Source organism: Marinilabilia rubra (assembly GCF_003121985.1).
Lineage (GTDB): Bacteria > Bacteroidota > Bacteroidia > Bacteroidales > Marinilabiliaceae > Marinilabilia > Marinilabilia rubra.
Map to the genome: position 1 here is coordinate 57672 of NZ_QEWP01000005.1, position 230686 is coordinate 288357.

Sequence of the window (230686 nt, forward strand, 5' to 3'; positions counted from 1 at the left end):
TGATTACATTCGTGAAGTTTCAGCCGAAGAAATTCGAAAAACCGCAGAGAGATACCTCAGGCGTGAAGACTTCTGGATTGTTGCTGCCGGAATGTGAACAACAAAGAAGATAAATCAGTATTGAATTGATGAATTAATCAGGTTGGAAGAACAATTTCTTATCTTTATCATTAATTTAGGGCACAGGTAAATTGACAGCATGAGCGAAGCATCAAAGATAACAGAAGAGCAACAGGTTAATCAATCCTTCAAAGAGCTATTGGACTTATGTCCCCGTTGCCAGACTGCCGAGGGCAAAAAACTGGTTCACAAAGCTTTTGACCTTGCCTTTGAAGCACACAGGGATGTCCGGCGAAAGTCGGGGGAATTATACATTTTACACCCCCTGGCAGTGGCACGTATTGTTGCTGATGAAATAGGACTGGGCTCCAAAGGAGTAGCAGCAGCTTTGCTGCATGATGTTGTTGAAGATACCGACTACACTCTTGAAGATATTGAAGGGATATTTGGGGGTAAAGTGGCCGATATTGTAGACGGACTCACTAAACTGGAAGGGGTCTTTGACCAGACCAAATCAAAACAGGCAGAGAATTTTCGTAAGCTTTTGCTTACCATGGTGGAAGACATCCGTGTCATTTTAATTAAATTGGCCGATCGACTGCACAATATGCGCACATTGGACTCAATGCCGGAGCATAAACGACTTAAAATCGCTGGAGAAACGCTTTACCTGTATGCCCCTCTTGCCCACCGTTTGGGACTATATTCTATAAAGTCGGAACTCGAAGATCTGTCTTTGAAATATGAACACCCAAAAGTATTCAACGAAATAACCTCTAAACTCACAGAGTATCAAAATAAAACCCAGCATCTTATCACGCGGTTTTCGTTGCCGATCATTGAGCGGCTTTCCAGTGAGGGATATGAATTTGACATCAAAGGACGGCCAAAATCGATCTATTCCATTTGGCGAAAGATGCAGAGGAAACAGGTCCCTTTTGAGGAAATTTATGATCTGCTTGCCATACGCATTGTTTTTAAACCCAAACAAGGTATTCCCGAGAAAGCACAATGCTGGACAATCTATTCGCTGATTACAGACATTTACAGACCTAAGCCCGACCGTCTGCGTGACTGGGTAAGTACTCCTAAAGCCAATGGATATGAAGCCCTGCATGCTACGGTTATGGGCCCCGAAGGCAATTGGATAGAGATACAGATTCGCACCGACCGAATGGATGAAATCGCTGAAAAGGGATTTGCTGCACACTGGAAATACAAAGGATCTAATGAAAAAGAGTCTGAGCTGGACAACTGGTTACAACAAATTCGAGATGTTCTGGACAATCCTGACTCGGACTCACTGGAATTTCTGGACGATTTCAAATTAAACCTGTTCAGTCAGGAGATCATGATTTTCACCCCAAAAGGGGATGTTAAAGTTATGCCCAAAGGTGCCACAGCGCTGGATCTGGCGTTTGAAATCCATACCGAACTGGGATACAAATGTATTGGCGCTAAAGTCAATTACAAACTGGTTCCCTTAAGCTACGAACTTAAAAGTGGTGATCAGGTTGAAATTCTCACCTCTGAGAAACAGACCCCTAAGTACGACTGGATAACCTTTGTCACCACGGCAAAGGCCAAAACAAGAATTAAAGATGCTTTCAAAAAAGAGCGTAAAGCCATTATCCAAAGGGGAGAACAGAAACTGGAGGAAGCCTTGAATGAGACAAAACTTACCACCAATTCCAAAATTCTTAAAAAGCTTCAAAAACACTATAACCTGCCCACCAAAGAAGAGCTGTATTTCAAGATTGGTAAGAACGTTATTAATCTTGAAAATTTAAATAAGATATTAAGCGACAAAACTGAAAACAAATGGATACGCTATTGGCGTCTCTCATTCGGAAAGGGCAGCGAAAAAGTCTTTGGAAAGAAAAAAATCGGCAAAGACAGCAAAAAAACACAGATGGTGGTCTCAGACGACATGGATGCAGAGCAATACATCATCGCTCCCTGTTGCAACCCCATTCCGGGCGACGATGTGGTCGGGTATCTGGATCAGGATGATAAGCTGATCCTTCACAGCAGAAAATGCCCCGTGGCAATACGTCTGATGTCAAGCCAGGGCAATCGAATTGTTTCAGCTGAATGGGAATCGCACAAAATCCTTTCCTTCCTGGCTGTCATAAACTTATCGGGTATTGATCAGATTGGCATTGTGAGTAAAATCACCAAAGTCATCTCAGATGATCAGACCGTCAATATGCGTTCCATCCACGTGGAAAGTCACGATGGCATTTTTGAAGGAACCATTTATCTGTACATCCACAACACGGAAGACCTCAATAACCTTATTTTCAATTTGGTGAAAATAAAAGGTCTTCATAATGTTACCAGACAGGAACGTATTCACAGCAATTCGTAGAAACTGATTCTACGAATTGCCTTCAGGTTTCATTTCTCCGTAATATTCATGACCTTCTTTACCTCTTTTTATTCCTTAATTCAATTTGGTTTTATTCTAAATAATTTTTTTTAACTTTGCCTGTAAATGATTCAGTTATCATTATTTTAATTTGGAGTTAATTATGAACAGGCCTTCAAACAAAGAAACGGTCAAACAAATATTTACAGAATACCTGCAGAAAAACGGGCACCGCAAGACACCTGAGCGATATGCCATTCTTGATGAAATATATTCGCGTGATGGTCATTTCGACATTGAATCGCTCTATATTTTCATGAAAAACAAGAATTACAGGGTTAGTCGCGCAACGCTCTATAACACTATAGATCTTCTACTTGACTGTAAACTTGTCATTAAGCACCAGTTTGGAAAAAACATTGCTCAATTTGAAAAGGCATTTGAATCCAAACAACACGATCACCTGATATGTACAAACTGTGGTAAGGTGACCGAGTTTTGCGACCCAAGCATTCAAATAGTACTGGACAATGCTGCTAATAATTTAGACTTTCAGGTTACCCATCACTCGCTGTATGTTTACGGGACTTGCAAAGATTGCCGTGAAAAACTAAATAAAAGCAAAGGCAAAAAATCCTCATAAATTGAGGTTATACTGCCAAAAATCATTACTTTTACGCATCGGAATGTCGACCTAACTGGTAGGCCTTCCGATTTTTATTGCGCTTAAGTCTGGAACAACAGACATTAATACAAACAAAATCAAACAATTGGAAATAATGAAGGTTGATGTTCTATTAGGATTGCAATGGGGCGACGAAGGGAAAGGAAAAGTGGTAGATGTACTAACCCCCGACTATGATGTTATTACCCGCTTCCAGGGTGGACCCAATGCAGGCCATACTCTCGAGTTTGACAATAAAAAATTTGTTCTTCACAATATTCCATCCGGAATATTCCAGGGAGATAAGGTCAATGTAATCGGAAATGGCGTAGTTCTGGACCCCATTACTTTCAAAAAAGAGATTGACGGTCTTAAAGCTCAGGGCTTCGACTTGAAAGACAACCTGTTTATTTCCAAAAAGGCACATTTGATCCTTCCAACGCACAGGATATTGGATGCAGCATCAGAAGCCTCAAAAGGCAAAACAAAGATAGGTTCTACGCTCAAAGGAATCGGCCCTACATACATGGATAAAACCGGAAGAAATGGAATCCGTGTAGGTGACATTCTTTCCAATTTTGAAGAAAAATATGCCGCTCTGAAAGAAAAGCACGAGCAACTCATTAAAATGTACGGCTTTGAATATAACCTTGCAGAATACGAAGAAGGCCTGAAAGAAGGCATTGAAGCGCTCAGGGAATTTACGCTTATAGACAGCGAGCATGAACTCAACCGCTATCTGAAAGGTGACAAATCCATTCTGGCAGAGGGTGCCCAGGGGACTTTGCTTGACATCGACTTTGGCTCATATCCTTATGTCACTTCCTCCAACACTGTATGTGCCGGTGCCTGTATTGGAATGGGCATATCGCCCCGAAAAATTGGTGAAGTATATGGCATCTTTAAAGCCTACTGCACAAGGGTTGGATCAGGCCCATTCCCCACCGAACTGTTTGATGAAGATGGTGATAAAATGCGTGAGCATGGCCATGAATTTGGAAGTACCACCGGACGCCCGCGCCGATGTGGCTGGCTTGACCTGGTTGCATTGAAATACAGCGTAATGGTAAACGGCGTAACCAAACTGATCATGATGAAAGGTGATGTTTTGGGATGTTTTGAAACCATTAAAATCGCCACGGCTTATAAGATGGGAGATACAGTAACAGAAGAATTCCCGTTTGAGCTTCCGGAAAATCTGGAGCCCGTTTACAAAGAAATGCCAGGCTGGAATTGTGACTTAACCGCCCTTAAATCGGAAGAGGAATTCCCCCAAGAGCTTAACGATTACATCCAGTATCTGGAGGATGAGCTGGAAGTACCGATTACCATTGTTTCTGTTGGCCCCGATCGCGAACAAACCATCGTGAGGGAATAGAATATTTTAGACAATTAGATCCTTAGACATTAGATTTAAGAGGGCTTTAAAAACAGATGTCTAAAGCTTTCAAAAGAATACTACACTTAAATTTCAGCCGCCGGAAAATTTCCGGCGGCTTTTTTTGGTCCTCATCCAAAACATGAGCAAACTCAGGCACGACAACATCATATTAAACATCCGAATTTTGTATCTTTAATCATGTCAAAATGTTTAATCTGATTATGCCAAACCTTAATCAGAAAAAAGATACGAAATGAAACCTCTTCTGATAAAAAACATAAAAAAACTGGTCTCAGCAAGCCAGTCTGCCCCTCAAAAAGTGGCAGGGAAACAAATGAAGCAGTTATCATCAATTGATAACGCTTATTTATTAATCGCAGACCATAAGATTTCAGAATTTGGCCCAATGGACCAAATTCCGTCAATTAGCGATGCCGAGGTAATGGATGCCTCTGGAAGATTTGTCCTTCCTGCCTGGTGCGATTCTCACACGCACCTTGTTTTCCCTGAAACACGGGAAATTGAATATACCGATAAGATAAAAGGTCTTAGTTACGAAGAGATCGCAAAAAGAGGCGGTGGCATCCTCAATTCAGCCAAAAGAATGCAGGAAGCATCTGAAGAGCAATTGTACAATGATGCATCAAAACGCCTTAAAGAAATAATGAGTTACGGCACAGGGGCTGTGGAAATAAAGAGCGGTTACGGACTTAATACCGAGTCAGAATTAAAGATGCTCAGAGTTATCAAAAAACTAAAAGAAGAAAGCCCTGTAACCATTCGCTCCACATTTTTGGGCGCACATGCCGTCCCTCCGGAATTCAAAAGCAACCCTGATAAATATGTTGATTTAGTCATCAATGAAATGCTACCGGAAGTTGGAAAAGAGAACCTGGCTGATTTTGTAGATGTTTTTTGTGATCGCGGGTTTTTCTCTGTTGATCAGACCAGCAGAATTCTTGAGGCAGCTCAAAAGTATGGACTTCGTCCAAAAATACATGCCAACGAACTGGACTTTTCAGGCGGAATTCAAACCGGTGTAAAATACAATGCTCTTTCAGTCGATCACCTTGAATTTACCGGTGATGAAGAAATAAAGGCCTTGAAAGACTCAGATACCATGCCGGTAATTCTTCCCGGTGCTGCCTTCTTCCTGAACCTCAAATATGCGCCTGCCCGTGAAATAATTGATGCTGGTCTGCCGCTCACACTGGCGACCGATTTTAACCCCGGCTCCTCTCCTTCAGGAAATATGCAATTAATCATCTCCATGGGAAGTATTTTATATAAAATGCTGCCCGAAGAAACCATTAATGCCGTCACCATAAACGGCGCTTATGCAATGGGACTTCAGCATGAACTGGGAACCATTACCCCCGGCAAAAAAGCGAACCTTATTATCACCAAACCTATTCCGTCTGTCGAATATATTCCTTATGCATATGGTGAAAACAAGGTGGAAATGACCATCCTTAACGGAAGGATTGTTTATAGTGGATAACTTATAGTCAACAGCTTACAACAACAAGAGATCAAATCCAATTTTTGAATAAAAACTTAAATCAACAATAATGCAACAACTCATAGAATGTGTCCCCAATTTCAGCGAGGGACGTGACATGGACATCATCCGTCAGATAACTGATGAAATTGAATCAGTAAAAGGCATCCAACTTGTGGACGTGGACCCCGGACAAGCTACCAACAGAACGGTTGTCACGTTTGTGGGAAAGCCGGAACCTGTTCTGGAAGCGGCGTTCAGAGCTGTAAAAAAAGCCCGTGAATTAATTGACATGAGAAACCACAAAGGGGCCCATCCCCGGTTTGGTGCCACTGATGTATGTCCGTTGGTGCCGGTATCAGGCATTTCCATGGAAGAGACTGCAGAGTTGGCACGTGAACTGGGAAGAAGAATTGGAGAAGAACTGGAAATCCCGGTTTACTGTTATGAGTTTGCTGCCTATGAAGACAAAAGGAAAAACCTTGCCAACTGTCGCGAAGGTGAATATGAAGCACTGGAAAAACGCCTGACCACACGTGAATGGAAACCGGACTTTGGTCCTTCAGTATGGAACCACAACACTGCCGAAACGGGCGCCACAGCTGTAGGTGCGCGAAATTTCCTGATTGCTTACAATGTCAACCTCAATACCACCTCTGTGCGCCGGTCCAATTCGGTTGCATTTGATGTGAGAGAAAGAGGCCGTGTAAAAAGGGAAGGAAACCCCATCACCGGGAAGATTGTTACAGATGATGAAGGAAATAAAGTATATGAACCCGGACTTCTGAAATCGGTAAAAGGCATCGGGTGGTTTATTGAAGAATATGGCATCGCCCAAATATCAATGAATCTTACAGATATTTCAGTCACCCCGTTACATAAAGCCTTTGATGTTACAGCCGACCGGGCTGCATCCCGGGGTTTAAGGGTAACCGGCTCAGAATTGGTGGGAGTTGTTCCGTTGAAGGCTATGATTGATGCCGGAAAATATTTCCTTAGAAAGCAAAGGCGATCAACCGGTTTACCCCAAGAGGAGCTCATACGCATCGCTGTAAAATCAATGGGACTGGATGAACTTTACCCCTTCGATCCGGATAAAAAAATCATTGAATACATATTGAGAGACAAAAGTAAAAAGAAACTTACCGACATGTCTCTTACCGGCTTTGCCAATGAAACCGCCTCAGAATCTCCTGCACCCGGCGGCGGATCTATTGCAGCCTATACCGGAGCCCTGGGAGCTTCACTAGGAACAATGGTGGCCAATCTCTCGTCTCATAAACGCGGGTGGGATGACCGATGGGAAGAGTTCTCGAACGAAGCTGAAAAAGGCATGGAAATTCAACGTGAACTTCTTAAGCTGGTGGATGAAGACACCCGGGCTTTTAATAAAATCATGGATGCATTTGGATTGCCCAAAAGTAACGAGGAGGAAAAAGCCAACAGAACCAGGGCCATTCAGGATGCCACGCTTTATGCAACACAGGTGCCCCTGCAAGTTATGAAAACCGCTTACCGGAGCTTTGATTTACTTCGGAATATGGCAGAAAAAGGAAATCCCAATTCGATAAGTGATGCAGGTGTGGGTGCTCTTTGTGCCAGAGCAGCGGTCAGGGGGGCCATGCTGAATGTTCAAATAAATGCAGCAGGTCTTTCCGACAAAGCGTTGGCTGAAGAATTAACCAGTGAGGCTAAGGAGCTAGAAGAGAAAGCGTTGGCCGAGGAACAGGAAATAATGAAGGTGGTAAATTCAAAAATTGAGTAGCCGGAGAGTGCTTTTCAACCTCATCCTCTCTCCCCATCGTTTGTAACGAGGGGGGGGCAAACTCTCGTCTTTGATGAAAAAGGTGGATATTTTTCAAAATAAAAATATTTTCAAAGACAATTATCGTCGCAGACGACAGATTAATAACCCCTCGTTGGAAACAAGGGGGAGAGAGGATGAGATAATTATTTCGCACTTACGGCACTCTTTTCAGTTATATTTACCAGGCCCCAATAGCTTTCTATCGTCACTCTGTGTCATTTAACACCACTCTAAACAATCCTAAACATCAATAAGATTCTTGGTTTTAAACAAATCTTAATAAATTTGGTCAGAACAAAAACTTCAAATTATCCATAAAATCATGAAAGTACTCGTATTCTATACCAAACGATTTGCTTATACAACCTCTGAACAAAACCTTAGTGATGAAGAACTCTCAATTTTCTATCCCGACAAAAAACAAATTGAGCATAAAGGAGAGCACAAAGATTGTATTACGGCCTTTATTCAGGTAGAAGCTGAGGATGAAGAGAAAGACCTGAAAAGCAGGGAGAAAAAACTTGCCAATCACTTAAAATGGGTTGCGCGTAAAAACAACACTGAGAATATCGTGTTGCATTCATTCGCTCATTTATCAGCCTCAAAAGCCACTTTAGAATTTACTGCAAATCTCTTCAGCGCTACTCAAACCCGCTTAAACAACGTAAGTTACACTGCCTCACAAACCCCCTTTGGCTTCTTTCTTGATCTGGATATGGAAGCGCCGGGTTTTTCAATGGCACGGGTTTGGGGTGATTTGTAAAAAAGTCTCTTATTTTTGTAGGGTAAATGCCGGAGTAATGAGAGGTTTAATAATTTTATTATACATATTTCTTTGCGGAAGTTTTGTTTATGGTCAGGCACCGCCTATCACTAATCCGTCGGCCAGTCCAAATAAGGGGGAAGGTGCCTGGGGATTCTTGTCACGAAACAATGTAAACCCTAAAGAATTCATGGAAGAATTCCGGAATTTGAACAAGGGCAGATTTGACGAAAACGGAGGGCTTTATTTACATGAAACATACCTTCTTCCTGCTACTACTTACACGCTCACAGAACCGCTGTTTGGTAAAGATTACGAAACTGTAGAAGTTGAAAATCCGGACCTTAAAGATGCAACCATCATTCTGGTGGCCGGCCACGGAGGGCCCGATCCCGGGGCCATAGGTCATTACGGAAAAAATGATCTTTATGAAGACGAATACGCCTATGACATTACCTTGCGGCTGGCCCGAAACTTAATGAGCAGGGGTGCAGATGTGCATATGATCATTCAGGATGAAAAAAACGGCATTCGAAATGATTCACACCTCATCCCCGACAAATCCGAAACCTGCCTTAATTTGCCCATTCCCCTTGAACAAATAGACCGACTGAAGCAACGGGCCAAAGCGGTCAACCAAATCGCCCGGGAGCACAAAAGAAAATACCTCAGATGTATTGTAGTTCACCTTGACAGCAGAAGTCAGAAAAAACAGCTGGATGTTTTCTTTTACCACCACAAGCGAAGCAAAAACGGAGAAAAAATGGCAGAAAATGTCAGAGAGCGATTTCGAAAAAATTATGCAAAACATCAGCCCCTGAGAGGATTTTCAGGAACGGTTACTGACCGAAACCTCTACATGCTTCGAAAAACCAACCCCGTTACACTTTTTGTGGAACTGGGAAACATTCGTAACTTCCGCGACCAACAGCGGTTCATTGTGGAGAACAACCGGCAGGCCCTTGCCAATTGGTTAAGCGAGGGTATTATTGATGATTTTAATAACTCAAACAACAAAAAATAATTCAATTCACATGAAGCCAACATTATTAATTCTTGCAGCAGGTATGGGAAGCCGCTATGGCGGACTAAAACAAATGGACGAACTTGGTCCCAACGGAGAATCCATTATAGATTATTCAGTTTACGATGCCATTCGGGCAGGGTTTGGAAAAGTGGTATTTGTCATTCGTCATTCTTTTGCTGATGCCTTCAAAGAGCGCTTTGAAAGCCGTTTAAAAGGCAAAATAGAAACTGAATATGTTTTTCAGGAACTGGACTATCTGCCCAAAGGCTTTTCGGTTCCTGATGGTCGTGAAAAACCCTGGGGTACCGGTCATGCTATGCTGATGGCTAAGGATGCCATTAATGAGCCCTTTGCCATTGTTAATGCTGATGATTTTTATGGCAAGGAAGCCTACCAAAGTGCTGCAGATTTCATAAAAACACAGCCCGATGAAAACAAATATGCCATGATTGGTTATCCCCTTCAGAACACGCTTTCTGAAAACGGAACTGTTTCAAGGGGCGTTTGTGAAACAGATGAACAAGGCAATCTGAAAGATATCACGGAACGTACCAAAATCGGATGGGAAAATAACGAAATCTTTTATTACGAAGGGGATAGCAAAACCCGGCTGACCGGCAAAGAACCTGTGTCTATGAACTTCTGGATTTTTAAACCTTCATTTTTCACTCATCTGGAAAGCGGGTTCATTGAATTTCTGAAAGCTAAAGGCACAGAAATGAAATCGGAATATTACTTTAATGCGTGCGCCGATGAGCTCATAAAAGCCGGGAAAGTATCCACTAAAGTTATTGACACCGATTCAAAATGGTTTGGCGTCACTTACAAAGAAGACAAACCAGTTGTTTTGGAAAGTCTCAACAGTCTCATAAAAAAAGGTGTTTATCCTGAAAAATTGTGGGAATAAAAATTTAAACCAACTCTTTAAACCTAATAGATCGTTAGTCCCGATGCTTCGGGATAGATATGAGATGCCTGCCTGACGGCAGTCAGGTAAGACAAATCTCACAACACTGAAAGCCTGGGCATTAGCCTAAACCAGCAGATATCTACAAACAGTTGATTACGACTATATTGTGTAAGTTTAACGGAGTATTTTAAACCATGAAAGAGCAAAAACCTGACCAGGATCAACAAAGCATATTGTACGTATATTCTCTGTATAGTTCATTTTCGGAGGTCAAATACTTGCAATATACCGGGGCCCTGGTCATTTTCTTCTATTTAATGAAGCAAAACATCTTCCCTGATTACAGAGAACATCTGCTGATATACGACTATAAAGACACCAGACGTTTTCTTTGGGAAGATAAAAAATTCATGACGGATGTTAATGCGGTCAGAAATAACGGCTTTTTAAGCAGGGCACGCCTGCGCGCCCAAAACTACCGGGACATGAATGCTCACCAATGTACACAGAGCGGTTTTGATTTTTTAAAGAGTATCGGATTTGAGAAAACCGAACATGCTCAAAAAATAAAAAAACACCTTACATGTGGTTGTGGAAAATTGTACAGCATTGATCTTAAAGACAATGGCCCGCAATTGATTTGCAAGCATTGTAAAAAATCCGGATTCGAGGTTAAAGGTTTCCTGTTTAACCCAAACCAACCTGTAAGTCATCCGTTTAAGCCGGCCTTCATTTAACCAAAAACAGAAAGATGCAACAACTTTCCTTTGATAACCCTACCATCATTTCTTCGGCCTGGCTTCCCTTTGGCCGAAGCGATATGGAAGCACTTAACCGATTTGTGGGAGCCCATAAAAGATACTCAGCTCCAACAGAATTTGGAAGTATTGGAGAAATAACTGATCTTTCCAACGGGACAATCCGCATGGATCATCATGGAATTTTTCTGGTTCCCGTAGACTTTGAATTTACCGGATTTTTGAAAGCCAATGTTCAATCAAGTACAGACAACTCGAATCAATATGGATTAAGCATCTATAAAAACGGGCTTACGGGACTTGGCATTACCCTTGAAACCAAACTAAGGGCCGAGGACATAAAAGTTTTAACCGGCAAGCTGTCCGATGGGTTTTCCGATTATGTATTTCCCATTCTCACAGATGTTCAAAAGTCTCTGGTGGCAGGCATCTACAATGAAAAAAGCATCAACAATCTCCGCAACAAATTCCATACATATTCAGTAACAATAGGAGAACAAAAAGAACTGCAAACCCTGAGTTCAAGTGAAGTCCTTGAGAATTTTCAGTCCGAAATTGAGGTCATTACCGATTGGGTGGTTTTTCATACAACGACTAATGATTGCCATATTTTTGCAGGAATGGCAGGGTGTTTAATTATTGGTACCCCAACAAAAGAGATGGTGGAACTTTTCAGACAGTTAATGTTCACACAGGTTTGCCAAAAAACAGCACAACGAATGCATTCCCATTTATGGGCTCTGAGAAGGCAACTTGAGCTTATTCGCCAAAATTTACAAAGGGGCAGTTACATCGACTTGAAGAACAACCATCAGAAAATTTGTGAAATCAATGATGTTTTGTCCCATACCGAAGTTTTTGAAAATAAGCTGAGGTACGAAATAAAAGATCTTCACCATAAATTTAAGGAATCAATAAATGCTTCAGACCCACTTATCGAATTCATCAGTCAAAATTTCGCTCACGAATTGGAAAAAGCGGAGAATCGGGAAAGCACTGTTCTTCAACTTTCTTCTGAAGTAGGTGTTATCAATGATGAAATGGAAAACAAGCTGGAGCTGATCATGACCAAGGACAACATGCAACTCAACCTTGTTCTTTTGATTTTAACCGTAATTTCAGCATTTAGTATTGCCGAAATCATGAATTTCTCATTTGAACAATGGGGGTTGGTAGCTTTGTTTATAATTCCATTTACCTTGTTTGTGTTAATTTACCTGCGGAAAATGGTGAAAGAATATCGGTTCTCTTTGTTAAAAAGACCATCCAAAAGACATGAATAACTAAAGGCACAAACCGGCAACAAACAATTAATCAGTATAGGTCATGTTTTTTCAACCTTTACGGCTCCTTTATTCACCACATCTTCCAAAATCATATAAAGACAAGGAACGATAACCAGTATAATGGTAGTCGCAAACAATATCCCGAACCCAAGAGAAATGGCCATCGGAATTAAGTGGTAAGCCTGGCTTGAAGTCTCCAGGATAATTGGGGTCAATCCGCCAAAAGTGGTAAATGTGGTTAGTATAATGGGCCTGAAACGGCGGATTCCTGCTTCATGAATGGCCTCAAAGGCCGACTTTCCAACTCTTTTCCGGTTGGCATAATCGACCATTATAAGTGAGTCATTTACCACAACTCCCGAAAGTGCAATAATTCCCATCAGACTGACCAGTGAAAGATCGTGCCCCAGCAAAATGTGACCGATCACTGCCCCTACAATTCCAAATGGAATGGCAAACATGACAATCAAAGGCTGCACATAATTGCTAAATGCCACAGCCAACAGTGCATAGACCACCAGCATGGCCATGGAAAATCCGCCCCACAATGTCTGGGTAGATTCCCGCATATCTGCCTGAGTGCCTTCAAAAGTCCAGGTAAGTCCGGGATAATCGGCCCTGATCTGAGGCAGAACATTTTTATTAATGGCATCCATAACCTGAGAAACAGCACTTTTAGGTTCCACATCCATACCTACCGTAACAACCCGTCGCCCATCACGGCGGTTAATGCTGGTGAAGGCTTCGCCCTGTTCCAGGCTCACCACATCAAGCAACGGAACTTGAACGCCTGCAGGTGTTCTTATCTGCAAATCCTCCAGGCTGTGTATATCTTCACGCTCCGTGTAGGGCAGTTTAACACGCATTTCTACTTCATTGGTTCCTCGCAACTGGCGCATGGCCAGTGCCCCGTAAAAACCATCCCGGATCTGCCGGCCCACTTCGGTAGGGGTCAATCCCAGCTTCCTGCCTTCCGGCAACAGCTTAAAGTCAAACTGCATTTTACCGGCATTGTAATTGTCGTTAACATCGCGGGTCATTTCAAACGATTCTGCTTCTTCCAGAAAAGCCATGCTGGCTTGCTCCAGCGTTTTAATATTAGAGTGGCTCAAATCCACACTAATATCCTGGGCCCAACCTCCGGGACCTCTCTCAGCCTCAAAGGTAATCTGATCCACCCCTTCTATTTCCCCAATTTCATTGCGCCACAACTGAATGAGCTCGCGTGCTGACATATTACGTTGATCAGGAGGTCGCATAACCACTTCAACATCAATAAAACTCTGTCCGCGTACATTGGTTTTGATACCTTCTGCCACCTCGTATAGATTATACTCATCAAACATCTCTCGAGTTGATTTTGTAATCTCGCGGGCCACTTTTTCAGCCTGTTTAGGAGTCGTTCCCACCGGTAACCTGACACCGGCCTCTATCTCATCAGCAGCTACTTCAGGCATCATAATAATACCCATATGATCGCTGTATCCATATCCGCCCACAACCACAAACAATCCGATGGCAATACTTAAGGTAATGTAACGATGGCGCAGCGCCATATCCAAAAATGGAGTATATTTCTTTTCAATAAAATGATCAAAACGTTTCCCGAATGCTTCTCTTATTTTCTCTATGTACCGCCCAATTTTAAAAGAGGATTTTCCTTTGGTATGAGCAAGGTGAGCCGGCAAAATAAGTAAAGCCTCAAACAATGAAATTGCCAGAACGGTAATCACAACAGCAGGCAAAGGCCACCAGAACTTCCCGGTTTCGCCGGGCATGAATAGAAGCGGTATAAAAGCGATGATATTGGTAAGGATACTAAAAACAACAGGCTTGGCAATATCTTTACTTCCTTTTATTGCAGCTTCGAGAAACCCCATTCCCTGTTGACGGTATTCATACACATTCTCTCCTACCACAATAGCATCATCAACAACAATACCCAGGGCAACCAGGAATCCAAACATGGAAATCATATTGATACTGATGCCAATCATGGGCAAAAAAGCAATGCCGCCGATAAACGAGATTGTCATACCCATCATTACCCAAAAGGCTAACCGGTACTCCAGGAAAAGTGCCAAAATCAATAACACGATAACTACAGCCAGCAAACCATTTTCAGTAAGCAAAGACAAACGTTCCCGGTAATCCTCGGCCCGGTTACTGTCAATGCGGTAACTGACACCAGGTGGAAGAGTCGGGGAAAAATCAGAAAGTATCTCCTCAACTGCAGATTCAATTTCAAGAGGCGACTGATCCCCGATACGGTAAATTTGCAATCCGACTGTTGGCTGCTCGTTAAACTCCCCATGAAAACCGGATTCCTCAAACCCATCGGTTACTTCTGCAATATCAGCCAATGTTACCGCACCTCCATGAGCAGAAGGAATGATCTCAATCTTTTCAAATTCATCGGCCCACTGTTTGCGCTCCTTCATTCGTAAAAGGATTTCTCCACTTCCGGTTTCCAGAGCACCTGCAGGAATATCTTCACTCGAACGGGCAATGAGATCCGCAACTTCACCAAGTGTCAAACCATACTCCCGTAATTTATATCTGGGAATCTCCACATGGGTAAACATATCCGGTACATTCCCGATTTCAACTTGTGTAATGGCAGGGTTATTCAAAAGTTGATCACGCAAACGCTCAGAAAGCACTCTCAAAGTCCATATGTCCACTTTTCCATAAAGACTAATCTCTAAAACATCCCGTTGTCTGGACTGGAGGTTAACTCTTGGCTCTTCAATATCATCGGGGAAAGTGCGGATGCGATTGACCGCCTGCTCAATGTCCTGAAATGCTTTCATCCGCTCAGTTCCGGGAACCAGCTCAATGCTGACCCTGCCCGAGCCTTCCCATGCGGTGGAAGTGATTTCCTTAATTCCCTGAACTCCTCTGACAGCTTCCTCAACGGGCATAAGAATACCGTATTCCACCTCTGCCGGGGCTGCACCGGGATAAACCACGCTTACGTCAACAATATCCAGTTGAAATTGTGGGAATACCTCCTTTTGGATATTGTACATAGTCCAGATGCCGCTGCCAATCAGAATGACCATCAACAAATTGGCGGCTACCGAATTACGGGCCATATAGGCGATCAGACCTTTATGCTGAGTTTTATTATTTTTTGGAGTTTTTTCCATTAGTCCATTTATTTGAAAAACCTATATAAGGACAAGTCACAAGACCTGCTCCTTTTTTTCTGCCTGCCCAACCAGCTCCTGTAATCACTCCTCAAGTCTTAAAGGCGAACCTTCCACAACAGTTGCAAGATTTGTGGTTACGACCTGATCATTGTCCTCCAATCCGTCGCTGATATAAGCAAATTCAGCATCTGTAAGGACAATATCTACCGGTTTGATAGCTAATGTATCGTTTTCCATAACCCAAACCGTTTGATTTTTCCTGACAAAATCCCGATTCAATTTAAATACGTCTTCCAATTCTTCACCCTTGATACGGACTTCCACAAAAGCACCAATCAACAAATCAGGACCTTCGGGGTTGCTGGTTGAAACATTCAACGGATCTGGAACAGCCACTAAGACCCTTACCATGCGGGTTTGATTCTCCAGTGCCCCAATCATTTTGTAAAGAAAACCTTTCCGGTATTCATTTTCTCTCCAGGCATTGCGATTTTGAATAGTTACCTGAGCAGCCTCCTCCTCCTTTTCTGCAAAACTCAACCATGGAATTCTGGATTGCGGAACCGTTGCAACTACCCAATAGCGCTCTGTACCCACCAAATTGCCAAGTTCCTCTCCTCTTGCCACCTGGGATCCCAAATCTACATTACGACTTAGAATCTGAGCATCAAAGGGGGCAGTAATTCGGGTTCTTTGCAAGTCAATTTCAGCCTGTCGAACCGCTGATCTGCCAGCCGCCACGCGGGCACGAGCAGTTTGTTGCTGGGGCTCTCTCAAAACCAAAGACTGATTTTCGGGAGATAAAGTTTCTCCCGCTTGTTGAAAATCGCGTCTTGCAATCTCCTGCCGTCCTTTTTCAATCTCCAGATCAGCCATTGCTTGCTGCAGTTCGCTTTTTCTCAATTCCAAAGCAATTTCATAATCGACAGGATCCAGGCGCAGGAGAAATTCATTCTTTTGAACCGTTTGTCCGGGATCAAATTTATCAGAGCGGTTAATCACTTCCCCTGCGACTCTGGGACTTAACATTATTTCCCGCTCAGGTTCTACGGTGCCGGTGGTTACAATAACCGGTTTGTAATTGCCGCGTTGTATCGTTTGCACGTCTACCAGCATAGCTGTTTCCTTTGTGGCCCCTTCCCGATGAGCTGTAGGTTCTGTTTGGAAGATAATTACCACAACGATGGCAGCCCCCAGTAATATTGACAATGATATGAGTAATGATTTCTTTTTGCTCATAAGAATATTTTTTCAAAACCGTTTATTGTTCCTGATTGATTTCTTCTGTCTCGAAGCCCCCTGCCAAAGCACGATAAAGTGAGATACGATACTCAAGCAAAGTCAGTCGCCCGGCCATTATTTCACGTTGTAATCGCTGTTCCTCTTCCAGGGCTGTCAACACATCCAGGTAATTCCCCATCCCGTTAAGATAGGAACGGCGAATCTGATCGTAAGCATCACGGGCCAGCTTGAGTTGCTTTTTCAAACTTTCAACTCTCTGTTTTTGTTTTTTCTCTCTAACCAAAGCATCCTCTACTTCACGGAAAGCTATCAATACCGACTGGCTATACTCATACAATCTTTGGTTTTTTACAGCCTCTGCACGGTCTGCTTCAGCTCTTCTTTCACCTCCGTAAAAAAGCGGTGCCATAAGATTCCCGGCAAAAGAACGCACCCAATTGTCAAACAAATCATCCGCATTATCAGAAGAAGAATTTAGTGAAGCTGAAAGACTTAATCGGGGAAATTGGCTACTTATTGCCGATGCCCGGTCACGGTCAGCTGCTCGCAAAAGGTTGAACTGACTCACCACATCAGGCCTTCTTTTTACTAAGTCTGACGGGATACCAGTTTCAGGCAACGGTGGTAATACAGGGAGGTTAGCTTTTTCAAAACCGCTGTTCTTTTTAGGAGGATTACCGATAAGGACCTGAAGTCTGTTTTCAACAACCTGGGCTCGGGATTCAGCAATCAACATTTGTTCCCGCGTAGATTCCAGCAATCTTTCCTGGCGCAACACATCAGCGTAATTGGTCTGACCGTTTCCAAACCTGGAACGAAGCAGATCCACCATTCTTTGATTAATTTCAAATTGTTCGGTAGCAATATCTACCTGAAGCCTGGATTCCTGCAACTCAAACCAGGCAAAAGCAACCTCAGAGGAGATAGTAAGCGCCATGGTTTGATAATCCAAAAATGAAGCCTGTGTTCTGAATTCCTGAGCTCTTGCTGCAGAACGAATCCGCCCCCACAAATCCACTTCATAACTGGCAGATAAACCTGCAGAAAACTGATCTGAAGAACCGGGAATATCATCCCCGCTGGAAGTTTCAGCATTTCCAAAAGCATTTATCCGGGGAAAGAAAGAGGATTTCTCACGACGCTCAATAGCGCGTGCCTCCTGAAGCCGGTACCATGCAGTTCTCAGATCCAGGTTGGAGCTGAGAGCGCTATCCACCAGGTTGTTCAACATTTCACTTTCAAAAACGGTCCACCATCGATCGGGAAGATCAGCTTCTCCGGAGGAAGAAAACGACTCAAGTTCCTGGACAGGCATTGAGATATCAGCTGTTTTTCGCGAACAACCAATATTCCAAATGGAAATGAATAATCCGGAAAATATAATGATAATAAAGTGTTTCATTCAATTGGTTCTATAATAATGACTAAGCTTCATTATTTAGAACATGAACAAAGGAATTTGGTTTAACAGAGTATTAATGGATAGATGGATAAATAGTGAGGAATTTTTTGACAATCCGGCATGAAGACACAAATACGGATAATTACCTGCAAAAAAGTCCAGCAGCGACGGAACATTTATTCCATCCCTACGAGACTTACCCAATATTGGAACATCGCTTTTCTACCAATATTGCAGCCCTAACGGGCCTTAACCATAGAATAAAAGGCTTGCCAAAATGAAAACCCAGATATGGGAAATCACCCACAAAGTCCCGGAGGGACGAAATGTCGGTAGAATTCATCGGTGAAAACATAAACAAGTGCCGTAGGTACGGGATACGAATGGACTGCAAATTTTCAAGAGCCGATGGGCGGAATCGAACCGCCGGCCTGCTGTTTACGAAACAGCCGCTCTGACCGACTGAGCTACATCGGCAGAAAAGACAGCTGGGATTGAGGCTGAGGTTGAGATTAAGGCTGAGGCCGGGAAATGTGTTAATACCATTTCTCTTAACCTTAGCCTATATTAAAGTTACACCTATTCGCTTTCCTTTGCCGCATTATTTTTCAGATAATACTTGCACCAAAGCTTCAGACCGCATTTTTCGCATTTCGGCTTGCGGGCCAGGCAAACATAACGTCCATGCAAAATCAGCCAATGGTGAGCAATGGGCAACAATTCTTCAGGCAGATATTTCACCAGTTGCATTTCAGCATCCAATGGATTTTTGGCTTTAACTGTCAACCCGATTCTTTCAGAAACCCTGAAAACATGCGTATCGACAGCCATGGCAGGTTTTTGATAAACCACCGATGCAATGACATTGGCGGTTTTGCGCCCAACGCCGGGCAGCTTTTGGAGCTCTTTAACATCATCAGGCACTTCTCCTTTAAAATCATCCCGAAGCATTTTAGACATTCCCACCAGGTGTTTGCTTTTGTTGTTGGGATAACTACAGCTTCTGATTACCTCAAAAACCTCCTCGGGTGTGGCTTCTGCCAATTCATTTTCAGTGGGCCATTTCTCAAAAATCGCAGGGGTAATCATATTCACCCGTTTGTCGGTGCACTGTGCCGAAAGGATTACTGCAACCAGTAATTCAAAAGGATTGGTATATTTCAGCTCGGTTTCGGCCACAGGCATATTTTCCTGAAACCAGGCAATAATGTGTTTAAAACGTTCTTCTCTTCTCACAATAGATGAATAGATTTAAAGATTTAAGACATAAGACAAATCGTATTGCATTGATATTTTGAACTTTAAAACAATATATCGTTAGTCCCGAGGTTTCGGGGTAGATGTAAGATGAATATTATAATGTTGAAAATCTGCATCTTAGCACAAACAGTCGTTTAATTATAAATAACTGACTTCAAGAACCTTGCAATCCCAATATATGGAATTAACGGAGCATTGGGATAAAAATCCAACTATAAAACATTACAAAACCTCAACGGCCCACAACCCTCATTACCGGAACTATAAAGCAAACCTATAACTCAATCCAAATCCGGCAGACCAGTCCACAGCCCTATCATTCAATCCAAAACCGGTATAAGCATCCAATTGGAAATCGTGATTGAGCAACCAGGTTAGTCCCAAATTGCCACTATGCATAGGGCCTGCCTCCTCAGCCAAAAGGCCAAAAACTTCAACAAATCCGCCAACTGAAGAACTAACAGGAATTCCCAAAGCGAGGGAATATGGGAAAGCAGCGCCATTAGAGTTACCATCAAACGCAACACCAACATTGGCGCCAAGACCTATTTCACCAAGGCCCCAGGACATTGCTCCCAGTATTTCTCCTTGCCAGGCTTCCGGTTGAAAAGCCGAAGAACCTGTAAAGTCAGGCACAAAAGTATTTAATACGGCCATTTCAGGCAAAATACCTGATTGCTTAAACATTTCATATTTAAACCCAAAGGACAAAGGCTCAAATCCGGATTCTGTATTTCCCGGAATTGAAAAAGAAGAATACCCCAGGCCAAATCGAAACTCCAAACCATCAACCAACCCATATCGCAGCAAGGTGGAATTAAAGTTTCTGGAAATTGAATTCATTTCTTCAACCTCATCACTTTCGTAATGAAATCCTGATTCGATCTGCATCAAACCGGGCGCTACCGACACCGTCGACTCGGTCATATCAGGCCGGTCGGTTACCAACGGTGATTTTTCCTGAGCCACCAAATCTGTCGTAAAGAATATTAAACCGCCTATTATTAGTTTTAATTTCGTCATGATCGTCCTATTTAATTAAATAAACATCAATAAACTCAGGGCCATAACCCCCATACCGGCAACAAGACCGTATATGGATAAGTGGTGTTCTCCATATTCCTGAGCAGCCGGTAATAGTTCATCTATACTGATAAAGACCATTATGCCAGCCACTGACGCGAAAACAATTCCAAAAACAAGCGGACTCATAAACTGCATCAAAAGAAGGTATCCAATTATTGCACCAACAGGCTCAGATAGTCCGGAAAGGAAACTTAAACGAAAAGCCTTTCGCTTACTCCCTGTAGCATAAAATACAGGTACAGAGACAGCAATCCCTTCAGGGATATTGTGAATGGCAATGGCTACAGCAATGGCAATACCCAGATTGGGATCATTCATGGCTGCCGTAAAAGTAGCCAGTCCTTCCGGGAAATTGTGAATACCAATAGCAAGTGCTGTAAATCCTCCCATGCGCATCAGACGCTTATCTTTCTTTTGAAGACGCTGCTCCGGAGTCATATTTTCAATCATCTCCATTTCGTGAGGATTTTCCCCTTTAGGTATGAACTTATCGATCAGCCCGATAAAAATAATACCCCCAAAAAAGGCTGCTACTGTCAACCAGGTTCCCTGTTCATTTCCCAGAGCTTCAGTAAGTGAATCTTTTGCTTTGGCAAATATTTCGATGAATGACACATAAATCATCACACCTGCCGAGAAACCAAGACTGATGGATAAAAATTTCGTATTGGTGCGTTTTGCAAAAAATGCCATTGCGCTTCCAATTCCTGTTGAAAGACCTGCAAACAAGGTTAATCCAAATGCCAATATTAAACTATTCCATTCCATTACCAGTTATCTTTTTTCAGATTCTTATTTTGAAACGTTTTCTTCTTCAGTGCAAAAAATATTGTCAGCCAATTTTCGACTTATGGTTATTGTTTCACCCTCCCCTGACTCCAATTCAATACTTCCGTCAAATGAGAAAACCTTTTTGATTTTAAACACCATGTCTTTTTCAATTCCGTATCGCTCATACATTTCGGATGTTTCCTGATGCCGGTACCGCAATTTTCTGATCAGGCATCTTCCTCCCTCTTTCAATTCTGACAAAGACCTCACCCCTTTTTCTGATGGAATAATACCGTCGCCACCTGGAATAGGGTCTCCATGAGGATCAAAATCCGGTTTATCCAAATACTTATACATTTGCTCCATCAGTTTGTCAGAAGTATGATGCTCCAATCTTTCCGCTTCTTCATGCACAGTCATCAAATCCATTTCAAGAACTTTGTGAAGAAACAATTCCCAAAGACGATGTTTTCTGATAACTTTTAAAGCAAGCTTTTGGCCTGCTTCAGACAAAACAAGTGATCGGTAAGGCTTATAATCCAACACCCCCTGCTTCCCCATCTTACGTGCCATATCGGTTACAGCAGCCACTGAGACATTGAGCTTTTCTGCCAGTAAGCTGCTGGTTACCGGAGACTGTCCTTCCTGATTGAGCAGGTAAATATTCTTAAGAAAGTTTTCTGTTGATACCGACATCTCTTTCAAAATTCTTTAAACCACAAATTAAGCTTACTTAAAAAAAAGAAACAAGGATGATTGAATTTTGTTCGCAAAATCTTAACAAACCTTTCAATAACGACAGTTGTTTAAACCGTATAAAAACAGCATTTTTACGACTCAAATAATATTTCAGAAAACAGGAGGTTAAACACCTCAAAAACAAATCAATAAAATTATGACATCCAAAATTTTAACATTGTTGCTTTTTGTGGCAATCCCCTTTATCGGACAAGCCCAGGAAGATTATAAGGAGAAACACAATTTAAAAGAAACCTTTGTCAATCCTCAAAAACATGAGGTAGATCCCATTTCCGACAAAACAGTAAAAACCGGCCAGCACCCGAAAAACATTATCCTGATGATAGGTGATGGTATGGGAACGGCCCAATTATTTGCCGCCAAAACAGCCAATGGCGGTGAACTATATATCACCAATATGCCCTGGTCAGGTTTTTCCACAACCAATAGTGCTGACAATTACATCACCGATTCAGCTGCCGGAGGAACTGCCATTGCTACCGGAGAAAAAACATACAACGGAGCCATCGGGGTAGATGTGGACAAAAAGCCATTAAAAACGATTCTGGAAATATCAGAAGAACATGGCAAGGCCACCGGACTGGTTTCTTCATCAGCCATTACCCATGCTACTCCGGCATCCTTTATTGCCCACAATGAATCGCGCCACAATTACGAAGCCATTGCCGCTGATTTTCTGAAAACAGATATTGATATTTTCATCGGTGGCGGCAAAAGCTTTTTTGAAAGCCGCGAAGATGGTCGAAATCTTCTCAATGAGCTTAAGGCTAAAGATTACCAGATTTTCGACTCTGTAGATGAAGCATCAGAAACTGATGAAGCACCGATGGCCATACTAACAGCAGAAAAGCACAACCCTGCATACCCTGAAAGAGGGGAAGTGGTTCCTGAAGGCACCGAAAAAGCCGTAAAGGTTTTATCAGAAAATGAAGAGGGCTTTTTCCTGATGGTGGAAGGCTCTCAAATTGACTGGGGTGGTCATGAAAACAATACTGCCTACATCGTTCAGGATGCATTGGACTTCGATCGTGCCGTAGGCCGTGCCTTGAAGTTTGCTGCCAAAGACGGAGAAACCCTGGTAATCGTAACAGCTGACCATGAAACCGGTGGAATGTCGATCGACAACGGTGATTTTGAAAAGGGAGAGATAACTGCCAAATACACCACCGGAGGACATACCGGAATAATGGTACCGGTATTTGCTTTTGGCCCTGGGGCAGAAGAATTTTCAGGTGTTATGGACAATACAGATATTTTCAAAAAAATGTTTGAACTTTTTGGGTATTAAAAAATAAGCAGAAAGTTTCCCCATACTAAAAAAGGGAGATCCCGGAATTTACAATTGTGTAAGTTTCGGGATTTTTTATTTTAAAACAAATGTTTTCTTACTTTTGGTAAAAATCAAACAAAGATCAATCAGCCGTCCCCGAAGTAACCATTAAAACCGTCATCATCTTTAAAGCAAACGTCATGAAGAAATCCAATTCATTTCTAATTGTTCTCCTGGGAGTAATGTTGTATTCCGCGGTGAACATACCCAGCGCCTCTGCGGGTAATGCATTAAATGACAAACGCCCCAACATCATTTTTATCCTTACCGATGATCAGGGAAGCGTAGATATGAATTGTTACGGATCCAAAGATTTGAAAACCCCGAATATGGATGCTCTGGCTGAGACTGGCATCCGCTTCTCTCAGTTCTATGTGGCAGCTCCCGTCTGTTCCCCATCAAGGGCATCATTGCTCACAGGACTCAATCCCCATGCTGCAGGATTGCCCGGTAATGCATCTTCACATCAAGGCCATGCAGGAATGCCATCCGACAGAATTACCATTGCAGAAGCGCTAAAAGAGCATGGCTACACAACAGGTCATATAGGCAAATGGCATCTTGGTTTTACGCCTGAAACCATGCCCAACGGACAGGGTTTTGATTATTCATTTGGTCACATGGGGGGATGCATAGATAATTTTTCTCACTTTTTTTACTGGAATGGCCCTAATCGTCATGACCTGTTCCGCAACGGACAAGAGATTTGGAAAGACGGAGAGTACTTCCCAAGCCTGATGGTAGAAGAAGCAGAGAAATTTATTGATGATAATCAGGACAATCCTTTCTTTCTCTATTTTGCCATCAATTTGCCTCATTATCCGCTTCAACCCGAGCTCAAATGGCGGGAATATTATGACAACTTACCTCATCCCCGAAGCGATTATGCAGCTTTTGTCTCCACCATTGATGACAAAGTGGGTGACCTCATCAGCTACCTCGAAGAAAATGACCTCAGAAAGAATACAGTCATCATCATCCAAAGCGATCACGGGCATTCGGTAGAACAAAGAACTTTCGGAGGTGGTGGCAATGCCGGTCCCTTCCGCGGAGCTAAGTTCTCACTCTTTGAAGGTGGGATACGAGTGCCGGCAATCATCAGTTGGCCTGAAAATCTGCCACAGGGATCGACTTTTACCGAAATGGCCGTTAATGTGGACTGGTTTCCGACCATCCTCGATTTGTGCGAAATTCCCAATCAGTATGATCCTGAAGGGAAGACCCTCCTCCCCTACCTTAAAGGAGAGAAAGAAGGGACGCCCCATGATCAGTTTATCTGGAAAAATGGCATAAGCTGGGCCATCAGAGAAGGAAATTGGAAGTTGATTGGCAACCCTCAGGATCCGGTCAATCCCAAGTCAATGGATCCTAATAAGGACAGCTACTTCCTGGCAAATATGGAACTTGACTCTACCGAGCAAACCAACTTTGCATCTAAGCACCCTGAAATTGTTGACAAATTAATAAAGGAATACCTGAAATGGGAATTTGCCTCCAAAGATGACCTGCCTCTCAAGCGTGAAAAAATTGAACACCTGGGCAAAGGAAAAAGAGTGGATATTGAATTCGATCCGGACCCCAAATACGAAGGTGATGGCCCCCAAATGCTGGTAGACGGACAAACCGGTACCCGTTCCTTTAAGGACGGACTGTGGATGGGATTTCATGGAGATGACATGGTGGCCATTGTCGACTTAGGCGAGATCAAACCCATATCAGAAGTTTCCGTTGGTTCATTGCACGATCCGGGTTCGTGGATTTTTGCCCTGAAAGGATTATCAGTTTCCTTTTCCAAAGACGGTAAAACTTTCACTCCCATATCCACCAAAGAAACAGGAGATTTGGAAGATCTTAACCGGCCATCGATATTAAGAACGGCTATTCAGTTTGATGATACGGATGCCCGATTCATTAAGGTAACTGCCGTGAATATCGGAAAGTGCCCTGCATGGCATCAGGCTTCGGGCAGTAAAGCGTATCTTTTTGTGGATGAGATTGCGGTGAAGTAGCAGCTGGGGAGGATTTGTATCCTCCCGGGAAGCATTGCATCTGGCAGGAAGCAAAGGTTCACACCCCTTAGGTGCAATGTTCGCAGCCGGGAGGGGGTGAAGCACAGCCTCGAGGGGATGTTAGTCGACCGGAAGGGCCCTGCAACCGGCCTGAGCCAATTTGTTGCCGCCCGGGAGGCCTTGCAAACGGCCTGAAGGCATTTGTAATCGCCCTGAAGCCAAATTGAAACCGCCCGGGAGGGGTTGCAAACGGCCTGAGGGCATTTGCGGGCGCCGGGAAGGGGCTGCAGTTGCCCGGGAGGCCTTGCGAACGGCCTGAATCTCAAAAAATCAATGGCTGTAACTTAAAAAAGCGTTTTTAAACACCCACGCGACTATAAATATCATAAAACCATTTCATCTTCACCCAATATAGTTTCCATCAATACACTATCAAAATAATCAATTTGACTTTAAACAGATTCCATTCTACTTTTGTTAAAGTTTTAGATCAAATAAATTATTCAATTTCAAAAACCCATAAAAGTTTTAAAGAATGGAAAATCAAGAACAACAAGAATTTTACCCAATGCCACGCATTGGTGACCAAGCACCAGACTTCACAGCAATGACCACAAAAGGTCAAATCAAATTTTCGGATTATGCTAAAGACAAGTGGGTGGTGATGTTCTCACACCCTGCCGATTTCACTCCTGTGTGTACTACTGAAATGAGCGGATTTGCCACACGCAAAAAAGAGTTTGATGAACTCAACACCGAATTAGTTGGATTGAGCATCGACAGCATCCACGCACACCTTGGGTGGGTTTCAAATGTAAAAGAGAAAACCGGTGTTTACTTTGATTTCCCGATTATTGCCGATCTGGACATGTCCGTTGCTAAAAAATACGGGATGTTGCAGCCCAATGAGCACGAGACTGCAGCTGTAAGGGCAGTATTTTTCATTGATCCCGCAAAAAAAATTCGTCTGATCATGTATTACCCATTGAATGTGGGACGCAACATGGACGAGATTTTGCGCGCGCTCAAAGCCCTGCAGGTTTCTGACGAACATAAGGTTGCCCTTCCGCTTGACTGGACACCAGGTCAGCAAGTAATTGTACCTCCGCCAAAAACGCTGGAAGAAATGGAAGCCAGAAACAAGGAAACCGGCATTGACCGGATCGACTTTTACCTGTCGAAAAAAGACCTTAAGCTGTAAATCATGACACCACAAACACTTTGACAATTGTAACCGGGGCATTCGTGTCCCGGTTTTTTTGTTTTAAACGATATTCCTATAAAACCGTCAAAGAGAAAACAAAAACACAAAACGCTATGAAGAAATTTATTTCACTTACCGCTGTAACCTTAATGATTGCTCTGTCTGCTTTCGGGCAGTCACAAACTATTGAACTTCCAACTCCCGAAAAATCGGGCGGAATGCCGTTAATGGAAGCTCTGAATGAACGCCATAGCAGTCGCGAATTCAGTCAAAGAGAGTTATCTGATCGACAGCTTTCAAATCTTTGCTGGGCTGCCTGGGGTTTTAACAGGTCTGATGCGAAAAAACGAACTGCTCCCTCATCCATGAACAAGCAGGAAATAGAACTTTATGTAGTTTTGAAAGAAGGCGCCTACTTTTACAATGCTGAAGCTCATCAGCTGGAGTTAATTAAAGAAGGTGACCTTCGCTCCTATTGCGGAAAACAGGATTTTGTGGCAACAGCCCCGGTAAACTTTATTTACGTGGCCAACATGAAAAAGGCCGGTGTTGAAAAACCGGAAGCTATCACCCCCACACACATTGCCACATCACACGCCAATGCAGGTTTTATTGCCCAAAACACTTACCTGGCATGTGCTTCTGAAGGTCTGGAATGTGTGGTTCGCGCCTGGATTGACAAAGAGGCCCTGGAAAACGCAATGGAACTTTCACCATTTCATAAAGTTATTTTGGGGCATACCATTGGTTTTGGGGAGTAGTTAAATAGTTAATAGTGATAGTCAATAGTAATAGTGAGTAACGATTAACTTCACTCCCCCTCGTTTGCAACGAGGGGGAGTGGATTAAAAAGGAAATCAAAATCACACAAAAAAGATAATAATCAAACTCAAAACCAGTAGAAAAAAAGCAGGCAAAGACTTAATCAACGGATCGCTGACTCGTATATGCATAACCAGTGCTCCTGCCATGAGAGGAGCAATACCAATAGCGCCTACATATGCTAATGAGGGGAACCACAGGCCCACCAGCAGTAAAATGGCAAAACCCACTTTCAAACCACCAATGACAATCATGAACCAGTATGGAAGACCGTAATTGGCAAATTCCTCTCTCATGTTTTGGGCATCTCCGCCACGGTAAGGAGTTTTTCTGTTAGCTCTAATTAACCAGACGTTTAATAATCCAAGACCTATAATTACCTGAATGATTTTGATTGCGATTTCCATGCTAATAAGGTATTAATGTAAATTCAAAAAGTGTATTTTTTTATCAAAACGAATGTCACAGGTAACTATAGATTCAATTTGACAGATCCGTGAACACCCCTCTAATCTAGGCTATCTGTGTTCAATCCCTGATTTTTCCTTATTTCGCATCTTATTCCGCCTCATTGGCATCGCATCAATGGTCCTAAAAAGTTTTTCAATACTCAGAACTTCTGATTGCCTGAGTTTCACTCTCCCGTCCAGCCCTAACAGAATGATCTCAAATCCTTTGTCACCCTTCCGGTATTGATCATTAAGGCTGGTAGATTCGATCCACTTTTCGCACTGAATTCCTTTTTTATACTGCTCAGGCATAACAGAATATACCACCAGTTTTCTTTCTTCAAGTCCGTCAATGTCATCCTTAAACAGTTCCATCTGTTCCTTGTACAGATCTTCCGAATTCTCAGTTGTTAAGACCAGCAACAACCGGTCTTTCCATTCATGTGAACTTAAATCCTGTGCCGCCATAGGAAGCGTTGTATTTAAGAATGATGCGATAACCAAAAGTAATATGTGTGTTTTCATAATACAATAACAAGTTATCATTGAGGATGTTCAGGCTTATCTTTCAAAATAAAATTTACTCCTTTGCAACTGAATGAGGTTCATCCCTCCCCCTCGTTTGTAACGAGGGGGCTTTTCCTGTCGTCTGCGACGACAATTGTCTTTGAATGTATTTATAATCCACCTGGCTCGTCAAAGACGAGAGCCAGAAGAGGTTGTCTCAAAAGTCCGATTACGATGTCATTCTGAGCTTGTCGAAGAATCTTTTTGTTTGAGAAACAGATGTTTCGCCTCCGCTCAACATGACATGCATTTAATATTTTATACTTTTGAGACAGCCTCGTATTGTGAGGCTCTCTTTTAACGGATTTATGAAAATCCCTGAGCAGAAGGGGGGTTGAGGGACTGAAGAATTTTTGTAAGGATTAAATCGCTGAATAAACGTTTTTTATAAATCATGTTACATTGTGTAACCTCCGTTATACCTCCATTAAACCTGATACATAGTTTTTAACATCTGTTACCTGCCTGGTAGAGCAACTGTTTTTTTAAGGATACATTTGGTTATTGAACAACTAAATGTACCGCCATGAGAACAATACTTCTGCCTTTTATCTTACTTCTGGTTTTATCAGCCTGCAACATTGATTCCGGCACAAAGAAAGTTGGATTCCTGGTCACTTCTTTTGAAGTTGAGCGCTTCCGAAAAGAGGCCGATTATTTTAAGGCCAAAATGGCAGAGTATGGCTATGAGGTCATTCTTAAAGATTGTGATGAAAACCATGCTCTCCAGTATGAACGGGCCAAAGAGATGCTGGCTGAAGAGATTGACATCCTGATTGTCATTCCTGTAAACATCAAAACAGCCGGCAACATAGTTGACCTGGCTGTCAATCAAGATGTACCGGTTGTTGCTTACAACAGAATGATTATGGATGCCGACATAGAAATGCTCATTTACAGCGATAATGAATTCATTGGAGAAGTGATGACCCGAAGCGTACTGAACAAAATGGATGGCGGAAACCTGGCTGTCTTAGCCGGTGACCGCATGGATCCCAATGCTGTCGAACAAAAAGAAGCTATGGACAAAATGATCAGCCAACACAAGAAAGCAAAAAACATAAATGTTGTTTACGACACCTATATTGAGGACTGGAACAATGAAATTGCCGCCATCGAATTTCAGCAGATCGCAAAAGTGTATGAAGTGAATGGAATTATCGCCGGAAATGATGCTATGGCTAATGCCATCATTGACATTATCCAACAGCGAAACCCTGATTATCCTGTTTACGTGTCTGGTCAGGATGGTGACCAAATAGCTCTTGAAAACATTGCTAATGGTTTTCAGGTTGCAACCGTTTATCATCCCTATGATAAACTGGCAGGAAAAGCAGCCGAAATAGTCAGAGACATCCTGGAAAATAAAAACACTGAGGAGCACATCAGTGGAAAAGTTTTCAATGGATTGAAGGAGGTACCGGTAGCCAGGATCAGATCGGAGGTGATAACCCGGGAAAATGTTGAAAGTTATATAGAAGAATGAATTTAGCCTTAACCAATAATTTATTAAGCCTCCTCCACAGACATATCTTTTATACAAAAAATCTATTGCAAAACTAAGGTTGATATGTCAGAAAAAGGCAGATCCCGGTCACCACCCTGATTTATTTTCAAAATAAACAAAGAACATTTTTTTAATCAAATCCATTATCGCAATGAAAAACGAGAAAGTTCATTTAAGCAAATTAACTTTGCTAGCCCTTCTTTTTGCAACGATAAGCTGCCAAACAGATGCCCCCAATCAAATGACTGAAATAAGCTTAAAAAGGAATTACTCCTTAAGTTCAGCAAGTCAGTGTGATTCACAAGAAGAGGAAATCGATTATACGGTTTTTAAGATGTATTCTGATGGAAAAAGAATTGGTGATGTTATGCCATTCTTTGATGAATCAAATTCAAAGTTTTTGATTTATAACTTAAAAGATATATGGGATGATCCAACTCACAAGAGACACCCTTGGTATGCATTTGAAACAAATGATTTTTACTCTTACAGTGAACCTCCAAATGAAATTGTATCCTGCTCCTCAAATGGTTGTGATCAAGACTATGCATTAGGTACTGGATCAGTAATTAAAAAAGATGGTATTTACTATGCTTTTTATACGGGACACAATCCGAACTATCCTTCTGAATGTGTAAGCAAAAAAGAAGGAGTAATGTTGGCTACCTCAAGTAACTCAACTGCTGGTTTCACAAAATCAAATTCTTTCGAAACAATTTATCCTCCAATAAATCAAAACTTTGATGAGCAAAACAACTTTAGAGATCCCTTTGTTTTTGAAGATGATGGTAAATACCATATGTTGATTAGCGCTAGAAAAAGGGTAAATGGAACCTTTAGGGGAGTAATTGCCCACTACAAATCAACAGACTTAATAGCATGGGATTACAATGGAATAATTTATGATGGTGGAAGCATCAATTATTTCATGATGGAATGTCCTGAAATTTTCAAAGAGGGAGATTATTATTATCTAATTTTCTCAGATATCAATACCCGTAATGTATATTACCGGAAAAGTTCATCATTAGAAGGGCCTTGGGAATATCCTAATGGACCAGACAGGTTTGATGGTAATGGAATTTATGGGGCTAAAACAGCTTCAGATGGAATTGATCGATACATCTTTGGATGGACAGCAGTAAATTCTGAACACTCTGACGATGGGAACCCTATATGGGGTGGAAATTTAATAGTTCATAAATTATATCAAAAGGCAGATGGAGATTTAGCAGTATGTATTCCTCATACTATAAAAAATCATTTGGAAGAGATTGATTTAACCATCAACAAGCAAAGTCAATGGGGCACTGTGGAGAAATTAGATGCTAACAATGAATCCTACACTCTCATTAGCCAAGAAGATGCAGATATTGCCAACGTTCTGTATGATCCCATTTCTGCTGAAATATACAAAATAAATGCGACCGTTTCTTACTCCGAATCTTCAAAAGACTTTGGTTTTTTTGTGGGAGCTTGCGACGGATTTGATGATGTAATTAGCTTAAGGTTTGTTCCTAATACAAACTGCTTTAGACTTGATAAAGAAAAACGTACCATGATTACTGAAAACACAATTCCAGTAACTGATGTACCAATTTCTTTAGATCCAAACACAGAATATGATGTCCAGATTATTGTAGAAAATTCAATTGTAACAGTTTACATTGACAACCACAAAACATTGAGCTGCCGAATATACAGAGCAACCAATAAAACATGGGGAATATTTGTGGACAATAGCACTGCCACTTTTAAAAATATTGAAGTCACTTCAAAAAACGTAGAGGTGGCTACTTCAATACACTAAAGACATTTAATATCGGATAAAAAAATTCTCCATCTTTTTTACTCCTTATCCCTACCCATTTTTCTTCATTTCACTAACAAGTTAAAACCTAAAATCAGCATGGTTTAAACCAGAAAAGCAAAATATTTAGATAGCGTTGATCTTAAATTAAAATGAACTAATTCAATGAAAGACAGCATTTATATTTTTTTGTTATTGCCTTGTAAAACAACAATAATTTACTTTTCATACTCATGCTTCACGGGTTGTACATCTTTGGGCTGTTGAAAAGAAGAAGCTGTCAGCTCAAACCCAAATTTCTAACTCAATAATACTTTGACTTAATCAAAAGCAGGCTTGACAAGAAACATATATCTATATACCTAACAGTTACACTCAAGCCAAAAATATAAATCAATACAATTTAAAGCCAGTCAAATTCAGCAAAACTTATAAGAAGGTTTTTCCTTAAGGTTAAGAACGAGTCGCCGATTAATTTTTTAAAATTATATCATAGGGAGGAGAAGAAGTCTTTTTAATACTTCTTCTACCATACTCTTTCCAGTAAAGAAAGTTCACCTTCAATAATTTCAATCCTCCCGCCTTCAGTAAAGAATTCAATTTTTGAAAAATCTTGCGATGGAAAAAAACGTTCAGTCATTGTAACCAAGCCATCAACTGCAAACATTTCAACAGAGGACTTATCGATAATCAAATGAAAATCTAATTTGGTTTGATTCAAGATGTAAGGGGCATAATTTATTTGAGAGAAATTATTCTCAGACGAGTCCCATCCGGCATTTCTGCGATCCACAAAAAACAGTTTATCAACATTATTATACCCAATGGCTAGTGATTCACCCTTGTCATTTAAGAGTCTCACCCCGAACTTTTCAGCAAAGTTCATGCTTGAATGATCTCTTACATCGAAGGTTAGTTTTAGCTCCAAAGGCAATTCCTGACGATCAACGACCTCCATTTCACCCTCCATTGCAAACCCTGCAATTTTCTGCGAATCTTTTCTCAGTTGGTCATACTCTGAAACAGGCTGTGATTTTAACAAATAATCGCCGTAACTATTGACGAGCTCCAATTCGCGAGGCAAGGTAAATGCCCCACGCCATCCATCTGTAGGGATTTGTTCTGCATATTGCCAGTTATTCATCCAGCCCATAAAAACTCTTCGCCCGTCATTTTCAGTAATCCCGGACCAGGTAACACCGGCGTAATTATCCTTACCATAATCCACCCATTTTGTTTTAACATCTTCATCTTCTCCAACCGGATCAAAAGATTCACCATCAAAGTCTCCAACAAAATACTGGGTGCCGGAGCCTCCATTAGGAGCACCTTCATTTACACTTACCAGAAGCACCCATTTCTTTTCATCGGTTTCTGAAACAGACACCGAAAATAAGTCAGGGCATTCCCAAACTCCTATGTGCGAACCAACCCCAAGACCAAACTCACTTTCAAAATTCCACTTTAACATATTGGATGATGAATAAAACCTTATATGATCTCCTGCCGCCAGGCTCATTATCCATTTATCGGTAGCTGCATGCCAGAATACTTTGGGATCACGAAAATCAATGAATCCAGGATTTTCAAGAACGGGATTATCTGAGTATTTTTCCCAGGAGCGCCCTTTGTCAAGACTGTAGGCAATTCCCGGGTTCTGAAACACCAATTCTCCTGCATCTGCTTTTTTCTGATTATGATATGTGAATATGGCAATCATCGGAGAAACTCCTTCTCTTCCAAGCCCTGAAGTATTATTATGATCCACGACTGCACTTCCTGAGAAGATGTACCCTAAAGAGTCAGGTTTTAAAGCCACCGGTAGATGCTCCCAGTGAATAAGATCTTCACTTATGGCATGCCCCCAATGCATTGGGCCCCAAACTGTACTATCAGGATTGTATTGATAAAATAAATGATACTCTCCCTGGTAATAAACCAGTCCGTTAGGATCATTCATCCAGTTTTCCTTTGGAGAAAAATGAATTTGAGGTCGATGCTGTTTTTTATAAAGATCATCCTGTTTTACATTACCACAGCCTGAGATTAAAGCCGCAAAGAAGAAAAGCAAAAAGTAATTTCTCATCATTCCGATATTTATTATAAAATTAAAAGAGATTGCCGGATGATAGCATAGCAATCTCTTTTTTTATTATTTCGTGAATTTAATGCCTGCTATTCACAACAATCTTTTCACTCTCCGTGGATCCATCAGAGTAGTGCTTAACCTTAATGTAAACACCTGGTTTTAACACATCGTAAACATTATCTGAGGCCTGTATTCTGGAAATTACAAGGGTTCCCGTTATTGAAAATATTTGTGAATATGCCAATCTTTTTAAAGTTGGCTTTTCAACAATTCCTGTAGCTAAAGAGGAATATGCAACCAATTCATCCCAATACATCCTGTGACCTGTAAAATCAGGATCCTCTTTTGTATCATCAATATGTGGAGCAACAAGAATTGTAGTAATATCACCGGTAAGAGCTGTCGTTTCGGAGATGACAAACTCCAATTCAACCCAGGAACCAGCCGAAGCACCAGAATAAAGAGCTTGCAAAAATTCTTTATTACCACTTCCATCCTGAATTTCAAGCTGAACATTCCCTTCAGCCTCTTTTAAAACCATAAGAGTAAACCTCTCAACATCCTGAGAAGCCAAGTTTAATCCTCCTAATCCACCACCGGTCCATGCGTCATCTCCGGGGTTTCTCCAAATGGTAGCCACTTTGTCTGTGGAATTAACAGCATCCATAACAGGATTATCCCAGTGATTGCCAACCTCACTTGCAGAGCCAACAGGCCACCAGTCCGGTGCCACATTTTCTCCATTATAGACCACAGTTTCCTGAGCATTAGCTGACAGAAAAACATAAAACAAACAAAAACTTAATAAAAAGTAAAATTTTCTCATAACTAAAAAATTTATTTAACAAAAAAACTTCAAAAGCCAGGCTAGGTCTAATTCAAATCAGAAACCTTTACCTCAAAATCATCAAAAACGACATTTCCGGTATCCGAAAACAGCATCCAGGGATTTTGAGTCATTTTATAAATACGGTTGGTAAAAGCCTTTTTACCATCGAGATAAGTAACACAAACAGATCCTTCAATAAGTATCTTAATATTTAATTCTGTATTAGGGGTTACGTCAACCGGAAGTGCATTAATCACCTCATAAGAAGTGTTATCACTATTCCAATCAGACAAATAAGCCAATTTCAAAAGCTTCTCATTAACATCAATATGTAAGGCATAAACGGACTCCAGCCCAGTGGTTGCGCCAAAAACAAAACCAAAGTTTTGAGCATCTTCATCAAATGTCACATTGGTCTCAATTTTATGGGGCTTTAAAATCCGACTTAACCAAGCAGTCTGGCGTTTCTCACTGGCATCTAATTCAAATCCGTTTTCTGTTTCCAAAGTTCCCTCTGTCTGCTCAATCACTCCCCAGGCAGCCATTTGAGAAAACTCTGTATCCAGGGCGGCAGGCATGGCTGTTTTAAGTGCTCCTGTTTCGTCTGCTGCCAGATTGTGAACCACTAATGAGCCGCCCCAATTGTAATCATTCGAGTCTTCATCATTAATCCGTGTAGGGCACCATCCAAACAAAAGCCTTTCCTGACCATCACTTGCCGATTTAGCGGCATAATAAGCTGAGCCGTCCAACAAATCATCCTGAGGTTTTTCCCATTGACCAAATAAACTTTCTGAGGTCAAATAATGAACTTTCCGGTCATTGATATTAGAATAAATGAAGTACCATTTTCCTCTCATTTCAAAAATATCCACACACTCAATCATAAATACAGAATCATCTGAATAGAATGGGAGCTCCAGTTCCCAGTTGATTAGATCTGTAGAGACATATTTTGCCAACGTAGCTTTATTATTGAGCCGGGTACTAACAAGCATAATGTATTCCCCACTACTTTCATCCTTTATCAAATAGGGATCCCTAAATTCATTTTGGTCGTAGCCCGGATCAGCAAAAAGCATAAAATCCTGATTCTTATTCCAGTTTTGCAGATCGGTTGAAGTCGCCATCATAACAGCTTCACGGGGTTGATCAGGAGCATGGTTCCATTTATGTCCTGTATAAAAAGCATAATAAATACCATCCTTCTTAATTACACTACCGGTTCCAATAGCTATGTCCTGCTCATCAGTTTCGCCACAAGGAATAGCTACTCCTTTATAATCATAAGAACTTGCATCATTTGTTTCAACCAGGTGCCATGGGTGAAACTGATCTGAAGCCGGCCGCTCATCCTGAAGGTAAAACACATGGTATGTCCCATTTTCATAAAAAGGCATAGGATCTCCCACCCATGTATTCTGAGGTCTGAAAAAATACTCATATCCTCCAACTTCCTGCGGGAAACGACGCTGAGTTGATAAATCCACATCCGGATCTTCCTTGATATTCTCCGAATTGTTTTCATCGTCACAGGAAGCAGCCATACCAACTATTCCCAATAACATTAAAATAAAAATATACCTCATCTCAAAACTAATTTGGAGCGAACAGAAGCATCTGCCCCTGTTCGCCCGTTTATTCAATCCTATTACCCTATTCACCTGCAGGAAGAGCAACCAACTGATCCCAATACATTCGGTGACCGAAAAAGTCAGGATCATTCTTTGTATCATCTATCTGTGGAGCAACTAGAATGGTCGTTATTTTTGTCAGACCATGACCTTCCGGCAAAGTAAACTCAAGCTGTTGCCATTTTCCAACATTCTCAGCAGTATAATTTACTTTTAAGTATTGATTACCGGCACCTTCTCCCTGTATTTCCATCTGAACATCTCCGGCCACTTCTTTCAGTACCATTAACGAAAAGCGTACATATTTGGAAGGATCAACATCCAGACCTCCCAAACCTCCTCCGGTCCAGGGATCATCCTGAGGGTTCCTCCAAATAGAGGCACAATAGGAAGTGGCATTAATTCCATCTACCTGAGGATTTTCAAACTTGCTGGCAATGTCTCCGGCAGAGCCAACTGTCCACCATGAAGGCACAACATCTTCCCCGTTATAGATCACCAGGTCAGGAATAACTTCCTCACCTTCCTCAACTGTTACAGAATACTCAAAAGTTTCTTCCATAAAAGTTAAGGTATAAATAACCGTAGAAGAAAAATCCAGAGACTCACCTGCTGCCGGTGAAATCACAGCACCATCGGTATACTCAAGATCAGGTTCTAATTGCGTAAGATCTGTTCCAAATGGAACTGTTAGATTTATGGTTCGGGCTTCATGGTCTATAACACCCTGCCGCTCACCAATGGTAAACGAGGTGATTTTAGCATTAATAGACTGAACTGTTACGTTGTACTCACTAAACAAATTCCCGTTTTCCACCCGGAAAACCACAGGACTTTGTTCCGAAGAACTAAAGTCTGTTGTTTCTCCTGCAGAAGGAGTTATTGTAGCCCCTTCCGCAATTTCCACCTGTGGAGACAATGCATTCACTTCTGTATCCTTGGGAAGATAGACACTTATGGAGTTTTCATCCTGGTTGATTTCACCTTCAACGCCATCAACAGTAAAACTCTTAATCTGAACATCTGTATCAAGCTCCAGTCCGCCATTTCCCCATTCACTTTCTTCGCAGGAATTAAGTAAAACACCTGCAAAAAGAAAGGCTGTGAGTTTCAATAAAACATTATATCTCATGATTTTTTAATATTAAGTTTAACGTATTACCATCCGGGATTCTGCTCATACAATCCTCGACTAAAATCAATTTGTTGCTGAGGAATAGGGAAATATTCATGTTTCCCGGCAGTAAATTGTCCGTCTTTCAAATACTCACGTTTGGCAGACTCTTCTGCGAAGTACTCATTAATGTATTCAGCAGCAATTCCCCAGCGAACGAGGTCAAAGAATCTAATGCCCTCCATGGCAAACTCAAGACGACGCTCCCAACGCAAAGCCTTTCTGGCAAAATCCTGATCCCATGTACAGTTAACACCGGGTTCATATTCAGCCATACTGTAATTCGAAGTAGGGTTGCCATCACTGTTAACCAACAATCCGGTGCTATTAGCTGCGCGATTTCGGAGGGAGTTGATAATTGGCAGTGCTTCATTCTGACGCCCCAACTCAATCAAAGCCTCTGCTTTCCAAAGCAATACATCAGCATATCGAATAATATCAGTATTTTTTGAACTGGCCATAAATGGAGGTACTTTAGAAAAGCAGGCACATTCGTAATGCTGATTCTCTTTCAATGAAGAGAACGTACCATAGATTTGGGTTGCCCTGGCCCAACTCTCTTCATACACAAAGTCAGGATCATATTTCCAGGGGTGACCTGGAATAGCCACTGTGTGGTCTAACCGGGCATCAAAGGTGTTATTTTGAAAGTCGTCTCCCTGAAGGACATCGAAATCATTGAATGAATCATACATAGGCAATCCATCCTCACTGGTTTTGAAGGAATTTACAAGATTTTGAGAAGGAATATGAAACCAGCAGCATCCATACTCGGGGTTCATGGGGTAGTTTAGCATATTACCCCAGTCAAGACGCCCTTTAGGTGTTCCATCGTCAATACTTCTTTGAATGGCCCAAACTGACTCCGTTGATCCATCATCGTAATTCCATAAGAAGTTGTAAGCAAAATCCGGGAATAACTCATACTGACCTGAGGCAATAACTTCATCAACCAGACCCACAACTTCCTGCAATAATGACTGATTTATACTTGTAACATTATTATCTGCGTCCTGTTCGTAAGCTTTATAAAGCTTTGCTTTAGCCAGGTAAGCAGCAGCAGCATATTTATTGGGACGCCCGGCGTCCTCCTGGTTTTCGGGAAGATTATTCATTGCAAACTGAAACTCTCCGGCTATTTTACTCCAAAGCTCCTGATCAGTAAATTCCCGATTTGAGACCTGTTTAAACTCATCTCCTTCGATTGTTTCATCAATCCATGGAATGTGCTTAAACATGGTTTTAAGAATAAAAAAATGATGAGCTCTCAAAAACCTCAATTCGGCCTGACGATGCAATTTCTCAGGATATTTTTCTTCTGAAATCTGGTTCACAATCCTTAAAGCTTCATTGGCTCTCGAAACACCTACATAAAGTCTAAACCATTTTTGATCGACTAAAGGATTATCAGTTGTATTGAAAGAGAATAACTCAAGAAAATTAAATTCCCAAATATCTCCGGTACCGCCTCCACCTTTATAGGCATCACCACTGGTAATATCGGCGTATGGCCATAAGGAATTTGGCGCTGTATAGTGATCGTTGCCAAGCTCGGCATAAGCAGCAATCACCATTTTATCAGCATTCTCCGGAGTTATCAACTGGCCCTGACTCACTGTTCCTTTAGGGGTAATTTCCAGGAACGATTCTTTACAGGCCCCCATCAGCAATGCAATAAGCAAAACTGAACCAATCAATATATTATACTTAAATACTTTCATAATTCCAAATTGTTTAGAATGTTAAATTAAGACCAATGGTATAACTTGCGGGAATCGGATATCCGAAGTTTGGATTTTCCGGATCTACACCTGTGTATTGGTCCTCTCCGCTCTGATCACTTAGAGTAAAGACGTTTTGTCCCTGCAGATAAATTCTTGCATTGGATATGTTCATTCTTTCAGTGAATGTTTTTGGGAGGTTATATCCCAACTGGATATTTCTCAACTTTAGATATGATCCGTTTTCGATAAAGTAAGTAGATCCTCTGTTTTCGTTGTTTGTATCTGTTAATGTGAGCATCGGGATTGATGATCCGGCGTTCTGGGGTGACCAGGCATTCAGGGTACGCGCTCCAAAGTTTGTTCCCTGCCAGATAGAAGTAAAATCGGTCAGGTGCTTGTATTCATTATATACATCAGCACCATATATTCCCTGAAAAAACATTCTCAGATCAAAGTTTTTAAAAGTAAAACTAGTGCTGAGTCCATATTCAAAATCAGGATTGGGATCACCAATAAAAGTTCTATCAAGTGCATCCACGACACCATCAGGCTCATAAACAAAGTTTCCATCTGAATCCAGGCCGCCAATATCTTTATAGCGAATACGTCCAACTCCTTTACCCGTTTGTTGAGCGTGGGCGTCTACTTCATCCTGGTTTTGGAAAAGGCCGTCTGCAACGTACCCAAAATGCACATTTTCGGCTCTTCCAAGTACATTTTTTCCGGTTGCCGGGTCACCGGGATATCCGGTAAGAACGTTATCAGGCAGATAAGTAATTTCTCGTCTGAATGACGAAACATTTGCGGAAATATCAATACCAAGGCCGTTTTCAAATTCATTCCGGTAACCAATTACAATTTCAAGTCCCCGATTTTCCAATGTGGCACCATTCTGAGTCTGGTCACCTCCTTCCCCTTTCACAGCAATGTAAGGTGGGGTAATCAAAATATCACGGGTTTCTTTCATGAAATAATCCACGCTACCATAAATGCTTTGTTTTAACAATCCAAAATCGAGTCCAATATTGGTTTCAGTAGCTTCTTCCCATGTAAGAAATGGGTTACCTTCTCTTACTTTTCTATATCCGGCAGGCAAAGCTCCGGTGTCACCACCTGAAATATCGTAGGCAGTACCGGTGTCAAATGTCCACGTAGGATCGATACCATAAACAGAAGTATAGGTGGAATAAATTGCATCATTTGGCATAGACTGGTTTCCTGTAACTCCCCATCCTGCCCTCAATTTAAGGTTGGAAAGCATGGGTAAAGCATCTTGCACAAACGCCTCTTCGCTTAACCTCCATCCCAGGGTAAATGCAGGGAACGTTCCGTATTTCTTCTCTGAACCGAATCTGGAAGAACCATCGCGGCGAAAAGTTGCAGAAGCCAGGTATTTTTGGTTAAATGAATAGTTTATTTTCCCAAATACAGAGAATAGGGAGTTTGAAGCTCCACCACCTCCATTTAACGGTTTTTCAGATCCTGCATCCAGAAACATGTAATCCGGGTCTTCAAGAGCAAATCCCTCTTTACTTCCGTAATACCATTCGTCTTCATACTTTATGGCCTCTGTACCTGCCAAAATATCAAAATCATGTTTACCGGCTTTGAACTTATAATTTGCGGTATTGGTCCAGGTCCAAGCAAGATTGTGTGATTGAGAAGTGGTATTGCGAGAAATATCGCTAATCAAAAAGCCGGACTCGTAACTATAGTCCATTCTTCTCAGATATGCCTGATTATAGTCAACTCCAAAATTTGACCTCAGGGACAGTCCTTCAATTGGGGTTATTTCAGCAAACATGTTACCGAAAATCTTACCACGCTTTTCTATATTCTGCTTGTTTTGTTCAATCATTCGAACCGGATTATGACGGTCGGTCATTCCTGGCGCAGGACCTCCCCAGCCACCATCCACACTATAAACAGGAACAACAGGCTGCTGAACCAAGGCAAGATACATGACATCACCTGTTGGAATTTGAGTATTGTTAATTTTGGAAACTGCAAGGTTTTCACCTATTTTCAGTTTACCATCAAGGAAACTGTAATTACTGTTTACCCGTGCCGTAATTTTATTGGAATTGGTCTCTTTGATTATTCCATCATGATCGTAATAATTAATGGAAAAAAGAGAATTTCCTCTGTCATTTCCATTAGAAATAGAAAGACTGTAATTTTGAATAAGGGAAGATTGAGTCACCTCATCATACCAATTTGTATTGGCCGGCCGCATTGTTTTTGCAGGGTCGATAAACTCAGGCAACAAAATTTTATCCAGAACGGCCACACCCTCGTCGTTGGTATGCCATTCATAATCATAAATAGCTGACGTAGGCGTTTTACCGTCGTTAATGGAAGCCTGCCAGTTAACGAAACCTCTGTCGTAAGTATTCAGAACATCTAATTGATCAGGATAGTACTCCATAGTGGCGGAACTTCTGAATTCAATGCGGCTTTTGCCACTTTTACCTTTTTTGGTCGTTATCAGAATCACTCCATTATTAGCTCGCGCTCCATAAATACTGGCGGCAGAAGCATCTTTTAATACTTGCATCGACTCAATATCGTTGGGGTTTAAGAAATCAATGCCGCCAGGAGTTGGAGTTCCGTCAATAATATAAAGAGGATTGTTATCATTCAAAGTACTTCCTCCTCTGATACGTACAGTTGCACCTCCTCCGGGATTACCATCTGTTTGAACAAATACTCCGGCAACCCGTCCCTGAAGCGCTTTCATCGGATTGCTTGTGGGGATTTCCTGCATTTCATCAACTTCCACAACACTTACCGAACCGGTAAGATCTGCTTTACGCTGGGTTTGATAACCTGTTACAACCACTTGCTCCAGATCAATCATGGTACTCCTCATCACCACATCAATACGACTTTGACCATTTACCGGAATCGTTTGTGATTCCATTCCAATGAAACTAAAAACCAAAATCCCATTTTGATCAACATTTATCAGGTAGTTACCATCAATATCAGTAATGGTTCCCTCTGTCGTTCCTTCCTGCACTATAGTTACACCGGGAAGAGGTTCTCCTTCCTGATCTGTTACTTTACCGGTAACTTCTATATTCTGACCTAAAACCTTTGTTACAAAAAGGCTCCAAAAAGCGGCCATAAAAATTACCCTTTTTAAATTTTTAAACATTAGATTTTTCTTCATGATCAACTGATTTAAATTGAATAACATTTATTAATGCTCTCATCATTCTATTATTTTTTCCAGGACACCTTCCTTTAAGGAAGGCATTGCTCCATTTTGTGTACAGACAAATGCTGATAAATTAACAGCTCTTCTGTGAATTTCTGGAAGTGGTAAACCCTCCAATAGCCCCATAGTTATGGCAGCAGTAAAAGAGTCTCCCGCTCCAATTGTATCAGCAACCTCTACCTTAGGGGTTTCTAAATGGGAAACTTCAGATATTGTCATCAATGTGCTCCCTTCTTCTCCTCCTGTAAGTGCAAGAAGTTTCAGGTTAAATTTCCCCATTAACTCTCCGCATACTTTCAGGTCATCACCTTCGAGCTGAAACATTTTCCTCAGTTCAATTAATTCCTCATCATTGAGCTTAAATACGGTTGCTTGTTGCAAAGAGGCTTCAATTATTTCTTTGCTGTAATAGTTCTGGCGAAGGTTTATATCAAATACCTTTTCACAGCCGATAGGTGTAGCTTCAAGAGCTTTACGAATTGTTTGACGTGAAACCTCCGATCGTTGGGCCAAAGAACCAAAGCAAATGGCATCTGCATGATCTAAAACTTCAATTGCTGTTTTATTTAATTCAATGCGGTCCCAGGCAACATCTTCAAAAATTGTATAATCCGGAATCCCATTCACCAGTTCCACCCCCACAGTTCCAGTTGGTTTCTCCAATATTGAGATCCCGTTTGTCAGGCCTTTGGAATTAATTAATTCCAAAATCTCATCTCCAAGTTTGTCCTGACCTATAGCACTTATTACAGCTCCATTAGCCCCTAATTGCTTAGCATGCCAGGCAAAATTTGCTGGAGCTCCGCCCAGTTGTTTTCCTTCGGGCAATAAATCCCAAAGAATTTCGCCAATTCCAACAACAGCTTTTTTCATAATATTTTTAATATTAAAAAGCTACCGGATCTTGCGCAATAGCAAGTTTGGTAATCCCCTCTAATTAAGGAATCAGGTTTAACACTTGAAAAAACTGAGATCCGGTAACCTTTATTCATTATGAGTTAATTGTCTTTATATTCAATTCTTCTTCAAGATCACCTCTCAATCCAAGTTCTTCCTCTATTTCTTCCAGGGATTTTCCTTTTGTTTCCGGAATTTTGGCAAGAATATAGAAGAATGCCCATACCGTAAAGAATAAGAAGAATCCAAACGCTACTGCACCGCCAAGGCTATTAAGCATCCATGGGAAAAACTGCACCACGATAAAAGTACAGACCCAGCTTACTGCAGTGGATACCGACATGGCAACCCCTCTGATCTTGTTTGGATAAATTTCGGATGTCACTACCCACATGACCGGCGCCAGGGAAGCCGCAAAGAAAGCAATGTATCCAAGGATGGATATCAATACGCCCAAACTGTCGGCACGTCCTGTAAGAAAAGCAAACACCAAATAACCCAGGGAAACAGTCATACCGGCGGTTCCTATCAGCAAGAGCTTTTTACGCCCAAGCTTGTCGATCAACCATACGGCAACAAGGGTAAACAGAAAGTTAACAATGCCAACCATCACTGACTGAAGCAGAGCCATATCTCCACCTACTCCGGTTTCATTAAAGATGGTAGGTGCATAAGCAATAATAGCGTTGATACCGGTTATTTGCTGAAATGCAGCCAACATTATTCCTAAGAACACAACCTTACCTACCTTGCCTTTAAAGAGATGAGAAAACTTCACGTCTTTATCAGACTTTTTCCGATCTTCTTCAATCCCTTTTACAATGCTATCGTATTCTTTTCGCGCATTTTGCGGTCCTGCAACTCTTGTCAACACATGAAGTGCCTCATCTTTAAACCCTTTAAGCACCAACCAGCGTGGACTCTCAGGGAATTTCACCTGCATGGCAATTAAAAAAGGTACAGCAATAAACAACGGACTTGCCAGCATCCAGCGCCATCCATGTTCCACATCCAGCATGCTGTAATCAAATACATAAGCAAGCAAAATACCTATCACAATACCTAACTGATTGAAGGTTCCCAGGGTTCCTCTGACCCGCGCCGGAGCAATCTCACTGATATAAGTAGGCACCATTACAGATACGGCTCCTACTCCAACACCTCCAATAATTCTGGCAGCAACAAGTCCGCCCATCGATGATGCCAACGCACTCCAAACAGCCGATATGGAAAACAGAACTGCTGTTCCGATCAGTACATTTTTCCGGCCAATCTTTTCGGATATGGATCCTGCGGAAAAAGCACCTATCATACAACCTATTACAATAGCACTCACCACCAGCCCAATCTGAAATTCACTCAAAAGAAAGTGATCCTTCACAAAAGTCACAGCACCGGAGATGGCGGCCATATTAATGCCAAAAATCAAACTGCCCATCACAGAAACGATAATGGCCCACAATAATCTCTTTTCAATCTTCATATTACTTCTATTAATTGTTTTCGTTTTGTTTCTGTTATTTCCAAATTGAGTTCAAAACTCTTGCTTTGGCAGTTATCAGTTGTGAATCTCCGGAACCATAAATCTCAACTCCGGTAAGAAGTGTTTCAGGAAAAACCAAATTGGTCATTTGGACTTTTCCTCCATTGATAAACATCTCTACAGAGGATTGATCAACGTACAAATCAACTTTAACGGGACCTTCAAACGCAACAGGAGCATCGTATTTTCCGGGAAAATTCTCATTAAAGGTGGTTTCTCCCGAGTCTATCCTGTCAAAAACAACCAATTCACGATTTTTGTCAAGGGTGATAAAGATGCTGTCGCCCGCTTCATTGTACAGATCAATGGTTGCGGTAGCATCCATCTGAATGTCAAACTCAAGAGACAATTGGTAAGCTGCATCCTCTTCAAAACTGAATTCCAATGTTCCGGCTTCAGCAGCTGCCACTGGAAGGTCGCTTTTTTCCTGCCAGTCACCGGCAATGTTTTCGATGGTATTGACTACCTCTCCTTTTAAAACAGGTTTTCCACCAGCGCCTTCCACCAGTTCAAGTGAACGGGGCAAAGTCATGGCACTTCTCCATTGCTCGGTAGGAACAACGGTAGCATATTGCCAGTTGCTCATCCATCCAATAAAAAGGGTGCGGCCATCTTCCTCCGGGATATTAGACCAGGTGACACCTGCATAATTATCTTTTCCATAATCGAACCAATGAGTTGGGGCATTCGGATCGTCTGGAATGAATTCTTTTCCGTCAAATTCTCCGATGTAATATTTAGTTCCCGATCCCCCGTGCAGAAAACCGGGGTTCAAACTGATGAATAAAACCCATTTTTCTTGCCCGTTATAGTTCAAGGGGAATAAATCGGGACATTCCACAACTCCATTGTGTTCCTCATCCTGTGCAAAGCTGCTTTCAAAAGTCCACTCTTTAAGATCTGGTGAAGAGTAGAAGGATACCCGGTCTTTTACAGCCAGGGTCATAATCCATTTTTGGGTAGGCTCATGCCATCTCACTTTAGGATCCCTGAAATCTCTGATTCCGGGATTATCGAGAACAGGGTTTTTCTCATATTTCGTCCAGGTGCGGCCATTGTCCAGACTGTAAGCAATACTTTGTGTCTGATAATCTATTCGCCCTTCGCTTTCTTTCTCATGACTGTGATTGGTATAAACAGCCACCAAGGGGGTTTTCCCATTCTTGCCAAAACCGGATGTGTTATCGACATCTGCTACTGCACTTCCGGAAAAAATGGTTCCCAATGAATCGGGATATAACCCAATGGGCAAATGTTCCCAATGTATCAGGTCTTCACTTATGGCATGTCCCCAGTGCATTGGCCCCCAAACATTGCTATTGGGGTGATACTGATAGAATAAATGATATTCTCCGTCATGGTAAACCATACCGTTGGGGTCGTTCATCCACTGAGCTTTGGGAGTAAAATGGATTTGTGGGCGCCACTGCTCACTCATCAAGCCGCTTTTCATCCCACTGGTTCCTTTATCCTTTTGGGGTACGTTGCAGGCACCTAAACCGAAAAGAACGAAAAGAATTAAAAAGACTGTCCTCATAATTTGATATTTTTAATGTTAAACCTTAGCAAACTTGTTTTTGATAAAAATCGTTAACACAAATGTAAAGGTGTTGCACTCCACCATGCTATCAAGATGGTTACAAACACTATTAATTTTGTTTCAAACACAACCTCCTCACAGCTGCAATAAGGCATGTTACACAAAATGTAACAACATTAACAGAGCAAGAAAAAAAGCGAATTAAAAGAAGTTTTGAAGCAATTATTATTCGTGGAACTATTTTAATTTTTCTTAATTTGCCTCCCGAAGAACATTGATTTATGAAACAATCTTTAAGCAAATACCCTTTTCTATTCCTCCTTATTATTCTTTTTTCAGGTTGTAAGAAGAATAACCAGGAAACCTTTCACATTGGATTTTCACAATGTGCAATGGACGAATGGCGTGAAACCATGAATAAGGAAATGGTGATGACCGCCGCTTTATATCCTGATCTTGAACTAACCATTTTGAACGCAAGAGAAAATACACGGCGGCAACAATTACAAATCCGGGAGCTTATCAATAACAAAGTAGACTTACTGATCATCTCCCCAAACGAATCGGGCCCCATTACGCCTATTGCTGAGGAAGCCTTTGAACAGGGCATTCCAACAATTATTATAGATCGAAAAATCAACTCGGGAAAATATACCGCCTTTATTGGCGCCAACAACTACCAGATAGGCAGGGATGTGGCTACTTACATTGCCAATATTCACAATGGTAAAGGCCGCATTCTTGAAATAAGAGGGATGGATGGTTCCAGTCCTGCCAGGGAGAGACACAATGGTTTTTTTGATGTATTAAAAGATCATCCCAACCTGAATGTTGTAGCCAGTATGGAAGGCAAATGGCTGCCTGATAACGCCAGAGAAGTAGCAGAAGAAGTTTTCAGTGAAGAACAGGTGGATATTGTTTTCGGTCACAATGATGTAATGGCCCGTAGTGCCAGAGAAGTGGCCAATTCGATGGGCATTGAAGATCTTTTTGTGGTAGGTATTGATGCCCTGCCCAACCTCGGGATGAAATTAGTTGAAGAGGGAGTGCTTCAGGCTTCTTTTATCTATCCCACAGGCGGGAAAAAAGCCATAGAGATTGCACGTGCCATATTGATAGATGAGCCTTTTAACAAACAAAATATTCTGGGAACATCGGTTGTAGACAGTACCAACGTTACAGTATTGAGACTCCAATTGGAGCAGGTCATCGCTTTCCAGGACATACTTGTCAAACAAACCAGTCGTATACGGCAGCAGGAACAACAATTTAACGATCAACGTTCTTTGTTAAACATTGCTCTCATCAGCCTGGCTCTTCTGGTAATTTTATCTTTATGGCTGGCCTATTACTATACCATGATTCGCAGACGCAACAGTCAGCTGGCTCATAAAAACAAGGCAATTGAAAAGCAAAAGGAACAGTTAGAGCATCAAAATGAGCAAATCAGGGAAATGAATAAGCAGGTAGAACGAGCAACCCAGGCCAAGCTCAGCTTTTTCACAAATATCAGCCATGAAATCAGAACGCCTCTAACCCTTATCCAGGCGCCCGTTAATGAGTTAATATCAACACTGAGCAGTTCCGAAAGCTCACTTTCAACCTCGTTAAAGGAAAGTCTCAATCTGATCAAACAGAACACCGACAGACTATTAAGACTGATCAATCAGCTAATGGACTTCCGTAAGATGGATACCGGAAAAATCAATCTTAACATTTCCGAAACACATCTGCATGAAATAACGGAAAACATATACAAAGCTTTTCTTCCCCTTGCCCGGCAAAAGGAGATTGATTTCAAATTGGAGTCATCACCTGAAGAAGAGGTTGTCTGGATTGACATTGACAAGATAGATAAAGTCATCTTTAATCTTCTTTCAAATGCCTTTAAGTTTACTCCAAGAAAAGGAGAAATTACTCTCAGTACTTTCATCAATGCAGAGGACCAGATTATTATTGAAGTCAGTGATTCTGGTCCCGGCATACCTCCTGACAAACAACAGGAGATATATGAGCCTTTCTATCAGCAAAAACATCACCGGTCCATGGGAACAGGCATAGGTCTCGCTCTCTCCAAAGGATTTGTGGAGAAGCACGATGGAAGTATTGAAGTGGCCAGCGATGGGAAATCCGGAACACTTTTCAGGGTGACACTCCCAAGGGGAGAAAAATATAAGGGAGCCCAGGATTTAGTCAAACAAATGCCGGAAATTCCCCAACCGCAAAAAAAGGAGTTTGAAGAAAACGTTCAGGAAAAAGAATGGAAAGATTTTGATAGAAAACCCCGCTTGCTTATAGTAGAAGATGACGAACAGCTAAAAACTTATTTGATAAAGCTATTAAACCAGAATTATGAAGTTAAAAGTGCTGCCAATGGAAAAGAAGCGTTGGTTGTAATTGAACAACAACCCCCTGAGCTTATTCTCACGGACCTTATGATGCCTGAGATGGACGGCATTGAACTGACTGACCATCTTAAACAAACCATAGAAACCAGTCATATCCCAATCATTATGCTTACAGCAAAAGCCGGAATCGATCAAAAAATTCATGGTATTGAAACCGGAGCTGATGCATACATCGAAAAACCTTTTGATCCCAATTACCTCTCGGTACGGGTTAGAAAACTCATTGAAACCCGAAGAAAGCTTAAAATTCAATACCAAAGTAACATTGCTGCTATTGGTAAATCAGAAAATATGGACAACGTCACCACAGTTGACCAAAAATTTCTTTCCAATCTTCAGAAAATTCTTGAAAAGAACTATACCAACCCGGAATTCTCGGTAGAAGACCTCAGCCGGGAAATCGGGATGTTGCGGATTCACTTATACCGAAAGATGAAAGCTCTGACGGATTTTACACCTTCCGAATATATTGGCAAGTTCAGACTGCACAAAGCCAAATACATACTCGAACAGCAACGGGGAAATATTTCAGGTGTGGCCCTGGATGTAGGCTTTACTTCGCCGGCCTATTTTTCAAAAAAATTCAGAGAGGAATTTGGAAAAACACCGTCTGCCTTTATTGGAAACCATTAATTTATTTTTTATCCCTTTTCCAAAACCGACCCGTTTCCCATCAATCCGGGGAACACCTCTCCCAGTCCTTCCAGCATAAACTGAAAGGCAATGGCTGTAACCATAATACCAAAAATGCGGGTGAAAATGGTAAAAACAATATCATCTACTTTTCTTTCCAAATAAAGAGAATTCAGGAAAACCACAAAAAGAGTCAGAAAAGCGACAAACACGACTGCAGGCAGAACAATATAATCAATGGTTGTATCTGCCTGCGTTCCGAATACAATAACAGTAGTAATAGACCCGGGCCCTGCCAGTGCGGGAATACCAATGGGAACCACAATCTTCCTAAACCTCTGCTTGGCAATAGACATGTTTGTCGTACCATTTTCTTTGCGATCGGTTAACTGTGAAGCTGTACCCCGCACCATTGATATACCGGTATTCAGCAGCAATATACCTCCTGCCACTTTAAAAATTTCCAGGTCTATAGAGAAGAACTCAAGAATGTATCTTCCCGAGAACAAGAAAACCAGGAGAATGCCGTACGAAGTAAGAACGACCAGAAATGCCACTCTGTTTCTAATGGCACTTGCCTGATCGTTGGTCAACTGACTCCAGACGGGCCATATACCTATGGGATTAACAATGGCCATCATTGCGGCCAAAAAATTCAAATACAATTGTGTGTTCATTATTACAAAAATTTGCTTCAAACAGATGGTCTAAAACACTAATAAACAGAAAAGGCGCAGGGATGATTCCCCTGCGCCTTCAAATAGTATTTCTCAGTCCAGTCTATTTGAGCACCACCACTGCTGCGGGATCCACACACTGAAAAGTAAATGATTCAGTAAAGTACAACTGTACGGTTTTTTGGTTATGTGATTCATAGCCAATAGAAATATCCTGGCCAATCACCATTTCAAAGTCTCCTCCCCTCTCAGAAACGAGATAGGCATCTTCAACGTAAGGTGCCATGATAATAGAGCCTCCCAATAAACTCTCTACGCGTTTACGTAAAGGATAGCCCTGACCGGAAGAATTGAAACGCTGCCATTGCTCGGTATTCAACACCAAAGAATAAGGTCCTTCAACTGAGGCTGCTTTTAGCTTCGCAATTCCTTCAGAAATCACTGCAATTATTTCGTCATCATCTGCAGGCAGAGTTAAAGAATCGTGTTCTGAGCACTCTTTAATCCCTTTAATTTGACCTGATTTGAAACCATTGTAAATAGCATCCTCTTCGAAACGGGCCAATTTACGCGCGGCTTCTTCCATATTATCCAAATCGATGTCTTTGGCACCGCGGGCCACATTGTCTAGCTCCCAGATATTTAACTCAAAAGGAACGCGAGTCTCAATTAAAGGAAGCACCTGATGAATCCCATATTGAACCTCGCCATTTTGTCCGCTGGGCACATCTACACGCCCCAAAGATAACGCCGGAAAGTCCCATCCTTTAGGCCCTTCAACATCAACAAACTTTCGAGCTGAAAGAACAGAGGTAAGAACTTCGGCTGCATTTTCATTAATTTCTTCCCAAGCTTTCTCGCAAATGGGAGCCATAGATTTTCTTAAAATATCCATATGTTCCTCCTGTTATTTTTCAATTTTTCCAATTCCTAAAGAGTCTGAACCTGCTTCGCCTCCTTCTTCGCCTTCCTCGAGTTCAGTTATATCACCCTCGGTAAACAAATAAGTGCGCAATTGCTCTTCCCAGCCCGGCATATTGCGGCGAAGCCACTCTATTGTCATGCAAGCATGTTCAATTTCTTCATCGCGGTTATGAGCCATAATACCTTTCAGGGATTCATCTTCTGAAAGATCAACCCTTTGATGATACCAGTCTACAGCCTCAACCTCTTCTTTTAAACTATTCAGTGCCCTGGAGAAATCACGGGCCTGTTGTGATAATTCTTCTGCTGGTTCATGATAATTTGACATAGTATTTTACTTTAATTGTTTATTTATTTTTACGGTTTTCCTTCTGTTATACCCAAATATACTAAAATTGAACAAGAATCAAGAATATTCCAGGGTTTTAACACCATTTCACAACGCCTCCTAATCATTTAATTTATTTTTTTTTTGCATTGTTATATTGCCCCAATAGATCGTTAGTCCCGATGCTTCGGGATAGATAAAAGATTTAAGATAAAGGCTGTAGTTTAAAAATGCGTTTTTGCCCTTAGAGATTAAATAGTGCAAGTCCTTGCAAGGACAAAGTCACCATATTAAAGTAAAAAGGGCATCATTGGTCCTCCTGAAATGGTAGTACCGAATTAGGTCTGGCGAATTCCGATCCGCCACCAGAGGTAAAACGGCGGATCGGCTTCGGCTCTGCCGCTTTCCCAGAAAGAATCCGCCGCGCCTGATCTTCCATTGGTAAGGCTCGATCCCCAAAAACACGCAAAAATAAACTTAAGCCAAGATAAACCATATAGCATTGATAATCTGAAACTTAAAGCAAATGCATCTTTGGTCCCAAATAATTGATTTATAGCTTTTTACAAAAGTATAACGGAGTATTGATTGACCATAAAACCCCAACAAAGAAGACTGACAAGAAATGTTTTGTATTCCGGAGTGCGAAGTAAACTAAGACAGGAAAAGTTACTGACAATAAATTACATCAGACAAGCTAACAGATGACAATGTGGAAGACAGAAAAGATACACCTTGCAGATCTCCTGCAACCTTACAATTATTACGTTTAATTACCTGCCTTTTGCCAACAAAAATCACCTATATTTGTATTATTCATTGAAAGAACTGCCCTAATAAAAATAGTTTCGTTGCAATAAAAATTGAATAAATCACTTTTTTCCCTCAAATTCTGCCAATATGGAATTCACAATACTTAAGGATATCCTCATAATATTTGCTCTATCGACTCTGGTAAACTTCATTTTTACGAAAATAAAGATTCCCTCAATAGTAGGCTACCTTTTAACAGGTGTACTGGCCGGGCCACACCTAACTGGTGTTATCAGCAGTGTGGAAAACATTGAAGTTTTGGCAGAAATTGGGGTAGTATTGCTTCTGTTCACCATTGGACTGGAGTTTTCATTAAAACATCTGATTAAGATCCGGAAAATCGTTTTCTGGGGCGGTTTTCTTCAGTTTTCGTTAACCACTCTTATTGTACTGGGCATTTCCAGAATGTACAACCTCGATTTCAGAGGAGCCCTTTTCGTTGGTTTTTTAACAGCATTAAGCAGTACAGCGGTCGTACTAAAAATACTTCAGGACCGGTCAGAAATAACCTCCAATTACGGAAGAACAGTTTTAGGAGTGCTGATTTTCCAGGATCTCATACTGGTTCCCCTATTGCTTTTTACCCCCATCATAGGTGGCGAATCCACCAACATAATGGAAGAAATATTGTGGATGGGCCTCAAATCTTTGGGCATCATCCTTTTTGTCATCTTTGGCAATAAGTGGTTTATGAACAAATTGCTCCATGCCATTGCCATGACCAAAAACCAGGAACTCTTTCTGATGAGCATCCTGTTGATATGTCTTTCTGTTGCCTTTCTGACTGCTGAGTTGGGAATGTCTCTGGCTTTTGGAGCTTTCCTTGCCGGGTTAATGATCTCAGAATCGGAATACAGTCACAATGCTTTTGGTCACATCATCCCTTTTAAAGACACTTTTTCGTCATTCTTTTTTGTCTCTATCGGGATGCTTCTGGATCTTCAGTTTCTTATGGACAATATCACCATTGTTTTAGGAACAGTGGCCATGGTGGTGTTGGTAAAGATGTTTATTGCTAGTGGAACCGCTTTTATGCTTGGGCATACTTTCAGGGGAGTGGTATTGGTAGGACTGGCCCTGGCACAAGTAGGTGAGTTCTCTTTTATTTTGGTCAAACTGGGTCAGAATTACCAAATAATCTCGGAATATTACTATCAGTTATTTTTAGCTGTAGCAGTAATAACCATGTCAATTTCCCCTTTCCTGATTATGGTGGCTCGTCCGCTTTCACATGCAGCCATGAAACTACCCCTTCCAAAAAGATTTGTGGAAGGATTGTTCCCTCTTAAACAAATTGAAATACCGGAATTGCAAAACCACCTTATTCTTATCGGTAAAGACTCAAGAGCCTTAAGTATGTCGGTAATGGCCAGACACGTTAAGATTCCTTACATATCCATTGTTTTTGATCCGGCCACGGTAAAGGAAAGGCAGCAGAAAGGTGAGAGTGTTATTTACGGTGATGCTCAGAATTCCCCTATCCTCGAGAAGGCACATGTAAAAACATCTGCCGTTATTGTTATCTCTGTAGGTGATGTGGTTACCGCAATGTCCATCACTGAAAAGGTGCGGCACCTCAACAGACATGCAGCCATCATTGTCCGTACACGTCAAATTGATGATGCTGAAGACCTATATAGAATGGGAGCAACACAGGTTCTGCCCGAAGAGTTTGAAACAGCCATTGAAATGTTTGAACGTGTCCTCAATAAATTCCTGATGCCGAGGGATGAAATTGAGGTGACCATCGGAAGTATTCGTAAGAATAATTACGGTCTTGTAAGGGATTTGAAAAAGCGTCCGAGACGCTCTATCTTAAGTCAGCTTCCAAATCTTGAAGTTTCAGCACTCAGGGTTGCCGACCACTCACCCGTAGCAGACCACACGCTTAGTGAAATGGAATTCAGAGGGACTTATGGAGTTACGGTTGTAGCTGTTAAGCGAAAAGAAAAATTAATTGACCATCCCGGGCCAAACACGAAAATCCATAAAGATGACATTGTTTATATACTTGGCAAGCAGGATCAGATTGCCCATGCAGTAAGTCTTTTTGAAAAACAAAAGAGAAAAAAGGAAGAGAAAATAATGTAAGAGCTAATTTTGTCAAAAGTTATCGTCGTATTTATTTAGAGTCCAGAAATTATTAACACCGAATACTAAAGATTTACGCTAAGCCAGGGCGCGCTGAAAAACGAGTATATCCTTAACTAGAGCGGGCTGAAAAACGCCTATTTTACTAGCTATTAAACACTTAAAGCTTGTTACCAAAGCAATAGGTGCAAGGTTTTTTCACAACATTCTCGAATTTCTTTGCACTTGTATACAAGTAAACGGTAACTGCAAAAATATGGCAGTTACCGTTCAACCTTAAATCTATTTAATTTAGGGGGCGCTGAAAAACGCTTGCATTATTAAATACTAAAATCTTAAGTCACATCAACAAACTCCAAAGTGCAAGCTTATTTCGCATCACACTCGAATTTCTTTGCACTTAATCCTAAAATAACAGCTAATCAAAAGAACAAAATTTTCTTCACCGCCCGAATCTCGAAGTATTTCAATACTCCTTCGATTGGGCGGCTTGTAAATTTTGCCCTTTTGACTTTTTCAGCAGCCCCTAATTACATATCATTTCACTTCCCAAACTTCTCCGGAAGTAACAAGATCCTTAAACGTTTTGATTTTTGATCGCTCCCGTATTTCATCAATCTGCATACGTGCACACTGATCATAAACAGGAGCCTCCGAGTCACGAATAACCCCTAATGCAACAGGAAAATCCGGATATTCCATATCTGCAAGTTTCAGATGAATAGTGGGATCTTCGCAATGAGCATCATGCACCAAAAGATCTTTCTCAGTAACTCCATCTTCTCCGATGGTGACCACCCGCAATTTGATGCCATCCAATAGCAAACCTTTATTTCGCTCTTTTCCAAAAATCATCGGTTTGCCGTGTTCAAGCACGATGGTACGGTCATCTTTAAACTGCTTATCTGTAATTTCTTTATGGGTATTATCATTGTAAATAACACAGTTCTGCAACACTTCCACAATTGAAGTACCTTTATGCTCAGCAGCTGCTTTCATCACTTTTGTCGAAACCTTTAAGTCCTTATCAATGGTACGGGCAAAGAAATATCCACGGGCACCAATGGTCAACTCCCCGGGTCGGAAAGGGTATTCAATGGTTCCGTAAGGCGATGTTTTAGAAATAAATCCTCGTTTGGAGGTTGGAGAATACTGCCCTTTGGTCAAACCATAAATCTGGTTATTAAAAAGAATAACATTGATATCAATATTTCTGCGGATGGCATGTATGAAGTGGTTTCCTCCAATAGCCAAGGCATCGCCATCACCTGTTATTTGCCAAACATGCAATTTAGGGTTGGCCACCTTAACTCCTGATGCAACGGCTGAAGCCCTTCCGTGTATAGTATGAAAACCGTACGTATTCATATAGTAAGGCAATCGCGAAGAACAACCTATCCCTGAAATAACAGCTACCTCCTCCTGAGGCACTTTCATATCTGCCATCACTTTTTGTATCGAATTAAGAATGGCATGATCCCCACAACCAGGACACCAGCGAACTCGCTGGTCACTTTTATATTCCTGAAAAGCTAATTTATTATTCTCAGACATGATTTAGGCTTCTAAAAGTTTTTGAAAATGATTTTTAAGCTCAGCCACAGTAAAAGGTAAGCCTTCCACTTTGTTGTATTGAAGGAATTCAACATCGGGGAATTTACTTCTCAAATGTGAAGCAAACTGCCCCAGGTTTAATTCACAAACTACAATTTTGGAATACTTCCTCAGTACTTCATAGCTATTCTTTGGTAGAGGATTGATGTAACTAAAATGTGCCAATGCAACTTTTTCACCTTCATCCTGAAGTCCTTCAAGAGCTGTATAGAGATGACCGAAAGTTCCTCCCCACCCCACAATCAGCAAGTCCGCATCTTCATCCCCATGAACTTCAAGCTGTGGAATAAAATCGGCAATGCGTTCAATTTTCTCCTCGCGAACCCTAACCATTTTATCATGATTATGATGATCGTAAGAAACCGCGCCTGTCAGGAAATCTTTTTCCAGGCCACCAATCCGGTGCTGGTATTCAGGTGTTCCGGGTAAAGCCCAGAACCGATTCAATTTTTCCGGATCACGCTCATAAAGCTTCCATTCGGAAGCCGGCTTTTCAACATACGGGGGCACAATGGCCGGGAACTCTCCTTCTTCAGGAATCCTCCAGGGCTGAGTACCATTAGCCAGGAATCCATCGGATAACAATATTACCGGAGTCATATGTTCAATGGCTACTTTGGCTGCATAGAAAGCATAATCAAAGCAGTTGACAGGGGAGCTTGCCGCCATAACTACCAACGGGCTTTCTCCATTACGTCCGTAAAGGGCCTGCATCAGGTCCGATTGCTCTGTTTTAGTAGGCAGGCCGGTACTTGGGCCACCACGCTGAACATTTACCACCACCAAGGGTAACTCGGCCATAACAGCCAGCCCTAAGGCTTCACTTTTGAGTGCCAACCCGGGCCCTGAGGTTGTGGTAATAGCCAGATCTCCGGCAAAACTGGCACCAATTGCAGTAGAAATGCCGGCAATTTCATCTTCTGCCTGAAACACTTTAACTCCAAGGTCTTTGCGTGACGACAACTCCTGAAGGATTTCAGTCGCAGGGGTAATTGGGTATGATCCCAGAAACAATTCAAGGCCACTTTTTTCAGCAGCCAGCAGAAAGCCCCAGGCAATGGCACGGTTTCCGTTTAGGTTTCTGTAAGTTCCTTTTCTAATATCTGCCGGGGAAATATGGTATGACGGAGTTCCGGCCTGAATAATCAAACCATAGTTATACCCTGCTTCCAAAACCCGTATGTTGGCTTCTGCAATTTTCTCATTTTTAGAAAATTTCTGTCTCAGCACCTCTTCTGTATTTTCAAGAGGTCTGTTAAAGAGCCAGAAAACCAATCCCAAAGCGTACATATTTTTACTCCTGAGAATGGTTTTATTATCAAGTCCCATATCTTTCAGACTCTCTTTTGTCAGAGTGGTAATGGGTGCCTTAATGATGTTGTAACTTGACAGATTATCTTCCTCAATTGGGTCATTGCTCTTATATCCTGCTTTGGCAAGGTTTTTATCATCGCAGGTATCCACATCAATGATTATGGTAGCTCCGGGCTTGAGCCATTCCAAATTGGCTTTAAGAGCAGCCGGGTTCATTGCCACAAGCACATCTGCATTGTCTCCGGGAGTATAAACCTCACTGTGTCCGAAATGAACCTGAAAACCTGAAACACCGCCAATAGTACCTTGCGGGGCCCTGATTTCTGCGGGAAAATCCGGAAAAGTGGAAATATCGTTTCCGTAAATTGCAGACGAGAAAGAAAACAAAGAACCGGTCAGCTGCATTCCGTCGCCGGAATCCCCGGAAAACCTCACAACAACTTCCTCTTTCTCAATTACTTTAGATTTTTTAGCCATAATAAAGCTGATTACGAATTGCTATCCTGTTTTTTGAGAGATGTTAAATATAAATAACCGCCAAAACCATTCCATAGCCCCGGGGGTTAACATGTAAAACTAATGTAAAATTAGAGACTAATAATTTAGCTAATGTTGACATTAGTCAGATTTTAGACAGAATATAGGTGTTTTTCAACAGGTGCTTTATATTTGCATCTTCGCAAAGTGAAACGCTTTTAAATTAACATCTTTTTACAACAGAAGGTTTAACCTTATTACAAATTAATAAATCATGGCATTATTAAAATCAGTCAGAGGATTTACCCCCAAAATTGGGAAAAACGTTTTTTTAGCTGATAACGCTACAGTTATCGGCGATGTGGAAATGGGTGATGATTGCAGCATTTGGTTCAACGCTGTACTCCGAGGCGATGTAAACAGCATTAAAATCGGAAATAAAGTAAACATTCAGGATGGATCAGTACTGCACACGTTGTATGAAAAATCAACGATAGAAATCGGCGATAACGTTTCGGTGGGGCACAATGTCACCATTCACGGAGCAAAAATTGAAGATAACGTATTGGTGGGCATTGGAGCTACTGTTCTTGACCACGCTGTCATTGGATCTAATTCCATTATTGCAGCCAATTCATTGGTGCTTTCAGGAACAAAGGTAGAGCCAAACAGTGTTTATGCAGGGGTACCAGCCAAGAAAGTGAAAGACATTGAACCGCAACAAACCAGTGAGATGATCAATAAAATTGCCAATAATTACCTGATGTATTCAGATTGGTACAAATAATCAGGGTGCGCTAAAACACGTATTTCATTAACTATAAAACACTTAATTCACATTGCCAACAACCGGGTTCAAGGTTATTTCAAAGCATATTCTAATGCCTTTGCGCATGTAAATAAGAAAATTGCTAATCAAATTAAAAAAACACGATTGTCCGGTTAAAAAATAATATTCCTTTTTATGCGCTCAAGCCGCGCGGGCTTTTACTTCTTTTGTTCATGATTTTGCCTGCTTTTATAGGTAATCACGATTTCAGCTTCGCTCCAATTCTACAGCAAAAAGAAGTAAACAAGAAATGCCGTCGCTCACCCAAATACCCTAAAAATCAAAACATTTTTCTAAAATCCGAAAAACTCGCTACGCTCAAACAGTTCGGATTTCTTAACGAAAAATGTTTTGATTTTCTTCACGGGATTTGGCTGAAGCGATTCCAACCCCGTCTCATAGCTCAGATAGCTAATAACTCCGTGAATTAAGGCATAGATAATTTTATTAATTTTTTCCCCGGACACCAGTGTTAAAAAAATTTCCCTCACCGGCCCAATCTCGAAGTATTTCAATACTCCCTCGATTGGGCCGGCTTGTAAATTCTCCTCTTTTGACTTTTTCATCAGACCCTTATTAATTCTGAATTGAAGAGGTGTATTTTCCATCTCTACAATTCAATTTTATGTGATTTAACGGGTTGGTCTAAGAAAGCTCTTGAGGCCCGATCAAACACATCATTATCACCTGTCGTAAAAAAACTGCAAACACCATTTTTAGAACACTTCTCATCCATCTCAGGATGACGCTCCAGGTACTTTTTTAAACTGGATGAAACAATTTCACCCTGTGACATTATTTTTACGTTAGAGGGAATGTGCTTTTCAATTACAGGCAATAAAAGAGGATAATGAGTACATCCTAAAATAAGTGTATCAATGTCCGGATCCTGTTGAAAAAGCAAATCCAAATCGCGCTTAACGAAAAAGTCGGCACCGGGAGTATCAATCTCACCATTCTCTACAATCGGCACCCACATCGGACAAGCCTGTTGACTCACCAGCACTCCGGGAAAAAACTTTTGAATCTCAATCATATAAGACCCTGACTGAATGGTTCCTGTAGTTCCAAGTATACCAACATGTCCATTTCGTGTAATTTTCCCGGCAATTTCGGTACTCGGTCTCACCACCCCCAAAACCCTCCTCTCCTTATCGATCGCCGGAAGGTCTGTTTGCTGAATGGTTCTCAATGCTTTGGCAGAGGCAGTATTACAAGCAAGAATGACCAGATGAGCACCCATATCAAACAAACGCCTAACATTTTCGAGAGTATAATGATAAACCGTATCATAAGAACGGGTTCCATAAGGCGTGCGGGCATTATCTCCCAAATAGATGAAATCATAATCTGCATAGTCCTTCAAAAACTCATTTAAGACGGTTAAGCCTCCATAGCCGGAGTCAAACACACCTATGGGGCCAGGGATATGGTCAACATTGTTTTTCATATAATTACCAATAATAAATACTTTGCTTCCAATTTCATTAGCGAAGATAAAAAACTCTTTTCAACGAAATACTCAGGGCATATTGAAAAACGCACATTTTGTTAACTATCTAACAATTAGAATACATCACGGGTTAAACTTGGTGTAAGGTTAATTCATTGCAGACTATTATCGCGTTGCACTTGGTTACCCAAAATCCGCAACGAAGACAAAGATATACTTAGTGACACCTTGCGGATTCGATATAAGTAAAACATCTCGTTTGGCATCATCCTTCACCCAAATGAGTGATTTTCTAAATCGGGGTTAACCTAATGCCAACAAAGGTTATCAGAGGAAAATGTAAAACCTTTGCAGAAATTAGAGATTATTTGAAAACTGCTAATCAAAAGAACAAAATTTACTGCCCCCCATTTTCGAAGTATTTCAATACTACTTGGATTGGGGGCTTGTAAATTCTGCTCTTTTAACTTTTTCCGAAGGCCCTGCTGATTTCTAAAACAGAAAGGTCGGTATCACGAAGACACCGACCTTTCTGTTTTATTATTTATAGATTAAGAAAACAACAACAAGTTTTCTTGTATAGTCATCAGAAAAAATATGACAACTCTCTACATTTCGTTGAGTTTAGCTTTCACCATTTCTTCACAGTCTACACTCTGATCCGAATTGTAAAGAATGACCTGTGAACTAACATCAAAAATATAAACAAAGCCCTGTTCCTCGCCTACAGCCTTAATGGCTTTTTCAACCTTTTGAATAATCGGTTGCAACAGCTCCTGTTCTTTCTGACTCAATGATTGTTGTGCCAGCTTATTAAAATTCTGAATTCTCTGATCATAATCCTGAATTTCTTTCTCACGGGTAGATCGAATCAGCTGAGACAGAGAGTCACGCTGTGACATGTAAGTTGAATATTTCTCATCCAACTCTTTGCTCATTACCTGCAACTGGCTTTGCAATTTTTGAGCTTCAGCCTGAAGCTCTTTGTCGGCAGCCTGTTTGGCCGGTAATTCGGCAATTAATTGTTGAACATTAAGATGCCCGAACTTCAATTCCTGAGCAGAAGACGTAGCTGCGGATAACGCAACCAGAAGAACAACAGCAAATAGTTTAAATACCTTCATCTTCATCGTAAATTATTTCAGATTAATACCTTAATTAATACCAAGCTTCTTTTTAACAAGCGGGGTAACATTCACACTCTGATCTGACTGATAAACAGTGGCACCTGAGTTTTCGGCAAAGATATAAATAAATCCACCTTCTTCACCAACCTGTTCAATAGCAGCTCTCAGTTTTTCCATAATGGGTTGCTGAAGCTGTTGCTGCTTTTGAGACAATTTTTGCTGAGTGGACTGATAAAACCCCTGAATTTTTTGAGAAGTTTGCATCAGTTGTTGCTCCTTTTGTTGACGATCAACAGCATTCAGATTTTTAGCATTTTGCATGTAATCCTGCTCCATCGTTTTGTAATCTTCCTGCATGGTGGCCAACTGATTTTCCAGCTGACTGTATTCGGTTTCCATTTGTTTCTGCATCTCTTTAAACTCAGGCATTGCTTGCATAATTTCCTGCACATTGGCATGTCCGAATTTTAAATCCTGTGCATTTATCCCGGATGCAAATAATAACAATACACTTATCAGGGCTGTAATTGTAACTCTTTTCATAATCAATTATTCTTTTCTATTTGGTTTTAAAACTGATAGTTGAAATTAATTGGACAGACCCAATTGCTTGAGTACATCATCGCTAATATTTTGACGTGGTTTCACATAAACCACCCCCATATTCCCTGCCATGTCAAAAATGGCATCATAATCTTCCCGATCAGCAATTTCACGAATAGCTACTGAGACTTTTTCCTGAATTGGCTGAATCAACGTCTGCTGTTTTTTCATCAGCTCCCCTTCGGGGCCAAAATATTGCCGCTGAAGCTGCTTAGCGGCATTCTCAAGGTCAATAATCTCGTTCTCTCGTTGAACTTTCATTTCCGCTGAAAGAAAAACACTTTCCTTCTGATATTTCTTATAAAGCTGCTCAACTTCAGCATAGACGTCCTGGATATCCTGCTCCCACCGCTGAGATTGTTGGTCTAACTGTTCCTGAGCTGCTTCATATGCCGGAATATTGGACATGATGTATTCCATATCCACAAAAGCATATCTCTGAGCAGCCACATCGCCGATACTAAAAAAAGTTCCGGCAATTACCATTAATATCAATACAATTCTTCTCATCTTTTTCTACTTAAATTCACAATTGGTAATTGATTATTTTTTAAATAACAAAAACCAAACCATATTATGCACTGGTGTCAAGTCAAGCATAGTCTGACCGTCCAAGCCTTGCTCTTTCTACCTTGTGCTTCTCAAAAAAAAGATTCACGTAGCTACGGCTATACTTACTTTTTTGTTGATTCGCACAAGGTGAAAAATACCGGCGGCTTAACCAACATTCTACACTTGACATGACACTAGAAATTTTGTCCAATTACAAAATGGAAGTTACTTCCGCTGGCATTGGGACGCCCGGGCACTTCATCAAATCCATATGCCCAGTCAATTCCCATCAATCCGAAGATTGGAAGGAAGATTCTGACACCTACTCCCGCTGAACGTTTTAAACCAAAAGGATTATAATCCCTGAAATCAGACCAGGAGTTACCGGCTTCAGCAAAAAGTAATCCATAAACTGTGGCAGATGGCTGAAGTGTTAAAGGGTATCGCATTTCAAGTGCCAGTTTGTTATAGATATTACCATCCTGACGTCCCTCTTCATTATATGGAGTCAGTGAGGCATTCTCATATCCCCTCAGACCAATTGTTTCACTTCCGTAATAACTGTATCCGGACATTCCATCCCCACCAAGCACAAACTTCTCAAAGGGAGATTTCCTGTTTTCATCAAAATATCCAAGGAAACCACCTTCTACTTTGGTCATCAACACTAACTTGCTGGCATTGTCCAGGGGTTTAAATACATTTCCTTTGAAAGTCCACTTATGGTATTCAACCCATTTGTACCGTTCAGAATCGGGCATATCCGGATCTGAAAAGTCCTGATCATCGAAATAAGAATAAGGAGGTGTAAATTCCAGTCCGAGTGAGAAGTTAGATCCATGGCGGGTATAAAGTGGATTGTCAATTGAGTTTCTTGAAAGCATAACCTTAAAGTTAAGGTTGTTACTATTTCCGTTTTCCATCAGGAAATATACCCAGTTCTTAAGATCATATCTTTGATAACTGGCTTGTGTGTAAAACTGGAAGAAGTCATCGGGCCATGACAAACGTTTACCAAAACCAACTGAAAGTCCTGTAACTTTCATATGCTCATCGGGATCCTCTTCCATTGGTGGCTGGTAATAATTACCATAGCCGCCACCATATCCCCCATAACCTCCATAGCTGCCCATACCGCTGCTGTATGGATTTCCATAGTAATAACTGCTATTGGTTCCGGTTTGGATAGAGTGATAAACTGAAACACTTAAAGAGTTAGGCTTACGTCCTCCCAGCCAAGGTTCTGTAAAAGAAAAGCTGTAAGACTGATAGTATTTCCCATTGGTTTGTGCCCTCAAGGAAAGTGTTTGCCCATCGCCTGTTGGAAGAGGACGCCATGCTTCCTTATTGAAAATATTACGAACCGAAAAGTTGGTAAACTTAAGTCCGAGAGATCCGACAAACATGCCGCCTCCCCATCCTCCGGAGAGTTCAATCTGGTCATTGGCTTTCTCAACAAGATTATATTCAAGATCTACAGTACCTTTTTCAGGATCAGGAATAGGTACAGGATTGATATTCTCCGGGTCAAAGTGCCCCAACTGAGACAGTTCCCTAACGGTACGAATCAATTCTGATTTATCGAACAATTCACCGGGTTTGGTTCTTAATTCACGGCGCACTACATGCTCATGAGTCTTGGTATTTCCCTTAATGATTACCTCATCAATAGTTGCTTGCTGTCCTTCATAAACCCGCATCTCCAAATCAACGGTATCATTGTAAATCTTAATATCAACAGGTTCAATATTGCTAAACAAGTACCCGTCATTCATATAAAGGTTATGAACAGCATCATCGTCAATAAACAAACGCTCGTCAAGCAAAGTCTGGTTAAAGACATCTCCTTTTTTGATTCGAAGTTTTTCGCTTAAGTATGGCCCGGGATATACGGTATTTCCAACCCATGAAATATCTCCGAAATAATACTTGCTACCTTCGCTGAGTCCTATTTTTATATCAACCGTGTTGTCGGAATTACGAGAAATTGAATCATACTCAATGTAAGCATCACGGTAACCTTCTTCGTTATATTTCTCAATAACGGTTTTAAGATCATTTTCATATTCTTCGCTGACAAACTTTTTGGTGCGGAAAAAGTTCAAGATTTTTCCTTTCTCGTTTGTCTTTTTCATGAAGCGGTTCAACTTGTAATCAGAGAATACATCATTACCATAAAACTCAAGACTGTTGACCTTTACTTTATCTTTTTTGTCCACAGTGATATCCAAATAAACATGGTTGGGCGTATCCGCATCATCACGCTGGACTATTGAAACTTCTGTATTAAAGAAACCTTTATCAACGAAGTGTTGTTTAATGTATTTTTCAGCCCGGTCAACCAGGTAAGGTGTAACCTGCGATCCCCTCATCATTGAAATTTTCCCTGAGATATCATCAATCTCTGATTTTTTAAGTCCGGAAAAATTGATGTCAGTCAAGCGGGGACGTTCCTGAAGATAAATATTTAAGTATATCTTATTACCTTCTATTTTATCGGCAGAGATCTTTATATCACTGAATAAGCCATACTCCCAGTATTTGTCAATAGCATCCGATATATCTTCTCCGGGCACCTGAATTTCCTGACCAACTTTCAGTCCTGAGAGGTTGGCAAGAATTTTCGGGTCGTTATTCAAATCTCCGGTAACCTTTATATCAGCAATAATATAATTTTGGGGTTTTCCTGAATAAGAGATTTCCGGAGTTGATTCCTGGGCTTTGATACCAATAAAAGATAGGATTGTTAAAAGGTATAGTACAAACGAGCGTTCCAACATTACTATGAATTTATTTTTTTACCTGATCACTAATTTTTCCAAAACGTCTTTCTCTACTCTGATAATCGAGTATCGCTTCAAAAAAATGTTCCTTGCGAAAATCAGGCCACAATACATTACAAAAGTATAATTCTGAATAAGCAATTTGCCAAAGCAGGAAATTACTAATTCGCAGCTCCCCACTGGTCCTTATTAAAAGCTCAGGATCAGGCATCTCTGAAGTCTCCAGATATTGACCAAAAAGATCTGCATTTATTTGAGAAGGATCAATTTTTCCTTCAATTGCATCGGTAGCCACTTTTTTCACACCCTCAATAATTTCCCAACGGGAACTATAACTAAGAGCAAGAACAAGGGTCAAGCCATCATTGTCTTTGGTTTTTTCAATACAAGCGGTAAGTTTATCCTGAACCCCACTGGGCAGGGTTTCTTTACACCCAATAAAATTAAGCTTTACATTGTTATCCATGAGTGTTTTGGTTTCGGAAGCAATAGTTGAAACCAAAAGCGACATTAGGGCATCGACTTCATTTTTTGGACGGTTCCAGTTTTCGGTGGAAAAGGCATAAAGTGTAAGATATTTAAGCCCCAGCTCAGCGCCGGCTTCAGTCACTTCACGCACAGCTTTAACACCATTTTTGTGTCCAAAAACCCTTGCGTTACCTCTTTTCTTTGCCCATCGACCGTTGCCATCCATTATTATGGCCACATGTCGGGGTAATTTTTCTTTATCCAGTTGTTCTTTAACTGACATACATTTCTTTTCGTCACAATTCTAAAATCCGGCATTACAAGAGACTCTTTGGTGAAACAGATCGAAGGTGACAAAAACACCTGCAAAGGAATACCAGTCATTATTGTGCCAATCAGATGACTCCTGGAAATCATACGGGTCAGATGGATCAATTACTCCAGGCCCCATTTTGTCCAAATCATCCACAAATGTGCGCCTGAATGTCCACTCAAACCCAACATGCACCCAATCAGCCGGTTTCCATTTCACCCCTACGCCGAACGGCAAAGATAATATAAAATGTGGGTTTTCAGAACCGCCACTTTGATCCTCTTCGTATCTGCGGTAAAATGTATAGGCTAAACCACCACTCAGGTAAGGTGTGAAGCGGGTTTCCTCTTTTTTATGAGGATCGTCATATTGAAAAAAATTTATCTCTAACTGAGTAGAAATATCAGCCATAGTCCGCTGAAAACTGTAAGAAGCAGGAGTATTATTAGTGGATGGATAATACGTTTGTTTCTGTGGATAACTCCCTTGTATTTCAACTGCTGTAATAGTCCCTTTAAAAGCAATCCGAGAATTCATCACTGCCCGAACCATACCTCCAAATGCAGGCTTAGCCCGATAAAACTGACGCCCGGGGTTTAAATCTCCATTATAATATGATGCCCCAAGAAAAAAGCCACCTTCTATCCTTTCCTGAGAAATGGCTGAATGAGTCACTCCAAGAAAAAAAATAAAGAGCAATTGCCACTGGCGAAAAATTATACGCATAAACTGTTCCGGGTTAAAAACATCTCATCTCTTTGAGAAACGATGAGCATTCCTGAATATTGCGAACACTTCTAAAACTTATCAATTTCTCCTGTCGGCTCCCCACATCAGTTTGTTTCGCAAAGTAGAATAAAAGCTCTGATTAGACCGTTCCACCATTCTCACAGAAAATCCGGCTTTTCTGATTTTCAACTCAGTACTTTCATCAACCACCACGCTTCTTGAGTCAAGGGAGGCCAGAAACTTTCCACCACGGGCCTCTACTTTCAGGGTCAATTCCATTTCATCGGGAACAACCAAGGGACGGACAGTCAGATTATGAGGTGCGATGGGTGTGATAATGATTCCTTGTGAAGAGGGATGCATAATAGGCCCACCGACACTTAAAGAATAAGCCGTTGACCCCGTCGGAGTACTAACAATAAGCCCATCAGCCCAATAAGAATTCAGATATTCATTATTCAGATAAGTATGAATGGTAATCATAGATGAACTGTCCTGCTTATGAACTGCAAATTCATTGAGTGCATAATTAAAATCCCCCACAAGATTTTTCGGGGTAGTTAATTCAAGTAATGAAAGATCCTTAATTTTATACTCGCCACTATCGATTTCCTCTAATGCAACGGGAAGTTCGTCCCTGGAAATGTCAGCCAGAAACCCAAGTCTACCACTATTGATTCCAACAATCGGGACACCGGCGCTTTGCACAAAAGTAACGGCCTGAAGAAAAGTGCCGTCTCCCCCTATACTGAAAAGCATATCTACGGATGGCAACTCATCAGGCTCATCAAAGAAACCTGCCACTTCGGGCTTAATATTGACTTTCTTCAACAAGAAATCATAAAAAGGTCGATAAATATGAATTTTCGTCCCTTTTTCATACAGGTAATCAAACAACTGATGGCAATTGTTGAAAAACACCTCTCCAAAACTTTTACCGAAAATGGCAACTTCCATTATACTTTTTGTGAACGAAGATAAAAAAATAGACTCAGAAACTATTTTATTTTTGCTTTTGGAATAGGTTTTTGAAGAATTTAATCCTCAGATTATGTCAAAACCGATGCAAATAACAATACTACTTCAGGAAATTTTGATAGAACACAAAAGCCCAAGGCCCGGAAAACATAGCTAAGGATAAAACACTAGTGTCAAGTCAAGCATAGTCTGACGGCCCAAGCCTTACTCTTTCCTCCTTGTGCTTCTCAAAAAAAAGACTCACCTAGCTGCGGCTATGCTTACTTTTTTGTTGTTTTGCACAAGGTGAAAAATAGCGGCGGCTTACCCAACATTCTACACTTGACTTGACACAAGCGGTTTCTCTAAAGACAGATTAAACGTCCAGGTATTTCATCAAAGACTCATAATTCTTACGGGTAGTGTCGTCAACATGGTTTTCACCAAGATAGGTTGCCTTAACCTTGTAACCATAACGCTCAAAAGCATTTACCACACCATTAACATCAACCCGATTGAGTTTGATAGTAATTTTTAATTGCTCGGCAGCATTACTTTGGGAAGCATATAAACTGAGCACTTTTGCGTCAGCATCCTCTACTATCCGGGCCATCTCAGACAAAGCATAATCCCTTGGCCCCACTTCGATTTCAATAATTCCTCCCGGTGTGTGGGCAGCAATAAGCTCAGAAAACTTCAACATCAGATCGTTTTGGGTAACCACTCCTATATATTCCTGTTCAACATTTAGAACAGGCACCAATGTAAGCTTTAGCCTGGCTGCGATTTCAATTATATCATAAATATGCTGATGATCGAAAACATATGGCTTTGCAAGAGAAAGCCGGTGATTCCCCAGAGGTTCATCTGCTGAGTTGAGGTCATAAATATCCGTATCCGCAATTAACCCAAGGAAAATTTTATTATTAACAATGGGCAAATGCGAAACCCTGAAAGCCTCCATCCAATTTAGAGCATCTAGTCCGGAATCGGAGGTTTTCAAAGCAGGAACAATATCTGATATTAAATCTTTTGCCAGCATAAAAATGCGCTTTCTGGAAATACTTTGTAACTTTACCGCCTTATTTAAACAATATAAATGCCAGAATTACTTATGTGGGGAAATTACCACCAAATTTTTAAACATACAAACCATTTTCTGGTTTTCTGTATTGTATTACCTTATTAAATTCGTTTTTTTTCTGATTATGACAAAGCTTAGTGTTAACATCAATAAAATAGCAACTATCAGAAACTCAAGGGGAGGGAATACTCCTGATGTATTGAAAGCTGCAATAGATGTTCAGGAGTTCGGGGCACATGGCGTAACGGTTCATCCAAGACCCGATGAACGCCACATAAAATACAAAGATGTTTATGAAATCAGGCGTATCATTAAGACCGAATTTAACATTGAAGGTTACCCGTCTCCAAAGTTTATGGAATTGGTCAAAAGCGTCAGACCACATCAGGTGACACTTGTTCCTGATCCACCGGAGGCCATCACTTCCAGCTCGGGTTGGGATACTATCAACAACTTGTCTTTCCTTCAGGATATCATTGGTGAATTAAAAGAATATGGCATTCGTACCTCCATCTTTATTGACACCAATCCCGATTTCATTGTCAACGCGGCTAAGACCAACACTGACAGGGTGGAATTATACACCGAACCTTATGCTTCAGGATTTGAAAAAGATCCTGAAAAAGCCATTGCTCCATTTGTGGAAGCTGCCAATATTGCCAATAAATCAGGGGTGAGCATCAATGCCGGACATGACCTTAACCTGCAAAACCTCAAGTTTTTCAATGAAAAAATACCATTCCTGAAAGAAGTTTCAATTGGCCATGCCTTGATTAGTGACGCCCTTTATTTGGGTCTTGAACGTACCATCAGCATGTACAAAGAACTTCTGGTAAAAAACAAATAAGTTATGGAACTGTTTTTTCGGGAAAAAGGTCAGGGCAACAGAACCATTATTATTGTTCACGGACTTTACGGAGCTTCAGACAACTGGCTCTCTGTTGCACGTGAGCTTGAAAATGATTTCAGAGTTATTATGGTTGATCAGCGTAACCATGGAAAATCCCCGCATAGTGAAGAGCACACATATAAGACCATGGCAGATGACCTTAACCAGCTAATGGACAAGCTCAACCTGGAAAAGGCCATCATGATTGGGCACTCAATGGGTGGTAAAACGGTTATGAGATTTTGCCTCGAACATCCCGAAAAGGTAGAAAAAATGATTGTCGTGGACATTGCTCCCAAATCATATGATTCCTTCTCTAACTACGCAGAGGTCACCGCCAATCATAAAAAGATCATAGAAGCTCTGGCTGCAATTGATCCTTCTCAATACGGCGAACGCAAGGATATAGACAAAGCCTTAAGCGGTTCATTCCCTGACAAGAGGCTTAGAGCTTTTCTCATGAAAAACTTAAGAAGGGAGAAAAACGGAACCTACTCCTGGCAACTCAACCTGGAAGCCCTGAAAAATAACATGCAAGAAATCATGGATGGTTTTTCGAACCTTAACAAAGGTGAATCAGAAAAAATGCCTGAGACTGTTTTCATAAAAGGAGAAAATTCCCCTTATATCAATGAAGACGACACCATTTTCATCAACAACCTCTTTCCCGGGTCGCAAATCGTAAACATTCCCGAAGCCGGGCACTGGGTTCATGCCGAAAAGCCTGAATTATTCATAAAAACAATCCGGTATTTTCTAGGATAAAAACGACTGATTAAACCGAAAACACCTTTTCCGGATTTAACAATGGTTCTCCTTTCAATCTCAAAAAAAGCTGTGTGGTAGCCAAGACATCCTTTTCGCAATATTTGGCTATTCTGTCCACATCATTTTCTTCATAATAAACCGATGCCACCTGACTCCCATCGATGTCATCCTTTGGAGAAGGAATTCCGAGAATATGGGTCAACAGGTTTAAGGATGTATAATGTTTAAAATCTCCAAATTTCCATAAATCAAGGGTGTCTATAAATTTAACCTCCCAAGGCTTTTTACCGGCAACATCCAGAATATCTGGCAACGGCAGTCCGTTGATTATCATACGCCTGGCAATATAGGGGAAGTCAAATTCTTTTACATTATGCCCGCAAATATTAGTACCGGGATGCGAGGTGAAACTTTTTAAAGCAACAGAAAACTCATTTAAAAGCTTCACCTCATCGTGTCCGTAAAATGATTTCACCCTAAGAGTTCGCTCCCCGCTTTCGACCTTTATGATACCTGCTGAAATGCAAACAATCTTTCCAAATTCTGAATAAATTCCTGCCCGGGCATAATCTTCTTCAGGCGACACATCTTCTTTTGATATTCTGGAGGACTTCCGCTCCCAGAACTCCTGCATCTTGTTATCGAGCTGATCAAATGAAGAGTATTGAGGCACAGTTTCAATATCTATGTACATTATTTTTTCTGAAGATACATGATCAAGCATAAATTCAATTTTTTAGGAAAGGTTTTTCTTGATAAAATGAGTTAAAATATCAATTGCAACGTGATTCTCCCCTCCCTGAGGAACAATCAGGTCGGCATAGCGCTTGCATGGCTCAATAAACTGAAGATGCATAGGTTTTACAGTCTTCTCATAGCGACTTAAAACCTTATCAATCGTTCGTCCCCGCTCTTCAATATCCCTCTGAATCACACGCATTAAACGATCATCAGCTTCTGCATCAACAAAGACTTTCAGATCCATCAAATCGCGAAGGGCGGGATTGGTCAAAACCAGAATACCTTCAATGATCACCACTTCTTTAGGTTCCATTGGAATGGTCTCTTCCGATCGAAGACAAGACAAATAGGAATAAACCGGTTGCTGAACAGATTGATTGTCCTTCAGTCTTTTCAAGTGATCTACCAACAAATCAAACTCGATGGCATCAGGATGATCGAAGTTTATTTTTTGACGTTCTTCCAGGGGCAGGTGACCATTATCGCGATAGTAAGAGTCCTGAGGTAGAATGGCCACCTCATCGGCAGGCAGCCGTTCCATTATTTTTCGGACAACGGTGGTTTTACCCGACCCGGTACCTCCGGCAATACCAATTACGAGCATATCTCTGATGATTTTTTTTAATTTTACGGCACTAATTTACAACAGATGGTAATAATTAAAAATAAATCCCATGATTAAACACATCGTACTCTTCAAATTTAAAGAGAATCTTGAAGAATCTGAAAAAAGCCAAAGGCTGGAAAAAATCAAAACTGATCTGGAAGCCCTCATTTCCAAAGTTGAAACATTAAAAAAGATGGAAGTCGGATTGAACTGTAATCCCGACGAAAAATATGATCTGGCTCTTATTTCCGAATTTGATTCAATGGAAGGGCTTAAGGCGTATGCCGTCCATCCTGAACATGTAAAAGCAGGCTCCTCAATACGAGAAATACTGGTAGAGCGTGCTTGTGTAGATTATGAATTCTAAAAAAAACGCACGGTCAGAGTAACTCTGACCGTGCGTTCCATATTTTCATCAAACTTAATTCAAATCTCTACAAACTATCTGAATAATAAGCAGGTGGATTCTCTCGTAAATTATATCGTGAAACCATCACCTCGCCATAAGCACCTGCACTTCTCAAAGCAACCAAATTTCCCCGCTGCATTTCGGGCAAATCTAATGCTTTTCCAAAACTGTCGGATGATTCACAGATGGGGCCAACTACATCATAACGAGTCTTGGCGCCTTCCGGATTGGAGATATTTTCCACTTTATGCCCTGCCTGGTAAAGAGCAGGCCTGATCAAATCAGTCATTCCTGCATCCAGGATAGCAAACTTGGTTTTAACCCCCTCTTTTACATAAAGCACTCGTGAAATGACATTACCTGACTGAGCGACCACAGAGCGTCCGAGTTCAAAATGTACTTCCTGCCCGGGTTTAACAGTCAGAAAGTCTTTAAAAACTTTAAAATAAGGAGCAAAATCGGGTATGGGGTTGTCATCAGGATTGTCATAATCAATGCCAAACCCGCCTCCAACATTTATCACCTTTGGAAAAAGATGCTTTGAAATAAACCACTCCTGCAACTCATTTACTCTCAGACAAAGATCCTTAAAATTATCAAGATCAGTAATTTGAGATCCTATATGAAAGTGCATCCCTTCAAACTGAACATTCTTCATGTCCACCATTTTGTCGAGCACATTTTCAAGATCCATCATGCTGATGCCAAATTTATTCTCATCAAGTCCGGTTGTGATATAATGGTGAGTATTGGCATGTACATTTGGGTTAATTCGGAATGCCACACGAGCTTTTTTCCCCATTTTATGGGCGTGGTCATTAATAATTTCAAGTTCGGGTAAAGACTCAACATTGAAACAATAGATATCGTTTTTCAACCCTAACTCAATTTCCCAATCCGCTTTCCCAACTCCTGCAAAAACAATTCCGTCGGCGCTAAAACCAACATCCAATGCTTTTTGAATTTCATACCCACTCACACAGTCAACACCAAACCCATTTTCCCGGATTTTCTCTAAAATCCTGTCATTTGCATTCGCTTTAATGGCATAATGCACGTGAAAGTCATGCTTCCGAGACTCTTTTTTTACAATTGAAAGGGTCTCATTCAGCAGATTCATATCATAATAATAGAATGGCGTCCTGAGTTCTTTAAATTTATCTGTAGGGAATACAGTCATACTCCTGTTGTATATTAAAAAAGTTTTGTGCTCAATGCCTGCAATGCATCCTTCTTGTCCTTAGCATTTATGAGCAACGAAATATTGTGTTCACTTCCACCATATGAAATCATGCGGATAGGAATTTCTTTCAAGGCATCAAAAATTCGATTGGCATAACCTTTATTTTCGGCTACCAAATCTCCCACCACACAAACAATCACCTGGTCATAATCGACCTCAACAGTACTAAACTTTCGAAGATCATCAAGAATTTCTTCCAAATGTCGATTGTTATCAATTGTTACTGAAACCCCAACCTCAGATGTAGTAATCATATCGATAGGGGTTTTATAACTCTCAAAAATTTCAAACACCTTGCGAAGAAAACCAAAAGCCAGCAACATGCGTCCGGAGGTTATTTTAATTGCCGTAATACCATCTTTAGCTGCCACTGCAGTCAATCTGTTTTTATGCTGCGATGAGGAAATAGTTGTTCCTTCGGCATCCGGATCCATTGTATTCAGCACCTTAACCGGGATATTTGCAATTTTTGCCGGCAAAACACTGGTTGGGTGTAAAATTTTTGCCCCGAAATAAGCTAACTCTGCAGCCTCATCGAAAGAAATATTGGCAATCGACTGGGTTTTATCAACATATCTAGGATCATTATTGTGCATTCCATCGATATCAGTCCAGATCTGAATTTCTTCCCCGTTGATGGCTGCTCCAACCAAAGAAGCAGTATAATCACTACCACCACGCTGCAGATTATCAACCTCACCAAAGGCATTGCGACAGATATATCCCTGGGTAATAAAAATTGGTGTATCGGGATATTCACTAAGAATACGCTCAAGATTTTCTCTTATATAACCAGTATCGGGCTCATTGTTTTTATTGGTCCGCATAAAATCCAGAGCGGGCAATAATACAGAATCATGCCCTTGCTCCTGAAGATAGAAATTAAAGAGAGCTGTAGTAATCAGCTCACCTTGCGCCAAAACAGACTTCTCTTCAAATACAGTAAAAACATCTTTGGTAAATGACTTGATGTAATCGAAGTGTGATTTAACCAATTCAAGGCCCTTGTGCTTAAAGTCTTCCTTTGCATAAAGCTCTTCAACAGCATTGAGATACCCACGTTCCAAACGGTTGATCACCTCATTGGCACCATCATAGTTTTTTTTGTATAAGTAGTTTGCTATTTCAACGAGACTATTAGTCGTTCCGGACATGGCCGACAAAACGACAATTTTGCGCCCCGGCCTTGTAACCAATTCCGCGACTTCACGCATACGATCTGCTGAACCTACTGATGTTCCGCCAAACTTAAGTACTTTCATTACGTTATATAGTTTTGGGGGTTGACAATTTTTCATCTTTTGCAGCCTGCAAAGTTATAAATTTACAGAAAACTACCGCATTTAGCTAATAATTCCGCATTCACAAAGCCCCGTCGGCTGCATCCAACCAATATCAGAAGTCTTGATTTATGAGCCCTTGATCGATGACTTCTCCCCTTTCGGGACATCAGGCATATGTACTTCCAGCAATTTACAGCTCCCGGAGGCTTTTATGCTAAATTCTTTTAAATCGGCCGGCACCAAAAGAGTGTCCCCTGCAGTAACTGTTTCTTTTTGATTTTTCTGATAAATCAATTCGGCTTCACCTTCAACACATATCAAAATTACAAAGGAATCCAGATTGTAAATATCTTTTTTCAGCTCTTTGCCCTTTAAATCAATCAAGCTGGTAACGAAATAGGGAGATTCCACTATTTCTGTAATTTCATTTTCCCGGGAAGTGTACTCTGTTTTGTATTCACCGCCACCAGAAAAATCGATGGCATCAAGAGCCTGTGCAGTATGAAGTTCACGAGAATTACCTTTGGCGTCCTTGCGGTCAAAATCGTAAATGCGATAAGTTACATCTGAAGTTTGTTGAATTTCTGCCAGCAAAATACCTTTTCCAATGGCATGTACCCGTCCTGCCGGAATAAAGAAAACATCGCCGGATGCAACTTCATGACTTGCCAAAAGTTTGTCAAGTTCCTTGCTTTCCAAGGCTTTCAGATATTCATCCTTGCTGGTATCCTTTTTAAAGCCGCTGATCAACTCGGCTCCTTTGTCAGCTTGCATCACATACCACATTTCAGTCTTCCCGAAAGAATCGTGACGCTTACGGGCCAATTCATCTTCCGGATGAACCTGAATTGAAAGCGCATCATTGGCATCGATAAATTTTATCAACAGTGGAAATTCAGCTCCATATTTTTCAAAAACCTTATCTCCCACCAATTCGGACATGTAAATTTCCAGCAACTCAGAAAGTGAGTTTCCCTTTAAAAAGCCATTGCTAACAACAGAAACATCTCCGGGAACCCCGCTCAGCTCCCAGCTTTCACCAATATCAGAAGCTTCTCCGGTATTTTTATTTAAAACTGCCTTAAGTTTGGTTCCTCCCCAAAGCCTTTGTTTGAGGATGGGCTCAAATTTTAGTGGATATAGTTTTCTTTCCATGTTTATTATTTTTTGTCCTAAATGCAAATATAAGGACTTCACGTCAACCCATAAGCAACTATTATTCCGGAGCATAAAAGAAGTCAATCAAAGAACAAGCATAAGGAATTGACAAACTGACATTTAGCGCAAATAAAATTCAATGTCTTCAACATCTCTTATTCACTCTTTAAGCTTTTTAAAGAAACTATTAGTTAATACAATAGATCGTTAGATTTTTAGATATTAGATTTAAGATGAATCACATTACACTAATATCCGGAGCTTTAAAGCAATCATGTGTGTTATTCCAAAAAGTTGATTTATAGCCTTTGAAAAAATTTAACGGAGTATTGAGTTATATAATAGATCGTTAGATTTTTAGATATAAAGATGTAAGATGATTCGTACAATCTTGATATTCTGTATTTCAACAAACAAACACCCATAAGCACAAATTACTGACTTGTAGTGTATTGCGAAAGATTAACGGAGTATTGTTATAAAAAACTGCTGTAAAACCGTAAAACATCCTATTTTTGCAAAAAAAAATGCAAATAAAGGAAGCTTCTTTTCTTACCAGCAGTGTCAATCCGAAAGATTGCCCTGCTCCAAACAAGCCCGAATATGCATTTATCGGCCGCTCCAATGTGGGAAAATCCTCGCTTCTTAACATGCTATGCAACAAAAAAAAGCTGGCCAAAACTTCCGGCACCCCCGGTAAAACCCGACTTATCAATCACTTTCTCATTGACCACGCGTGGTACATGGTAGATTTACCTGGCTATGGTTACGCCAAGTTATCTAAGACCGAGCGAGAAAAATTCAAAAATATGATTGACGATTATTTGACAGAAAGAACCAATCTGGCAAACTTATTCGTCTTGATTGATAGCAGACATGCCCCGTTAAAATCTGATTTGGATTTCATGCAGCATATAGGAAACATTGAAATTCCATTCTCAATTGTATTTACCAAAACCGATAAACTTAAGCCCTCTGAACTGGAAGAGAATCTGAAGGTTTATCAAGATAAATTACATGAAGAATGGGAGGATTTGCCACCTGTTTTTCTCACTTCATCCACGTCTAAAAGTGGAAGGGAGGAAATGCTCCGATACATTAAAAACATTAATAAATCACTGGCATGAAGTTAGGTTCCATAACAAAGAAATTTAACTTTAGTGCTAAATAACTATTAATAACAAGCGATTTTTTTTATCTTTGCAAACGAAAGATACTTCTGAAAATAATTGATAAACAGGACTTTAAATGCCACCTAAAGCACCAATCAAACTTTTCACGGGAACCAACACCCGTTATCTCGCCGAAAAAATAAGTCTTTGCAACGGAAGAGAATTAGGGAACATCAACCTCACACAATTCAGCGATGGTGAATTCACCACTGCTTACGAAGAGACCATTAGAGGCTCACATGTGTTCCTTATTCAATCGACTTTTCCGCCATCTGACAATCTTTTTGAATTACTAATGATGATCGATGCAGCCAAAAGAGCTTCAGCTTACAAACTGGTAGCTGTGATTCCATATTTTGGTTTTGCACGTCAGGATCGAAAAGACAAACCCAGAGTGTCAATTGGGGCCAAATTGGTTGCCGATCTATTGACAACTGCAGGAGTGGATCGGGTAATCACCATGGATCTGCATGCTGATCAGATACAAGGTTTTTTTGACATTCCTGTAGATCATCTTTATGCTTCCAGTATTTTTGTTCCGCATATTCGCAAACTTAACCTTGATAATCTGGTAGTCGCATCACCCGATGTGGGAGGAACAAAGCGTGCCAACACCTATGCGAAATTTCTGGATGCACCAATGGTTATTTGTCACAAGCATCGTTCAAAAGCCAATGTGGTTGATGAAATGAGAATCATAGGTGATGTAAAAGGAAAGAATGTTGTTTTAATGGATGACATGATTGACACAGCCGGAACCCTCACCAAAGCTGCCGACATAATGATGGAGCAGGGAGCTCTTAGTGTAAGAGCGTTTGCAACCCATCCGGTTCTTTCGGGGCCTGCTTATGAGAACATTGAAAAGTCCCAGCTTTCAGAAGTTTGCGTAACAGATTCTATTCCTCTGAGACAAAAATCTGAGAAGATAAAAGTGCTGTCAGCAGCTCAACTCCTGGCCGACACCATCGACAAAGTTTATAATTATCAATCTATAAGCACGCAATTTGTAATTTAATTATTACCTTTGCAGCCGCCAAAAACGGCATAGTGTGATGGGAAGTTAAGGTTTCACATTACAATCTTAATTTTGAGTAACACAATTAAAATCAAAGAAATGCAAACAATTGAACTGAAAGCAGCCAAGCGCGAGAATCTTGGCAAAACAGCTACCAAACAGCTTAGAAATGCAGGTCAGGTACCTTGCGTTATTTACGGAGGTGAAGAAACAATTCATGCTTCGGCTCTTCTGAAAGATTTCAACAAGCTTATTTACACACCAAAGGTGCACATTGTTAAGCTTAATGTTGATGGAAAAGTTTATGATGCCGTTATACAGGATGTACAATTCCACCCGGTAAGTGACGATGCCATTCACGTTGATTTTCTTCAGGTATTTGAAGATAAGCCTGTTACTATTGAAATTCCGGTTAAACTTAATGGACTTGCAGCTGGTGTTAAAGCCGGGGGTAAATTGAACCTGGAAAAGCGTAAGCTGAAAGTAAAAGGATTGGCTAAAGATCTTCCTGACACACTGGATGTCGACATTACCAAGCTCGGGCTTGGAAAAGGTATTCAGGTTGGACACTTAAGCTATGACAACTTTGAATTGCTGAATAACAAGAATCAGGTGGTAGTTTCTGTGAAACTTACCAGAGCAGCTCGTGCAGCGGGTCAGTCTGGCGAAGAAGAATAGCACCACAATCATAATTCAAAAACCTCCATATTTCCATATGGGGGTTTTTGTGTTTATGTATTAGTGTTCAGAATCTTTATTTTTGCCTAAGTAAAACTCAATCATGGGCAACATTTTTGATAGAATAAAACAACTTCTGGTTTCAGAAAAAAAGCAATCGGACAACACAGTGAAATACTTAGTAGCAGGCCTTGGAAATATTGGGCGTGAGTATGAGAATACGCGGCACAATATTGGATTTGATGTATTGGACGAACTGGCCAATAAAGAAGGTTTAAAATTTGAAGACCAGAGATATGGCAATGTAGCAGAGTACAAGTTCAAGGGTCGAACATTTGTTCTGCTAAAACCAAGCACTTACGTTAATCTTAGTGGAAAGTCCATAAATTTCTGGATGAAAAAAGAAAAAATTCCGGTTGAAAGACTACTGGTAATCGTGGATGATCTGGCTCTTCCATTTGGCACTTTACGCTTAAAAGCGAAAGGTAGTGACGCCGGCCATAACGGTTTAAAAAACATCCAGGAAGTTCTTGGGCACAACAAGTATGCCCGGTTAAGGTTTGGCCTTGGGGATAATTATTCGCGCGGGCGACAAATTGATTTTGTCCTTGGAAAATGGGATCGCGATGAAGCAGCTGCCCTTCCTGAAAGAATGGATAAAGCGATTGAAATCATTAAAGGATTTGGAACTGTTGGACTGGCACAAACAATGAGTCAATATAACAACAAATAAGCCATATGAACAAGACTGAAAGCGTACGCATTGACAAATTCTTATGGGCCGTAAGGTTATTTAAAACAAGAAGCGTAGCTGCTGAGGCCTGCAAAAAAGGCCGTGTCACTATGGACGATCAACCTGTGAAATCATCTCGTTTAATCCGCCGTGGTGATGAAATTTCTATTAAAGTCCCTCCGGCGCAAAAAACCTTCAAAGTGCTTGATTTGTTCGAGAAACGCATGGGAGCAAAACTGGTTCCCGGGTATATAAAAGACATTACCCCACAGGAGGAACTGGATCTTTTGGATATGGCCCGAATGACTCAGAAAATGAACAGGCCCAAAGGAACAGGGCGCCCCACAAAAAAAGACCGGCGCGACCTGGATCAATTAAACAATCAGGGGTGGGACTTTTTCGAATAATAATTGGTTTTTAAGCAAGTAAACAATGATTATATCAAGACATAAAAAACAAAACGACATTGCAGGATATGTGCTTTATATGTGGCAAATTGAAGACCTGATAAGGGCTTCAAAGCTGAACATGGAAACCATCGAGAAAACAGTCATTGCCCATTATGAACAACCTGATGAAGTAAAACAGGAGTTGAAAGCATGGTACGAAAACCTGGTTGCCATGATGAAGAATGAAAAAATTGAGCAATCGGGTCACCTTCAAGTCATAACCAATACGGTAAACGACATGAACCGATTGCATATTAACCTCATGAACTCCTCAAAAGAAACTGCTTACCAACAACATTTCATGAAAGCAGTACCACTAATAAAAGAGCTTGAGCCTAAAATGAAACCTAAACCTCAGCATGACATTGAATTAATGTTGGCCGCAATGTATAATGCTTTTGTTTTAAAGCTTCAGGGTAAGGAAATTTCTGCTGCAACAACCGAGGCTCTTCAGGTTTTTGGCAAAACATTGTCAATGCTTTCTGCCAAATACGGCGAAGATCAGAAAGGAAAACTTAATCCTGAATAATGGTACAAGTATTTTTCCTGCCAAACCACTTATAACGGTTATTGGCAACCACACGATATCCCCATTTTATCCAGGAGGAAGGAAAAAGCTTAAAAACTGAAGAGAAAACTCTTCCAAACCAGCCGGTTTGTTGCATTATAAAAAGAATTGCGGGGGCTCCATTAATAACTTCATGCCCCTGCAAAACAACAACTTCATCCAACTTTTGCGGCGAAATGCCGTGCTTATGTAAAAGCTCCCGTCCATCATTGGACTGCATAGCAATCAGACGAACTGAATCTCCGAATTTCTTATGAAGCCATTGGGCAAAACCACTACATAACACACAAAAGCCATCAAATAAAACTATCATAGGTGCTTTCAATAGATGCATTGAGAATCCTCATCTGTATTCTGATTCTTATCGCCATCGCATTCCCGGTCAATACAAGTACATTCCCCTGAGGTTCGTAAAAACTCTTCCGGATCTTTAACAAAGCCGGAATTGGCAAACACACCATAAAGAAAATCCCTGTCAAAAAGCCTTTCGGCACAATACGTCTTCTCAAATCTTACCATATGCAAAAGGTTTTACAGGATAATACATCATTTCTTTAAGCAGAAAACGTCATTTAATTGCTTGAACGAAAAATAAGACCTAAATATCCAAAAAGCAACAGTAAAACCTTATAAATAGTTTATCAAAACTCCGGAAGTACGTTAAATCTTCTTAATCAACCACGAGATCAACCCTGCGATTAACCATGCTCAGTCCCCTGGGAGACAACTCCTCTAAAGGAGACAAAGGATTGTCTTCTCCTCTTGGGTAAATTGAAATCCTGTGGGGAGAAATATCCAAATCGCTAACAAAAAATTCCTTTACAGACTCGCATCTTTGACGGCTCAATTCCAGGTTCGTTTCGGCAGATCCACTGGAATCGGAATACCCATAAAGAGAAAGTGTTTTGCTAGAATCATTTAATAATTCAATTGCAACTCTTCCCATCAAAAGTTCATCATCCGGGGAAAAGCGACGGGAAGCTCCGGGAGGGAAAAAAATAGTTTTTACATCATACCGGTCATAAACAACTCTCAAAGTCTCAGTAATAACTACTGAGTCTTTATGCACAGGCCGGTTTTTTTCATATTCGGCTATATCATCTTCAAGTTGCCTGACTTCGTCTTGAAGCCGATTTTCCTGTTTCCGGCCAAACATATCCATCCCTTCTGCCCGATAAGTCCAGCGCATATGTCTTTGATCTTTATCACCAAATTTGTAACTAACATTAAACGCCGTATACAGATAACGATCATTTGTGGCTCCCGTTAAGATGTTATCAAGCCGATCCGCAGCAGAAAACCGGAGCATACTCTCGAGTCCTATATCAAAACTGTTATTAATCCTGTACATAACTCCTAATCCAAACGGTAAAACCAGATCGGCTTCCCGGGCTGTTTTTTTATTCGGATTGGTTTCATCATAACCTAACACCACGTAATCGTCATTAGGAGTATCATAAACCTCATTTCTTCTTGCCACCTCTCCTGTTTCATAATTTATCAATTTACTCCTGAACAATGAGGCACCAACACCTATTTTTAAATAGTAGTTCCACCTGTCTTTTAAAGGCCCGGGTCGAGCTGACATTTGATTGATAACGGCAATCCCATTTATTGAAACGTCCAGAAAATCTCCTTCAAAACCATAACGCCCTTCCTGCCCATACATTTCGCTCTGAAGATATTGCAATTCGAAAGCAAAAGCAGGCACAAGGTGTTTAGTCACCCATACAGATGGGCCTAAATCAATTTTTTGATTGGGAATTAAGCGGTAATCACTTTGATCTGCATAGATAAAGACAGGACCAAAACCACCAGAAACGGACCATGAATTATAAGTCTGGCCGAAAGAAAAAATCATCTCCGGTGTTTTAACAAAGACGGAATCCTTTTCTCTTTTTTGCCCTGTAAGAGAGGCAGATAAGAGCAACAAAACAGTTAATATAAAAAACTTCATTATTCAGATTTTTGATCCCTGATGAGGAATATATCAACCCGGCGGTTGACACTATGAATGCCGCGAGGTGCAAGTTTCTGGGTATCAGACAACAATTTCGATTCGCCTTGTGGTTCTGTCTCAAACCTTGATTTATCAAGTCCGTAGTCATAAACCAGGACTTCCACCACAGCATCACAGCGCCTTTGGCTCAAACGAATATTGTAATCGTCTGTTCCCCGCTCATCACAGTATCCCTGCACTAAAATACGCTCTTCAGGATTTTCCTTCATGAACTTGGCGACCATGGCCAGCACTTTATGTTCGTCAGGCTTGATATTCGACCGGTCAAAATCAAAGAAAACAGAAGCAGCCATAATATCCCTGCGTTCAACAGTTTCCCTGTAAATAAATGTGGTATCGGATGTTGAAGAATCATTGGCAGCAATATAATCTAATCTCTGGCGCAGAGAGTCCAGTTTTTGGGCCATTGGATCCATTTCCCGCTCCCTCTGATAAGCCAGATTAAAGTCTTTGTAAGTCCATAAAGCATGGCGTTTATCTTTTTTTCCAATTTTATAGGTAACAGTTACCGATGCCGACATATAAGAATCATTGTCTGCACCTGTCAGATTCACATCCAAGTTGTCCTGAGTCAGGTTCCTTAAAGTTAGTTCAAATCCTAAATCAAAACTTTTATTCAACCTGTAATCTATTCCCATACCAATGGGAACTACCATTTCACTCACGCGATCTGTTTCCTGAGCAGGATTGGAGCGATCATATCCGACGGCCAGGTAATCCGAATCATCCCAGCCATACGGTCGTGGATATCCCGGAGTGGAATTGTGTACATCTCCTACTGTGATCCACTCTCCTGTTTCGTTAGTTCGCTGGCGGGATCTGAAATAGTTTGCTCCAAGACCAATTTTTCCGTAGATATTGAGCCTGTCCCTGATGGGGCCAAACAACACCAGCTGGTTAATACTAACATTAAGATTAACCGTCAAATCGTAAAAGTTTCCCTCAAAATAACGGGTATTTTTCTGCCCATACATATCAGCCATAAGAAACTGGGCATCGACAGACCATGGACGGCCAAACTGCTTGCTCACCAGAAAAGACGGCCCAAACTTCAAATTACTGCTTGGAAAAACAGTAAAATCAGCTACATCGGTATAATAAAAAACAGGACCGACACCTGCTGTTACCGACCATGTATTATACTTTTTATCAGGATCATAAAGCTGTTCATCTTCAAGATTATAGAAATCTATCTGTTGAGCTGAAACGCTTCCCAGAAACAAAGACAGCAAAAGAAAAAGAATAAATATATACCTCATTAGTTCAGGTCTGTTTGATTAAGTTGTACTGATTTTAGCTTAAATCTAGAACTAAAAAAGATGAGGAGAAAGAAAATTTTTACCAAAAGGGCTATACTTTAGATTAATGAAGGATGTTGCGATAATTTTTTATTGATGGTATAAATTTCCCAAAATTCTCCCACATTAGGTATAACAAATAAAAAACCCCGCCGGCAAAAAACCAACAGGGTACATGATTTATTTAGAGTTACTGAAAATCGCAATAATAAAGGAATTTTAAATGATTAAAACTACTAAATATGGCTCAGATGCAAGGGTATTTTACAACACAAACTGTTTTCCTTACACCTATCAACAAAATAATGTTAATCAAAAGAACAAAATTGCTTTCACTGATAAGAATTTGGCACATTTTGAAATGCATTGCATTTGGCGAACTGCAAGTTCTGCCCTTTTGACTTTTTCATCAGGTTTTATTTAAAATTTTTATTGCTATTTATTTTCAAACTTTTCAAGTCCTGATTTCAGCCATTCAATGTAAGCATCTACATCGGTATTGTATCCTCGCTCTTCAACAAGCTTCTCTTCATCATGACCTAAAATCACATAGTGCGGCTGACTATTTCTCTGAAAACGGGAAATCTGAAAATCACTCCATTTATTACCTACGGTCCGGATCTTCTTCCCGGTTACGGGAGAAACATATTGCTCACCTTCGGGCAGTTCCTGCCTGAAATCAACATATAAAGATGTCAGAACATAATCATTGGCAATCATATCTTTCACTGATGGATCAGACCAAACTGCATCCTCCATTTTTCTGCAATTGGTACATCCTTTTCCTGTAAAATCCAGCAACAATGGTTTGTTTTCTTTTCTGGCATATGCCAGGGCTTTGGCGTAATCATCAAAAGCAGGAATTCCCTGCGGTCCCAAATGCATTTCTTCACTCAACGTTGCAGCTGCCCCACCCGAACCAGGGGCCTTATTACCTACCCCGTAAGGGGATTCTGCATAGTTATTAGGCGGTGGGAATCCACTGATCAGATTTACCGGAGCACCCCATAAACCGGGAATCATATAAATTGTAAATGAAAATACAACCAATCCAAGCATCATTCTTGAAACCGGCAGATGATCCATTGGGGAATCATGAGGCAGTTTTATTTTTCCCATCAGATAAAAGCCCAAGGCTCCAAAAACAGCAATCCAGATAGCAATGAACACTTCACGCTCCAGAATATGAAGTCCCCAGACCATATCGGTAATGCTCAAAAATTTGAAAGCAAAAGCCAATTCCAAAAATCCGAGAACAACCTTTACAGAATTAAGCCACCCACCAGATTTAGGTAAAGAATTCATCCATCCCGGAAAGGCTGCAAATAAAGCGAAAGGTAAAGCCAAAGCCAATGAAAATCCAAACATTCCAATCACCGGGGCCATTCCTCCAACAGAGGCAGCCTGAACAATTAAGGTTCCCACAATTGGTCCTGTGCAGGAGAATGAAACCAGTGCCAATGTAAAGGCCATAAAGAAAATCCCAATAAGGCCTCCTTTATCAGCGCCCTTATCAGCAGCACTAATCCAGGAATTAGGCAAAACTATTTCGAACGCACCAAAGAAGGAAATGGCAAAAACAATCAGCAAGGCAGCAAAAAACAGGTTGAACCAGGGATTCGTTGACAAGGCATTCAATGCATCAGCACCAAAAACGGCAGTAACCACTGTCCCGAGAATAACATAAATCACAATGATAGAGATACCATAGACTATGGCATTCCTAAACCCGATTGCTTTTGTCTTGCTTTGTTTTGTAAAGAAACTCACCGTCATGGGAATCATTGGAAAAACACAGGGTGTCAGTAAAGCTGCAAATCCTCCTAAAAAGGCAAGCCAAAATATGGTCCAGTTACTTTTGGCATCCTCCTCGTTTGAAGGCTCAGATTCAGTTATATCTTCATTTTGGGTTAAACCCTTATCAATTGGCTTGGAGACCTCTTCAACCACCTCTTTTTCATTCTCCTGAGAAACAGCCGACTGCTCACCAATTGGCAAGGAAAAATCAACCCGATCCGGAGGCAAACACTGTTCGTCATCACAAGCCATAAACTCCACATAACCCTCTATAAGAGAAACATCTTTTGATTTCAGCTCCACAGGCAGAATTAACCTCGCACTATTGGAAAACCATGACAATTCCATCCCAAAGGCTTCGTCGAATTGTAATTCAGGTTCTGGTTGCTGTTTTATATCACCTGCCCGAGTGTACAAATCGGAATCTACCAAATTTAAGGAAGTAGGAATTGGCCCGCCCTCCGGAAGAGTGGCAGAATACAAATGCCATGTTGGATCAATAGTGGCATCGGCAACTATCTCAACATGATTTTCTGAGATTTCATTAAGCGAAAACTCCCATTTAACGGGTTCCAGTATTTGACCGCTGGCGGCTATGCCATTCAAAAGAACGGCAAGGAAAAATAAAAAACTAACTTTTTTCATTACAATAAAACGTTTATTTTGCTACCTCTTCAAAAGAAACCAGGCAATTCTTATTTAAATTTTTATTCAAAACACATCAAACTTCAATCTGCTTTTTATAAAGTTTTGAAAATACCAAATATTTTCAAAACCACAATCCTGATACAAAATACTTAAACCAACCGACAGGCTATCAACTTAAACAAAACCAACTAAATGGAACATTTAAGTCTCAAGATCATCTGGAAACTGTTTAAATTTTGTTTTTGGAAGATGTTTTTGAAGAATTGAGTTCTTAGACAAGTCAAAATTGACACGAATAGCAACGCTATTTAAGGATATTTTGACGAAGTATAAGAGCCCAAGACCAGAAAACATCCCAAAGGATAAAACTTAAAAAGTTTCTTAGTTAATAATTTATCCACTCAAAACAATAACGCATTTTCCTGTCCCGTGTTCGACCGACAAAAATCACACTTCCCTACATATTTACATTAATAAATATTTTGTGGTAAAAAAATTGCCTTAAACTTCCATGTGAAGGATAAAGCAATTCTATTTTTTATATACCCGCATCAAAAAGCGAGCCATTTTTTAAGGCATTTTATACACAATGGCATTAATATTCATACCAGCACCAACCGATGTAAAAACAAAATGATCGCCCGGGTGCAAATGATGACTCTCCAGTTCTTTATTAATCAGCAAATCAAACAAAACAGGAACAGTTGCCACCGAATTATTCCCTAAATCCCCTATAGTGAGAGGCATCACATTTTCAGGCACCTGACGAAGACCATAAAGTTTAAACAAACGAGCCAATATGGCATGGTCCATTTTGGCATTGGCCTGATGAATTAACACTTTCTTTATGTCAGAAATATCAACGCCCGCATTTTCCATGCATTTTTTCACCGTTGCAGGAACTGTATGAAGGGCGTATTCGTAGACTTTACGTCCATTCATTTTCAAAAACTGATCTTTGGGATCAACCTCCTTATTGTAAGAGGGTCCCATTTTTAAAAGAAAAGCATTCTTGGCAGTATCGGTTCTGGAAATATGAGACAAAATACCAACCGGTTCTTCACTTTCAGCAGCTTCTAAAACAACAGCTCCGGCACCATCGGAATAAATCATGCTGTCAATGTCATGCAGGTCAGAGACGCGAGACAGAGTTTCGGCTCCAATTACCAGAATTTTCTTTGCAGCACCCGATTTAATATAAAAATCTGCCTGAATCAGGGCCTGGACCCACCCGGGGCAGCCAAAAAGAATATCGTAGGCTACACAATAAGGATTTTCTATTTTGAGCTTATACTTAACCTTGGAGGCAAGCGAGGGAAGAATGTCGGTACGCATAGTTTCTTTACTGACATCCCCGAAATTGTGGGCAACAATGATATAATCGAGACTTTCGGCATCAATTCCGGAAGAATCAATGGCCTTTTGTCCTGCAAAAGCAGCAATATCTGAAGTAACAAGCTCATCATCCACATATCTACGCTGCTCTATCTCGGTAATTTCCCTGAACTTATCAACAATCACCTGATTAGGTTTTGTCATTTGTTCCCCTGAAGGAGAATAAAATTTATGCTCAAGAAAATCTGCATTCTCCACAACTTTGGGTGGCAAGTAGGATCCCGACCCTTTTATTACCGAATAAATTTGCTTTGTCATAACTTTTGAAAATTGTAAAAAACGATTCGCAAAGGAACAAAATTTTTAAATATCCATCACAAAAAGCGAATTTCGTTTATCCCACACTCATTCCATTCACCACATTTTAACCACAAACAAAGAGACACAGTTAATATGGAATTCAAAAATATAAAAAATCCAGAACAAAAAGACTTATTCCTGTTTTATATTAGATCTCAGAAAGGTACCCCTATTAACTAAGGAAACCTACCCGCTTTAAGTTCAAAAAAGGGAATGATTTTTTGAAAGACTATTGTGAGATAGTTCCTAAAAACCTATATTTGCACCCGCATAAAGGATATCAAATCCGCCCGGATGGTGGAATTGGTAGACACGCTGGACTTAAAATCCAGTGGCCATTGCGGCTGTGCGGGTTCAAGTCCCGCTCCGGGTACAAAAAAGCCTCTGCAAATTTTGCAGAGGCTTTTTTTATTTCAGGACCCCGGAAATCTTATTTTAATCCGGAGATCCTTTTTATCTCATTTAACTTATTCAAAGCATCTACCGGGGTGAGATTATCGATATCGAGGTTGATAATTTGGTCCCTGATTTGTTTAAGCACAGGATCATCGAGCTGAAAAAAGCTCATTTGAAAACCTTCACGATTCTGAGCAATATCCCCGACTGGTTTTGAAATGCCACCCTGACGATGGTTGTCCTCCAATTCCCCCAGAATTTCATTGGCCCTTTTCACAACACTGGGAGGCATTCCGGCCATACGTGCAACATGAATACCAAAACTATGCTCACTGCCTCCCGGTACCAGTTTTCGAAGAAAAATGACTTTATTATCCACCTCTTTTACCGAGACATTGTAATTTTTACAGCGCGGATACGACTTCTCCATCTCGTTAAGCTCATGATAATGGGTCGCAAACAAGGTTTTTGCTTTAGCCCGGTTATTTTCATGAATATATTCCACTATTGACCAGGCAATGGAAATTCCGTCATAGGTACTGGTTCCGCGCCCCAGCTCATCAAACAAGACCAGACTCCGGGATGACAAGTTGTTTAGAATGCTCGAAGCCTCATTCATCTCCACCATAAAAGTAGATTCGCCCAAAGAAATATTATCAGAAGCACCAACGCGGGTAAATATTTTATCAACCACGCCTATCGTGGCACTTTCAGCAGGCACAAAACTTCCCACCTGAGAAAGTAGGACGATCAGTGCTGTTTGACGCAAAAGAGCCGATTTACCAGCCATATTAGGACCGGTAATAATAATAATTTGCTGCTTTTCACTATCCAGATAAACATCATTTGGAACATACTCCTCCCCCACGGGCAATTGTTTTTCAATAACAGGATGACGTCCGGCTTTTATGTCAATATCCTCACCTTCAGTCACAACAGGTCGAACATAATTATTCTCAGCAGCCAAAGAAGAAAAACCAATCAGGCAATCCAGCTTAGCCAAAAGATTGGAATTAAGTTGAATGGCCGGAATAAATTCTGAAAGAGCAGAAACCAGGGCATTGTAAAGCTCTGCCTCAAGCACATAGATTCGCTCCTCTGCACCAAGAATTTTTCCTTCATACTCTTTAAGTTCCTCTGTAATGTATCGCTCGGCATTAACAAGAGTTTGTTTCCGAATCCAATCGTCGGGCACTTTATCTTTATGGGTATTTCTGACTTCTATATAATACCCGAAAACATTGTTAAAACTGATTTTCAGACTTGGAATACCCGTTCGTTCAATCTCCCTCTTTTGCAAATCGTTGAGATAGTCCTTCCCTGAAAAGGCAATATTTCTCAAATCATCCAGTTCTTTGGACACACCGTCCCGAATAACATTACCTTTATTGATATTATTCGGAGGATCGGTATCTATCTCCTTTTCAATGCGATCCTTTATGGTAGCACAAGCATTCAACTGATCTCCAATATGATTCAGAACTTCATTATCAGCATTCAGACATAATTCCTTAATAGGCACAACGCTGGAAAGAGCATTGTACATTTGCCGAATCTCGCGCGGAGTAATTCGCCCTGCAGCGACCTTGGAAACTAAACGCTCCAGGTCTCCCACCGGCCGAAGATGGGCCTCTAAATCCATTTTTAGCTGAGGCTCTTTAAAAAAGTGTTCAACCACCGATTGACGGTCCTGAATGGGCTGAACATCCTTTAATGGCAAGGCCACCCAACGTTTAAGAAGTCTGCTCCCCATCGGGGTTATTGATCGATCAATTATATCAATTAATGACCGACCTCCTTCATTTACAGGAGCAAAAATCTCAAGATTACGAATGGTAAACCGATCCAACCATACGTATTTATCTTCATCAATTCGGGATAAACTGGAAATATGCCTGACCTGATGATGCTGAGTAAGATCCAGGTAGTGCATAATAGCACCAGCTGCCACAACACCCAGCTTCATACGTTCAACCCCAAAACCTTTTAACGACTTGGTTTGAAAATGCTTCAGGAGCCTGTCTTTAGCCGATTCTTCAGTAAAGATCCAGTCATCCAGACCATAGGTGTAATGTCCGGGACCAAAAAGCTCTGAAAAAGTTCCCTTTTTATTCTTCTCAAACAGAACTTCCTTCGGTTTAAAACCTGAGATAAGCTTTTCGATGTGATCGAACGGCCCTTCTGCAGTTAAAAACTCACCGGTAGAAATATCCAGAAAAGCGACTCCTCCGTTTTTATGATCCAAATGCACGGCAGCGAGAAAATTATTTTCACGATGTTCCAGAATGTTATCATTTATAGCCACCCCGGGGGTCACCAATTCTGTAACACCGCGTTTAACGATCTTCTTGGTCATCTTCGGATCTTCCAATTGATCACAAACGGCCACCCTTTCTCCTGCTCTCACTAATTTTGGAAGATAGGTATCAAGTGCATGGTGCGGAAAACCGGCCAACTCGATTGAGGAAGCAGAGCCATTGGCCCTCTTTGTAAGTGTGATACCTAATATTTCAGCAGCCTTAACCGCATCTTCTGAAAAAGTCTCGTAGAAATCGCCAACACGAAACAACAAAATAGCATCAGGATATTTTCCCTTGATACTGTAATATTGCTTCATCAGGGGCGTTTGAACAACAGATGTCTTTGATTTAGCCAAAGGGAATATTATTTTAGTGATTTTACCTTAAAAATCTTTCTCACTATTGATTCAGACAATTTTCAAAAAACCTAAACACCTTATCTCTTAAAATCCGGCCTTTTACCTCAATAATAACAAGATGCTTATTTCTGAATGAGAACAGATTGATTTATCCAACAAAATTTTCACAAAGATATAAAGAGAATCAAATTTGAAAGGAGAGTTATGAAAGGTTTTTCATGTTCTCCAATTTTGAAATTAGGGATTCAATTAATATTTTTATCTTCGCAATCAAATCAGAAACAGTAATCAAATTTGTGTATTATGAAATATCTTCTGAAAAACCTGGGAATACTCATGATCATTGCAGCAGTTGTAATATTGGGAGTATATGCAATGAAAGATTTCATTGACAATATCTACCTGATTATTTCATTGTTGCTATTAATTAGTGGAATCTTTGCTCATATTATTCTTAACAGACAAATAGAAGAATGAGAACAGCAATCTTCCTGAGATGAAATAACAAAACGGAGTTGAAAAGAAATGGCTTTTTAATTCCGTTTTTTATTTTTATCCTATTGGTTGTCATTCTCATTCTTTTTTATGGGACTTAAAAGATTTTGCCCTCTTTACTAAACGGCATAAATAAAATCACCTATTCTTTTACAAACAACAGGAACTTCATTTTTACGGAAGCAGTATTCAAGGTCTGCACACCTGCCTTTGGCTTTCAAAATCCCGTAATGTCGGCCATTAGCGGCAAAAAGGCGCATATCATCCTCAACGCTAAGGTATAATTTCCGGGATGCCAAAGCAGCATCTGAGAGCAAAATATCTTTATCAACTTTTGAAATAAGGTCTGCTAAATAACCGGCACACAGAGTGTCTTCCAAAGAAAATCCCCCATCCGTTCCGGAACAAATTAATACAATATTCTCATGTAAAAGGAGAGCATTAACTGTGGATTCTGCATTCAAAAACGAAGCGATAAAAAGATCAGACGCTTTTTCTGCTCCTCTAATTGCTCTTGTGCCATTAGTTGTAGTCATTACTAAGGTCGCATCAGAAACAACCTCATTCTTCATTTCCAACGGGCTGTTTCCATAATCAAATCCATCAATTCGATCGGTATTCCTCTCGCCGGCAAGTATGATTTTAGCATCATTTTCCATCTTGTATTTAAAGGCTTCAGAGGAGGACAGAACGGGAAACACTTTCTCAGCCCCATTATTTAAAGCAGTTACCATAACAGATGTAGCTCGCAAAACATCAACAACAACAGCTGTTTTCCCCTCAATTTTATCTTCTGACAATTCGGATGCCGAAAAAAGTACGTTTAATTTTGAAGTCATATTTTCAACAGATCGTTAGATTTTTAGATACCGGCCTGACGGCAGTCAGGTAAGATTTAAGACGAACCATGTAAGGTTAATAACCAGGGTTTTAAGAAAAACATGCATATAATTCAAAAACTGACTTACAGGCTTAAACGAAAGCCTAAAGAAGCATTAATATTTTTAATTCTTCTCTTTTGTAAGCCATCTGAAACGCAGTAACAAAAATATTGATATTGAAGATAATCCAATTAAATAACCAAACCAGATTCCCTGAGGCCCTAAATTCCAGTGAAAAGATAAAAGCCAGCCAACAGGAAGTGCAAGCACAAAGTAGGCCACCAGCAACATGCCAAAAGGCAGATTCACATCTTCAAGCCCCCTGAGAGCTCCCAGCATAGTAACCTGCAACCCATCAAAAAGCTGAAATGCAGCAGCAACGATCATCAATCCGGAAGCAATCAGAATAACTTCAGAACTATCAATAAAAAGCGAAGGAATCAACTCATTGAATAACACAAACAAGATGGCTCCTGTCCCCATAAATATCAGAACCAAATGAAGGGAAGCAAAAGTTGTTGACCGCAATGCACTTGGACGCCCCTGACCCACAAACTGACTAACTTTAACGGTAGTCGCTGCAGCAATGCCCTGGGCAACCATAAAAGTAAAACTGGCAAGACTTAATACAATTTGGTGGGCAGCCAGGGCCGCTGCGCCAAGCCACCCCATCATAATGCTTCCCAGACTAAACGAAAGCACCTCGACAAAATGCTGCCCCCCTATTGGGAGTCCCAACCACATAAGGTGTAAGCTTTTCGTCCAGGAAAATTTGGTTTCTCCAATATGCTTTCTGTAATATCTGAAAAAATCAAATTGGTAATAGCCCCAGATAAATAAAAGCGGCATTATCAGCCTGGCTGTCAAAGTTGCATAACCAGCTCCCATAAGTCCATAGGCCGGGAAGCCCATTTTTCCAAAAATCCATAGATAATTCAGAAATATATTCAGGGCATTGGCCGAAACAGTTATTACCATGGCTATGCGGGTATTCCCAAGTCCTTCGGCAAATTGCTTAAACGTGAAAAACAGCACAAATGGAATCATGGAAACGACCAAAACCCGGTAATACGGTAAAGCTGCATCGACAACAGCCGGTGGTTGCCCCATATATGGCATTAAATAAGAAACGCCCCACAATAGCAAGGCAAGTATGAGCCCCGCCAACTGAAAGGCATATAAACTTTGTTTAAACCAGGATGCTGCCAATTGTCTATTACCTCCCCCATAGGCTTTACCTACCAGTGGTGTGAGGCCATTGACCATCCCAATTCCAAATACCATTCCTACTACAAAAACAGTATTGGCGAACGATGCGGCTGCCAAAGGCACTGTCCCAAGTTGTCCGACCATGAGGTTATCTGCCAAAACCACAATCATCTGACCTGCCTGCGCCAACATAACCGGCAACGCCAAAATCAAATTGGGCTTATAGTGCGGTTGGTATTTTCCCAGTCTGCTGTTATTCATTTCATACAATAATTCTGAGAGTGCATCCAGCAAAAAGCCTTTCTCCCCAAAATGACATACTCTCTTATTAAATGCGAATCGGCAAAGGTACGGTAAAAACAAGAAATAAAATAAGTGCAGAAATAAGAATCTATTTAATAAGATGCGGTCAGAAAAGCCATACCAACTACTTATAAAATCCACAAGGGCTACTTCAAATAGAATTCCTTTGTCATTTTTTTAAACTCTTCAGTGTAGTGGTGACGTGATAATTCCAATACCATTTCATTTTCTTCATGTGTTGAAGGGCTGAATTTCTTCCAGCATGATAAAACCCGTTTAACAGGTTTCTGAGGAGTTGGTTTTACAGATAAACGACTGTGCTCAAAAAGTCCCTGGCGGGCAGCTTTCAATTTAAATCCGGAATAGTCGGTAACGGGTAAGATAAGACAAAAGCTTCCCTTTTCTGATAAGACATTTAAAACACTGGAAATCAAGTCGTCCTGGGTAAGGACATCGCTATGTCTTGCATTGGCTTTTCGATCGCAATTATTACGTATCCCTTTGCTAAAAAAAGGAGGATTACAAATTACCAGGCCATAATTCCGATTGATTCCCCCCGCAAAATTCTGAAAAGTATCATTGATCACATTTAACTTTTCAGACCAGGGGGAATTAGTAAAATTTCCACGGGCCTCTTCTGCTGAAGGAGCATCATATTCAATAGCATCTATTGTGGCTTCAGAGCTTCTTTGTGCCAACATCAAAGCGATCAGTCCGGTGCCGGTCCCAATATCCAGAATATTCTTAATTGACTCATCCAGGGGAGCCCACGAGCCCAGAAGAACACCATCTGTTCCCACCTTCATGGCAGAATATTCCTGTTTTATCGAAAATTTTTGAAAATGAAACATACTATATCCAATACTCCGTTAAACCCTTATAAAATATTTGTAATCAACTATTTTTGAACATGCCCCGTTTCAGATTAATGCGCAGTTCTTCAGGGATATAAGAACTATCTCAGGGTGCGCTGAAAAACGCAGATTCAATTAACTATCAGACACCTAAAGCACATCAATAATTAACTGCGTGCAAGGTTATTCCACAGCATACTCTTATACCGTTGCACTTGTAAATAAGAAAACTGCTAATCAAAAGAAAAAAATTTACTTCACCGGCCCCATCTCGAAGTATTTCAATACTCCTTCGATGGGCCGTCTTGTAAATTCTCATCTTTTGACTTTTTCAGCAGACCCTATCTTTGATCTCATATCTAAAAATCTAATGATCTGTTGATATCAGAACTTTTCATAAACTCCCAATCCAAAGAGAGCGTAATCGAAAGAAACCGGGTCTTCGGGTCTCATTTCTGAAAGATGATTGGTCAGCTCCAAAACGGCCTTAAGATCATTCTGTTTGCGATTTAGGATTCCTAATGAACGTGCAACACGAGCAACATGCAAATCGAGAGGAATAAGCAAGTCTGCAGGTTCAACATTGGTCCACAAACCAAAATCGACCGGTGAGGGTCGACGCACCATCCACCGCAGGAACATGTTTAAGCGCTTGGCTGAAGCTTGTTTGGCAACATTGGCGACATGCTTTCCGGTACGTTGAGGAGCTCCAAAAGACAAAAAAACCTCTCTAAAACAGCGTAAACCTTCAATAACCCCTCCATTCGAATAGCCTTTGAAAAAAACATTGTGAAGCCCACCATAATCTGTATAAATATTTCTTAAAGCTTTCAGAAAATAAACCAGATCGACATTTTGAAAAGTCCGGTAAACAAAACCATCCATAGCTGCCATTTCGGCATGGGATGCACCGCCTATAAAATCATATGGTGCCATATCCATACGTTCCATCAACTGGCGACATGCCGAAAGAATCATTGTTCTTTTACCCCACGCAAGGGTAGCGGTGAGAAAACCGGCTATTTCAATATCTTCTTTTTGGGAAAAAAGGTGAGGAATTTGAATCGGATCATCATCAATAAACCACCTGGCTTCATAATGATGGGCTTTCTCAAAAAGAAAATCTCTTAATTCGTTTTTTCCGGCATAATTATTCATCAACGATAACTCCGTCCACAATATTGATCATCCGGTCTGCTTTTTCAGCCAAATGCCGATCGTGCGTTACAATAATAAACGTTTGATTGAACTGTTTTCTGAGGTCTACAAACAGATCCATTAATTCATCCTGATTTTTCGAGTCCAGATTTCCTGAGGGTTCATCAGCAAAGACCACCAAAGGGTCATTAACCAAAGCACGTGCGACTGCCACTCTTTGTTTTTCCCCTCCACTCAATTGGGCGGGTTTATGCTCTAATCGATCCGAAAGGCCAAGGTAATTCAAAAGTTTCAGGGCTCTGTTCCCGGCATCTTTCTCACTTTTTCCTGCAATAAGTCCGGGAATCATACAATTCTCAAGTGCAGTAAATTCAGGCAAAAGCTGATGAAACTGAAAAACGAAACCAATATGCTGATTCCTGAACCTGGCCAATTGATTTCCTTTCAGGGAACTAATATTAGTTCCATTGATAAGCACTTCACCATTGGAAGGTTTGTCCAAAGATCCCAGAATTTGCAACAAGGTTGTTTTTCCGGCTCCGCTGGCTCCAAGAATGGTCACAATCTCTCCTTTTTCAATGTTGAGATCAATGCCTTTCAGGACTTTCAGATCACCGAACTTTTTCTCTATATTTTTTCCAATTACCATTAATCAATAGATCGTTAGATTTTTAAATATTAGATTTAAGTAGCCCAGCCGCGCGGAAGCCGGAAGCTGGAGGCTGGAAGTTAGAAGCTGGAAACTTTCGAATATAAGAAATTTTGATTCTTTTTGCGGCATATCTAAAAAACTAAGAAAATTATAAAAAACACATTTTAAATAGTTTATGACTTTACTTAGATGAAAGATAAATCATAGCCAATAAATAATACAAGCGTTAGCCCAGAAAACCATAAACCTATAAACAACTGACTCAAAGCTTATTGCAGAGCCATCCACATCCCCTTCCATATGCCAGGCCGGCAAATCAATAACCGGCAAAAGAACCAAAGAAAACCTAGTTATTCTGCATTCACCTGAAAGACCAATTACGATTGAAACAAAACCCAAATATAAACAATATAGATTACTAAAAGAACGGCCCCTTTCCACCGGGAAAGAATCCCTTTCCTGAGAGGAATCATAAAAAGAATGAGTAACACTGCTACAGCCACCATCCATATCATATCAAACGAAACCACCGCCGGGGAAACATTCAAAGGTTTAAGCATTGCAGTAATCCCTAAAATGGAAAACACGTTAAAGATATTGGACCCTATGATGTTTCCAATAGAAATATCCATTTCCTTTTTAAAGGATGCAGCCAGAGAGGTAGCCAATTCCGGCACACTTGTACCAAACGCCACCACTGATATACCAACAACCCTTTCACTTACACCCCAACCAATTGCAAGATCGCTCGCTCCTTTTACCAACCACTCGGCACCAAAATAAAGTCCGATTACTGCCAACGCTACCAAACCAAGAGCAGGAAGAATGTTCATGCCCGGAGCAGGGAATTTCTCTTCATTTTTGGCTGACTTTTTTCTTGAACTATAAACAGACCAGATAATATAAAATACAATCAAAGCAAAGAAGATAACCCCTTCATAAAACTGCAAAACCCCGTTAATCAGGAAAACAAAAAGAAGCAAGAAAGCAACCATCATCACCACCCAGTCAAACAAGACCGAGGGGCGTTTAACATGAATCGGGAACACAATGGCCACAGCCCCCAGAATAAGGGTAACATTGGCGATATTTGACCCTACCACATTTCCTATGGAGATATCAGGCAAATCTGTAAAAACAGCTTTAACACTTACAAATAATTCGGGAGCTGATGTTCCAAAAGCAACAATCGTTAATCCTGCCACAAGTGGACTTACACGAAAATGTCTCGATAATTCAACACCTCCTTTAACCAACCAGTTTCCACACAAAAACAAAAGTACGAATCCGGCCAGAACATATAAATAGGACATTAAATCCATAAAACAAATACTAGAAAATTTTTAAGAATTGTGGGGGTAATAAGGACGCATTAAAAAGAACAAAAAAGATATCCCGGTCAGGATTTTAGAGAACAACAACTACAACAAATTATTTCTTTTCATCATCAGATGTATCAATGATATCTTTATCTTCATTTTCATCTGACTCTTTTGTACTGCCGGCTTCATCCCTTTTACCGTCTTCGTCCAGACCATAAACATCTTTGGAGGCATCATCCATAACCCCTTTTATATCTTCGGTTTCCTCTCGCACACGGTCCTTGATATCCTTCTGACCTTCTTCAAAGGTATCTTTAACGTCATCTCCGGCACGTTTGATATCTTCCTTTATATCCTGTCCTTGTTCGCTGATGTATTGACGGGCATCATGCAGGTCATCCTTAAGGTCACTGGTATTTTCCTCAAATTCCCTTTTAATATCATCAGCAGCTTTTCGAAATTCATTCATTCCTTTACCAAGCATGCGGGCAAATTCAGGAATTTTATTGGCCCCAAACAACAACAGAACCACCAGAAATACTATTATGATCTCCCCCATAGAGATCCCGAAAAGAAATGTCACCATAATGCTGCATTTTGGTGGTAAAGATATAAAAAAAATCCCCGGTTCATTTGCTCAGAACCGGGGATGAATATGAATTAATATTTCAAAAGAAAATAACCGAAGGAATTATTTCTTTTTCCCTTTGGCTTTTGCTTTTATGCGCTTTTCAATAAAGTTATAAGCAATTGGAGAAGCTATAAACAATGAAGAATAAGTACCTACAACAACCCCCACAATTAGAGCGAACACAAATCCCTGAATAACTTCACTCCCGAAAAGGAAGATGATAATTAATACCACCAGGGTGGTAAGAGAGGTATTCAATGTACGGCTGATGGTTGAGTTCATAGCAAGGTTAAAAACCTCTTTCAACTCCCGTTTGGGGTACAAACCACGATATTCACGAATACGGTCAAATACAACCACTGTATCGTTTATAGAGTATCCAATCACTGTAAGAATTGCTGCAATAAATGACTGGTCAATCTCCATTGAGAACGGCATCACTGCATATAATAAGGAGAATACTCCAAGTACAATAAGAACGTCGTGAGCAACGGCTCCCAGTGCTCCAAGACCAAACTCCCAGTTGCGGAATCGAATAAGAATATAAAGGAAGATTACCACAAAAGAGAAGAAAATTGCATATCCGGCTTTATTTCTGATATCGGCGGCAATTGTAGGTCCTACCTTCTGAGAACTCATTCGGTAGTCAGACAGAAACTGGTCGCGACTTACATCGTCTCCAACATATGATTTCAAGCCGTTGTAAAGCTGAGTCTCAACTTCAACATCAGCAGATTTCTCATCATTATCAACCATATAGTTGGTAGTAATCCGAATCTGATTATCTCCACCAAAAGTTTTGGCTTCAACATTTGCTCCATCAAAGGCAGTCTTCAAAGCAGACTGAACTTCAGTTGCAGGTACCGCTTCATCAAAGCGCACCACATATGAACGACCTCCGGTGAAATCAATCCCCTGCTGCAGACCACGAAGTCCGAGCGAACCAATTCCCACTAAAATCAGCACTCCGGAGATAACCATAAACATGTTGCGTTTCTCAATAAATAAGATGTGCGCACCCTTAAAAAGATTGCGGGTAAGATTTGTTGAAAAGCGAATGTCTGCTTTGGTTTTCAACAACGCTTCATATACCAAACGTGTAATGAAGAACGCCGAGAAGAAAGAAGTAGCAATACCGATCATCAAAGTAGTTGCAAAACCTTTAATGGGTCCGGTTCCAAACAAGAATAAAATTAAACCTGTAAGGAAAGTAGTCACGTTGGCATCAATAATGGCTGAGAAAGCATTTCTGTAACCATCGGCAATGGCCAATTTCAGTCCTTTTCCGGCTTTAATTTCTTCCCTTATTCGCTCATATATCAGCACATTCGCATCCACCGACATACCAATGGTCAATACAATACCGGCAATACCCGGAAGGGTAAGAACAGCGTTAAATGCTGCAAGCACACCCATAATAAAGAACATGTTGGCAACCAATGCAAGGTCAGCCACAACACCAGCTTTAAATCCGTAATAAATGACCATGTAGATCAAAACGGCAATAAAAGCCCAGATAAATGATTTGAGACCAGCATCAACAGCTTCTGCTCCAAGAGAAGGCCCCACAACAGTATCTTCAACAATGCGGGCCGGAGCCGGCATTTTTCCTGATTGCAGAACATTGGCAAGGTCTTTTGCTTCCTGAGGGGTAAAGTCTCCGGTAATGGAACTGCGTCCACCGGTAATTTCATTCTGTACAGTTGGGAAAGAGTAAACATATCCGTCCAGAACAACAGCAATCGACTTTTTGATATTAGCTTTTGTCAGACGAGCCCATGTTTTTGCGCCCTCGCTGTTCATTGACATTTCAATCTCATAGCTGCCTTGCTGGCTGGTAACTGATCTGGCTCCGGTAACAACATCGCCTTCCAGCGGAGGACGTCCGTCGTGACTGGTTACTCTGATTGCCACCAACTGAAAAAGCTCATCATTAGGATCAAATTGTTGATTGGTCCAGTATTGAGCATCTTCACCCGGAATTGACTTAACGGTCCACATGAATAAAACATCACGTGGCAGCAATGACTGCACCTCTTCAATGGCAAGGAAGCTGTTAACTTTAGAAGTATCACGCGATACAGCCAATCCAACAACCGGGCTGGAAGGACGGCCACTTGGAGCGAGATATGAAAACAAAGACTCTACCTGCTGGTCATCTCCTTCAACTGCCAGAGAATCACTATCAATTTCATCCAACAGAGCAACGTCTGTTTCTTCAGGTTGCTCATCCACCTCTACTTCAGGGTCAACTGTTGAAGAATCAACACCGGATTTCTCCATAGCAGTAATCTCAGCAGTTAACTGATTGGCCTGCATCAAGCTCTGAAAGATTTCTTCCTGATTGTAAGTTTCCCAGAATTCAAGATTAGCGGTTCCCTGCAAAAGGTCGCGAACACGCTCCGGATCGCTGATACCAGGAAGTTCAACCAGAATACGACCGGTTTGCTCGAGACGCTGAATATTGGGTTGTGCGACACCAAAACGGTCAATACGGGTGCGAAGAATATTAAAAGCATTGTCGATGGCTCCCTGGGCTTCTTCCCGAATAACCTTAATCACGTCTTCATTGGTAGAATTGTAATCTACCTTGTCGCGCAATTCAACGGTATTAAAAATGGCAGCTAACCTACCTTCAGGTGCTACTTCATCAAACGCTTCTCCAAAAAGGGTAATAAAATCCTGAGTTGAAGTTTTTTCGCGTTGGCGAGCCAAACGAAGAGCTTCAAGAAAAGACTCATCCTGATTGTAATTAGAGAGAGCTTTTACGATGTCGGAAACGCGAACCTCAAGAATCATGTTCATTCCGCCTTTCAAGTCAAGACCGAAATTAATTTCACGCTCTTTACATTCCTGATAGGTATATTCTCTTAATCCAAAAAGAAAATTATACACCACCTCATTTTTCATGGAATCCAGGTAATTAAACCTGTATTCACTTATCAGATTTGGGTCATCACCAGCACGATTCTCAGCATATTCCTGAGCCTGTTGTTCAACGTGGCGTGTCTGGTAAGTAAAGATCAACTGATACAAACTAACCAATGCCAAAAGAATGGCAAATAGTCTGATCGCTCCTTTGTTCTGCATTTGTAGATATTTTTATTAATTCAAATTCACGTTCCTTTTTCTAAACGCGCAAATATATTAATTTTTTTAAAACCTTTTGGCTTTGTGGTATTAAAAGGCGAGGTAATAATTCCAAATCAAAACTGATGGAGCGACATACGCGAAAAAAGACGTTTTAAACCAAACATGGCAATACCGATAGCGAAAGCAATTAATAGAATTGACGGAAAAAGATAACAAAAATAATCCATTTGATACTGAGCTGTAAATGTCTCAGCCCATGCTGACAGGAGCCCCCTGGAAGCCGGCAATGCAAGAAGAGCACCTGCTAATACAAAAAAGAAGTAACCGGAGAAAAGAAACCTCAGGTTGGATGCATCAGGTATTCCCATTATTTTTCTGAGCAAAACGTCCTGTTGACGTGTTGCCACAAGAAAGGAAACTAATCCAGTGAGCCCCAATAAAGATATTACAAGGACTAATATTGAAAAAGCGGTAGCAAGGGAGCTGTAACGATAATCTTCTTTATAGTAGGATTTGATTCTTTCCTGCAATGGGGTTGATAAAAAAGGGACCTCAGTTTCTGCTTTATCCCAAATTCCATTGATTTCCTCAATTGCTGAATTCAGGTTATCAGGGTTTATCCTAACTAAGATACTCCTTGGTTTCTCATTCCTGTCCATTGGAATAAAAATTGAGGGTCTTAATTGATTTTTCAAACTGCCAAGAAAGAGGTTTTCAACAACTCCGCTAATTTCAAATTCAACCGAAGGTGAATTTCTATGAGTAAGCGTTTTCAAAGATTCCCCTACAACAGCCCCATCAGGGTTAAGCAAAGTAGCCGCTAACTCATTAACTACAATTTTACTGGAATCATTACTAATTTTACTGGAATCATTACTTTCATATTTGCCATTTAGCATCCTGCTCTGCAGGGTTTCGAAAAAAGTGCTATCTACATAATGGACTGCAAAAAGATACAATTTTGTACTATCCCCGCCTCCTTCAAAATTAAAGGACATAATGGATGTGGGATCACCCGGATTTCGATAGAGCTTACTATAACTTGAGACACCTTCAACATCGGCAATTTCCTTAAACACCGAATCGGGGTTCCCGTCCAAATAGTGAGCTCTCTCAATCAAAACGAGATTACGGGAATTAAAACCCAAATCCACCTGCTCCACATGTTTTATTTGTCGCCACATACCAATGGCAGTAGAACTAACAAAGACCGCTACAAATATCTGCACCATTACCAACAAACCACGAAACCAAAGTCCCGGATAAGAAGAAAATTTTGTTCTTTCGGCCTGCACTTGTGAGGCCCGGATTTTAGAAAAAACAAAAGCGGGATAAAGTCCTGACATCAGGCCCACACAAAACGTAATAAAAACAATCCATGGGAGATTCAATTGCTCCCGGTAATTCTCACTCAAAAATTCGACCCTGAACAAGTTGCTAAAAACAGGCAACATCAATTCCACAAGTACAAGTCCCAGAAAGAGAGCCACAAAACTAAACAATACCGACTCACTGATAAATTGTCCTACAAGACTCCTGCGAGGGGCCCCAAAAACACGACGTACGCCTGCTTCCTTGGCCCGATCAAGGGCCCTTGCGGTAGTCAGATTCATAAAATTAAAAGCCGTGACCAATAAAATAAAGAAGGCAACGCCCAAAAAGATAAAAACATAAACAGGATTAGCGGTTTCCCCAAGCTCAAAATCCAAATCAGAAAAAAGATAAACCTGTTCCAGAGATTGGAATTCATAATGAAGATTGGTGTGTGAATCCCCCCCAAATAAGTCCCGGTCTTCTTTTTCCATTTCGGGCTTAAGGTCTTCATTTAAACGAGTGGCAAATGCCTGACTATTTGTTCCTTCTTTAACCCTGAAATAAACATAACAAGTCAAGGAAAACCAACTATTAATAACCTGGTCAAAATTATCCTCATAATATTTTCTTAATTCCTTTTCCATAATGGTATAAGGAATGACGAAGTTGTACTTCAGATGACTGTTATTTGGTACATCCTGAAAAACCCCTGTCACCTGAAAAGAATCTTCCTCATTAATTCTGATAAATTCCCCAACAGGATTGCGATTCCCAAATAAACGCGAAGCAGCAGACCGGGATATGGCCACAGAAAATGAATCGGTTAAACATCCCTCTGATTGTCCCAGAAGAAACGGGCGGGAAAGCACATCAAAAAAAGTAGAATCTGCAAAGATAATTCCTGATTCCAGAGATTTGCCATAGGGACTTTGAACAGGTTTTTCGGAAGCATCAGCTATCCGGGTAACCGCCTTTGTCTGGTAATATTTTTTTAACTCAGAAGCCATTGCCATTGGGGCAAGCGCTGCATTGACCTTTTCATTTTCAAGCTGCCCCTTGGTAACAATGCGGTAAATACTTTCGGAATTCTTATAATGCCGATCGAAAGAAAACTGATAAAAAACATATTCAAGCACAAAAATACTCATTGCAATTCCTAAAGAGAGCCCAAACAAGGTAAGTAAGGAAAAACCTCTGTGCAGGAAAAGCGTCCTAAGAGATATCTTTATGTAGTTAAAAATTCTCATATTTAATTAATGTCAATAGATCGTTAGATTTTTAGATTTAAGATTTAAGACAAACCATATACTGCTATTAACCAAAGCTTTAAGGCAACGACATATGCAATACCAAAAAGTTGACTTACAGCTTTTTACAAAAATTTAACGGAGTATTGAATGTAATGCACCCTTAAAAAAATGACTAAAGCCGTTTGGTTAAAACCCCTTTACCACATAAAAAACAACCCCTTGCTATTTACTATCCGGGCTCAGTCACCCTCGAAACCACATGCCCGTCATAAAGAGGAATAATCCGCTGACCATGCCGCGCAGCATCAGAAGAGTGAGTTGCCATAACAATGGTTTGCCCTGCTTCGTTCAATTCACGAAAAAGATCCAGGAACTCATCACTCTCAGTAGAATTGAGCCGTCCCGTAGGTTCATCTGCGAAAATAACATCAGGCGAACTACTACAAGCCCTGGCCAGTGCAATTTTTTGCTGAATAAAATCATCCAAACGGCCGGGATATTGACGCCGCAGATGGGTAAGCCGAAAACGTTCCATTAACTCTTCAACAATCCGTCGTCGTTTTTTCCGTGAATAAGAAATATACAGCAAAGGCATTTCGATATTCTCAAAAACAGTAAGCTCATCTATCAAATGAATATGCTCAAACACCACAGCAATGTGCTTTCTCCTTAACTTATTTCTGCGGGATTCAGACATATGTGCTACCTCTGTCCCCTTAAAATAAATCTCGCCCCCGGATGGGACATCCACCAGGCTAAGTAAACCAAGAAGTGTTGTTTTTCCACTTCCTGAAGGCCCTGAAACTACAACATACTCCCCTTCTTCAATATCAATGTTGATATTTTGCAAAGCTTGTCTGGCATGCTCGCCCCGTTGATAGACCTTCTGTATATTTCTGGTATGTATCATATTGTTATAAAATGTTCGATATTGGACACTACTCGTCCGCTCGCGGACACTTCAATATTTTAGTGTTGCGTTTAATCGCAAATATAACATCTTGTTTAAAAGCATATATTGCTTAAAAACCATATTCCTTTATGTAATTACAGATTATCATAAATCCGGCCAAAAATCACAAAAAACTAATAAACAGCACCTTTAGACATACCACCCATAATTTTTTTGTCAAAAACCATTCTAAAAATGTCCGTTTACGAACAAATAATATATATCATGACCATTTTTTTAATACATTTGAAAACAAGAGCAAAATCAACATAAACCTATTACTATGGCATCTAAAACAGGGAAAATTCTGGCAGTAGACGACAATACGGACATTCTTTTTGCATTAAAACTGCTCCTGCGCCCGCATGTGGAACTCATCAGCACAGAAACAAATCCGTCAAATATTCCATCACTTATGAAAGAAACGGATTATGATGCTATTTTACTTGATATGAATTTCACTCAAGATGCCATCAGCGGAAAAGAAGGGTTTCATTGGCTGAACAAAATCTTAGAAATTGATCCCCAGGCTGTTGTTTTATTCATAACTGCTTATGGTGATGTTGAAAAGTCGGTTCAGGCGATAAAGGCAGGAGCAACTGATTTTATCATCAAACCCTGGCAAAATGAAAAACTATTGGCAACCATCTCCTCTGCAATAAAATTAAGCAGGTCAAGACGTGAAGCCTCAGATCTTAAAGAAAAGCAACGGGAGATCAACACCATTATGGATCAACCTTTTTCCGATTTTATTGGTGTATCGCCCGGAATGCAGCATGTCTTTAATACCATTAAAAAAGTTGCAGGCACTGATGCAAACGTTTTAATTCTTGGTGAAAACGGAACAGGAAAAGAACTGGTAGCCAGAGCCCTGCACCGATATTCATTGCGTAAAGATGAAGTTTTCATCAGTGTTGATTTGGGCGCATTGAGTGAAACTCTATTTGAAAGTGAACTATTTGGTCACGTAAAAGGTGCTTTTACCGATGCCAAGGCCGATCGTCCCGGACGTTTTGAATTGGCTTCCGGGGGAACCATCTTCCTGGATGAGATAGGAAACCTTTCTCTGCCAATGCAGGCAAAGCTTTTAACGGTATTGGAACGAAGAGAAGTAACCCGTGTGGGGGCGAACAAACCTAAATCCATCGACATAAGACTCATTAGTGCAACCAATATGCCACTGAAACAAATGGCTGCTGAAGACCAGTTCAGGCAGGATCTTATTTACCGTATTAACACCGTTGAAATTGAAATCCCACCGCTAAGAGAAAGACCTGAGGATGTTCCATTACTGGCCGATCACTTTTTGAAGATATTCTCTAAAAAATACAATAAGAAAATCAACAAGCTAAGCAATCAGGTTATCAAGAAATTCAATTCTTACCCCTGGCCGGGAAATGTAAGAGAATTCCAGCATGTCCTGGAAAGAGCCGTAATTATGAGTGATTCTCCAAACCTGGATGAAAATGACTTTCATCTCTCAGCTCATGGTTCAACAGGAGATGCTTTTGAATTTGAAAGCTACAACCTGGAAGATATCGAGCAAAAAATAATTGAAAAAGTCATGAGGATGCACAGTGGTAATGTTTCAAAAGCAGCCAGCGACCTTGGCCTTACCAGGACTTCCCTGTATCGTAGAATGGAAAAATATGGCCTTTAATAATTTCAGAACAAACTACATCATCCGGACTGTACTCCTGACTGTTTCCATCATTGGATTCAGTTATCTGCTGTACAATACGAACCTAACCATGACCCTGATCCTGGCTGGTTTACTCATATTATTTCAGGTCATCGCCATGATCATTTATGTAGACCGCACCAACCGGGTTTTAAATAATTTTCTGGAGTCTATCCGCTACTCTGACTTTACCAGAACATTTCAGATTGAAAGCATGGATTCATCGTTCGATAAACTTAAAAAGTCATTCAACGAAGTAATCAAGGATTTTCAAGCGGTAAGAGCAGAAAAGGAAGAGAACTATTTTTATCTGCAAACAGTTATTCAACACATTGGGATAGCTCTCATCGCATTTCAAAAGGATGGAACCGTAGAGCTCATTAACAATGCCACCAAGAAACTTTTCCAGGTAAGAACACTGCATAATATTCAGGGGCTCAGGGAGTTCAGCCCGGAAATTGTTCAAAAATTATTAACCATAAAACATGGTGAAAAAACGCTTGTAAGAGTCAGAGAGAAAGACGATTTATTGCAACTTGCCATTTACGCAACTGAGTTCAGAATTCACAATCGCACCATAATCCTGGTATCTATAAAAAACATTCAGCAGGAGCTGGATGAAAAAGAGATGGAATCCTGGCAGAAGCTGATTCGGGTTCTCACCCATGAGATCATGAACTCTATTACGCCCATTTCCTCCCTGTCTTCAACAGTCAAACTATTAATACAAGACATCATAAATTCACTTGAAAATCAGAAAGTTGAAGCCGATGACACCGAATCACTCAAAGAAGTGGAGCAAGCACTACAAACCATACACAAAAGAACGGATGGCTTGTTACATTTCGTCAACACCTATCGTAACTTAACAAAAATACCCAAACCTAACTTTTCGATATTTAAAGTCACCCATCTTCTTAATAACATACATGAGCTTCATGGGAAAGAAATTAAAGAAAAGGGAATTACCTGTAATGTCATTGTAGAGCCGGAATCACTGGAATTGTCTGCCGATGAGCATCTGATTGAGCAGGTATTAATCAATCTGGTAAAAAATGCCATTCATGCCCTGGAAGAAACAGAAAATCCACGCTTGGAAATCACTTCATTCCTGAATCGGCGCGGACGCATAACCATTCAGGTAGCCGACAACGGCAAAGGCATTCTTCCGGATGTATTGGATAAAATATTCATCCCGTTTTTCACTACAAAACCACAAGGCTCAGGAATCGGACTCAGTCTTTCCCGCCAGATTATGAGACTGCATGGAGGCAGTATTAACGCTTACTCCGAACCGGGAAAAGAGACCAGATTCTCGCTTACTTTTTAGAAGTTAGAGTTTTGGTTTTGGCTGAGCATCGTGAGTCGCAGGCCCATTTAAGAAGTTTATGCGCAGATCCGGGGTTTGATTGTGGTCTGTAAGGCATTAATCAACTTTAAGGCATAAAAAAACCGGAAGTTTTACACCACCGGAATATTATCGTAAATCTTTTACTCGATCAACCCGGATACTCTACCCTGCATTTAAAACCTTATGACCACCGTTTAATAACGCTTAGCCATTTGCTGCTTAATCTCATGCAAACGATTAAACATTACAGCCAGATGAGCATACAATGAGGTATTTTGAACAACAATATCTTCAGGTGTTTTAATGCGAACTGGTGTAAAGTTCCAAATAGCTTTAATTCCCCCTTCAACCATTAAATTGGCCACCTGCTGGGCACTTTCGGTAGGAACGGTTAAAATACCAATCTCAACACCTTCTTCACGCATCAGTTTGAAATCATCTATGTGATGAATGGGTACATCCACAATTTCACGACCAACTACTGCCGGATCAATATCAAAAGCTTTTACTACATTCAATCCGTATTGCTTCAAACCGTGATCATGCAAAAGGGCACGCCCCAAACTACCCGCACCAAAAAGAAAGGCATTATCAACAATTCGGAAACCAAGGAAATCTTCCAGGGCATCAATTAAAGGTTCCACTTCATAACCAACCCTTGTTTTTCCGGAAATACCAGTATAGGATAAATCTTTGGTAACCTGAGTTGGATCAACCCCCATGTCGCCGGCAATATTGGTAGAAGAGATGTAGCGGTCTCCCTTTCTCGAGGCAATTTTCAGGTAAGCCAGATAGCAGGGCATTCGCCGAAGCGCCGGCTCAGGTACCAGAAAACTCTTTTTTTTGTTATTTCCTTCCTCCATGGTTTATTTATAGTATTTGAACCTGATTAGGTTGTACAAATTTAATGAAGTTTTTTATTGCAGAAAGAAATCAGTAATAAAAAACACCCATCTTCAGGGAACAAAAAAAGGACCCTGGAAAAGGTCCTTTGTTTTGAGTGGGCGATAAAGGATTCGAACCTTTGACCCCTTGGGTGTAAACCAAGTGCTCTGAACCAACTGAGCTAATCGCCCTTTTGAGAAAATAAGTTTAGAATTGGTGGGCGATAAAGGATTCGAACCTTTGACCCCTTGGGTGTAAACCAAGTGCTCTGAACCAACTGAGCTAATCGCCCCTATTTTTCTCAAAAGCGATGCAAATATAGGAGAGTTTTTACCAACCTCCAAACAAAATCTTCATTTTTCCAGTGCCTCAGCCACTACAAATGTGCTCCCACCGATGAAAATCAAATCATTATCTGATGCATTTTTTTTTGCAGCTTTAACAGCCAATTGAACATTCGGATAACTTTCGCCCGACAATCCCACTTTCAAGGCCTGATCAAGAAGCTTTTTTTCATCCAATGCTCGCGGTATAGATGCACGGGTAAAATAATAATCAGCATCCTCCGGCAACATTTTCAAAATACCGGAAGCATCTTTATCATTTACCATCCCCCAAACAATATGGATTTTTTGATTTTTGCCCCGCTTAAGCTGAGCCACTACTTTTGCCACTCCATCGGCATTATGGCCGGTATCACAAATCACAAGGGGATTTTCCGACAAGATTTGCCAACGTCCCAAAAATCCGGTTTGTTTTACCACTCCATAAATACCTTCTTTGAGTACATTCTTGTTCAGATTGTAACCAATCTTCTTTAATTGATTGTAAGCACTCACGACTGTCAGAAGATTCTCCTGCTGATACTCGCCCAGAAGAGGTAATTTAACACTAACATCCTCTGATTGAGTGGACAAATCAATCACCTGGAATCCCGAGACAGATTGAACATTTTTGACTTGGACCAGATCCTCTGAAAAAAATACCGGCGCGTTAACGCTTTGTGCTTTCTCTCTAAACACATCTGCAGTTTCAGACTGATAGCGACCAACCACAACAGGTGTTTCAGACTTTATTATGCCGGCTTTTTCTTTGGCTATAGAGTGAAGGTCATCACCGAGAAACATGGTATGATCCAACCCAATATTGGTAATCACAGAAAGATCAGGAGAAATAATATTCGTAGAATCCAGCCGCCCGCCAAGTCCCACTTCAATAACTGCAACCTCTACCCCTTCTCTGCTAAAACAATCGAATGCCATAGCTACAGTCATTTCGAAAAAGGACGGAGCAACTGACTCCATAACGCCCTGATTGTCGGCCACAAAGTCAACCACATCCCTTTCGGAAATCATTTGACCATCGATTCTGATACGCTCTCTGAAGTCAAGCAAATGAGGTGACGTATAAAGACCTGTACGATACCCCGCACTTTGCAGAATTGAAGCCAGCATATGAGAAACAGACCCTTTTCCATTGGTACCCGCAACATGAATGGTTCGAAAATTTTTATGGGGATGCTTAAAATATTCATCCAGTTTAAGCGTATTTTCAAGATCAGCCTTGTAAGCAGCTTTTCCTTTTCGCTGATACATGGGCAACTGATTAAATAGATATTGAAGAGTTTCCTGGTAGGTCATTTTTAAGTACAATTGTTTGGTGCAAAGTTAACCACGAAAAGGAAAATCCAATCAATTGACATCAATGCAGGATTGAAATGAGCTTCGGGGCTAATTCGAGTCTTCAATTGGCAAGAAGACTGACACAACCGTCCCCCACTCTGGCTCAGATTCAACCTCCACAACCCCATTCAAAACAGAGACATAGGATCTGGCTATAAATAAGCCCAACCCATTTCCTGGAAAACGTCTGGACAATGAAGCATCCTCCTGGAAGAACGGTTCAAAAATTCTTCCCCGGACAGCAGGAGGAATCCCTACGCCAGCGTCTTTAATCTCCACCTTTACCTGGCCCTCCATTTCTTGTAAATTAAGGCATACTGGCGTTTTCCTGGAAAATTTTAAAGCATTATGAAGAATTTGATAAAAAACTGATTTCACTTTTTCAAAATCCAGGAAAACCTCAACATCCCCCAAAAAATTCAGTACAATCTGCCTTCCGGAAAACTCACCTGAATTATCGACCAATGATTCCATCACGTCTTTAATCACCTCATTCAAACTAAATCTGCTTAAAGAAACACTGGTCTCTCCGGAAAAAATTTCTGAAGCCACTAGTATATTATCAAAAGTGCGCAGCAGTTGATCTCCGGCATCCACCGATAAATCAATCAATTCAGAAAGCTCAGCTTTGCAGCTCATGGATTTGGCCACAGAAGTAAAACCCAAAATGCCATTTAAAGGAGTGCGAACTTCATGGCTCAGGTTTCGAATAAAAGACAATCGGTATTCGTTTAACTTTTTCTCTTTCTCCAGTGCCTGCTCAAGACGTTCATTTTTTAAAAGAAGATCCTCCTTCAGCTTTCGGTTCTCTCTCCGAAACTGACTCATCTCAACAGCCCTGTCAATGGTGTTTTTCAACTCCTCGTGATTCCAGGGTTTTTGTACAAAAGAAAAGATACAATGCATTTCAAGCGCACGGATCACCACATCAATATCGGCAAAAGCAGTCACTACAATAAAGGTAAGCTCAGGATGATCAACCCTGATTTTTTGAATCAAAGAAAGACCATCCTTTTCAGGCATTTTGTAGTCTACCAAAACCACGTCGTAATTCTGCTTATTAATCAGATCAATAGCAAGCCGCCCATTCAAAACCGTATCAATATTATAAAATTTGGAATAGGAGGCTTTAAAACCAACCAGATTATCTTTTTCATCATCTACAAATATCACTCGTGGCTTATCCATCACATCTCAAAAAAATTAACGGGTTTGGTTCATGTAAAAAACATCTCACTAAGATATTATTAATTTCCGCTCTTTTTACTTGACCGGAAATCTAGAGTCAAGTCAAGCATAGTATGACGGCCCAAGTCTTGCTCTTTCTACCTTCTGCTTCTCAAAAAAAAGGCTCACGTAGCTACACTTATGCTTACTTTTTTATTAATTTGCACAAGGAAAAAACAGCGGCTGCTTAACGGACATCCCTCACTGGACAGGACAAGCCTGCATTTTTTCATAAAAAGACCCAAAAGCTCCACCGACATCTGGTTCGGCAAAAACTGTCCCCGGTGTGCGCCGAATCAAAAAAACATTGGAATCTAAAACTTCTCAAACTCATGGGGAGAAGTTTCACCCTGCTCTTCCTGGCTAAAGAAGTTTGCACCTTCAGAGGACAGTGATTCTTCCACCTCCATAGCCCCCAATCCTCCGGTTGAAGGTGAATTGAACAGAGACTGATTACCTCTACTTCCGTCCATTTTAAAGTAACTAATTAAATTCCGTAATTCATCAGCCTGATTGGACAATTCTTCCGAACTGGAAGCCAATTCTTCAGATGCAGCTGCATTTTCCTGCGTTACAGAATTCAATTGCTGTAAGGCGCTGTTTATTTGCCGGGCACCTGAATTTTGTTCTCCACTTGACATTTCTATTTCACTTACCAGTTCGGCCGTATGGTCAATATGAGGCATCACCTGCTGCATCTCCAACCCTGCATCCGATGCCAATTTATGACTTAGATGTGCTAAGTTCACAATTTCAGCAGCAGCTTGTTTACTTTTCTCGGCCAACTTTCGCACTTCGGCGGCCACTACAGAAAAGCCCCTTCCGTCTTCTCCTGCCCGGGCTGCCTCAACAGCAGCATTAAGAGCCAATATATTCGTTTGAAATGCGATGTCGTTTATGACACCAATTTTATCAGCCACCTCTCTTCCGACCTCTGTCGCTTTGGATGCGCCACCAGCAACTTTATTAATTCCTGAAATTACTTTTTGAGAATAGTCGCCGGTTTTTTTGGCATGACTAAGGTTTTGGTCAATATTGGCAGCCATTTCTTCCATGGAAGAAGATACCTCTTCCAGAGAAGAAGCCTGCTCAGATGCCCCCTGGGAAAGTTGCTGTGACGTACTGCTCACCTGGCTGCCGGCACTCGCCAGATTATTAATACTTGAGGCAACCGCACTTAGCGTTTCACGAATCTTCAATCCCATGCCGTTAAGGGTACGTATTAAATCTCCAATCTCATCATTTAATTCAAGATCGCTTATAGATGCCCGGAAAAAAAGATTACCACTTGCAAAGTTATTCGCAAGTTCTTTCATTCTGCTTATGGAACTGGTAAGATATCTGCTAAAGAAATATACAACTAAAAGACTAACGATAATCATTGCCCCGATCAAAACCAGCATAAAAATCACAGAAGACTTATATAGATAAGACACCCTCTCACGGAGAGCTGATTTCATTTCTTTCAGGGTTGAATCAACTTCGTCCCCAAGAAAAAATGCTGAGTCAATCTGATCGGCCTGCTTAAGCTTAGAAGAACGAAAGCGTTCGGCCGATTTTTTATTTTCTCCCAACATTGAAGAGACCTCAGAGTACCCATACTTCTGAGCCACCTCAGCTGCCTCTTCTATTTTGGCTGCATAGTTTTGAAAATATGTCTCATTACCCAATGATAAATAATAGGCACCCGCCAGTCTTCCCTGAATAAAAGCCTGTTGAACAGGGTGCCGTGATGAGATGCTATAATCAAGAAAAAACGCCTCCAAACGATCATTCTGCTGTCTTTGTTCCTGTATTAAGTATTGCTGAAGCAGAAGCTCTTTCTTCAGGTCATGGATAACGGACTCAAATTGAGATAGTTTTTCCGAATAAGAATCCTGAAAGTCCAATTGCTCGTTGTTTTCCAAAACTGTTGCAAGGCTATCCAGCTTCACCTCTACAAAATCAATGTTATTCAAACTTTCATGGTAAAAGGTGGTATCCCTCTGGTTTAAAAACTCCACTAAATTAAGCCGGGCCATTTGCACTTTTGTTTCTAATTCACTAAAAACAACCAGTCGCTCTTCATTTTGAACCATGGTACGCAAAGCCTGCACGCCCAATAAGGAAGTCACCGTTCCTAACAATAAAACCACGCCAAAAGCAAGACCCAGCTTAACTCTTATCTTTAAATCTTTAATTCTCATACTCTTAATGTTTTCTTTTAAAAAGGCCGCACACTCTCACTTTATCTTTCTTAAAGTCTATTTCGATAGAAAGAAACATGCAGCACGCTTAATATTTCCTTTTGTTAAACTTTTTGTGTCGCGTTATAAATCACAATAGATTGGTAGATTTTCAGATATAAGATTTAAGATAAATCCTATGTCATTGATAATATGATCATTAGAGTCACCACCACGCTACTTGTAAGCAATTAACAATCGGACGATTATAAAACTTTAACGAACTGTTGTAAATCAACGACCTGCGGGTTTTGAATTTCGGATTAAAATGACTGAATTACTTAAATCAATCCACATACCAAAAAGACCAAGAAACTGAATTACAAACAAAAGGCAGAAAAGCACCCTCATCCAAACACAAAAGCTCCACGATATTTCAGGTTAATTCCGAAATATCGTGGAGCTTTCAATTTATTCACCTAACCGGGCTATTAAGGCCGCATTATGCCCAGTTTCTTCATCCTGGACTCCAATGTACTGGGATTCAAGCCCAATAAGTTAGCTGCCCCTTTATCTCCACGCACACGCCATCCCACTGATTCAAGAGTTTTAACAATGTGTTTTCTGGTTACCTCATCCAAAGTAGGAACTGTATTGGTTCTATATTGGGCCTGATTCACTCCTGGCTTAAACCACTCACCCACAACCAACTTGCCATCTTCACTTAAAATATGTGCCCTTTCTACCACATTTGACAATTCCCTGATATTTCCGGGCCAGTGATAATCCATCAAAATAGAAAGTGTGGATCTGGGCACCGTATCTATCTTTTTACCGGTTTTGCGGTTCAATTTTTCCACAAAAAACCTTACCAGCAATGGAAGATCCTCCATCCTCTCTCTCAAAGGTGGAATTTCAACAGGAAAAATATTCAAACGATAAAAAAGATCGTCTCTAAATCGGCCTTTCCCTACGGCATCTTCAAGGTTACGGTTGGTAGCAGTCACCAGTCTGAAATCGGTTTTAATCGTTTTATTTCCCCCCACCCTTTCGAATTCATACTCCTGAAGAACCCTTAATAATTTAGGCTGAACGGCCAAAGGTAATTCACCAATTTCATCTAAAAACAAAGTGCCACCATTGGCTATTTCAAATCTACCATGCTTGGTATTAAGGGCTCCGGAGAAGGCCCCTTTTTCATGACCAAACAACTCACTTTCTATTAATGTCTCAGGAATGGCCGAACAGTTAATGCTTACCAGCAGATTATCCCTTCGGTTGCTTAGCTTGTGAACCAACCTGGCAAACAATTCCTTTCCGGTTCCCGTTTCTCCCAGCAGCAAAACCGAAGAATTAGTCTCAGCTGCCTGATGAATTTGCTTCAAAACTTTAACCAGAGCTTTACTCTTTCCAACAATCTCTCCAGGACGAATAAACTGATTCAAATCCTCTTTAATCAGAACATTTTCCTCCTCAAGTTTCTTTTTCATCTGGAGAATTTCGGCATAAGCTTTTTCCAATTCCTCATTTTTCCGGGTCAATCTGGTCACCAGTTCTTTATTTTCCTGTCTCAGGTGACAAGTCTGAATGGCATTCTGAATGACTTGTTTTAATTCATCAAAATCCCAGGGTTTCAAGACATATCCAAAAACACCCCCCAATCGGATGGCTTCAAGCATTACATCCCGGTCATCGTAAGCCGTAAGCATGATAACAGGCAGCTCGGGCCGTATTTTCGACAATTTACCGGCTAATTGAAGCCCGGTCATTCCGGGCATCCTCTGGTCAGTAACAAGGACCGATACTTCAGGTTTCTGCGCAATTTGCCGGGCTTCTTCAGGATTGGAGGTTACGATAACCTCAAACCACTTTCGAAAACCCATTTTGAAGGTGATTAAATTGTCCGGTTCATCATCAACATATAAAACCTTCATCATCAAATCTTTTCTCAACTCAATATTATTAATCAAACTTTTGTGCAAGCAGTGCTTTCTTCAGCTAAAAAATATAATGGCCCAGCCCTTCTAAGTTCCGGAGTCAAGCAGAACAACTCTGACAACAAATCGGTTCAACCTTATTCTTACTTCTGTGGTAAAATAATTTTAAAAGACGCGCCATCTCTCTCCCTGCTTGTGAAAGATATCTCTCCATCGTGATCTTTTATCATACTTTCTACCAATGCCAACCCCATACCTGTACCCTCATTAACCGATTTTGTTGTAAAAAAGGGGTCAAAAATCTTTTTCTGCAGCTCAGCGGGAATCCCGGCTCCATCATCAGTTATCCGAACACTTATTTGCTTTTGACGCTTCAACCAACCAGTTTCTATGGTAATATTTCCTTCTCTCTGGATGGCCTGAATGGCATTCATCAGCAAGTTGACCATTACCTGACTCAACTTTCCGGGGAAACACATTATCAGTGGAAGCGTCTCAAAGTTTTTATGGATCGCTATCCGGTGTTTATATTTATTTTTCAGAATTACCAGGGCCGATTCAATAATTTCATGAATATCAGCCCTGGATTTAACCTCCTCATCCATCCGTGAAAAGACCCGGAGCCCCTTCACAATATTAGTAGTACGGTTAACCCCATTTTCGATGGCTCCCATCAACGATTTTAAATCAGACATTAACGATTCCACTGTGGCTTGGTTATTTTCTGGTTTGACCTCATCCTCAAAACCTTCACCGGCGGTATACTGATGAATCTCTTTCACAACTTGTTCAAGTCCATGCATTCCGCTGCTGATAAAATTCAAGGGGTTGTTCATCTCATGGGCTATGCCTGCTGTAAGCACTCCCAATGAGGCCATTTTCTCCGACTTAATCAGCTTTCCCTGGGTAACCTTAAGTTTTTCAAGGGTATTTTCCAATTCCTGTTTCTGATTGACCAGCATTTCATTCACTACCTGCAATTCGTCATTAGAGCTAATCAGCTCCTCATTGAGTTGATGAATCTCAGTGGTTCTCTGATCCACCAATTGTTCCAGATTTTCTTTATGGAGCATCAATTCGTCTTCGAGCTGCTTCATTCTGGTAATATCCTGATAACATCCCAAAACTCCTTCGATGGATCCGGAGGCAGAGAAATAAGGGATAACACTTGCCATTATGTATCTTTTTCCAGCCCCGGGTATTTGCAACCACATTTTCAAATTCAAAATTGGCTTCCTGGTTTTTAAAACTTCAATATACAATCCCTTATAGAAATCTGCATCCTCTTCCATCAAGAGATCATAATCGGTTTTACCATGCAATTCAATCTCCGATTCATACCCCAAATCCTCCAGAAAGGAAGCATTTCCTCCAACAAACTGCAACTCTGTATTCTTCCAGAAAATCCTCACCGGCACAGCATCCAGGATGGTTTCCAGAAAGTCGTGAATTTCATCGGCACGGTGACCGGCCATTATTTTTTCAGTCTCATCAAATAAAATAGCCACAACGCCGGTAATCGAATTATTCTGCTTCAAGGGAGCTAAAATCCGGTGGAAAAATTTTGTTTGCCCTGCATTTTCGATCCGCTCTATTCCGTCAAAAGCTTCTCCTGTTAAAACCTTATCGTACATCCATTCTCTCTCTTCCTCCACGCCCAGCTTTAAAGGAAAATCACTGACATACTTATCTTCATAACTGCCCCATTTTTCAATGCTGTACCGGCTTTGAGCCAATATTTTCCGGTTCTTATCGAACACCCAGAGCTCAAAAGGCATGCTGTTAACAACCGATGAAAACAAATCATCTCTGTAACGAAGTTTGTTTTTTAAAAACGCTATTTCGGAGAAATCCTCAACAATCCCCCAAAAGCTATTTTGGCCGGAATCAGAAAGAGAATCAACGAAAAATGTCATGTTTGCAAAAATCATCTTCCCGCCAGGCTTCTTTATCTGCCGGTTATTGATGGTAACCTTCTCTTCACCTTTCAACAAATTCCTGAGAATAGTCCGACGCTCTTTTCGAGGTAAAACAGTTTGGTCTTCATCCAAAAAGTTAATTGCCAGGTCAACATTTTTCAGCCCCACCAACCGGAGTAAAAACTCATTAGCATCTACAACTTTTCCATCTTGCGATAGTCGAAAGATGGCAACAGGGATTTTTTTCCAAAAAAATTCAGACAGTATTTTCTCCGAAGACATTAATTATCAATTTAGCATTTATTGCAAAATATTTTCTGCTCAATACAAGATTCAAGCATACGTATAATCTTTTCAAAAAGTTAACCACGATGTTCAAAAATGACCATCTATTTTTTAAGATTCTTCCCGGGTCTCGATGCTTCTGTAAAACCAAATTCCTATAACCCGAAACAATATGACACCATTATTTTTAACATTCTTTATCTATCTCCAATCTAAATAGAAATTAATTCACCAACCGCCCACTCTCAGGCCATTTCAATCATAAACAAAAACTTATAATGGTTTTTTGTTTGCAATTAAAAAAATAAGCCCCTATCTTACAATAACAATAATTAACAGATTGATTTAAAAAAACAAACTGGAGATAATAGCCTCAAAAAAACAAACAGGACCCTAAATTACCGCCTCTTACAAAACAGCTCACAAAACGAAAAACATTTTTTAACAACTAACCAAAAAAACATGAAGTATCTTCTTTTATTGTCCCTTATTTTGGTATTTAGTTGTCGAAATACCAACACACAGAAACAGGATGCTAAAAACAATGAAACCAACTCCGTGGAAATGGCACCTGAAAATGCGATGAAATTCATCGTCACCATTGAAGGGATGACCTGTACAGGTTGCGAGCAAACCATTCAGAATTCAGTAAAAACAGTGGACGGAGTTATTAACATCAAAGCCAACCACAAAAAAGGCATGGCCTCAATAACCACAGATCCCGGACAAACAGATACAACGCTTATAAAGCAAAAAATTGAAGAAGCCGGATATCATATTACATCCATATCTCAAAAAAACTAATCCCCCAATCTTTTAATGAGCAATGGGGGTGAAAAATAAGTCCACATTATCAGACTTCAATTCTTTTCTTTTCCAATATGAACGAAAAATCTCAATCAACACCAGAGGGAAACGATCCGCAAAAAGAAGCCAGGAACAAATCGAGACGTGATTTTCTGAGACGTTTTGGTCTTGCCGGGGCAGCAGCTGCTGCAGGGGGGGCTGCTCTATATTCAGGTTATCAATACGAAAAGGCCAAGGGAAAATCGGAAATGGTGCGTGTTTTGACTGATGACAACAGACTGGTTATGGTTCCACGGGACCAGATTCAGGAATCAAAACCCGATCAGGCCTTTCTCCAAAAACGGGGACGCAAAGGTTTGAAAGGTCACCGCTGGGTAATGGTAATCGACTTGTCTAAATGCCGTAATGCCCGGCAATGCGTAAAAGCCTGCCAAAAGGCTCACCATCTTAGGCCGCATGAATACCACATCACAACTCTGGAAATGCAGGACGGACCTAATACCGCCCCCTATTTCATGCCAAAGCCATGCCAGCATTGCGACAATCCACCTTGTGTTTCGGTTTGTCCGGTTGATGCCACATTCAAAAGGCAGGATGGAATTGTTCTCATCGACAACGAAAGGTGCATTGGTTGCCGGTTTTGCATGTCGGCGTGTCCTTATTCAGCCAGGATGTTCCAATGGCAGGAACCTTTCATGGCTGAAGATTATGAAGAAAACCCTCAACCTTATGACGTGGAATTGAATATTCCGCAAGCAAAAGGAACCATTTCCAAATGCCTGTTCAGTGCCGATCGCCTCAGAGAGGCCGAATTACCTTATTGCGTATCAGCCTGTCCAAACGGGGTATTTTACTTTGGTGATGAAAATGAAGACGCCGTCACCAATGGTACTACCAAAGAAACGGTTCGCCTTAGCGCTCTGCTTAAGCAAAATGCAGGTTACCGCCTCATGGAAGAACTGGGCACCAAACCACGGGTTTATTATCTGCCACCTAAAAACCGGCTTTTCGACTTTGACGATCAACCCTCCTCCTACAAAGGAGACAACGAAGAAAAAGCCTGAGCGACCTAATAAGCAAAGCTGATCACTAAAGCATACAATAATATGGCATTAGCAACACCAAATACCAACCATCAGTTCGAAGAAAAAGCTGCCAGTGACATTATGCAACCGGTGGGCTTAAATATAAAATTTCATGCCTGGATGGGCCTTTTAACCCTGGTTCTAATGGCATGTCTCTACGCCTACTATACTCAGTTACGCGATGGACTCAGCGTCACCGGCCTTCGGGACTATGTAAACTGGGGCATGTACATTGCCAACTTTGTATTTTTTGTAGCTGCCAGTCTGATTGGCATGCTCATCAGCGGGGTACTCGGATTACTGGGATTTCAGTGGATAAAACCCATCGCCCGGATTGCGGAAATCATTGCTGTAGCTTTTGCAGCAGTGGCCGGATTGGTTATTGTTTCCGACATGGGACGCCCCGACCGGCTTCCATTTGTATTTCTTTATGGAAGAGTGCAATCGCCCATTTTGTGGGATGTAACAGTAGTGACAACCTACCTGGTGCTGAGTCTGATGCTTTATTATGTTCCGTTATTACCCGATCTGGCAATTGGCAAGACCCGTATGAACCAAAGCCATGGATGGCTGGCCAAAATTTATGACATCCTTTCCTTGAATTGGAAGCATTATCCCGAACAATACAACATCCTCCACAAAGCCGTCCGGATTTTATTAATCCTGATCGTACCAACTGCCTTTGCCATACACACAGTAACCTCCTGGCTTTTTGCAGTTAATCCTCGTGCGGGATGGGACAGCACCATCTTTGGGCCATACTTCCTAACAGGAGCTTTCGTTGCAGGATGTGCAGCGCTGATCATTGCCATGTATTTTTTCAGGAGCAACTATAAGCTGCATCGCTACATTACTCCCGAACACTTTGACAAGATGGGAAAATTGCTGGTATTGACATCAATCATATACCTCTACTTTAACATCAATGAGTTTCTGGTACCCGGATATAAATTAAAAGAAGCAGATGCTATTCATTTACATGAACTGTTTTCGGGCCATTATGCGCCCCTTTTTTGGGGAACACAAATTTTAGGATTGATATTGCCCTTAATACTTCTGCTCTTCAAACCAATGAGAAAGCCCTTACCTGTTCTGATCATATCCTTTTTTGTGCTTGCAGGAGCATGGGCCAAAAGATACATTATTGTTGTGCCGACAATGGAGCACCCCTACCTCCCCAAACAATATGTACCGGATGAATGGATGCTTTATCAGCCCACATTGACTGAAACGGCCATAACTGTGGGCTCCATTGTACTTGTGCTGATGATCATTACCATTCTGGCCAAATTATTCCCGGTAATACCTATTTGGGAAATTGAAGAAAAACCGAACCAAACGTCCAACCAAACCAACGAAACATCATGATCCGATTTTTTATAATCATACTTTCGAGCTTATTGATTTTTTCTCAGGGCCGGGCTCAATCAGATCAATGGCCGGTTCCTGAAGATGAAGCGGAGCGATTGAGTCCCTTTGCTTTTAATGACTCCACCCGGGAGGCAGGACAGGAATTGTATGATCTTAACTGTGCCAGTTGTCATGGCGATCCCGGAGAGGGAAATTATGCCAATCTGGATCCCCTTCCTGCCGATCCTGTTTCGCCCACCATCCAGAACAACAGCGACGGAGCTTTGTACCACAAAATAACCGAAGGTCGCGGCCAGATGCCAGCATTCCAAAATGTTTTAACACCTGAAGAAAGGTGGTTTGTTGTTTCCTATTTGAGATCATACAACGATGGTTATGTACAGGAAGTAGCGAAAGAGGTAATAAAAAAAGGCTACAAGGGATTGATTCGTATCATGATGGATTATGATGCGGGACAAAACAGAATGATTTCCAAAATAACCGGCATTCAGGATAACGAGGAAGAACCCATCTCCAATGCAAGAGTACGCCTTACAGCAAAACGGTATTTTGGGGATTTGACCCTGGATGGCGAAAAAGAAACGGACAGTATTGGAATGGTTGCTTTTACTATTCCGGAAGACTTACCGGGCGACTCCACAGGGAATGTTCATTTCAGGATAGCCCTTACTGAGCAGGAACTCTACGGGTCTGCAAAAAAGGACACAGTATTAAAAGCTGGCTCACCTGTTATGGCTCCACCACTCAATAAAGAGCGGGCCATGTGGAATACGGTTTGGAAGGCACCGGTATGGTTACTGATATCCTACCTTGGTGCAGTATTACTGATCTGGGGAACCATTTTCTTTATCATTCTTCAAATCAGGGAAATATTTCTAATTGGAAAGAGGAAAGAGTCGTAAGGCAGAGATTGGAAACTAGAAGCTGGAGGCTGGAAGTTAGAGGTTAGAAGTTGGAGGCTGGAAGTTGGAGGTTGGAGATTAGAGGTTAGAGGTTAGAAGTTGGAGGTTAGAGGCTGGAGGCTGGAAGTTGGAGGTTAGAGGTTGGAGGTTAGAGGTTGGAGGTTAGATGCCAGATACTGAAGGTTAGTCTTTGAACCATATTAGACATATAAGGATATATCAGAGGGCCATTAATGAAATGAAAAAACATTTTTCGAGGCCTTCTAAGGATTAACAAAGATCAACAAACAATGGCTATAAACACAAAAAACTAAGCGACATGATTAAATTATCTTCATTGGGGAGAGTGCTCTATGCCATTCCTTTTCTTTTGTTTGGGTTGAACCACATTTTCTGGGTGGATTTTTATTTAGGAGAGTTTTCATCATTCATTCCGCTGGGACCATTCACCGTTGTTACCACCGGAGTTGTACTGATTGCGGCCAGCATCAGCATAATGACCCGCTATTATGTGAAATTTATGGCCTATGTACTTGCGGGCCTGCTGACTCTTTTCATTTTAACAGTTCACCTGCCCCATTTATTTGATGACGTCAGTGACAAAGCAATGGTGGCCTTTGCCTTGCTTAAAGACTTTTCACTTTTGGGTGGATCGCTGATGATTGCAGGCATTTACAAAGAGGAAGACAAGAACCGGACGTTTTTTTAAATTTTAATGACTGCTGAGGCTCGAACCTGCATTTTTCACTGGCGTAAAAAACCAGGCAGACCGGATAATTACCTTTTCCGGATGCAAGTAAAACCAAATCAGACATAATCAAACAAAGGAATAATAGACTGACTCCTTCAATTAAGCCATTAATTATCAAAGATTATGAAACAAATCCTGATCATATTTTTTTTAGCCTTCTTCAACTTTAACGCATTCTCTCAGGCTCCTAACCCCGAAGACATCGAGGTAGGAATTGTAGAGCATTTGGGGGATACCATTCCGTTAGACCTCAAGTTTATGAATGAAGCCAACGACACGGTTACCCTTGGTAGCATTATTGATAAGCCAACAGTTCTCTCATTCGTTTACTTTGATTGTCCCGGCCTTTGCAGTCCGCTGCTAAGTGGTGTTTCGGATGTAGTTGAAAAAATGGACATGAAGCTTGGAGAAGAATACCAGGTTGTCACCATTAGCTTTAACACTAAAGACACACCCGAAAAAGCCAAAACAAAGAAAAAGAACTTTGTACAAAATATCAGCAAAGACAACCGAGAGGCGTGGGTTTACCTAACTGGCGAACAGGAGAATATTCTGACCATTACTGAAGCCGTAGGTTTCAAATACAAACCCCAGGGATTGGATTTTGCACATCCCTCAGCTATTATCCTGGTCAGTCCGGAAGGTAAAATTACCAGATACCTGTATGGCATTAACTTTTTACCATTCGATCTGAAAATGGCTGTCATTGAAGCTCAGGATGGGATTGCCAGACCTACGATCAACAAGATTCTGGAATACTGTTTCGCTTACGATCCGGCCAGTAAAGGTTATTCGCTCCAGATTACCCGTATTGTAGGGGGCCTTATTCTGGGCATCATACTCATTGCACTCACCATTCTTTTAATCAAAGGAAAAAGAAGAACCGCTAAGCAATCATAAACTATGGACCAAACCAATAAATACACCCACACCAGTTATCTGGAGAATGAGGGCCGTTTCAAAGGAATTCTCTCCTGGCTCCTTTCCACCGACCATAAACGCATTGGCCTGCTGTACATGAATACCATCATTGTCTTCTTTTTGGTAGCTGCAGTATTGGGTTTACTAATGCGCATAGAAAAAATGGCCCCCGGGGCTGACATCATGGATGCCCAAACCTACAACGGGGTTTTCACCATCCATGGCATCATCATGATCTTCATAATAGTGATACCAGGACTGGCAGCTGTCTTTGGCAACTTTTTTCTGCCCATAATGATTGGGGCCAAAGATGTGGCCTTCCCGAAACTCAACCTGCTTTCGTGGTACATTTATGTAATCGGTGCCATCATGGGTGTACTCTCTCAATTTGTGGGCGGAGGCGCACCCGATACCGGCTGGACTTTCTACGTTCCTTACAGTGCCGAGTCGGCCACCAATGTACTGTTTGCCCTCACAGCGGCATTCATATTGGGATTCTCCTCCATTCTCACGGGATTGAACTTCATTGTAACTATTCACAGAATGCGCGCTCCGGGAATGGGCTGGTTTAAAATGCCACTGTTCCCCTGGTCGCTCTATGCCACAGCCTGGATTCAGGTACTGGCCACCCCCATCATCGGGATTACACTGCTGCTGGTAATTGCCGAGCGCACCCTCAACATAGGCTTCTTTGATCCCGCATTGGGTGGCGATCCGCTTCTTTTCCAGCATCTGTTCTGGATCTACTCCCACCCGGCGGTGTATGTAATGATATTGCCTGCCATGGGGGTAGTAACAGAGATATTCCCCACATTCAGTCAAAAACCTGTATTCGGATACACCGCCATTGCCATATCCAGTCTGGCCATCGCACTGGTGGGCTACTTTGTATGGGGGCATCACATGTTTACCTCGGGCATCAGTTACTGGTCGAGATGGTTCTTTTCATTCCTCACCTTCATTGTGGCAGTGCCCAGTGCCATTAAAGTATTCAACTGGGTATCCACCATGTATGGCGGTTCTATTGACCTCAAACCACCTTTGCTTTACGCCATATCGTTCATCTTCCTGTTCATGATCGGTGGTTTTACCGGGTTGGCATTAGGATCACTTGCCACCAATGTTCACTTGCACGATACCAGTTTTGTGGTTGCCCACTTCCACTACATCATCTTTGGCGGAATGGGATTCGCCTTCTTTGCCGGCATTCACTACTGGTTTCCCAAAATGTACGGGAGGATGTATAACATTAAACTGGCCAATATTGCATGGGGAATCCTGTTTGTTGGATTTAATGTTTTGTACTTCCCGCTTTTCATCATCGGACTGCAAGGCATGCCAAGACGTTACTTCGACTATTTACCACAGTTCGAAACCGGTCACTTTGTTTCCAGCATTGGTGCATTCATCCTGTTTGCAGGATTGATTCTGATGCTATACAACCTTGTACGGTCTCGGCGTAAAGGTCCCTGGGCCACAGCCAATCCGTGGAAAGGCGTTACTCTGGAATGGCAAATCGAATCGCCGCCCACACACGAAAATTTTGAAACCATACCTGAAATCAAACATCCCCCATATCTCTTCAAGAAGGAGAATGACTAAACCCATTTTATTATGGCAGAAACGACGATACAACAACATCAGGGAGAACATGAAGCCGGAAAACTGGGCATGTGGATATTCCTATTCACCGAATTGTTTCTTTTTGGCGGTCTCTTTCTGGTTTATGCTGTACTCAGGGCAACCTATTCAGCCGATTTTCACCGGGGTGCCGAAGAGCTGGATGCCTTTGTTGGTACCCTCAACACGGTCATTCTACTCATCAGCAGCATGACGGTGGCCATGTCTATTACGGCAATTCGGCGAAAAGAATCGGGTAAAGCATTGCTTTTACTTGTGACCACTATTTTGCTGGCCGGCCTGTTTATGGTCAACAAATACTTTGAATGGAGTCACAAACTGGAGTTAAAAATTTATCCGGGCTCCCCTGTTCTGGAAAATATGGAAAGAGGAGAATTGCTGTTTTTCGGATTGTATTACATGACCACCGGACTCCATGCTCTGCACGTACTTATAGGAATGATCTTACTAACTATCACAGCAGCTAAAGTGAGGTCAAAACAAATAACCTCAGAAAGCTACCTGTTACTGGAGAACGGGGCACTCTACTGGCACCTGGTAGATCTGATCTGGATATTCCTGTTCCCGTTGCTTTATCTGGTGACGTAATGATATAATGAGGGAGTGAGGGAGTGAGGGAATGAGGGAATGAGAGAATGAGGGAGTGAGAGAATGAGGGAGTGAGAGAATGAGGGAGTGAGAGAATGAGGGAGTGAGAGAATGAGGGAGTGAGAGAATGAGGGAGTGAGGGAATGAGGGAATGAGGGAGTGAGGGAGTGAGAGAATGAGGGAATGAGGGAATTCACCATTAATTGTTTATTGATAATTGTTCAATGCTAATTGTTTTCTGATCATGGAAAAACCCGGACATCACATATTAAGCTATAATTCACTCCTTGGGGTGCTGGTAGCCCTTTTAAGCTTGACGGCTTTGTCGGTATGGATCACCAACTTTAACTTTGGCACTCTGTCGGTGGGCGTTGCATTATTGGTAGCCGCCATCAAAGGGGCAACCGTTCTGACTTATTTTATGCACCTCAAATTCGAGAGCCGCATCCTGAAACTTATGGTAGGAGGCGTATTCTTACTTTTTGCACTGGTCATTATCATCACATTTATCGATTACTTATTGAGATAACCTCATAAACCTAAGTCTATGTTTGACGGAGCATCAAATCTGGCGCAAGGCGTTGACAATGCCTTTTTTTTCATATTCGCTGTAGCCTTTGTTTTTATTGTTGGCATCACTGCCTTCATGATCTACATTGTCGTAAAATACAAACGCAGCAAAGGCAAACCTGCAATGCAGTTTTCCAGGAACATCAAACTGGAAGTTATCTGGACAGTCATTCCCCTGATTCTGGTGATACTAATGTTTTACTACGGTTGGGTGGGATTTGCTCCCATGCGCAAAGTTCCGAAGGATGCACTGGAAATTACCGCGATCGGCCGAATGTGGGAATGGGAATTTGATTATGGCGACGGAAAAGTAGCTAAAGAGCTGGTCATCCCGGTGAATAAACCGGTGCGACTTAATCTTAAATCAGAGGACGTTAACCACAGTTTGTTTATTCCTGCTTTCAGGGTAAAAGAAGATGTGGTACCCGGATACGACAACTACCTGTGGTTTACCCCATACTACATTGGCGATTACGAAATATTATGTACCGAATATTGCGGTTTGCTTCACTCCTCCATGGTATCTAAAACACGTGTTTTGGCCGAAGAGGAGTACGAAGACTGGCTGGCCAATCTGGAAGCCACGGGTGACATCCCCGATCCTGAAGGATTGGTATTGCTGCGTGAAACGGGCTGTCTGGCCTGTCACTCCCTGGATGGCAGCAAACTGGTAGGCCCCTCCTTCAAGGGTGTTTACAACAGTGAACGGGTGGTTGTGGACTCCAACGAAGAAATCACCATTGTGGCAGATGAAGAATATCTGAAACGGTCCATTTATGAACCCGATGAACAGCTGGTAAAAGGATTTAACAAAGGATTGATGCAATCGTACGAGGGCACTGTTACCGGAGAAGAAGCCGACCTGATGATTGACTATTTGAAGGAGTTGGAGTGAATTAATTAATGAATGAATGAATGAGAGAATGAATGAATGAGAGAATGAGAGAATGAGGGAATGAATGAGAGAATGAGGTACAATATGTCGCATAGTTCAAAAAACATTACGGTTCTTCTGCAACTGGTAAGACTCCGGCTGTCGCTTTTGGTAACCTTTTCGGCCATAACCGGATACTTATTCACAGGCGAGGCAGAAGTTTCTTCCTTGTTAGTACTGGCATCAGGAGTATTTCTGCTGGCCGCAGGTTCATCCGCTCTGAATCAATACCAGGAACGTCATCTGGATGGAAGGATGGAACGCACCCGCTTGCGCCCGATTCCGTCGGGGTTAGTTCTACCGTTGGAGGCCCTGTTTATTGCTACCTCCATCATTATTGCCGGCAGTCTGGTGTTGTGGCAATTGCAAGCCGCAACCATGGTATTGGGTCTTTTCAACATTCTCCTTTACAATGGGCTCTACACCCCCCTTAAAACAAAAACACCCCTGAGCATACTGCCCGGAGCATTGGTCGGCGCCATTCCGCCACTTATGGGATGGAGCGTATCAGGAGGTTCGCTGGTTCATCCACACATCTTATTTTTGGCTTCATTCATGTTTCTTTGGCAGGTGCCACATTTTTGGTTGCTGATGATCATGTACGGGAAAGATTATGAAAAAGCAGGATTCTCTACCATTTCTAAACACTTTAAGCCCGCAAGTTTAAAAATCATCGTATTTGCGTGGGCAACCACCACTTCCGTCTTTCTATTGTCGTTTCCCCTGTTTGGGCTGGTTATACCTCTGGCACTGGTGATGTTTCTTTTTGCCCTCAATCTTTTTTTCATCATCATTTTTTACCGCTTCCTGTTTGGCCGGCCCGAAAACATCCTTTCAGCTTTCATTACCATAAATTCGTTCATGGCCATTGTGTTGATTTTGTTTGTGATGATTGGGTCTCTTTAGAAAAAGAGTTTTCGACTTTGTTATTACTTTGTGTGTGTCCATAAAGTCCCATTTATCTTCAATCAAAAGACCCGGCAATCTTTTGGTTTCTAAAACATCCACTTCGTTTATTATTTCAAAATCTATTCCTAGTTTTGGGGCAACATTAAACAACCTCGAAAAATGAAAGTATATAACGAAGAACTTGGCTTTTACCTGACCGACTCCCCTGATGAGCCCGATGTAATTCATCCTGTGCCGGACTCTCTAAGTCCGCAATTAGATAAAATTCACAGAAAAGCAATTAAGGGGAAGAAATATTACATCCCCACATTGCTAAAACTCATCGATCAATACCCTGACGTACCGCTACTTAAGAACCACCTGCAGGTGCTCTATACAAATACCGATCAACCGGATAAAGCCGAAGAAGTGCTGAATGAAATAATTTCAAAGCATCCCGATTATTTCTTTGGAAAGATAGGTTTGGCAACAAAATACATAAATGAAAAAAAGTTTGAATTAGTTCCGGATGTTCTTGGAGAATCCTTCGACTTAAAAGCCTTGTATCCCGAAAGGCAGGTTTTTCACATCAAAGAAGTTACTTCTATGCTGGCTGCCAGCATAATTTACTATTGTCTGACCGATCAACCGGACAAAGCAAGGGAAAAGCACGACATACTAATGGAAATAGCACCCGACTCTCCCGATGCCGAGTTAGCAGATAATTTTATGTTGAGAACCAATTTAAAAGCGGCATTAATGCTTAAGGGTGAATACGAAAAACAAAATATTTCGGTAGAAGTAACACCTGCACCTGAAGAAGACACTGAAACACACCCTCCGGAGTTCAACCATCCCGAAATACAGGCATTGTACGACAACGGATTTGACATTGCGCACGATGATTTAAAAGCCATCATTGACTTTCCGCGTAAAACATTAATGGAGGATCTCGAAAAAGTAATTAATGATGGAATTGCCCGTCTTAATTTTTTTTATGAGAATGGTGATGATAATGAATTTAAGACAGACTTTGTACTTCACGCTCTTTTTATACTGGGTGAGATAAAAGAGGAAAAGGGGATTGACCTCTTTTTTGAAACCTTTTCTCAATCTCAACTATTCCTTAACACTTTCTTTGGTGACATACTTACCGAGATGGTTTGGGAACCCCTTTACAAAACGGCCAATCAACAATTGCCCCGGCTAAAGGAGTTTATGCAAAAACCAGGAGTATATACCCATTGCAAAACTACCATCTCCCGAATGGTTGCTCAAATTGCCCGTCAGCAGCCTGAACGCAGAGAAGAAGTCCTTGAATGGTTCAACGAGGTATTTGAGTTTTATTTAACATGCAGCAAAAAAGACAACATACTGGACAGTGAGCTCAATGCTTCAATGATTTGCGACCTTATGGATATTGGAGCCACTGATATGATTCCTTCCATCAAAAAGCTTTTTGCAGAAGGTCTGGTAGCTGAGGGATTTTGTGGCAGTGAAGAAGAAGTTTTGGAGGACTTTTTAGCTTTAGAGGATATTGATGTTGAACCGGAAGAAATTGGCTCCATTTATGAACAATACGTAGATATTCTGGACAATTTTCAACCCCTTTCGCCACTTCCTTTTGAAAAACCTGAGGATCCTGAGGATTTCTTTGTGCCGGAAGATATAGTTGAACCAACAAGGAAAGACCCTAAAATTGGCAGAAATGATCTATGTCCGTGTGGCAGTGGTAAAAAGTATAAGAAATGTTGTTTGAATAACTAATACTTCTCAATCCCGGATGCAAGGAAAGTGCATCCGGGTTAACCCCATCCAATCAAAGGGATTTGGATCCATCCTTTTCAGGCCTCGAAAGCCCCAGGTCTTTGAGAAGTTCATCCTCAATATGGGTATACGCCAAAACATCAGAGCTGAATTCCGGCATCGCATTGTATTCCTTTGCCGGGAAATACCGGTACTGCTTACTGGTAAAAGCACCTGCCATATACGAAAACTGACGAAGATCCGGCTCCCCATGATCAACGGGCAATTCTGTCGGGGAGTTCACTTCAACAACCTCAGAGACACTTTTTACTCCGCAACCCAAAAACTTCCTTATAATATGCATTGTGCGTTTAATCATTTTATTGCACCATTAACAGCGCTCCATTTCATATTTGAACGCCTTCACATCCATTAGTTGCAGAGGCACAAAACAATTGAAAAAACATTTCGCTTATTCTGTTAAAAAACATCCCTGTCAACAACAGCATTTCGGTCAATTCTTTGCGCCTTGCGATATTTATGATTTATGTTGCATATTGCAAAAGAAAAGCCGTAATCAGCAAAAATCTAAAAGTCAATGACAGTTGCACTCAAAAACAACATTGGAAACCAGACCTTGATATTTGCAAACACTCTGGAGGATGAAGCTCTTGGCCAGATAAAGAAGCTGATAAATTCCGATGCTTACAAAAATGCCAGAGTACGCATTATGCCGGATGCCCACGCCGGCAAGGGGTGCACCATTGGCACCACCATGACCATTACGGATAAGATTACCCCCAACCTGGTAGGCGTGGATATTGGATGCGGCATGCTCACCATAAAACTCAATAACAATGACATCGACTTCGCCAGACTGGATAACATTATCAGGACAAAAGTACCGGGTGGAACCAAAATTCATGAAACCATACAAAAGAAGTTTGACTTTTCCGGATTAAGATGTAAAGATCACGTTGATTTAAGCAGGGCCAACCACTCCATCGGGTCTCTGGGAGGTGGCAATCATTTCATTGAAGTAAGCCGGGCAGATGCCTCAGGCAATGTTTACCTCATCATCCACTCGGGCAGCCGCAAACTGGGAACCGATACATGCAGATATTATCAGAATAAAGCCATTGGAGACACCGCAGAGACGAAAAAGGCGAAAAAGAAACTAATCAAAGAGCTGAAGAAAAAAGGCAAAGAAAAAGATATCTCCAGGGAACTGATGATGCTAAAAAAGCCGGAGATTGATAAAGATCTGGCATTCCTCACGGGAGCTGATTTTGACGATTACATGAACGACATGGCCATTGTTCAAAGATATGCTTCTGCTAACAGGGAAACCATGGCAGAGATCATTCTGCAGGAAGCAGGATTGAGCGAAATCTCCAGGTTTGAAACCATTCACAATTACATCGACTTTAAACGCAGGATCCTTAGAAAAGGCGCCGTTTCGGCTGAAAAGGGAGAAACATTGCTTATTCCCATTAATATGCGCGATGGTTCTCTGCTCTGCATTGGAAAGGGCAATGAGGACTGGAATTTTTCTGCCCCTCATGGTGCCGGCCGGTTGATGAGTCGCCGCAAAGCCAAAGATTTGCTCGACATGGATACCTTTAAAAACTCGATGAAAGACATTTACACCACATCGGTTTCGACAGCTACGCTCGACGAAGCACCACATGCCTACAAATCTATGAACGAGATTAAAGAAGCAATTACCGATACAGTGAAGGTGATTGACATTCTTAAGCCGCTGTATAACTTTAAGGCGCATTAAAAAGCGGCAAGGTTCCTGCAAGTGTCTATCGGTCAGATGCTCCGTCCCACAAGTGCCAACCGGTGTGCCCTGCAGCACAGCCCTACGCTGATACGATTGGACTTTCCCACCCTCGTTGGGGACAAATTCATTTTCTTTCGCTCACTTTAATTATCTTTATGACTTATGTGAAGATCCTCTCATGTTGATTGCACTGATTAAATCTCTAAAAACAAAGGCATTTAAACTACAAGGGGCGTCGACCTCCCTAAAAACGGCAATAGAGAAAACATAAAACGAGGTACTTTGCCCTTCACCAGCTCTTTGACTTACCGGGAATAAACAACTTAACCAACATTGTCGAAGGCCGGGTATATTCTTAGCATCAGACATCGACAACTTTTCAACACTCTAACGCTGGCCTTTATTCTTCTCAAACGCCTTTATTTGGGTGTTTTTTTGGCAATAATTGACGGCTACCAATCGTACCATTGTGGAATTGAAATTCAGGACAATGCGGTAACAATCCTATGCCTAAAGCCCCCAATCGTACCATAGTGGAAAGCAAGCTTTGGCAGTGGGCTTGGCCGGGCGCGGCTTGGTTCACGAGAGGCTGTGCGGCCTGATTGTGGGGACGAGTAATTGATCCCGATAAAGAGTTTCCTGGTAAAGAGCTATTACAACCTTTTATGCTGAATTCCTGACTGCTCTTTGTTTAGAAACTCTAATTCGGCACCAATCGTACCATAGTGGAAAAGAGTTGGATGGTTGAAAGACAAAGGGGTGAGATGTTGTCTGGCTAATTTTTTCTTGGGAAAGAGGTGGAGTCGTAGCAGGCCAATCATCTTCAAAGGAAGTAAAACGGTGGTAGCAAACCTGCGAACCTAACCCAATGCTGCAGGACAGTCAGTCTGGCCCACCCTTCTTCAGCTCTCAGGCACGATTGATTTATACCCGTACGCCCCTGCTGACGAGAGAAGGCCGTTCCCTTCATTCTCTCATTCAATCATTCTCTCATTCTCCCATTCCCTCATTCTCTCATTCTCTCATTATAAAACCACCGTCGATAAAAAGTAAACAAGCGGCAACGTAAAAAGACTCAAAACCGTAGTAAGAAAAACATTCTCTGAGGCGCGATCATCGGCAGCATTGTAGTTTTTGGCCATAATAACAATCATACTCATACAAGGCATTGCGGCTTGCAGAACAATAACGGTTTGTGCCATTTCACTTAGCTCAAGTTGAAATTGAGCCACAACAAAATTAATGATCAGCAATAACAAAAACGGAATCAGCAGAAGTTTATTAACACTGAGGGCATAAAGATCATACCGTCCCAAAATACCTTTTATTTTGGTTCCGGCTAAAGAAGCCCCAACATACATCAGTGCCAAAGGACCGGTTATACTCCCGATACTTTTCAGTGGTGTTTGGAGAGTATCAGGAAAGTCCAATTGCAAAAAGAAAAATATCAGTCCCAACAAAAAAGCTACGGTATTGGGATTTAACAGAGGTTTGATGCGCTCTCTTAAAGTGGTATTTCCTTCACCCTTAAGGCGAAAAACAGCGTAGGTCCACTGCAACGCTGAAGTAACCATGTAAAAAATAGTGGCAAAGAAAATTCCCTCCTTTTGAGGATATAAAGCTGCGATTAGCGGAAAACCAAGAAAAACAATGTTGCCAAACATGGTGTGCACTTCATGTACAGCGGCACTTTTTTCAGGAAGATTAAACAGACGTGAGGTTAGCTTACCGACAGTATACATCAGCAGAAAGGCCAGCAATGAGAAAATAAGTGCCCAAAAACCATCAACCAAAATCTTCCGGCTTATGTCCATTTCCAGGAAGGTAGTCATAATAAGCAATGGTAGAGAGATGTTAAACACCACTTTTGAAATGGATTGCTTGGCTTGCTCATTAATAATTTTGGCCCAACTACCCAGCGCTCCCACCAAAACAATTATTCCGGCAATTATGATTTGTTCAACGATTACTTGTGAATGCATAGGTTCGTTTTTGAAATGAGCAGGCAAAAGTAACGAAATTGTGGCTTTTTACCTCTGTCCATAACTCACATGATTGCCTTCTGTTTCCAACAACCACTTCCATTTCTAACGTTTCTATATCTCCGCCAGCTGAAAAAGTCAAAAGGGCAAAATTTACAAGCTAACAGATCGAAGGAGTTTTTAAATGCTTCGAGATTATGTCGGTGAAGTAAATTTTGTTCTTTTGGTTAGCAATATTAGTACTTTCAAGGGCAAACAAAATCGTTGGTTTTGTAAAACATCTTTACCCCAAAGCAATGCCCCATTCATATTAACAATCTGTTTTACAGCTGCGATAGCTTTTTCAGCGCGCCCTGTTCCAAAAGAAAATTCAGCGGAGCCCACCACAGGCAAAAAGGAGCGACGAAAAAAAATCCGTCACTCCCATCCACCAGGAAAAAAATACAGACAAGAACATACCTGATGAAAAATTATTTAACCATTTCCTGTTAGTCAGTGCTCTTTTTCAAAAACCGGTCCAATACCCCTTTCAATTTATCGCGCCAAATGGGCTTGCAGATACAGGCATCAATACCGGCATTTTGAATTCGTTTAAAGTCCTCTTCAGAAACCAGGGCAGTTTGAGCAATAACCGGCACATTGGGTTTGATTTTCTTAATTTGGTCAGTAGCCTCCAAACCGTTCATTTCAGGCATCCTTATATCCATCAAAATCAAATCAAAAGACTCTGGCTTTGCACATTTTACCACTGCCTGTTTTCCATTTTTGGCAAATGAAATATCAAATTCAATGATGGGATAAATTGACTGGACAAGCTCGCTTAGAAAAAAAGCATTATGTTCTTCATCATCCACAATAAGAAGCTTTACCTTATCTTTAAAACTTTGTTTTCGTTCACCGGGTAGCTCCATCCCTCCAGTTTGCCTGGTGTATTTCAGATCGAAGTAAAAGCAGGAACCCTTGCAAGGCTCTGAATCAACCTTTATTTGGGTATTCATAACATGGGCAGTTCTTGAGGCAATAGTAAGACCTAATCCGTTTCCTTCAAACCGGCGGTTTACTTTGGCATCTAATTGACGGAAAGGCTCAAAAATAATGGACTGATTTCCCTTTTCAATCCCGATCCCTGTATCATTTATAAAAAAACGGATTCCATCATCCAAACATTTAAAGCCTATCTTTATCGAGCCCTTGTAAGTAAATTTCAGGGCATTTACAATTAGCTTTTCCAGGATGCTCAGCAACCTTGCCCTGTCAACCCAAACAGGGGGCACTCCCGGACATATTTCCTTTTCCATCAACACAAGTCCGGTACCCGAATTGCAATATTTCAGGAATAATTCATCAACCACCTTTACGGGATCTACCATTTCGGGATTAAGCATTAAATTTCCTGATTCCAGCTTGGAAATAATCATAATATCATCTACAATTTCTAACAACTTATTGGTAGAGCCCACAATTGTTTCCAGGTACTGCTCCTGCTTCCCCTCTTCTAACTGCCCCAAGCTAAGCAATTCTGAAAACCCAAGAATAGAATTCATTGGGGTACGAATCTCATGAGAGATATTTCTTAAAAAAGCTTCTTTCAACTGATCACTTTTCTCTGCCCGCATCTTAGCATCTACCAAATCCTGCTCAAATTGTTTTCTTTCAGTAATATCTCTTGATAGTCCGGCCCTTTTCTTTAAACCATCGATTTCCGGAACCGGGTAGGTATGTGTTTGAATCCATCTTAAAGTCCCATCCGGCCGTCTTATACGGAACTCAAAGGTGAAGGGCTCATTAGAAAAGGCTTCTTCCATCTGCACCATTTTTTTCACCAGAGGTAAATCCTCCGGTATCACAACGTCCAAAAAAGAAAAAGGATCTTTGTAAATAACAGATATCGGGATACCAAAAATTTTCTCGAAAGAAGTACTTATGTAAAGAATTTTCCGGTTAGTATGCAACCAAAAAATCTGGTCTATATTCTCGGCCAGCTGACGAAATTTAAGTTCACTATCTCTCAATGCCTTAAGCGCCTGCCTTTCTTTGGTTATATCTTTTTTTACTGAAGCATAATGACAAACAACACCCTCCTCAGAAATTGGGAATACCACAGCCGACTCATAATACAACTCCCCATTTTTCTTGGAATTAATAAATTCTCCATTCCAGACGTCTCCTTTTCTCAATGTTGACCATAAATCATGGTACAACTCCGGAGGTGTCTGACCGGAACTCAAAATCCCAGGTGACTGACCAATCACTTCATCAAATGCATACCCGGTCGACCTGAAAAACTGGGGGTTAACGTATTCTATCAGGCCATCTGTATCTGTTATTATTATTGAATCAGGGCTTTGCTCAACTACCCGTGACAGCTTCCGCCATTCCTTCTCAGCCTCTTTTTGGCGTGTAAGATCGACATTCAGACAATAGAGCTCCTTTTCACCATTCCCGACGTTCAACACTATATAACTTGAAAGCACCGGGACAAACGTTCCATTCTTACGAATAAGGTTTTGCTCTTCCGGATCAAGAATTTCACCGGTCAGGGTCATTTTTTCTATTTCCTGCCTTACATCTTCCCTCAATTGGGGAGGAATTATCAAATCCAGAAGATTCCTTCCGATCGCTTCTTTTGCCCGGTAGCCATAAAGATTTTCGCTGGCTTTATTCCAGAAAACCACCGTTCCGTCGGGTTTATAGCCCTGAACAGCAATGCTGGATATTTGAGATATCAGATCGGCAAATTTTTGTTGAGAGCGCTGGATTTCTTTTTCCATCTTTTTCCTGTGGGAAACCTCCCGGGTAATTCCTTCCACATAAAAACCCTTTTTCGAAGAAGGATCTTTAAAAATGCGAGCTGTAATTTCGGATGCAATGGTTTTTCCCTTTTTATTCCTGAGTCCAATCTCAATCGAAATCTCACGATTTCCTGAACCGTGGCCTTTCATAAACTGACTGATTTCTGAATTGGCGAGTTCCATTACCCGCTCAAAATCATCGGGAAGACAAAATTCCCTAATCCCAAGATTTAAAACTTCTTCTGGGAAATAACCTAATACTTTTTCCACCGAAGGGCTGACATATTCAAATTCTAAATGATCATTCATCCGCCAAATTACATCGGAGGCATTATCAGCCACCAACCGGTAAACTTTTTCATTCTTTTGTAGTTTATTCAGATACTGCTTTTGCTTATCAATCTTTGCGGTTGCCAGACATACTGCATCAACTTCTCCATGCTCACCAACCAATGGGATGAACTGAACAGAAAACCAATGCTTTAACCCATCAGCCGATTGATTTATCTCTTGTTCTACAGTAATTTTTTCCCCTGCGAGACATTGATTGAAATGGTTTAAAAAATTCTGCCGATCCTTTTCAAAAACAAAATCCAGAAGATTTTGACCTTTTTGGATTTCTTTTCCAAAAATCATTTGAACTTCATCTCCGGCCAACTTGTTATAATCTAACACATTAAGGTTAGAATCAACAAAAACACACCCTAAAAGGTCATTTTTTAATAAAGCCTGAAAAAAGAGGCGATTATTTTCTTGCATAGTTGGTATCTAAAAAAAGAAAAATCTAAGTTTTTTAACCTGATGGCAAAAAGCATTTTGACTTTTAAACTGCCACTACGTGTGTCAGAAAATAATTTGAAACCATTTTTAATAAATTACTAAAGAATATTGAATTTTGTTTCAAAAAACTCCTTTTTTCTATAATTCTAATGACCATTTCTTTACCCGACTTATCCATTGGAGTTTTTTAAAACCGTAATCCTCACCCAAACAATTTTTCTAAACACCTGATTACCAAACCCAATAAACGATCAAGCAAAATACATTGATTGATGACAGAAAAACAAAGAATATGAATTATCTTTAGTTTAAACCCACTCAAAATATATAGAAAAAAACCTTAATAACAACCATTAAAACGCCGTTTTTCAATATGTCAAATCAAATTATAGATCGTATAGAGGAGTTTATGGCGACCAAAAACCTTAACAACAATCAACTCACCAAAATTGCGGGGTTATCGGTTGGCATGCTCGGAAAAGCCAGAAGGACCAGAAAAGGATTTCATTCGGACAGTATCGAAAAAATCCTTAACGCATTTCCCGAGCTTAGCCCGGATTACCTCATCATGGGCAAAGGCCCAATGTTCCGGCCATCGGACCACCAGGAAATATTACTTTCCACCCATTCCGATGAAACCTCTCAACACAGAACCTACCAGTTATTGGCCAATATTATTCGGGAAAAGGACCGCAGAATAGAAACACTGAATCGTGAAATCGGAGCACTAAAACAGGAAATACAGCATCTAAACAAGGTGCTTTAAAAGGACAAACTTCAATTCGCACCCGGCCGGGCTCCTCATGCTTTCTTTTGCTTTTGGCTGTGCGAATCATTTCCTAACTTTTTCTTCTGACAAACAAACTAAAAACCAACTGCAACCAAACAGTTTTCAACAACCCCCCCCGGACAAAAGTCTACAAACACTATCCTTTATTCAATATAATGTATCACTGATGTCCGGAGAAAACATTTATTCTGGTGGTCAATCGACCGAATAGTATGTTTTTCTGTATGATTGGCAAACGCTGGGGCTTACATTTCGCATCAAGACAATCTCGTTTAGAAAATCAGAATGTTTTCCGTTAAGAAACGAACTTGCGAGCTCATCGAATATCTTTGAAAACAAGCACGTTAATGATATAAATCCGGACTGGTTGATCCCGAGATTAGTTTTTGTTGGTTTTTGAGTACCAAAATCCTTACAAAACTTAAATCGGGAGAGTTTCCGGATTTCAGGAAAATATTCTGATTTTTTCCCGATTATAGTTTTATAAGCTTTTGCCCCAAAAGGCAAAAGCAACAAAAACTTATTTCGGGATTCTTTAAGCGACGGCATTTTTTGTTTCTTTTTTTTTTGCTGCAGAATTGGAGCTAAGCGGAAATCGTGATTACTTATTAAAGTATGCAAAATCATGAACAAAAACAGGAAAAGCCTGCGCAGCCTGTCTCGCCCCTTTTGACTTTTTCAGCAGCCTCTATTTAACAATACCCCCCCAGGCCAAAAATGATGCTTTTTTTGTCACGTTAAAAAACTAAAATCCGCTTCATCTTATTTCAAACATTCCTCAACGCCTGGATCGAAATTTGAAGCAGTAAGACCTGAATAATTATTATTTTTTGCTATATTTCAAAAAATCAACCAACTAATCACAAAACGAACAATGAGTTTGTTCATTAAAATTTTAGAGAACCAACAATATATTAATCCGGAGGCATAAATAAACAGAGGAATTATGGGGTTTACAAAACAATCGGGAAATTGGTCCATTCTCCCATACATTTAAAAACCATAAAAAGAAGGAATCTTAACCTATGACAGAACTTTTAACCCCTGAAGGGAAAAAGATATATGACAACGCCGTTTACACGCTTTCATATAAAAAGGGAGAGGTAATTTTTAAAGAGGATTCACCCATAAATCAGGTGAAAATCGTAATAAAAGGTCTGATTAAAGTCTGCCGCAACCAAACCCCTTCAAAACCTTTAATAATACAACTTCAAGGTGAAGGGGAGTACCTTGAACTCAGTTCTGTGTTTAATAACCGAAACCATTCAGTCACTGCTGTTGCTATTGAAAACACAGTAATTCATCACATTGCTATTCAAACATTCTTTACTCTTTACCATAACAATCCCTCTTTTAATGAAGAAATCAGCCGTAAAATCGCCCACTCCAATCAATACCTTCTTAAGCAATTAATCGCTCGAAGTATTAAGCGATTACCCGGAAGAGTGGCTGATGCCATTCTCTATTTTTATAAGCTGAATAAACAATCCCCCTCCTTTACTCTACCCTTAAGTCGCCCTGAAATGGCCCAGTTTGTTGGCACCACCAAAGAAAGTCTTATCAGAACTCTCATGGAATTTAAGAATGACAAAATAATTGATTTGGAGGATCGTGACTTGACCATTAACAGTTTGGAAATTCTGCAAACATTGAGTCGGTTGGGGTAATCTATTCCCTATCTTAATCCTGCCACAAAACAACATTCTCCTCATTTCAAATCGTTTTTAAATTCAACAATAGCCCGGGAATCAAGTGGTACCGTTTCATGCGTTTCCTGCTTCTTCAATCAATTGATGAGGGCAATTTAAGAGAAATTTTCGTGGACTAATATTCCGGTAATCTTACAGGAATTTCAGAAATTACAAACAAGCAGTTAATAATCAACACCCAAGAGGTTCTGTTTTTTTTTTGCATTGGTTGAATCACCAATAAGACCCACCCATTTAAATACCTATCACCCTGCAACTTAGCCTCGATCATAAAATTTACAAGCTCATTACCAAACCATTACACCGAATTCACGTTACAATACTGAATTTAATTGCAATTCATAGCTCCAAAGTGTCATTCAACCAAAAGGAATATCTTCCCAAATTATCATTATTCGGACCTGATTCGCCCCTGCTCCGGGACAAGTTCGGAGTAGATTCGTGGTTTCTTCGGTTGTTCTTCGGTTATCCTTCGCTTATAAGGGAACGAAGCCTGAACGAACAACAACCGAAGGACAACCGAACCTGTTCCGAAGCAGGACCGAAGCAATCCCGGAGGTGGGACGAATGGTAAGCGAAGGGAAATAAGATAACCTCAAAAAATTCAAGTCTCTATGGGAGATTCATATAAACAATAATCGATTAAAGATATCTTTATTGGAATTGATCAAAACATAATTAGCCTACCATCCTGTTTTCCCCAAAAATTTCAATATATTTAAAAAAACAATAAATCTCTAAAACCCTTCTTTATGGCTGCAAAGAAAAAGAATTCAGGAAAAATTTTCGTACTGGACACCAACGTTTTACTTCACGATCATAAATGCCTTTACAATTTTGAAGAAAACGACATTATCATCCCAATTGTTGTACTCGAAGAACTCGATAAGTTTAAAAAAGGTAATGACCAGATCAATTTTCAGGCCCGCGAATTTGTCCGTGAAATGGATCGCCTTTCCGGCGAGCAATTGTTCACAGCCGGCATTTCTCTGGGAAAAGGTCACGGACGCTTATTTATCGAGACCGGAAAACCTATTCCGGAAGAAATGCAGGAATCATTTTCAGAAAACACACCGGATCACAGAATATTGGCAATAACATTGCATGTCAAAGAAAAGTACAAAGAACGGCAAACCATCCTTATCACGAAGGACATAAACCTGAGGATGAAAGCCAAATCTCTGGGACTGGTTTCTGAAGATTACGAATCCGATAAAGTCAAAAACATTGAGATCCTTCACCATGGCGTCGAAACTTTCGACGGATTTGACAAAAACATTATTGAAGCATTATACAAGGAAGGACAAGTACCACGTTCGGAGTTCCCTATGACTGATGAGCAGTTACCTGCCAATCAATATGCAATACTAAAAAATGAAAGTCAGAGTGTACTTGCCTGGTTCGATCCAAATTCCCAAAGCATTCGCAGGGTTGAGAAACACTCTGCATTTGGGATTGAACCCCGCAATGCAGAACAGACTTTTTCACTTCATGCCTTAATGAATCCGGATGTAAAGTTGGTATCCTTAACTGGCAAAGCGGGTACGGGAAAAACATTATTGGCACTAGCCGCTGCCTTACAACAACACAAACAATACAATCAAATTTTGCTGGCCAGACCAATTATGCCTTTGGCCAATCGGGACCTGGGATTTTTGCCCGGAGATATCAATGAAAAAATTGGTCCTTACATGCAACCACTTTTCGACAACCTGGGAGTCATAAAAAACCGGTTTCAACAATCAAGCAAGGAACTGGCCATTATTGAAGAAATGCAAAAACGGGAGGAATTGATCATTACTCCTTTGGCCTACATTCGCGGACGAAGCCTTTCGGATGTTTACTTTATCATAGACGAGGCCCAGAACCTGACACCGCATGAAGTTAAAACCATCATTACCCGGGCTGGAGAAGGGACAAAAATGGTTTTCACAGGTGACATCCACCAAATTGACTCCCCTTATCTGGACATGCAAAGTAACGGACTGGCTTATCTGACAGACAAGATGAAAGGGCAGGATCTGTTTGCACATGTCAATTTGGTAAAGGGGGAGCGAAGCTTCCTAGCAGAGCTGGCTTCTGATTTACTTTGATAGTAATCTAACAATAGATCGTTAGATTTTTAGACATAAGATATAAGATAAATCGTATGATATTGAAAATATGCACCTTAGCATAAACAATCGTTTAAATATAAATAACTGACTACAAGTGCTTATAAAAGTTTAACGGAGTATTGATCTAACAAACAAGTAATCTGATCGCCATAATACTTGAGGAGGGGATTGTTTAAATCAGTCCGCTCCCCCATGGCTTTTCAATTAATTTTGGTAACATTATCATACCAAAAAGCAGAAAATGCGCTGACTTCTTTCTCCGGACAGAGCCAGCGCATTTTTTTTAGTCTGAAAACAACTCTTTTAAAGCAATTGGTTTTCTCACAAGTTCAAAATCATTCCTATCTTTGCAGATTGATTCATCTAAAATTCTAACTATCCTATAAATGATAGACCAGTCACAATTTCAGCAGAGGACCGTGGCTTTTTATACATTGGGATGTAAGCTCAATTTCAGCGAAACATCCACCATTGCCCGCCACTTGCAGGAGGAAGGATTCACAAGAGTGGATTTCAGGGATGGAGCTGACATTTATGTGATCAACACCTGCTCGGTAACCGAAACAGCAGAAAAGAAGTGTCGGTACACCATCAAAAAGGCTTTGCGCACAAACCCCAAGGCGTTTATTGTTGTTACAGGATGTTTTGCCCAGCTGAAGCCAAAGAACATTGTAAAGATGGAAGGGGTTGATCTGGTTTTAGGCAGCAATGAAAAGCTGGATATGTCATTTTATCTGGGTTCGCTGAAAAAGAAGCAACATGCGGAGGTGCACACAGGAAACATTGCCCGCGACAAACGCTTTATGCCTTCATGGTCATCGGGTGACCGCACACGAACTTTCCTTAAAGTACAGGACGGCTGCGATTATTTCTGCTCATATTGTACCATCCCCCTCGCACGGGGACGTTCGCGCAACGGCTCTATAAAAGAGACTGTAGAACAAGCCCGTGAAGCCGGAAATGCGGGAGCCAAAGAAATAATCCTTACGGGAGTTAACATTGGTGATTTTGGGAAAAGCACCCGCGAAAGTTTTTTTGAATTGATCAAAGCCCTGGAAAAAGTGGACGAAATTCAACGTTTCAGGATTTCCTCAATTGAGCCAAATCTATTGAATGAAGACATCATCCGCTTTGTTGGTGAATCGGACAAATTCATGCCCCATTTTCACATTCCCCTTCAATCCGGAAGTGATAAAGTGCTGAAGCTAATGAAGCGCAGATACAACATTCAGCTCTTCCAAAACCGGATGGAGACTATTCATAAATACATTCCCAATGCATTTACAGGCGTGGATGTTATTACAGGCGTTCGTGGCGAAACCGATGAGGAGTTTGAGAACACCAGGAAATTTCTCACACAACTTGAGGTTTCCCAACTCCATGTTTTCACTTACTCTGAGCGACCAAATACTCAAGCACTTAAAATAGAGCATTCTGTTCCCGGCGATGAGAGGAAACGAAGAAGTGCCGTTTTGCATGAATTGTCCAACCACAAAGTTCGGAAATTCTACCGGCAAAATGAAGGATCTGAATCTGAAGTGCTTTTCGAAGAACAGGCCACCGACGGTCTAATGCATGGCTTCACAGAGAACTACTTAAAAGTGGAGTACCCCTATACGGAGGCACTGAAAAATAAGATCGTCAAAGTTAAATTAAAGGAAACTTCGCCTCAAACAGGAAATATGACCATTGAAGTGCCCAAAAATTTTGTTGAGGTAAATTCCTTTCAATATTCCCCAAAAAATCTTCAATTTTGAATCGCATAAAACCATTTGTTATGCCTGACTATAAGAATATTTGTGAAGAGACTGTAAAGATTGCCCGGGAAACCGGAAAATATGTCAAAGAATATCGCCAAAACAACAAACCTGCAGTAGAATCTAAAGGCCGTAATGATTTTGTTACGCAAATTGATAAAGCTTCAGAAGAAAAGCTGGTGGAAGCTCTCGGAAAGTTGTTTCCGGAAGCCGGCTTCATTGCTGAAGAGAATACCTCGGATAAAGAAGGTGCCATCTATAACTGGATCATTGATCCCATTGACGGAACTACCAATTTCATACATGGATTGTACCCCTTTGCCATCAGCATTGCTCTAAAGGAGAACGATAAGATTGTTGTTGGGGTCGTGTACGAAATGGGGATGGATGAATGTTTCTATTCCTGGGAGGGTGGCCCAGCCCTTCTTAATGGTAAACAGATCCATGTGTCCTCAGCTCCCAAAGTGGCAGACAGCCTCATTGCAACAGGTTTTCCATACACCAACTATAGTTTGATCAACAATTTCATGGAAACCCTCGATTTCTTCATGAAAAACAGCCATGGTCTTCGAAGATTGGGATCCGCGGCAGCTGATCTTGCCTATGTTGCTTGCGGCCGTTTCGACGCCTTTTATGAATACAACCTTAAAGCATGGGACGTAGCCGCCGGGGCATTTCTGGTCCAGCAGGCCGGAGGAAAAGTCAGCGACTTCAAAGGAGGTAACAAATATCTTTTTGGTGGAGAAATCGTTGCTGCCAACGACCACATGTTTGGAGAGATGCAGTCTGTGATCTCAAAGATCATGAATCAATAATTATTCGAACCATAAATAACTCCTGATTAACTCAGGAGCCCACTCCTTTGATTTCTTTTAAAACAAATGGATAAAATCACTTATTATATCTGGTACCCCTTAATTTGGCTGATTTCTTTGCTGCCTTTTCCGGTTCTTTATGCTTTATCAGATTTTCTTTACTGGCCAGTATCCATTATTGGCTATCGAAAGAAGATTATCCTCACAAACCTGAAAAAAGCCTTCCCGGAGAAAGATGACCATTGGCGAAAGGAGATCCTTCATAAGTTTTATCATCATTTTTGCGATTTATTTGTGGAAACGGTGAAACTTCAGCACATGTCAAAAAAGACGATTATGAAGAGAATCACTTTTTCGAACATAGAGGTTATGGAAAAAGCCTTTGAAAACGGTCAGGATGTAGTTGCCATTATGGCACATTACGGCAACTGGGAATACATGCCCTCCATCAACCTGCATTTTAAAGCTCAGGGATACAGTGTTTATCGTCCGCTAAAAAGTAAAGGATTTGACAAATACATGCTGGAATTAAGATCAAGGTTTGGAACCGGAAATGTGACTATGAAAAACACCCTGCGGAAAGTGGTGGAACTAAGAAGAAGCAGTACACGCTTTGTATTGGGACTTATTGCTGACCAAAGTCCTGCCAGACATGAAATCCAATACTGGACCAATTTCCTGACACAAACCACCCCAATTCTGATGGGACCGGAAAAAATAGGCAAGCTCACCAATGGAAAAATAGTTTTTCTCAAATTAAACAAACCAAAACGGGGCCATTATCATGTTGATATTATTGAATTTCCTAATAATGTAGCGGAAGCTGCTGAACATGAAATTACCGAGTGGCATGTCCGCCAGCTTGAAAAATGTATCAGAGAAAGACCGGAGCTTTGGCTGTGGTCGCATAAGAGATGGAAATACCAGGATGTTTATGAAAAAGATAAAAAGGATGGGATAAAAGGCACTCAATAAATTAAGCTGTAAGCGCGAAAAACGCATATTTTATTAGCTATTAAAACTTTAAACCATCTCAATAAACACTTAAGTGCAAGGTTATTTCACAATATACTCGAATTTCTGTGCACTTGATTATATGAAAATTGAATATGTCTGAAAACAACATAGCCGTAGTAATTCTCAACTGGAATACCCGGGACATGCTTAAACGTTACCTTCCCGAGGTTATCAGGCACTCCCGGTTTTCCGGAGCATCGATTGTTGTTGCTGACAATGGCTCCAACGATGGCTCTTGCGAATTGATTGAAAAAGACTTCCCTGAGGTTCAACTCATTAAGCTGGACAAAAATTATGGTTTTGCCGGAGGATATAATCGTGCCATAAAAAGAATAAAAGCCAAATACTCAGTATTGCTCAATTCGGATGTAATACCTTCTCCAAACTGGCTTTCTCCATTATTTGAAAACCTTGAGACTTCAAATAACATTGCTGCTGCAGTTCCAAAAATAAAATCCCTAAAAGCCCCAACAATGTTTGAGTATGCAGGGGCTGCAGGCGGTTTTATTGACAAATGGGGATATACCTTTTGCCGGGGAAGGATATTCGATTCTCTTGAACAAGATGAGGGCCAATACTCAAATTCCGGGGATATTTTCTGGGGTAGCGGAGCAGCACTCATGGTAAGAACGGAATTGTTCAACCAAACAGGGGGCCTCAATGAGCACTTCTTTGCACATATGGAAGAAATTGACTGGTGCTGGAGAATGAAGAACCTGGGAATGCAGATTCAATATGTGCCCGATAGTGAGGTTTTTCACCTCGGAGGAGGAACTTTAAGTGCGATGTCATCGCATAAGACTTATCTGAATTTCCGTAACAATCTTTTTCTGCTATACAGAAATCTTCCTGATAAAGGATTACATCAGACACTGTTTTTCCGTTTATTACTAGACGGCGTGGCCGCCTTAAAATTCTTTATATCGGGAGATTTAAACAACCTAAAAGCAATTTTCAGGGCCCATAGGGATTATTTTCGTCGAAAACCATTCCTAAGGGAAGAAAGAACCCTCCTTCGAAAAGATATCAGGAAAGAAAACCACAAAGAGATATATCAGGGAAGCATAATTTGGGATTACTTCATCCGGGGAAAAAAACATTTCGGGGAACTAAATTTCCCGGACATTCAAAACAAGCTATAATGCACCCGCAATCAATTCGAGACGGTTGGCACGACTTCCTTTTATCAAAACCAACGCATCTTTAAATTTTTCAGTCTCAATTGCCTTTTTTAATGATTGGGTATCCTCATACCAGTCAAACCTTGGATCATCAGGCAGAACATCTTTAAACTCGATACCGGTCAAAAAACAGGCATTAAAATCAATTTTCAGCACCTCTTTAATAAGTTCCCGGTGTTCCGTGAGACTCTGTGATCCCATCTCTTTCATGCTACCCAAAACCAATATCTTATTATTATGTGGGATAGAATCAAAGTTTTTTAGAGCTACTTGCATGCTGGAAGGATTCGCATTATATGCATCAAGCAAAACCTGATTGCGTCCAGTGTTATAGAACTGCGACCTGTTATTTTCCGGAACATAAGATTCAACGGCCTCTTTAACCAATTCCTCCTCAATGCCAAAATAATGTCCTACCGACGCAGCTGCCAAAACATTATCCAGATTATAAAGTCCTGTTAAGCAAGTATTAATGGGATACCCGGAAACACGTGAGGTGTTAAGCTTCAACGAAAGCAAGGGATGAGAAGATACATTAGTTGCTGAAACCACAGCCTCGTCACCTACACCATAACCAATCCATGGGTAATTACCCACCATCTCCAATAAATGGGGGTTTCCCACATTGACAAAGATTTCACCACCCTCTTTCTGAAGGAATTCATAAAGCTCCCCCTTCCCTTTTTTCACACCCTCAAAAGAACCAAAACCTTCCAAATGGGCTTTACCAACATTCGTAATTAATCCATGATTGGGAAGTGCTATTTTACAAAGATCAGCTATTTCTCCTATGTGATTGGCCCCCATTTCCACAATGGCAATTTGAGTTCCCGGAGGAATGGCAAGTAATGTCAGAGGAACACCAATATGGTTATTCAAATTACCCTGAGTGAACCACACCTTATATTTTTTGCCAAGAACAGCAGCAATTAACTCTTTAGTAGTTGTTTTTCCATTACTTCCGGTAATTCCAATCACTGGTATACGAAGTTTCTGGCGATGGTAACCGGCCAGCTTTTGCAAGGTTTGCAAAACATCCGGAACCCAAAAGCACCCTGGTTTATCTTTCAACCTCTCATCATCAACAACTGCCAGTTTACATCCATTCTCCAGAGATAACCCTGCAAATTTATTTCCATCAAAACGATCACCTTTTAAAGCAAAGAAAATACTTCCCGGAGCCAGTGACCGTGTATCGGTAGAAATTATACCCGTCTCCAGATATACTTCATATAAACTACTAATATTATTGACCATACTTCTTCTTCAACTAAATTAAATAACTCAACAGCAACCAACTACTCCAACAAAACTATAGATTCTTCATTTTGTTTAACCATTCTCAAGGCAGGATGACCGCTAAATTATTGATTTTTCATCAGCCCCGGTAAATAAAACTAAGAAATCATCATTCAAATCAGGAATATGGTTTTTATCCATAATATAAGACCTAAAAAAGGGCCGGAATAAAAATTCCGGCCCCTTGTAATCTTATGATTAAATTGAATATTTCCAGCAAACTTTATTTCGACTTACTTGGTCCTCCCACGCGTGTCATTGCACAGCGGAAACCAATGTCATCTCTTGATTCACGTTCATCCAGAAAGCGACGTGTACCAGGGCTCAACCAGTAAGCCCGATCTCTCCATGACCCACCTTTATATACCCTTGTGCGGTCGGAGATTGTACTACTCAATTCTCCCGGGCTGTCAGCATACATATTTTCGGTATCCATTTCACTTGCCGACCAGTTTCCACCCATAGAGATATTAGAAATAGCATCCCCGTCTCTGAAGTTACGGTTATCAGAAGTTCTATAGTTGCTTCTGTCCAGAATATCCTCATCAGTCTCGTCACGATATTGTATGTTACCATACTCATCCCGTTCGACAACATAACCTTCTTCATCCAGAACTTTCGTCTTAAACTGGTTTCCACGGAAGGGGCTAAACTCGCCTACCTGCCCATGCGACTGAGGGCGATAAACGTCAGCTACCCACTCATTTACATTCCCGGCCATACAATACAGACCAAAATCATTGGGATAATAAGAATCAACAGGAACAGTAATATCACCTTCATCATTAAGGTCACCGGCCATACCCATGTAGTCACCCGGACCTCTTACGAAGTTAGCCATCATGCGGCCACGTTCTTGCTTTGAAGGATTACGAAGTGTGTGACCATTCCAAGGGTAGATGCGGCGGTCGGTAAGACGCTCTTCATAGGAGTTTCCGATCAAACCGTAAGCGGCATATTCCCACTCTGCTTCGGTTGGGAGCCGGTATCTTGGTAAAATAATTCCATCACTCTGACGAACCCGGCGGGTGTCTTTATCAGGATCAAGGTCTTCCATAGGACTTTTACCCGCTACACCTTCATATTTACCCAGCAAATACGCCTCAGTATCAAAGTTATTTTGTCCGGACTGTTGGAGATCCAGTTCAAGAATTCCCATATCTACAAGGATCATCTCGTTTACCCTGTCGGTACGCCAGGCGGCATAATCACTTGCCTGAAGCCAGTTTACACCGACAACCGGGTATTCGCTGTAAGCCGGGTGGCGAAGATAGTTCTCAACCATTGGCTCATTGTAAGCCAAAGGACGACGCCACACCAAAGTATCCGGCAATGCGCGACGGTATACCTCAGGCATATCGATAAATACACGATTTATCCAGTAAAGATATTCGCGGTAGTCGACATTGCGAACTTCTGTTTCGTCCATATAGAAAGAACGAACAGTAACCCGTCTTGGGCTATTGTCCCAATTTTTCATAACATCTTCTTCGACGCTACCCATAATAAAGGTACCACCTTCAATAAAAACAAGTCCGGGTCCGGTTTCCTGCTCATATTGGGACTGATACTCAAATCCGCCGGTTTCAGGTTCGTTGTAAGACCATCCTGTTGTCGAAGATGCGGTTTTCTTGGCGCCACCGCCACAAGATGCTAAAACCATCAGTCCCAACAACAAGGTGGGAACAAAAAGTCTGGAATTCAATCTCATAACTTATTTTTCTTGTAATTCTTTTACAATTATCGAATAACAAAGATAAACATTCAGGGGTTTCTGCAAGAATTTTTACCTTATTAAAATTAACCAAAGCTGACATGTGTTGCTAGTCCTACGATCAGGCATAACTTCCTGAGTCAAAATATTAGAACGTAAAAATCTCTTTAGATCCTTATATGTTCATAGAACGACAAGCGAACAAATTCATTGTTTTATACTGCAAAAATAAAAAAAGGTTATACCGGAAGTCCAACTTTGTAATATTTTTTGGCACCATATTCCGGATTGGGGCGATTAAAGAATTTCAACCCCAATCGACATCCCCACTTTCTAAAAGAACTGACAGCCTGTCTCTAAGAAAAACTTCTTTATCTAAAAAAACAATAGATCGTTAAATTTTCAGACACCTCCCTGATGGCAGTCAGATAAGATCCAAGACAAACCACACAACATTAATAACCAAAACCTTAAGGCCGTCATGCGACAAACTCCCCAAAATTGATTCAGAACCTTTTTCAATAATTTAACGGAGTATTGTAAAAAAAGTGAATAAATCCAATGAATATTACACCTTAATTATTCATTAATAAATAGAGATTTTTTCAACGCTAAGAAAAACTCTTTTAAAATTAAGTTCTCATTTCTTTACGGATTAAGTCCTAATTAGTGCGTGTCCATAAAATCCCATTTACTTCGTTATGCTTGCCGCCAAAATACTCATCCCGAAGCATTCGGGACTCCGTTTTTGGGAGCTTCGCAGGCCCCCGAAGAAAAATCGGGGCAGGCTTTGCAAATGGAACTTTCTGACCAGACACATGACTACTCAGTTTCAAAGCCGACTTTATAGCCGGCCCAAATTAAGTAAGGCAAAGAAACTTTCGAAAAAACCCTCGTACCAGAAAATCAACTTAATAACTAATCGTTAACGAAACAAATGCTGATTGCAGATGAAATCAGAAAACTGGAAATAGGCCTCACACCCAATAATCGATATAATAAATCATCATTTTTTCGTTTAAGACAATGGATAGATGCAACCATTGGTTTATTTTTGTGTTTTAAATTAAAACAAAAAACCCTATTGATTTTAAGAGAATTCAGAAAAGAAAAAAAAATGAGTTTTTTACATCTGAAAGCTTAAGGTGCAATATAACTTTAAGAGCCAAAAAACCGTATGAATTTGAATCTGATAAAATAATATAAAGCAGATTGCATCCATTCAATACCAAATTATGAGGGCTTGAATAAATTGATACTTACAGGAAGAATACTATGGCCAAGCGCGCACACATAATAAATTTTATTCTTTTTATTGGTTTAGCAGTGGTTCTTACATCCACCACTCAACCTGAAAACAGACTAAAAAAACAGTTCAGCAAAGAGATTGAATGGAAGAATTCGTTTCAATATCCTGAAATGCCCTTTACTGGTCGTGGTTTCTTTAAGGATGATTCAGGATTACCTGTTTTTCTTATCTCCCTTCCTCTTCCAAATAATTTTGCCGGTAAGGATTTTGATGTTAAAATCACCCCCCGGAAATGGGCACCTTTTGAAGACTCCAAATTACTATCCGACATTACCAATGAGGATTTAGGGGATGAAGCAGTTCACAGGATTGTCACGATTCAAAAAAAGTCCTTCCTGGAAATCGAAATTGTTCCGTTCAGTTTTTCAAATGACAATGCTTTCAAATGGAAAAAATTAACTCATTTCACGGTTGATATTTCTTATTCACCCACCAGCCCCCCGGCCTCGTTAAAATCCGGAAAGCTTAAATATGCCAATAACTCCAAACTTGCCGGTGGCAAATGGGTGAAAATTGGAACAACTGAACGGGGCATCCATAAAATACCCTATGCAACACTGGAAAACTGGGGGTTCACCAATCCCGGGCAAGTACAGGTTTATGGAAATGGCGGAGATATTGTTCCTATGGATAACAGCAAAAACCGACCGGATGACTTACCAGTGGTTTCGTGCATGCACGCCAACAATGCTATTTACTTTTTCAGCACCGGTTTGTGGCGCTGGCAGTGGAATCAGGACCTGAATATTTTTGAACATCAGGCGCACCCTTATTCCTCTCTGGCTTATTTTTTTCTTTCAGAGACAGACAATGCCGTTAAGTCCCCTGAAGTTGCAGAAGAAATAATTGCCCCACAAACACATGTGACAAGAAAGTTTGACTACCTCTTCTTCCATGAAAAAAACGATGAAAACATTCTTAAGTCAGGAAATCAATGGTTTGGTGAAAAATTCAACACATCCATCACCTTGAAAAGGGACTTTAACATTGTGGCACCGTTAATAGACACAAATAGTGAAGCCGCCTTCTATACCCAGGTAGCAGGAAGAGCAAATTCCACCCAGGCATTTAATATATCCATCAATGGTGTTCAACAAGACCCTGTCTATATTAATACGGTTTCGATGAGTGATTATTTGGGATACTATCTTCGCCTGGCAGATAAAAAAATGGTCTTTTATCCTGAAAGCACCGATTTATCAATAACCTATGAATATACTAATACCGGATCAACATCGATTGGATGGCTCGATTATTTTATTGTAAATGCCAGAGGAAATCTGGACCTTGCATCGGGATCCTTTATTTTTCGTGATCACACAACCGTGGGAGATGACAATATAACTTCGTATGAAATCGACAATCCCGGACAGGAAGTGATTATCTGGGATGTGACAAACCCTGTAACCCCTGTTAAGCTTCAGGTCACCACATCTGACAACAAGGCCTCCTTTAAAGATTATTCAGATACTATAAAAGAATATGTAGCTTTCTCACCGGACCTGGATTTTCCTGTTCCTGAATTTATTGAGGAGACCCCAAATCAAAACCTTCACGGGGCCTCACCCGCCGACATGATCATTGTTGCTCCAAAAGAATTCAAAGGACAGGCCACAAGATTAGCCAATCTTCACAGGCAGCATTCAAATCTGGAGGTACTGGTAGCAGAAAGAGATCAGATTTATAACGAATTCTCCTGGGGGCATCCTGATCCCACTGCAATTCGAAGTTTCATGAAAATGCTTTACGATAAAGCAGGTGATAACAGTAATGATCTGCCAGAACTTTTGTTGCTGTTTGGGGATGGCACATTCGACAACAGATACAGCAACGATAAGCCAGCTGCTCCTTTACCAACATATCAATCTGACAACTCCATTTATCAGACAAAGACTTACGTGACTGATGATTACTTTGGCTTTTTGGATGATGAAGAGGGAGAAAACCTTCGAACTGACAGGCTTGACATTGGAATAGGCCGGTTTCCTGTTAACACAATTGAAGAAGCAACTGCCGCTGTTGATAAATCAGAAGCTTATCTGACTGCACAGGAGGATGGAAAATGGAAAACCCGCCTGACGTTCATTGGAGACGATGGCGATTTCAACATCCATACCAGGGATGCCGAAAGGCTTACCCAGAAAATATCTACAGGTCATCCTCAGTTCGATATTAACAAAATTTATTTCGACGCATACAAAATGACTTCAGGGGCTGTGGGCAAGGAGTTTCCGGAAGCAAAAACAAAAGTCCAGCAATCAATTGCAGAAGGAACTCTTATACTGAATTATACAGGACACGGGAGTGAAAACAATCTGGCTCATGAAAGGATTATAACAAAAACCGACATTAACAACTGGACCAATCTTGACAAGCTTCCACTTTTTGTGACTGCAACATGTGAATTTAGCCGATTCGATAATCACTACCACACCTCTGCAGGAGAAGAAGTTTTTCTTAATAACAATGGAGGTGGCATAGCGCTTTTATCCACCACCCGCATTGTTTATTCCAGCCTTAATTTCACCCTGAATAATGCCTTTTACAATCATGCTTTTGAATATGACACCAATGGCCAGCCTTTGCGACTGGGCGAAATGATGAGGCGCACAAAAATTGAATCAGGCGCCAACACCAACAAACTAAACTTCACTCTGTTGGGCGATCCGGCCTTGCGATTAATATATCCGGCAGATGAAGTAATAACGGCCGAGCTAAATACCAAAAGTGTTTCCACGAACCAATCGGACACGATCAGAGCACTGTCTCATAACTCAGTCTTTGCCAAGGTAACTACCCCAAATGGTGATGTTATTAATGATTTTAACGGAACAGCATTTGTAACAGTTTTTGACAAAGCTGTAGATACCCAAACTCTTGGTAATGGAGGCAATGAGCCTTTTGAATATGAAGAATTCTCAAACATACTTTTTAAAGGCAGAGCCACTATTGAAAACGGAAGTTTTTCGATAAACTTTGTGGTTCCTCAGGATATCAGGTACAATTACGACCATGGCAGGATAAGTTATTATGCCCTGGCAGATGATGGCAGAGAAGCGGCAGGCGCCTTCAATGGGTTGGTCATTGGGGGCATCAGCAGCGATACCGCTTTTGATGCTCAAGGACCCCAAATGGATTTATATCTTAACCATTCCGGTTTTCAAAATGGTCAAAGCACAGGCCCGAGTCCCATGCTTTATGCAAATATATTTGACGATTCCGGAATTAATACTTCCGGTATTGGCATTGGACATAACATCACATTAGTAATTGATGAAAACACCAACAATCCCCTGATATTAAATGATTCTTTCGTTGCCAACATCGACGAATACCAGACAGGACAAGTAATTTATCAGCTTCCCGCGCTTGAAGAAGGCAATCACACCCTTTCTCTTAAAGTATGGGACAATTACAATAATTCAACCACAGAAACGTTAACCTTTAAGGTCGCAAGTGATCACGGAATAAATATTCGTAACTTTGCCGCCTATCCCAACCCGGTATCACCTGGTGAGGAAGTATATTTTACCATGCAAATTGATGCCCCTAATTCGATATTGAACACAACCATTCAATTTGCCAATGCTGCGGGAGCAGTTACCGGAACAGTGGAAGATGAATTAATATCAAATGGAAATTTCATAGGACCATACAGATTACCTCTGGAAAAATCAGGATGGAATCGGTCAGGAATTTGCTTTGTAAGACTCATCTTAAAAACTCAAAATGGAAAAGAAAGTTCGGCAACACTAAAACTGGTGCCGGCACCCTAAAAACATATGGAAAATAGTAAACAATGACGCAAAAAACTTTAAGAAAAGCATTTCTCGCATGTGCACTAATGGGATTCATGCCCCTCATTCAGGCCCAGGACGCAATTGATCCAGGCAACATTAGTGGCCGACAAAATATAATCAGCACCGCTGTTCCTTTTCTGGATATTGCACCCGAATCAAGAGGAGGTGCCATGGGAAACACAGGTGTTGCCATTTCTCCGGATGTCAACTCACAACACTGGAATCCGGCCAAATACGCCTTTATAGAGAAAGAGATGGGTGCCGCAATTTCTTACACCCCATGGTTGAGAAAATTGGTAAATGACATCAACCTTTACTACCTTACAGGGTTTAAAAGACTGGATGACATGCAAACGGTAAGTGCTTCTCTGAGGTATTTTTCAATGGGAGAAGTCATTTTTCGCGGAGAGAATCCAGACGACATTGGAGTTCCCGTAAAACCCAATGAGTTTGCTATCGACGCTGCATACAGTCGTGTTCTTTCCGATCATTTTTCAGGTGCTGTAGCATTTCGTTACATCCGGTCTGACCTTCAACTTGGCTTAGGGTCTTATTCCGGAAGTGAGGCCTACCAGCCGGGAAATTCCTTTGCAGCTGACCTTGCTTTTTATTATCAAAGTGAAATTGACCTTGGAGGTCAGGACAGTAAAATTTCGGCAGGGCTAAACATCTCAAATATAGGCAGCAAAATTTCTTACGACGGGAATATTGAACAATTCATTCCTACTAACATGAGACTTGGAGCAGCTCTCACCAGTGAATTGGATGAATACAATCAAATCACCGTTTCGGTTGATCTCAATAAACTATTGGTTCCAACACCTGACACCTCAAATGTGGAAACCACTGAAGGATTCTTTCAGAGCGACGATGTTTCTGTGATATCCGGCATGTTCCAGTCATTTGGTGATGCACCCGGTGGAATGGAAGAGGAATTGCAGGAAATTAACGTCAGCATTGGGGCAGAATACCTTTACAATAAGCAGTTTGCAGTGCGCGCAGGTTATTTTCATGAACATGAGAACAAAGGTAACCGCAAATTCTTCACTGCCGGTGTAGGTCTCACTTTCAACATGCTTAATATTGACGCCTCATACATTATCCCGGTAGTGCAAAACAATCCACTGGCAAACACTGTAAGGTTTACCCTGGGGCTGGATCTGGATCAGATGATAGGACAAAATTAAAACTGTTAAGTTTGACATAACAAAAAAGCCGGACAACATTATTTGTCCGGTTTTTTTGTATTTTTGCGATCTAAAAATTAAGATATGTCTATACGTATAGGAATGGGCTACGATGTTCACCAGTTAGCCGAAGGATATAAGCTCTGGATTGGAGGGATAGAAATCCCTTTCAAAAAAGGATCCGTTGGACATTCGGATGGAGACGTACTTATCCATGCCATTTGTGACGCATTACTAGGTGCTTTAAACCTTAGGGATATTGGTTATCACTTCCCTGACACAGACCCTGATCTCAAAGGCATTGACAGTAAAATCCTGCTGGAGAAAACCATGAATATCATCAGAGAAAAAGGTTATGATTTGGGGAATATGGATACCACCATTTGCCTTCAAAAGCCAAAAATAAATCCGCATATCCCCGAAATGCAGAAAACTCTGGCCCGGGTTATGAAAGTTGATATTTCACAAGTATCCGTAAAAGCTACTACTACCGAAAAATTGGGATTTGTTGGCGAAGGCAAAGGGATTTCGGCATATGCAAGCGTGCTTATCAATAAAACAACTGATTAGTCAGGGCGCACTAAAAACCGCATATTTCATTAATCACTAAGAGCTTAAAGCATATCAATAAGTTAACAGGTGCAAGGTTATTTCACAGCATACCCGTATTCCTTTGCATTTGTATATAAGCAATAGATCGTTAGTCCCGATGCTTCGGGATATATATTAAATGTAAGATATTTCGTATCATGCTGAAATTCTGCACATTAATGGAAAAGAGAATGCGCTTATAATCAATTGATTACGAATCTATTGTAATCCCGATCCATCGGGATAACGGAGTATTGTATAAGTAACAAGCTAATCAAAAGAACCAAATTTACTTCACCGCTCCAATCTTGAAGTAATTCATTACTCCTTCGATTGGGATGGCCTGTAAGTTCTGCTCTTTTAACTTTTTAAGCAACCCCTGGTGTCAAGATCCGCTGGGCACGGAGTTGTGCAAAATTGGGATTTGCATTAACTGACAATAACCAGACAAACAACACAGACTAACGATGAAAAACATTCAATCAACCGATCACTTCCTGGAAGTAACAAGAAATAACGGGGCAGCATTGGTTTATTTTTCTCACGACCAGTGTAATGTATGTAAAGTTCTAAAACCAAAAGTTCAGGCTATGATGGACGAAAATTTTCCTTTAATGCCCATGTTTTATTGCAACACAGTAGAGCAACCGGAAGTCTCTGCACAAAACCGCATTTTTGCTGTACCCTCGGTATTGGTATTCTTCGATGGAAGAGAAACTTTCCGGTTTAGCCGCAACGTTGGCCTGAGTGAACTGAAAAACGCTATTGAACGTCCTTATTCTTTAATGTTTTAGCATTTCGAAAGACCTCATCAATCAGGTTTTCATTTGCCAACCGGGGCACAGTAATTTTCAAACCGGGTTCAGTTGCCATGGCACGTTTAGCCGCAAACATTGCGCCTTCATTTCTCGCCCAGCTTCGCCGTGAAATGCCATTGTTTACATCCCAGAAAAGCATTTTAGAAACCCGCTTCGATGCATCAGAAGAGCCATCCAGAACCATTCCAAAACCTCCGTTCATTACTTCTCCCCATCCAACTCCGCCTCCATTATGCAAACTCACCCATGTAGCGCCGCGGAATGCATCTCCAATCACATTTTGGACGGCCATATCTGCTGTAAACCGTGAACCATCATAAATATTAGAAGTCTCCCGATAAGGACTGTCTGTCCCGGACACATCATGATGATCGCGCCCAAGAACAACCGGAGCAGAGATTACACCTTCTTTTACTGCTTGATTAAAGGCCTCTGCTATGCGCATACGTCCTTCAGCATCAGCATAGAGGATGCGTGCCTGAGAGCCCACCACCAGTTGGTTCGCTTCGGCCTCTTTGATCCAATGCAAATTATCCGAGATTTGTTGAGCTATTTCTTTGGGCGCTTCCTTAAGTAATTCTTCCATTACCCGGGCCGCAATCCTGTCCGTTTTGGCCAAATCGTCATGTTTTCCTGAAGTACAAACCCACCTGAAGGGGCCAAAACCATAATCAAAACACAGAGGTCCCATGATGTCCTGAACATACGACGGGTATTTAAAATTCCCGTTGTCATTCATTATATCTGCACCGGCCCGGCTACTTTCCAATAAAAAAGCATTGCCATAATCAAAGAAGTACATGCCCTTTTCCGACAGTCTGTTTATCGCCATAACCTGGCGCTTTAATGACTCCCTTACTTTTTCTTTAAACAGTTCTGGATCAGATGCCATGAGCCGGTTTGATTCCTCAAAAGACAATCCTGCAGGATAGTATCCTCCTGCCCACGGGTTGTGCAAGGATGTTTGATCCGAACCAATATTAACCGGGATCTCTTCATCGGCAAATCGTTCCCATAAATCGACTACATTCCCTTTAAAAGCAATAGATACAGTTTCCTTGTTATCAACCGCTTCACGGACCCGCTTTACCAACTTATCCAAATCATCTGAAACCTCATCCACCCATCCCTGCGAAAACCTGGTTTCTATTGCTTTGGAATTAACCTCGGCGGTAACACTCACACAACCGGCGATGTTGGCTGCTTTGGGCTGAGCGCCCGACATACCACCTAAACCGGCTGTAACAAAAAGCCGTCCTTTACTTCCGGTTCTGGCCTCCAGGCTCCGTAAAGCATTCATCACCGTAATGGTGGTACCATGCACAATTCCCTGCGGACCGATATACATAAAAGAACCGGCTGTCATTTGCCCGTATTGAGATACGCCGAGTGCGTTGAAGCGCTCCCAATCATCGGAAGAAGAATAATTGGGAATTACCATCCCATTGGTTACAACCACCCGTGGAGCCTCAGGAGAAGATGGGAATAATCCCATTGGATGACCGGAGTATAGCACAAGCGTTTGTTCTTCCGTCATTGTTGCCAGATACTGCATCGCTAAAAGATACTGTGCCCAATTCTGAAAAACGCTGCCATTGCCACCATAAGTAATCAATTCATGAGGGTGTTGTGCAACGGTCGGATCCAGATTATTGGTGATCATAAGCATGATGGCCGCCGCTTGCCCCGATTTACAGGGATATTCACTTATAGACCGGGCCTTCATTTCATATTTTGGCCTGAAGCGGTACATATAAATCCTCCCGTATGTATTCAACTCCTCCAGAAATTCAGGTGCCAACTCACCATGAAAATGTTCCGGAAAATAACGTAAGGCGTTCCTTAATGCCAGCTTTTTCTCATTGTCACTCAAAATATCTTTGCGGCGCGGCGCATGATTAACAGAAGTATCGAAAGTTACCGGAGCGGGAAGCTGTTCAGGAATTCCGGCAAGAATTGATTGTTGAAAATCGATTGTAGTCATAGCATTTACAAAAATTGGGGTGTTCGAAATCGATAACAGGAATTAATAAAATTCATGTTTGGTGAAGTTACAACCTCTGATTGGCAAATGATATGACAAAAAACAGACTTGTACTTAACGCTCTTCAGCCACAAGTTTTCGGCATATTTCAGCGATATTAAAAAGCAGTATAAACTGTTGCTGAACAACTTCGGGCAATCCGGAATGAAGGCATCCCTGAATATCCTGCACAATTCTCAATATTTCATTTTGGCGAAAGGCATGATCTTCATTGGTACTCCCCAGCACCCGCAATACTTCCCTGCCGAGTGAGAGCAATTGCGTGGTAACAGGCTCTTTTTGCTCACGGTGAGCCCCAAATGCAGAAATAAATGACAGCAAAGCATGGTTTAAATAGGTTACCTTAAAGGCTTTCTGCCTAAATTGGTTATATTTCCGAGGTTCGGCCTGCATATCCTGCCAGGCAAGAGCAAGAGCATTGTCAGCCTGATGAGCTTTTCTACGGGCAATACGATATTCAAGGTCATCCTCCGAAGTTTCATTTTCATACTCTTTCAAAATGACCTCAAAATAAGCATTATTCTTTTGCCGCGCTTCGGCAAGCAAGCCCGGCAACTTCTTATATTGCCACTGAGGCCACAAAAGCCTGATTGTCCCCAAAGCCAGGAAAGCCCCAATCAGGGTATCTATCACTCGTGGCAACATAACCGGCACTCCTCTGCTCGAAATCAAATTAAAAGCACACAATACAAAGATTGTAATAAACACAACAGAAACAGAGTACTGTTTTTTGAGCCAGGTAAAAAAGAAAAAAGCAGCACCCAGCATCAACAGAACCTGCCCTGGAATGGTAAGAAGATTAACTATCAAAACCCCGGCCACAACCCCGGTAAGAGTTCCCAAAACCCGCTGAAATAAGCGACGCCTGGTAGCACTGTACGTGGGCTGTAATACAAACAGAATTGTCAAAACAATCCATTCCCCTTTTTCAATATTAAAAACTTCACTGATAAATAATCCCATCCAGAAACACAATGCCAGGCGGATGGCATAACGGGTACGCGGATGTTGTAACGTCAACTGAGACTTAAACCGCTCCCACCATGAGCGGGTATCTCTGGCAAGCCGGGGTAAAACAAATTCATCAGGAACTTTTGTTAACCTAAAAAAGGCTGCATTTGCCCTGACCAGGTTGACTGAAAGCAATTGTAGAGGATGCGTTTTTTCAAGCTCCAGCTTTTCCAACTGTTCGGTAAGGGTAGCAACAATCCATTTAAGTGAAACAGGATGTTTATATCTCACTTTTGTTAGCAAACCATCGGCAAACCGTCGGGCAGCATGGGACAATTCATGCAAAGTCTGACCGGCAATTTCAATTATTTCCTGATTTTCGGGATCATTACTCAACAAATCATAGCGTTCATGGCTTGAAGCAGCCCGTTCATGAAGGGCTTGCAATGTAATAAAATAATGTAGGCGAGGCCTGAGCGCTGTTTCATCTTTTTGCGCATCACGGTAGCTATTGAGAACTTCTTTGATACGTTCCAGATTACTGACCATCTCCACATTCAGCAATGCTAATCTTGCTCTTACTTCCCGTTGAGTAACCCGGTCACTGGGAAATAACCTGGATTTCTCATCCAGATAACGGGCAAGCGCAAGAAAACCACGCCCCAATTGCTCATCCAAGAGCCGATAAGGTCGGTAATACAACAACACAAGAGAAACCAGCCCATAAGCCAAAGCGCCTGCAGGCAATAAAATGGGCTGCCAATACCAGGCCGGACTAATTTCTGCTCCAATCATGGCATAAATGCCAATCAAAATAGCCCCAAATGTAACTCCCCGATACCTCTCTCCGGTTCCTCCGGCCAGGATAAAAACAATAGTGGAAAGCCCCAAACCAAGCCCCAACAAGATCGGCCATTGTCGTAAGAGTTCAACCGAAAGGCTGGAAACTCCGAAACTCATAACTTTTAAAGCCAATGATTTCACCCTTCCACGCGGATGGTCATCAGTTTCAGATAAAGCACCTGCAAGAACACCCAATGCAAGGGATACTGCAAAGAATGATAATCCAAGAATTTCAAGAGGAATTGCGACAACAGCCATGACGATGGTCGCCTTAGCAGCCATTAACCGGTCGGGGTGCCGCCAGAAGGCTCGGCGCCAACGTTCATACCAGGGTTTGCTTTGAAGTTTTTTTAGAGTATTGTAGTGAGACATAGCAATAAATACGGAAAAATTTCAAAAAACAAACCCCCGATCTCAGGAATTGTTTAACATGAGAACCGGATTTAATAAGAAAACCCAGAAGAACATTCCATGAAAATTAAATCAAAAAACCAACATCAAATAAACCAAAGAAAGAATGATAGCAATTAAAACCAATAAAGCAAAAAAACGCACCACAAGGCTCATTCCTCCAAGCAGGGGCATCCGACGGGTCACACGGTCAAATGCACCTAATTTACTACCTTTCCCGCCATCTTGCTCAAAGATCCCCATTTCTTCAACGATCCGGGCAGCCCACTCAGCATCATCTGCTTTTACCTGGAGTTTCATTCCACCAACTGCATTGTGAATATAGGTTTGAGAAACCAATTCATCTTTCACAAAGCACTCAATCCCTTCAGATTCCAATTTGCTTCGTACCAATCCCATCTCGGGGGCATAGCTAAAAGTGGCAATAGTTACAAGTCTGTTTTCCATGGTTCAATGTTTAAAGATTTTTTTGTCCATCAGTGAAAAACGGCTAAAAAGCTGAGGCGTTGCCTTTGATAAACCATGGGTTTCCGAAAAATCTGGACTAAATGTCGTTGAATTTAATCGACCCCCTGTTTTCCTCATCCGGTGCATAGCTGTATATCTCCCTAAGAAGTGGAGCATACTTATTATAGATAACCCTTCTCCGCAACTTCAATGTTGGCGACAACTCCCCGCTACCAGACGACCACGGCTCACAAACAAGTCTGAAACGCTTAATTTGCTCCGTTTTTCCAAGTTGCTTATTATACTGGTCAACTTCTTTCTGAAACAATTTTTGAACCTTTGGGTGATTAACCAACTCCTGGTTGTCACGGAAATGAATGTGATGATCATGCGCCCATACGTGAAGATACTCAAAATTTGGAGAAATAAGGGCACTGGCAAATTTTTCATTTTCACCCACCACCATAACCTGCTCAATAAAGAAGGACTCCTTAAACAAATTCTCAATAGACTGGGGTGCAATGTATTTACCACTCGATGTTTTGAACATCTCTTTTTTACGGTCCGTAATCTTCAGAAATTTTTCTTTTTCAAAGGTTCCAATATCTCCGGTATGTAACCACCCGTTTTTATCAATAACTTCAGCGGTTGTTTTCGTATCCTTGTAATACCCTTGCATAACACTGGGACCTTTCACCAGAATTTCACCATCCCCATCTATCCTGACATCAATGTTTTTCAACACAGGACCAACAGAACCAATTCTAAGGCTGTCGGGTTCTTTCAAATAATTGGCCGCTATTACAGGAGACGTTTCGGTCATGCCGTAACCTTCCATTAGGGGAATACCTGCGGCAAAAAACAGACGGCTCAAGCGTGGTTGAAGAGCAGCTCCTCCGGAAATAACAAATCTTAATTCTCCCCCAAATGCCTTTTGCCATTTTGAGAAAACCAATTTGCGCGCGGCCATTAACCTCAGACCATACCAAAAGTTATGTTTGCCATTGGTACGGTATTTTTCTCCCAGTTTCAAAGACCAAAAGAAAATCAAACGTTTAAGGCCTTTCAGATCTTCACCTTTGGATACGATTTTATCATAAATCCGCTCAATTACCCTTGGAACAGTAACAAAGGCTGATGCCTTAATCTCAGAGAGATTTTGAGCAATCGTTCCGAGGTTCTCGGCATAATAAATACTACAGCCTTTCCATTGGAACAGATAATTCACCATTCTTTCGTAAACATGGCAAAGCGGAAGAAAACTCAAAATACGATCACTATCATACAGCGGATACAAATCGTAAACTCCCCGGACATTGCTTAGCAAATTTTTATGAGAAAGCATAACCCCTTTAGGCATTCCGGTTGTACCTGAAGTATAAATAATGGTAAACAAATCATCAGACTCAATAGAAGAGGATACTTTTTCAAATTTATCGCGGAATTTTATCTTATTGTTATCACCCTGCTCTGATATTTCTGTCCAGTTAGGAACATTTTCATAAAAGTTGAATGTAAAAACATGCTTCAACTTCCCAATTTTTTGGGCAATGGGTTTAAGTCGCTTGTAAGCAGACAAATCTGACACAATAAGCATCCGGGCATCTGAGTGTGATAGGATATACTTATACTCCTCATCCCCTATGGTAGGATAAACAGGAACATGCACCACGCCAACCATGGCCATTCCCATATCCACAAAATTCCATTCGGGACGGTTATTGGAAACGGTTGCTATTTTATCGCCTTTTTTAAACCCCATGGCAAGGAGACCAAAGGCAAAATTCCTGGCATTTCGTATATAATCTTCAGAACTGAATTTAACCCAATGTCCTTCACGTTTGGCTACCAAAATATCAGACTTTTGATAGTTCAGTCTGAGGTTTTCCAACAAGTCAAATGTCCGGTCTATTTTCATATCCATCATTTTATGGCGGCATAAAAAACCATATGCATACTAATGGTTACTAATACATCAGGCCAACTTTTCTTCTATTAATTCTGATGCCATATCAATTGCTTTCTGCAACCCCTCAACGTTCTTACCTCCGGCAGAGGCAAAAAATGGTTGTCCACCACCGCCGCCCTGAATTTCTTTAGCTATGGCACGAACAAGTTCTGTGGCATTCAATTTCTCCTCATTCGCCAACTGATCAGACAAAATTATGGCAAGCTGCGGTTTCCCTTTAACTTCAGCACCCAAAACAGCCACCATATCATCTCCTACTTCGTTGCGTAGCTGAAAGGCAAGATCTTTCAAATTGCTTCCCAGTTCGGGTTTCACCATACGTGTAATTACGCTTACCCCATTTACATCGCGTGCACAGTCAATGATGCTTTGCTTCTCAATTTTCATATAGTTCTGCATCATGCCATCAAGCTCTTTGGAAAGTTGAGAATTCTGGTTGATAACATTCTCAATGCTTTTGCGCAACTGTCCTTTGCTTTTCACTAAAGTGGCAAGTTCTTCAAGCAAGTCACCCTGACTATAGACAAGCTCCTCTGCTTTATCAGCGGTAACGCCTTCAATTCGCCTTATTCCTGCCGAAACGGAGCCTTCTCCTATGATCCTGAAGAACCCAATCTCACCTGTTGCTTTCACATGCGTTCCCCCGCACAACTCAACAGAAGCCCCAAACCGGATGGTACGAACCACATCTCCGTACTTTTCTCCAAACAATGCCAAAGCTCCCATCTCACGGGCTTTTTCAAGCGGTACCTCGCGGTGTTCTTCCACCTCGGTATTAGATCTGATATCTGCGTTCACCAGACGTTCCACCTGCCGGATTTCTTCGGGAGTTACTTTCTGATAATGAGAAAAATCAAATCTCAGATAATCGGGATGCACCAGAGATCCTTTTTGCTCAACGTGGTCGCCCAACACTTTTCTTAAGGCTCTATGAAGCAAGTGAGTAGCAGTATGATTATTGGCTGCACGTCGTCTCTTATCTGCATCCACAACCGCGTTAAAACGGCTTTCAAGATTTTCCGGAAGTTTTTGGGCTATATGGATGATCAGATCATTCTCTTTTTTTGTATCAATAATATTAACCTTCTCATCTCCACTTTTAATATATCCTGAGTCTCCTACCTGACCGCCACTTTCAGCATAAAAGGGTGTGATATTAAACACCAGCTGGTATTGTTCTTTCTTTTTTACTTTTACTTTTCGATAACGGGTAATGAAAACTTCAGTCTCACAGAAATCATAACCCACAAATTCCTCCTCATTATCATCCTTCAAAACGACCCAGTCACCGGTCTCTACTGAAGCTGCATTTCGTGCCCGCGCCTTTTGGGCTTCCATCTCGGTCTCAAATTCTTTCCTGTTAACCACCAGGTCTTTTTCTGAAAGAATAAGCTCTGTTAAGTCAAGTGGAAAACCAAAAGTATCGTAAAGTTCAAAAGCAACTTTACCATCAACCACTGTATAATTTTTCTGAAGCGTTTCATCAATGATTTTATCAAGAAGGGCAATTCCCGTTGCCAGTGTTTTCAGAAAAGACTCTTCCTCTTCATGAATAACCTTATCAATCAACCCTTTCTGAGCCTTCAACTCAGGATAGGCATCCCCCATAGTTTCAATAAGGGCCGGTAACAATCCACTAAGGAAAGGCTTACGCACCTCCAGAAAGGTATATGCATACCGAACCGCCCTTCGAAGGATTCTCCGAATTACGTATCCTGCCTTATTATTAGAAGGCAACTGACCATCGGTAATAGAAAACGCGATGGTTCGGATATGATCAGCAATAACCCTCATTGCAATATCGCTATCATCCGAGGCGCCATACTTCACATCGGTCAAAGAAGCAATTTGCTGAATAATGGGCTGAAAAACATCTGTATCGTAATTTGATTTCTTTTTCTGAAGCACACGGCAAAGACGCTCAAAGCCCATACCGGTATCAACATGCTTCTGCGGGAGGGACGTAAGTTTACCATCAGCTTTACGGTTATACTGAATGAATACAAGATTCCAGATCTCAATCACTTCCGGATGGTCTTTATTCACCAATTCAGATCCAGGTGTCTGAGCAATTTCATCATCACTTCTAAGGTCAATATGAATCTCAGAGCAGGGGCCACAAGGTCCAACATCACCCATTTCCCAGAAATTATCCTTTTTGTTACCATTTATAATATGATCATCGGGCAAATAATTCTTCCAACGTTCGGCAGCCTCATTATCGCGATCCACCTCATCCTTTTCATCACCTTCAAAAACCGTTGCATACAAACGGTCTTTATCTATTCTCAGTTCACCGGTCAAAAACTCCCAGGCCCAATCGATGGCTTCATTTTTAAAATAATCACCAAAAGACCAATTCCCCAGCATCTCAAACATGGTATGGTGATAAGTATCGTGCCCCACCTCTTCCAAGTCATTATGTTTGCCGGAAACACGCAGACATTTTTGAGAATCCGCTACCTTCAAAAACTCAGGCTCTCTGTTTCCCAGAAATATATCCTTGAATTGATTCATTCCTGCATTGGTAAACATAAGAGAAGGATCGTTTTTTACAACCATTGGTGCAGACGCCACAATAACATGTCCCTTAGATTTAAAGAAATCAAAAAATTTCTGTCTTACCTCAGATGCTCTCATATACTGTTAATTCAAAAAATTTGGTCAAAAAAAGACTTTCTAACAAAAAAATTAAACCTTTTTAATTTTTTCCCGTAAACTACTTCTCAAATACAGGGGCCATCAACTGTTTTTTGAGTTCACAAGAAACTAAAAAACAACCACCTGAAAAAGATCATAGAGAGAAAAAATTCAAATATAGTATTCACAAATGTAAGATTGTTAATCTTTTTCTACGCCACAAAATTAGATTATTCATCTAATAAATAGGTGTTGAAAGCATTTTTTTCTATTTTTGGACAACAAAATATTACCGTATGTCAAAAGTTAAGTTTAAATACAATCCTGAAACGTTAACTTACGAACCCATTGCTACGGGAACTCGTTACATTTTACGTCGCATTTTCACATACTCCATGTTTTCTGCTGTATTGGGTGTATTTTATTTTTTGGGATATTCATATGTATTTGACAGCCCTAAAGAGAAGCGGTTAGTCCGTGAAAATTCAAGACTGCAATCGCAGTATGAAATAATGGACAAAAAACTTCAACAAATTCAGGTTGTTCTTGACGACATACAACAACGTGACGAAAACATTTATCGCGTTATTTATCAGGCCGATTCCATTCCAAACTCAGTCAGACGTGCCGGTTTTGGTGGTATGAATCGCTACAAACATCTCGAAAACCTGGACAATGCCGCCCTGGTAGTCAACACGGCAGAAAAGCTGGATGTCATCATGAAACAGCTCTACGTCCAAAGCAAATCATTTGATGAAGTAGTTGATCTTACGCTACGCAAGGAAGAAATGTTGCGCTGCACACCTGCAATTCAACCCATTTCAAACAAGGACTTAAGAAGAACTGCTTCAGGATACGGCTGGCGGATCGACCCTATCTATAAAGTAAAACGTTTCCATGAGGGAATGGACTTTTCAGCTCCAACCGGAACAGAAATCTACTCTACCGGTGACGGGGTTGTAAAAAGAGTGATACGATCGCAGGGAGGCTACGGATACCACCTTGAAATTGACCACGGATTTGGCTATTCTACCGTTTATGCCCACATGGACTCATTTAATGTTAAGCGTGGACAAAAAGTTAAACGAGGCGATGTCATCGGAGAAGTTGGAAACACTGGTAAATCCACAGCTCCACACCTTCACTATGAGGTTCGGGTAAAAGGACGACCGGTCAATCCGGCTCACTATTATTTCCAGGACTTAACACCTGATCAATATGAGAAAATGATTCATATTGCCAGCAACAGTAATCAAACTTTCGATTAAAAGAAATTGTAATGCCATGACTGCAAACAATATTTGCAGTCCCCAAAAAAAAGAATTAAAATTGTAGTTGCTGCCTGAAAGCTTCAGGCGGCAATTCTTGTATATTGGTACTATGTAAACTTTTTCAAGATGCCTTATAAAGAGCCAAAAATCGAAAAGCTTTATTACTCAATTGGTGAGGTTGCTAAAATCTTCGACGTAAACACTTCTTTAATCCGTTTTTGGGAAAAAGAATTCGATGTTATCAAACCTCACAAAAACAAGAAAGGCAACCGCTTGTTTACCCAAAAGGACATAGACAATTTTCACCTCATATACCACTTGGTAAAAGAACGAGGAATGACTCTCAAAGGAGCTCAGAAAAAGCTAAAAGAAAACAAAGAAGGCACAGAAAATAATTTTGAAGTCGTAAAAAGGCTTCAGGATATTCGCCAGGTATTGGTTGATATTAAGGAAAGTATATAGCGATTCAATAAAACATGGTACAACTAAAACATATCATCAAAGAACTGGAAACTTTTGCGCCTCCGGCATTTCAGGAGAATTACGATAATTCAGGCCTCCAGGCCGGTGACCCGGGAATGGAAATTCAGGGAATCTTAACCTCACTCGATGTAACTGAGGAGATTGTTAATGAAGCCATAGATCAGGGCGCCAATTTAATTGTGGCCCATCACCCCTTGTCGTTAAAAGGTTTCAAAACCATTACAGGCCAAACAGCACCTGAACGCATCCTCATAAAGGCCATAAAAAACGACATTGCCATCTATTCAGCTCATACCAATATTGACAGTATTGAAAAAGGAGTAAGTGGAAAGCTGGCCAAAAAATTGGGCCTAACCAATGTCAAAGTTCTCCAGGGAAGGAAAGATCTTCTGGTAAAACTGGTTACTTTCGTACCTGCCGATCAGGCTGAAGATGTTCGCGAAGCCATTTTTAATGCAGGCGCCGGAGTCATTGGCAATTACGACAGCTGCAGCTATAACCTTGAAGGTCAGGGATCTTTCAGAGCAGGAGAAAACACCAATCCCTTTGTCGGAGAAAAAGAAAAACTACATTTTGAAACGGAAGTACGCATCGAAACTATTCTTCCGGAATATCTCAAAGGAAAAGTAATTGCAGCCCTGAAAAAAGCCCACCCTTATGAAGAAGTAGCCTATGATTTATACCCTCTGTCCAATCAATGGGATAAGGTTGGATTTGGGGCTGTTGGCGAACTCAACAATTCAATTAAGGAAATCGATTTTTTTGATAAAATCAAAGAAATCACCGGTTGCGGTTGTATCAGACATACCCGGCTATTAGATCGGCCCATTAAACGGGTGGCTGTTTGTGGCGGATCGGGCAGCTTTTTATTAGAAGGGGCCATATCAGCCGGAGCCGATTTATTTATAAGTGCAGACTTTAAATATCACCAGTTTCAGGAAGCTGACAATAAGATTGTGATTGCAGATATAGGGCACTATGAAAGTGAACAGTTTACTAAAGAAGTTTTTTTTGAGTTACTTACAAAAAAATTCCCTAATTTTGCAGTCCGTTTGTCGAACGTTTCTACCAATCCCATAAAATACTATTAGCAGAATGGCGAAAATGGATACAAAAACCAATAAAAGCGAAAAGCCTGTTGAAGAGAGGCTGCGTGCGCTGTATAATCTCCAAAAGGTAATGTCAGAGGTGGACAAGATCCGTACCCTGCGCGGAGAATTGCCGTTGGAAGTTCAAGACCTTGAGGATGAAGTTGAGGGACTGGAAACCCGGATTAACAACCTGAATTCGGAAATTAAAAACCTCACCAATAACATTCAGGACAAAAAGAACGGTATCAAAGAATCGGATCTTCTCATCAAGAAGTACGAATCGCAGCAATCGAGCGTTCGTAATAACCGGGAATTTGAGTCGCTCAACAAAGAAATTGAATATCAAAACCTTGAAAAAGAACTTTGCAAAAAGAGGATCAAGGAGTTTGAAAATGAAATGAAGACCAAGCAGGAAGCTGTTGCCAGTTCTGATGAATTGCTCAAGGAACGTCAATCTGACCTTGAATCCAAGAAAAAAGAGCTGGAAAACATCGTAGCCGACACTCAGGATGACGAAGAAAAGCTCAAGCAAAAAGGTAAGGAGATTGAAAAAGACATTGACCAACGCTTGTTGACTGCCTTTAAGCGTATCCGTAAAAATGCCCGCAACGGATTGGCAGTTGTTACAGTTGAAAGAAATGCCTGTGGAGGTTGTTTTAACAAGATTCCACCACAGCGTCAACTGGACATTCAGTCGCGCAAGAAAGTTATCGTATGCGAATATTGCGGACGAATTCTTGTGGACAGCGAATTGTAAGAGATATAATTTTTTGCCCAATAAAAAAGGCTGCCATATGAGCAGCCTTTTTTATTGGGTGATATTTTATGGTCATCTTACCAGCTTCCACCAGCTCCACCGCCGCCAAAACTGCCGCCGCCAAAGCCGCCGAAACCGCCACCTCCTCCAAAGGAGCCGGAACCGGAAGAAAAATCCCCCCAACTGCCGGAGTGACTGCGATTACCTGATCCCATCATGGTTAAAAGCAGGAAAAAGGGAAGACTGTGTCCCACAGAATCGTGACGGGACTTCTGTCCCCTGAATGCAACCAGAAAGATCACAAAAATAATGAAAATGAAGCCGAAACCACCCAGCACACCCCCGGAACGACGGGTTTTCTTCATGTATCCATCCGCAGTATATTCCCCACGTGTTAGATCCATCAGTACAGATGTGGCTGCCATAATTCCGCCAGCATAATCATTTTTCTTAAACCTTGGAATCATCTCCTCATCAACAATACGATTGGCCACCGCGTCCGGAACAATGCCTTCCAACCCATATCCGGTAGCAATAAAGGCACGCCCTTTACTTTGAGATGTTTTGGGTTTGATAAGAATTAAGATACCATTGTCTTTGTCCTTCTGACCTATTCCCCATTTTTCGGCCAGTTGAAAAGCAAACCCGGCTGCATCATAGCCTCCCAGATCAGAAATTGTCACAACTGCAATCTGAGTACTGGTTTGATTGTTAAATCCTACCAGTTGTTGCTCCATCCTTTCCCTGGTGCTTTGATCCAGCACGTCAGCAAAATCATTTACAATTTTCGGAGGATTGGGTCTTTCCGGAAAGTCCTGAGAAAACCCGGTAAATAACGCAGACAGGAATATTATTAGAATAGCTATTCGCTTCATAATCTTATTTTTTCTGAGTGATAATTCCTTTATTTTCCAAATGAGATATCGTCACTCAATTCATTGACATCATCGGTTTGGTAGGGGAAATGGTTTTTTAATTGTTCTCCACTCATGAGTACCCCTTTAGTAAGGCCTCCGGCAAAATCTCCTTCTTTAAAATGGTTAACCATGGTTTCTTTTATATTGTCCCAGAAACCTTCCGGAACTTTGATATTTATCCCTGCATCGCCCAATATTGCAAATTTTCGGTCTTTCACGGCAAGGTAAAACAAAACACCATTCCTCAATTCAGTTTTATGCATTTTGAGTTTCTCAAACATAAAAGCTGCCCTGTCCATCACATCTTCAGGACAACTTTTCTCTATGTGCACACGAATTTCTCCGGAAGTATTTAATTCGGCCTCTTTGATTGCTTCAACAATCCGGCCCTTCTGTTCTTCAGTAAATAATTTTTCGGCCATAATAGTAAATTTCAATTAAAACTGTACTTCGGGTACTTCATCGGCGCCTTCCTCTGCCTCAAAATAGGGCTTTCTTTCGAAATCAAACATGCCTGCAATCATATTTCGTGGAAATTTCCGGATATAGGAATTGTAGGCACGTGTGGCATCATTAAATTTCCTGCGTTCTACAGCAATCCGGTTTTCGGTTCCTTCCAACTGGGCCTGCAAATCCCGGAAGTTTTGATTGGCCTTCAAATCCGGATAGCGCTCCATCACTACCATTAAACGGGACAATGCAGAGGACAATCCCTTTTGTGCCTGCTGAAAATTCTGCAAATTTTGTTCATTTAATTGATCAGCCGATAAGTTAATGCTGGTTGCCTTTGAGCGTGCTTCAATGACAGCCTGAAGAGTTTCCCGCTCATGCTCTGCATATCCTTTAACGGTATTTACCAGGTTTGGAATCAAATCGGCACGGCGCTGATACACATTTTCAACCTGGGCCCATTGGGCATCAATATTCTCTTCCAGCTCAACCATACTGTTGTAACCGCAGCTCGATAAAAACGGCATCATAATGGTCACCAGCAATATCCATTTCATTTTTCTCATAAGTAAAAGTTTTATTTACTAACACAATCCAGAGGCTTTTCCCCGGGTATTTAAAAAAATCTAACTATGCGCAAATATGTACAAATCCTTTCCTCAAAAGTAGAGCCAATCACACTAAGATGTGTCAATCTGTCACAATTTCTTTTTTGGAAAGTCCCATCAATCCAATAAAAGTCAACAAACCATTTAGCATCAATTTTTCATAGCCCAGATTGAAGCCAAACCATTCAACGGAATTAAAATCCAACACCCCCGTAACAACAGGCGCAAGAATTGCCACAAAAGGCACCCAGACATCTCTAACACTCCGTTTGGTAAACAACCCAAAAGCAAACAACCCCAGCAAAGGCCCGTATGTATAGCCGGCCAGAGTATAAACCGTATCAATAATACTATCCTGCCCTATAGCTCTGAAAACAATAATAACCAACCCAACTACCAGGGCAAATGCAAAGTGCACAATCATTCTCACTTTTCGAGCGCTATTCCCGGTAAGAGAATCAATGTTCAAAATATCCACCGAGAAAGAAGTCGTGAGTGAAGTTAAGGCAGAATCGGCACTGGACATTGCCGCTCCCATTAATCCCAGAAAGAACAGCACTCCAACGGAAACAGGTAAATACCCTCCCGTGGCTACAATGGGAAATATATCATCGGCCCGGGCAGGCATTTCAATGCCTTTAAACCGCATAAAAACAACGAGCAAAGCCCCCAACGAAAGAAAAAGAAAATTAACCGGAATAAAAGCAAAACCATAAGAAAGCACATTCTTTCTGGCTTCATTCAAATTCCGACAACTCAGATTTTTTTGCATCATATCCTGATCAAGGCCCGTCATCACAATTGTAATGAATATTCCGGAAAGAAATTGTTTGACAAAATGCTGAGACGATCGCCAGTCACTAAACTCGAAGACCTTTAAAAAGCCACTGTTTTTTATTTCTGCAGCGAGTCCTGTAATTCCCAAATCCATTTCCTGACCGATATGATAAATTGTAACAATCACCGCGCAAATAAACAGAATGGTCTGAAGGGCATCGGTCCATATAATTGTCTTTATCCCCCCCCTAAAAGTATAAAGCCAAATAAGTCCGATTAAAACCATCACAGTAGTTGAAAAGGACACCCCCAATTCATCGAAGAGTGAAATTTGAAGCACAACTGCCATGAGATAAAGCCGGGCTGATGCACCAACAATTTTACTGGCAATAAACAACAAGGCACCAGACTTGTATGAACCTGTTCCCAATCGCCCATTAAGATAAGAGTAGATTGAAGTCAGGTTGAGTTTGTAATAGAGAGGAAGCAACAGATAGGCAATTACGATATACCCCACAAAAAAACCAGCCGCCATTTGCATATAAGTATATCCAACCGAGGTAACATAACCAGGCACTGACACAAACGTCACACCTGAAAGAGAAGCCCCTACCATACCAATGGCGACCACCCCCCAGGGAGATTTTCGGTTTCCAAGAAAAAAACTTTTATTATCAGCTCTTTTACTGGTAATCACGGATATGGCTATCAATATAACAAAGTAAACTCCCACCAGGGAAAGTATCAACAAAGGTTCCATATAAATTGCGGTTTTCTTTTTGGCTAATTCGATTAAACCGGGAGATTATGCATTACTGCCTACAAAAAAAAGGAATTTAATTGACCTAACCGGATTAATTCTTAAATGATCTGTCCGGAAGCTCAACCATTGATAAAGCAACCTGTTATTTTTATTAACTTTGTGAACTAAAATAAAACGTGGATGTCAGACCAACAATTCCCATCAAAAATACTGGAAAATGCTGTTAATGAATTTGCCAAACTTCCCGGAATTGGAAAAAAAACAGCATTGCGACTGGTTCTTTTCCTGTTGAAACAGGAAAAAGAATCCAATTACCGGTTTGCTGATGCTATAACCACTTTAAGTGAAGAAATAAAATACTGTAAAAGCTGTTACAACATTTCGGACAGTGACATTTGCTCTATTTGTTCCAATCCCCGACGTGACCACTCCATCGTGTGCGTTGTTGAAAATGTGCGGGATGTAATGGCCATTGAAAACACCCACCAATATCAGGGCATTTACCATGTTCTGGGAGGACTCATATCCCCCATGGACGGAACCGGCCCCGATGATTTAACCATTGCCCCGCTTGAGGAAAAACTCAAAAAAGGTGAAGTAAAAGAAATTATATTTGCTTTAAGCACAACTATGGAAGGCGACACTACCAATTTTTTCCTTTTCAGGAAATTTGCCAGCTATGATGTCAAATTCACAACCATTGCCAGGGGTGTCGCCATAGGCGATGAACTTGAATACGCAGATGAAGTAACGCTTGGGCGCTCACTTGTGGACAGGCTTCCCTTTGACAAAGAAGCACTTTAATTCAGAATGCCCCTGCATCTATCGCACTCTAAAACATCAACCAGTCCTCACATACTTAAATTATATTCAATGCATACACACAAAATAATTCGTCAGATCCGATTCCTTTTTTGGGGCATCTTACTAGCCATGGCAGCAATGTTCTTCATCGCTCTTTTTACGGTAAAAAACATTGGGCCGGTCATCGAATGGACCCTTGTTCAAAAAGAGAATTTCAAGTCGGTAATTCTTATTTTGGCTCTGGGAGGTATTCCTGCCAGCTACTTTTTTCACAGTAAAAAAATAAAACATATTGACAGCGAATTGCCCTTTGAAGAAAAACTTAAACAATTCAAAAGCAGCTTCTTCATTAAGATAGTAACTTTAGAAGCTCTTGCCATTCTTGGATTAATCGGATATATGCTGACGGCTGACAATACTTTTTTATATGTTTTTGCGTTACTATTTTTAGCTTACCTGATAAACCGCCCAACAAAGAACAACATCACAAACGAAATTGAACCTGAGGAAACTGAATAAAAACCCTTATTTATGATAATTGCAGTCGACTTTGATGGCACCATAGTAGAGCACCGTTACCCGGAAATCGGGAAGGAGAAACTTTTTGCCTTCGAGACTTTGAAAGCACTTCAGAAGCAAGGGCACCTCCTTGTGCTATGGACTTTCAGGGTAGGCAAAGAACTGGATGAAGCAGTGGAATATTGCAAAGAGAATGGTTTGGAGTTTTATGCCGTAAACAAAAGTTTTCCTGAAGAAACATACGATGAAACAATCAGTCGAAAAATAAACGCAGATTTATTCATTGATGACCGGAATATCGGGGGATTTCCCGGTTGGGGAGAGATCTTCCAGATGCTGAGCCAAAACACTTCTCAAAACGAAAAGGATCTTTTTATGCAGCGATATAAAAAAGCAGAAAGAAAAACTTTATGCGGTTTTATTAAATCCCTGTTTTGCAAAGATGAATACTAGTCAGATAAAAATTGTCTTTGTTTTATGAGTCCGGAATTATCCATTGTCATTGTTACCTACCAACCCACTCCCGTCACACATTTGTGCTTCTGGTCGCTTGAGCAATGCGATTTAAAGAACTCGGAAGTTATTGTTGTTGATAATTCCGGCGAAAAACACTTCACAAAAGAAATAGAAGACTTTTACCCATTTATCCGGCTTTACCGCAACAAAAAAAACGAAGGATTTGGAAGGGCTTGTAATAAAGGATTCAAGCAAGCCAATGGAGAAATAATCCTGTTTTTAAATCCGGACACAATTGTTCCTTCGAACGTAGAAGAAAAAATTTTCTCATTTTTTAAAGAACATCCATCTGCCGGTGCAATGGGGGTGAAAATGATAGACGCTTTCGGAAATTTCCTGCCTGAATCCAAAAGGAATTTCCCCACGCCCATCTCTTCACTTTTAAAATTATCTGGTCTTCAACATTACATTAACACAAGAAAAAAGTCCTGGCAATACTATGCAGAACAACTGAATCCTGAATCAAAAGGGAAGGTTCAGATCCTTTCAGGGGCTTTTATGGCCGTTCGCCGATCAGCAATGGAAAGTTCAGGTGGATTTGATCCTCGTTTTTTCCTTTATGCAGAGGATATTGATCTTTCCTATACAATAACCCAAAAAGGTTTTGAAAACTGGTACAATCCGGACATCACTATTGTGCACCTCAAAGGAGAGACCTCACTCAGGAATAAAAACTATTCCAGGTATTTTTTTGATTCCATGATTGAATTCTACAAAAAACACTTTTCTTTAAAGCACCACAAAATTAAAGGCTCTTTTACTATATTACTAATTAGGATTCTTCAAGCTTTAAAGGCTTTAAAACACCAAAATAAACTCAAAAAGAGGACTCAATCTCTGCATGAAATTTCCCTCCATAAGGATTCATCGCCTGACACAGTTGAGCTTATACGGAACCAGAATAAAAATATGGTTTTTCGCAACCATTCAAAAAACAAATCAAACACTTACTATTTAACATCTACGAAAAACATCTCCCCTTCGGGTTTGATAGAATTGATAAATAAAAACAAGGAGAGAAACATCCATTTTTTGATGCATCATCCACAAAGCGGATGGTTACTCCAGCTTAACGGGAAAGACGAAACCTGCCCCCACATCCTGAATACCGCTGTCAAGTAAAAACACGTCTTCATCATAAAAATAATGCCATTGAAAAAAGTATTTCACGGCATTGTTAACTCTACCCGTATTTTTTTGTAATTTAACGCATTAAAACCGTGATAAATCCATTAATCATGCTAAGAAAAAGATATCTCAGCTATTGCATAGCCACATTCTTGGTATTACTAATTAGCGTTTCGACCGTATCTGCCCAGTCCGCCAGAAAGATATTACGAAATGCAGACCAATACATTGAAGTAGAACTGTATAGAGATGCAATAGAAAGCCTAAAACCACTGCTTGAGAAAAATAACAGGGAAGCAATTCTTCTGACCGGTTTCAGCATGATGGCCCTGGAGGAAGAACTACCGGCAACCATAGAAATACTTAGAAAAGCCACCGAACTTTACCCTCTGAAAAAAAGACGAAACAAGCAGCAAACCATCGAAGCACACTTTTATTTGGGACAGGCATATCGATTAAACGGAAGCGCCAAGAAAGCTTGTGAGGTCTTCAAAAACCTAAAAGAAAACATTTCTGATTCCGAACTGGCTAATGACATTTCAAGGGAGATCAATTACTGCATGAACCTGGACAGCATGAAAAAGAACCCTGTGGATATTCAAACAGAACACTTAGGAAAAATCCTCAACAGTTCTTATGAAGACCACAGTCCAATAGTTCTTTACGATGAATCAACCATTTACTTTACATCCACCCGCCCAATAGACAGTCTTGACTCCAATACATTGTTCGAAAACATTTTTGTCAGCCATTGGAGAAACCGCAAATGGACAGATCCCAAAGTATTGGAAATCCCCGGAGTTTCTGATGCAAACCGGGCCACCGTTGGACTTACCCCGGACGGACAAGGCCTCATTTTTTATCAAAACAACGGTTTTCAGGGCGGATTATACATCACACGAAAAACCTTTGAAGGATGGTCAGTTCCGGAACCATTGCCGGCTCCCATCAATTCAGGATACAATGAAACCCATGCATCCTTCTCTCCTGATGGAAATACCATATACTTTTCGAGTGAAAGACCCGGTGGTATGGGAGGAAAAGACATTTATCTTTCGCATAAACTACCAGATGGTAACTGGGGCAAACCCATTAATGCCGGAAAAAACATCAATACTCCTTTAAATGAAGAGGGGCCATTTATTCACCCTGATGATTCAACCTTGTATTTCTCCTCAGAGGGACACAATTCAATGGGAGGGTATGACATTTTTAAAAGCTCCAAAACGAAACAAAACCAATGGAGCGAAGCCAAAAACATCGGCTATCCCATAAACACCCCTACAGATGACTTATTCTATTTACCCACTCTCAATGAGCAAAGGGTTTATTACGCTTCCAGCCAGGAAGGAAGTCTTGGGTTAAGCGATTTATTTCTGCTTCATTTTTCAGGATCGGATGAACGATCAATGGCTGTGGTTTCCTCTCACGTTTTCAATAGTAACAACCAGCCTGCCGAAACAGCTGTAATTTCAGTAAAAGACAAGAAATCCAATAAACTCATAGGTACTTATAGGGTAAACCCTGTAACCGGCAAATTTGTAGCCATCATTCCTACCATGCAACAATATGAGCTAGGCATAAAATGCGATGGGCACAAACCCTACTCACAATCATTTGAACTTGGGCTTCGGGATGATTACAAGACAAAAGACCGAGCCATATATTTGCCGGCCATAACCCTGAAAAACAACAAATCTGAGAATTAACACCAGCCATTTTTCATAATGTGCGAATCTGCCTTTTGACATCCGGGGCCTAAGCATTATTTTTGCCAGCCAAAAATTTGGAACATGATCAGAAATGATAAGATAATTTTACGGGCTCTGGAACCGGCTGACGCAGATTTATTGTATGACTGGGAGAACCAGATGGAATTGTGGGCGGTAAGCAACACTCTAACTCCTTTTAGCCGCCATCAAATCATTACTTATATCAATCAGATCTCGTTGGACATCTATCAAACCAAGCAGTTGAGATTGATGATTGATGTACCCAGAGCAGAAAAACAGGAAAGCATTGGAATGATCGATTTATTTGACTTCGATCCATACCACAGCCGCGGGGGCATTGGGGTGATGATTTACAAACCGGAAAGGGGTAAGGGACATGCCCGCGAAGCTGTTGATCTTTTCTCTCAATACTGCTTCAATCACCTTGGGCTTCATCAGGTTTTTTGTGATATTTCTGAAGACAATACCGCCAGCATCAAGCTATTTGAAAGTCTCAATTTCAAGTTCATTGGGCGAAAAAAGGACTGGCTAAAAACCCCAATCGGTTTTAAAGATGAATTATTGTACCAGAAATTAGCAGGTCAGTAGATCCCGTGATCGCCGCAAATACAATCCCCCAACTGAATCCCGGTCCTTATCAATAATTTTGAAGTTCTTCAAATGAAGGAAACCCATTTTTAGCTGAATGCCGGCCTGTTTTTACATCGGTAAAGATACAGTAATGTTTCAGCCCATTTGTCAACACTAAAAATGGCACTTTCAGAGTGGTATTATAGCGGGCAGCCTGAGCCAAGGTTGTTTTATCCACCTCAATCGATGGTGCTTTACATTCTACAATAATAACCGGATGCCCCTTCCGGTTAAAAAGGACAACATCGCATCTTTGAGAAAGGCCGTTTACCTTCAACATTTTTTCCACTCCAGTCAGATTTGAAGGGTACCCCAAATGCTGAGACATAAAATGCAGAAAATTTTGACGCACCCACTCCTCCGGTGTCAGTGAAACGAACTTTCCCCGCACAACATCAAAAATAAACTTTTTCCCTGCTTCATCCTTATATCGAAAAGTAAACGATGGCAAATTCAGTGTCTTCATTTTGCAAAAATATAACAAATGAGCAATTATTTATTCTGATTGAATCAAGCCGTCTGACATTCAATCCCCCGTCAAAGCAACATCATCACTCAGAAAAAATCCGGTGCTTGACCATTGAGCCAACAGAACACCTCTGTCTTTTTTTCGGCCTAAAGGTTTATTCCACTGGTTATCAATAAAAATTTTGGAAATTCAAAAACCTCAAAAATCAAAACAAGCAGATTAAATTGCTGAAAAATTTAAGTTATATTCGTAAAAAAACCGTGACAAACATGAAAACAAAAAATGAAATTGTAGAAAACTGGCTCCCACGCTATACAGGGCGTTCTCTTAAAGATTTCACAAAATACATTTTGCTTACTAACTTCAATCATTATGTAGAACTTTTTTCCAAATGGCATAACCAACCAATATTGGGAGAAGAGCACAATATGCCCAACTGCAGCGCAGAAGGCATAACCATCATTAATTTTGGAATGGGAAGCCCCAATGCGGCAACCGTAATGGACCTTCTGAGCGCCATTGATCCTGAAGCGGTATTATTTCTAGGTAAATGTGGTGGATTGAAAAAGAAAAACACACTGGGAGATTTAATACTTCCCATTGCGGCCATTCGAAGCGACGGTACCTCCAATGATTATTTGCCTCCCGAAATCCCAGCCCTCCCGGCATTCAGCCTTCAAAGAGCCGTATCTACCACCATTCGCGATTATGGAAGGGATTATTACACCGGTACCGTATTCACAACCAACAAGAGAGTTTGGGAATACGATGAACGCTTTAAAAAATATCTTGCAAAAACCCGGGCAATGGCTATCGACATGGAAACGGCTACCATTTTCACAGTCGGATTTGCCAATTCGATTCCATCAGGAGCGCTCCTTTTAGTTTCTGATCAGCCTATGATTTCAACCGGTATTAAAACCACTTCAAGTGATCAAAGGGTAACCCGCGACTTTGTGGAAGAACATTTGCAAATCGGCATTGATTCCTTAAAAGAAATCAGTAACAATGGAAAGTCAGTGAAACACCTTAAATTTGACAGTTAATTTTAACTTTGTCGTTTCAAAGGCAGGTTTTATGACATTCGAAGAAATAGTAACACATTTAAAACAGGGGAACTACGCCCAGGTATATTTTCTTACCGGTGAGGAACCCTGGTATGCTGACTACATTACCGATTATATAGCAAAAAATGCATTAAAAGAGGACGAAAAACCTTTCAATCAGACCATTCTATACGGACGGGATGTGGATGCAGTGGATCTGGTACATTCTGCCAGGAGATACCCCATGATGGCCCCTAAACAGGTTATCATTGTAAAAGAGGCTCAAAACATCAAGAAATTTGATCCTCTGGAATCTTACTTAAACGCCCCCGCTCCCACCACCATTTTGGTCATTAATTATCGCGACAAATTTGACAAACGGAAAAAAGTCTGGAAAGCGCTCAACAAGAAAGAATTTGTTAAACTGGAGACCAAAAAACTCTACGACAACCAGGTTGGTCCCTGGATTTCCAAATATCTCAAATCAATCGGCCTGGCCATTGAACCTAAGGCCAACCAAATGCTGGTTGATCATCTTGGAAACAAACTGACCAATGTCGTAAAGGCTCTGGACAAATTAAAAGTAGCGGTAGGTACAGATGTTAAAACCATTACCCCAAAACATATTGAAGATTACATTGGAATCAGCAAAGACTTCAATATGTTTGAGCTTCAAAATGCAATTGTAAAAGGAGAAGTGGTTAAAGCCAATCAGATTGCCAGGGTATTCGGACAAAACCCCAAAGAATATCCCATTCAAATGACTATTGGGGTTTTGTTTTCCTTCTTTAGCAAACTACTGCTTTACATTGCCACAAAAGATAAAAGCCAACAAAACATTGCATCCAAGTTGGGAATTCCACCTTTTTTTGTAAAAGACTATCAAATGGCTTCGCGGCGTTTTAACTGGAATAAAAGCCGACATGTAGTTTCCCTTTTGCGGGAGTACGATATGAAATCCAAAGGTTTTAACAACAACTCCGCAACACCGGGAGACCTCCTACAGGAGCTTGTTTTCAAAATCATGCATTAAACCAAGCAGAACAACTCTTGTTTCTTTTCAAATATAATAGTTGTCGAACACACTAAAATTTTTAATATGAACCTGGATATTAACCTTATTCTTATAATCATCATTTCAGCCATAAGTATATTCGCATTTTCGCGGCCCGAAATTGTGGGTAAACTTCAGTTTAATGCCTGGCAGATAGTGCACCGCAAAGAGATTCATCGCATGTTTACTTATGGTCTCGTTCATGGAAGCTGGATTCATTTGTTGATCAACATGTTCGTACTTTTCTCCTTTGGGCGTGCCGTTCTTTATTATTTTGATCAGGCTTTTGAGGGAGGTGCTGCTATACGTTATTTGATTCTATTCGTGAGTGCCATTATTGTTTCTACCATTGCAACTCTGAGTAAAGAAAAAGACAATCCCCATTACAATGCAGTAGGAGCGTCAGGAGCAGTTTCGGCAGTAGTTTTCACTTCCATTCTTTTCGACCCCTATAACCCAATATTGTTGTTTGGCATCATTCCTATTCCCGGCATTATTTTCGGCGTGTTATATATTATCTACTCGAAATACATGGCGGGGAAAAACGTTGATAATATTGGTCATGATGCACATTACTATGGTGCGATTTACGGCCTTTTATTCCCTTTATTGTACGAACCCAAACTTGCCTTGCATTTTTTGAACCAGTTGACCAGCTTTAATTTCTAAATAGAAGTGTCTGTACATAAAGTGCCATTTGCGTCGTTACGCTTGCCGACAAAACACTCATCCCGAAGCATTAGGGACTCCGTTTTGGCGGCTTCGCAAGCCCCCGAAGAAAAATCGGGGCAGGCTTTGCAACTGAGCCTTTCTGACCAGACACGTGATAATAAATACACTATCCCGGCTTTATAGACGGGCACTAAATAAGCTTATGCCTCCCGGAACCAAGAAATACCTAATTCTTAACGGCCATTTTTACGAAACCGGAAAAGCTATTTTCTCTTCCGAAAACAGAGCTTTTCGCTATGGAGATGGCCTTTTTGAAACCATGCGATGCCACAAAACCGTTCCTCTCTTTTTTGATGACCATTATGAGCGGTTACTGAGAGGAATGGCAGTTATGAGGATGTCTGTTGCGGCCTTGCCTCCACTTGATATTTTTAAAGGTCATATTGAAAGACTAATTGTTCGAAACAGGATTTTTAGCGATGCCAGAGTCCGGCTTTCTGTCTTCCGAAGAGAAGGAGGCCTCTACACCCCTGAAAGCAATAGTATCTCCTGGCTTTTGGAAGCCACTCCACTGAAGGAGAAAGGATATCAACTCAACGAAGACGGTTTAAAAATTGGTGTTTTTCACGGATTTCCGAAAACATGGAATCTTGCTGCGTCTTTCAAAACACTTAATTGCACCCCATATGTACTTGCCGGCTTACACAAGAATGAACAGCACTGGGATGACTGCTTAATAGAAAACCAGGACAAACAACTAATAGAAAGCATAAGTTCCAACCTTTTCTGGACAAAAAACGGCCAATTGTTTACACCTGGTTTACCTTCAGGATGTGTGGACGGAATTATGAGAAAAAACACCCTTCAATTTGCAGCTTCGCAAAGTATCGCGATAAAAGAGACAGGAGGTGTCTCAAAAGAGGAGTTATTAAATGCAGAGGAAGTTTTTCTGACCAATTCTGTCAATGGAATCAGGTGGGTCATGGCTTTTGAAGAAAAGCGCTACTTCAATAAACTCCCGAAAGAGATTACCCGATGGTTAAATAAAGCAATTCAACTCCAGATACCCGGCTGACCCAGATTGGGGTGGTTAATTTAATTAAAAGCAGGGTTTCGGGGAAAATTAGTCCATGTTTTGTAGATATCCCCCATTAGTTTCATAGCTTTCTCCCAGTTATTTTCAACATCCCGGGTCATAATCAACTCATCATCAAGAGTGGATACCACCCAACTGTTTTCGGCAATCTCACCTTCCAACTGCCCGGGAGCCCAACCACTATAACCCGCAAAAAACTTAACAGACCGGCTTGAGGCTTCTCCTTCGTTGATCATTCTTTTCAGAAACTCAAAATCCCCCCCCCAATATACATGTGGTGTTACCTGAACGGCTCCAGGAACCACCGATCCTAAAGTGTGAAGAAAACTCAAAGTATTACTCGAAACAGGGCCTCCAACAAAAAGCTCCCCTTCAAAGCTTAATAAATCCTCAATAACCTCATCTGGATAAAGTTCTGTCGATTTATTTAAAACAAAACCAACCGTTCCTTTTTCGTTATGCTCGGTAATGAGTACGATTGACCGCCCAAAATAAGGTCCCTGCAAAAAAGGCTCTGCAATAAGCACCCTCCCAGCAGATGGTTGCAAATTGGCTTTTGTTGGCTGGAAAATATTAAAATCAAGATTTTTCATAACTACTCATTTTGCCCGAAGTGCTTTCTCTAATTTCATATTTTCATAAACAAACACACCGCAGCACCGGAATTTAAATTCATAAACCTGGGCAGGGGACTTCTCTGTTGAATCATCTCAAATAAAGTTATTCATTCACAACTCACTACTTATGAGAGTTGAGTAAAACATGTCTTATACAATAAACTTATGACATTTTTAAAATTAATAAAAGTAAAAGCCATAAACTTTTTAATCTTTTACTCCATTTTTATCGAAATTGTTTCTTAATCCCTTTATTCTTCTGACTTAGTCAGGGCTTGCTAAAAAGTCAAAAGGGCATAATTTACACCCCAAAAAATCGAAGATTTATTGGAATACTTCGAAATTTTATTGGTGAAGTAAAGTTTGTCCTTTTGACCAGCAAATTTCGTTGTCTCAAGTGCAAGGTTACTTATGTGTTGTTTTAAAAAGCTTTGCATCTGAGAAACTGTTTTAAGTTTTATCCTTTGGGATGTTTTCTGGTCTTGAGTTCTTATCCTTCGTCAAAATTTCCTTAAATAGCGTTGCTATTCGTGTCAATTTTGACTTGTCTAAGAACTCAATTCTTCAAAAACATCTTCCAAAAACAAAATTTAAACAGTTTCTGAATAATTTTATTTTGCAATTTTAAATTAGTGTTCAATATTATCGGCAATTTTAAGCGCGCCCTGGTTAAATTAAAATTTTATAAATTTAGGTAGTAAATTGAAAGCAATTGTAAAGAATACCAACACGCAAAAGAGTATCTTTGTTTTCGGATTACTCTTTGTTCTAAATTAGGAAAAAATCAAAATAACACCAAAAGTTTGCCTTCCAAAATCCTTCGTTAATCAAATAAAAACGCACCATCTAAACCATCCTGTGGCAATTGGGTTATGAATTAATTAGATTTACAGTGCTGGCATTAAATGCAATTTTGGTAATAAATATTTTTTGGCAGCTATCCCAAAACAGCATAAAAAGGTGAAATACCCTGATCAATAGATCGTTAGATTTTTAGATTTAAGATAAATCATAACCAATTAATAATCCGAACGTTAATCCATAAAACCATTGACCTGTAAACAATTAACTCAAAGCTAATTGCAAGAACTTAACGGACTATTACTGATAAAAAGACATAAAAAACCTAAGCCCCAAAAATTTGTAAATAAAAGTATTCCGACATGCAAAGAAAATTTTCCAGGCATCTTTTATCCATTATTTTTCCAATATTGTTTATCACTTTCGGGTGTCAGAGCCCCAAAAACATGGTATATCTTAAAGATGCCTCGACCCGCGATACAACCATGATTTATCAGCAACCCGCCAAAAAGTACCTGATAAGTGCCAACGACATAATTTTTGTCCGAATTTTGACCGGAAATCCGGGGATATCTGCTCTATACAACAACACGCCAACCTCAGGTTTCAGCACTTCCTTAAGCTCTGAGGCAGACCAATACATAAACGGCTTCACAGTAAACAATGATGGAAATATTAAACTCCCGGTACTGGGTCAATTGAAAGTAAAAGGTCTGACACTGCAGGAAACAGAACAACAGATACAGAGACTTGCAGATAATTATTTAGTAGATGCTACTGTTATTGTCCGGCTCCTGAACTACAAAGTCACCGTTTTGGGAGAGGTCACACGACCAGGTGTATACAGCCATTACAACGACAGATTAACCATTCTTGAAGCGATAGGAAAAGCAGGTGATATCACTGATCTTGGAGACAAGCGGAACATCATGGTAATCCGTCCTGTTCCTGAAGGACGCGTAACATATCAACTGGACCTTACGAATAAAGACTTACTTACATCCCCGGCGTTCTTCCTGAAACCAAATGATGTAATATATGTAAAGCCATCTAAGAGCAAGGCTTTTCAAATCAATTTGCCCACAATGAGCATGATTCTTTCATCTATTACAACCATCATTGTGCTGGCTCAGTATTTTGACAATCAGTAAACCGGATTTTCAGCCCATGAATTACAAGGACAATTTTGATAATAACAACAATAAAGACCACTTCACAAGAAGCAGTTCACAGGATCTGGTCAAATTTTTTCGGAGAATTCTGGATAAATGGTATTTCTTTATTTCCGGTCTTATTATTGCGCTGACCTTCGCCTTTATAATCAACAAGTTTACGCACCCCGTATACCACGGCCAAAGCACGATACTGATCCGGTCAGGACAAAACAAACCTGTAGGTGCGGAAGCTCTTGTAAGAGATCTTTCATTTAGTACCAACAATGATATCCGAAATGAAATTGGCATTCTAAAATCTTTTTCCTTAACTCAACGAACACTTGAGAGTCTGAACCTGGAAATAACGTATAAGAAAGTACCACGTATTTTTGACTGTTGCCGGATCAACTCACTCAGCAGAAATATTTTTCATAAATCCCCAATAGTGATACAAAAAGAAGGCAACAAGCCACAACTTACCGGGGCCCCCTTCTTTGTCAGAATATTATCAACCAAACAGTACCTTTTAGAATTTGAAGCCAGCATTAATGGAAAACAGATAGCACAAACCGACACATTTAATTTTGGAAATAAGATCAAGAGCCCCTACTTCTCCTTTTCTGTTCATTTAAGAAACAAATACGCCCCGGAACTCTTTTCCAAAGAATCTTCTTACTACAAGAACGACTACAGCTTCGAGTTTAATAACATTCAAAATTTGGTTTCGAAATACAGAAATAATCTGGAAGTAGATTTCTATTACGATGACGCTTCCATTCTTGAATTAAACCTTGAAGGGGCACATCCCGACATTGTTACGACTTTTCTAAATCAACATGCCCGCTCGTTTATAGCGAGAGGCCTGGAGGAAAAAAACCGCATTGCCAGTGCCACCATTGACTTTATTGATCAGCAAATAAGTGGCATTTCAGACTCACTACAGGAAGCTGAGTCTAATTTCCAAAAATTCAGGGCAAAAAACAAAGTCATCAACATCAGTACTGAAGGCAATTATGCAATGGAAAAGCTGGAGTCATTAGTCACTCAGAAAAGCAATATCCAACGTATGTCGAAATACTACGACTACTTATACGATTACATTCAAAACCAAAATGAATTTGACGATGTGATTGTGCCCAGTACTATGGGAATTTCTGACCAATCGCTAAACAACCTTGTAAACCGGCTTGGAGAAGCTTATTCCCAAAGAAACCGGTTGCTTATGACAGCGCGGAAAAACAGCCCGCAGGTACAACAAATTACCAGTGAGATTGAATCAATCAGGCAAGCACTCATTGAGAACGTCAGAAACATCATTAATACCACTCAAATTGAAATTGAGGAAATCAACAAACAGATAGAAGAGGTTAACAAGCAAATCAGGCGGTTGCCCGGAACGGAAAGAGAATACATAAATATTCAGAGGGATTTTCAGCTGAATGACAATATATATACATTTCTTTTACAAAAACGCTCCGAGGCAGGAATTGCACTGGCATCCAACGTTTCCGATCACAAAATAATAGATCCCGCTCTGAAGCAAACCACTTACAAAACGGCCCCGCGCCCCATGGCCAATCTGATCATTGCCGGACTTCTGGGGCTTTTAATTCCCGGCATAACGCTGATATTAGGCGACAGCTTAAACACCCGGATCAACAGCCGGTTCAATATTGAGGAGTATTCAGCCGTGCCGGTTTTGGGACATATTGAGCACAGCATGTCCAGTAAAAAACTACCGGTCATTGAATACCCGCGTTCCCCCCTTGCAGAATCATTCAGGGCGCTGCGCACAAACATTGATTTTATGATCGGCAAACAAAAGTCTCCTGCTGTCATTGCTTTAACATCTTCCATCTCGGGTGAAGGGAAATCATTCTGTTCAGCCAATCTGGGGGCCATTCTGGCGATCACAGGAAAGAAAGTTTTGGTTGTTGGTATGGATTTACGGAAACCACAAACACACACAGAATTCAACATTGACAATAAAAAAGGTCTGAGTAATCTGTTAATTGGCACCTCCGGTTTTAACAGCGCAGTGGTTGAATCAAGCGTGGAAGGGCTTTACGTCATCCCTTCCGGCCCTATTCCACCAAATCCCGCGGAGCTTTTGCAATCTGAAGAAATGAACGCTTTTATGGCAGAAGCGAAAAAGAATTTTGATTTTATCATTCTGGATACCCCGCCGCTGGCACTTGTTGCCGATACCTTATTAATCACAGAAGCCACTGACCTAAACCTTTTTATCCTTAGACAGGGGGTTTCCAGAAAACAGGCCATTGAATTCATCAACCACCTTTCAGAGTCTCAGCGGATAAAGAATGCCGGACTGGTAGTCAATGATGTAAAAATATTAAACAATTACAGCCCCGTAAACCGTTACGGATACGGCTATGGATACAGCAGGTTCAGAAAAAGCGGCTACTATGAATAATCACCGATTCACAGAATTGGCAACTTCTGCTCCGATTAACCTGTCGTATCTGGCTCCGGCGGAGCGATAATAAACCAAAATAAGATAATCATTTTCAGTGCGCCCAAAGCTCCCCTCGATGGGCATTACAGATCCAATGGAATCACTTTGACCTTTTACCAGAAATTGATAATTATAATAACCTTGTTTTAGCAACAAGGTCAAGGTATACGAATCATTCTCAAAATCATATTTCATCCTGTTTTCATCATTCAGCATCCAATTGGTAAGGCCCCCCATCAAATAAACTTCTTTTCCGCCAAGGGGTGGCTCCCATTTTAATGAAAAATGCACAAAAGCATAATCAGAAGAGACATCCGGATCCTGCTCTTCCTGAACTTCAATATAGTAACGCCCGTTAAAATCCTGATGGTAATAATACGGCTTGCCTGCGGCAGCCTGATCGGTAAAAACATCCACATGGTAAAAAGGATCAGAAAAAGTAATGTCCTCAATATGATCGGATTGAAAACGAAAACTTCTTAAATCAACCCATCGGAACTCATTTCCACCTTCCATAACCACCTCACGGTTATAGTTGAAATCCATTTTATCATTCCCGAAAAACAATGGGGGTAAACCTGTTACGGCATTGTCAGTTCTACCATTCTGTATTACTGTCACCTTTATTTCATTCGCCGGGTCCATAATAGTAATTCCGGGATGAGAAACTTCAAAATCTATTTCCTGGTAATGATTTCTCCCGGTTGATTGCATGGTATATTTCACATCAGGCTCAATGGTCACCTTTTGTTCATTGACCATAAATCGCTTCACCAGCAAAGGGTTATCCCGGTCAAAATTTTCAAAAACCTTAATAAGGTAATTGCCGGATTTTAGTACAGATGCTTCGTTGTTTGGAAAAACCAGTTCATAATGTACGTAGTCAAAAGTAGTATTGAAGGACCTCCGGTAGTCCTCCACCGTCAAAAACTCATTGCCTCTGAAATATTCGGTCCGCATAAGCTGCGATGAACTCCAGTCCTCGTCACAAAATTCAATCGAATAATGGTAATTTTTAATTTCAGTTCCCAGCTCATCAAAAGACAACACCAACTTCTGGTTGGAGTTTAATTCAATTAAAGGATAAGACATTGGCCATCCCTGACGATGAAAACGAACAGTTTTAATATTTTCATCTACACGTTCCGGATTGGAAAAATTTCTTAAAGTTTGTGAAAGTAATGCCGGAGAAAAGCATCCCCAAAAAAGAAATAATAAAATAAAGAAATATTTGCGCAAATAATTAGAACCAAAGGTTTGTACAATTTGTTTGCCCAGTGTAAAAAATATATAAATGCTCATTTTGAAGTGGTTTCAATAACCTTAACAGTGGTCTAAAGTAATAAATTTAACTATTTTTGCAGACAAATTCAAAAACCGTTTATCAAACATGTCTGAGGTAATCAAAATAAAAAAAGGGTTGGACATACGGCTCAAAGGCAAAGCTGACAATGTCTTCAGCCAGGCCCAGCTGCCCGATTTGTTTGCCATTAAACCCACCGATTTTCACGGTGTAGTTCCTAAAATGGTCATCAAAGAAGGCGAAAAGGTAAAGGCCGGTTCAGTATTGTTTTTCGACAAGTATCAACCCGATGTAAAGTTCGTTTCACCAGTTAGTGGAGAACTCACTGCGGTGATCCGTGGTGAGCGACGAAAAATTCTGGAAGTTGTTGTAAAATCGGATGGCAAGGATGAAGCCGTGGACTTCGGTGTTGAGAGCATTGCCGACTTAAGTCGCGAAGCTATTGTTACCAGACTACAGGAAGCCGGTGCATGGGCTTACTTACGGCAACGCCCCTACGACATTATTGCAAGAACAGGAGATACCCCGAAAGCCATTTTCATTTCCGGGTTCGATACAGCTCCCCTTGCTCCCGACTTCGATTTTGTCATGACCGGCAAAGAGAATGAATTCCAGGCAGGAATTGATATTCTTAAAAAATTAAGCGACAACATTCACATTGGCGTAAACGACGAAGCGGCCTCGAAAGTTTTCACCAACACCAAAGGTGTTGAACTCCACAGGTTCAAAGGCCCTCACCCTGCCGGTAATGTTGGTATCCAGATCGGACAGGTTATGCCTATCAATAAAGGAGACCTGATTTGGACTATTCAGCCCCAGGAAGTGGCCTCTATCGGAAAGCTTTTCACTACAGGAAAGCCCGATTTCGATCGCACATTGGTAGTTGCGGGCTCAGAAGTAAAAAAGCCAGCTTATTTCCACTCTCGCCTGGGCGCCTGTGTTGAGCCCTATATCAAAGATAATTTGAATCCCAATGAAAATGTCCGCCTTATCAGTGGAAATGTTCTTACCGGATCACAAATAAGTGATGACGGTTACGTTGGGTTTTATCACTCACAGATTACAGCGATCCCTGAAGGAGATGAATACGAATTTATGGGCTGGGCAGCTCCCGGTTTTAATAAGTTCAGTGTTTCCAGATCATTTTTCAGCTGGTTGCGCCCCAATAAAAGATACCGTTTGAATGCAAATATGCAAGGAGGCAAAAGAGCCATTGTTGTATCCGGAGAGTATGATAAGGTACTTCCCATGGATATTCTGCCCGAACAGCTCATCAAATCCATACTGGTTGAAGACATTGACAAAATGGAACAACTTGGGATCTATGAGTTGGCAGAAGAAGATCTGGCCTTGTGTGAATTTGTTTGTACCTCCAAGCTGAATTTGCAGAAGATTCTTCGCGACGGAATTGATTTAATGATAAAAGAGCTGGGCTAATCAGGTACCGGCTCTTTGTTTCAGCAAGTAAATTATCACTCAGCAGAGTGAGAAGCTGAAACAAGAGTTCGATAACATAAAAAACAGATACTTTCGAATGAAGGCATTACGAAATTTAATAGATAACATCAAACCTCACTTTGAAAAAGGTGGGAAGTTTGAGAAGCTGCACTCTACGTTCGATGCATTCGAGACGCTTTTGTTTGTTCCCAATACGACCAACAAAAACGGAGTGCATGTGCGCGATGCTATGGATATGAAACGTACCATGGCGACCGTTGTTCTGGCAATGGTGCCTGCTCTGCTTTTCGGATTATGGAATGCAGGTTACCAGCACTTTATGGCAACCGGTCAGGACCCCGAATTCTGGCCAATGGTACTACATGGATTTCTAAAAGTATTTCCAATCATAGTAGTATCTTACGGTACCGGTTTGATCATCGAATTTATTTTCGCCCAACTTCGCGGACACGAGGTTAATGAAGGTTTCCTGGTATCAGGAATGCTGATTCCTCTTGTATTGCCCGTAGACATTCCACTTTGGATGGTGGCCGTAGCCACCGCATTTGCCGTGATCATTGGTAAAGAAGTCTTTGGTGGAACAGGGATGAACATCTGGAACCCCGCATTGCTTGCAAGGGCTTTTCTGTTCTTTGCTTATCCTGCCTTCATGTCAGGAGACACCATCTGGATCAGCGGACTAACAAGCGGAGAAGGCATTGTTGACGGGTTTTCAGGAGCCACAGCATTAGGTGCTGCTGTTACATCCGGAAACATTGACAAGTTCTCTTTAATTGACAGTTTCCTTGGATTTATTCCGGGTTCCATTGGAGAAACATCCACACTTGCCATATTAATTGGAGCGGGTATTCTTATTTACACGGGCGTTGGTAGCTGGCGCATTATGCTGTCAGTCTTTATTGGTGGTTTTGTAATGGCTCTTGGCTTCAATGCAATTGGTTCCACTCCATTGATGCAAATCCCCGCCCTGCACCATTTGGTTCTTGGTGGCTTTGCTTTTGGTGCTGTATTTATGGCTACCGATCCGGTATCGGCGACACGCACCGCCCGTGGAAAATACATCTACGGATTTCTCATTGGTGTATTTAGTATCATGATAAGGGTATTCAACCCTGCATATCCGGAAGGTGTTATGCTGGCAATCCTGTTAATGAACACCTTTTCACCTTTGATTGACCATTTCGTAGTGGAAGGTAACATAAAACGACGTCTGAAAAGAGCAAGTGTAAACGCATAACAATTGATAAAATGGACAGACAAGGAAATAAATATACTTTTCTTTATGCTTCGGTAATGGTAATCGTTGTGGCCACGATTCTCGCATTTGTTGCGGAGGCCCTTGGCCCTATTCAGAAGCAGAACGAAGAAGAGGCTAAAATGATTGATATTCTAAAATCGGTTAGCATTGAGAGTACCACAGCCAATGTAGCCGACAAATACGAGGAATATATCGGAGACAAGAGCTACATTGTAAACTATGAAGGTGACCGACAGGATGCAAGTCCTCAGGCAGCTTTTAATGTAGACTTAAGCAAAGAAGTACGCAAACCTTTGCCTGAGCGTCAGTACCCGGTTTACGAGTGCCATCTCGACAACGGAGAAGTAAAATACATATTACCTGTACGTGGAAAAGGTCTTTGGGGGCCAATTTGGGGATATATTGCCCTAAATCAGGATAAACAAACCATTTTTGGTGCCACTTTTGACCACAAGGGAGAAACTCCCGGATTGGGTGCCGAAATTGCCAACGATGCTTTTCAGCAGCAGTTTAAAGGCAAATCAATCTTCGATGATGAGGAGTTGGTTTCTGTTCAGGTGGTAAAAGGCGGTGCCCCGGACGATGCACCACATAGCGTGGATGCTATTTCGGGAGGTACCATCACCAGCCAGGGTCTGGAGACCATGCTGATGAATTATTTTAATGGTTACGAAGCATTTTTAAAAAAATAAAAAGAGGGAACTATGAGTAGTGAGAAAGAACCTTTGTTCTCGTCGAAGAACCTGAAGTTGATTACAACACCGCTCGGCGCGCAAAACCCGATTACCGTCCAGGTACTTGGTATTTGCTCTGCACTGGCGGTAACCGCAAAACTTGAACCCTCCATCGTGATGTCACTCTCGGTGGTGTTTGTACTAGTTTTTTCAAACCTTATTATATCACTTTTAAGGAATACAATTCCATCCAGAATCAGGATTATTGTGCAGCTGACTGTAGTTGCTTCTCTGGTGATTTTGGTAGACCAGATTTTGAAAGCTTTCGCCTATGAAGTAAGTAAACAGCTTTCTGTTTTCGTGGGTCTGATTATTACCAACTGCATTATCATGGGGCGCCTGGAAGCTTTTGCTTTGGGAAATAAGCCCTGGCCGGCAGTATTGGATGGTATTGGAAACTCCGCCGGTTACGGGCTGATTCTAATCATTGTTGGATTTGTCCGTGAACTCTTTGGAACCGGAAATCTTACTTTCCCTGGCTTTGGCGAGGTTCAGATTGTACCCGATATCATGTACGAATGGGGTTACGTGAACAACGGATTGATGATCCTTCCCCCAATGGCATTGATTACCGTGGGAATTATCATTTGGGTTCAGCGTTCTAAAAACAAAGACCTGGTAGACGTTAGCTAACGTCGGAGAGAAAGCCGATATTTCAAAGAGGTTCTTCAAAAGAACCGGATAAAACAAAAAGCAAACAAATAATCACAGAGAAATGGAAAATCTGCTAAACATATTTGTTAAGTCCATTTTTATTGAGAACATGATCTTTGCCTATTTCCTGGGTATGTGTTCTTACCTTGCGGTTTCCAAAACCGTTAAGACATCATTTGGACTCGGAGTGGCAGTTATATTTGTGCTTGGTATTACCGTACCGGCCAACTATCTGCTGGAAAATTACGTATTGCAAGAAGGTGCCCTTGCCTGGTTAGGAGAAGATTTCGCCAACATCGATTTAGGGTTCCTTAGCTTCATCATGTTTATTGCTGTTATTGCATCCATGGTGCAGCTGGTAGAAATGATTGTTGAAAAATTTGCCCCGGCACTTTACACTTCCCTGGGAATTTTCCTCCCGCTGATAGCTGTAAACTGCGCCATCCTCGGTGGATCACTTTTCATGCAGGAACGTGAATATGCCAATATTGCTGAAGCTTCAGTTTTCGGACTGGGTTCCGGTATTGGTTGGTTATTGGCCATTGTGGGTATTGCCGCTATTCGCGAAAAAATCAGATACTCTGATGTTCCGGCCCCGCTAAGAGGTCTGGGAATCACATTCATCATTACAGGTCTGATGGGTATCGCATTCATGAGTTTTATGGGTATTCAACTTTAAAAAGAGCACTCGAAAATGAATATACTAGCTATTTCACTCCCGGTAATCATAACCAGTGCGATTGTCTTCCTGATAGTCATTATTATGCTGGTTTCGATTCTTCTTTATGCGAAGAAAAAACTGACTCCTTCCGGGAAAGTCACGATTGATATCAATGAAGGAGAAAAAGAATTAGAAGTTGAAAGTGGTCAGACACTTCTCTCAGCTCTTGGAGAAAATAAAATATTCCTTCCTTCTGCCTGTGGTGGTGGAGGTACCTGCGCCATGTGCCGCTGTCAGGTTCATGACGGAGCCGGATCCATTTTGCCTACAGAGACGGGCTATTTCACCCGTAAAGAGCAGGCCAACGACTGGCGACTGGCTTGTCAGGTTAAAGTAAAGGACAATCTTAAAATGGAAATTCCACAGGAAATTCTGGGTATCCAGAAGTGGGAATGTACAGTTGTTTCCAACAAGAACGTGGCTACTTTTATCAAGGAATTTGTGGTTCAGCTTCCTGAAGGAGAAACTCTTGATTTCAAATCGGGTGGTTACATTCAGATTGACGTTCCTAAGATTGAAGTGGATTTCCAGGACATTGAAGTGGAAGAAGAATTCCGTGGTGACTGGGAGAAGTTCAACATGTTTGATCTGAAAATGAAGAATCCGGAACCTACATTCCGTGCTTATTCAATGGCTAACCATCCCGCCGAGAACAACATCATCATGTTGAATATCCGTATTGCCACTCCCCCATTTGACAGGGTAAACGGCGGTTTCCAGAAAATCAACCCGGGTATTTGTTCCTCTTTCATCTTCTCACGTAAGCCAGGTGACAAAGTAACCATTTCAGGACCTTATGGAGAGTTCTTTATCAAAGACACCAAGAAGGAGATGATGTTCATTGGCGGTGGTGCCGGAATGGCCCCTATGCGTTCGCACATCTTCCATCTGTTCCATACACTTGAGACCGATCGTAAGGCCACATTTTGGTACGGAGCCCGATCAAAACGAGAAATCTTTTATGAAGAAGATTTCCGTGACATAGAGCAGAAATTTGACAATTTCGATTTCAAAATTGCACTTTCTGAGCCATTGCCCGAAGATAACTGGGAAGGTTCAACAGGATTCATTCACTCAGTGATTTTTGAAGAATACCTGAGTAAACATGAAGAGCCCGAAGAGATTGAATATTATCTCTGCGGACCACCTATGATGAATGCTGCAGTTCAAAAAATGCTTTACGATCTGGGAGTCCCGGAGGAAATGATTGCATTTGATGATTTTGGATCATAAAACGTATAAAGCCCCGGTTCTACCGGGGTTTTTTTATGTCTGAATAGTTAGATAAATAAAGCCTAATTGTAGAGAGGGTGTTTGCAAAGTTTTTATTACTAGAGAGTTGAGCAACATGCCATCAATCCTTAAACAACTCTTTTTCAATTATTTGTAAAAACTCAACGAAGTATTGTAATTTAGCACCTCCGATAAACAAAACTCACATCCATGAAGTCCTTTTCAATTCTTGCTTTAATCCTGTTGGTATTTACCTCCTGTCAGGATAACTCAAAATGGATAAAAAACCAGGGCCGGGTATTTGGCACCTTTTACCATCTCACCTATGAAAGTCCGGAAGGAAAGGATTTACAGAATAAAGTATTGGCTGCCCTTGATTCAGTAAACCAGTCTTTATCCACTTACGATTCCACTTCGGTCATTTCCTTGTTCAACAGGTCTGATAACAAAGCCACAACAGATGCACATTTCAGGAACGTTTTTTCTTCTGCTCAGGATATAACCCGGAAAACTAATGGAGCTTTTGACATGACAGTAGCGCCACTGGTCAATGCATGGGGATTTGGCTTTACCAACAGGCAAAGAATGACCCCGTCCACCATCGATTCACTGCTGACCTTAATAGGCATGGAGCATGTTGAAATGAAAGAAGATTTCATATACAAAGACAAGAAAGAAGTAATGCTGGATGCCTCTGCTATTGCCAAAGGCTATGGCGTTGATGTTGCTGCAAGCGTATTGGAACGTAATGGTTGCAATAATTATCTGGTTGAAATTGGCGGTGAGGTAACCACCAAAGGACTTAACACCAGAAATACTAAATGGAGAGTTGGCATAGACAGGCCAATTGATGACCCTTCTGCCTCAAACAGGGAAATCCAGCTGATCATAGGATTATCGGGTCAGGCACTGGCTACCAGTGGCAATTATCGCCAGTTTTACATTGACGAAGAAACCGGACAGAAATATGCTCATACGATTAATCCAAAGACAGGAAACCCAGTAGATCATACGCTTTTGAGTGCATCAATCATTTCAGATGATTGCATGACTGCAGATGCCTTTGCAACGGCTTGCATGGTTATGGGGCTTGACAAAAGTCTGGAGCTTTTAAAAAAGCATCCGGAACTGGACGGGTGCTTCATCTATGATACAGAAGATGGGATGAATGTCACCTGGACGGAAGGATTTGACAAATATATCGTTGAATAATTTATTCAATTTCGATATTCCAATACATCCCGGTGCGATTCACCCCATCGTATTAAAACTAAACCAGACTATTTATTATTAACTATCAGCAGTATCGGTACTACAACTACCTGCTGTTTTACAGGCACAGGAGCCACCACTGCAGGTGGTCAATGTGGCATCTTTTTTAAAGAAACTTTTCAATGCAAGGCCTGCAAACGAAAGTCCAACAAAAACAATTGCCAGTGCTATCATTATTAAAACTGTACTCATATATCAACCCTCCTTTTTCAACAAAAATTCTATAACTCCTCTTTCTCTTTTCCTCTGTTAATTTAACAAAGTCATATGGTTTGAGTTCAGTATTATCTCACAAAAACTTTGTTAGAATCCTCAAGAATCTTTGTTGCAAAGATATTATTTATGATTTTAGGATGCAAATATCCCTTTTATAAATAAGTTTAAATTAATATCCTGTATGGAAGTTATAGTAAAAAGCGGCAATAAGAATAATACAGACTCAGGACAATGTATCCTTCAGAATATGCCTTTTGTCTTTACTGGCAATTTTATCTTGCGTCGAGGCACAATAGATGCCTCGTTTAGCCATATTCCGATTACCTCCAATATGTGTATTAGGAAATTTACCACCTTTGCGAAAAATAATACGGATAGCAAATAAAGCCGTTACTGCGCCCATTAAGACTATCGTAACTAAAAGCATTTTAATTATCATCATTGTCAAGCACTTTAATGCTGCAAATATACAAAAAATGGAGTGCTTTAAACATTCGGCATATGCTTTCTGTTTGAATATTGCAACCAACCAAAATCGATCAAAAAATTTACCTTTGCCTTGTTGGACGCTTATGGAGAGCCAAACCGACATCAATTAAACCGCAATGATTACAACTAATACAAAAAAGACCGGCAATACAAAATCAACTTCAGCCAAACAGGAAAATAAAGAAGCCCTTGGTTTTGAAGATTTCAAAAAAGAAGTGCTCAACGATTATAAGCTTGCACATCTTAGCCGCCATATGAGTGTTCTGGCAAGGCGGGAAGTTTTAAACGGCAAAGCAAAATTCGGCATTTTCGGCGATGGCAAAGAAGTGGCTCAAATAGCAATGGCAAAGCAGTTCCTTGAAGGGGACTGGCGATCGGGGTACTACCGTGATCAAACATTTATGTTGGCTGCCGGAATGACAACCCCTAAAAAGTTCTTTGCCTTATTGTATGGGGAGACAAGAACAGAACTCAATCCGGACAACGGTGGCCGTTCCATGAATAATCATTTTGGAACCAGACTTGTTCAGAAAAACGGTGATTGGATTGATCAGACAAAGAGTAAAAACACTTCTTCAGACATTAGTCCCACAGCAGGTCAAATGCCCCGATTGACAGGGTTGGCCCTCGCCTCCAAACTTTACCGGGAACAACCGGAACTCAAAGAGCTCCAAAAATTCAGCAACAAGGGCAATGAAGTGGCTTTCGGAACCATTGGAGATGCCAGCACTTCGGAAGGCTTGTTTTTCGAAACCCTTAATGCAGCAAGTGTACTGCAAATCCCTATGGCACTCTCGGTTTGGGATGACGGCTATGGCATTTCTGTCCCGGTTGAACTCCAAACCGTAAAAGCCAATATCTCCAAAGCTCTCAAAGGATTTGAAAAGCAAAGAAATGACAAAACAGGCATCCTCATTTTTGAAGCCAACGGATGGGATTATGCAGAACTTTGTCAGATGTACGAGAAAGGCATCTCCCGCTGTCGCAAAGAGCATGTTCCGGTACTGTTTCATGTCAGGGAATTAACGCAACCGACAGGGCATTCAACATCCGGATCGCATGAACGCTATAAATCAGAAAAAAGGCTGAAATGGGAAAAGGATAAGGATTGCCTGGTTCAGATGAGGCAGTGGATCGTGGAAAAGAAAATATCAGATGAATCCACCCTTGACCAAATTGAATCGGAAGCCCGAGATGAAGCAACAAATGCAAAAAAAGAAGCTTACAAAGAATACCTCAAACCCATTGAGGAAGAACGGGACGAACTCAATAAAATCATCAGACAAAAAAGCTGTATTTGTAACCAGAATAGCGAAGATCAAATCAACAGCATCGTCAACAACCTGAACAATACGTTGACCCTTAACCGCAAAGAAATTCTAAGTACTGCCCGTAAAATACTTCGACATGTTTGTTCTTCCTGCAACAAACAGGGAGGACTAAAAGACCAACTCAGAAAATGGGTTGCAGAATACAATGAAAGCGGCCATGAAAAATACACTGCTTACTTGTATGATGAATCTGCAAAATCACCGCTAAGAATAGAAAGCATAGCCCCACAGTATTCCGAAGATGCCCCATTGGTGCCAGGCCGTGAAATAATACGCGATAATTTTGACGCCCTGTTTGGCAACGACCCACGGTTGATTACTTTAGGGGAAGACACCGGCAAGTTGGGAGGTGTTAACCAAACGCTGGAAGGCCTTCAGAAAAAGTATGGAGAATGGCGTGTCCGTGACACCGGTATACATGAAGCTACCATTGTGGGAGAAGGCATCGGACTTGCTCTCAGAGGTCTACGGCCAATTGCTGAGATCCAGTATTTTGATTATCTGCTATATACTCTCCACACCTTGAGCGATGACCTTGCAACCACCCATTACCGTACCAAAGGAGGCCAAAAAGCCCCGGTAATTGTGCGAACCAGAGGACATCGGCTTGAAGGCATTTGGCATTCCGGATCCCCTCTAAGCATGGTGGTCAACAGTATTCGCGGGATATACATATGTGTGCCACGCGATATGACACGGGCAGCAGGCATGTACAACACACTTTTGCAAGGAGAGGACCCCGCTCTGGTAATTGAGCCCCTCAACGGCTACCGAATCAGAGAGAAGCAACCATCCAACTGGGGAGCTTTTCAGACGCCACTTGGCATACCTGAGGTGATCAGAGAAGGAACAGATGTAACCATAGCCACCTATGGCTCTTGTGTAAGAATTGCAGCTGAAGCCATTGATCAATTATCGGAAATCGGCATTTCGGTGGAGCTAATTGATGTTCAAACCCTATTGCCATTTGACACTGAAAAGATCATTCTAAACTCCTTGAAGAAGACCAATCGCATCGTGTTTTTCGATGAAGATGTTCCCGGAGGGGCTACAGCATATATGATGCAAAAGGTGCTTGAAGAACAAGGCGGTTTTTATTATCTGGATCACAAACCAATGACAGTAACAGCAGAAGATCACCGTCCGGCCTACGGTACAGATGGTGATTATTTCAGCAATCCCAATGCAGAGGATGTGTATGAAACCATTTATGGCATGATGGGAGAAGCCTATCCTGATAAGTTTCCGCCGATATATTAAGAGTTCCGGGTTGAAGGTCCCCTAAATCCGCCCAAAGGGGGCTATGAGTACCGTGTTTCCGGGTTTTGAGTTTTGAGTTGACAAACGCTGAACTCAGCCCAGAACTCCGAACCCAAAACTCAAAAAACCCTGATATTTTTCATTCCCATCGCATTTGCTTTTAGTTAGATTTGTATAAAACGATCTTTTGTTAACATCTAAAAAACCAAGTGCTATGCCAAAAGGAATATTTCAGGTGCCACCTGCCAAGAACGAACCGGTCCTCACCTATGCCCCGGGAACAAATGAACGCACCGAACTTAAAAAGCAACTCGAAGCCTTCAGGGCTGTAGAGATGGATATCCCCATGATTATTGCGGGCGAAGAAGTCCGTACAGACCAAAAAGTTTCGATTCATCCTCCACATGAATTAAAGCATTGTCTGGGGCATTATCATCAGGGTGATGAAGCCCATGTTCATCAAGCCATTGATGCAGCATTGAATGCCCGTCCCAAGTGGGCCGGGATGGCATGGGAGCATCGCGCTTCAATATTTCTGAAAGCAGCTGATTTGATTGCAGGTCCTTATCGGCAAAAAATCAACGCGGCCACAATGCTGGGCCAATCCAAAACGGCTTTTCAGGCAGAAATTGACAGCGCCTGTGAATTTGCTGATTTTCTCAGGTTTAATGTCCAGTACATGACACAGATATACGGAGATCAGCCCTCCTCAGCCAAAGGAATCTGGGACAGAGTGGAATACCGTCCTCTCGAAGGATTTGTATTTGCACTTACCCCATTTAACTTCACCTCCATTGCAGGAAACCTGCCTTCTGCACCCGCTATGATGGGCAATGTGGTTGTATGGAAACCTTCAAAAACAGCCATCTATTCGGCCAATATCCTTATGCAGGTTTTCCGTGAAGCAGGGGTTCCCGACGGAGTAATCAACCTGGTTTTTGCCAGTGGCCCTGTGGTTGCCAGGGAAGTATTTGACCACCCCGAGTTTGCAGGATTCCATTTCACCGGATCAACCGAAGTGTTTCAGTCAATTTGGAAAACCATTGGAGAAAACATCCAGCGCTATAAAACGTATCCCCGAATTGTGGGAGAAACCGGTGGAAAAGATTTCATTATCGCCCATAAGTCGTGTGACGCCAAAGCAGTGGCAACAGGCATGGTAAGAGGAGCGTTTGAATACCAGGGGCAAAAATGCTCAGCTGCTTCCAGGGCCTATATACCGGCCAGCCGTTGGGACGAGATTCATTCAGAAATCAAAAAGCAACTTGGTGAACTAAAAATGGGGCCGCCTGAAGATTTCACCAATTTCATGAACGCCGTTATTGATGAAGCTTCTTTCAACAAACTTGAAGGCGCGATAAAAGAAGCAGAGAACCATCCGGATGCTAAAGTCATTGAAGGCGGCGGATGTGATAAGTCTGTGGGGTACTTCATTGAACCTACCATCATCCTTACAACAGATCCAATGTACCGAACTATGCAGGAAGAACTCTTCGGTCCGGTACTGACAGTTTATGTCTATGATGACATGAAATTCGATGAAACACTCACCGTTTTAGATAAAACATCTATTTACGCACTGACAGGTGCTGTCTTTGCCCAGGATCGCTATGTTATCGAAAAAGTAACAAAACGACTGGTTAATGCCGCAGGCAACTTTTACATCAATGACAAACCCACCGGAGCTGTTGTAGGGCAACAACCATTTGGCGGTGCAAGAGGATCGGGTACCAACGACAAAGCCGGCTCGTTGATCAACATGATGCGCTGGGTTTCTCCACGAACCATAAAAGAGAATTTCGTTCCACCTACAGATTTTAAATATCCGTTCATGGATGCCGAATAAAATGCTCTTGTAATAGATCTTGGAGGTTGTCTCAAAAGTATTGAACACCAAAGGAGCATGTCATATTGAGCGTAGTCGAAACATCTGTTTATCAAACAAACAGATTTTTCGACAAGCTCAGAATGACATCAAATTTGGGCTTTTGAGACAACCTCATTTTTATAATTTGCTTTAATTCAAAGCCTCTTTTGATAAACCTGATGACTAGAAATTGTCAAAATCAAGTGAAATAGTTACATTTGTCCGATACCTGCGGGTAAATATAAAAGCAAAAATATGAGCCTGAAAAGTATTGCCAGATTAATTTTGCCATTACTAAAAAACCGGTATGTGGTCACTTTTTTGGCTTTTATCATCTGGGTGGGCTTTTTCGATCAGAACAACCTGGTTGACAGGCACGAGTTATCAAACAGAATTGAGGAGCTGGAGCGGCAAAAAGTTCATTACCGGAAAGAAATTTCCAACAACAAAAAACGCATGGAAGAACTTCAGAGTGATCCGGAAAATCTGGAGAAGTTTGCCCGCGAACAATACCTGATGAAAAAGCCCGAAGAAGATATTTTTGTCGTAATTGAAGAATAAAAAAATTCAAACCATATGGGATTTCTCCGTTTTTTAAGCGGCCTTTATTACGCCGGCCTGATATTAATTCTGGCCGGCATTATTATGCACATTTCAGGCATGGATAACGCCCCATGGCTTTTTGCAGCAGGGCTAATTCCGGTTTTGGGCGTAAGAATCTATAACTTCATAATTGCCCCTTCACACCGAAAAAGGATAAACGGCATTTTAATGTTAAGCGCAGTTTTTCTGGCAGCTACATTGGCAGCTATTTATTACGAAAAATCATATTGGATTGTTTTTATTGCTATTTCAGCTGTATTGGATGGTTACACCTCATTCAGAAAGTACACCTGATATTTCCCCAATAATTAAAAGCTTCTGTCAAAATCACAGAAGAACTTTTTTATATTTTAACAATACAGTTATATTTGTCCTCATCAAAATCTAACATTTAACTTTCATTTTCTAAGGGTATGAAAAATATATCGATTGTCCTTAACGCTATTCTGTTTGTTGCAGTAGCTGCTTTATTCTTCATCGTATTGTCCAACGGTTCTGAATCTGATGATGGAGCAGACCAAAGCCAAAAAGAAAAAGTGCAGGATTATCCCATCGCCTACGTCAACACTGATTCATTACTGATGAATTATGAATATGCTCAATTTCTTAACGAAGAATTATTAAGAAAAGAAGAATCATCAAGAGCTGATTTCAACGAAAGAGCAAAAGTTTTTCAGGACGACATGAGAGCTTTCCAGAGAAAAGTACAGAACAATGCTTTCTTAAGCCTCGAGCGTGCCCAGAAAGAAGAAAAAAGACTAAGGGAAAAAGAGCAGGAACTTCAGGAGCTCAACTCTCAGCTCTCCAACGACCTGATGAAAAAACAAAATCAGATGAACCGTGAGTTGCGCGATACAATCACTGCATTCCTAAAGGAGTACACCAACCAGAAACCTTTCAAACTGGTGCTTAGTAATACAATGGGAGACAATATCTTATTCGCCCATGAGGCTTTGAATATTACCGATGAAGTGGTTGGCATTCTTAACGAAAGATACGACGCAACTCAGGAAGAGGAATAAGAACAGCGGATTAAGTTTGCCGGTTTGAGCCATAAAAAGGCGAACCATTTGAATATGACCACACCAGAAAAGTCATTAAAACTACTTGACAATTATCTGACCAAACACTACCCTGAATTCAGTGTTGATTCAGAGATAGACTCCGAACTGGGGTTAATTGTGGTCATTCCTGCTTATCTGGAAAACGAGCTTATTCTAACGACACTAAATTCGCTGATATCATGTAAACCTCCATCTGCAAAGGTGGAGGTTATTGTTGTTTTAAACACCTGTGAAAAAGACAGCAAGTCAACAGAAGAAAACCAAAATGCGTGTGCAGATGCCATACAATCGTTTATTCATGAGCATCCCCTGCCCAATTGGCTTTCTGTAAATATTCTGAAAGCCTATAATCTTCGAAAAAAACACTTTGGAGCCGGATTGGCCAGGAAAATCGGGCTTGATGAAGCTGTAAGACAATTCCGTAAAATTGAGCGACCGGACGGAATACTTGCCTGCTTGGATGCAGATTCACCTGTTGCCCCAAATTATTTGCAGGCCCTTGAAAACTGGTTCTCTGACCAGAGAAATCAGGGAGGAACAGTCTATTTCGAACACCCCCTGGAAGGCTCTGAATACTCACCTGTAATCTATGAAGCCATTACACTTTATGAGTTGCATCTCAGGTATTATGTGGAAGCACTCAAACAAACAGGGTTTCCTTATGCTTTCCATACCATTGGTTCATGCATGGTTTTCAGAACGCTTAAATATGTTCAGGCAGGAGGAATGCCTAAAAAACAAGCCGGGGAAGATTTCTATTTTCTACAAAAACTAATACCACTGGGGAATTTTGGCAACCTAACAGAAACCACAGTATATCCCTCTCCCCGCCCCTCAGACCGTGTCATATTTGGTACAGGAGCCAGCATAAAACATCATTTGGATGGAACTAAAGAGCAAGGCATCACTTACAATCCCGCTGCTTTTGATGATTTGAAGCATTTCTTTTCTAAAGCCCCTGAATTGGCTGAACTGGACATTCCGGATTTTGAAAACTGGACTTATGATTTAACCGGGCCTTTAAGAAGCTTTTTACTCAATTCAGGCTTTGAAAAAGAGATTGAGATCATCCGGAAAAACAGTAATAGCAAAAAAACCTTTCTAAAGCGCTTTTTTGGGTCTTTCAATGCATTCAAAGTGGTGAAATACCTAAACTATGCTCACGAGCATTTTTATGCTAAATCTGAGCTTTTTGAGGCAGCTCTGCTAATACTGGAAAGGTCAATGAATACCGGATCGGATGCTTTTGATGAAAAGGAATTGCTCCTGGAGTACCGGGAAATGGAGCGGATGCAATTATCAGTAGTCAGTAGTCAGTAGTCAGTGGTCAGTGATCGGTGGTCAGTGATCGGTGGTCAGTGATCGGTGGTCAGTTGTCAGTGGTCAGTGGTCGGTAGTCAGTGATCGGTTCAGTTGAAAATTGGGTGCCCCATATTGAAAGCATTTTTTCAAGTTCTATCCTCTAACATCTAGCCTCTATCTTCTAACATCTAACATCTAATTTCTCTCCTTAAAACAGAGTCCTTCTACCTCTTGAAGATGATTTATTACGCATCCAGTCATTTCCACCACCGTCACAAGGGATAGCTCCTTTAGGAGATTCATTAATTCCGGAAGAGGAGAATCTGAATATCAATGAAAACTCATTGGCTCCTCCGCTATGCCCGGCCAGGTTGGACAGCGTCATGTCATAACTGTAAGCCAAACGCACCGAACCGATATTGAATCCGAGAATAAAAATAAGAGCATCATTATTGGTTAGTCCTTCACTTTCGCCAACAGGAATCCCGCGATACCATAATCCCAATTCAAATGGATTGAGATACCAGTAAGTACCCATATCCAATTGTTGAAAATCATCCTGCATTCTATACATGAAGGCTAATGTTCCACTGACTTCATCCTGATTGCGCGTCCGATTTCTAAACCGGTATTTCCATCCACCATAAACCGTGGTACGGATTGGCAAAGGAGATTCAATATCTGTAAAGCCGATGTTACTTTTCACCAAATGATCCACAACCACCCCGGACCAGAAATCATCGCTGTAAATCATGGCTGAAGCTGAAGCATCAATCTTCTTATAACTTTCCTGCTCAAAATCACCGATTGCACTGGCTAAAATATCACCATCAGGCCCTATCTGGTCACCCCACAACAAGGATGAGGGATCAATTTTTCTTTCAAAGTATTTGAAATTCAAGCCTGGTCTGGCATAAATTTCCCTGGTAATTGGAAACTCATAAGCATAAACCAGTCCGATATTTTGAGTAATAAGCTGTCCGCTTCCCTGGTCATCTCTGACAAACACCAACCCCAGACCACTATTGTATTGCTCGAAGAAATGATCGGCTGCAAATGACAAGGTACGATAGGTATTGGGAATGCCCGGCCACTGATCTCTGTACGTCAGTGCAACACGACTGCCATTGGTAAGCCCTGCAAAAGAAGGGCTCAAATAAACTGGTGCCGCATAGACCTGAGAAAAAGTAGGGTCCTGAGCATTTGCTTTAATACAGCAAAGACTGCACAAAAACAACAGGGTTATGTTGTATTTTATCCAAATATTCATTAAAAATATTTCTTCTTTTCTTTTAAGACCAATTAAAAAAGGCCGGGCATCACCTAAAAAGCACTTCCTTTAACCTTACTACGGATTAAACCGTCAAAAGTTAATCAAAAAAGCTTTTCAGGTGATTCCCCCACCAATCTTTTGTATTATCTAACTAATAACACGCTTCCTGTTTCACGGAACTCGGTACCGTTAACAAAAGTACCATTAACTTTCCATACATATACAGCCTGAGGCACTAACTGTCCTTTATAGAAACCATTCCAACCTTCTTCTATATCGTTAGATTCATAAATCAACTGCCCCCATCGATTATAGATTTGTAAGTGGTAAGTATCTACATCCCTGTATACGGGTTTGAATATGTTATTGGTTTCACTTGGACGGTTAGAAACACCACCATCAGGCCTTGGCTTAAAGGCATTAGGGAATTTTATAAACCCTTTTGAAATGGCTGTTACAGCCCCTTCAATGGTCGCACTGTCGGTACATCCAAATTCATTGGTTACATGCAGCATCACATCATAGACACCACTTTCGGAATATTCATGAACAGGATGTGCTTCAGTTGACATATTTCCATCTCCAAAATGCCATTCGTACTCCTCGGAGCCTACAGACAAATCAAAGAACCTCACTTCATCTCCAGGTACATATACCTCAGTTGGCGTAACGTCAAAGGCTGCCTCCGGGTGTTCATGAACACGAATGATCTTCTGATAATGACCTTCAATACCATCCGGTCCCGGCACGGTCAGCATGACAGAGAAATCACCGGCATTTTCAAAGGTATGGACAGGATTTTGATCACCCGAGGTATTGCCATCACCAAAGTCCCAATGATAATCCCTGTCCTGAACACCAACTGAATAATTTGTAAAGCTCACTGTCAATGGCCAGCAACCTTCATCACCATCAGTAACAAATCCGGCATCAGGAACAGGACGGTACTCTACAGTTACATCATCAAATGAGCTACAACCTTCTACAACAATACTCCATCTGTAAGTATTTATCCCTTCACTAAGTCCGCTGACCAAAGTGTTAAAGAAATTGGGGTCTTCAAATTCTCCTGTTCCGCCAACGATGCTCCAACCGGCATCCAAATCTCCAACATTGTTTGCATTCAACATGGCTTCAGGATCGTAAACCACCAGGTCTTCCCCGGCATAGGCATCGGTCTTATTGCTCTTAACATTAACCGTACTTTCGGTCACACAATCGCCATAAGAAATGGTCCATTTGTAAACGTTATCGCCAAAACCAATATCACGAACAATCGAGCTGTATGAACCGGGGTTATCAAACTCACCGGCCCCACTTACAACAGTCCATGTACCCAGGGCTTCCTCGGGCGGATTATTGGCATTAAGTGTGGTATAGTTTTCACAAATAACCTTATCATTTCCGGCATCGCTCTGTTCCGGTACTTTATTAAAAATGGTAACAGTATCACGAGTAAAACACTTATCTCCATTCCATATTTCCCACATCAAAACATTCTCTCCAAAGCCAAGTTCTTCAATGGTAGTAGCCTCATCGGCAGGATTGACAAATGAACCTCGTCCGGAAACAATTGACCACTCGCCTGTTCCACGCAGAGCAGGATTAGCATCCAACTGAGCCCAATCCTTACAATCCGCTACATCCGGTCCCGCATTTGCCTGAGTGGCTGTATTGTTTTCAATGATAATTTCATCAGAAAGGGTACATTGTCCTTTGGTTACGGTCCACTTCAAACGGGTGGTCCCGTAACTTAAGTTACGAATATGAGCTCTAGGATCGGTCACATCAGAAATATTTCCACCACCTTCGAGAATTGACCAGTACCCATCTCCATATTCAGGCGTAGCCGCCATCAGGTCATGATCGGGTTGACAAACTTCAAGGTCGCTGCCTGCAAACGGTGTTGATGGCAGGTTATTAACAATCAAAACATCATCCTCGCTGCGGCAAATATCATTTTCAACAATCCAGCGAAGAACGTTATCTCCTTTTGCAAGCTGACTAACAGCCGCCTTAGGATTATTCATATCCGCAGAAGTAAAGGTAGCAGAACCTGCAATTACTTCCCAACGTCCAGTTCCGATTTCAGGTTCCAGTGCATCCAGCGTTGTTTCATCAGCACATAAGCGCTGAGTATTTCCTGCATATGAAGTACTTGGAGAACCATTGGTAATGGACACTTCTTCGAAAGTCTGACATCCTCTGTAGTTTATAGTCCACCTCAGTCGATTCACCCCTTTACGGAGATTTCGTACCGTAGTGTTAGGATTATTAAGATCATCGAATGTGGCCTGACTGGTACCTCCGGCAACACTCCATGTACCGGTACCCGGCGACGGATTATTACCCTGAAGCACTTCAGTATCTGAACAAATGGTGCGGTCGTAACCAGCAGAAGCCGGCACACTATTGTACTCTATTTGTACATCATCAATTGAACGACACCCTTCATTTTCAATGGTCCATCTGAAGACATTTGAGCCAAATTGAAGAGAATCAACTCTTGCAGAAGGATTGGACAATGATGAGAAGTTTCCACTACCATTTCTTACTGTCCATTGTCCGTTTCCAACCTCAGGATCATTAGCCGCCAGGTAGACATAATTGTCACAAGTAGCCACATTTCCTCCTGCATCGGATTGAGACGGAGTATTATTAATCACTGTCACGTAATCCACATCAACACATTGATTATTAGTGATGGTCCATGTCAGTATATTTTCCCCTTGTTCCAATCCTCGCACAGTGGTATTAGGATCTTCCGGATCATCAAATTCAGCCGATCCGCCACCGCCAACAACTCCCCAGGTACCAATTCCTGGCAATGGATTATTGGCTTCCAGTACAGTTGTATCCACACAAAGAGGTGTAGTAGCATCATAGCGAATAATGGCCTCTTTAAAATCATTGCGAATTACCACATCATCAAAATCGGAACAATGCCCGTTGGTAATGGTCCATCTGAAACGGTTATTGCCGGGGCCCAGATTAGTAACCTTTGTATCAGGTTCACCCGGAGACTCCAAGTCTCCTGATCCCGAAATCAAAGACCATTCTCCGGTATGATAAATATCCAGACTACCGGAAAGCGTAACACTGTCCTTACAGACAGGAATATCACGACCTGCGTTAGGCACCGATGGTTCATTATTAACAATCGTTACCGTATCCACAGAAGTACAATATTCTGTAGTAATCACCCAAAGGAAGCGGTTGGTTCCCCTGGCAATATTGCGGGCCATATTACCTTCAAATTCTGCAGCTCCTTCGTAAATACGCCATTCTCCAATTCCGTGGTTAGGTATATTAGGTGTCAATTCCACGCTATCGGTACATAATGTTTGATCTTCACCGGCCTCTGCAGGTGTTGCCAAACCATTGGTGACAATGACAGTATCAGAAGAGAAACAAACATTGTTACCCGATCCTTTCTGAATGGTATAAACAAAAGTGTTGTCTCCTTGAGACAATCCCGTTACTGCAGTTTCCGGATGATCGGTGTATTCAATCTGACCACTTCCGGAAATAATACTCCATGTTACAGTTCCCATATTAACATCAGGCGTATTACCCTTAAGCGTGTCGGTGTTATTACACGTAAATCTGTCCAAACCAGCTCTTGCTCTGTCGGGCTGATTATTGGTCACAATAATTGTATCGGAAGAATAGGTCGTTCCCTGTCCATAAGAAATGGTCCAAACAAACTCATTTTCTCCCGGACCAAGATCGTAAACTAAAGTTTCCGGATCTCTGTCGTTTTGAAACTTACCTGAACCATAGCTACCAAGTGTCCATCGTCCTATAGCATTATCCGGATCGTTGGCATGCATCGTTGCTTCCGGAGAACAGGTAAAAATATCCGGTCCGGTATCTGCCTGGATAACATCACCATTGGTAATCTGAACCTCATCATAAGCAATACAGTTGCCAATAGTGACAGTCCATCGGAACACATTTGGTCCGCGACTTAAGTTTTCGATGAGCGTTCCTGGATTATTGGGTTCCACAATGGTTCCACCTCCTGATACAATGCTCCATTCACCTGATGCTCTGTTTGGTAATACAGCCTGCATTGTGGCCTCACCGCTACCGTCGTTAATAATCTGATCTCCACCGGCTTCAACTGTCTCTATGGCGTTAACCATTACACTCACCACATCAGATGAAGAACATCCTGATTGGTCATGAATCACATTCCATCGAAGAAGATTTTCTCCAAAGGCCAACTGAACGCCTACTTTAGGATTATTCTGCGAGCCATCAAAAACAGCTCCACCGGAACCTGACTCTATGGTCCAAAGACCGGTATATCCATCAGGTACAGGTTCAGCATTTAGTTTCACATAACGGTTACAGGAAACTGTATCTTTTCCGGCAAACGCCTCTACTTGCTGATTAAACACAGTCAAATCAGCGGAAGAAGAGCAATTGCCATTAAAAATGGTCCATCTGTAAATGTTTTCACCAAACCCAACATTGGAAATTCTGGTTTGGGGATCATTGGCATCTGTAAAATCACCACTTCCCTGAACAATGGTCCAGCGACCGGTTTCATAACCGGCAGGATCATTTCCTGTAAGAATGGTATCTGTATTACAAATTGTTTGTTCACTTCCAACTGTGGCAACAGTAGGTGTATGACTGGTTATGGTGACAGAATCGGAGCTTTCACATCCATTTTTGTAAAGTGTCCATCTCAAGTCGTTTTCACCGTAAACCAGTCCGCTAACCACTGTCTGATGAGCGGTTCCATCCGAGAAGGAAACCTGTCCTGCAGCAGCACCATAAGCACTCCACTGACCGGTTGAGCCTTCAGGTGGCTCTGTTCCTTCAATCTGGATAACATCCTGACACGTTGTGTAAGGATCACCTGCTTCCACTTCCAGCTGATTGTTACGAATCACCACCTGATCATAATTGGAGCAGTTTCCATTTTTAGAAATGGTCCAACGGATAATGTTTTCTCCTTTGGCAAGATTGGTAACTTCAATTTCGTTGCCGGCTGCATTGGTGGCCGTAATGGTAGCTCTTCCTTTCTCAACTGACCATGTTCCGGTTCCCTGAACAGGATCATTCGCCGTCAATATGGTTTGTGTGTCGCAAATATCAATGGTATCCTGCTGATCAATATGTGCCTGATCGGGTTGATCATTAACCACTACCACTTCTGCATAGCTTTCACAGGTATTCTGCGTCAATGTCCAGCGTAAAGTATTGGATCCCGGACCCAAATCGTAAACAGTGGTTCCGGCTGCATTGGCATCATCAAAACTTCCACTTCCCGATTCAACAGTCCATCGTCCGCTTGTATTTGGATAGGATGGAATTATGGTACCGTAAAGATCAGTATTGCTGTCACATGAGAGGGTTTCCTCAGCATCGGCCTGAACAGATAATTGATTATTGCGAACCATGACTGTATCAGAAACACTACAACCCAAGCCGGTTGATGTATTAGTGACAGTCCATACCAACACCACATCTCCCCGACTGATATCATTCAACGCGGAGGAAGGATCATTAGCTGATGCGATAGTCGCATATCCCGAAATGATTTCCCACTGCCCGCTCCAGTTGGCATTCACGGCAGACGGATCAACTGCAGCCAGCGTAGTACTGGTTCCACACAATTGCTGATCACTTCCGGCATCGGCATCCGGTAAAGGATGCACCTCTACCTCCAGACTTGAACTACTGGTAGAAACACCACAACTGTTTTCGGGTGTTACGGTAATATCTCCAATGGTGGTATTTATGGCAGGATCAACATCCACTTCAATGGTTGAAGATCCCTGACCGTCAACAATGGTAAATCCTGCTGGAACAGTCCAGTTATAGACCGCCGCATCGTTTACCTGAGGAACAGAGTATCTTACTCCTGCAGCGCCTTGACAAAGATCCGGATCACCATCAATGGCACCAATGGTTTGCGGCAATTGATCAATATTAATCTGGAGAACATAGTTTGGTCCATCACCACAATCATTATAGGCATATACCGATAAGTTAGCGGTTTCAGGGGCATCTATGGCATAATCAACTTCTATAGAAGTGGTTCCCTGCCCTGAAACGATTGTTCCGGCACCGGCAGGAAGTTCCCATACATACCCTGTTGCATTGTTTACAGGATCGATAGAATAGGTCTGTGTGCTTCCCTGGCAAATAATGTCACTGCCGGTAATTCCGGTTACACTACCGGCCAATTCTCTTACGGTTACGGTCACCTCTCCGGTCACAGACTGCTCACATCCATTGGCATCTACAACGCTTACCAAACGATAGTCTGTAGTTTCATCAGGAGAAACAGCAAGGTCGTAACTGGCAGTAGTGATCGGGCCAACGGTGTGTTCTGTTGTACCAGAACTTGTAACCGCTTGGTAAGTCACTTCATATGGTGCCGTTCCGGCTGTCAGTTCAAATTTAAGGTTGGTATAAGCTCCTTCACAAATCTCGGCACTGCCCGATATAGTAACTTCCGGTAATTCATTAACAGTTACTGTTGCGCTGCCAATACCGGGAGAATTACTACAATACGAATCAGAAACACTCAGTATTTCATAAGTAGCGTCTGCATTAGGCGTGACCTCAAACAAGTTGAAGGTACCGGTAAAGGTTTCGTTCCACGTATTAGTACCATCAGAAATGGCTACATTCCATGGTCCGCTTCCGGTAAGTTCAATACCAACATCTCTGGCCTCACCCAAACACATTTCGGCATCTCCGAAAATAGTGGCTGTAGGCAATGGATGAACTTCAACAATAGCCGTACCACTGCCTGTTCCCTTAGAACATCCGGCAGCATTCTCAACTGTTAAAATATTGTATTGAGTAATACCTTCAACCGGAACATTAGTAGGCTCAAACTGGAATGGAGAAGCATCAACAGTATAGGTTTCACCATCACTTAGTGCCACTTCAAGATTACCATCGGCAGCAAAATCCCAATTGGCAGTAATTAACTGAAGAGTTGGCAATACACCTTCACATATTTCTTCACTTCCGGTAACAGTACTGAGTGTTAATTCAGCTTCAGGCTGTTCTACAGTAACCTGGGTTTCAATATAACAATCGCTGTTGATATTAAAGTTACTGTCACCATAACCTGCTGACCAGGTATCGTCAGAACCATCCACCTCATTGACATTACTGTCGTCAATCACCCTTACGGTGTAGGTGCCGGCTGGCAAGTTGGTGAAAGTAATATCTGTTGAAGCAGCAGGATTCTGAACAGCTGCTGTTCCTGACGGGCCTCCACTGAGAGAAACTCTGTAATCATTGTTGGTAGAGTGAGCAATTCCGCCATCCACCGAAACAGTAATCACACCAGTCTCGCTGCTGTAACATTCAACATGAGTCGTTACGTCTGCATTCAAGACCAGAGGTGTCGGCTGTAGAATTCTAACTTCAGACCTTATATCCACACCATTGGCATCAATTCCTACCACCTCGTAATCTCCTGCAGGAAGATCTCTAAACACAGCTCCGTTATCATTGGTTACCTGATCAACCTGACCTCCATTGAACAAGGTAATGGATTGATAAGGCAAAGTACCACCAGTCATGTCGACAGAAATAACACCGTTATCGCTGCCACTGCAGGCACCCACATGGCGCTTGCTGATTATCAGATTCAGTGATTCACCGGGCTGACGAACAACTATACTATTAATCTCCGTGGTACAATTATTCTCATCAGTAATGGTAACACTATACGTTCCTGAAGGAAGATTATCTATATATTCCAGATCATTGCCATCAGGATAAGCAGCTCCATCTTGCTTCCATTCAATTGTATAAGATCCGGTACCACCTGTCACTTCTATTTCAATGGAACCGGTAGACTCACCATTAATGGTTACATCTTCCACATTAACCGTATAGGCATCTAATGCTTCATCGGGTTGTGGAACGTTAATGAAATCTCCGTAAACTGCTTCATAGTCGAGTACACATCCATTGGCATCGGTAATAAACACATTGTAATTGCCGGAACGTATACCAGAAAGATCCTCAGCTGTTGGATCAGTAATGGTTCCCGGGCCAACCCACTGGAATTCATAAGGTGCAGTTCCGCCCGAAACTGTAATATCAATTTCTCCGGTAGCTTCACCATGACAAAGCACTTCCGTAACATCAACGCCGGTTACCTCAATAAAGTCGGCAGGTTCGGTTACATTGTAGGTCTCGGTTACAGAACAAGTTGTCCCGGAAATCACATCAGTTACCACAACGGTATAGCTACCAGCCTCCAAACCGGAAATATCCTCATCGGATGAAGTAAAACCACCTGGTCCTGACCAACTGTAGTTGTAAGCACCGGAACCACCTGTCACATCAATATTGACAGCACCGTTAGAACCATCCAGACAACGAACATGTGTAATGCTGTTGACAACCGTGATGGCATTTGCTTCAGCCACTTCTATGTTGGAAATAGTAACGGTACATGGTCCTTCAGGATTACTGTCCGTCACCGTTACTTCATAAGTACCTGCTGACAAACCGCTTTGATCCTGATCGGTAGCGACCAGGCCGCTGCCGTCGGTCGTTGTCCAATTGTAGGTGAATGGAGCTACGCCACCGGAGACAGTTAGGTCAATAAGACCATTGTTGGCTCCGGGACAAGTCTCGGGTTGAGATGTGTAGGTAACTTCAAGTAATTCGCTAAGTGTTACAGATTTGCTTACGTTACAGTTATGAGAATTACCTACATCTACCATAGTTATGGTATACTCTCCACCAGGCAAATTACTCTGAGTAGTTATTGTTGGATTGGAAGTATCTACTCCTGGTCCAGCCCATACATACTCAAAATTACCTGTTCCTCCTGTAGGCGAAGTAATCTCAATAGAATTTTCCTGAATACAATTGGTTGCATCAACATCCAGAGTGAAATCTAATGGATCCGGCTCTTCTACTGTAAATATTCTTGTAATGCTACATCCGTCAGCATCTGCAATAACTACAGCATATTCCCCTTCAGGAAGACCTGTTTGATGCCAGTCACCAGGAGTAATATTAGGTGAAGCATCCCAGGTTAATGTATAGCTTCCCGATCCTCCTGTGATTGAAGAAATATTAATTTCTCCATCAGGCTCCTCGCCTCCGCAAGTCACATTTACAACGTAACTGTCAACAATAAACGGATCAGGTTCTGTTATTTCTACTTCTAATGAAGAGGTGTATGGATTACTAGTCGTGGCACAGGTTTGAGAATTGTCAGTTACCACAACTTCATAGGTTCCTGCTTCTTTACCTGTCAGGTCCTGAGTGGTAGAAGAAGCTGCATCGTTCCATAAGTAAGAATAATCATCGCTTCCTCCGGAAACGGTCAAATCAATTACGCCATTGGTTCCTTCATTACACTGTACCGGGGTAACATCAGCCGATAGTATTGGTTGTCCGGCCACCTCAATGGTTTTGGTCAGTGAGCAGTTTTTATAATCGGTCACTTTCACCCGGTAAGAACCTCCAACAGTGATATCAGAAATCTCTGTATCAGAAACTTCTGTAAAGGTCCCAGGGCCACTCCATGAGTAGGTATAAGATCCATTACCTCCACTAAGACCTGATAAAACGATGGTTCGATCATAATCTACCGAACAATCAAGCGTGCTGGTAAGTGAAAAATCAATGGCATTTGGCTGGGTAACACTAAATATTTGTGTGATTTCACAACCTTCACCATCAATGACTGTAACTTCATAATTGCCAGCTGTCAGTCCTGTCCATTGTCCATCATTGTCAGGATCAGCAATACCATCCAAAAAGTAAGTAATCGTTGGTTGGGCATTGATCACTTCATCCACTATGATGGCACCATTGTTTCCTCCATTACAGCTCACCGCCCATACGGAGGCATCAAATTCCAATGATTTACCGTTCTCAATGGTGTAGTCCTCAACTACTGTACAACTTCCCCTGTTCAGATCTGTGAGGGTCAGTGTATATGTGCCTTCTCCCCGGCCGCTTAAGTCACGGGTTGTGGCTATCGTTGTTGTACCACCGTCGTCGGACCAACTGTAGCTATAATTACCAGAACCACCTGATATGGTAATATCAATACCTCCATCAGTAGATCCGGCACAAGTGGCATGGGTAACCTCACCCTGAACCTCAATATAAGACAGACTGATAACATTGGTATAAATACAAGCTGAAGGATCAGAGGAATTGGCATCAAGAACACTCACATCATAATCCCCGGCAGGAATACCTGTCACACTTATGCTATGAGGAGCAGTTGCTGTAGAAGCAAAATCATCGTTTTGAATTATAATATTGCCATTATTCTGATTGATCAACTCAACACGATAAGAGTAATTGCCTGCTGAGTTAATAAGTCCACCTGAAACCTCAACATCCAATTCTCCACCATCGGTAGGTTCACATTCAATTTGAGAATCAAGATTACTAACTACCAATTGCTCTGGTTCAAGTATATCTGCTGAAACACTAGCTGTACATCCATTAGCATCTTCAACACTAAATATATTGGTACCTGCATACAACTCATCAGCAACATAAGTGTCTGCTCCATTCCAATTAAGATAGGTAGCACTTCCTGTCAGGTCATAATTGGCTGTTCCTCCTTCAACACGCAGAGTTACCTCTCCGGTATTATCACCATAACAAGTTGTAATATCCTGCTGCTCATCCAAAATTAAATGAAGCTCATCAGGTTCACCAACAATAATGTCTGATGAAGTTCCTGTACAACCTGCAAAATTTCCTGTTACAACTACCCGGAAAGTATCTGCAGGTAACCCACTGATGGCGGCACCATCATCAAGAGCATAGTCATCCCAGGAAGAAGTAACCTCGTTGTAGATATACCAATTGTAGGTATAACCATTACTCCAGCTACCCTGTACATTAGTTACAGTGATCGCTCCATCATTGCTTCCATTGCAGGAAAGGTCTACGGCACTCACGTCAAATGTAATAGCATCCGGTTCGTTAAGCGTTACAGTCTGTATTTCATAACAGACTCCTGTGGCATCATAAACCCTTACCTCATAATTATCTGCATCCAGATTATCGAGCAAGACATTTCCGTTATGAGCAAAGGAACCTGATACTGTACCTCCGTTCTCAGAATTAACCGTATAAGTATAATCTCCACCATCATCAAGGTTATCAAGATCACCCAGATTACCACCTGTGGCACTGAATGTGAACTGACCGTTGCCTTCTTCAAAACAGCTAAGGTCCTGAACATTGGTAATATCTATAACAATGGGATCGGGAACCCTTACTTGAATATTGACAAGCGTATCACGGACGCCATTAGCATCGACAACCTCTGCATTGTAATAACCTGCTTCCAGATTATTGTAATAAGCAAAACCACCTGAGACTGATGAAGGTGTAACTGCTGTAGCCGGTTGACGAATTAGTGAGAAGGTATATGGAGCCACTCCGCCCGTAGCGTTGACTTCAATCTCACCATTGGCAGCACCAGAGCATGGTCCTGCGTTACTTAATTCGGTGAGTGAGAGATCCAGTGTTACATCCGGATCTGTGACAGTAATATCCCTTTCTACGTCGCAGTTATTAGCATCCAGAATCTCTACAGTATATGTACCAGCCACTAAATTCTGAAGATTGGTCTGATTTGATGGAAGCCCGGCAATGGCATTTCCGTCATCATCCACACCTGTCCATAAAATATTATAACCGGGTGTACCACCATTAATGCTAATATCTATACTACCATCACTTCCTCCTTCGGAACTTACGTTTGAAACATTTTCAACCGTAATGGCCGGAGACGTGGACGGTTCAGTAACTTCATATATATCTGACCATAACAGACAATTATTATCATCGGTAATCAGCAAACGGTACTCCCCATCTTCAAGGCCTGACAATGTAGACGATGTTTCTCCTGAGAGAAGAATATTACCGCTGCTGGTCACACTGTACCATTGATAGGTGTAGTTCCCTGAACCATCAGGTGTACCGCCGTCAACAGTAACTGAGATCTCTCCTGTTGTCTCTCCCTTACATTGAACATCGGTAATATCATATGAATCAACGATCAATGGAGTAGATGGTTGAGTGATTTCAACATTTATAATATCGTATTTGGTACAGTAAGGGGCCTGGGTATCCAGGTCGCGCATAGACACCTGATAACCACCAACCGATAACCCCGTAAAGGTTCTGCTTGATTGCCAGGTTGTACCACCGTCAATGCTGTACTCAAAATTACTATTGACCGGATTCACCACTTCTCCTGCTTCACCGGGATTCAGAAGCGCCGTAACGGTAAAGCTACCATCTGCAGCGCCATAGCAGGAAACATTATTTATTGTAATATCAGCTGCATCAGCGGACAAACTAAAATTATCGGGTTGATCTACGACGATTCCGCTTAATAAGATCTCACATCCATTATCATCGATCACACGTACCTGATAAGAACCGGATTCCAGACCACTGACAGTCTGAGTATTAACAATGGGATTACCGGCATCATCCATCCACTGATAGATATAAGGAGCCACTCCCCCATCAGCATAGGCAGTAATGCTACCGTCGTTACCATCGTAACAACTGACATCGGTTACAGTGGTATCTACAGAAAGGGTGTGCTCATAAGCAAGATCGAATGGCTCAACAATCGTACATTCTACATTTCCAAGATCATCCAACTGTGACAAGGTAAGTGTATAAGTGCCAAAGCTAAGACCTGAAATATCTTGTGTAATTTCAGAATAGGTTCCATCCTCGCTGTAACTCCATGAATAGCTGTAATTACCGGAACCACCACTCACGCTCACATCAATACTTCCATCGTTAATGCCTGAACAAGTAGGATGAACAATATCAGCATCAATGGTAATATTCTCTAATGTAAATTCCTGAACAAAAATGCAGTTTGAAGGATCAGAAGAATTGGAATCGTACACCTCAAGCGTGTACGTGCCTTCAATAAGGTCTAATGAAGTGGCTGTTCCATCGGGAAGATTTATGGTTCCGTTTGAAACCACATCATTATAATATTCCTGGTTACTTTCCTGCCGAACTACCTTTACATTGTAAGCATATCCTCCATTGTCCAGTCCACCAGAAACATCAAAATTCAACCAGCCACTGGTGGTCTGATCACACAATATGCCATATTCTATATTGGTTACCTGCAACGGATCAGGTTCTGTAATTTGAACATCCTGAATAACATCGCTACATCCATTGGCATCAAACACTTCAAAGTCGTACAGTCCGGCGGTCAGACCTGTGGCTGTATAATCCCCGGCACCATCCCATGATTCCTCTACCGTTCCGTATCTAATAGTATAAGGTGAAGTTCCCCCTGATACAGAAAGACGAACACTACCAGAGTCGTCACCATAGCAGGTAGTAATTGGGGTAACTTGCTCCTGAGCAAGGATCACAGAACCTGGTTCGTCAACAATAATTTCATCGGAGATTACTGTACATGTGGAAATAGTCTCTTCAGCAATTACCCGATAACTGCCTGATGAGATACCACTATAGGTACGTGAATCAGGAGCTCCAACAATATCCTGCCATCCGCCTGCACCATCAGGTTCCTGCCAGGTGTAGGTGTAATCAGTTCCACCAGGACGACCAGTTACCTCAACTGTGATAGCACCATCACTACCATTATTGCAACTAACATCCTGCAAATCGGTGACATCAACACCTAGTACGTTGGGCTGAGTAATGGTAAAAGTGGCAGCATCACTACAGAAATTATCATCGGCAACAACAATTTCATACTCATCGGCAAATAAACCACTCTCTGTTACAGAAGTTCCTGCTGTTGCTGTGTTAGAACGAACCGTTCCTGTTGTATTTGAATAAATGGTATAATCGTAATTTCCACTGCCGCCATTAATGGTAAAGGTAACTTCACCATCATCATTATAAGAACAACTTTCATCTGCTGTATTATCCACTATAACAACCACAGGGTCAGGAACGGTCAGTTGAATATCCGTAGGATATACAAAAACAACTCCGTTGGCATCCACTACCTGTGCTGTATAATACCCGGCTTCAAGGTTGTTGTAATAGGCAAACCCACCTGAAACGGAAGATGCTGAAATATCAACATCAGGTTGCAATGTCAATGTAAAGGTGTAGGGACCAACTCCTCCGGTAGCGTTTAACTCAATTTCTCCATTGGTAGCACCGGAGCATGGTCCCGGGTTAACCTGACGGGTAACTGTCAAGTCCAGAGCAGCATCCGGGTCATTAACTGCAATGTCTCTGTCAACAGAACAATTGTTGGCATCCTCAACGGTCACCGTGTACAGATCTGCATCAAGACCTGCAATACTGGTAACATCAGTTCCTTCGTTATTACCTGAAGAATCCACCCAGTTAATACTATAGCTACCTGTTCCACCAGTAACACTAATCTCGATACTACCGTCGTTGCCACCTGCTGAACTTACATGTGAAACATCTTCAACAGTTATCGCGGGCAGCGATGCAGGTTCATTAACTTCATAAACATCTGACCAAACCTGACATCCATTATTATCAGTAACTTGAACCTGATACTCATTATCTTCAACATTATTAAGTATTAAGCCCGTCTCCCCCGTCAGTAAAACATTTCCACTGCTGGTCACTCTGTACCACTGATAGGTATATGGTGCTGTACCACTACCGGCAGGAACTTCAACTTCAATGGAACCGGTGCTGCTTCCTTTACAATCAACATCTGTAATTTCAACCAGATCAACCACCAAACCAGTTGGTTGGGTAATCACCACATTTTCAATATCGTATTTGGTACAATAAGGTTGTGCTGTTTCGCGGTCACGCATAGACACCTGATATCCACCTGCTGCAAGTCCGGTAAAAGTTTCGCTCGACTGCCACGTGGCACCACCATCAATACTGTATTCAAAGATTCCGGCACGACTGGGTGTAACGGTAAAACTACCATCACTGCCTCCATGACAAGATACATGTGAAACATCAGCAGGGTCATTAACAACCAGATTAAAATCAGTTGGTTGGGAAACGGTAATATTTCCGCTGGTAATTTCGCAACCATTGGCATCGATGATTGTAACAACATAATCTCCTGCAGCAAGATTGCTAACTGTTTGATTATTAACAATTGGATTACCAGCGGCATCTTCCCAGTAATACTCATATGGCTCAACTCCACCCGTTCCGTATGCGGTAATACTTCCATCACTGGCACCAAAACAAGAGGCGTCTGTAACACCCGTGGTAACACTCAGAGTATTGGCATACTCAATGGTATAACTTTCTGTTACCGTACAACCTTCAGTTATATCAGTCAGTTCAAACTGATACTCCCCCGGGGGAATATTGTTAAGATCTTCATTATTGGCTTGCGCTCCAGGAACAGGTCCACCGGAAATAGCTGTCCATGAGTAAGAGACGTTGCCTGAACCTCCGGTTATGTCAAGTTCAATACTACCATTATCCTGACCTGCGCAGGTAGGATTGGTTTCAGTAGCCTGAATGTTAATATTTTCCAAAGAAAATTCCTGCTCAAACATACAAGCCGAAGGATCACTCGAGTTGGCGTCGTAAACCTGAAGTGTGTAAGTTCCGGCAATTAGATAATCTGGTCCGGCAAGCAAACTATTAGTACTTACAGGATTTGTCGGATTGGTAATATCTCCGTCATAATAAACCTGGTTATTTTCGTGACGTACAAGTCTGACATGATAAACATTGTCTCCGGAGACAGTCAATCCACCTGATACATTGAAGTTTACATATCCACTAGTCAGATCATCACATGCAATGCCTGATACCACATTGGTAACCTCAAACAAGGCTGGCTGAGTAATGGTCTCATTTACAGTGAATGAACATCCATTGTCATCCAGGATTTCAAAGGTATAAGAACCCGCTGAGAGTCCGGTAACTGTATAATCATTCAGCCCATCCCACGAATCCGACATTGTGCCGTAATTAATTATGTAAGGTGGGGTGCCACCAGTTACAGATAGACGTACCTCTCCTGAGTCATCTCCATAGCATGTAGTGACATGGCTAACATTGGAGGATACACTTAAGGCCACATCTGGTTGATCAACAACAATGGAACCGGATGGATCAGAAGAACAAGTAGTTCCATCTTCAGTAACAGTAACACGGTAGCGATCAGCTTCAAGTGTATTAATTGTATTAGAGGTTGTTCCGGTAACGGAAGTGTAAGCAACCCAAGCCGAAGTTAATTCATCGTAGTATTCCCAGTCGTAAACAAAGTTGGTTCCGGCGGGACGGCCATTAACAGAGATAGTTATCTCTCCGTTGTTTCCGCCATTGCAGGTTACATGTTCAACATTCTCAACATTGATGGTAAGTGCGTCAGGTTCAGTGACCTCAAAAAATTGATTAGCTGAACAGTTAACTGCATCCCTAACCTGAAGTTCATAATTTCCTGCCGGAAGATCCGGGTCTGGCCAATCAGTTGTAACTGCAAGAATTTCAATATTACTGCCCGATTCAGGAATAATGGTATAAATGTAATATGGATTATCCGGAACTGTTGGATCTCCAGCATCTCCGGGGAAAGGAACCCCACCTGTAGCAACAAAAGTTACTTCTCCATCTTCACCATAACACGCTGCTTCGGAGGAATTTATAAAATTAGATATAATAAGTTCAGGGTTCTCTGCCAGAGTTATAGTTTCTGATATGGAAGCACCAATGTCATCAATTACGGTTGCGGTATAATTACCAGCGATCAGGCCTGTGTAATTGGCATAAGTATCACCGGATGAAGAAGGTGTGATAACATCTCCACTGCTGGTAGTCAATGTAATTGAAGCATAGGGGAGCACACCACCCTGAGCAGTCAGACTGATTTCTCCATTATCGCTACCATAACATGGTCCCGGATCTTGTGTCGAGTAAACAATATCATAATCGACATTGGCATCAACTACAGCAGTCAGATCATCTGTACATCCATTGTCATCCTCAACTGTAACGGTATATGTTCCAGCTGATAAGTTGGGCTGAACAGTGACTCCATCAACAAGTCCGCCTATGGGATTTCCTCCACCATCTACTCCGGTCCAGCTTATGGTATAGGGAGTCATTCCCCCAGTAATGCCTATTTCGATACTACCGTCTCCGGCACCAGGTGAAGATTCATCAGTAACTCCCTGCAATGTAATGACAGGAACACTGGTAGGTTCATCAACACTGTAATATGCTGACATTGAACAACTGTTCTCCCCGTAAATATCTATACGATAATTTCCTCCAATAGAGAGGGAGAAATTGACTGGGGTATTATCCGGCTGAGTATCATCATCTACCTGCACCCAGTTACCAGGAGAAGCCTCTCTGTATAAAACATAATCAAAGTCGCCAGAATATCCTGATTGCTCAGCTTCGACTTCTATTGCACCATTACCGTCACAATCAACATCAGTGATAGTAGCTGTTTCCACAGTTACCGGTCCATCCGGTTGATCGATTTCAACTGGTGTGACAAGAGACTGGACACAAGCGGGATTACCAATATTTCGAACCAGTACATTGTAGGTACCGGAATATAGGTTTCCAAAGATATATTGCGAAGTACCATTGGTCAACCAGGTAGTACCTCCATCAATACTAAATTCATAATCACCTGATTGTCCTCCCGTGGCATTAATAGTAAAAGCTCCATTGTTGTTTCCGTAACAATCAACATCTGTTTGGTTACTACTGGTCATTGATATAGCTACAAGTTCATCTAAATCAATTTCAAGAAAACCGGAGGCAGGTGTTGAAAGGGGGCAGCCGTAACTATCTGTGATATAAACTCTGTAAGGATTAGAATCATCTGAAGCACTCAAGCCGGTAAAGGAACCGGTGGTGCTTGTAGCTATTTCGGAATAAGCACTTGTACCACTGTCAAATTCGTGCAGTGAATAAACAAAGTCCGTCGCCAAACTACTGGCCGTTACATGAATTTCTCCATTACTTGCACCGTTACAAGTGACGTCAACCACATCATCAATGGTGGCCGTTACTTTATTTTCACGAACTTCGACTGAGCCGTTCATTATTGAATAGCAGGCAGGATCGGCAGATGGAAGCTCTGCCTGTACAGTATAAGTGCCTTCATCAGTCACATCAGTTGGGAACACAACAGCTGAGCCATCTGCAGCTCCGGCAACTGTTTGTCCGGCATCGGCCCCGTCTCTTAATAATCTATAAGTAACTCCATTCTCTGAAGAATTAATGCCAATGGTAACATCTCCACCAAAGCAATAAATACCACCTGCTGGATTAGAGGTAACCGAATATATTGAAGGAGACTCTTTTATCTCAAAATCTTTGGTCCGCGTAGAAGTACATCCGGCATTCTCATAAACATAAGTAATCTGTTCTGCTGACGATGCAGCTACCTGTGATGGGTCAAACTCGGCACGACCGTTGTTACCGGTGCCAGAACCATCCACTTCATTATTGATGCCAAGTGCATTGGGATCACCGTCAATCATAAAATAACCGGAACCTGTGGCACCGCCACCGGCATAACGCCCTTCGAATACAACAGGTGTACTGTTCTGACAGTACTCAAGAGGATCGGCAGTCCCGAAGTTAACCGAAGGTGTTTCGTTTACAGTAACTTCTAAAGTTTCGGTAATCTCGCAAGAACCAGAAGCTGTATTATCAAAGACTAATGAAATATCAAAAGTACCAACGGGAGCCGCACCCGGATCGAAATAAATGGCAGCCTCTCCATCACTTACCGTAAATGTATTTGTATAAGTAGCCGGATCAGGATCCCCGCTTCCGTCTAATCGGTAGAAACTTGCTGTAGGAGCAGAAAAAGTATAGTCAGCTGTTTCAAATCCCGGATCTGCGGCATAAGTAGTACCCGACAAAACCAAATTGGTGGCCTCTACGGGATAAAGCGTTTGGTCATTCTGACAAAACGTAGTCTGGCTAAGGGCAATACCCACAGAAGGATCGTGAACTGTTAACTGTATGGTTTCGTCTGAATAACAGCCACCGGTATTAATGGAGTAAGTAATATCATGAACACCCTGCCCGGCTACAGAAGGATCAAAACTATCTCCGGAAATACCATTCCCTGAATAGCTCCCTCCCGCTTGAGTTGGACTAAAAGTAACGGGTGCGTCATTAATACAATACTCAGTATCGCCGGAAGAGGTAGCAAAAGTAGCATCCAGTTCGGCAGGGATTTCTACTTCCTGAGCGAGGGTATTTTGGCATCCATTGTAATCATAGATATATTCGAATACGTAATCATCAGCCCCCAGAGTGGAAGGAATAAAATCTATTTCCGGATTGGAGCCTGAGGTGGTGACAGTAACATCTGCTGTTGCTGTGCCATAAGTAGCCAAAGTTTCGCCCCGGTATAATTTTAAGGTACCACCATCCGTCATTGTAGGATCAGTCGGCTCGCCCTCAACCGTATAAGTGGTATTATCATCTACACAATAGGTGCTGGCCAGATTAAGAAACTGAAGAGTGGTTCCAATTTGAACAGTATAATCTACTGATGCATTACATGTATTGTTATCTGTATAAGAATAATTAATCGTGTGATTTCCATTCCCAGCTGTGGAAGGACTAAAAACAGCTTCCCCGGCAGCAGGCCCGTCAGTAACGCCATTTCCTGAGAAGCTACCTGCTCCGTTGGTATGATCTACAGGATTTGAAGTATCGACCGGATCACCCGTAGGACTAAAGAATGCTTTTAACTCAATATCATTTGCTGTTTCACACAATCCCAATTCCGGACTTGGGAACAATTTCCATGGATCGCCAGAGCCGGCTTCACGCCAATAGAAGTCAATATCGTCACTTAGGTCATCATGAAAATTGGTAGTTCCTTCAATGGTGTCGCTACATGTGGTAGAGGCATCTGTATAGGTATATATAAAAGTGTGTTGATCAGCACCTGAAGTAGTTAATGCCTGCCCCACATCAAAAGTAGCCGTGCCATCAGTATTATCAACAAACCATGCAGGAGAGCTACCATCTACTTCCCAGGTGGGGTTTCCTGTTGTACTATTGGGAAAACCTGATATGGTTACACTTCCTGCATCGGCACAATAATCAGAATTAAGGCCTGAAATAGACACTGGCGGAGGTGAATTAACATATATTGAATTAACCTCTGAGTTAGCGCATCCACTTGGGGCCGTATAAGTATATGTAATATTGTGCCACCCTGGCCCGGCATTAGCCGGGTCAAAAGTATTATTTGTATTATCTACATTACCTCCTGAAAAATCACCACCGGTATTGACACTTGGCAACAAATCAACCAAACCGCCATTCTCACAGACAGCGGACCCGTCTGCAGGCGTAAAGGAAGCATCCGGTAAAGGATTAACAACAACATCTATATCCCTTACACTGGAACATCCATTAGCATCTGCTACCTCAACCGTATAGGTAAAAGTACCGGTTGAATTATGGCTTACACCTATTGTTTCTCCTGATGCAGATGTTCCATCCGGATTACTCCAGCTATATCCATAAGGTGGAGGAACAATGGTATTATTATCTACAACAGCAGAAATATCAACTGTAACACCGAGACAAATATCAATACTGGCATTGCCTCCTGAAAAGGCAACATTATAACCAGCTGTAGGACTTTCAAAAGTAATAGTAGGCAGTGGAAAAACTGTAAAAGACACTTCTCCCACATTGGCCACAGTCCCGCAAGCAGCTCCATCTTGAAGATTCTGCACCCGGTAGGTATAGGTATCGGGGTTGGCCGGATCTACAACAGCTTCATAAGTGTCAGAATATAAATTATTAACCGTTTCCACCACTGTATTAGTGGTGACATTATAGATTTCGAAACTGTAAGGCTGTTGGCCTGTGATGTTATCCACAAAAATCCGGAACTCCGGATTGGAAGCACCTGCACAGCGTTCCGTTGCAGCAGATTGTGAAACATCAGCATCCGGAAGCGGGGTTTCTGAAATCATTGGTATTCCGCTCATGGTGGCAGTACAGCCTGCTGAAGAAGTAGCAATAACCTGGAAAGTTCCTTCTGTAAGATTAGTCCATGTAGCAGGTGCAAGGGGATTTCCATCGCCATCAACAGGAATTCCAACATTTGAAAAACCAGTGCCGTCATCTTGTTGTAACTGGTATTTAACCCCGGCCTCCGAATCGCTTAAAGTCATCTCAACACCTGTCGGAGAAACATTTTCACAATAAGAGGTCTGATTGGCACTTAATGTATATTGGTTAGGTGTTGGTTCTATTTCCAATGTACCCGTTAATGTCCTTACACATCCGTTTCTTTCTGCTTCCACCGTATATTCCCCCGGGTTGGTAAGACTAAAAGAAAACCCACCAGAAGTATTTGTTTTAACAGCGCCGGTACGTGTGCCATCCCTTAACAAATAATAGTCAACATCAACCTCTGAATTCGCAGCACTATAACTTGTTCCGGGACAATTAATTCCAGTAGGTGACATTGCCTGATCATTGGGCGCCAAACTCACATAAAACGGCCCCCCACTCATCATAACAGGGCCACTGCAGCCATCAGCAATCACATAGTACTCACCTACCGCATTTTCTGCTCCAAAAATGTGGGATTGTCCATCACTCCCACTTGTCCAGGACTGAACATTTGAAGGAGGATTGGTGCCATCATCATATACCATATGATAGGTAACTCCATTTTCAGAACTTTGAAGTTCAACATCATTCAAGAAGGTTGATGAACAAACGCTTGTTCCCGTAACGGTTTGAACAGCTGCATTTGGCTCAACAGTAAATGAAATCCCACCAGGTATATCTGCGGGATCAACTGTGCATGTCCCATCAACATGTTCAATACTTGATATAGTAAAAGTTGCATCTGAAGTCAGGGGGTCAGAAGTATAGGTACCACTGCCACCACCTGCTGTAACTAAAATAGTTGAAACATCAGACCCTTCTTTAGCTATTACAACATTATAATTACCTGCGCCATCATTGATCGCAACTTCTAAATCTACAGTGCTATTTGAACAGACCGGAGAGGAGGAAGAAGTGGTAAAATCCACATCGGTCGGGGCTTCAGCAAAAACAATTTCAATATCATAAGTAGGTTGGCCTGAATTCTGGTACTCCCATGTTAATAGGTATGAACCATATGAACTAGCTGTAATAGAAGTAGAAAAATCGGTAGCATCGCCTAAATTAATACCAGCAGGAACAGAAATCCAATTCCCGGGATTTCTATCACTATTAGGGACAGCAGCCGGATCAATATTAGATATACTTGTAGAACCACAAACAACTATAGTGGCATCCTGCCCAACAGCATTCCCCCCAAACACAAAAAGTCCGATAAAGAGCACCACACTCTTCAGCGAACCAAAAAACTTCAAATTTTCTTTTCCTGGTAAACCGTTCCTCATCCGTATATATTCTGAAATTCAACAACCTCCAGATGGAGGATTATCAAATTAAGTTAGGCTTTTGCAAATATGCATTGAATACAATGTATCCAATTCGCTAAATACTATTATCCCCATATAAGGGATACACCAAAACCATAAATCCGGAATTTTACTCGTCAGAAGGTGATCATCCATGGCCCTTGGTGTCACAGCTCAAGCCAACAAAAACTATTATTAAATTGATAATTAATCAATCAAAATAATCGGTTATGTAATTGTCAGCTAGTTTTTTCAAATCTAAAAATAAAGGTAATCCTAAAAAATACAAGGGCTGCATCCTCTTCTCGTGAAGAAATACCACCAAGCTACTTTTCAAAATTTTTATTCAATATACCCTCATTTTTGTAAAGAAACAGCAAATTTTTCAAATACGAAAATTGTTTCTCGACTATTTGTACGGTAAGGGACCAAAAAAAGTTGGTCAAAAAAGGAAGAATTTTTTAAAGAAATCTGATTTTTAACATTTACTGATTTGCAGGTTTTTTGTTTTTCACTCATTTTTAGAGGAGTTTCCCGGTCAAACATTTCTCACCTCTCGTCAAAAGGCTTTTGGCATTAATAATCCTTAGATATTCGAATTACACTCAAATATTACAGATAGCTAACAGGGACCTCACAGGTACCTGGTTCGGCAATGGACCTTTCATCCTACCTGCCATATGCTAATTTGAAAAGTCTGAAATTTGAAGAAGCCCCATTAAATGATTGGAATTGCTTAAGAAACACTATTGTTCCTGGAATTACCTTTTCACTGTTTAGATTGCTTCCCTTCTACACCACAATACTCCGTTCAGCATTCGAAAAAAATTGATTTTCGAATAGTTAAGAGGCTTTCACGATATTTCCCAAATTCCTCATAATAAAAACTTTGGGTCTTCGCGTCTTTGCGTTTAGTGTCTTACTCCTAATATTCGTGTTTTTTTGGCAAAATATTTCTAAAATGGCTACGCCATTTTCTGTTTGGTGTCCACGAATTTCACTAATTATACGAATTTTGGTCGCACTTGAAGTGCGACATTAAACGGCTTTCTTTGGCGAGCAAAGCGGCAGAGCCGAGCGGCCGTTTTTCAAAAAAGCTGTAAAACAGCTTTTAATTCGCTTAATTCGTGAAATTCGTGGACAAAAAAAGTAATTGCGAAGCAATTAGCTTATCCAGCAAATTCTCATTTGATTTTCTTTTACTTGTTTGGTTCTGGCTATGCCAGGTTAGGCTTTTTTCACCTAACCATT

The 230686-nt window shown here is 41.3% G+C and carries 166 protein-coding genes and 4 tRNA genes (1 of these 170 running past the window's edge); 86 read left to right on the top strand and 84 right to left on the bottom strand.

Features of this window, described 5'->3' with window-relative positions:
• The 11 genes from DDZ16_RS07775 to DDZ16_RS07825 form a co-directional block, all read left to right on the top strand.
• Positions 1 to 97 carry the 3' portion of a M16 family metallopeptidase gene (locus tag DDZ16_RS07775; RefSeq protein WP_109263889.1) on the top strand. Its footprint begins 1181 nt before the window's first position, so only the last 97 of its 1278 coding nucleotides appear in the window; the start codon falls outside the window, past its left edge; its stop codon occupies positions 95 to 97.
• 102 nt (positions 98 to 199) lie between these two features.
• On the top strand, positions 200 to 2431 hold the full coding sequence (locus DDZ16_RS07780; RefSeq protein WP_109263890.1) for a RelA/SpoT family protein: 2232 nt from the start codon (positions 200 to 202) through the stop codon (positions 2429 to 2431).
• Between the two features lie 163 nt (positions 2432 to 2594).
• Positions 2595 to 3074 carry a Fur family transcriptional regulator gene (locus DDZ16_RS07785; protein WP_109263891.1) on the top strand — a complete coding sequence of 160 codons (480 nt, stop codon included), beginning with the start codon at positions 2595 to 2597 and terminating at the stop codon, positions 3072 to 3074.
• A 136-nt stretch (positions 3075 to 3210) separates the two neighbouring features.
• Positions 3211 to 4473, top strand: a complete 1263-nt coding sequence (locus tag DDZ16_RS07790) for an adenylosuccinate synthase (RefSeq protein WP_109263892.1) — start codon at positions 3211 to 3213, stop codon at positions 4471 to 4473.
• A 256-nt stretch (positions 4474 to 4729) separates the two neighbouring features.
• Entirely contained in the window at positions 4730 to 5977 is a 1248-nt protein-coding gene (hutI, locus tag DDZ16_RS07795) for an imidazolonepropionase (RefSeq protein WP_109263893.1), read from the top strand.
• Positions 5978 to 6047: 70 nt separating this feature from the next.
• On the top strand, positions 6048 to 7742 hold the full coding sequence (gene ftcD, locus DDZ16_RS07800) for a glutamate formimidoyltransferase (RefSeq protein ID WP_109263894.1): 1695 nt from the start codon (positions 6048 to 6050) through the stop codon (positions 7740 to 7742).
• Positions 7743 to 8106: 364 nt separating this feature from the next.
• Complete coding sequence (locus DDZ16_RS07805) at positions 8107 to 8547, top strand: threonyl-tRNA synthetase editing domain-containing protein (RefSeq protein WP_109263895.1); 441 nt, start codon at positions 8107 to 8109, stop codon at positions 8545 to 8547.
• A gap of 37 nt (positions 8548 to 8584) precedes the next feature.
• A complete protein-coding gene (locus DDZ16_RS07810; RefSeq protein WP_109263896.1) occupies positions 8585 to 9571 on the top strand; it encodes an N-acetylmuramoyl-L-alanine amidase family protein in 987 nt (328 codons plus the stop codon).
• Positions 9572 to 9581: 10 nt separating this feature from the next.
• Positions 9582 to 10481, top strand: a complete 900-nt coding sequence (locus DDZ16_RS07815) for a nucleotidyltransferase family protein (RefSeq protein WP_109263897.1) — start codon at positions 9582 to 9584, stop codon at positions 10479 to 10481.
• 197 nt (positions 10482 to 10678) lie between these two features.
• Positions 10679 to 11221 carry a hypothetical protein gene (locus DDZ16_RS07820; protein WP_109263898.1) on the top strand — a complete coding sequence of 181 codons (543 nt, stop codon included), beginning with the start codon at positions 10679 to 10681 and terminating at the stop codon, positions 11219 to 11221.
• Positions 11222 to 11235: 14 nt separating this feature from the next.
• On the top strand, positions 11236 to 12525 hold the full coding sequence (locus DDZ16_RS07825) for a magnesium transporter CorA family protein (RefSeq protein ID WP_109263899.1): 1290 nt from the start codon (positions 11236 to 11238) through the stop codon (positions 12523 to 12525).
• A gap of 41 nt (positions 12526 to 12566) precedes the next feature.
• On the opposite strand, the gene DDZ16_RS07830 is transcribed toward DDZ16_RS07825, so the two are convergent.
• The 8 genes from DDZ16_RS07830 to DDZ16_RS07865 all read right to left on the bottom strand — a co-directional run bounded on the left by DDZ16_RS07830 (position 12567) and on the right by DDZ16_RS07865 (position 22140).
• Positions 12567 to 15680, bottom strand: coding sequence for an efflux RND transporter permease subunit (locus DDZ16_RS07830; protein ID WP_109263900.1), 3114 nt, complete (start codon positions 15678 to 15680; stop codon positions 12567 to 12569).
• 84 nt (positions 15681 to 15764) lie between these two features.
• Positions 15765 to 16922 carry an efflux RND transporter periplasmic adaptor subunit gene (locus DDZ16_RS07835; protein ID WP_109263901.1) on the bottom strand — a complete coding sequence of 386 codons (1158 nt, stop codon included), beginning with the start codon at positions 16920 to 16922 and terminating at the stop codon, positions 15765 to 15767.
• 22 nt (positions 16923 to 16944) lie between these two features.
• Positions 16945 to 18327 (bottom strand): efflux transporter outer membrane subunit, encoded by a 1383-nt coding sequence (locus tag DDZ16_RS07840; RefSeq protein WP_109263902.1) that lies wholly within the window; start codon positions 18325 to 18327, stop codon positions 16945 to 16947.
• 403 nt (positions 18328 to 18730) lie between these two features.
• A tRNA-Thr gene (locus DDZ16_RS07845) sits at positions 18731 to 18804 on the bottom strand.
• Positions 18805 to 18906: 102 nt separating this feature from the next.
• The gene (gene nth / locus DDZ16_RS07850) at positions 18907 to 19563 is read right to left on the bottom strand and encodes an endonuclease III (RefSeq protein WP_109263903.1); all 657 of its coding nucleotides are present in this window, start codon (positions 19561 to 19563) and stop codon (positions 18907 to 18909) included.
• A gap of 285 nt (positions 19564 to 19848) precedes the next feature.
• On the bottom strand, positions 19849 to 20610 hold the full coding sequence (locus tag DDZ16_RS07855) for a transporter (protein ID WP_109263904.1): 762 nt from the start codon (positions 20608 to 20610) through the stop codon (positions 19849 to 19851).
• Between the two features lie 15 nt (positions 20611 to 20625).
• A complete protein-coding gene (gene zupT / locus DDZ16_RS07860) occupies positions 20626 to 21441 on the bottom strand; it encodes a zinc transporter ZupT (protein WP_109263905.1) in 816 nt (271 codons plus the stop codon).
• 24 nt (positions 21442 to 21465) lie between these two features.
• Entirely contained in the window at positions 21466 to 22140 is a 675-nt protein-coding gene (locus DDZ16_RS07865) for a metal-dependent transcriptional regulator (protein WP_109263906.1), read from the bottom strand.
• 199 nt (positions 22141 to 22339) lie between these two features.
• Here DDZ16_RS07865 and DDZ16_RS07870 point away from each other — a divergent pair, with 199 nt between their 5' ends.
• The 4 genes from DDZ16_RS07870 to DDZ16_RS07885 all read left to right on the top strand — a co-directional run bounded on the left by DDZ16_RS07870 (position 22340) and on the right by DDZ16_RS07885 (position 27507).
• Positions 22340 to 23491: an alkaline phosphatase gene (locus DDZ16_RS07870; RefSeq protein WP_109263907.1), complete on the top strand. Its 1152-nt coding sequence runs from the start codon at positions 22340 to 22342 to the stop codon at positions 23489 to 23491.
• Between the two features lie 182 nt (positions 23492 to 23673).
• Positions 23674 to 25542, top strand: coding sequence for a sulfatase-like hydrolase/transferase (locus DDZ16_RS07875; protein ID WP_109263908.1), 1869 nt, complete (start codon positions 23674 to 23676; stop codon positions 25540 to 25542).
• 535 nt (positions 25543 to 26077) lie between these two features.
• Positions 26078 to 26743 carry a peroxiredoxin gene (locus DDZ16_RS07880; RefSeq protein ID WP_109263909.1) on the top strand — a complete coding sequence of 222 codons (666 nt, stop codon included), beginning with the start codon at positions 26078 to 26080 and terminating at the stop codon, positions 26741 to 26743.
• Positions 26744 to 26859: 116 nt separating this feature from the next.
• Positions 26860 to 27507 carry a SagB/ThcOx family dehydrogenase gene (locus DDZ16_RS07885; RefSeq protein WP_109263910.1) on the top strand — a complete coding sequence of 216 codons (648 nt, stop codon included), beginning with the start codon at positions 26860 to 26862 and terminating at the stop codon, positions 27505 to 27507.
• 102 nt (positions 27508 to 27609) lie between these two features.
• On the opposite strand, the gene DDZ16_RS07890 is transcribed toward DDZ16_RS07885, so the two are convergent.
• Positions 27610 to 27975, bottom strand: coding sequence for a DoxX family protein (locus tag DDZ16_RS07890; RefSeq protein ID WP_109263911.1), 366 nt, complete (start codon positions 27973 to 27975; stop codon positions 27610 to 27612).
• A gap of 111 nt (positions 27976 to 28086) precedes the next feature.
• On the bottom strand, positions 28087 to 28542 hold the full coding sequence (locus tag DDZ16_RS07895) for a DUF4174 domain-containing protein (RefSeq protein WP_158275629.1): 456 nt from the start codon (positions 28540 to 28542) through the stop codon (positions 28087 to 28089).
• Between the two features lie 568 nt (positions 28543 to 29110).
• Here DDZ16_RS07895 and DDZ16_RS07900 point away from each other — a divergent pair.
• Positions 29111 to 30070: a substrate-binding domain-containing protein gene (locus tag DDZ16_RS07900; protein ID WP_109263913.1), complete on the top strand. Its 960-nt coding sequence runs from the start codon at positions 29111 to 29113 to the stop codon at positions 30068 to 30070.
• A 172-nt stretch (positions 30071 to 30242) separates the two neighbouring features.
• The gene (locus DDZ16_RS07905; protein ID WP_109263914.1) at positions 30243 to 31901 is read left to right on the top strand and encodes a glycoside hydrolase family 32 protein; all 1659 of its coding nucleotides are present in this window, start codon (positions 30243 to 30245) and stop codon (positions 31899 to 31901) included.
• A 526-nt stretch (positions 31902 to 32427) separates the two neighbouring features.
• Here the strand turns inward: DDZ16_RS07905 and DDZ16_RS07910 are convergent.
• From DDZ16_RS07910 to DDZ16_RS07950, 9 genes are all read right to left on the bottom strand, one after another.
• Entirely contained in the window at positions 32428 to 33987 is a 1560-nt protein-coding gene (locus DDZ16_RS07910) for a glycoside hydrolase family 32 protein (protein ID WP_158275630.1), read from the bottom strand.
• A gap of 79 nt (positions 33988 to 34066) precedes the next feature.
• Positions 34067 to 34816 (bottom strand): T9SS type A sorting domain-containing protein, encoded by a 750-nt coding sequence (locus DDZ16_RS07915; RefSeq protein ID WP_109263916.1) that lies wholly within the window; start codon positions 34814 to 34816, stop codon positions 34067 to 34069.
• A gap of 47 nt (positions 34817 to 34863) precedes the next feature.
• A complete protein-coding gene (locus DDZ16_RS07920) occupies positions 34864 to 36408 on the bottom strand; it encodes a glycoside hydrolase family 32 protein (RefSeq protein ID WP_158275631.1) in 1545 nt (514 codons plus the stop codon).
• Between the two features lie 67 nt (positions 36409 to 36475).
• On the bottom strand, positions 36476 to 37585 hold the full coding sequence (locus tag DDZ16_RS07925; RefSeq protein WP_109263918.1) for a DUF5018 domain-containing protein: 1110 nt from the start codon (positions 37583 to 37585) through the stop codon (positions 36476 to 36478).
• A gap of 26 nt (positions 37586 to 37611) precedes the next feature.
• On the bottom strand, positions 37612 to 39348 hold the full coding sequence (locus DDZ16_RS07930) for a RagB/SusD family nutrient uptake outer membrane protein (protein ID WP_109263919.1): 1737 nt from the start codon (positions 39346 to 39348) through the stop codon (positions 37612 to 37614).
• A 13-nt stretch (positions 39349 to 39361) separates the two neighbouring features.
• Complete coding sequence (locus DDZ16_RS07935) at positions 39362 to 42526, bottom strand: SusC/RagA family TonB-linked outer membrane protein (RefSeq protein ID WP_109264066.1); 3165 nt, start codon at positions 42524 to 42526, stop codon at positions 39362 to 39364.
• Positions 42527 to 42568: 42 nt separating this feature from the next.
• Entirely contained in the window at positions 42569 to 43447 is an 879-nt protein-coding gene (locus DDZ16_RS07940) for a carbohydrate kinase family protein (protein WP_109263920.1), read from the bottom strand.
• Between the two features lie 118 nt (positions 43448 to 43565).
• On the bottom strand, positions 43566 to 44969 hold the full coding sequence (locus tag DDZ16_RS07945; RefSeq protein ID WP_317046368.1) for a sugar porter family MFS transporter: 1404 nt from the start codon (positions 44967 to 44969) through the stop codon (positions 43566 to 43568).
• A gap of 19 nt (positions 44970 to 44988) precedes the next feature.
• Positions 44989 to 46551 (bottom strand): glycoside hydrolase family 32 protein, encoded by a 1563-nt coding sequence (locus DDZ16_RS07950; RefSeq protein ID WP_109263922.1) that lies wholly within the window; start codon positions 46549 to 46551, stop codon positions 44989 to 44991.
• Positions 46552 to 46835: 284 nt separating this feature from the next.
• Between DDZ16_RS07950 and DDZ16_RS07955 the strand changes: the two genes are divergently transcribed.
• Positions 46836 to 49595: a hybrid sensor histidine kinase/response regulator transcription factor gene (locus DDZ16_RS07955; protein WP_109263923.1), complete on the top strand. Its 2760-nt coding sequence runs from the start codon at positions 46836 to 46838 to the stop codon at positions 49593 to 49595.
• A gap of 8 nt (positions 49596 to 49603) precedes the next feature.
• On the opposite strand, the gene DDZ16_RS07960 is transcribed toward DDZ16_RS07955, so the two are convergent.
• From DDZ16_RS07960 to DDZ16_RS07970, 3 genes are all read right to left on the bottom strand, one after another.
• Positions 49604 to 50272 (bottom strand): MarC family protein, encoded by a 669-nt coding sequence (locus DDZ16_RS07960; protein ID WP_109263924.1) that lies wholly within the window; start codon positions 50270 to 50272, stop codon positions 49604 to 49606.
• A gap of 103 nt (positions 50273 to 50375) precedes the next feature.
• A complete protein-coding gene (locus DDZ16_RS07965; protein WP_109263925.1) occupies positions 50376 to 51167 on the bottom strand; it encodes a family 1 encapsulin nanocompartment shell protein in 792 nt (263 codons plus the stop codon).
• Positions 51168 to 51179: 12 nt separating this feature from the next.
• Entirely contained in the window at positions 51180 to 51524 is a 345-nt protein-coding gene (locus DDZ16_RS07970; RefSeq protein WP_109263926.1) for an encapsulin-associated ferritin-like protein, read from the bottom strand.
• Between the two features lie 900 nt (positions 51525 to 52424).
• Here DDZ16_RS07970 and DDZ16_RS07975 point away from each other — a divergent pair.
• Positions 52425 to 54428, top strand: a complete 2004-nt coding sequence (locus DDZ16_RS07975; protein WP_109263927.1) for a cation:proton antiporter domain-containing protein — start codon at positions 52425 to 52427, stop codon at positions 54426 to 54428.
• A 537-nt stretch (positions 54429 to 54965) separates the two neighbouring features.
• Here DDZ16_RS07975 and DDZ16_RS07980 read toward each other — a convergent pair.
• Together DDZ16_RS07980 and DDZ16_RS07985 are read right to left on the bottom strand one after the other, a co-directional pair.
• Positions 54966 to 55982, bottom strand: a complete 1017-nt coding sequence (locus DDZ16_RS07980; protein ID WP_109263928.1) for a 2-oxoacid:ferredoxin oxidoreductase subunit beta — start codon at positions 55980 to 55982, stop codon at positions 54966 to 54968.
• Between the two features lie 3 nt (positions 55983 to 55985).
• Complete coding sequence (locus tag DDZ16_RS07985) at positions 55986 to 57833, bottom strand: 2-oxoacid:acceptor oxidoreductase subunit alpha (protein ID WP_109263929.1); 1848 nt, start codon at positions 57831 to 57833, stop codon at positions 55986 to 55988.
• 274 nt (positions 57834 to 58107) lie between these two features.
• Here DDZ16_RS07985 and DDZ16_RS07990 point away from each other — a divergent pair, with 274 nt between their 5' ends.
• Positions 58108 to 58620 (top strand): gamma carbonic anhydrase family protein, encoded by a 513-nt coding sequence (locus DDZ16_RS07990; protein ID WP_109263930.1) that lies wholly within the window; start codon positions 58108 to 58110, stop codon positions 58618 to 58620.
• 335 nt (positions 58621 to 58955) lie between these two features.
• Here DDZ16_RS07990 and DDZ16_RS07995 read toward each other — a convergent pair whose 3' ends face one another.
• From DDZ16_RS07995 to DDZ16_RS08040, 10 genes are all read right to left on the bottom strand, one after another.
• Entirely contained in the window at positions 58956 to 59270 is a 315-nt protein-coding gene (locus DDZ16_RS07995; RefSeq protein WP_109263931.1) for a hypothetical protein, read from the bottom strand.
• Between the two features lie 2 nt (positions 59271 to 59272).
• Positions 59273 to 60112 (bottom strand): glutamate racemase, encoded by an 840-nt coding sequence (murI, locus tag DDZ16_RS08000; RefSeq protein WP_109263932.1) that lies wholly within the window; start codon positions 60110 to 60112, stop codon positions 59273 to 59275.
• A 611-nt stretch (positions 60113 to 60723) separates the two neighbouring features.
• Positions 60724 to 61245, bottom strand: coding sequence for an OmpH family outer membrane protein (locus DDZ16_RS08005; protein ID WP_109263933.1), 522 nt, complete (start codon positions 61243 to 61245; stop codon positions 60724 to 60726).
• Positions 61246 to 61269: 24 nt separating this feature from the next.
• Positions 61270 to 61785, bottom strand: a complete 516-nt coding sequence (locus DDZ16_RS08010) for an OmpH family outer membrane protein (protein WP_109263934.1) — start codon at positions 61783 to 61785, stop codon at positions 61270 to 61272.
• A 45-nt stretch (positions 61786 to 61830) separates the two neighbouring features.
• A complete protein-coding gene (locus DDZ16_RS08015) occupies positions 61831 to 62355 on the bottom strand; it encodes an OmpH family outer membrane protein (protein WP_109263935.1) in 525 nt (174 codons plus the stop codon).
• A gap of 236 nt (positions 62356 to 62591) precedes the next feature.
• Positions 62592 to 65177, bottom strand: coding sequence for an outer membrane protein assembly factor BamA (gene bamA / locus DDZ16_RS08020; protein WP_109263936.1), 2586 nt, complete (start codon positions 65175 to 65177; stop codon positions 62592 to 62594).
• A 10-nt stretch (positions 65178 to 65187) separates the two neighbouring features.
• Positions 65188 to 65931, bottom strand: a complete 744-nt coding sequence (locus DDZ16_RS08025) for an isoprenyl transferase (protein WP_109263937.1) — start codon at positions 65929 to 65931, stop codon at positions 65188 to 65190.
• Between the two features lie 21 nt (positions 65932 to 65952).
• Positions 65953 to 66687: a type IX secretion system protein PorG gene (porG, locus tag DDZ16_RS08030; protein WP_109263938.1), complete on the bottom strand. Its 735-nt coding sequence runs from the start codon at positions 66685 to 66687 to the stop codon at positions 65953 to 65955.
• 81 nt (positions 66688 to 66768) lie between these two features.
• A complete protein-coding gene (locus DDZ16_RS08035) occupies positions 66769 to 67647 on the bottom strand; it encodes an NAD kinase (protein WP_109263939.1) in 879 nt (292 codons plus the stop codon).
• Between the two features lie 376 nt (positions 67648 to 68023).
• The gene (locus DDZ16_RS08040) at positions 68024 to 68689 is read right to left on the bottom strand and encodes a CBS domain-containing protein (protein WP_109263940.1); all 666 of its coding nucleotides are present in this window, start codon (positions 68687 to 68689) and stop codon (positions 68024 to 68026) included.
• 166 nt (positions 68690 to 68855) lie between these two features.
• Here DDZ16_RS08040 and DDZ16_RS08045 point away from each other — a divergent pair, with 166 nt between their 5' ends.
• Both DDZ16_RS08045 and DDZ16_RS08050 read left to right on the top strand, forming a co-directional pair.
• Positions 68856 to 69578: a pyridoxine 5'-phosphate synthase gene (locus DDZ16_RS08045; RefSeq protein ID WP_109264067.1), complete on the top strand. Its 723-nt coding sequence runs from the start codon at positions 68856 to 68858 to the stop codon at positions 69576 to 69578.
• A 3-nt stretch (positions 69579 to 69581) separates the two neighbouring features.
• The gene (locus DDZ16_RS08050; protein WP_109263941.1) at positions 69582 to 70385 is read left to right on the top strand and encodes an alpha/beta fold hydrolase; all 804 of its coding nucleotides are present in this window, start codon (positions 69582 to 69584) and stop codon (positions 70383 to 70385) included.
• A gap of 10 nt (positions 70386 to 70395) precedes the next feature.
• On the opposite strand, the gene DDZ16_RS08055 is transcribed toward DDZ16_RS08050, so the two are convergent.
• Positions 70396 to 71112 carry a ribonuclease H-like domain-containing protein gene (locus DDZ16_RS08055; protein WP_109263942.1) on the bottom strand — a complete coding sequence of 239 codons (717 nt, stop codon included), beginning with the start codon at positions 71110 to 71112 and terminating at the stop codon, positions 70396 to 70398.
• Positions 71113 to 71124: 12 nt separating this feature from the next.
• Complete coding sequence (udk, locus tag DDZ16_RS08060) at positions 71125 to 71733, bottom strand: uridine kinase (RefSeq protein ID WP_109263943.1); 609 nt, start codon at positions 71731 to 71733, stop codon at positions 71125 to 71127.
• Positions 71734 to 71803: 70 nt separating this feature from the next.
• On the opposite strand from udk, the gene DDZ16_RS08065 reads away from it, so the two are divergent.
• A complete protein-coding gene (locus DDZ16_RS08065; protein ID WP_109263944.1) occupies positions 71804 to 72103 on the top strand; it encodes a Dabb family protein in 300 nt (99 codons plus the stop codon).
• A gap of 67 nt (positions 72104 to 72170) precedes the next feature.
• On the opposite strand, the gene lysA is transcribed toward DDZ16_RS08065, so the two are convergent.
• The 3 genes from lysA to DDZ16_RS08080 form a co-directional block, all read right to left on the bottom strand.
• Positions 72171 to 73325: a diaminopimelate decarboxylase gene (gene lysA / locus DDZ16_RS08070; RefSeq protein WP_109263945.1), complete on the bottom strand. Its 1155-nt coding sequence runs from the start codon at positions 73323 to 73325 to the stop codon at positions 72171 to 72173.
• A 14-nt stretch (positions 73326 to 73339) separates the two neighbouring features.
• Positions 73340 to 74650, bottom strand: a complete 1311-nt coding sequence (locus tag DDZ16_RS08075) for an aspartate kinase (protein ID WP_109263946.1) — start codon at positions 74648 to 74650, stop codon at positions 73340 to 73342.
• A 147-nt stretch (positions 74651 to 74797) separates the two neighbouring features.
• On the bottom strand, positions 74798 to 75826 hold the full coding sequence (locus DDZ16_RS08080; RefSeq protein WP_109263947.1) for a type I phosphomannose isomerase catalytic subunit: 1029 nt from the start codon (positions 75824 to 75826) through the stop codon (positions 74798 to 74800).
• Positions 75827 to 76356: 530 nt separating this feature from the next.
• On the opposite strand from DDZ16_RS08080, the gene yihA reads away from it, so the two are divergent.
• From yihA to DDZ16_RS08110, 6 genes are all read left to right on the top strand, one after another.
• Entirely contained in the window at positions 76357 to 76956 is a 600-nt protein-coding gene (yihA, locus tag DDZ16_RS08085; protein ID WP_109263948.1) for a ribosome biogenesis GTP-binding protein YihA/YsxC, read from the top strand.
• A 121-nt stretch (positions 76957 to 77077) separates the two neighbouring features.
• Positions 77078 to 78016 (top strand): ribose-phosphate pyrophosphokinase, encoded by a 939-nt coding sequence (locus tag DDZ16_RS08090; protein WP_109263949.1) that lies wholly within the window; start codon positions 77078 to 77080, stop codon positions 78014 to 78016.
• A 99-nt stretch (positions 78017 to 78115) separates the two neighbouring features.
• Positions 78116 to 78694, top strand: coding sequence for a 50S ribosomal protein L25/general stress protein Ctc (locus DDZ16_RS08095; RefSeq protein WP_109263950.1), 579 nt, complete (start codon positions 78116 to 78118; stop codon positions 78692 to 78694).
• 103 nt (positions 78695 to 78797) lie between these two features.
• Positions 78798 to 79427: an aminoacyl-tRNA hydrolase gene (gene pth / locus DDZ16_RS08100; RefSeq protein WP_109263951.1), complete on the top strand. Its 630-nt coding sequence runs from the start codon at positions 78798 to 78800 to the stop codon at positions 79425 to 79427.
• 5 nt (positions 79428 to 79432) lie between these two features.
• A complete protein-coding gene (locus tag DDZ16_RS08105; RefSeq protein WP_109263952.1) occupies positions 79433 to 79834 on the top strand; it encodes an RNA-binding S4 domain-containing protein in 402 nt (133 codons plus the stop codon).
• Between the two features lie 25 nt (positions 79835 to 79859).
• Positions 79860 to 80405: a DUF4924 family protein gene (locus DDZ16_RS08110; RefSeq protein ID WP_109263953.1), complete on the top strand. Its 546-nt coding sequence runs from the start codon at positions 79860 to 79862 to the stop codon at positions 80403 to 80405.
• On the opposite strand, the gene DDZ16_RS08115 is transcribed toward DDZ16_RS08110, so the two are convergent.
• The 6 genes from DDZ16_RS08115 to DDZ16_RS08145 form a co-directional block, all read right to left on the bottom strand.
• Positions 80392 to 80757, bottom strand: a complete 366-nt coding sequence (locus tag DDZ16_RS08115) for a thiol-disulfide oxidoreductase DCC family protein (RefSeq protein ID WP_109264068.1) — start codon at positions 80755 to 80757, stop codon at positions 80392 to 80394. The genes DDZ16_RS08110 and DDZ16_RS08115 overlap by 14 nt on opposite strands.
• An 8-nt stretch (positions 80758 to 80765) precedes the next feature.
• Positions 80766 to 80963, bottom strand: coding sequence for a hypothetical protein (locus tag DDZ16_RS08120; protein WP_109263954.1), 198 nt, complete (start codon positions 80961 to 80963; stop codon positions 80766 to 80768).
• A 151-nt stretch (positions 80964 to 81114) separates the two neighbouring features.
• The gene (locus tag DDZ16_RS08125) at positions 81115 to 82401 is read right to left on the bottom strand and encodes an OmpA family protein (protein ID WP_109263955.1); all 1287 of its coding nucleotides are present in this window, start codon (positions 82399 to 82401) and stop codon (positions 81115 to 81117) included.
• Complete coding sequence (locus tag DDZ16_RS08130) at positions 82401 to 83723, bottom strand: OmpA family protein (RefSeq protein WP_109263956.1); 1323 nt, start codon at positions 83721 to 83723, stop codon at positions 82401 to 82403. Before DDZ16_RS08130 ends, DDZ16_RS08125 begins: the two co-directional genes overlap by 1 nt.
• A 474-nt stretch (positions 83724 to 84197) precedes the next feature.
• Positions 84198 to 86204 carry a protein-disulfide reductase DsbD family protein gene (locus DDZ16_RS08140; RefSeq protein WP_109263958.1) on the bottom strand — a complete coding sequence of 669 codons (2007 nt, stop codon included), beginning with the start codon at positions 86202 to 86204 and terminating at the stop codon, positions 84198 to 84200.
• A gap of 573 nt (positions 86205 to 86777) precedes the next feature.
• The gene (locus tag DDZ16_RS08145) at positions 86778 to 87860 is read right to left on the bottom strand and encodes a 3-oxoacyl-ACP synthase III family protein (protein WP_109263959.1); all 1083 of its coding nucleotides are present in this window, start codon (positions 87858 to 87860) and stop codon (positions 86778 to 86780) included.
• Between the two features lie 330 nt (positions 87861 to 88190).
• Between DDZ16_RS08145 and DDZ16_RS08150 the strand changes: the two genes are divergently transcribed.
• Positions 88191 to 88275, top strand: a tRNA-Leu gene (locus DDZ16_RS08150).
• A 57-nt stretch (positions 88276 to 88332) separates the two neighbouring features.
• Here DDZ16_RS08150 and mutS read toward each other — a convergent pair.
• Complete coding sequence (gene mutS / locus DDZ16_RS08155; protein ID WP_198416685.1) at positions 88333 to 90954, bottom strand: DNA mismatch repair protein MutS; 2622 nt, start codon at positions 90952 to 90954, stop codon at positions 88333 to 88335.
• Between the two features lie 306 nt (positions 90955 to 91260).
• Between mutS and DDZ16_RS20840 the strand changes: the two genes are divergently transcribed.
• The gene (locus tag DDZ16_RS20840) at positions 91261 to 91434 is read left to right on the top strand and encodes a hypothetical protein (protein WP_198416686.1); all 174 of its coding nucleotides are present in this window, start codon (positions 91261 to 91263) and stop codon (positions 91432 to 91434) included.
• Positions 91435 to 91571: 137 nt separating this feature from the next.
• On the opposite strand, the gene DDZ16_RS08160 is transcribed toward DDZ16_RS20840, so the two are convergent.
• The 10 genes from DDZ16_RS08160 to DDZ16_RS08210 form a co-directional block, all read right to left on the bottom strand.
• On the bottom strand, positions 91572 to 92291 hold the full coding sequence (locus DDZ16_RS08160) for a 2-phosphosulfolactate phosphatase (RefSeq protein ID WP_109263961.1): 720 nt from the start codon (positions 92289 to 92291) through the stop codon (positions 91572 to 91574).
• A 165-nt stretch (positions 92292 to 92456) separates the two neighbouring features.
• Positions 92457 to 93803: an MATE family efflux transporter gene (locus DDZ16_RS08165; RefSeq protein ID WP_109263962.1), complete on the bottom strand. Its 1347-nt coding sequence runs from the start codon at positions 93801 to 93803 to the stop codon at positions 92457 to 92459.
• Positions 93804 to 93991: 188 nt separating this feature from the next.
• Positions 93992 to 94651, bottom strand: coding sequence for a tRNA1(Val) (adenine(37)-N6)-methyltransferase (locus tag DDZ16_RS08170; protein WP_232526590.1), 660 nt, complete (start codon positions 94649 to 94651; stop codon positions 93992 to 93994).
• Positions 94652 to 95083: 432 nt separating this feature from the next.
• Positions 95084 to 95857, bottom strand: a complete 774-nt coding sequence (locus DDZ16_RS08180) for a TIGR02757 family protein (RefSeq protein ID WP_109263965.1) — start codon at positions 95855 to 95857, stop codon at positions 95084 to 95086.
• Positions 95850 to 96506: an ABC transporter ATP-binding protein gene (locus DDZ16_RS08185; protein ID WP_109263966.1), complete on the bottom strand. Its 657-nt coding sequence runs from the start codon at positions 96504 to 96506 to the stop codon at positions 95850 to 95852. The genes DDZ16_RS08180 and DDZ16_RS08185 overlap by 8 nt, the downstream gene beginning before the upstream one ends.
• A 380-nt stretch (positions 96507 to 96886) precedes the next feature.
• Entirely contained in the window at positions 96887 to 97831 is a 945-nt protein-coding gene (locus tag DDZ16_RS08190) for a calcium/sodium antiporter (protein ID WP_109263967.1), read from the bottom strand.
• 109 nt (positions 97832 to 97940) lie between these two features.
• Entirely contained in the window at positions 97941 to 98417 is a 477-nt protein-coding gene (gene tatA, locus DDZ16_RS08195; protein WP_109263968.1) for a Sec-independent protein translocase subunit TatA/TatB, read from the bottom strand.
• A gap of 105 nt (positions 98418 to 98522) precedes the next feature.
• Positions 98523 to 101552: a protein translocase subunit SecDF gene (gene secDF, locus DDZ16_RS08200; RefSeq protein ID WP_109263969.1), complete on the bottom strand. Its 3030-nt coding sequence runs from the start codon at positions 101550 to 101552 to the stop codon at positions 98523 to 98525.
• A 116-nt stretch (positions 101553 to 101668) separates the two neighbouring features.
• Positions 101669 to 104116, bottom strand: coding sequence for an ABC transporter permease (locus DDZ16_RS08205; RefSeq protein ID WP_109263970.1), 2448 nt, complete (start codon positions 104114 to 104116; stop codon positions 101669 to 101671).
• 232 nt (positions 104117 to 104348) lie between these two features.
• Positions 104349 to 105029 (bottom strand): ABC transporter ATP-binding protein, encoded by a 681-nt coding sequence (locus tag DDZ16_RS08210; protein ID WP_109263971.1) that lies wholly within the window; start codon positions 105027 to 105029, stop codon positions 104349 to 104351.
• A gap of 325 nt (positions 105030 to 105354) precedes the next feature.
• Here DDZ16_RS08210 and DDZ16_RS08215 point away from each other — a divergent pair, with 325 nt between their 5' ends.
• Together DDZ16_RS08215 and DDZ16_RS08220 are read left to right on the top strand one after the other, a co-directional pair.
• Positions 105355 to 106731, top strand: a complete 1377-nt coding sequence (locus tag DDZ16_RS08215; RefSeq protein WP_109263972.1) for a sigma-54-dependent transcriptional regulator — start codon at positions 105355 to 105357, stop codon at positions 106729 to 106731.
• Positions 106721 to 108082: a sensor histidine kinase gene (locus tag DDZ16_RS08220; RefSeq protein WP_109263973.1), complete on the top strand. Its 1362-nt coding sequence runs from the start codon at positions 106721 to 106723 to the stop codon at positions 108080 to 108082. The genes DDZ16_RS08215 and DDZ16_RS08220 overlap by 11 nt, the downstream gene beginning before the upstream one ends.
• A 215-nt stretch (positions 108083 to 108297) precedes the next feature.
• Here DDZ16_RS08220 and DDZ16_RS08225 read toward each other — a convergent pair whose 3' ends face one another.
• The 8 genes from DDZ16_RS08225 to DDZ16_RS08260 form a co-directional block, all read right to left on the bottom strand.
• Positions 108298 to 108966, bottom strand: a complete 669-nt coding sequence (locus DDZ16_RS08225) for a redox-sensing transcriptional repressor Rex (protein ID WP_109263974.1) — start codon at positions 108964 to 108966, stop codon at positions 108298 to 108300.
• 138 nt (positions 108967 to 109104) lie between these two features.
• Positions 109105 to 109179: transfer RNA gene (locus DDZ16_RS08230), tRNA-Val, on the bottom strand.
• 23 nt (positions 109180 to 109202) lie between these two features.
• A tRNA-Val gene (locus DDZ16_RS08235) sits at positions 109203 to 109280 on the bottom strand.
• A gap of 61 nt (positions 109281 to 109341) precedes the next feature.
• Positions 109342 to 110628 (bottom strand): bifunctional folylpolyglutamate synthase/dihydrofolate synthase, encoded by a 1287-nt coding sequence (locus DDZ16_RS08240; RefSeq protein ID WP_109263975.1) that lies wholly within the window; start codon positions 110626 to 110628, stop codon positions 109342 to 109344.
• 90 nt (positions 110629 to 110718) lie between these two features.
• Entirely contained in the window at positions 110719 to 111858 is a 1140-nt protein-coding gene (locus DDZ16_RS08245) for a hybrid sensor histidine kinase/response regulator (RefSeq protein WP_109263976.1), read from the bottom strand.
• Positions 111859 to 112211: 353 nt separating this feature from the next.
• The gene (locus DDZ16_RS08250; RefSeq protein ID WP_109263977.1) at positions 112212 to 114083 is read right to left on the bottom strand and encodes a HAMP domain-containing methyl-accepting chemotaxis protein; all 1872 of its coding nucleotides are present in this window, start codon (positions 114081 to 114083) and stop codon (positions 112212 to 112214) included.
• 470 nt (positions 114084 to 114553) lie between these two features.
• Entirely contained in the window at positions 114554 to 116014 is a 1461-nt protein-coding gene (locus DDZ16_RS08255) for a sigma-54-dependent transcriptional regulator (RefSeq protein ID WP_198416687.1), read from the bottom strand.
• 128 nt (positions 116015 to 116142) lie between these two features.
• Complete coding sequence (locus DDZ16_RS08260; RefSeq protein WP_109263978.1) at positions 116143 to 118200, bottom strand: ATP-binding protein; 2058 nt, start codon at positions 118198 to 118200, stop codon at positions 116143 to 116145.
• Positions 118201 to 118665: 465 nt separating this feature from the next.
• Here DDZ16_RS08260 and DDZ16_RS08265 point away from each other — a divergent pair, with 465 nt between their 5' ends.
• From DDZ16_RS08265 to DDZ16_RS20845, 12 genes are all read left to right on the top strand, one after another.
• Entirely contained in the window at positions 118666 to 119007 is a 342-nt protein-coding gene (locus tag DDZ16_RS08265) for a cation transporter (protein ID WP_109263979.1), read from the top strand.
• A gap of 77 nt (positions 119008 to 119084) precedes the next feature.
• Positions 119085 to 120074 (top strand): 4Fe-4S dicluster domain-containing protein, encoded by a 990-nt coding sequence (locus tag DDZ16_RS08270; protein ID WP_109263980.1) that lies wholly within the window; start codon positions 119085 to 119087, stop codon positions 120072 to 120074.
• A gap of 42 nt (positions 120075 to 120116) precedes the next feature.
• The gene (gene nrfD, locus DDZ16_RS08275; protein WP_109263981.1) at positions 120117 to 121463 is read left to right on the top strand and encodes an NrfD/PsrC family molybdoenzyme membrane anchor subunit; all 1347 of its coding nucleotides are present in this window, start codon (positions 120117 to 120119) and stop codon (positions 121461 to 121463) included.
• Positions 121460 to 122368 carry a c-type cytochrome gene (locus tag DDZ16_RS08280; protein ID WP_109263982.1) on the top strand — a complete coding sequence of 303 codons (909 nt, stop codon included), beginning with the start codon at positions 121460 to 121462 and terminating at the stop codon, positions 122366 to 122368. Before nrfD ends, DDZ16_RS08280 begins: the two co-directional genes overlap by 4 nt.
• A gap of 319 nt (positions 122369 to 122687) precedes the next feature.
• Positions 122688 to 123077, top strand: a complete 390-nt coding sequence (locus DDZ16_RS08290; RefSeq protein ID WP_109263983.1) for a DoxX family protein — start codon at positions 122688 to 122690, stop codon at positions 123075 to 123077.
• 165 nt (positions 123078 to 123242) lie between these two features.
• Positions 123243 to 124019: an SCO family protein gene (locus DDZ16_RS08295; RefSeq protein WP_109263984.1), complete on the top strand. Its 777-nt coding sequence runs from the start codon at positions 123243 to 123245 to the stop codon at positions 124017 to 124019.
• A 3-nt stretch (positions 124020 to 124022) separates the two neighbouring features.
• A complete protein-coding gene (locus tag DDZ16_RS08300; protein ID WP_109263985.1) occupies positions 124023 to 125642 on the top strand; it encodes a cytochrome c oxidase subunit I in 1620 nt (539 codons plus the stop codon).
• Between the two features lie 12 nt (positions 125643 to 125654).
• Positions 125655 to 126269 carry a cytochrome c oxidase subunit 3 family protein gene (locus DDZ16_RS08305; protein WP_109263986.1) on the top strand — a complete coding sequence of 205 codons (615 nt, stop codon included), beginning with the start codon at positions 125655 to 125657 and terminating at the stop codon, positions 126267 to 126269.
• A 244-nt stretch (positions 126270 to 126513) separates the two neighbouring features.
• Complete coding sequence (locus DDZ16_RS08310; protein ID WP_109263987.1) at positions 126514 to 126798, top strand: cytochrome C oxidase subunit IV family protein; 285 nt, start codon at positions 126514 to 126516, stop codon at positions 126796 to 126798.
• An 18-nt stretch (positions 126799 to 126816) separates the two neighbouring features.
• Positions 126817 to 127734 carry a cytochrome c oxidase subunit II gene (gene coxB, locus DDZ16_RS08315; RefSeq protein WP_109263988.1) on the top strand — a complete coding sequence of 306 codons (918 nt, stop codon included), beginning with the start codon at positions 126817 to 126819 and terminating at the stop codon, positions 127732 to 127734.
• Between the two features lie 84 nt (positions 127735 to 127818).
• Positions 127819 to 128679: a protoheme IX farnesyltransferase gene (locus DDZ16_RS08320; protein WP_158275632.1), complete on the top strand. Its 861-nt coding sequence runs from the start codon at positions 127819 to 127821 to the stop codon at positions 128677 to 128679.
• Positions 128680 to 128841: 162 nt separating this feature from the next.
• Complete coding sequence (locus DDZ16_RS20845; protein WP_198416690.1) at positions 128842 to 130428, top strand: DUF1186 domain-containing protein; 1587 nt, start codon at positions 128842 to 128844, stop codon at positions 130426 to 130428.
• 52 nt (positions 130429 to 130480) lie between these two features.
• On the opposite strand, the gene DDZ16_RS08330 is transcribed toward DDZ16_RS20845, so the two are convergent.
• The gene (locus DDZ16_RS08330; RefSeq protein WP_146192213.1) at positions 130481 to 130786 is read right to left on the bottom strand and encodes a hypothetical protein; all 306 of its coding nucleotides are present in this window, start codon (positions 130784 to 130786) and stop codon (positions 130481 to 130483) included.
• Between the two features lie 219 nt (positions 130787 to 131005).
• Between DDZ16_RS08330 and DDZ16_RS08335 the strand changes: the two genes are divergently transcribed.
• Entirely contained in the window at positions 131006 to 132193 is a 1188-nt protein-coding gene (locus DDZ16_RS08335; protein ID WP_109263991.1) for an RtcB family protein, read from the top strand.
• 1028 nt (positions 132194 to 133221) lie between these two features.
• Here DDZ16_RS08335 and DDZ16_RS08340 read toward each other — a convergent pair.
• Both DDZ16_RS08340 and DDZ16_RS08350 read right to left on the bottom strand, forming a co-directional pair.
• On the bottom strand, positions 133222 to 134178 hold the full coding sequence (locus DDZ16_RS08340; RefSeq protein ID WP_109263992.1) for an AEC family transporter: 957 nt from the start codon (positions 134176 to 134178) through the stop codon (positions 133222 to 133224).
• 488 nt (positions 134179 to 134666) lie between these two features.
• On the bottom strand, positions 134667 to 137729 hold the full coding sequence (locus DDZ16_RS08350; RefSeq protein WP_109263994.1) for a hybrid sensor histidine kinase/response regulator: 3063 nt from the start codon (positions 137727 to 137729) through the stop codon (positions 134667 to 134669).
• A gap of 394 nt (positions 137730 to 138123) precedes the next feature.
• Here DDZ16_RS08350 and DDZ16_RS08355 point away from each other — a divergent pair, with 394 nt between their 5' ends.
• From DDZ16_RS08355 to DDZ16_RS08395, 7 genes are all read left to right on the top strand, one after another.
• The gene (locus tag DDZ16_RS08355) at positions 138124 to 138516 is read left to right on the top strand and encodes a hypothetical protein (protein ID WP_109263995.1); all 393 of its coding nucleotides are present in this window, start codon (positions 138124 to 138126) and stop codon (positions 138514 to 138516) included.
• Between the two features lie 1049 nt (positions 138517 to 139565).
• On the top strand, positions 139566 to 140207 hold the full coding sequence (locus tag DDZ16_RS08365; RefSeq protein WP_109263997.1) for a Crp/Fnr family transcriptional regulator: 642 nt from the start codon (positions 139566 to 139568) through the stop codon (positions 140205 to 140207).
• Between the two features lie 794 nt (positions 140208 to 141001).
• Positions 141002 to 142342 (top strand): PhoH family protein, encoded by a 1341-nt coding sequence (locus DDZ16_RS08370; protein WP_109263998.1) that lies wholly within the window; start codon positions 141002 to 141004, stop codon positions 142340 to 142342.
• A gap of 410 nt (positions 142343 to 142752) precedes the next feature.
• Entirely contained in the window at positions 142753 to 144123 is a 1371-nt protein-coding gene (gene mtaB / locus DDZ16_RS08380; RefSeq protein WP_109264000.1) for a tRNA (N(6)-L-threonylcarbamoyladenosine(37)-C(2))-methylthiotransferase MtaB, read from the top strand.
• Positions 144124 to 144143: 20 nt separating this feature from the next.
• Positions 144144 to 144938, top strand: coding sequence for an inositol monophosphatase family protein (locus DDZ16_RS08385; RefSeq protein WP_109264001.1), 795 nt, complete (start codon positions 144144 to 144146; stop codon positions 144936 to 144938).
• 66 nt (positions 144939 to 145004) lie between these two features.
• Positions 145005 to 145913, top strand: coding sequence for a lysophospholipid acyltransferase family protein (locus DDZ16_RS08390; protein WP_109264002.1), 909 nt, complete (start codon positions 145005 to 145007; stop codon positions 145911 to 145913).
• 134 nt (positions 145914 to 146047) lie between these two features.
• A complete protein-coding gene (locus DDZ16_RS08395) occupies positions 146048 to 147097 on the top strand; it encodes a glycosyltransferase family 2 protein (RefSeq protein WP_109264003.1) in 1050 nt (349 codons plus the stop codon).
• Here DDZ16_RS08395 and DDZ16_RS08400 read toward each other — a convergent pair.
• Both DDZ16_RS08400 and DDZ16_RS08405 read right to left on the bottom strand, forming a co-directional pair.
• Positions 147092 to 148393: a UDP-N-acetylmuramoyl-tripeptide--D-alanyl-D-alanine ligase gene (locus tag DDZ16_RS08400; protein ID WP_109264004.1), complete on the bottom strand. Its 1302-nt coding sequence runs from the start codon at positions 148391 to 148393 to the stop codon at positions 147092 to 147094. The genes DDZ16_RS08395 and DDZ16_RS08400 overlap by 6 nt on opposite strands.
• A 265-nt stretch (positions 148394 to 148658) precedes the next feature.
• Positions 148659 to 150146, bottom strand: coding sequence for an SUMF1/EgtB/PvdO family nonheme iron enzyme (locus DDZ16_RS08405; protein WP_109264005.1), 1488 nt, complete (start codon positions 150144 to 150146; stop codon positions 148659 to 148661).
• A gap of 1278 nt (positions 150147 to 151424) precedes the next feature.
• On the opposite strand from DDZ16_RS08405, the gene porU reads away from it, so the two are divergent.
• From porU to DDZ16_RS08430, 4 genes are all read left to right on the top strand, one after another.
• Positions 151425 to 155234, top strand: coding sequence for a type IX secretion system sortase PorU (gene porU / locus DDZ16_RS08415; protein WP_109264007.1), 3810 nt, complete (start codon positions 151425 to 151427; stop codon positions 155232 to 155234).
• A 23-nt stretch (positions 155235 to 155257) separates the two neighbouring features.
• On the top strand, positions 155258 to 156445 hold the full coding sequence (gene porV, locus DDZ16_RS08420; protein WP_109264008.1) for a type IX secretion system outer membrane channel protein PorV: 1188 nt from the start codon (positions 155258 to 155260) through the stop codon (positions 156443 to 156445).
• 84 nt (positions 156446 to 156529) lie between these two features.
• Positions 156530 to 157015, top strand: coding sequence for a 2-C-methyl-D-erythritol 2,4-cyclodiphosphate synthase (gene ispF, locus DDZ16_RS08425; RefSeq protein ID WP_109264009.1), 486 nt, complete (start codon positions 156530 to 156532; stop codon positions 157013 to 157015).
• 488 nt (positions 157016 to 157503) lie between these two features.
• Complete coding sequence (locus tag DDZ16_RS08430; protein ID WP_109264010.1) at positions 157504 to 157830, top strand: thioredoxin family protein; 327 nt, start codon at positions 157504 to 157506, stop codon at positions 157828 to 157830.
• Here DDZ16_RS08430 and DDZ16_RS08435 read toward each other — a convergent pair.
• The 5 genes from DDZ16_RS08435 to alaS all read right to left on the bottom strand — a co-directional run bounded on the left by DDZ16_RS08435 (position 157799) and on the right by alaS (position 167159).
• Complete coding sequence (locus tag DDZ16_RS08435; RefSeq protein ID WP_109264011.1) at positions 157799 to 159838, bottom strand: urocanate hydratase; 2040 nt, start codon at positions 159836 to 159838, stop codon at positions 157799 to 157801. The genes DDZ16_RS08430 and DDZ16_RS08435 overlap by 32 nt on opposite strands.
• A gap of 114 nt (positions 159839 to 159952) precedes the next feature.
• Positions 159953 to 162064 carry an FUSC family membrane protein gene (locus tag DDZ16_RS08440; protein WP_109264012.1) on the bottom strand — a complete coding sequence of 704 codons (2112 nt, stop codon included), beginning with the start codon at positions 162062 to 162064 and terminating at the stop codon, positions 159953 to 159955.
• Positions 162065 to 162175: 111 nt separating this feature from the next.
• Positions 162176 to 162550 (bottom strand): putative signal transducing protein, encoded by a 375-nt coding sequence (locus DDZ16_RS08445; RefSeq protein ID WP_109264013.1) that lies wholly within the window; start codon positions 162548 to 162550, stop codon positions 162176 to 162178.
• Positions 162551 to 162647: 97 nt separating this feature from the next.
• Positions 162648 to 164468, bottom strand: a complete 1821-nt coding sequence (locus DDZ16_RS08450) for an AMP-dependent synthetase/ligase (protein ID WP_109264070.1) — start codon at positions 164466 to 164468, stop codon at positions 162648 to 162650.
• Between the two features lie 57 nt (positions 164469 to 164525).
• A complete protein-coding gene (gene alaS, locus DDZ16_RS08455; protein WP_109264014.1) occupies positions 164526 to 167159 on the bottom strand; it encodes an alanine--tRNA ligase in 2634 nt (877 codons plus the stop codon).
• A gap of 296 nt (positions 167160 to 167455) precedes the next feature.
• Between alaS and DDZ16_RS08460 the strand changes: the two genes are divergently transcribed.
• From DDZ16_RS08460 to DDZ16_RS08475, 4 genes are all read left to right on the top strand, one after another.
• On the top strand, positions 167456 to 168427 hold the full coding sequence (locus DDZ16_RS08460) for a M23 family metallopeptidase (protein ID WP_109264015.1): 972 nt from the start codon (positions 167456 to 167458) through the stop codon (positions 168425 to 168427).
• Positions 168428 to 168556: 129 nt separating this feature from the next.
• Positions 168557 to 168892 carry a MerR family transcriptional regulator gene (locus DDZ16_RS08465; protein ID WP_109264016.1) on the top strand — a complete coding sequence of 112 codons (336 nt, stop codon included), beginning with the start codon at positions 168557 to 168559 and terminating at the stop codon, positions 168890 to 168892.
• A gap of 14 nt (positions 168893 to 168906) precedes the next feature.
• Positions 168907 to 170004: a Nif3-like dinuclear metal center hexameric protein gene (locus DDZ16_RS08470; protein ID WP_109264017.1), complete on the top strand. Its 1098-nt coding sequence runs from the start codon at positions 168907 to 168909 to the stop codon at positions 170002 to 170004.
• A gap of 4 nt (positions 170005 to 170008) precedes the next feature.
• Entirely contained in the window at positions 170009 to 170761 is a 753-nt protein-coding gene (locus DDZ16_RS08475; RefSeq protein ID WP_109264018.1) for a zinc ribbon domain-containing protein, read from the top strand.
• Between the two features lie 77 nt (positions 170762 to 170838).
• Here DDZ16_RS08475 and DDZ16_RS08480 read toward each other — a convergent pair whose 3' ends face one another.
• The 4 genes from DDZ16_RS08480 to DDZ16_RS08495 all read right to left on the bottom strand — a co-directional run bounded on the left by DDZ16_RS08480 (position 170839) and on the right by DDZ16_RS08495 (position 174273).
• Positions 170839 to 171636, bottom strand: a complete 798-nt coding sequence (locus tag DDZ16_RS08480) for a TPM domain-containing protein (RefSeq protein ID WP_109264019.1) — start codon at positions 171634 to 171636, stop codon at positions 170839 to 170841.
• Positions 171637 to 171665: 29 nt separating this feature from the next.
• A complete protein-coding gene (locus DDZ16_RS08485) occupies positions 171666 to 172100 on the bottom strand; it encodes a TPM domain-containing protein (RefSeq protein WP_109264020.1) in 435 nt (144 codons plus the stop codon).
• 15 nt (positions 172101 to 172115) lie between these two features.
• Positions 172116 to 172694 (bottom strand): LemA family protein, encoded by a 579-nt coding sequence (locus DDZ16_RS08490; RefSeq protein ID WP_109264021.1) that lies wholly within the window; start codon positions 172692 to 172694, stop codon positions 172116 to 172118.
• 124 nt (positions 172695 to 172818) lie between these two features.
• Positions 172819 to 174273, bottom strand: coding sequence for a sodium:solute symporter (locus tag DDZ16_RS08495; RefSeq protein ID WP_109264022.1), 1455 nt, complete (start codon positions 174271 to 174273; stop codon positions 172819 to 172821).
• Positions 174274 to 174456: 183 nt separating this feature from the next.
• Here DDZ16_RS08495 and recR point away from each other — a divergent pair, with 183 nt between their 5' ends.
• From recR to DDZ16_RS08525, 6 genes are all read left to right on the top strand, one after another.
• Entirely contained in the window at positions 174457 to 175080 is a 624-nt protein-coding gene (gene recR / locus DDZ16_RS08500; protein ID WP_109264023.1) for a recombination mediator RecR, read from the top strand.
• A gap of 69 nt (positions 175081 to 175149) precedes the next feature.
• Positions 175150 to 175599 (top strand): hypothetical protein, encoded by a 450-nt coding sequence (locus DDZ16_RS08505; RefSeq protein WP_109264024.1) that lies wholly within the window; start codon positions 175150 to 175152, stop codon positions 175597 to 175599.
• 12 nt (positions 175600 to 175611) lie between these two features.
• Positions 175612 to 176052 carry a BT0820 family HAD-type phosphatase gene (locus DDZ16_RS08510; protein ID WP_109264025.1) on the top strand — a complete coding sequence of 147 codons (441 nt, stop codon included), beginning with the start codon at positions 175612 to 175614 and terminating at the stop codon, positions 176050 to 176052.
• Positions 176053 to 176076: 24 nt separating this feature from the next.
• A complete protein-coding gene (locus tag DDZ16_RS08515; protein ID WP_109264026.1) occupies positions 176077 to 177237 on the top strand; it encodes a glycosyltransferase family 2 protein in 1161 nt (386 codons plus the stop codon).
• Positions 177238 to 177353: 116 nt separating this feature from the next.
• Positions 177354 to 178952 carry a PD40 domain-containing protein gene (locus DDZ16_RS08520; protein ID WP_109264027.1) on the top strand — a complete coding sequence of 533 codons (1599 nt, stop codon included), beginning with the start codon at positions 177354 to 177356 and terminating at the stop codon, positions 178950 to 178952.
• 84 nt (positions 178953 to 179036) lie between these two features.
• Positions 179037 to 179564: a GNAT family N-acetyltransferase gene (locus DDZ16_RS08525; RefSeq protein ID WP_109264028.1), complete on the top strand. Its 528-nt coding sequence runs from the start codon at positions 179037 to 179039 to the stop codon at positions 179562 to 179564.
• A 49-nt stretch (positions 179565 to 179613) separates the two neighbouring features.
• On the opposite strand, the gene DDZ16_RS08530 is transcribed toward DDZ16_RS08525, so the two are convergent.
• On the bottom strand, positions 179614 to 180072 hold the full coding sequence (locus DDZ16_RS08530; RefSeq protein WP_109264029.1) for a type I restriction enzyme HsdR N-terminal domain-containing protein: 459 nt from the start codon (positions 180070 to 180072) through the stop codon (positions 179614 to 179616).
• A gap of 272 nt (positions 180073 to 180344) precedes the next feature.
• Here DDZ16_RS08530 and DDZ16_RS08535 point away from each other — a divergent pair, with 272 nt between their 5' ends.
• The 4 genes from DDZ16_RS08535 (at position 180345) to DDZ16_RS08550 (ending at position 183922) form a co-directional block, all read left to right on the top strand.
• Entirely contained in the window at positions 180345 to 181121 is a 777-nt protein-coding gene (locus DDZ16_RS08535; RefSeq protein ID WP_109264071.1) for an AMP nucleosidase, read from the top strand.
• Positions 181122 to 181152: 31 nt separating this feature from the next.
• Positions 181153 to 182154, top strand: a complete 1002-nt coding sequence (gene holA / locus DDZ16_RS08540) for a DNA polymerase III subunit delta (protein ID WP_109264072.1) — start codon at positions 181153 to 181155, stop codon at positions 182152 to 182154.
• A 66-nt stretch (positions 182155 to 182220) separates the two neighbouring features.
• Complete coding sequence (locus DDZ16_RS08545) at positions 182221 to 182844, top strand: rhomboid family intramembrane serine protease (RefSeq protein WP_109264030.1); 624 nt, start codon at positions 182221 to 182223, stop codon at positions 182842 to 182844.
• 205 nt (positions 182845 to 183049) lie between these two features.
• Entirely contained in the window at positions 183050 to 183922 is an 873-nt protein-coding gene (locus DDZ16_RS08550; RefSeq protein WP_109264031.1) for an aminotransferase class IV, read from the top strand.
• A 20-nt stretch (positions 183923 to 183942) separates the two neighbouring features.
• On the opposite strand, the gene DDZ16_RS08555 is transcribed toward DDZ16_RS08550, so the two are convergent.
• Positions 183943 to 184536: a YqgE/AlgH family protein gene (locus tag DDZ16_RS08555; protein ID WP_109264032.1), complete on the bottom strand. Its 594-nt coding sequence runs from the start codon at positions 184534 to 184536 to the stop codon at positions 183943 to 183945.
• 1187 nt (positions 184537 to 185723) lie between these two features.
• Here DDZ16_RS08555 and DDZ16_RS08560 point away from each other — a divergent pair.
• Positions 185724 to 186512: a polysaccharide biosynthesis/export family protein gene (locus tag DDZ16_RS08560; RefSeq protein ID WP_232526591.1), complete on the top strand. Its 789-nt coding sequence runs from the start codon at positions 185724 to 185726 to the stop codon at positions 186510 to 186512.
• Between the two features lie 16 nt (positions 186513 to 186528).
• Positions 186529 to 188949: a GumC family protein gene (locus DDZ16_RS08565; RefSeq protein WP_109264033.1), complete on the top strand. Its 2421-nt coding sequence runs from the start codon at positions 186529 to 186531 to the stop codon at positions 188947 to 188949.
• On the opposite strand, the gene DDZ16_RS08570 is transcribed toward DDZ16_RS08565, so the two are convergent.
• Positions 188950 to 190293 (bottom strand): type IX secretion system plug protein, encoded by a 1344-nt coding sequence (locus DDZ16_RS08570; RefSeq protein ID WP_109264034.1) that lies wholly within the window; start codon positions 190291 to 190293, stop codon positions 188950 to 188952.
• Between the two features lie 88 nt (positions 190294 to 190381).
• On the opposite strand from DDZ16_RS08570, the gene DDZ16_RS08575 reads away from it, so the two are divergent.
• From DDZ16_RS08575 to DDZ16_RS08605, 7 genes are all read left to right on the top strand, one after another.
• Positions 190382 to 191731, top strand: a complete 1350-nt coding sequence (locus tag DDZ16_RS08575; RefSeq protein ID WP_109264035.1) for a Na(+)-translocating NADH-quinone reductase subunit A — start codon at positions 190382 to 190384, stop codon at positions 191729 to 191731.
• A gap of 97 nt (positions 191732 to 191828) precedes the next feature.
• Positions 191829 to 192989, top strand: coding sequence for an NADH:ubiquinone reductase (Na(+)-transporting) subunit B (locus DDZ16_RS08580; RefSeq protein ID WP_109264036.1), 1161 nt, complete (start codon positions 191829 to 191831; stop codon positions 192987 to 192989).
• An 11-nt stretch (positions 192990 to 193000) separates the two neighbouring features.
• Positions 193001 to 193702, top strand: a complete 702-nt coding sequence (gene nqrC, locus DDZ16_RS08585; RefSeq protein ID WP_109264037.1) for an NADH:ubiquinone reductase (Na(+)-transporting) subunit C — start codon at positions 193001 to 193003, stop codon at positions 193700 to 193702.
• A 12-nt stretch (positions 193703 to 193714) separates the two neighbouring features.
• Complete coding sequence (locus tag DDZ16_RS08590; protein WP_109264038.1) at positions 193715 to 194377, top strand: NADH:ubiquinone reductase (Na(+)-transporting) subunit D; 663 nt, start codon at positions 193715 to 193717, stop codon at positions 194375 to 194377.
• Positions 194378 to 194459: 82 nt separating this feature from the next.
• On the top strand, positions 194460 to 195077 hold the full coding sequence (gene nqrE / locus DDZ16_RS08595; RefSeq protein WP_109264039.1) for an NADH:ubiquinone reductase (Na(+)-transporting) subunit E: 618 nt from the start codon (positions 194460 to 194462) through the stop codon (positions 195075 to 195077).
• A gap of 15 nt (positions 195078 to 195092) precedes the next feature.
• Positions 195093 to 196352, top strand: coding sequence for an NADH:ubiquinone reductase (Na(+)-transporting) subunit F (nqrF, locus tag DDZ16_RS08600; RefSeq protein ID WP_109264040.1), 1260 nt, complete (start codon positions 195093 to 195095; stop codon positions 196350 to 196352).
• A 210-nt stretch (positions 196353 to 196562) separates the two neighbouring features.
• The gene (locus DDZ16_RS08605; RefSeq protein ID WP_109264041.1) at positions 196563 to 197564 is read left to right on the top strand and encodes an FAD:protein FMN transferase; all 1002 of its coding nucleotides are present in this window, start codon (positions 196563 to 196565) and stop codon (positions 197562 to 197564) included.
• Between the two features lie 78 nt (positions 197565 to 197642).
• Here the strand turns inward: DDZ16_RS08605 and DDZ16_RS20850 are convergent, their stop codons facing one another.
• Entirely contained in the window at positions 197643 to 197816 is a 174-nt protein-coding gene (locus tag DDZ16_RS20850) for a hypothetical protein (RefSeq protein ID WP_198416688.1), read from the bottom strand.
• A 629-nt stretch (positions 197817 to 198445) separates the two neighbouring features.
• Here DDZ16_RS20850 and DDZ16_RS08615 point away from each other — a divergent pair.
• The 6 genes from DDZ16_RS08615 to DDZ16_RS08640 all read left to right on the top strand — a co-directional run bounded on the left by DDZ16_RS08615 (position 198446) and on the right by DDZ16_RS08640 (position 205774).
• Positions 198446 to 200920, top strand: coding sequence for an alpha-ketoacid dehydrogenase subunit alpha/beta (locus DDZ16_RS08615; protein ID WP_109264042.1), 2475 nt, complete (start codon positions 198446 to 198448; stop codon positions 200918 to 200920).
• A gap of 214 nt (positions 200921 to 201134) precedes the next feature.
• On the top strand, positions 201135 to 202766 hold the full coding sequence (pruA, locus tag DDZ16_RS08620; RefSeq protein WP_109264043.1) for an L-glutamate gamma-semialdehyde dehydrogenase: 1632 nt from the start codon (positions 201135 to 201137) through the stop codon (positions 202764 to 202766).
• A gap of 276 nt (positions 202767 to 203042) precedes the next feature.
• The gene (locus DDZ16_RS08625) at positions 203043 to 203348 is read left to right on the top strand and encodes an FtsB family cell division protein (RefSeq protein ID WP_109264044.1); all 306 of its coding nucleotides are present in this window, start codon (positions 203043 to 203045) and stop codon (positions 203346 to 203348) included.
• A 15-nt stretch (positions 203349 to 203363) separates the two neighbouring features.
• Entirely contained in the window at positions 203364 to 203684 is a 321-nt protein-coding gene (locus tag DDZ16_RS08630; protein ID WP_109264045.1) for a hypothetical protein, read from the top strand.
• 119 nt (positions 203685 to 203803) lie between these two features.
• Entirely contained in the window at positions 203804 to 204412 is a 609-nt protein-coding gene (locus DDZ16_RS08635; RefSeq protein ID WP_109264046.1) for an OmpH family outer membrane protein, read from the top strand.
• Positions 204413 to 204466: 54 nt separating this feature from the next.
• Positions 204467 to 205774 (top strand): glycosyltransferase, encoded by a 1308-nt coding sequence (locus DDZ16_RS08640; protein WP_109264047.1) that lies wholly within the window; start codon positions 204467 to 204469, stop codon positions 205772 to 205774.
• 190 nt (positions 205775 to 205964) lie between these two features.
• Here the strand turns inward: DDZ16_RS08640 and DDZ16_RS08645 are convergent, their stop codons facing one another.
• Both DDZ16_RS08645 and DDZ16_RS08650 read right to left on the bottom strand, forming a co-directional pair.
• The gene (locus DDZ16_RS08645; protein ID WP_109264048.1) at positions 205965 to 207026 is read right to left on the bottom strand and encodes a PorP/SprF family type IX secretion system membrane protein; all 1062 of its coding nucleotides are present in this window, start codon (positions 207024 to 207026) and stop codon (positions 205965 to 205967) included.
• A gap of 146 nt (positions 207027 to 207172) precedes the next feature.
• Positions 207173 to 229414: a PKD domain-containing protein gene (locus tag DDZ16_RS08650; protein ID WP_109264049.1), complete on the bottom strand. Its 22242-nt coding sequence runs from the start codon at positions 229412 to 229414 to the stop codon at positions 207173 to 207175.
• Between the last annotated feature and the right edge of the window lie 1272 nt (positions 229415 to 230686).

What these genes read in the sequence shown, in the direction of transcription:
- DDZ16_RS08630 (WP_109264045.1), top strand. Translation starts at nt 203,364, where the DNA reads ATGGGATTTCTCCGTTTTTTAAGCGGCCTTTATTACGCCGGCCTGATA.
- DDZ16_RS08035 (WP_109263939.1), bottom strand. Translation starts at nt 67,647, where the DNA reads ATGGAAGTTGCCATTTTCGGTAAAAGTTTTGGAGAGGTGTTTTTCAAC.
- DDZ16_RS08245 (WP_109263976.1), bottom strand. Translation starts at nt 111,858, where the DNA reads ATGGATAAGCCACGAGTGATATTTGTAGATGATGAAAAAGATAATCTG.
- nqrF (WP_109264040.1), top strand. Translation starts at nt 195,093, where the DNA reads ATGAATATACTAGCTATTTCACTCCCGGTAATCATAACCAGTGCGATT.
- DDZ16_RS08395 (WP_109264003.1), top strand. Translation starts at nt 146,048, where the DNA reads ATGTCTGAAAACAACATAGCCGTAGTAATTCTCAACTGGAATACCCGG.
- DDZ16_RS08265 (WP_109263979.1), top strand. Translation starts at nt 118,666, where the DNA reads ATGAAGTATCTTCTTTTATTGTCCCTTATTTTGGTATTTAGTTGTCGA.
- DDZ16_RS08190 (WP_109263967.1), bottom strand. Translation starts at nt 97,831, where the DNA reads ATGGATTTAATGTCCTATTTATATGTTCTGGCCGGATTCGTACTTTTG.
- DDZ16_RS08215 (WP_109263972.1), top strand. Translation starts at nt 105,355, where the DNA reads ATGGCATCTAAAACAGGGAAAATTCTGGCAGTAGACGACAATACGGAC.
- DDZ16_RS08040 (WP_109263940.1), bottom strand. Translation starts at nt 68,689, where the DNA reads ATGCTGGCAAAAGATTTAATATCAGATATTGTTCCTGCTTTGAAAACC.
- DDZ16_RS08365 (WP_109263997.1), top strand. Translation starts at nt 139,566, where the DNA reads ATGACAGAACTTTTAACCCCTGAAGGGAAAAAGATATATGACAACGCC.
- DDZ16_RS08010 (WP_109263934.1), bottom strand. Translation starts at nt 61,785, where the DNA reads ATGAAAAGAGTTACAATTACAGCCCTGATAAGTGTATTGTTATTATTT.
- DDZ16_RS07950 (WP_109263922.1), bottom strand. Translation starts at nt 46,551, where the DNA reads ATGAGGACAGTCTTTTTAATTCTTTTCGTTCTTTTCGGTTTAGGTGCC.
- DDZ16_RS08390 (WP_109264002.1), top strand. Translation starts at nt 145,005, where the DNA reads ATGGATAAAATCACTTATTATATCTGGTACCCCTTAATTTGGCTGATT.
- DDZ16_RS08615 (WP_109264042.1), top strand. Translation starts at nt 198,446, where the DNA reads ATGATTACAACTAATACAAAAAAGACCGGCAATACAAAATCAACTTCA.
- DDZ16_RS07840 (WP_109263902.1), bottom strand. Translation starts at nt 18,327, where the DNA reads ATGAAACACTTTATTATCATTATATTTTCCGGATTATTCATTTCCATT.
- DDZ16_RS08510 (WP_109264025.1), top strand. Translation starts at nt 175,612, where the DNA reads ATGATAATTGCAGTCGACTTTGATGGCACCATAGTAGAGCACCGTTAC.
- DDZ16_RS08475 (WP_109264018.1), top strand. Translation starts at nt 170,009, where the DNA reads ATGGCGAAAATGGATACAAAAACCAATAAAAGCGAAAAGCCTGTTGAA.
- DDZ16_RS08095 (WP_109263950.1), top strand. Translation starts at nt 78,116, where the DNA reads ATGCAAACAATTGAACTGAAAGCAGCCAAGCGCGAGAATCTTGGCAAA.
- DDZ16_RS07970 (WP_109263926.1), bottom strand. Translation starts at nt 51,524, where the DNA reads ATGTCAAATTATCATGAACCAGCAGAAGAATTATCACAACAGGCCCGT.
- DDZ16_RS08220 (WP_109263973.1), top strand. Translation starts at nt 106,721, where the DNA reads ATGGCCTTTAATAATTTCAGAACAAACTACATCATCCGGACTGTACTC.
- DDZ16_RS08055 (WP_109263942.1), bottom strand. Translation starts at nt 71,112, where the DNA reads ATGCTTGATCATGTATCTTCAGAAAAAATAATGTACATAGATATTGAA.
- DDZ16_RS08250 (WP_109263977.1), bottom strand. Translation starts at nt 114,083, where the DNA reads ATGAGAATTAAAGATTTAAAGATAAGAGTTAAGCTGGGTCTTGCTTTT.
- DDZ16_RS08005 (WP_109263933.1), bottom strand. Translation starts at nt 61,245, where the DNA reads ATGAAGATGAAGGTATTTAAACTATTTGCTGTTGTTCTTCTGGTTGCG.
- DDZ16_RS08145 (WP_109263959.1), bottom strand. Translation starts at nt 87,860, where the DNA reads ATGACAAAGCAAATTTATTCGGTAATAAAAGGGTCGGGATCCTACTTG.
- DDZ16_RS07805 (WP_109263895.1), top strand. Translation starts at nt 8,107, where the DNA reads ATGAAAGTACTCGTATTCTATACCAAACGATTTGCTTATACAACCTCT.
- DDZ16_RS08170 (WP_232526590.1), bottom strand. Translation starts at nt 94,651, where the DNA reads ATGAAGGTGGGAACAGATGGTGTTCTTCTGGGCTCGTGGGCTCCCCTG.
- DDZ16_RS07830 (WP_109263900.1), bottom strand. Translation starts at nt 15,680, where the DNA reads ATGGAAAAAACTCCAAAAAATAATAAAACTCAGCATAAAGGTCTGATC.
- DDZ16_RS08280 (WP_109263982.1), top strand. Translation starts at nt 121,460, where the DNA reads ATGATCCGATTTTTTATAATCATACTTTCGAGCTTATTGATTTTTTCT.
- DDZ16_RS08140 (WP_109263958.1), bottom strand. Translation starts at nt 86,204, where the DNA reads ATGAAAAAAGTTAGTTTTTTATTTTTCCTTGCCGTTCTTTTGAATGGC.
- DDZ16_RS08075 (WP_109263946.1), bottom strand. Translation starts at nt 74,650, where the DNA reads ATGAAAGTACTTAAGTTTGGCGGAACATCAGTAGGTTCAGCAGATCGT.
- DDZ16_RS08185 (WP_109263966.1), bottom strand. Translation starts at nt 96,506, where the DNA reads ATGGTAATTGGAAAAAATATAGAGAAAAAGTTCGGTGATCTGAAAGTC.
- DDZ16_RS08110 (WP_109263953.1), top strand. Translation starts at nt 79,860, where the DNA reads ATGATTATATCAAGACATAAAAAACAAAACGACATTGCAGGATATGTG.
- murI (WP_109263932.1), bottom strand. Translation starts at nt 60,112, where the DNA reads ATGAAAAACAATGTTGACCATATCCCTGGCCCCATAGGTGTGTTTGAC.
- DDZ16_RS08605 (WP_109264041.1), top strand. Translation starts at nt 196,563, where the DNA reads ATGAAGTCCTTTTCAATTCTTGCTTTAATCCTGTTGGTATTTACCTCC.
- DDZ16_RS07940 (WP_109263920.1), bottom strand. Translation starts at nt 43,447, where the DNA reads ATGAAAAAAGCTGTTGTTGGAATTGGCGAAATTCTTTGGGATTTATTG.
- pth (WP_109263951.1), top strand. Translation starts at nt 78,798, where the DNA reads ATGGGCAACATTTTTGATAGAATAAAACAACTTCTGGTTTCAGAAAAA.
- DDZ16_RS08400 (WP_109264004.1), bottom strand. Translation starts at nt 148,393, where the DNA reads ATGGTCAATAATATTAGTAGTTTATATGAAGTATATCTGGAGACGGGT.
- DDZ16_RS08545 (WP_109264030.1), top strand. Translation starts at nt 182,221, where the DNA reads ATGAACCTGGATATTAACCTTATTCTTATAATCATCATTTCAGCCATA.
- DDZ16_RS20845 (WP_198416690.1), top strand. Translation starts at nt 128,842, where the DNA reads ATGAAAGTATATAACGAAGAACTTGGCTTTTACCTGACCGACTCCCCT.
- DDZ16_RS08575 (WP_109264035.1), top strand. Translation starts at nt 190,382, where the DNA reads ATGTCTGAGGTAATCAAAATAAAAAAAGGGTTGGACATACGGCTCAAA.
- DDZ16_RS08560 (WP_232526591.1), top strand. Translation starts at nt 185,724, where the DNA reads ATGCAAAGAAAATTTTCCAGGCATCTTTTATCCATTATTTTTCCAATA.
- DDZ16_RS08355 (WP_109263995.1), top strand. Translation starts at nt 138,124, where the DNA reads ATGTCAAATCAAATTATAGATCGTATAGAGGAGTTTATGGCGACCAAA.
- DDZ16_RS07985 (WP_109263929.1), bottom strand. Translation starts at nt 57,833, where the DNA reads ATGGCTAAAAAATCTAAAGTAATTGAGAAAGAGGAAGTTGTTGTGAGG.
- DDZ16_RS07890 (WP_109263911.1), bottom strand. Translation starts at nt 27,975, where the DNA reads ATGGAAATCGCAATCAAAATCATTCAGGTAATTATAGGTCTTGGATTA.
- DDZ16_RS07875 (WP_109263908.1), top strand. Translation starts at nt 23,674, where the DNA reads ATGAAGAAATCCAATTCATTTCTAATTGTTCTCCTGGGAGTAATGTTG.
- DDZ16_RS08485 (WP_109264020.1), bottom strand. Translation starts at nt 172,100, where the DNA reads ATGGCCGAAAAATTATTTACTGAAGAACAGAAGGGCCGGATTGTTGAA.
- pruA (WP_109264043.1), top strand. Translation starts at nt 201,135, where the DNA reads ATGCCAAAAGGAATATTTCAGGTGCCACCTGCCAAGAACGAACCGGTC.
- lysA (WP_109263945.1), bottom strand. Translation starts at nt 73,325, where the DNA reads ATGACTGTATTCCCTACAGATAAATTTAAAGAACTCAGGACGCCATTC.
- DDZ16_RS07925 (WP_109263918.1), bottom strand. Translation starts at nt 37,585, where the DNA reads ATGAGATATAATGTTTTATTGAAACTCACAGCCTTTCTTTTTGCAGGT.
- coxB (WP_109263988.1), top strand. Translation starts at nt 126,817, where the DNA reads ATGTTTGACGGAGCATCAAATCTGGCGCAAGGCGTTGACAATGCCTTT.
- DDZ16_RS08165 (WP_109263962.1), bottom strand. Translation starts at nt 93,803, where the DNA reads ATGAATAACAGCAGACTGGGAAAATACCAACCGCACTATAAGCCCAAT.
- DDZ16_RS08180 (WP_109263965.1), bottom strand. Translation starts at nt 95,857, where the DNA reads ATGAATAATTATGCCGGAAAAAACGAATTAAGAGATTTTCTTTTTGAG.
- DDZ16_RS07880 (WP_109263909.1), top strand. Translation starts at nt 26,078, where the DNA reads ATGGAAAATCAAGAACAACAAGAATTTTACCCAATGCCACGCATTGGT.
- DDZ16_RS08130 (WP_109263956.1), bottom strand. Translation starts at nt 83,723, where the DNA reads ATGAGGTATATATTTATTCTTTTTCTTTTGCTGTCTTTGTTTCTGGGA.
- DDZ16_RS08080 (WP_109263947.1), bottom strand. Translation starts at nt 75,826, where the DNA reads ATGGAAAGAAAACTATATCCACTAAAATTTGAGCCCATCCTCAAACAA.
- DDZ16_RS08320 (WP_158275632.1), top strand. Translation starts at nt 127,819, where the DNA reads ATGTCGCATAGTTCAAAAAACATTACGGTTCTTCTGCAACTGGTAAGA.
- DDZ16_RS07870 (WP_109263907.1), top strand. Translation starts at nt 22,340, where the DNA reads ATGACATCCAAAATTTTAACATTGTTGCTTTTTGTGGCAATCCCCTTT.
- DDZ16_RS07930 (WP_109263919.1), bottom strand. Translation starts at nt 39,348, where the DNA reads ATGAAAGTATTTAAGTATAATATATTGATTGGTTCAGTTTTGCTTATT.
- DDZ16_RS08160 (WP_109263961.1), bottom strand. Translation starts at nt 92,291, where the DNA reads ATGACTTCAAAATTAAACGTACTTTTTTCGGCATCCGAATTGTCAGAA.
- nqrE (WP_109264039.1), top strand. Translation starts at nt 194,460, where the DNA reads ATGGAAAATCTGCTAAACATATTTGTTAAGTCCATTTTTATTGAGAAC.
- DDZ16_RS08515 (WP_109264026.1), top strand. Translation starts at nt 176,077, where the DNA reads ATGAGTCCGGAATTATCCATTGTCATTGTTACCTACCAACCCACTCCC.
- DDZ16_RS08210 (WP_109263971.1), bottom strand. Translation starts at nt 105,029, where the DNA reads ATGATACATACCAGAAATATACAGAAGGTCTATCAACGGGGCGAGCAT.
- DDZ16_RS08350 (WP_109263994.1), bottom strand. Translation starts at nt 137,729, where the DNA reads ATGCAAGAAAATAATCGCCTCTTTTTTCAGGCTTTATTAAAAAATGAC.
- DDZ16_RS08405 (WP_109264005.1), bottom strand. Translation starts at nt 150,146, where the DNA reads ATGAGATTGAATTCCAGACTTTTTGTTCCCACCTTGTTGTTGGGACTG.
- DDZ16_RS07965 (WP_109263925.1), bottom strand. Translation starts at nt 51,167, where the DNA reads ATGGATATTTTAAGAAAATCTATGGCTCCCATTTGCGAGAAAGCTTGG.
- zupT (WP_109263905.1), bottom strand. Translation starts at nt 21,441, where the DNA reads ATGGAATGGAATAGTTTAATATTGGCATTTGGATTAACCTTGTTTGCA.
- DDZ16_RS08435 (WP_109264011.1), bottom strand. Translation starts at nt 159,838, where the DNA reads ATGACTACAATCGATTTTCAACAATCAATTCTTGCCGGAATTCCTGAA.
- DDZ16_RS08295 (WP_109263984.1), top strand. Translation starts at nt 123,243, where the DNA reads ATGAAACAAATCCTGATCATATTTTTTTTAGCCTTCTTCAACTTTAAC.
- hutI (WP_109263893.1), top strand. Translation starts at nt 4,730, where the DNA reads ATGAAACCTCTTCTGATAAAAAACATAAAAAAACTGGTCTCAGCAAGC.
- nrfD (WP_109263981.1), top strand. Translation starts at nt 120,117, where the DNA reads ATGGCATTAGCAACACCAAATACCAACCATCAGTTCGAAGAAAAAGCT.
- DDZ16_RS08450 (WP_109264070.1), bottom strand. Translation starts at nt 164,468, where the DNA reads ATGAAAATAGACCGGACATTTGACTTGTTGGAAAACCTCAGACTGAAC.
- DDZ16_RS08645 (WP_109264048.1), bottom strand. Translation starts at nt 207,026, where the DNA reads ATGAATATTTGGATAAAATACAACATAACCCTGTTGTTTTTGTGCAGT.
- DDZ16_RS07780 (WP_109263890.1), top strand. Translation starts at nt 200, where the DNA reads ATGAGCGAAGCATCAAAGATAACAGAAGAGCAACAGGTTAATCAATCC.
- DDZ16_RS08330 (WP_146192213.1), bottom strand. Translation starts at nt 130,786, where the DNA reads ATGATTAAACGCACAATGCATATTATAAGGAAGTTTTTGGGTTGCGGA.
- porV (WP_109264008.1), top strand. Translation starts at nt 155,258, where the DNA reads ATGACGCAAAAAACTTTAAGAAAAGCATTTCTCGCATGTGCACTAATG.
- DDZ16_RS07995 (WP_109263931.1), bottom strand. Translation starts at nt 59,270, where the DNA reads ATGGAAAATACACCTCTTCAATTCAGAATTAATAAGGGTCTGATGAAA.
- DDZ16_RS08065 (WP_109263944.1), top strand. Translation starts at nt 71,804, where the DNA reads ATGATTAAACACATCGTACTCTTCAAATTTAAAGAGAATCTTGAAGAA.
- porG (WP_109263938.1), bottom strand. Translation starts at nt 66,687, where the DNA reads ATGCGTATAATTTTTCGCCAGTGGCAATTGCTCTTTATTTTTTTTCTT.
- DDZ16_RS08535 (WP_109264071.1), top strand. Translation starts at nt 180,345, where the DNA reads ATGAAAACAAAAAATGAAATTGTAGAAAACTGGCTCCCACGCTATACA.
- DDZ16_RS08225 (WP_109263974.1), bottom strand. Translation starts at nt 108,966, where the DNA reads ATGGAGGAAGGAAATAACAAAAAAAAGAGTTTTCTGGTACCTGAGCCG.
- DDZ16_RS07855 (WP_109263904.1), bottom strand. Translation starts at nt 20,610, where the DNA reads ATGACGAAATTAAAACTAATAATAGGCGGTTTAATATTCTTTACGACA.
- secDF (WP_109263969.1), bottom strand. Translation starts at nt 101,552, where the DNA reads ATGCAGAACAAAGGAGCGATCAGACTATTTGCCATTCTTTTGGCATTG.
- recR (WP_109264023.1), top strand. Translation starts at nt 174,457, where the DNA reads ATGTCAGACCAACAATTCCCATCAAAAATACTGGAAAATGCTGTTAAT.
- DDZ16_RS08635 (WP_109264046.1), top strand. Translation starts at nt 203,804, where the DNA reads ATGAAAAATATATCGATTGTCCTTAACGCTATTCTGTTTGTTGCAGTA.
- mtaB (WP_109264000.1), top strand. Translation starts at nt 142,753, where the DNA reads ATGATAGACCAGTCACAATTTCAGCAGAGGACCGTGGCTTTTTATACA.
- DDZ16_RS07820 (WP_109263898.1), top strand. Translation starts at nt 10,679, where the DNA reads ATGAAAGAGCAAAAACCTGACCAGGATCAACAAAGCATATTGTACGTA.
- DDZ16_RS08115 (WP_109264068.1), bottom strand. Translation starts at nt 80,757, where the DNA reads ATGATAGTTTTATTTGATGGCTTTTGTGTGTTATGTAGTGGTTTTGCC.
- alaS (WP_109264014.1), bottom strand. Translation starts at nt 167,159, where the DNA reads ATGAGAGCATCTGAGGTAAGACAGAAATTTTTTGATTTCTTTAAATCT.
- DDZ16_RS08570 (WP_109264034.1), bottom strand. Translation starts at nt 190,293, where the DNA reads ATGAGCATTTATATATTTTTTACACTGGGCAAACAAATTGTACAAACC.
- DDZ16_RS08370 (WP_109263998.1), top strand. Translation starts at nt 141,002, where the DNA reads ATGGCTGCAAAGAAAAAGAATTCAGGAAAAATTTTCGTACTGGACACC.
- DDZ16_RS08125 (WP_109263955.1), bottom strand. Translation starts at nt 82,401, where the DNA reads ATGAAGTTTTTTATATTAACTGTTTTGTTGCTCTTATCTGCCTCTCTT.
- yihA (WP_109263948.1), top strand. Translation starts at nt 76,357, where the DNA reads ATGCAAATAAAGGAAGCTTCTTTTCTTACCAGCAGTGTCAATCCGAAA.
- DDZ16_RS07785 (WP_109263891.1), top strand. Translation starts at nt 2,595, where the DNA reads ATGAACAGGCCTTCAAACAAAGAAACGGTCAAACAAATATTTACAGAA.
- DDZ16_RS08105 (WP_109263952.1), top strand. Translation starts at nt 79,433, where the DNA reads ATGAACAAGACTGAAAGCGTACGCATTGACAAATTCTTATGGGCCGTA.
- DDZ16_RS07895 (WP_158275629.1), bottom strand. Translation starts at nt 28,542, where the DNA reads ATGAAAACACACATATTACTTTTGGTTATCGCATCATTCTTAAATACA.
- DDZ16_RS08580 (WP_109264036.1), top strand. Translation starts at nt 191,829, where the DNA reads ATGAAGGCATTACGAAATTTAATAGATAACATCAAACCTCACTTTGAA.
- nqrC (WP_109264037.1), top strand. Translation starts at nt 193,001, where the DNA reads ATGGACAGACAAGGAAATAAATATACTTTTCTTTATGCTTCGGTAATG.
- DDZ16_RS07910 (WP_158275630.1), bottom strand. Translation starts at nt 33,987, where the DNA reads ATGAGAAATTACTTTTTGCTTTTCTTCTTTGCGGCTTTAATCTCAGGC.
- DDZ16_RS07825 (WP_109263899.1), top strand. Translation starts at nt 11,236, where the DNA reads ATGCAACAACTTTCCTTTGATAACCCTACCATCATTTCTTCGGCCTGG.
- DDZ16_RS07920 (WP_158275631.1), bottom strand. Translation starts at nt 36,408, where the DNA reads ATGAGGTATATTTTTATTTTAATGTTATTGGGAATAGTTGGTATGGCT.
- DDZ16_RS08495 (WP_109264022.1), bottom strand. Translation starts at nt 174,273, where the DNA reads ATGGAACCTTTGTTGATACTTTCCCTGGTGGGAGTTTACTTTGTTATA.
- DDZ16_RS07990 (WP_109263930.1), top strand. Translation starts at nt 58,108, where the DNA reads ATGGCATTATTAAAATCAGTCAGAGGATTTACCCCCAAAATTGGGAAA.
- DDZ16_RS07905 (WP_109263914.1), top strand. Translation starts at nt 30,243, where the DNA reads ATGAAAAACGAGAAAGTTCATTTAAGCAAATTAACTTTGCTAGCCCTT.
- DDZ16_RS08430 (WP_109264010.1), top strand. Translation starts at nt 157,504, where the DNA reads ATGAAAAACATTCAATCAACCGATCACTTCCTGGAAGTAACAAGAAAT.
- DDZ16_RS08640 (WP_109264047.1), top strand. Translation starts at nt 204,467, where the DNA reads ATGACCACACCAGAAAAGTCATTAAAACTACTTGACAATTATCTGACC.
- DDZ16_RS07900 (WP_109263913.1), top strand. Translation starts at nt 29,111, where the DNA reads ATGAGAACAATACTTCTGCCTTTTATCTTACTTCTGGTTTTATCAGCC.
- DDZ16_RS08445 (WP_109264013.1), bottom strand. Translation starts at nt 162,550, where the DNA reads ATGGAAAACAGACTTGTAACTATTGCCACTTTTAGCTATGCCCCCGAG.
- DDZ16_RS08555 (WP_109264032.1), bottom strand. Translation starts at nt 184,536, where the DNA reads ATGAAAAATCTTGATTTTAATATTTTCCAGCCAACAAAAGCCAATTTG.
- DDZ16_RS07980 (WP_109263928.1), bottom strand. Translation starts at nt 55,982, where the DNA reads ATGTCTGAGAATAATAAATTAGCTTTTCAGGAATATAAAAGTGACCAG.
- DDZ16_RS08565 (WP_109264033.1), top strand. Translation starts at nt 186,529, where the DNA reads ATGAATTACAAGGACAATTTTGATAATAACAACAATAAAGACCACTTC.
- DDZ16_RS08335 (WP_109263991.1), top strand. Translation starts at nt 131,006, where the DNA reads ATGACAGTTGCACTCAAAAACAACATTGGAAACCAGACCTTGATATTT.
- DDZ16_RS07935 (WP_109264066.1), bottom strand. Translation starts at nt 42,526, where the DNA reads ATGAAGAAAAATCTAATGTTTAAAAATTTAAAAAGGGTAATTTTTATG.
- DDZ16_RS08300 (WP_109263985.1), top strand. Translation starts at nt 124,023, where the DNA reads ATGGACCAAACCAATAAATACACCCACACCAGTTATCTGGAGAATGAG.
- DDZ16_RS08310 (WP_109263987.1), top strand. Translation starts at nt 126,514, where the DNA reads ATGGAAAAACCCGGACATCACATATTAAGCTATAATTCACTCCTTGGG.
- DDZ16_RS20850 (WP_198416688.1), bottom strand. Translation starts at nt 197,816, where the DNA reads ATGAGTACAGTTTTAATAATGATAGCACTGGCAATTGTTTTTGTTGGA.
- DDZ16_RS07790 (WP_109263892.1), top strand. Translation starts at nt 3,211, where the DNA reads ATGAAGGTTGATGTTCTATTAGGATTGCAATGGGGCGACGAAGGGAAA.
- DDZ16_RS08270 (WP_109263980.1), top strand. Translation starts at nt 119,085, where the DNA reads ATGAACGAAAAATCTCAATCAACACCAGAGGGAAACGATCCGCAAAAA.
- DDZ16_RS07810 (WP_109263896.1), top strand. Translation starts at nt 8,585, where the DNA reads ATGAGAGGTTTAATAATTTTATTATACATATTTCTTTGCGGAAGTTTT.
- DDZ16_RS07955 (WP_109263923.1), top strand. Translation starts at nt 46,836, where the DNA reads ATGAAACAATCTTTAAGCAAATACCCTTTTCTATTCCTCCTTATTATT.
- DDZ16_RS07960 (WP_109263924.1), bottom strand. Translation starts at nt 50,272, where the DNA reads ATGAACACACAATTGTATTTGAATTTTTTGGCCGCAATGATGGCCATT.
- DDZ16_RS08240 (WP_109263975.1), bottom strand. Translation starts at nt 110,628, where the DNA reads ATGACCTACCAGGAAACTCTTCAATATCTATTTAATCAGTTGCCCATG.
- DDZ16_RS08025 (WP_109263937.1), bottom strand. Translation starts at nt 65,931, where the DNA reads ATGTCAGTTAAAGAACAACTGGATAAAGAAAAATTACCCCGACATGTG.
- DDZ16_RS08465 (WP_109264016.1), top strand. Translation starts at nt 168,557, where the DNA reads ATGCCTTATAAAGAGCCAAAAATCGAAAAGCTTTATTACTCAATTGGT.
- DDZ16_RS07835 (WP_109263901.1), bottom strand. Translation starts at nt 16,922, where the DNA reads ATGAGCAAAAAGAAATCATTACTCATATCATTGTCAATATTACTGGGG.
- DDZ16_RS08015 (WP_109263935.1), bottom strand. Translation starts at nt 62,355, where the DNA reads ATGAGAAGAATTGTATTGATATTAATGGTAATTGCCGGAACTTTTTTT.
- DDZ16_RS08290 (WP_109263983.1), top strand. Translation starts at nt 122,688, where the DNA reads ATGATTAAATTATCTTCATTGGGGAGAGTGCTCTATGCCATTCCTTTT.
- DDZ16_RS08460 (WP_109264015.1), top strand. Translation starts at nt 167,456, where the DNA reads ATGTCAAAAGTTAAGTTTAAATACAATCCTGAAACGTTAACTTACGAA.
- DDZ16_RS08205 (WP_109263970.1), bottom strand. Translation starts at nt 104,116, where the DNA reads ATGAGAATTTTTAACTACATAAAGATATCTCTTAGGACGCTTTTCCTG.
- DDZ16_RS08440 (WP_109264012.1), bottom strand. Translation starts at nt 162,064, where the DNA reads ATGTCTCACTACAATACTCTAAAAAAACTTCAAAGCAAACCCTGGTAT.
- DDZ16_RS08045 (WP_109264067.1), top strand. Translation starts at nt 68,856, where the DNA reads ATGACAAAGCTTAGTGTTAACATCAATAAAATAGCAACTATCAGAAAC.
- tatA (WP_109263968.1), bottom strand. Translation starts at nt 98,417, where the DNA reads ATGGTGACATTTCTTTTCGGGATCTCTATGGGGGAGATCATAATAGTA.
- porU (WP_109264007.1), top strand. Translation starts at nt 151,425, where the DNA reads ATGGCCAAGCGCGCACACATAATAAATTTTATTCTTTTTATTGGTTTA.
- DDZ16_RS08625 (WP_109264044.1), top strand. Translation starts at nt 203,043, where the DNA reads ATGAGCCTGAAAAGTATTGCCAGATTAATTTTGCCATTACTAAAAAAC.
- DDZ16_RS07915 (WP_109263916.1), bottom strand. Translation starts at nt 34,816, where the DNA reads ATGAGAAAATTTTACTTTTTATTAAGTTTTTGTTTGTTTTATGTTTTT.
- DDZ16_RS08520 (WP_109264027.1), top strand. Translation starts at nt 177,354, where the DNA reads ATGCTAAGAAAAAGATATCTCAGCTATTGCATAGCCACATTCTTGGTA.
- holA (WP_109264072.1), top strand. Translation starts at nt 181,153, where the DNA reads ATGACATTCGAAGAAATAGTAACACATTTAAAACAGGGGAACTACGCC.
- DDZ16_RS08340 (WP_109263992.1), bottom strand. Translation starts at nt 134,178, where the DNA reads ATGCATTCACAAGTAATCGTTGAACAAATCATAATTGCCGGAATAATT.
- DDZ16_RS08590 (WP_109264038.1), top strand. Translation starts at nt 193,715, where the DNA reads ATGAGTAGTGAGAAAGAACCTTTGTTCTCGTCGAAGAACCTGAAGTTG.
- ispF (WP_109264009.1), top strand. Translation starts at nt 156,530, where the DNA reads ATGTCTATACGTATAGGAATGGGCTACGATGTTCACCAGTTAGCCGAA.
- bamA (WP_109263936.1), bottom strand. Translation starts at nt 65,177, where the DNA reads ATGTTGGAACGCTCGTTTGTACTATACCTTTTAACAATCCTATCTTTT.
- DDZ16_RS08305 (WP_109263986.1), top strand. Translation starts at nt 125,655, where the DNA reads ATGGCAGAAACGACGATACAACAACATCAGGGAGAACATGAAGCCGGA.
- ftcD (WP_109263894.1), top strand. Translation starts at nt 6,048, where the DNA reads ATGCAACAACTCATAGAATGTGTCCCCAATTTCAGCGAGGGACGTGAC.
- DDZ16_RS08480 (WP_109264019.1), bottom strand. Translation starts at nt 171,636, where the DNA reads ATGAAGCGAATAGCTATTCTAATAATATTCCTGTCTGCGTTATTTACC.
- DDZ16_RS08260 (WP_109263978.1), bottom strand. Translation starts at nt 118,200, where the DNA reads ATGTCTTCGGAGAAAATACTGTCTGAATTTTTTTGGAAAAAAATCCCT.
- DDZ16_RS07885 (WP_109263910.1), top strand. Translation starts at nt 26,860, where the DNA reads ATGAAGAAATTTATTTCACTTACCGCTGTAACCTTAATGATTGCTCTG.
- DDZ16_RS08650 (WP_109264049.1), bottom strand. Translation starts at nt 229,414, where the DNA reads ATGAGGAACGGTTTACCAGGAAAAGAAAATTTGAAGTTTTTTGGTTCG.
- DDZ16_RS07865 (WP_109263906.1), bottom strand. Translation starts at nt 22,140, where the DNA reads ATGTCGGTATCAACAGAAAACTTTCTTAAGAATATTTACCTGCTCAAT.
- DDZ16_RS08120 (WP_109263954.1), bottom strand. Translation starts at nt 80,963, where the DNA reads ATGGTAAGATTTGAGAAGACGTATTGTGCCGAAAGGCTTTTTGACAGG.
- DDZ16_RS08385 (WP_109264001.1), top strand. Translation starts at nt 144,144, where the DNA reads ATGCCTGACTATAAGAATATTTGTGAAGAGACTGTAAAGATTGCCCGG.
- DDZ16_RS07815 (WP_109263897.1), top strand. Translation starts at nt 9,582, where the DNA reads ATGAAGCCAACATTATTAATTCTTGCAGCAGGTATGGGAAGCCGCTAT.
- DDZ16_RS08050 (WP_109263941.1), top strand. Translation starts at nt 69,582, where the DNA reads ATGGAACTGTTTTTTCGGGAAAAAGGTCAGGGCAACAGAACCATTATT.
- DDZ16_RS08550 (WP_109264031.1), top strand. Translation starts at nt 183,050, where the DNA reads ATGCCTCCCGGAACCAAGAAATACCTAATTCTTAACGGCCATTTTTAC.
- udk (WP_109263943.1), bottom strand. Translation starts at nt 71,733, where the DNA reads ATGCTCGTAATTGGTATTGCCGGAGGTACCGGGTCGGGTAAAACCACC.
- DDZ16_RS08505 (WP_109264024.1), top strand. Translation starts at nt 175,150, where the DNA reads ATGCATACACACAAAATAATTCGTCAGATCCGATTCCTTTTTTGGGGC.
- DDZ16_RS08530 (WP_109264029.1), bottom strand. Translation starts at nt 180,072, where the DNA reads ATGAAGACACTGAATTTGCCATCGTTTACTTTTCGATATAAGGATGAA.
- DDZ16_RS08470 (WP_109264017.1), top strand. Translation starts at nt 168,907, where the DNA reads ATGGTACAACTAAAACATATCATCAAAGAACTGGAAACTTTTGCGCCT.
- DDZ16_RS08090 (WP_109263949.1), top strand. Translation starts at nt 77,078, where the DNA reads ATGCCACCTAAAGCACCAATCAAACTTTTCACGGGAACCAACACCCGT.
- DDZ16_RS20840 (WP_198416686.1), top strand. Translation starts at nt 91,261, where the DNA reads ATGAAATATCTTCTGAAAAACCTGGGAATACTCATGATCATTGCAGCA.
- DDZ16_RS07975 (WP_109263927.1), top strand. Translation starts at nt 52,425, where the DNA reads ATGGAATTCACAATACTTAAGGATATCCTCATAATATTTGCTCTATCG.
- DDZ16_RS08490 (WP_109264021.1), bottom strand. Translation starts at nt 172,694, where the DNA reads ATGAGAAAAATGAAATGGATATTGCTGGTGACCATTATGATGCCGTTT.
- DDZ16_RS08525 (WP_109264028.1), top strand. Translation starts at nt 179,037, where the DNA reads ATGATCAGAAATGATAAGATAATTTTACGGGCTCTGGAACCGGCTGAC.